This window comes from Gardnerella sp. KA00718 (assembly GCF_049244285.1).
In the GTDB taxonomy this organism is placed as follows: domain Bacteria; phylum Actinomycetota; class Actinomycetes; order Actinomycetales; family Bifidobacteriaceae; genus Bifidobacterium; species Bifidobacterium vaginale.
Genome location: NZ_CP058370.1, coordinates 1,268,769 through 1,499,454, shown reverse-complemented (window position 1 = coordinate 1,499,454; position 230,686 = coordinate 1,268,769). Strand labels below are relative to the sequence as shown.

General features: G+C 40.8%; 168 protein-coding genes, 10 tRNA genes, 1 other RNA gene, 4 pseudogenes and 2 riboswitches (2 of these 185 only partly in view). Of the genes and pseudogenes, 135 read left to right on the top strand and 48 right to left on the bottom strand.

Annotated elements, in window-relative coordinates:
- Positions 1-706, top strand: partial view of a glycosyltransferase family 2 protein gene (locus HXT55_RS06090; protein ID WP_064623307.1) — the 3' portion only. The gene continues 422 nt to the left of window position 1, outside the view; 706 of the gene's 1,128 nt are visible here — the last part of the coding sequence; its start codon lies beyond the left edge, outside the window; the stop codon is at positions 704-706.
- Positions 707-762: 56 nt separating this feature from the next.
- The gene (locus tag HXT55_RS06085; RefSeq protein ID WP_421792726.1) at positions 763-1,989 is read left to right on the top strand and encodes a UDP-galactopyranose/dTDP-fucopyranose mutase family protein; all 1,227 of its coding nucleotides are present in this window, start codon (positions 763-765) and stop codon (positions 1,987-1,989) included.
- Between the two features lie 215 nt (positions 1,990-2,204).
- On the opposite strand, the gene serS is transcribed toward HXT55_RS06085, so the two are convergent.
- On the bottom strand, positions 2,205-3,491 hold the full coding sequence (gene serS / locus HXT55_RS06080) for a serine--tRNA ligase (protein WP_004115791.1): 1,287 nt from the start codon (positions 3,489-3,491) through the stop codon (positions 2,205-2,207).
- A gap of 78 nt (positions 3,492-3,569) precedes the next feature.
- Between serS and trxA the strand changes: the two genes are divergently transcribed.
- The 3 genes from trxA to HXT55_RS06065 all read left to right on the top strand — a co-directional run bounded on the left by trxA (position 3,570) and on the right by HXT55_RS06065 (position 6,954).
- Entirely contained in the window at positions 3,570-3,956 is a 387-nt protein-coding gene (gene trxA, locus HXT55_RS06075) for a thioredoxin (RefSeq protein ID WP_004112182.1), read from the top strand.
- Between the two features lie 133 nt (positions 3,957-4,089).
- Entirely contained in the window at positions 4,090-5,094 is a 1,005-nt protein-coding gene (locus HXT55_RS06070) for a G5 domain-containing protein (protein WP_004137936.1), read from the top strand.
- A gap of 201 nt (positions 5,095-5,295) precedes the next feature.
- Positions 5,296-6,954 (top strand): MDR family MFS transporter, encoded by a 1,659-nt coding sequence (locus HXT55_RS06065; RefSeq protein WP_004116956.1) that lies wholly within the window; start codon positions 5,296-5,298, stop codon positions 6,952-6,954.
- 321 nt (positions 6,955-7,275) lie between these two features.
- On the opposite strand, the gene HXT55_RS06060 is transcribed toward HXT55_RS06065, so the two are convergent.
- A complete protein-coding gene (locus HXT55_RS06060; RefSeq protein ID WP_180947411.1) occupies positions 7,276-7,473 on the bottom strand; it encodes a hypothetical protein in 198 nt (65 codons plus the stop codon).
- A 278-nt stretch (positions 7,474-7,751) separates the two neighbouring features.
- Between HXT55_RS06060 and HXT55_RS06055 the strand changes: the two genes are divergently transcribed.
- Both HXT55_RS06055 and HXT55_RS06050 read left to right on the top strand, forming a co-directional pair.
- Entirely contained in the window at positions 7,752-8,552 is an 801-nt protein-coding gene (locus HXT55_RS06055) for a DeoR/GlpR family DNA-binding transcription regulator (RefSeq protein WP_004112186.1), read from the top strand.
- A gap of 269 nt (positions 8,553-8,821) precedes the next feature.
- Positions 8,822-10,663 (top strand): DEAD/DEAH box helicase, encoded by a 1,842-nt coding sequence (locus tag HXT55_RS06050; protein ID WP_064623300.1) that lies wholly within the window; start codon positions 8,822-8,824, stop codon positions 10,661-10,663.
- Positions 10,664-10,978: 315 nt separating this feature from the next.
- On the opposite strand, the gene HXT55_RS06045 is transcribed toward HXT55_RS06050, so the two are convergent.
- Positions 10,979-11,401, bottom strand: a complete 423-nt coding sequence (locus HXT55_RS06045; protein ID WP_004112197.1) for a DUF3052 domain-containing protein — start codon at positions 11,399-11,401, stop codon at positions 10,979-10,981.
- Positions 11,402-11,684: 283 nt separating this feature from the next.
- Here HXT55_RS06045 and nrdD point away from each other — a divergent pair, with 283 nt between their 5' ends.
- From nrdD to HXT55_RS05995, 10 genes are all read left to right on the top strand, one after another.
- Positions 11,685-14,138: an anaerobic ribonucleoside-triphosphate reductase gene (gene nrdD, locus HXT55_RS06040; protein ID WP_004112200.1), complete on the top strand. Its 2,454-nt coding sequence runs from the start codon at positions 11,685-11,687 to the stop codon at positions 14,136-14,138.
- 194 nt (positions 14,139-14,332) lie between these two features.
- Complete coding sequence (nrdG, locus tag HXT55_RS06035) at positions 14,333-15,040, top strand: anaerobic ribonucleoside-triphosphate reductase activating protein (RefSeq protein ID WP_004112206.1); 708 nt, start codon at positions 14,333-14,335, stop codon at positions 15,038-15,040.
- Between the two features lie 851 nt (positions 15,041-15,891).
- Positions 15,892-17,742, top strand: coding sequence for an ABC transporter ATP-binding protein (locus HXT55_RS06030; protein ID WP_004116953.1), 1,851 nt, complete (start codon positions 15,892-15,894; stop codon positions 17,740-17,742).
- Positions 17,743-17,744: 2 nt separating this feature from the next.
- On the top strand, positions 17,745-19,796 hold the full coding sequence (locus tag HXT55_RS06025) for an ABC transporter ATP-binding protein (RefSeq protein WP_004115774.1): 2,052 nt from the start codon (positions 17,745-17,747) through the stop codon (positions 19,794-19,796).
- Between the two features lie 102 nt (positions 19,797-19,898).
- Positions 19,899-19,972 (top strand) — tRNA-Asp (locus HXT55_RS06020).
- Positions 19,973-20,015: 43 nt separating this feature from the next.
- Positions 20,016-20,088, top strand: a tRNA-Phe gene (locus HXT55_RS06015).
- 166 nt (positions 20,089-20,254) lie between these two features.
- Complete coding sequence (gene trmB, locus HXT55_RS06010) at positions 20,255-21,154, top strand: tRNA (guanosine(46)-N7)-methyltransferase TrmB (protein ID WP_004112214.1); 900 nt, start codon at positions 20,255-20,257, stop codon at positions 21,152-21,154.
- A gap of 74 nt (positions 21,155-21,228) precedes the next feature.
- Positions 21,229-21,300, top strand: a tRNA-Glu gene (locus tag HXT55_RS06005).
- A 270-nt stretch (positions 21,301-21,570) separates the two neighbouring features.
- Positions 21,571-22,983, top strand: coding sequence for a phosphoglucosamine mutase (gene glmM / locus HXT55_RS06000; RefSeq protein ID WP_004112216.1), 1,413 nt, complete (start codon positions 21,571-21,573; stop codon positions 22,981-22,983).
- Positions 22,984-23,308: 325 nt separating this feature from the next.
- Entirely contained in the window at positions 23,309-23,962 is a 654-nt protein-coding gene (locus HXT55_RS05995; RefSeq protein ID WP_004115770.1) for a peptide deformylase, read from the top strand.
- Between the two features lie 69 nt (positions 23,963-24,031).
- Here HXT55_RS05995 and glnA (HXT55_RS05990) read toward each other — a convergent pair whose 3' ends face one another.
- Complete coding sequence (gene glnA / locus HXT55_RS05990) at positions 24,032-25,468, bottom strand: type I glutamate--ammonia ligase (protein WP_004112221.1); 1,437 nt, start codon at positions 25,466-25,468, stop codon at positions 24,032-24,034.
- Positions 25,469-25,641: 173 nt separating this feature from the next.
- Here glnA (HXT55_RS05990) and HXT55_RS05985 point away from each other — a divergent pair, with 173 nt between their 5' ends.
- From HXT55_RS05985 to HXT55_RS05965, 5 genes are all read left to right on the top strand, one after another.
- Positions 25,642-27,234 (top strand): AI-2E family transporter, encoded by a 1,593-nt coding sequence (locus HXT55_RS05985; RefSeq protein WP_004112223.1) that lies wholly within the window; start codon positions 25,642-25,644, stop codon positions 27,232-27,234.
- Entirely contained in the window at positions 27,231-28,457 is a 1,227-nt protein-coding gene (locus HXT55_RS05980) for a glycosyltransferase family 2 protein (RefSeq protein WP_004115768.1), read from the top strand. The genes HXT55_RS05985 and HXT55_RS05980 overlap by 4 nt, the downstream gene beginning before the upstream one ends.
- 359 nt (positions 28,458-28,816) lie before the next feature.
- Positions 28,817-29,722: an ABC transporter ATP-binding protein gene (locus tag HXT55_RS05975; protein WP_064622848.1), complete on the top strand. Its 906-nt coding sequence runs from the start codon at positions 28,817-28,819 to the stop codon at positions 29,720-29,722.
- A gap of 15 nt (positions 29,723-29,737) precedes the next feature.
- Positions 29,738-31,390, top strand: a complete 1,653-nt coding sequence (locus tag HXT55_RS05970; RefSeq protein ID WP_014554748.1) for a hypothetical protein — start codon at positions 29,738-29,740, stop codon at positions 31,388-31,390.
- Between the two features lie 146 nt (positions 31,391-31,536).
- A complete protein-coding gene (locus HXT55_RS05965; protein WP_064622842.1) occupies positions 31,537-33,321 on the top strand; it encodes a D-alanyl-D-alanine carboxypeptidase/D-alanyl-D-alanine-endopeptidase in 1,785 nt (594 codons plus the stop codon).
- Between the two features lie 188 nt (positions 33,322-33,509).
- Here the strand turns inward: HXT55_RS05965 and tilS are convergent, their stop codons facing one another.
- A complete protein-coding gene (gene tilS, locus HXT55_RS05960) occupies positions 33,510-34,601 on the bottom strand; it encodes a tRNA lysidine(34) synthetase TilS (protein WP_064622844.1) in 1,092 nt (363 codons plus the stop codon).
- A gap of 69 nt (positions 34,602-34,670) precedes the next feature.
- Here tilS and hpt point away from each other — a divergent pair, with 69 nt between their 5' ends.
- The 7 genes from hpt (at position 34,671) to HXT55_RS05925 (ending at position 49,051) form a co-directional block, all read left to right on the top strand.
- A complete protein-coding gene (hpt, locus tag HXT55_RS05955; protein WP_064622846.1) occupies positions 34,671-35,225 on the top strand; it encodes a hypoxanthine phosphoribosyltransferase in 555 nt (184 codons plus the stop codon).
- A 193-nt stretch (positions 35,226-35,418) separates the two neighbouring features.
- Complete coding sequence (gene ftsH, locus HXT55_RS05950; protein ID WP_048731043.1) at positions 35,419-37,686, top strand: ATP-dependent zinc metalloprotease FtsH; 2,268 nt, start codon at positions 35,419-35,421, stop codon at positions 37,684-37,686.
- 97 nt (positions 37,687-37,783) lie between these two features.
- Positions 37,784-38,845, top strand: coding sequence for a dihydroneopterin aldolase (locus HXT55_RS05945; RefSeq protein ID WP_004112237.1), 1,062 nt, complete (start codon positions 37,784-37,786; stop codon positions 38,843-38,845).
- Positions 38,845-39,354 (top strand): DUF3180 domain-containing protein, encoded by a 510-nt coding sequence (locus HXT55_RS05940; RefSeq protein ID WP_004115730.1) that lies wholly within the window; start codon positions 38,845-38,847, stop codon positions 39,352-39,354. The genes HXT55_RS05945 and HXT55_RS05940 overlap by 1 nt, the downstream gene beginning before the upstream one ends.
- 142 nt (positions 39,355-39,496) lie before the next feature.
- The gene (gene ettA / locus HXT55_RS05935; protein WP_004122991.1) at positions 39,497-41,173 is read left to right on the top strand and encodes an energy-dependent translational throttle protein EttA; all 1,677 of its coding nucleotides are present in this window, start codon (positions 39,497-39,499) and stop codon (positions 41,171-41,173) included.
- Between the two features lie 70 nt (positions 41,174-41,243).
- Positions 41,244-42,242 carry a lipid II:glycine glycyltransferase FemX gene (locus tag HXT55_RS05930; protein WP_004112243.1) on the top strand — a complete coding sequence of 333 codons (999 nt, stop codon included), beginning with the start codon at positions 41,244-41,246 and terminating at the stop codon, positions 42,240-42,242.
- A gap of 557 nt (positions 42,243-42,799) precedes the next feature.
- Positions 42,800-49,051, top strand: coding sequence for a sugar-binding protein (locus HXT55_RS05925; protein ID WP_421792720.1), 6,252 nt, complete (start codon positions 42,800-42,802; stop codon positions 49,049-49,051).
- Between the two features lie 479 nt (positions 49,052-49,530).
- Here HXT55_RS05925 and HXT55_RS05920 read toward each other — a convergent pair whose 3' ends face one another.
- The 4 genes from HXT55_RS05920 to HXT55_RS05905 all read right to left on the bottom strand — a co-directional run bounded on the left by HXT55_RS05920 (position 49,531) and on the right by HXT55_RS05905 (position 54,800).
- The gene (locus tag HXT55_RS05920) at positions 49,531-51,498 is read right to left on the bottom strand and encodes a family 16 glycosylhydrolase (protein WP_032834382.1); all 1,968 of its coding nucleotides are present in this window, start codon (positions 51,496-51,498) and stop codon (positions 49,531-49,533) included.
- 130 nt (positions 51,499-51,628) lie between these two features.
- Positions 51,629-52,459, bottom strand: coding sequence for a carbohydrate ABC transporter permease (locus HXT55_RS05915; protein ID WP_004115716.1), 831 nt, complete (start codon positions 52,457-52,459; stop codon positions 51,629-51,631).
- Positions 52,459-53,403, bottom strand: a complete 945-nt coding sequence (locus HXT55_RS05910) for a carbohydrate ABC transporter permease (protein WP_004112250.1) — start codon at positions 53,401-53,403, stop codon at positions 52,459-52,461. The genes HXT55_RS05915 and HXT55_RS05910 overlap by 1 nt, the downstream gene beginning before the upstream one ends.
- Before the next feature lie 143 nt (positions 53,404-53,546).
- A complete protein-coding gene (locus tag HXT55_RS05905; protein ID WP_004112252.1) occupies positions 53,547-54,800 on the bottom strand; it encodes an ABC transporter substrate-binding protein in 1,254 nt (417 codons plus the stop codon).
- A 310-nt stretch (positions 54,801-55,110) separates the two neighbouring features.
- Between HXT55_RS05905 and HXT55_RS05900 the strand changes: the two genes are divergently transcribed.
- The 7 genes from HXT55_RS05900 to HXT55_RS05870 all read left to right on the top strand — a co-directional run bounded on the left by HXT55_RS05900 (position 55,111) and on the right by HXT55_RS05870 (position 64,337).
- Positions 55,111-56,742 (top strand): glycoside hydrolase family 31 protein, encoded by a 1,632-nt coding sequence (locus tag HXT55_RS05900; RefSeq protein WP_020760919.1) that lies wholly within the window; start codon positions 55,111-55,113, stop codon positions 56,740-56,742.
- Positions 56,743-56,836: 94 nt separating this feature from the next.
- Positions 56,837-57,949: a LacI family DNA-binding transcriptional regulator gene (locus tag HXT55_RS05895; RefSeq protein ID WP_004575042.1), complete on the top strand. Its 1,113-nt coding sequence runs from the start codon at positions 56,837-56,839 to the stop codon at positions 57,947-57,949.
- A gap of 46 nt (positions 57,950-57,995) precedes the next feature.
- A complete protein-coding gene (locus HXT55_RS05890) occupies positions 57,996-58,730 on the top strand; it encodes a hypothetical protein (RefSeq protein WP_064623338.1) in 735 nt (244 codons plus the stop codon).
- Positions 58,717-61,518, top strand: a complete 2,802-nt coding sequence (locus HXT55_RS05885; protein WP_373271642.1) for an HAD-IC family P-type ATPase — start codon at positions 58,717-58,719, stop codon at positions 61,516-61,518. The genes HXT55_RS05890 and HXT55_RS05885 overlap by 14 nt, the downstream gene beginning before the upstream one ends.
- Positions 61,519-61,663: 145 nt before the next feature.
- Positions 61,664-63,148 (top strand): L-serine ammonia-lyase, encoded by a 1,485-nt coding sequence (locus tag HXT55_RS05880; RefSeq protein ID WP_004112260.1) that lies wholly within the window; start codon positions 61,664-61,666, stop codon positions 63,146-63,148.
- Positions 63,149-63,383: 235 nt separating this feature from the next.
- Positions 63,384-63,791: an FKBP-type peptidyl-prolyl cis-trans isomerase gene (locus HXT55_RS05875; protein WP_004112263.1), complete on the top strand. Its 408-nt coding sequence runs from the start codon at positions 63,384-63,386 to the stop codon at positions 63,789-63,791.
- A gap of 66 nt (positions 63,792-63,857) precedes the next feature.
- Positions 63,858-64,337: a GreA/GreB family elongation factor gene (locus HXT55_RS05870; RefSeq protein ID WP_004112265.1), complete on the top strand. Its 480-nt coding sequence runs from the start codon at positions 63,858-63,860 to the stop codon at positions 64,335-64,337.
- Between the two features lie 163 nt (positions 64,338-64,500).
- On the opposite strand, the gene lexA is transcribed toward HXT55_RS05870, so the two are convergent.
- Positions 64,501-65,220, bottom strand: a complete 720-nt coding sequence (lexA, locus tag HXT55_RS05865; protein ID WP_004574960.1) for a transcriptional repressor LexA — start codon at positions 65,218-65,220, stop codon at positions 64,501-64,503.
- 171 nt (positions 65,221-65,391) lie between these two features.
- On the opposite strand from lexA, the gene HXT55_RS05860 reads away from it, so the two are divergent.
- From HXT55_RS05860 to nrdR, 3 genes are read left to right on the top strand one after another with little or no spacing between them, the layout of a single operon-like run.
- Positions 65,392-65,760, top strand: coding sequence for a LysM peptidoglycan-binding domain-containing protein (locus HXT55_RS05860; RefSeq protein WP_004112269.1), 369 nt, complete (start codon positions 65,392-65,394; stop codon positions 65,758-65,760).
- A 45-nt stretch (positions 65,761-65,805) separates the two neighbouring features.
- Positions 65,806-65,997, top strand: a complete 192-nt coding sequence (locus HXT55_RS05855; RefSeq protein ID WP_004112270.1) for a hypothetical protein — start codon at positions 65,806-65,808, stop codon at positions 65,995-65,997.
- 53 nt (positions 65,998-66,050) lie between these two features.
- Positions 66,051-66,500: a transcriptional regulator NrdR gene (nrdR, locus tag HXT55_RS05850; protein WP_004116911.1), complete on the top strand. Its 450-nt coding sequence runs from the start codon at positions 66,051-66,053 to the stop codon at positions 66,498-66,500.
- A 74-nt stretch (positions 66,501-66,574) separates the two neighbouring features.
- Here the strand turns inward: nrdR and HXT55_RS05845 are convergent, their stop codons facing one another.
- A complete protein-coding gene (locus tag HXT55_RS05845; protein ID WP_004112275.1) occupies positions 66,575-68,851 on the bottom strand; it encodes a HelD family protein in 2,277 nt (758 codons plus the stop codon).
- 230 nt (positions 68,852-69,081) lie between these two features.
- On the opposite strand from HXT55_RS05845, the gene mraZ reads away from it, so the two are divergent.
- The 16 genes from mraZ (at position 69,082) to tuf (ending at position 89,558) form a co-directional block, all read left to right on the top strand.
- Complete coding sequence (mraZ, locus tag HXT55_RS05840) at positions 69,082-69,855, top strand: division/cell wall cluster transcriptional repressor MraZ (RefSeq protein WP_004115702.1); 774 nt, start codon at positions 69,082-69,084, stop codon at positions 69,853-69,855.
- 11 nt (positions 69,856-69,866) lie between these two features.
- Positions 69,867-70,928 (top strand): 16S rRNA (cytosine(1402)-N(4))-methyltransferase RsmH, encoded by a 1,062-nt coding sequence (gene rsmH / locus HXT55_RS05835; protein WP_004116906.1) that lies wholly within the window; start codon positions 69,867-69,869, stop codon positions 70,926-70,928.
- Complete coding sequence (locus HXT55_RS05830) at positions 70,928-71,560, top strand: hypothetical protein (protein WP_004116905.1); 633 nt, start codon at positions 70,928-70,930, stop codon at positions 71,558-71,560. Before rsmH ends, HXT55_RS05830 begins: the two co-directional genes overlap by 1 nt.
- On the top strand, positions 71,560-73,653 hold the full coding sequence (locus HXT55_RS05825) for a peptidoglycan D,D-transpeptidase FtsI family protein (RefSeq protein ID WP_004112286.1): 2,094 nt from the start codon (positions 71,560-71,562) through the stop codon (positions 73,651-73,653). The genes HXT55_RS05830 and HXT55_RS05825 overlap by 1 nt, the downstream gene beginning before the upstream one ends.
- 28 nt (positions 73,654-73,681) lie before the next feature.
- On the top strand, positions 73,682-74,926 hold the full coding sequence (locus tag HXT55_RS05820; protein ID WP_004112287.1) for a hypothetical protein: 1,245 nt from the start codon (positions 73,682-73,684) through the stop codon (positions 74,924-74,926).
- A 93-nt stretch (positions 74,927-75,019) separates the two neighbouring features.
- Entirely contained in the window at positions 75,020-76,750 is a 1,731-nt protein-coding gene (locus tag HXT55_RS05815; protein ID WP_004122305.1) for a UDP-N-acetylmuramoyl-tripeptide--D-alanyl-D-alanine ligase, read from the top strand.
- Positions 76,747-77,850 (top strand): phospho-N-acetylmuramoyl-pentapeptide-transferase, encoded by a 1,104-nt coding sequence (gene mraY / locus HXT55_RS05810; RefSeq protein WP_004116897.1) that lies wholly within the window; start codon positions 76,747-76,749, stop codon positions 77,848-77,850. Before HXT55_RS05815 ends, mraY begins: the two co-directional genes overlap by 4 nt.
- Before the next feature lie 77 nt (positions 77,851-77,927).
- Entirely contained in the window at positions 77,928-79,505 is a 1,578-nt protein-coding gene (murD, locus tag HXT55_RS05805; RefSeq protein WP_004112290.1) for a UDP-N-acetylmuramoyl-L-alanine--D-glutamate ligase, read from the top strand.
- Positions 79,492-80,820: an FtsW/RodA/SpoVE family cell cycle protein gene (locus HXT55_RS05800; RefSeq protein WP_004112291.1), complete on the top strand. Its 1,329-nt coding sequence runs from the start codon at positions 79,492-79,494 to the stop codon at positions 80,818-80,820. Before murD ends, HXT55_RS05800 begins: the two co-directional genes overlap by 14 nt.
- A 132-nt stretch (positions 80,821-80,952) precedes the next feature.
- Positions 80,953-82,179, top strand: a complete 1,227-nt coding sequence (locus tag HXT55_RS05795) for a UDP-N-acetylglucosamine--N-acetylmuramyl-(pentapeptide) pyrophosphoryl-undecaprenol N-acetylglucosamine transferase (protein ID WP_004112292.1) — start codon at positions 80,953-80,955, stop codon at positions 82,177-82,179.
- A 2-nt stretch (positions 82,180-82,181) separates the two neighbouring features.
- Positions 82,182-83,693: a UDP-N-acetylmuramate--L-alanine ligase gene (murC, locus tag HXT55_RS05790; RefSeq protein WP_004112295.1), complete on the top strand. Its 1,512-nt coding sequence runs from the start codon at positions 82,182-82,184 to the stop codon at positions 83,691-83,693.
- A 64-nt stretch (positions 83,694-83,757) separates the two neighbouring features.
- Positions 83,758-84,891 carry a cell division protein FtsQ/DivIB gene (locus tag HXT55_RS05785; protein WP_004575091.1) on the top strand — a complete coding sequence of 378 codons (1,134 nt, stop codon included), beginning with the start codon at positions 83,758-83,760 and terminating at the stop codon, positions 84,889-84,891.
- A 279-nt stretch (positions 84,892-85,170) separates the two neighbouring features.
- Positions 85,171-85,542, top strand: a complete 372-nt coding sequence (rpsL, locus tag HXT55_RS05780; RefSeq protein WP_003813881.1) for a 30S ribosomal protein S12 — start codon at positions 85,171-85,173, stop codon at positions 85,540-85,542.
- 3 nt (positions 85,543-85,545) lie between these two features.
- Positions 85,546-86,016 carry a 30S ribosomal protein S7 gene (rpsG, locus tag HXT55_RS05775; protein WP_004112309.1) on the top strand — a complete coding sequence of 157 codons (471 nt, stop codon included), beginning with the start codon at positions 85,546-85,548 and terminating at the stop codon, positions 86,014-86,016.
- A 42-nt stretch (positions 86,017-86,058) separates the two neighbouring features.
- Entirely contained in the window at positions 86,059-88,188 is a 2,130-nt protein-coding gene (fusA, locus tag HXT55_RS05770) for an elongation factor G (RefSeq protein WP_004112311.1), read from the top strand.
- 170 nt (positions 88,189-88,358) lie between these two features.
- Positions 88,359-89,558 (top strand): elongation factor Tu, encoded by a 1,200-nt coding sequence (gene tuf / locus HXT55_RS05765; RefSeq protein WP_004112314.1) that lies wholly within the window; start codon positions 88,359-88,361, stop codon positions 89,556-89,558.
- Positions 89,559-90,332: 774 nt separating this feature from the next.
- On the opposite strand, the gene HXT55_RS05760 is transcribed toward tuf, so the two are convergent.
- Positions 90,333-90,406: transfer RNA gene (locus tag HXT55_RS05760), tRNA-Lys, on the bottom strand.
- A 439-nt stretch (positions 90,407-90,845) separates the two neighbouring features.
- Between HXT55_RS05760 and HXT55_RS05755 the strand changes: the two genes are divergently transcribed.
- The 10 genes from HXT55_RS05755 (at position 90,846) to murI (ending at position 109,124) form a co-directional block, all read left to right on the top strand.
- The gene (locus HXT55_RS05755) at positions 90,846-96,869 is read left to right on the top strand and encodes a S8 family serine peptidase (RefSeq protein WP_421792716.1); all 6,024 of its coding nucleotides are present in this window, start codon (positions 90,846-90,848) and stop codon (positions 96,867-96,869) included.
- A 152-nt stretch (positions 96,870-97,021) separates the two neighbouring features.
- Positions 97,022-98,377, top strand: coding sequence for an exodeoxyribonuclease VII large subunit (xseA, locus tag HXT55_RS05750; RefSeq protein ID WP_064623019.1), 1,356 nt, complete (start codon positions 97,022-97,024; stop codon positions 98,375-98,377).
- 109 nt (positions 98,378-98,486) lie between these two features.
- Positions 98,487-98,795, top strand: coding sequence for an exodeoxyribonuclease VII small subunit (locus HXT55_RS05745; protein ID WP_004112318.1), 309 nt, complete (start codon positions 98,487-98,489; stop codon positions 98,793-98,795).
- Positions 98,796-98,844: 49 nt separating this feature from the next.
- Positions 98,845-98,917 (top strand) — tRNA-Arg (locus HXT55_RS05740).
- A gap of 256 nt (positions 98,918-99,173) precedes the next feature.
- Complete coding sequence (ileS, locus tag HXT55_RS05735; protein WP_421792714.1) at positions 99,174-102,584, top strand: mupirocin-resistant isoleucine--tRNA ligase; 3,411 nt, start codon at positions 99,174-99,176, stop codon at positions 102,582-102,584.
- A gap of 282 nt (positions 102,585-102,866) precedes the next feature.
- Complete coding sequence (locus HXT55_RS05730; RefSeq protein ID WP_421792712.1) at positions 102,867-103,754, top strand: ABC transporter permease; 888 nt, start codon at positions 102,867-102,869, stop codon at positions 103,752-103,754.
- Positions 103,751-104,758, top strand: coding sequence for an ABC transporter permease (locus HXT55_RS05725; RefSeq protein ID WP_004115673.1), 1,008 nt, complete (start codon positions 103,751-103,753; stop codon positions 104,756-104,758). The genes HXT55_RS05730 and HXT55_RS05725 overlap by 4 nt, the downstream gene beginning before the upstream one ends.
- 142 nt (positions 104,759-104,900) lie before the next feature.
- Positions 104,901-106,649 (top strand): ABC transporter substrate-binding protein, encoded by a 1,749-nt coding sequence (locus tag HXT55_RS05720; RefSeq protein ID WP_004575030.1) that lies wholly within the window; start codon positions 104,901-104,903, stop codon positions 106,647-106,649.
- A gap of 16 nt (positions 106,650-106,665) precedes the next feature.
- Positions 106,666-108,291 (top strand): ATP-binding cassette domain-containing protein, encoded by a 1,626-nt coding sequence (locus tag HXT55_RS05715; protein ID WP_064623537.1) that lies wholly within the window; start codon positions 106,666-106,668, stop codon positions 108,289-108,291.
- Between the two features lie 50 nt (positions 108,292-108,341).
- Positions 108,342-109,124: a glutamate racemase gene (gene murI, locus HXT55_RS05710; RefSeq protein WP_101892071.1), complete on the top strand. Its 783-nt coding sequence runs from the start codon at positions 108,342-108,344 to the stop codon at positions 109,122-109,124.
- A 77-nt stretch (positions 109,125-109,201) separates the two neighbouring features.
- Here murI and HXT55_RS05705 read toward each other — a convergent pair whose 3' ends face one another.
- Positions 109,202-109,906 carry a vitamin K epoxide reductase family protein gene (locus HXT55_RS05705; protein ID WP_004115666.1) on the bottom strand — a complete coding sequence of 235 codons (705 nt, stop codon included), beginning with the start codon at positions 109,904-109,906 and terminating at the stop codon, positions 109,202-109,204.
- Between the two features lie 81 nt (positions 109,907-109,987).
- Between HXT55_RS05705 and HXT55_RS05700 the strand changes: the two genes are divergently transcribed.
- The gene (locus tag HXT55_RS05700; RefSeq protein WP_004115664.1) at positions 109,988-110,875 is read left to right on the top strand and encodes a PHP domain-containing protein; all 888 of its coding nucleotides are present in this window, start codon (positions 109,988-109,990) and stop codon (positions 110,873-110,875) included.
- An 8-nt stretch (positions 110,876-110,883) separates the two neighbouring features.
- Here HXT55_RS05700 and HXT55_RS05695 read toward each other — a convergent pair whose 3' ends face one another.
- Both HXT55_RS05695 and HXT55_RS05690 read right to left on the bottom strand, forming a co-directional pair.
- The gene (locus HXT55_RS05695; protein WP_004112344.1) at positions 110,884-111,108 is read right to left on the bottom strand and encodes a DUF3107 domain-containing protein; all 225 of its coding nucleotides are present in this window, start codon (positions 111,106-111,108) and stop codon (positions 110,884-110,886) included.
- An 82-nt stretch (positions 111,109-111,190) separates the two neighbouring features.
- Complete coding sequence (locus HXT55_RS05690) at positions 111,191-112,726, bottom strand: phosphotransferase (protein ID WP_421792708.1); 1,536 nt, start codon at positions 112,724-112,726, stop codon at positions 111,191-111,193.
- A 151-nt stretch (positions 112,727-112,877) separates the two neighbouring features.
- Here HXT55_RS05690 and HXT55_RS05685 point away from each other — a divergent pair, with 151 nt between their 5' ends.
- A complete protein-coding gene (locus HXT55_RS05685; RefSeq protein ID WP_004575085.1) occupies positions 112,878-114,461 on the top strand; it encodes an ATP-dependent helicase in 1,584 nt (527 codons plus the stop codon).
- A gap of 125 nt (positions 114,462-114,586) precedes the next feature.
- Here HXT55_RS05685 and HXT55_RS05680 read toward each other — a convergent pair whose 3' ends face one another.
- A complete protein-coding gene (locus tag HXT55_RS05680) occupies positions 114,587-116,413 on the bottom strand; it encodes a zinc-dependent metalloprotease (RefSeq protein WP_421792706.1) in 1,827 nt (608 codons plus the stop codon).
- Between the two features lie 219 nt (positions 116,414-116,632).
- Between HXT55_RS05680 and HXT55_RS05675 the strand changes: the two genes are divergently transcribed.
- From HXT55_RS05675 to HXT55_RS05660, 4 genes and pseudogenes are all read left to right on the top strand, one after another.
- Positions 116,633-117,583 (top strand): S16 family serine protease, encoded by a 951-nt coding sequence (locus tag HXT55_RS05675; RefSeq protein ID WP_421792704.1) that lies wholly within the window; start codon positions 116,633-116,635, stop codon positions 117,581-117,583.
- A 572-nt stretch (positions 117,584-118,155) separates the two neighbouring features.
- Positions 118,156-122,026 (top strand): annotated as a pseudogene (locus tag HXT55_RS05670) (Rib/alpha-like domain-containing protein).
- 282 nt (positions 122,027-122,308) lie between these two features.
- The gene (locus HXT55_RS05665; protein ID WP_064622889.1) at positions 122,309-123,961 is read left to right on the top strand and encodes a SpaH/EbpB family LPXTG-anchored major pilin; all 1,653 of its coding nucleotides are present in this window, start codon (positions 122,309-122,311) and stop codon (positions 123,959-123,961) included.
- 288 nt (positions 123,962-124,249) lie between these two features.
- Positions 124,250-125,377 carry a class C sortase gene (locus HXT55_RS05660; protein WP_421792702.1) on the top strand — a complete coding sequence of 376 codons (1,128 nt, stop codon included), beginning with the start codon at positions 124,250-124,252 and terminating at the stop codon, positions 125,375-125,377.
- Positions 125,378-125,495: 118 nt separating this feature from the next.
- On the opposite strand, the gene HXT55_RS05655 is transcribed toward HXT55_RS05660, so the two are convergent.
- Positions 125,496-125,569: transfer RNA gene (locus tag HXT55_RS05655), tRNA-Val, on the bottom strand.
- A gap of 148 nt (positions 125,570-125,717) precedes the next feature.
- On the opposite strand from HXT55_RS05655, the gene HXT55_RS05650 reads away from it, so the two are divergent.
- The 6 genes and pseudogenes from HXT55_RS05650 to HXT55_RS05625 all read left to right on the top strand — a co-directional run bounded on the left by HXT55_RS05650 (position 125,718) and on the right by HXT55_RS05625 (position 132,251).
- Complete coding sequence (locus tag HXT55_RS05650) at positions 125,718-127,244, top strand: DivIVA domain-containing protein (RefSeq protein WP_014554714.1); 1,527 nt, start codon at positions 125,718-125,720, stop codon at positions 127,242-127,244.
- A 46-nt stretch (positions 127,245-127,290) separates the two neighbouring features.
- Positions 127,291-128,025, top strand: a complete 735-nt coding sequence (gene recO / locus HXT55_RS05645; protein ID WP_004115648.1) for a DNA repair protein RecO — start codon at positions 127,291-127,293, stop codon at positions 128,023-128,025.
- A gap of 121 nt (positions 128,026-128,146) precedes the next feature.
- A riboswitch (TPP riboswitch) is annotated at positions 128,147-128,249 on the top strand.
- Between the two features lie 35 nt (positions 128,250-128,284).
- A pseudogene (locus tag HXT55_RS05640) lies at positions 128,285-128,903 on the top strand (ECF transporter S component).
- Between the two features lie 178 nt (positions 128,904-129,081).
- On the top strand, positions 129,082-130,005 hold the full coding sequence (locus tag HXT55_RS05635) for an ABC transporter substrate-binding protein (protein WP_421792700.1): 924 nt from the start codon (positions 129,082-129,084) through the stop codon (positions 130,003-130,005).
- A gap of 129 nt (positions 130,006-130,134) precedes the next feature.
- Positions 130,135-131,352 (top strand): phosphotransferase enzyme family protein, encoded by a 1,218-nt coding sequence (locus HXT55_RS05630; protein WP_064622856.1) that lies wholly within the window; start codon positions 130,135-130,137, stop codon positions 131,350-131,352.
- 104 nt (positions 131,353-131,456) lie between these two features.
- On the top strand, positions 131,457-132,251 hold the full coding sequence (locus HXT55_RS05625; protein ID WP_004112377.1) for an isoprenyl transferase: 795 nt from the start codon (positions 131,457-131,459) through the stop codon (positions 132,249-132,251).
- A gap of 26 nt (positions 132,252-132,277) precedes the next feature.
- On the opposite strand, the gene HXT55_RS05620 is transcribed toward HXT55_RS05625, so the two are convergent.
- A complete protein-coding gene (locus HXT55_RS05620) occupies positions 132,278-133,507 on the bottom strand; it encodes a M20 family metallopeptidase (protein ID WP_004122184.1) in 1,230 nt (409 codons plus the stop codon).
- Between the two features lie 64 nt (positions 133,508-133,571).
- Positions 133,572-133,946, bottom strand: coding sequence for an MTH1187 family thiamine-binding protein (locus tag HXT55_RS05615; RefSeq protein ID WP_004112383.1), 375 nt, complete (start codon positions 133,944-133,946; stop codon positions 133,572-133,574).
- A gap of 170 nt (positions 133,947-134,116) precedes the next feature.
- On the opposite strand from HXT55_RS05615, the gene HXT55_RS05610 reads away from it, so the two are divergent.
- The 13 genes from HXT55_RS05610 to HXT55_RS05550 all read left to right on the top strand — a co-directional run bounded on the left by HXT55_RS05610 (position 134,117) and on the right by HXT55_RS05550 (position 150,943).
- Positions 134,117-135,637, top strand: a complete 1,521-nt coding sequence (locus HXT55_RS05610) for a glycine--tRNA ligase (protein WP_019261432.1) — start codon at positions 134,117-134,119, stop codon at positions 135,635-135,637.
- A gap of 69 nt (positions 135,638-135,706) precedes the next feature.
- Positions 135,707-136,861 carry a tRNA dihydrouridine synthase DusB gene (dusB, locus tag HXT55_RS05605; RefSeq protein WP_064622858.1) on the top strand — a complete coding sequence of 385 codons (1,155 nt, stop codon included), beginning with the start codon at positions 135,707-135,709 and terminating at the stop codon, positions 136,859-136,861.
- Positions 136,862-137,087: 226 nt separating this feature from the next.
- Positions 137,088-138,290: a cell division protein FtsZ gene (gene ftsZ / locus HXT55_RS05600; protein ID WP_004574977.1), complete on the top strand. Its 1,203-nt coding sequence runs from the start codon at positions 137,088-137,090 to the stop codon at positions 138,288-138,290.
- Positions 138,291-138,314: 24 nt separating this feature from the next.
- Entirely contained in the window at positions 138,315-138,782 is a 468-nt protein-coding gene (locus HXT55_RS05595) for a cell division protein SepF (protein ID WP_004112394.1), read from the top strand.
- A gap of 185 nt (positions 138,783-138,967) precedes the next feature.
- Positions 138,968-139,264, top strand: a complete 297-nt coding sequence (locus tag HXT55_RS05590) for a YggT family protein (protein WP_004116829.1) — start codon at positions 138,968-138,970, stop codon at positions 139,262-139,264.
- Positions 139,265-139,437: 173 nt separating this feature from the next.
- Positions 139,438-140,754: a DivIVA domain-containing protein gene (locus HXT55_RS05585; RefSeq protein ID WP_004112400.1), complete on the top strand. Its 1,317-nt coding sequence runs from the start codon at positions 139,438-139,440 to the stop codon at positions 140,752-140,754.
- 47 nt (positions 140,755-140,801) lie between these two features.
- Complete coding sequence (locus HXT55_RS05580; protein ID WP_016827360.1) at positions 140,802-141,296, top strand: signal peptidase II; 495 nt, start codon at positions 140,802-140,804, stop codon at positions 141,294-141,296.
- Entirely contained in the window at positions 141,289-142,221 is a 933-nt protein-coding gene (locus HXT55_RS05575) for an RluA family pseudouridine synthase (RefSeq protein WP_064623508.1), read from the top strand. The genes HXT55_RS05580 and HXT55_RS05575 overlap by 8 nt, the downstream gene beginning before the upstream one ends.
- A 52-nt stretch (positions 142,222-142,273) precedes the next feature.
- Positions 142,274-145,825: a DNA polymerase III subunit alpha gene (gene dnaE, locus HXT55_RS05570; RefSeq protein ID WP_004115626.1), complete on the top strand. Its 3,552-nt coding sequence runs from the start codon at positions 142,274-142,276 to the stop codon at positions 145,823-145,825.
- Positions 145,826-145,886: 61 nt separating this feature from the next.
- Positions 145,887-146,582, top strand: coding sequence for a hypothetical protein (locus HXT55_RS05565; protein ID WP_004116818.1), 696 nt, complete (start codon positions 145,887-145,889; stop codon positions 146,580-146,582).
- A gap of 153 nt (positions 146,583-146,735) precedes the next feature.
- Positions 146,736-148,073 (top strand): type I glutamate--ammonia ligase, encoded by a 1,338-nt coding sequence (gene glnA / locus HXT55_RS05560; protein WP_004112411.1) that lies wholly within the window; start codon positions 146,736-146,738, stop codon positions 148,071-148,073.
- A 399-nt stretch (positions 148,074-148,472) separates the two neighbouring features.
- Positions 148,473-149,429 carry a nucleoside hydrolase gene (locus HXT55_RS05555; protein ID WP_004112414.1) on the top strand — a complete coding sequence of 319 codons (957 nt, stop codon included), beginning with the start codon at positions 148,473-148,475 and terminating at the stop codon, positions 149,427-149,429.
- Between the two features lie 110 nt (positions 149,430-149,539).
- Positions 149,540-150,943, top strand: a complete 1,404-nt coding sequence (locus HXT55_RS05550) for an MFS transporter (RefSeq protein ID WP_064623330.1) — start codon at positions 149,540-149,542, stop codon at positions 150,941-150,943.
- 117 nt (positions 150,944-151,060) lie between these two features.
- On the opposite strand, the gene hrpA is transcribed toward HXT55_RS05550, so the two are convergent.
- Together hrpA and HXT55_RS05540 are read right to left on the bottom strand one after the other, a co-directional pair.
- Positions 151,061-155,128, bottom strand: a complete 4,068-nt coding sequence (gene hrpA, locus HXT55_RS05545; protein WP_004112419.1) for an ATP-dependent RNA helicase HrpA — start codon at positions 155,126-155,128, stop codon at positions 151,061-151,063.
- 28 nt (positions 155,129-155,156) lie between these two features.
- Positions 155,157-155,858 carry a class I SAM-dependent methyltransferase gene (locus HXT55_RS05540; protein WP_064623328.1) on the bottom strand — a complete coding sequence of 234 codons (702 nt, stop codon included), beginning with the start codon at positions 155,856-155,858 and terminating at the stop codon, positions 155,157-155,159.
- A gap of 169 nt (positions 155,859-156,027) precedes the next feature.
- Here HXT55_RS05540 and hflX point away from each other — a divergent pair, with 169 nt between their 5' ends.
- From hflX to HXT55_RS05510, 6 genes are all read left to right on the top strand, one after another.
- Entirely contained in the window at positions 156,028-157,497 is a 1,470-nt protein-coding gene (gene hflX / locus HXT55_RS05535) for a GTPase HflX (RefSeq protein ID WP_013399502.1), read from the top strand.
- A gap of 133 nt (positions 157,498-157,630) precedes the next feature.
- Positions 157,631-158,593 (top strand): L-lactate dehydrogenase, encoded by a 963-nt coding sequence (locus HXT55_RS05530; protein ID WP_004112440.1) that lies wholly within the window; start codon positions 157,631-157,633, stop codon positions 158,591-158,593.
- A 158-nt stretch (positions 158,594-158,751) separates the two neighbouring features.
- A complete protein-coding gene (locus HXT55_RS05525; RefSeq protein WP_004575018.1) occupies positions 158,752-160,098 on the top strand; it encodes a SufS family cysteine desulfurase in 1,347 nt (448 codons plus the stop codon).
- Between the two features lie 66 nt (positions 160,099-160,164).
- On the top strand, positions 160,165-160,812 hold the full coding sequence (gene sufU / locus HXT55_RS05520) for a Fe-S cluster assembly sulfur transfer protein SufU (RefSeq protein WP_064623406.1): 648 nt from the start codon (positions 160,165-160,167) through the stop codon (positions 160,810-160,812).
- A gap of 53 nt (positions 160,813-160,865) precedes the next feature.
- Positions 160,866-161,306, top strand: a complete 441-nt coding sequence (locus tag HXT55_RS05515) for a metal-sulfur cluster assembly factor (RefSeq protein ID WP_004137942.1) — start codon at positions 160,866-160,868, stop codon at positions 161,304-161,306.
- 13 nt (positions 161,307-161,319) lie between these two features.
- Positions 161,320-161,982: an HAD family hydrolase gene (locus HXT55_RS05510; protein WP_064623404.1), complete on the top strand. Its 663-nt coding sequence runs from the start codon at positions 161,320-161,322 to the stop codon at positions 161,980-161,982.
- Between the two features lie 24 nt (positions 161,983-162,006).
- Here the strand turns inward: HXT55_RS05510 and HXT55_RS05505 are convergent, their stop codons facing one another.
- From HXT55_RS05505 to HXT55_RS05495, 3 genes are all read right to left on the bottom strand, one after another.
- Positions 162,007-162,651 (bottom strand): DUF4125 family protein, encoded by a 645-nt coding sequence (locus HXT55_RS05505; protein ID WP_048730396.1) that lies wholly within the window; start codon positions 162,649-162,651, stop codon positions 162,007-162,009.
- A complete protein-coding gene (locus tag HXT55_RS05500; protein ID WP_064623402.1) occupies positions 162,651-164,708 on the bottom strand; it encodes a DUF4037 domain-containing protein in 2,058 nt (685 codons plus the stop codon). Before HXT55_RS05500 ends, HXT55_RS05505 begins: the two co-directional genes overlap by 1 nt.
- Before the next feature lie 113 nt (positions 164,709-164,821).
- Positions 164,822-164,895, bottom strand: a tRNA-Pro gene (locus tag HXT55_RS05495).
- A 448-nt stretch (positions 164,896-165,343) separates the two neighbouring features.
- On the opposite strand from HXT55_RS05495, the gene lysS reads away from it, so the two are divergent.
- Together lysS and HXT55_RS05485 are read left to right on the top strand one after the other, a co-directional pair.
- Complete coding sequence (gene lysS / locus HXT55_RS05490) at positions 165,344-167,017, top strand: lysine--tRNA ligase (protein ID WP_004115592.1); 1,674 nt, start codon at positions 165,344-165,346, stop codon at positions 167,015-167,017.
- A gap of 128 nt (positions 167,018-167,145) precedes the next feature.
- Positions 167,146-167,886 carry a phosphoglyceromutase gene (locus HXT55_RS05485; protein WP_004112459.1) on the top strand — a complete coding sequence of 247 codons (741 nt, stop codon included), beginning with the start codon at positions 167,146-167,148 and terminating at the stop codon, positions 167,884-167,886.
- A 145-nt stretch (positions 167,887-168,031) separates the two neighbouring features.
- Here the strand turns inward: HXT55_RS05485 and phoU are convergent, their stop codons facing one another.
- The gene (gene phoU / locus HXT55_RS05480) at positions 168,032-168,712 is read right to left on the bottom strand and encodes a phosphate signaling complex protein PhoU (protein WP_421792692.1); all 681 of its coding nucleotides are present in this window, start codon (positions 168,710-168,712) and stop codon (positions 168,032-168,034) included.
- 219 nt (positions 168,713-168,931) lie between these two features.
- Here phoU and HXT55_RS05475 point away from each other — a divergent pair, with 219 nt between their 5' ends.
- Entirely contained in the window at positions 168,932-170,359 is a 1,428-nt protein-coding gene (locus HXT55_RS05475) for a sensor histidine kinase (protein ID WP_415698928.1), read from the top strand.
- Positions 170,360-170,382: 23 nt separating this feature from the next.
- On the opposite strand, the gene HXT55_RS05470 is transcribed toward HXT55_RS05475, so the two are convergent.
- Positions 170,383-170,637 (bottom strand): hypothetical protein, encoded by a 255-nt coding sequence (locus HXT55_RS05470; protein WP_032841421.1) that lies wholly within the window; start codon positions 170,635-170,637, stop codon positions 170,383-170,385.
- Positions 170,638-170,836: 199 nt separating this feature from the next.
- On the opposite strand from HXT55_RS05470, the gene HXT55_RS05465 reads away from it, so the two are divergent.
- The 3 genes from HXT55_RS05465 to HXT55_RS05455 all read left to right on the top strand — a co-directional run bounded on the left by HXT55_RS05465 (position 170,837) and on the right by HXT55_RS05455 (position 174,013).
- Positions 170,837-171,841 (top strand): CHAP domain-containing protein, encoded by a 1,005-nt coding sequence (locus HXT55_RS05465; RefSeq protein ID WP_119675862.1) that lies wholly within the window; start codon positions 170,837-170,839, stop codon positions 171,839-171,841.
- Between the two features lie 161 nt (positions 171,842-172,002).
- Positions 172,003-172,758 carry a C40 family peptidase gene (locus HXT55_RS05460; protein WP_421792690.1) on the top strand — a complete coding sequence of 252 codons (756 nt, stop codon included), beginning with the start codon at positions 172,003-172,005 and terminating at the stop codon, positions 172,756-172,758.
- A gap of 211 nt (positions 172,759-172,969) precedes the next feature.
- Positions 172,970-174,013 carry a universal stress protein gene (locus HXT55_RS05455; protein ID WP_004115580.1) on the top strand — a complete coding sequence of 348 codons (1,044 nt, stop codon included), beginning with the start codon at positions 172,970-172,972 and terminating at the stop codon, positions 174,011-174,013.
- 133 nt (positions 174,014-174,146) lie between these two features.
- Here the strand turns inward: HXT55_RS05455 and HXT55_RS05450 are convergent, their stop codons facing one another.
- Entirely contained in the window at positions 174,147-175,385 is a 1,239-nt protein-coding gene (locus tag HXT55_RS05450; RefSeq protein WP_004116793.1) for a glycosyltransferase, read from the bottom strand.
- A gap of 91 nt (positions 175,386-175,476) precedes the next feature.
- Positions 175,477-175,896 carry an OsmC family protein gene (locus HXT55_RS05445; RefSeq protein WP_004116790.1) on the bottom strand — a complete coding sequence of 140 codons (420 nt, stop codon included), beginning with the start codon at positions 175,894-175,896 and terminating at the stop codon, positions 175,477-175,479.
- Between the two features lie 194 nt (positions 175,897-176,090).
- Here HXT55_RS05445 and HXT55_RS05440 point away from each other — a divergent pair, with 194 nt between their 5' ends.
- Genes HXT55_RS05440 through HXT55_RS05430 form a run of 3 tightly spaced genes read left to right on the top strand, consistent with a single transcriptional unit; the run spans position 176,091 to position 178,198 of the window.
- Entirely contained in the window at positions 176,091-176,963 is an 873-nt protein-coding gene (locus HXT55_RS05440) for a thymidylate synthase (RefSeq protein WP_004574972.1), read from the top strand.
- Between the two features lie 48 nt (positions 176,964-177,011).
- Entirely contained in the window at positions 177,012-177,644 is a 633-nt protein-coding gene (locus HXT55_RS05435) for a dihydrofolate reductase (RefSeq protein WP_004115573.1), read from the top strand.
- 8 nt (positions 177,645-177,652) lie between these two features.
- Complete coding sequence (locus HXT55_RS05430) at positions 177,653-178,198, top strand: low molecular weight protein-tyrosine-phosphatase (RefSeq protein WP_064623381.1); 546 nt, start codon at positions 177,653-177,655, stop codon at positions 178,196-178,198.
- Positions 178,199-178,305: 107 nt separating this feature from the next.
- On the opposite strand, the gene HXT55_RS05425 is transcribed toward HXT55_RS05430, so the two are convergent.
- On the bottom strand, positions 178,306-179,091 hold the full coding sequence (locus HXT55_RS05425; RefSeq protein WP_004112489.1) for a DUF4191 domain-containing protein: 786 nt from the start codon (positions 179,089-179,091) through the stop codon (positions 178,306-178,308).
- A 127-nt stretch (positions 179,092-179,218) separates the two neighbouring features.
- Positions 179,219-179,785, bottom strand: a complete 567-nt coding sequence (locus HXT55_RS05420; RefSeq protein WP_373271523.1) for a DUF3043 domain-containing protein — start codon at positions 179,783-179,785, stop codon at positions 179,219-179,221.
- A 206-nt stretch (positions 179,786-179,991) separates the two neighbouring features.
- On the opposite strand from HXT55_RS05420, the gene HXT55_RS05415 reads away from it, so the two are divergent.
- Together HXT55_RS05415 and HXT55_RS05410 are read left to right on the top strand one after the other, a co-directional pair.
- A complete protein-coding gene (locus HXT55_RS05415) occupies positions 179,992-181,359 on the top strand; it encodes a dipeptidase (protein ID WP_421792688.1) in 1,368 nt (455 codons plus the stop codon).
- A 465-nt stretch (positions 181,360-181,824) separates the two neighbouring features.
- Complete coding sequence (locus HXT55_RS05410) at positions 181,825-184,437, top strand: ATP-binding cassette domain-containing protein (protein WP_004115570.1); 2,613 nt, start codon at positions 181,825-181,827, stop codon at positions 184,435-184,437.
- A 15-nt stretch (positions 184,438-184,452) separates the two neighbouring features.
- Here HXT55_RS05410 and HXT55_RS05405 read toward each other — a convergent pair.
- Positions 184,453-184,525: transfer RNA gene (locus HXT55_RS05405), tRNA-Arg, on the bottom strand.
- Positions 184,526-184,604: 79 nt separating this feature from the next.
- Entirely contained in the window at positions 184,605-186,146 is a 1,542-nt protein-coding gene (gene thiM, locus HXT55_RS05400) for a hydroxyethylthiazole kinase (RefSeq protein WP_004115568.1), read from the bottom strand.
- Positions 186,134-186,226: riboswitch (TPP riboswitch) on the bottom strand. Its footprint overlaps the gene before it by 13 nt.
- 560 nt (positions 186,227-186,786) lie before the next feature.
- On the opposite strand from thiM, the gene HXT55_RS05395 reads away from it, so the two are divergent.
- The 8 genes from HXT55_RS05395 (at position 186,787) to HXT55_RS05360 (ending at position 197,140) form a co-directional block, all read left to right on the top strand.
- Positions 186,787-187,413: a hypothetical protein gene (locus tag HXT55_RS05395; RefSeq protein WP_019262020.1), complete on the top strand. Its 627-nt coding sequence runs from the start codon at positions 186,787-186,789 to the stop codon at positions 187,411-187,413.
- Positions 187,414-187,534: 121 nt separating this feature from the next.
- A complete protein-coding gene (locus HXT55_RS05390) occupies positions 187,535-188,116 on the top strand; it encodes a tryptophan transporter (RefSeq protein WP_004115564.1) in 582 nt (193 codons plus the stop codon).
- Positions 188,117-188,224: 108 nt separating this feature from the next.
- Positions 188,225-190,042, top strand: coding sequence for an ABC transporter ATP-binding protein (locus tag HXT55_RS05385; protein ID WP_064623473.1), 1,818 nt, complete (start codon positions 188,225-188,227; stop codon positions 190,040-190,042).
- A gap of 18 nt (positions 190,043-190,060) precedes the next feature.
- On the top strand, positions 190,061-190,834 hold the full coding sequence (locus HXT55_RS05380; protein ID WP_064623476.1) for an energy-coupling factor transporter transmembrane component T family protein: 774 nt from the start codon (positions 190,061-190,063) through the stop codon (positions 190,832-190,834).
- Between the two features lie 57 nt (positions 190,835-190,891).
- Positions 190,892-191,974 (top strand): 1,4-dihydroxy-2-naphthoate octaprenyltransferase, encoded by a 1,083-nt coding sequence (menA, locus tag HXT55_RS05375; protein ID WP_004575089.1) that lies wholly within the window; start codon positions 190,892-190,894, stop codon positions 191,972-191,974.
- 227 nt (positions 191,975-192,201) lie between these two features.
- Positions 192,202-192,990 carry an ANTAR domain-containing response regulator gene (locus HXT55_RS05370; protein WP_004112506.1) on the top strand — a complete coding sequence of 263 codons (789 nt, stop codon included), beginning with the start codon at positions 192,202-192,204 and terminating at the stop codon, positions 192,988-192,990.
- Positions 192,991-193,112: 122 nt separating this feature from the next.
- Positions 193,113-196,214, top strand: coding sequence for a DNA polymerase I (gene polA / locus HXT55_RS05365; RefSeq protein ID WP_421792683.1), 3,102 nt, complete (start codon positions 193,113-193,115; stop codon positions 196,212-196,214).
- 68 nt (positions 196,215-196,282) lie between these two features.
- Positions 196,283-197,140, top strand: coding sequence for a Nif3-like dinuclear metal center hexameric protein (locus HXT55_RS05360; protein ID WP_410313885.1), 858 nt, complete (start codon positions 196,283-196,285; stop codon positions 197,138-197,140).
- 82 nt (positions 197,141-197,222) lie between these two features.
- On the opposite strand, the gene HXT55_RS05355 is transcribed toward HXT55_RS05360, so the two are convergent.
- The 6 genes and pseudogenes from HXT55_RS05355 to HXT55_RS05330 form a co-directional block, all read right to left on the bottom strand.
- Positions 197,223-197,309 (bottom strand) — tRNA-Leu (locus HXT55_RS05355).
- Between the two features lie 66 nt (positions 197,310-197,375).
- Positions 197,376-199,367 (bottom strand): FAD-binding protein, encoded by a 1,992-nt coding sequence (locus tag HXT55_RS05350; RefSeq protein ID WP_421792681.1) that lies wholly within the window; start codon positions 199,365-199,367, stop codon positions 197,376-197,378.
- 29 nt (positions 199,368-199,396) lie between these two features.
- Positions 199,397-200,911 (bottom strand): DNA-processing protein DprA, encoded by a 1,515-nt coding sequence (dprA, locus tag HXT55_RS05345; protein ID WP_248911602.1) that lies wholly within the window; start codon positions 200,909-200,911, stop codon positions 199,397-199,399.
- Positions 200,908-201,888 (bottom strand): annotated as a pseudogene (locus HXT55_RS05340) (YifB family Mg chelatase-like AAA ATPase); the annotation flags it as partial. The pseudogene HXT55_RS05340 and the gene dprA, both read right to left, overlap by 4 nt.
- A 188-nt stretch (positions 201,889-202,076) precedes the next feature.
- Positions 202,077-202,593 (bottom strand): annotated as a pseudogene (locus tag HXT55_RS05335) (magnesium chelatase domain-containing protein); the annotation flags it as partial.
- Entirely contained in the window at positions 202,593-203,054 is a 462-nt protein-coding gene (locus HXT55_RS05330; RefSeq protein ID WP_004112513.1) for a YraN family protein, read from the bottom strand. The gene HXT55_RS05330 and the pseudogene HXT55_RS05335, both read right to left, overlap by 1 nt.
- A 230-nt stretch (positions 203,055-203,284) precedes the next feature.
- On the opposite strand from HXT55_RS05330, the gene glgX reads away from it, so the two are divergent.
- Positions 203,285-205,423 carry a glycogen debranching protein GlgX gene (gene glgX, locus HXT55_RS05325; protein WP_004118272.1) on the top strand — a complete coding sequence of 713 codons (2,139 nt, stop codon included), beginning with the start codon at positions 203,285-203,287 and terminating at the stop codon, positions 205,421-205,423.
- A 73-nt stretch (positions 205,424-205,496) separates the two neighbouring features.
- Here the strand turns inward: glgX and HXT55_RS05320 are convergent, their stop codons facing one another.
- Positions 205,497-206,594 carry a hypothetical protein gene (locus tag HXT55_RS05320; protein WP_004118270.1) on the bottom strand — a complete coding sequence of 366 codons (1,098 nt, stop codon included), beginning with the start codon at positions 206,592-206,594 and terminating at the stop codon, positions 205,497-205,499.
- Between the two features lie 134 nt (positions 206,595-206,728).
- On the opposite strand from HXT55_RS05320, the gene HXT55_RS05315 reads away from it, so the two are divergent.
- The 5 genes from HXT55_RS05315 to aroA all read left to right on the top strand — a co-directional run bounded on the left by HXT55_RS05315 (position 206,729) and on the right by aroA (position 211,855).
- A tRNA-Pro gene (locus tag HXT55_RS05315) sits at positions 206,729-206,802 on the top strand.
- A 346-nt stretch (positions 206,803-207,148) separates the two neighbouring features.
- Complete coding sequence (locus HXT55_RS05310) at positions 207,149-207,751, top strand: ECF transporter S component (RefSeq protein WP_014554685.1); 603 nt, start codon at positions 207,149-207,151, stop codon at positions 207,749-207,751.
- A 197-nt stretch (positions 207,752-207,948) separates the two neighbouring features.
- Positions 207,949-209,526, top strand: a complete 1,578-nt coding sequence (locus HXT55_RS05305) for an ABC transporter ATP-binding protein (protein ID WP_421792678.1) — start codon at positions 207,949-207,951, stop codon at positions 209,524-209,526.
- A 2-nt stretch (positions 209,527-209,528) separates the two neighbouring features.
- Positions 209,529-210,422, top strand: coding sequence for an energy-coupling factor transporter transmembrane component T family protein (locus tag HXT55_RS05300; protein WP_004112518.1), 894 nt, complete (start codon positions 209,529-209,531; stop codon positions 210,420-210,422).
- A 62-nt stretch (positions 210,423-210,484) separates the two neighbouring features.
- The gene (gene aroA, locus HXT55_RS05295) at positions 210,485-211,855 is read left to right on the top strand and encodes a 3-phosphoshikimate 1-carboxyvinyltransferase (RefSeq protein ID WP_174191109.1); all 1,371 of its coding nucleotides are present in this window, start codon (positions 210,485-210,487) and stop codon (positions 211,853-211,855) included.
- Positions 211,856-211,967: 112 nt separating this feature from the next.
- Here aroA and HXT55_RS05290 read toward each other — a convergent pair whose 3' ends face one another.
- The 3 genes from HXT55_RS05290 to HXT55_RS05280 form a co-directional block, all read right to left on the bottom strand.
- Positions 211,968-213,197, bottom strand: coding sequence for an acetate/propionate family kinase (locus tag HXT55_RS05290; RefSeq protein ID WP_004112520.1), 1,230 nt, complete (start codon positions 213,195-213,197; stop codon positions 211,968-211,970).
- A 139-nt stretch (positions 213,198-213,336) separates the two neighbouring features.
- Positions 213,337-214,995: a phosphate acetyltransferase gene (gene pta, locus HXT55_RS05285; RefSeq protein WP_285085248.1), complete on the bottom strand. Its 1,659-nt coding sequence runs from the start codon at positions 214,993-214,995 to the stop codon at positions 213,337-213,339.
- A gap of 270 nt (positions 214,996-215,265) precedes the next feature.
- Positions 215,266-217,743, bottom strand: a complete 2,478-nt coding sequence (locus HXT55_RS05280) for a phosphoketolase (protein WP_004112522.1) — start codon at positions 217,741-217,743, stop codon at positions 215,266-215,268.
- A gap of 415 nt (positions 217,744-218,158) precedes the next feature.
- On the opposite strand from HXT55_RS05280, the gene guaA reads away from it, so the two are divergent.
- The 4 genes from guaA to HXT55_RS05260 all read left to right on the top strand — a co-directional run bounded on the left by guaA (position 218,159) and on the right by HXT55_RS05260 (position 223,749).
- Entirely contained in the window at positions 218,159-219,721 is a 1,563-nt protein-coding gene (gene guaA, locus HXT55_RS05275; RefSeq protein ID WP_004112523.1) for a glutamine-hydrolyzing GMP synthase, read from the top strand.
- 90 nt (positions 219,722-219,811) lie between these two features.
- On the top strand, positions 219,812-221,494 hold the full coding sequence (locus tag HXT55_RS05270) for an alpha-amylase (RefSeq protein ID WP_421792802.1): 1,683 nt from the start codon (positions 219,812-219,814) through the stop codon (positions 221,492-221,494).
- A 178-nt stretch (positions 221,495-221,672) separates the two neighbouring features.
- Positions 221,673-222,069: a transfer-messenger RNA gene (gene ssrA / locus HXT55_RS05265) on the top strand.
- Positions 222,070-222,297: 228 nt separating this feature from the next.
- Entirely contained in the window at positions 222,298-223,749 is a 1,452-nt protein-coding gene (locus HXT55_RS05260; RefSeq protein WP_421792675.1) for a tyrosine-type recombinase/integrase, read from the top strand.
- Positions 223,750-223,829: 80 nt separating this feature from the next.
- Here the strand turns inward: HXT55_RS05260 and HXT55_RS05255 are convergent, their stop codons facing one another.
- The 4 genes from HXT55_RS05255 to HXT55_RS05240 form a co-directional block, all read right to left on the bottom strand.
- Entirely contained in the window at positions 223,830-224,534 is a 705-nt protein-coding gene (locus tag HXT55_RS05255) for a DUF3800 domain-containing protein (RefSeq protein ID WP_421792673.1), read from the bottom strand.
- 154 nt (positions 224,535-224,688) lie between these two features.
- Positions 224,689-225,078 (bottom strand): ImmA/IrrE family metallo-endopeptidase, encoded by a 390-nt coding sequence (locus HXT55_RS05250; RefSeq protein ID WP_421792671.1) that lies wholly within the window; start codon positions 225,076-225,078, stop codon positions 224,689-224,691.
- A gap of 132 nt (positions 225,079-225,210) precedes the next feature.
- Entirely contained in the window at positions 225,211-226,437 is a 1,227-nt protein-coding gene (locus HXT55_RS05245) for a DUF262 domain-containing protein (RefSeq protein ID WP_421792669.1), read from the bottom strand.
- A gap of 114 nt (positions 226,438-226,551) precedes the next feature.
- Positions 226,552-226,974: a helix-turn-helix domain-containing protein gene (locus tag HXT55_RS05240; RefSeq protein WP_421792667.1), complete on the bottom strand. Its 423-nt coding sequence runs from the start codon at positions 226,972-226,974 to the stop codon at positions 226,552-226,554.
- A gap of 96 nt (positions 226,975-227,070) precedes the next feature.
- On the opposite strand from HXT55_RS05240, the gene HXT55_RS05235 reads away from it, so the two are divergent.
- Positions 227,071-227,331, top strand: coding sequence for a helix-turn-helix domain-containing protein (locus tag HXT55_RS05235; protein ID WP_421792665.1), 261 nt, complete (start codon positions 227,071-227,073; stop codon positions 227,329-227,331).
- Positions 227,325-227,657 carry a hypothetical protein gene (locus tag HXT55_RS05230; RefSeq protein ID WP_421792663.1) on the top strand — a complete coding sequence of 111 codons (333 nt, stop codon included), beginning with the start codon at positions 227,325-227,327 and terminating at the stop codon, positions 227,655-227,657. The genes HXT55_RS05235 and HXT55_RS05230 overlap by 7 nt, the downstream gene beginning before the upstream one ends.
- A 50-nt stretch (positions 227,658-227,707) precedes the next feature.
- On the opposite strand, the gene HXT55_RS05225 is transcribed toward HXT55_RS05230, so the two are convergent.
- On the bottom strand, positions 227,708-228,415 hold the full coding sequence (locus HXT55_RS05225; RefSeq protein WP_421792661.1) for a hypothetical protein: 708 nt from the start codon (positions 228,413-228,415) through the stop codon (positions 227,708-227,710).
- A gap of 32 nt (positions 228,416-228,447) precedes the next feature.
- Here HXT55_RS05225 and HXT55_RS05220 point away from each other — a divergent pair, with 32 nt between their 5' ends.
- From HXT55_RS05220 to HXT55_RS05210, 3 genes are read left to right on the top strand one after another with little or no spacing between them, the layout of a single operon-like run.
- A complete protein-coding gene (locus HXT55_RS05220) occupies positions 228,448-228,804 on the top strand; it encodes a hypothetical protein (RefSeq protein ID WP_421792659.1) in 357 nt (118 codons plus the stop codon).
- Positions 228,804-229,319, top strand: a complete 516-nt coding sequence (locus tag HXT55_RS05215; protein ID WP_421792657.1) for a hypothetical protein — start codon at positions 228,804-228,806, stop codon at positions 229,317-229,319. Before HXT55_RS05220 ends, HXT55_RS05215 begins: the two co-directional genes overlap by 1 nt.
- Complete coding sequence (locus tag HXT55_RS05210; protein WP_076002991.1) at positions 229,316-229,534, top strand: hypothetical protein; 219 nt, start codon at positions 229,316-229,318, stop codon at positions 229,532-229,534. Before HXT55_RS05215 ends, HXT55_RS05210 begins: the two co-directional genes overlap by 4 nt.
- Here HXT55_RS05210 and HXT55_RS05205 read toward each other — a convergent pair.
- Entirely contained in the window at positions 229,531-229,707 is a 177-nt protein-coding gene (locus HXT55_RS05205) for a hypothetical protein (RefSeq protein ID WP_250309618.1), read from the bottom strand. The genes HXT55_RS05210 and HXT55_RS05205 overlap by 4 nt on opposite strands.
- 73 nt (positions 229,708-229,780) lie before the next feature.
- On the opposite strand from HXT55_RS05205, the gene HXT55_RS05200 reads away from it, so the two are divergent.
- The 5 genes in view from HXT55_RS05200 to ssb are tightly spaced (at most 21 nt apart) and all read left to right on the top strand, a layout consistent with a single transcriptional unit that may run on beyond the window.
- Entirely contained in the window at positions 229,781-229,981 is a 201-nt protein-coding gene (locus HXT55_RS05200; protein WP_421792655.1) for a hypothetical protein, read from the top strand.
- On the top strand, positions 229,978-230,175 hold the full coding sequence (locus tag HXT55_RS05195) for a hypothetical protein (RefSeq protein ID WP_421792653.1): 198 nt from the start codon (positions 229,978-229,980) through the stop codon (positions 230,173-230,175). Before HXT55_RS05200 ends, HXT55_RS05195 begins: the two co-directional genes overlap by 4 nt.
- Positions 230,172-230,372 (top strand): hypothetical protein, encoded by a 201-nt coding sequence (locus HXT55_RS05190; RefSeq protein ID WP_016797627.1) that lies wholly within the window; start codon positions 230,172-230,174, stop codon positions 230,370-230,372. Before HXT55_RS05195 ends, HXT55_RS05190 begins: the two co-directional genes overlap by 4 nt.
- A gap of 1 nt (position 230,373) precedes the next feature.
- Complete coding sequence (locus HXT55_RS05185; protein ID WP_421792651.1) at positions 230,374-230,595, top strand: DivIVA domain-containing protein; 222 nt, start codon at positions 230,374-230,376, stop codon at positions 230,593-230,595.
- 21 nt (positions 230,596-230,616) lie between these two features.
- A protein-coding gene (ssb, locus tag HXT55_RS05180; protein ID WP_421792649.1) for a single-stranded DNA-binding protein crosses the window boundary here: on the top strand, positions 230,617-230,686 show its beginning. Its footprint extends 425 nt past the window's final position; only the first 70 of its 495 coding nucleotides appear in the window; it begins with the start codon at positions 230,617-230,619; its stop codon lies beyond the right edge, outside the window.

The window sequence follows — 230,686 nt, the reverse complement described above, 5'->3', positions numbered from 1 at the left end:
TGGTTTGGGTGCGCGCGGATTGGGTACGGAAAAATCGCAAGTAACCGCGCGTTTAGAGAACGCGACTCAAATAAAAATCGTAAAAAATCCTCTAAAAGCGTATCAAACTGTATTTTGCAAAATATTTAGAATAATCGGAAATAAGCTGGGCAAAAACAGCGAAGCGCGCTACTTTAACGAAGCGAATTGGTGCAGGCTTTACAAGCGAGAAATCTGGCAGGGAGTGCGATTCCCCGAAGGAAAGTTTGCGCAAGACACGGCGATGGCAAGCGTGCTGTACTCGCGCATGAATTGCGTGGCACATGTGGATGAAGTGCTGTATTACTGGCTGCAACGCGAGGATTCCGTAACGCATAAAATGCGAGACGCGGGCTTTTATCACGATCATATAGATGCAGTTCGAGCAAATTGGGATTTGTGCTTAAAGCACAATGTTGTGCCAGCAAGAAGCTACTACACAATGGTTGGAAACTTAAGGTATGAGCGATGCGCGCTGAAAAGCGGAGAAAATAAGCTTAATGGCGGAAAAAGTAGCGACGCAGAAATCCAAAAAATATACGAAAAAAATTATGTTAAAGACGTAGAATTTGCTAAATCAGCTGTTAAAAAGCTTACGATTTTGCAGCGCGCGCAATGTTTTACTATGGCGTGTGTGAGAAATCTTGAAAAAATAATCTACGATTACAAAATCAAAAATATGAAGTAATGCAATTAAAAATCGAAGAGTAAGTGCAAATCAGAAAGCAAGAAATGAGTGGGAAAATGAGCGAATACCCAGATTTAGTAGTTGTTGGAGCAGGATTGTTTGGCTTAACTGTAGCTCAGCAGGCTGCAGAACGCGCTGGCGCAAGCGTTGAAATTATTGACGTGCGTAGTCACATTGGCGGAAATGCTTACTCGTATTTTGACGAGCGAACGGGAATTGAAATTCACAAGTATGGCGCACATCTTTTTCACACAAGCAACAAGCACGTGTGGGATTACGTGAACCGCTTTACAACGTTTACTAACTACGTGCATCGCGTTTACGCAACTCACGACGGCGAAGTGTATTCGTTGCCAATCAACTTAGGTACAATTAACCAATTCTTCCACGCGCATTATACGCCAGAAGAAGCTAAGGCTTTGATTGCAAGCCAAGCGGGGGAGTTTGCTGGCAAAGATCCGCAGAATTTGAACGATAAAGGCATTAGTTTAATCGGGCGCCCGCTTTATGAAGCGTTTATTAAGAATTACACGGCAAAGCAGTGGCAAACGGATCCTTCTAAGCTGCCTGCTGGAATTATCAAGCGCTTGCCTGTGCGATTTAACTACAATAATCGCTACTTTAAAGACACTTGGGAAGGATTGCCAACGGACGGCTACACAGCTTGGATGCAGCGCATGATTGACGATCCGCGTATTCACATTTCGCTTGGCGTGGACTTTTTCGACGAATCGCAGCCGTTTAATAAGCACGCGTTGGCGGAGGCTGGAGTGCCGGTTGTTTATACCGGTCCGGTTGATAGGTATTTTGACTATGCGCTCGGCGAGTTGAAGTGGCGCACTGTGGACTTTAAGGAAGTGCGTTACCAGGAGAGCGACCACTTTGGCTGCCCAGTTATGAACTATTCGGATGCAGATGTTCCGTTTACGCGCGCAATTGAGTTTAAGAACTTTAATCCAGAGCGCGAGGAGGTTGGCGGGGAAGCTAGTGGTGAAGCTAGCGATTGCGCAACTTTCATGCCAGGCAAAAGCGTTAAAGCTGGGGAAACTGTTGTGTGGCAGGAGTATTCTCGCGCTGCAACTCGCGACGACGAGCCTTACTATCCAGTGAATACTGAGGAAGATAAGGCATTGTATGCGCGCTATGCAGAGCTTGCTGAGGCGCAGTCTAACACTGTTTTCGGTGGACGTTTGGGCACTTACAGCTATTACGATATGCACAACGTGATTGATATGGCTTTGCGTGCTTACGAATCGCAAGTAGCGCCACTTATTGCTCACTAAATGCAAAATATAAATTAATAAAAATAAATAAAAATAAAGAGCTATACATCAAAAAGTGTATGAAACTAAACTGACTAAATTCTATTTCAAGAACATACATCAGAACAGTTTTATACACTTTTTGACATATAACCCAAAAGGAGAAGATTATTTGATACTAAACTAAATGATCTCGCGTGTCAAGATACAAAATTTAGACTCAAACTATAGTAAAGTCACGCTTCCCACTTAGTAGGCTCAATAACTTCTTTGCCACCCATATAAGCCTGCATAGCCTTTGGAATATCAATCGAACCATCTTCATGCTGATGATTTTCCAAAATAGCCACAAGCCAGCGAGTAGTAGCCAAAGTGCCATTAAGCGTGCTAACTGGGCGAGTTCCGCCATCTTCCATGCGTTCGCGAACATTCAAGCGGCGAGCCTGATACTCAGTGCAGTTAGAAGTAGAAGTAAGCTCACGGTAACGACCCTGAGTTGGAACCCAAGCTTCGCAATCAAACTTACGAGCAGCAGAAGAACCAAGGTCACCAGCAGCAGTATCAATAATGCGGTAAGGCACTTCCACCTTAGCAAGCATTTCCTGCTCCATACCAAGTAACTTCTGATGCTCAGCGTGAGAATCTTCCTGCTTGCAATAAACGAACATTTCTACCTTATCGAACTGATGCACGCGAATGATACCAGAAGTATCCTTTCCAGCAGCACCAGCTTCACGACGGTAGCAGCTCGACCAACCGCAATAACGCAAAGCACCATTGCTTAAGTCAAGAATCTCATCCTCGTGCATACCAGCGAGCGCAACCTCGGATGTGCCAACCAAATACTGATCATCTGGCTCACGAAGGCGATAAATCTCGTCCGCGTGAGAATTCAAGAAGCCAGTTCCGCGCATTACTTCTGGACGCACAAGCGTTGGCGTAATTGCAAGCGTAAAACCGTGCTCTTCGGCTTGGTCTACAGCCATAGTAAGCATTGCGATTTGCAATCTAGCCACAGCACCGCGCAAGAAGTAGAAGCGAGAGCCTGCAACCTTTACGCCTCTGCGCATATCAATTCCAGCAACGCCAGTTCCAAGAGTCAAATGATCCTTTGGTTCAAAGCCTTCTGCAGTAAAGTCGCGAGGTGTGCCAACTTTCTTAACTACAACATAGTCGTCTTCTCCGCCTTCTGGCGCTTCATCTTCAACGATGTTAGAAAGCTTCCACATTGCTGTAGTGTAGTCGGCAGTAGCCTGCTCAGATTCAGCCTTGTATTCTGCAACCTTTTGAGCAAGTTCTTTAGTCTGAGCAATAAGTGTGACTTTCTCGCTATCTTGAGCAGCTGCAACCTTTTTTCCTATTGCTTTCTGCTCTGCTCTGGCTGCTTCAAAAGCCTTTAAACTGTTGCGGCGCAAGTCGTCTGCACGAAGCACCTCATCGACGAGCTCAACGGACTCGCCACGCTTGCGCTGCGATTCCTTAACTACGTCGGCATGTTCACGAATAAATTGGATATCAAGCATGTTTTCTAGCCTAGTGCCGCAAGGCGACAGATACATATATAATGGCATGAATAAGTGATTGCACTAAAAGGGGTAAAAATGGCGGTTATTCATGCTACGCAAGATAATTTTGAGAAAATTGCTGGTACTAATGAAATAGTTGTTGTTGATTTTTGGGCAACTTGGTGCGGACCATGCCGAGCTTTTGGTCCTATTTTTGAACAAGTTAGCGAAAAGTTTGACGATGTTCCATTCGTTAAGGTAGACATAGACCAGTCTCCTGATTTGGCAAGTGCTGCGGCGATTAAAGCGGTTCCAACGGTTATGGTTATCAAACGTGGAGATGTTATTTATCGTCAGGCTGGTGCTTTGTTGCCAGCCGATTTAGAAGATTTAGTCAATCAAGCTAAGGCTTACGATCCTAGTAAAGATGATGAAGGTAATTCTGTAAGCGAATCAAGTGAATCTGAAAATGATGGGGAATAGTAGTAAGAACCTTGATTTTAAGCCATTCTCTTTGCATGAGTCTACAATTATATATACTTTGTGCAAAAAGCTGTATGAGGATTATTTATTTTTAGATTTACGCTTTGTGCATTAACTTCTACCAAGGAGAGTTATGACAAGTCACCGAAGGAAAACTGTTACACTTACCTCATTGAGTGTTCGTCAGTGGGCAAGAATTGTAGCGATTTTTGTTGGTTTTGTGTCTGTAGTAACTCTTGGTATTGCGTCTAGGAACTTTTATTCGGCATCAAAGAATCATTCTGCGAAGCCTTACATAACTGCTTATTCTGCTACAGATTCCGCTAATCAGGTTTCGCGTGGTACGTATCGTAATTCGCTTAAAAGTGTTAAAAAAGGCGCTACTTCTTACATAACTGTGAATATCAATGGGAGTCATCGTACTGTTCTTGGCACGGATTTTACAAACGTTAAGTCTGTTTTAGAAGCTGGAGATATTACTCTTGGGCCTAATGATGTTGTAGAGCCTGCACTTGATTCCAAGGTAACTGAATCGACAGTTATCAACATTAAGCGTGCAGGCGCAAAGCTTGAAACTTCTGATGAACCGATTGCTTTTAACACGGTTAAGAAGGAAACTGCAGCTCTTCCAAAGGGCACGGAAAAGGTTAAGGATCAGGGTGCTCCTGGCGTGATGGAAACAAGTAAGATTGTTACTCGCGCAGGTGATAAAGTTGTTTCGTCTAACGTTTTTGTATCGTTTGTTAAGCAGGCTCCAAAAGATAAGGTCATTCTTGTTGGCACAGGTGGAGCTAGCGTAGATTCAGATTTTGCATCTTCTATTGGTACTACAGTTCCTGCTGGTGAAATGCAGGAGTGGGCGCATTCTTGGCTTCTTTCTAACGGTTACAGTGAAGCTGATTTTACTGCTACAGTGTTTATTATTTCACATGAATCAGGTTGGCGTGTAAACGCTATGAATCCTTCTGGTGCATACGGTTTGCCTCAGGCTCTGCCTGGAAGAAAGATGTCTTCTATGGGTGCTGACTGGGCGACTAATTATCAGACTCAGCTTCGTTGGTTCTGGAATTATTGCAATGGTCGTTACGGTTCCATTCAGGGTGCCTACAGGCATTGGTTGTCTCATAGAAGCTACTGATTTGTATTATACTTGCTACTATTATGAATTTTGCGGCAATTGTAAGTTTGTGAGGATTATAGATTTATAGACGCACAGACTCATAGTGTGTACTTATAGATTTGTTTTAAGGCGATTATCGTAGAGTCAAGTATGTTTCTTGGTTTTACGATAATCGCTGATTATTTTATGCGTGTTGTGTGAATATGGAAGGAAATTTAAGTGACAATATTGCCTAGAAAATCATGGTTTAATAAGGGTGATGAATTTGCTAGTGAGCATGCTAGCTGCAAGTCTTTCGTGAACTTGTCTAAACTTAGTCATGCTCTTGTTGGTGAAGAAGCGTATAAAAACAATCGTCTTACGCGTGCAGCCTTGGTTTCTCTGGCGATTCTAACTTTTATAACTTTTATTGGCAATTTTGCGCAATTGCAGCTCACTGCTGCATTACCTACTATTGTGCGTGAGTTTAATATAAGTGTTACTACGGGACAGTGGCTTACGTCTATTTTTCAGTTGATTATGGCTATTATGGTGCCGCTAACAGCATTTTTGACTAGACGATTTTCTACTCGTCAAATTGTTATTACTTCCATGATTCTTTTTACTCTAGGCTCAGTTATGGCATGGCTGAGTAATGATTTTATTATGGCGTTAGCTGGGCGAACTCTAGAGGCTATTGGCACTGGAGTTATGTGGCCTGTTCTACAGATTACTGTGTTTTCTGTATACCCAGTTACTCGTAGAGGAATGGCTATGGGTAGCGTTGGTATGGCAATGAGTATTGCTCCAGCAATTGGACCAACAGTTGGTGGTATGCAAACTGATTTTAATGGTTGGCGTTCTATATTCTTATCTCTTACAATTATCGGCGTAATTTCTATTATTCTTTCCATACTTTTCTTACATAATTTCGGTGAACATGATCGCTCTGCTAAGGCGGATTTTTTCTCCGTTGGACTTTCAATTGTTGGCTTTGGTGGAGTTATGTTTGGTTTCACAAACATTGAGTCTTATGGCATTTCAAATCCGCTTTCGTGGTCACCTATGGTTGTTGGAGCATGTGGAATAACGTGGTTTGTGATTAGACAATTGCGTGCGCGAGTTAAAGGAAAGCAGCCGTTGCTTGGAATAAGCGTGTTGAAGAATCGCTATTTTACGATTGGCACCGCTTGCGCATGTTTAACATTCTTTGCGTTTAGCTCAATTATGGTGGTTATTCCGCTGTATATTCAATCAGATCGTGGTTTTTCAGCTACTATGAGTGGTCTGGTATTGTTGCCTGGCGCGTTTGGAATGGCAATTTCGCAATATTTTGGTGGGCGTATGCTCGATCGTTTTGGTGTGCGACCTGTAGCAATGGCAGGCTCTCTTATTTTGCTTTTTGGCACAGTTATGATGAGCCTTATCGATAAAGACACATGGATTTGGTGGATTTCAATCTGGCAGTTTACGCGACAAATCGGCATGGGATTTTTGCTTATGCCTGTTACAACATGGTCTTTAAATTGCTTGCAACCTAGTGAGTTGGGCGATGGTTCTGCAGTCACTAATACAATGAGACAGCTTTGGGGTGCTATTGGTGCTCCAGTACTTGTTGTTACTATGGCTACTTTTACTCAGTGGTATCATATGCTTACTGGAGTTGGTTCTGCAGATAATTTGGCAGCCAGCATTTTTGGTGTTCAATGGACCTTGAGAATTAGTGCGATTATTACGGCTGTTATGGCTTTAATTGTGATTTTTGGGGTTAAAGGTGATGGGGCTGGTTCTGCTCATCAGCTTGCGCGTAAGGCGATTGATCGTATGCGCGTTTTGCATATTCCTCATGCGTCGGAGCATAAAGACGTTATGCACGATCACACGCATCATCAATACTGATATATTGCACGCTCTTTGACTTGTTTGCTGTTGCGCGCTTTCTTGTTTGGTATTGTGCATCTTCCTTGTTTGTTGTTGTAGGAGGGCTGGGTGTTTCTTGTCTCACAACGCTCTGCCTCTTACGTGTTATCTTGTGTTGCGGTTGTTCCGATTTGGCTTTGATTTTGTTTTTTGGTTGATGTTTGTTTGTAGTGGTTGATCATTTGGATTATTTGGTATCGGCTGCCGCTCTTATATTGTTCGACCAAGAATCACCCAGCCCTCTTACGTACTAGAACAATTGCGTATATCTTAATCACCGAGATTCTCGATTTTTTCTTGCTACTTCAGCGAATCACCATCGGAGGACTGCGAATCGACTTGCATGAGCGCTTTGACTGAGCTTGAAATTGCATAACGCATTTCAAGCTCCTTCAAAGCGTGATTTGGCTTAATGCATAAAGTCCAGTGGACTTTATGCGCCAAATCAGCCGAACGGCTACTAATAGCCGTGAGGAATAGCGTAGCGCGCGAATGCACTTCGATTCGCTGAGCTTGCTCAAAGTTGAAAGCACAGTGTGCCTTCAACGCAAGCGAAGACGTGAGCGCGCTGTAACGCGCGAGCGATACATCTCATTCGCTGCGAAAAATCTCGAATCTCTACCTAACTTGGTATTGGTAAATTTTGCATAATCATTTGTTCGTTTTGTTGAATTTTGCAAAATTTTCTTATGAATTTTGTTAACTACCTAACGTTTTTCACATAGAAACGCTCATTTGAGTTTGTTTTTTGCGTTTAGTTGTGCGATAATGTTCACATGATTTCTTCTCAGCGTCAGCAGTTGATTTTAAGCCGTCTTCGCACTAGAGGGGCTGTGCGTATTACTGCTCTTTCTAAAGAGCTAAGTGTTTCGGCAATGACTATTCGCAGGGATATCGCCGAGCTTTCAGACAAAGGTCTTTTAAAAAGAGTTCATGGTGGTGCTGTTACAACTAACACTCTTCTTTCTGAGCCTCTGTTTTCGGTAAAGTCGCAGATGGATATGGGCTTAAAGGACGCAATCGCCAGCAAAGCTGTGGATTATGTTCAGCCTGGAGATGTTATAGCTATTGGTGGTGGCACCACTGCTTATGTATTTGCTCAGCATCTACTTGAGTCTCGCAGAGCTTCTGGTATTACGATTTTAACCAATTCGATTCCTGTTGCAGAGCTTGTTCAGGCGCTTGAGTCTAAAGATATTGAAGTTATTGTTACTGGCGGAGTTATTACTAGATCTAATTCTCTGGTTGGTCCTATTGCGGATAAGGTTGTTTCGTCTTTGCGCGTAAACACCGTGTTTTTGGGCACTCATTCCGTGAGCCTACCTCGTGGATTCCTAATGCCTAATTCTCTTGAAGCTGCTACAGATATGGCTTTGATGGATATTGCGGATCGTACGATTATTTTAACAGATCACACTAAATGGACTTGCACATCGCTTTCACTGTTTGCTCGCTTCGACCAAGTGGATACTGTTATTACAGATGATTGTCTGGATGCGGATTCTCAGCTTCGTACGCGTGAGCTTGTTAAAAATTTGGTTCTTGCTCCTACAATAGATTCTTTGGAAGAAGAGTAGCTTGTAGATCAGTATTGCATTACTTATTGCGTATTGTGTGGGGCTTGTGTTAGGCTCAGTTAGTTCATGACTTTGTAGTGATTACACATTAAAGTTGCGCGGCTTATGCTTGCGATTCACGGTTTGCTTGTTTTGCGCACTTTTGCTGCTTTGCAGTCTGTAGATTAATTTTGTGCAATTACATTTGTAATTGCGCCTTTGAATGTTCGTAATTACGCATTGTCAACATTATATGTCAACTATGTTGAAGTAATTTACGAAAGGCTATTGTGCCACATACTCATTATGCTGCGTCTGCTAAAACGCAAGGTGCTAAGAAATCTGCTGGTAAAAAATCTGCTGTAAGTCAGGGAGCTAATAAGAATTTTTCTAAAAAAGGCTATAAGTCTAATAGAAACCCATTTGAATATCAGGGAAATCGTAAGAATAACGAATTTAATGCGCGTAAAGCACGTAATCGCAAGGCAGACAAAGCTAGAAGTCGTGCTCGTGAAAAGGCTTTGCAATATGAAGAGATTGCAATTCAAGAAGCTGAACAAGATTTTGGCAAACGCGATTTAAAAAAGCGCGATTTTGATTTTGACAATCGCAATATGAAGAAGAGTAGAGATAGTCGCCACAATAGACACCAGACAAGTCGCCAGCAACCGACGACTATTGATACTGAGTCTTCAATAAAGAAAAATCTAGAAATTACAAAAAATTCCGTAATGATTCCAGATACAGCTGTGGAATCTCGAGAAAACTATAGTGATGATGTTACTTTTGCACAGCTTGGTGTTCCAGAACCATTGGTTAACGTTTTGCGTGCAGACGGTAAAAACACAGCTTTTCCAATTCAGCAGGCCACTCTGCCAGACTCTTTACAGGGTGCAAACATACTTGGTAGAGGGCGTACAGGAAGTGGTAAAACTTTAGCATTCTCGATTCCTCTTGTAGCAAGATTAGCTGAAAACTTTGTTGATTTAATAAATTCTGGTCGTACTTCTAGAAAAAACAAAAATCGCGAAGATAGTAATATTCCAGCACCTCATGCGATGATTTTGGCTCCTACGCGAGAACTTGTGCATCAGATTGATGAGGTGATTGCTCCTCTTGCAGCAGCATATGGGATGCATACTGTTACTATTTACGGCGGAGTAAGATATCAGAGACAAATTGCTCCATTAAAGCAAGGTGCTCAGATTATAGTAGCGTGCCCAGGGCGATTAGAAGATTTACTAAAACAAGGCGCATTAACGCTTGAAAACATAGAAGTCAGTGTTTTAGATGAGGCTGACGAAATGGCTGATATGGGGTTCTTGCCAGCTGTAACAAGGCTTTTAGAGCAGACAAATCCTAATGGTCAAAGAATGCTGTTTTCTGCAACTTTGGATAAGCAAGTTGCTGCTATAGTAAATCGCTTCTTGCCGAATGCTGTTGTGCACGCTGTGGATGATGCGGATTCTCAGGTAGATACAATGACTCATCATGTGTTTGGAGTGTCTGCAGGAGATAAGTATGAGGTTCTACGTAAATTAGCGTCTGGTAAAAAACGCTCTATATTCTTTACTCGCACAAAATACCAAGCTAAGAACATGGCTAAAAAGTTCATTAGTCAGGGTATTCCAGCCGTCGATTTGCAAGGAAATTTGTCTCAGAATCAGAGAGATAGGCACTTGGCTGTGTTTTCTGATGGGCTAGTGCGCGTTCTAGTTGCTACAGATGTTGCGGCTCGAGGCATTGATATTAGCGATGTGGCGCTTGTGGTGCAAACCGAGCCTCCAGAGGATCCAAAATCGTTCTTGCATAGATCTGGGCGTACTGCGCGCGCTGGGGAGTCTGGCGATGTTGTAACTCTTGTGTTGCCGAATCAAAAGCGCATGGCGAACACTATGCTTCGACGCGCTGGAATTCATGCTAAGGCAGAAGACGTTAAGCCAGATTCGCCTGTTTTGCAAGAAATTGTTGGGGATTTGGCGGATTTGCAAGAGGGCTGGAGTATGCCAGAGCCAGAGCAGCCAAAGCGCAGAGGCAGAGGAAGAAGCAGAGGACGCGGACGTTCGCGTGATTCTCACAGTTCGCGTGATTCTCGCAATGGTTTGCGCAAACGCGCGCTCCGAACTGCCTGAGCGCTTAAAGCGTAGCGCGCGAAGGCAACTCGGAGCGCTGAGCTTGCTCAAAGTTGAAAGCACGGTGTGCTTTCAACGCAAGCGAAGACGTGAGCGCGCTGTAACGCGCGAGCGATACGCTTCATCCGCTGCGAAAAATCTCGAATCTCTACTTCATTTGGTGTATTCCTGTAGTGCGTTTGTACCTGATTTACGGCGTGTCGCTATACAATCGCACTACATAAATATTAAGTCAATAATGTGCTATGAATCGCTGAAGCGCTGAAGCACTACAAAAAGCGCGTAGGCTAACTAACTAAGCGACGACTATTTGCGCTATTTGCTCTGACCCTTGCCGAATGCGCGCAAGCGGATTCCGTTCCAATCTTCGCTTACGGTTAAAGGAGTTGCAGCATTCATGCCAGCTGTTTTAGCAGCGGATTGCACTGTGCTGGAGCTTGGAGAGCCTTCGCGACCAGGCTTAGGCGTTAGAACCCACATTGGAGCTTCGTCGTCTAACATGTTTGTGGCATCCATAATCGTGTCTGCCAACTCATCCTCATCGTCGCCATCGCGCCACCAAATAATGACGCCGTCAACAGATGAGTCGTAATCTTCATCTACCAGATCTTCTCCAGTAAGATTTTCGATATTGTCGCAGATTGCATCGTCAACGTCATCGTCCCACAGCCACTGCTGTACGATATCTCCAGGTTGGAAGCCAAATTCTTCTGCATGTTGAAAAGCTGTCTGTTCCACGTGACTCAATATATCAAAGTGCCACGAATTTGTGCGATTTTTAAGTTTAGTGCGTGTTTCTTGATAACGGAATGCATATATATTCCGGTTGCATCGAGACACGCCTCAAAAATCGCGAAAATATCCAAAATCACTATATATAGTTTGTTTTTTGAATAAAGTTCCCTAGATATTGTGCAGAGGTTGGGTTATAGTTGAGCAAGTTGTTTTGAATAATGGTCATTATTCAAAACAGGATGGATAACAGGATAAATAAACTGTAGATGTAAGAAAGGTCTGTAGGATGCAGGTCTCTGGTACGACTTTAGAAGACATGACTTTAGAATCGCAGCTAAGCGATGTTGATGTAGAAATGGCTGATTCTATCTCGGATAGTGATTCTTCTAAGAAGTCTCGTGTGCAGGTCGAAAAGCGTGATGGTCGCGTTGTCGATTTTGATCAAATGAACATTATTATGGCAATTAAAGCCGCTTTTAAGGACTTGCGCAAAGAAGTCGGTCCTCAAGAAGAGCAGATGATTCGCGATATTACGGACCATATAGAAGCTGAAATTCAGGATCGTTACAATGGACCTGCAAAGATTGAAGATATTCAGACTCTTGTCGAGCATGGTCTTATTGAAAATCACCTTTACGAAGTTGCGCGTTGCTACACAAGCTATCGTCTAAACCGAGATATTGACCGCGCTAAGGCAACCGATATTAACGAAGCAGTAAATCGTCTTGTAAACCGAGATGAGTCGCTTGTTCGCGAAAACGCCAACAAGGATTCCAATGTTTACGCCACTCAGCGCGATCTTCTTGCAGGCGCTGTTTCCAAGGCTTCCGCGTTTTCTATGCTTCCTCATGCAGTTTCTAACGCGCATATGAAGGGTGATATTCACTTCCATGATGCTGATTATTCGCCATTTACTTGCATGAGCAACTGCTCGCTCCCAGATTTTGGTGATATGCTCGCTAAGGGATTTGCTCTTGGAAACGCTATGATGGATAGCCCAAAGTCTATTGGCACTGCTGCGACTCAGGTTACGCAGATTATTAAGGATATTGCAGGAGCACAGTACGGCGGTCAAACAGTTAATCGTGCAGACGAGATGCTTGAGCCTTATGCTAAGTGCGATTATGATAAGAATCTTGCTATGGCTCATGCCATGATTCCTGATTCTACGCCGATCGAAGTTGCCAAAGATATGATTGACGGTTTGAAGGCTCAGGAGCCTAAGAATCTTCATTGTTCGGATAGGGATCCGCTTCCTGCTGATACTCCTTTTGATGAAAACTTGAGTGAGCTTGATCAGATTCGTGAAATTTACGCAAAGATTATGACGCGCAAGGCGATTTACGATGCTATGCAAACTATGGAATATCAGATTAATTCCAACCGCGTTTCTAACGGTCAGACTCCGTTCGTAACTGTTGGATTTGGTTTGGGTACTTCTTGGTTTGCTCGCGAAATTCAGCGCGCTATTTTGCTTAATCGTATTCGTGGACTCGGCAAAGATCGTCATACTGCAATCTTCCCTAAGCTTGTGTTTACTATTAAGCATGGTGTAAACGCAGATGCTGGCGATCCGAACTACGATTTGAAGCAGCTTGCGCTTGAGTGCTCTACTAAGCGCATGTATCCAGATGTTGTGTTCTACGAGAATATTATTAAGATTACTGGCTCCTTTAAGGCTCCTATGGGCTGCCGATCCTTCCTTCAGGGTTGGATTGATCCAAAGACTGGCAAAGACGTGGAAGACGGTCGTATGAATCTTGGCGTTGTGACAGTTAACGTGCCGCGTATTGCGCTGGAGTCTCATGGAGACGTGAACCGATTCTGGAAGCTTTTTAATGAGCGTATGGAAGTGGCTCATCAGGCTCTGCGATTCCGCATTATGCGTTGCAAGCAGGCAACCCCTGTGAATGCTCCAACGCTGTTCCGCTACGGTGCTTTTGGTCGTTTGGAAGCTAACGAAAGCGTGGATCAGCTGTTCCGCAACGAGCGTGCAACGGTGTCTTTGGGCTACATTGGCTTGTATGAGGCTACATCCGTGTTCTTTGGCAAGGATTGGATGCAAGATCACAGTTGGAACGAAGATGGCAAGCAATTTGCGCTTTCTATGGTTCGCCGAATGAATCAGCTTTGCCAGCAGTGGTCAAAGGCTGAAGGCTACCATTATTCCGTTTACTCAACTCCTGCTGAGTCTTTGACGGATCGCTTTAACCGCATGGATCGTCAGAAGTTTGGTCGTATTGAAGGCGTTACCGATCACGACTTCTACACCAATTCCTTCCACTATCCGGTTTGGCTGCAGCCAACTCCTATGGAGAAGCTCCGCTACGAGGTTGACTTCCCGTATCTTGCTTCTGGCGGCTTTATTAACTATTGCGAGTTCCCATGCTTGCAGGCAAATCCTAAAGCTTTGGAGGCTGTTTGGGATTATGCTTACAAGATTGGTATTGGCTACTTGGGTACGAACACTCCGATTGACCATTGCTTCGTTTGCGGATTCCAGGGCGATTTTGAACCGACTAAAGAAGGCTTCCGCTGCCCAGAGTGCGGAAACAGTGACCCAGATAAGTGCAATGTTACTAAGCGCACTTGTGGCTACTTGGGTAATCCTGTTCAGCGTCCAATGGTTCACGGACGTCACGAGGAAATCGCTCATCGCGTTAAGCACATGTCTGGAGAAACTGGTCATGTTGTTCTTAACAACGGTGAGTCTCGTGAATGGTACGAGGAGACCAAGTAGTAGCGGAATAGCGTGAAATAACGTTTTAGTTTGTGTTTATTATTTGGTGATATGTAATATATCTAGCCGTTAGAAAATGTTGATCGCATTTTTTGACGGCTGGATTTTATTTTATTTAACAAAAGTTAATACAATCTAACAAAAGTTTATTTAAGATTATTTAATAAAATATTTAAAGCTAGAGGAGGTTGACTATGGCTCGCATAAGTTTACATGATTTTGCTCCATCAGATGTTAACCGTGGACCGTGGATTCCAACCTCTCTTTCTAACAATCCTCGCGCAGGGCAGTGGTCCAGTGAGCGCATGAGCAAGGGAATGGTGGCTGATTATAAGCGATTTCTTATGACAGACGGCGAGGGAATTCGCTGCTCGCTTTACGTTTCTGGCTGCCCATTCCATTGCGTTGAATGCTATAACGAGTCAATTTGGGATTTTCGCGCTGGTCACCCTTATACTCAAAAGCTCGAAGACCAAATTATGGAAGATTTAGCGCAACCATATGTACAAGGATTGACGCTTCTTGGCGGTGAGCCGCTGCTTAACACTGGCATATTGATTCCACTATGTGAGCGTATTAGAAGCGAATTTGGCAATACAAAAGATATTTGGAGTTGGACTGGTTACACCTGGGAAGAGCTTATGCGACCGGGCGAGACTCCTGACAAGCTTGAGTTATTGCGGTACATTGACATTCTTGTTGACGGGCGATATATGAAGAATCTTCACGATTCGCTATTGCAATTCCGTGGCTCTAGTAATCAGCGAATTATCGACGTGCCAAAGTCGCTGGAAAATCCACAAAATCCGCCTGTAATCTGGGAAAAGCTTCACGATCAAGAGCGTTTTATTCCATCAATCTACGGCAAGGATCGTGCGCAAGGCGAAGGTGACGCTTCGTAATCCTATTGAATGCGCCACTCATACGATATATTTAACAATGTTTGCGGACGATTATAAGAATGCATACATATACACATGTTAAGCTAAATATAATTAACCTAGTAACATCTGTATTGCAAACTGTCAAAAGAATTATACTAAATATGCTAATAAATACTGTAAGTAAACGATATACAGTTGGGTATGTTTTTTCTTTGCATAAATATAAAAGATAGATTAGTAATATTAATAGGACGAATGCTTGAATGGTGAGACTAACAGTATTAATACAAGTGTTATCGTCTTTTAAGTCCTTTAATTGTTTAAAGAAATAAATAGCTGACGAAATATAACAAAGCAGCGTTATTGGCAGTAGAACTACGTGTTTGCTGTTCATATTGTTCCTCACATAATTGTTGATATTAATGTGGAAATTCTCACTGCAAGTCGACACGAATGCCTTTCTGCTGTGCTACAGCGCCAACTATCTTTGTGTTACTCATAAGTTTCTTCTTGGGTGTTGGCTTGAACTTGCAATGGTAGTAAAAAAGACATGGATAATGCTACTGAGCAAGTAAGTATTCTATTAATAGATTTTTATATTCATGACAGTACCTCTTTATACATGCGAATATACATTCTTTCATTATATAATTTTTTATAAGATGAAATCAATCGTTGTTTATAATTTGAATGTGTAGAAGCACTTTTTCGTATGTGATTTGTCTGTATACTACTATGTCAAAGATTCATCTATTTATGCATTTGGTAATGAAGTAACTCAATACGGAAATGCGCCATGCGCAATAGTTAAAATTTGAGAAGTGATATTATTAAACCTACACATTACGTTATATATGGGGAGGAGCACAATGGCGGGGAATTTGAAGGACAATTCGCGAAAAATTAAAAATAATCCTCCTTGTGCATTGCGTACGATTCTATCATCTTTAAAAAAGTACCGTTTTCTTGGCGTTTTAACAGCTGTTACTATTCTCGTTGAAGCTGCTATGCAAATTGAGATCCCTACAGTAATGTCAAATCTTATTGATTTTGGTATTATGTCACGTTCTCAAGAAGCTGTGCAATATTATGGTTTGCAATTGCTTATTTTTGCTGCAATTGCAATGATTGCAGGCGTTGTTTCTGGTATTTGTTGCGCTCATTCTAGTGCTGGTTTTGGTAAAAATTTACGTCACAACATGTTTTCACGCTTACAAAGTTTAAGTTTTTCTGATTTAGATAAGTTTTCTAGCGGTACTGTTGTTACGCGTATGACTAGTGATGTGTCAAATGTGCAATTTGCTTACCAAATGATTATTCGCTCTGGTATTCGCAGCGTTATGATTATCATCACTGCTTGGTGGTTTACTTTTTCAATTAGCCCTGCTATCTCGTGGGTTTTTCTTTCATTTGTGCCTATTATTGGTGCAATTGGCGCTGTTGGAGCTAGTATAGTTGCTCCAGCATTTTCTCGAATTTATCGAATGATTGACGAGATGAATAATAGAGTTGGCGAGAATTTGCATAATATTCGCGTCGTAAAGTCTTATGTGCGTTCTGATTATGAAATAAGTCGTTTTACGCGTATTTCACATAAAATCTATGATTATTTTATTAAAGCTGAGTATGTGTTAAATTGTAGTATTCCTTTGTTTAACTTATGTTTTTATTCTGGCATGCTACTTATTGCGTGGTTGGCTTCGCACGAAATTGTGGCTTCAGGAAATAATCCTGCTTTTGGTTTAACAACGGGAAATCTTGCTGCATTAGTAGTGTATGCTTTGCAAATTTTGTTTGCTTTAGCGAATTTAGTTGCAGTGTTTGTAATGTCGTTAACAGCTCGAGCTTCGATGCATCGTATTTCACATGTTTTGCAATCTCGAAATACTGAAGTTGTTTCCAAGCATCCACTTACAAAGCTTTCTGACGCTTCTGTGCGTTTTGAAAATGTTTCGTTACGCTATCCTCAATCAGATAATACAGATGAATCCACTCCAGCAGAACAGGAAATTTTACATGATATAAATATATCTATTCCTTCTGGAGCAACTGTTGGAGTTGTTGGTGCAACGGGATCTGGAAAATCAAGTTTAGTGCAATTAATTGCAAGACTTTATGACGTAACTTCTGGTGCTCTTTTTGTAGGCGGAAAAGATATTCGCGATTATGATTCTTCTAGTTTGCGTGAAGAAGTTGGTGTTGTTCTACAAAAAAATATTTTGTTTAGTGGTACAATTGCAGAAAATCTTCGCTGGGGTAGGGCGGAAGCAAGCGATAATGATTTGCGTCAAGCTTGCGAAATTGCTTGTGCTGATGAGTTTATTAAAGATTTACCAGACGGCTACAATACGCATATTGACCAGGGTGGTAAGAATGTTTCCGGTGGTCAGCGACAGCGTTTGTGCATTGCGCGCGCACTTTTGAGGAAGCCGAAAATTTTAATCCTCGACGACTCGATGAGTGCGGTTGATATGAAAACGGATAGTAAAATTCGCGATGGCTTGAAAAAGTTTATGCCTGATTCTACGCAAATTATCGTTGCTCAGCGCATATCTTCAATCGAACATGCGGATATTATTGTTGTTCTTAAAGATGGTCGTGTTGTTGCTAACGGTTCGCATGATGAATTATTTAAATCTTGTGAAATTTACAGAAATATGGCGGTTTCTCAAGAAAAAAGTCGAATAACTAGCGCAACTAAAGAAGAAGGAGCTAAATAACAATGGCTAATAATAAAACGGCTCACTCTTCTAAAAATGATTCAGCTATTAGTTGGAAAACTCTTAGCAGACTTGCCTCTTATGTGCTTGTGTATCGAGTTAAAATTTGCGTAATTATTGCATCAATAATAGTTAGCGCAATCGTGCAAGCTGCAAGCGCAATGTTTTTGCAATCTCTTGTTGACTCGTATATTCTTCCGCTTGTCGGTAAGCATAATCAGGATTGGACGCCTCTTGTTCGCATGATTATTCTGATGGCAAGTGTTTACGCTGTTGGTGTGTTTTGTTCTTGGCTTTGGAGCAGGCTTGTTGCGAATATATCTGAAAGTGTTATGCGTGATTTGCGAGATTCTATGTTTAAGCATCAGCAGAAGCTTTCATTGCGTTACTTAGATTCTCAAGGTTACGGCGATATTATGAGCCGTTACACAAACGATACTGAGGTTCTTCGTGAGGCAATTTCGTGGGCATTTCCGGACTCTTTTTCTGCACTAATGTCGATTTTGGCAGCGTTTATATCTATTATGTGTCTATCGCTTCCGGTTGCAGTTTTTGTAGCTATATTTACTGCAATGTTGCTTTATTTAGTGCGTTTTATGCTAAAGAAATCTGGCAGTTTATTTGAGCAATTCCAGCATGCATTAGGCGAGTTAAATGAGTTTGTTGAAGAATCTGCAACAGGCAGCAAAGTGATTAAAATTTTTAATCATGAGACAGATTCTATTGAAAAATTAGATAATTGCATAGAAAAAGTGCAAAAAATTTCTGCAAGTGCCAATTCTTATGCGAATAATGTAATGCCTGTTATTAGTAATGCAAGCTATTTGCTTTATGTGTTAATTGCTTTACTTGGTGCGTGGGCTGCTTCAGCTGGTTTGCCAACGCTGGGATTATCTGGATCTAGTACTCTTACATTAGGTACGCTTATATCTTTGCTGGCACTTTCGCGCGCATTTATTAACCCTATTGGCGAAATTACAATGCAAGCTAACGCACTTATGATGGCTCTTGCAGGAGCTTCTCGTATTTTTGAGTTACTTGATGAAAAGCCAGAACTTGATTCTGGCAGTGTGCAATTAGTTAAAGTGCGTGTACTTCAGTCTGCTGAAGATCTTGGAGAAAAATCAGCATTTGATGTGCTTGAAGAAGTAGACGAACAATCTGAAGGAAACAATATTTATTGGGCTTGGAAAAGGTCAAAGCAAGATAATGGCACTAAAGCTAAAAAGTGCGCTCAAAACTTAAGTGAAATGGCTCAAGAGATTGTGTGCCATGCAAAGCGAGATGCTCGCACTTCTAAGGATGGCCGCTATACTTTGCTTCGAGGCGACGTGCGTTTTACGGATGTTGTGTTTGGCTACAAAGAAGATCATCCAGTTTTGCACGATATTACGTGGTTTGCAAAACCTGGTCAAAAAGTTGCTCTTGTTGGAGCTACAGGTGCTGGAAAAACTACTATTGCTAACCTTCTTACGCGTTTTTACGACATTGATGATGGGCAAATTTTGTATGATGGCATTGACGTGCGCGATATTTGCAAAACGGATTTGCGTCACGCTATTGGCACTGTTTTGCAAGATGTGAATTTATTTACTGGCACAATAATGGACAATATTCGTTATGGAAATCTTGATGCTAGCGACGAAGATTGTATTCAAGCTGCAAAATTGGCTCATGCTGACGCGTTTATTTCTCATCTTCCTGACGGATACAATACGCAGCTTAACAATGGCGGTGAAGGGCTTTCTCAAGGTCAGAAGCAGCTTATTTCTATTGCTCGTGCTGCAGTAGAAAATCCGCCTGTGTTGATTCTCGATGAAGCAACTTCATCGATTGACACGCATACTGAAGAATTAGTTCAGCGTGGAATGGATTCTTTGATGGAAGGGCGCACTGTATTTGTAATCGCTCACAGACTGTCCACAGTGCGCAATTCTGATGTGATTATGGTGCTGGATCACGGTCGCATTATTGAACGCGGTTCGCATGAGGAATTATTGGCAAAACGTGGGGAGTATTATCAGCTTTGCACTGGAGCTGCTGAGCTTGAATAATAGCTTGATTTTGTGCTGCAACACGCCGAACACGCGCGGCACTTGCATTTTGCTAAGGATTCTGTAAGATAGTGACTCGGCTGTTCGAGAGAACAAAGCCACGGCCCCGTAGCTCAGTTGGTTAGAGCGCCGCCCTGTCACGGCGGAGGTCACCGGTTCAAGTCCGGCCGGGGTCGCGATTAATAGAATACCCGGTTCGCCGGGTTTTTTATTCATCATGGCTCTGTAGCTCAGTTGGTAGAGCGAACGACTGAAAATCGTTAGGTCAGCGGATCGATCCCGCTCGGAGCCACTGTCAGAATAAGCGTTAGAAGTGTTTGATTGCTTCTAGCGCTTTTTGTTTTTGCGTCTTACCTACATTATCCATCCTCACCCTGTTTTGCTGCTTTGATACCATACGATGAGTTGATATTATGAGTCGTAGTTTAACAATTTTATGTGAATAGAAGTGGAATAAAGTGGAAGAATCTCAAATAGTAAATTTGCAATCTGACGAATTAGAATCCAATATTTTGGAATCTGATGAATTGAATTGTATGAATAAGCATAAAAACAATAAAGATGATAAAGACAATGGTTCTGCTAGAGTAATTCTTTCTTTTGTAAGAAGGTCTGCTCGTTTGGATGCGCGTCTTGAGCGAGCAAAAGAGCGATATTCAAGCCAATATTTATTAAATGTTGAAGATAGTTTAGGGTCTTTACGTGTAAAAAGCGATTTGCTGGTAGACTCCAACTGGGTTGCTAAAAATTGGGGTAATTCGAATCCTCTTATTGTAGAAATAGGATCTGGTCAGGGCGAAAATATTGTAGCTGCAGCCGAATCAAATCCAAATATTAATTTTCTTGCACTAGAAGTTTATGATCCAGGAGTGGCACACACAATGCTATTAGCTGGAAAACAGGGTGTAGAAAATCTTAGAATAGCGCAAGTTAATGCACCTGATTTTCTAGCTTCATGCTCTAATGGTGTTTTGAAAGAAGTTTGGACTTTCTTCCCAGATCCATGGCCTAAAATGAGACATCACAAGCGTAGGATTGTGCAGCCGTCTTTGGCAGATGCGGTGCATAACGCACTTATTGATAAAGGCATTTGGAGAATTGCTACGGATATTGAGGATTATGCACTACATGTTCATGAAGTTATGGATGAACGAGAAGATTTTGAAAATACTGGAAAGTTACAAGTAAGTTTGCCGATTGAGCATGTTGGTAAGGGCAATGCTCAAGATGCTAAAGATTTACCTCATGCTGATTTCGCGGAATCTGTAAGATTTGAAGGTAGGGTTTTGACGAATTTTGAGCGTAAAGGATTAGAAGCAGGTAGAAAAATTCATGATTTGACTTATGTTGCTAAATGAGTGACAAAATGATTCAACACGCCGTAATTTGCTATGTGAGTTTATGAGTGTTAATATCATATGGTTTGGTTAAAGCCCCCTTCGTCTAACGGTTAGGACACCAGACTTTCAATCTGACAACAAGAGTTCGACTCTCTTAGGGGGTACAAATTCTAAGCCACTTAGTTTGCTAAGTGGCTTTTTGATTATCAATGTATTGTTGCAAGTAGTGATTTCAGGGTAGCGATTACCCCGATTACCCGTAATTCAACCAAAGTTAATTGCAAATAAGAAATAAGATTATGTCAGTGGTCAGTGGCGCGTTTAGTGGCATGCAGGGTAAAATAATGAACAGCGTGTGTTTACAAGATTATTTGTAGATAATATACAAAATGTGTAAATAGCAATGACTATTAGTTAGACGAAAGAGGCTGGTTATGCCAAATATGTTCGGAACAGATGGTGTTAGGGGATTAGCCAATCGAGATTTAACCGCGCAGCTTGCGTTGGATTTAGGAGATGCTGCAGTACGTGTTTTAGGTGAAGCAACGCATAGTAGCGAGTCGCATAACGAAGATGCAGGGAAGAAAATGCATGCTCGACGCAGAGCGTTGGTTGGGCGAGATACTAGAGTTTCTGGAGACTTTTTAGCATCGGCTTTGGCTGCTGGAATGAGTGCGGGCGGTTTTGATGTGATCGATGCTGGCATAATACCAACTCCTGGCGTGGCTTTTCTAACTTCTGTGCTCAATGTAGAAATGGGAGCTGTGATCTCTGCTTCGCATAACCCAATGCCAGATAACGGCATTAAGTTCTTTGCACGCGGAGGCTTCAAACTTCCAGATAGCAAAGAAGACGAGATTGAGGCTGTTTTAGGCAAAGAATGGCAGCGTCCTACAGGCAGCGGCGTTGGACGAATCAGCCATGACACTATTACCGCAACAAACCTTTACATCGATCACCTCGTTTCTTCTGTTGCTCCATTAAACAGCGAAACATCAACACGTCCAAAACCTCTTTCGGGATTAAGAGTTGTGGCAGACTGCGCAAATGGTGCAACGTCTGTAGTAGCACCAGAAGCATTGCGCAGAGCAGGCGCAGAAGTAATAGTAATTAACGCTTCTCCAGATGGATACAATATTAACGATCACGCAGGTTCCACACATCCAGAACAATTGCAAGCTATGGTTAAGGCGTCTAACGCCGATTTAGGAGTAGCTTTCGATGGTGATGCAGACCGTTGCCTAGCTGTAGACGAAAAAGGAAACATGGTTAATGGCGACCAAATTATGGGCATTCTTGCGCGTTCTAAGAAAGCCGAAGGAAAGCTGAATCACAATACTCTTGTTGTTACAGTAATGAGCAATCTTGGATTAAAGCTTGCGCTAAAAGACATGGGTATTTCCACTGTTCAAACAAGCGTCGGAGACCGCTACGTTCTAGAAGAGATGCTTAGAGGCGATTATTCTCTTGGCGGTGAACAGTCGGGTCATGTGATTAATCGCGAGTTTGCAACCACGGGAGATGGCACACTTACAGCACTTACGCTGTGTCGCGAGGTTGTGCGCGAAGGCAAGAAGCTTTCGCAAATGGCTGCCGACTTCCCTCAGCTTCCGCAATGCTTAGTCAATGTGCCGAATGTAGATAAGATGGCAGCTAAAACTAATGCTGCTGTTCTTAAAGCGGTAGAAAAAGAAAGCGCGCTTTTGGGAGATACGGGGCGCGTTCTTCTTCGACCAAGCGGAACAGAACCACTTGTGCGCGTTATGTGTGAAGCTGCAACGCAAGAGCAAGCAGATGAGGTTTGTGCACGACTTGCGCAAGTTGTAACTGATAATCTTAAGCTGTAGCGCTCGCGCGACGACCTACCTTTTCGCTTAGAGCGTAGCGCGAAAAGGTAATTCGGAGCGCTGAGCTTGCTTAAGGTTGAAAGCACGGTGTGCTTTCAACGCAAGCGAAGTCGTTCGCGCGGCTAATCCGCGCGAACGACATGATTAACTTTTCAGCTTTTTGTAGCTCGACACGCTGATCATGACTACAAAAAACAGATAACCTTGATATACTAATCCTTTTGGTATTGTTGTTTGAGCGTATGTGATTTAGCAACAATAATCAAAGTTGGCTTTGTAAATTACTTTAGAAGTTTTGTAGAATTAGCCTTGGTAAAGGAGCCCTATGTTTACGCATCACGCAAGTGTTGATACTAAGCTTAGCCGCGCGGTGGAGCGCCTTTTAGATTCCGCTACAGACGATGGCGTGCTATCTATAGTTCAAGCAGGAGAGCCTGTGTTAAGACAACGAACAGTGGCTTACGATGGTCAGCTAACGCGTGCTACTCTTAATAAGCTTATTTCGCTTATGCACAGCACTATGTTAGATGCACCAGGAGTTGGCTTAGCTGCTCCGCAAATTGGTTTAGGTCTTGCAATTGCTGTTGTAGAAGACCATGTTCGAGACGATGCAGATGATCCTAGGGATATTGCAGAATTGCCATTTAGGGCGATCATAAATCCCCACTATGAACCAATTGGAACACAAACACGCAGTTTTTACGAAGGATGCTTGAGTGTTGCAGGATATCAGGCGGTTCGTCAGCGTTGGTTAGATATTCAAGCTACATGGCAAGATGAAGATGGTAAGCAGCATTCTGAACGTTTACATGGTTGGCCAGCGCGAATCTTCCAGCATGAAACAGATCATTTACGCGGAGAGCTTTATATTGATCGTGCTGAGATGCGCTCGCTTTCTACAGATGAAAATCTTGAGGATTATTGGTCTGATGAGGCTGTTCCTGTAACTGCTGCTAGAACACTCGGTTTTGCGATTTAAAATAAAAGACGAATGCAAAATAAAATCCCCCACAAGTTTTCTTGCGGGGGATTTTATTAATCACAAATATCAGATATGGAAGTAAAGCTCATACTCGAGTGGCGTTGGAGCCAAACGAGCCATATCCATCTCTTCATGCTTTAGATTAAGCCAAGTTTCAATCAAGTCGCTAGTAAACACATCTCCTTGCATAAGGAAGTCGTGATCTTCTTCCAAAGCTTGCAAAGCTTCACCAAGCGAAGAAGGAACTTGCTTAATGCCGTCATGCTCTTCTGGAGGAAGCTCGTAGAGATCTTTATCAACAGGAGCAGGAGGCTCAATGTGGTTCATAATGCCGTCTAAGCCAGCCATAAGCTGAGCAGAGAACGCTAAGAATGGATTGCAGGAAGGATCCGGAGCGCGGAACTCAATACGCTTAGCAGAAGGAGCCTCACCAGCAAGAGGAATACGAATAGCTGCAGAACGGTTACGAGCAGAGTAAACCAAGTTGACTGGGGCTTCGTATCCTGGAACAAGGCGGTGGTAAGAGTTAAGTGAAGGATTTGTAAAAGCGAGCACAGAAGACGCGTGCTTAATTAAGCCGCCAATGTACCAGCGCGCAATATCGGAAAGCTGAGCATAACCAGTTTCCGCATAGAACAATGGCTTACCATCCTTCCAAAGCGACTGATGGCAGTGCATGCCAGTGCCGTTATCTCCAGCAATTGGCTTTGGCATAAATGTTGCAGCCTTACCAGCCAAAGCAGCAGTCTCGTGAACAACGTACTTGTATTTCATTAAGTCGTCGCCAGCATGAACAAGCGTATTGTAACGGTAGTTGATTTCCTGCTGACCTGCGCCGCCAACCTCATGGTGAGAACGCTCAAGAATCAAGCCAACCTTTTGAAGGTTGTAAACCATGTCGTCGCGCAAGTCTTGATTATGATCAACAGGTGGAACAGGGAAGTAGCCGTGCTTTACGCGATTCTTAAAACCAATGTTGTTGCTGCCATCATCTTCAGTATCAATGCCAGAATTCCATGGAGCTTCGTTGGAATCCACCTCGTAGAAGGAGCGTTGCATGTCGTTTGCAAAACGCACCTTGTCAAAAATGAAGAACTCGGCTTCTGGAGCAAAGCTTGCGGTATCGGCAATGCCAGTTGCCTTTAAGTAGGCTTCGGCTTTAATTGCCACTTGGCGAGGGTCCCTAGAATAAGGCTCGTCTGTTACAGGATCCACAATCGAAAAAGCAACATTCAAAGTCTTATGCTTGCGGAATGGGTCAATGTATGCGGTGTCTACGTCTGGAATCAGCTTCATATCGGACTCGTTAATAGCTTGGAATCCTTGCATAGAAGAGCCGTCGAAAGCCATCCCATCTGTAAAAGCGCTGTTTAAGAACTCGCTTGCAGGCACAGTAAAATGCTGCTGAACGCCAATCAAATCGGTAAATCGAACTGATACGTATTCAATGCCTTCTTGCTTAATCAAAGCTTCGGCATCTTCTTTAGTTTGTAAAGTGGTCATGCACAATCCTTTCGTAAAAATCTCAGTAAATAGTTTAGATTGTTGCATAAGATTTTGGATTTCAGCGACTCGACTATCTGGTTACGATTGTGTTACACGCTACTTATTTGTGTTTATATGCACAAAACATGCAAGCGGCTCGTGCTCCCACGTTATAAAGTACAATGTATTTTATGAATAATAAAGAACAACATGAAGGCAGTATAGATAATCACAGCACAAGTGCAAAGCTTGATTTATCCGCGATTTTCCCAGCCAAAGGGGATGATAGGCGCCCGCCAGATTGGCTTAGCCGCGCGCTTATGTATGCTGTTATTGCAGCGTTCGTAGCGATTTTTGTATGGTTTGCTTGGGGAAATATCGCCTTTATAGTCTTCGATGTTGTAGTATCCATTTTTATAGCGTTGGCAATTGAACCTCTTGTTGTGCGGCTCATAAAACACGGGTGGAGTAGAGCTTTTGCATCTTTGGCAAGCTTGTTTGGGCTGCTTGTAATAGTTATTTTGCTTCTTGTGCTTTTTGGTAATCTTTTTGTGCAACAAGCAGTTTCCATGGTTTTAGGTCTACCTGATTTATACAACCAGTTTGCCCATTTTGTACTAAATTCCACTGGTTTCAAAATGCCAAACATTGAGCAACTCGGCATGGAAATTCTTAAACACGTTCAAACCTCTTGGGTTGTAGATTTCGCTGGACAAGCAATTAATACAACGTGGGGATTATTGGCGGTTTTGCTTGATTTACTCACTATTCTTATGGTGACCTATTACATTTCTGCAGCTGGTCCTTCTATGCGCAGAAGTGTGTGTAGGCTGTTGAATCCTAAATCTCAGAGGCGATTTTTATTTATCTGGTCCGTTGTACAGGAGCAGATATCAAGCTTCCTATTTTCGCGCACAATTTTGGCAGCTATTAACGCAACGGGTACTGCGATTTTCCTAATATTCATGAATGTTCCATATTGGCTTCCGCTTTCACTGTTTTGTGGAATCGTTTCGCAATTTGTTCCGACAATAGGAACATATTTAGGTGGAGCACTGCCAATTTTATTTGCGTGGGGATCTAATGGTTTTGGATCAGCTATAGCAGTTTTGATTTTTGTGACAATTTATCAGCAGATTGAAAACATGGTGATTTCCCCTAAGATTTCCGAAAAAACCATGGACTTAAATCCTGCAGTAGCCTTTTTATCGGTGTTGATTATGGGTGCTGTGTTTGGTGCTCTCGGTGCATTCTTAGCACTTCCAGTAACCGCTAGTTTGCAGGCAATTCTCAAAGTTTGTACAAAACAATACAATCTAGTTTCTTCACCTTTAATGGACGATCCAAAGCCTAATCGTAAATCAATTATGGTTACGAGTGTTGAAACTATAAGAAACAGTTTTGTTAAACCTGTTAAAGATAGTGTGCTTAGAGTTATGAAAGGATCCTCATCTCGAGTATCTATTAACGAAGACATTATGTATTGGTATAAGCAAGCCTATAATTCTTCAGACGAAACTATTGAAAATGAAAATTCAGTTGACGATTCTGGGTATGTTGAAACTATGGCAATTTCACGCGATATTTTAGACGCTGTAAATAAGGATATTGCTAAAAAACGCGCAGAAAATTCAGATTCGGATAAGTCGCAAGCAACCGATCAAGATAAGGAAGAACTAAAGTCAAAAACAAATAAATCTGGTACAATTCCAAACGAAAATAAAAAAGAAAATAAAAAAGCAACAAACTCAAATAGTAATCCACGAAGTGGGTGGAATAAATGATTCTTTTGTCTATTTTCGACGTTTTAGTAATCATAATTGGCGTAAGTAGCGTTGTATATCAAGGCGTTTGCGCAGTCGCGTCGCTTGTAGCAAAGCCTATTGTGTTTCCGCAAGCACCAATGGACAAGCATTACGCTGTTCTAATATCCGCGCGCAATGAGGAAGCTGTAATAGGAAACCTCATAAAATGCATACAATCCCAAACTTACGATCAAAAATTAATCGACATTTGGCTAGTCGCCGACAATTGCACCGACAGCACGGCGCAAGTTGGAAGAGAGTACGGGTGCAATGTTATAGAGCGATTCGACAAGCAGCATATTGGCAAAGGCTACGCTTTAAGCTACCTGCTGGATCACATAATGGAGCTTGGAAAAGACAAAGATTACGACGCGTACTTTGTTTTCGATGCCGATAATAAGCTGGATTTGCACTATTTTGAAGAGATGAACAAAGGATTCCATGCAGGATACCAGATTCTAACAAGCTACCGAAACTCAGTGAATTTATCGGATAATTGGGTGTCTTCTGGGTCGGCATTGTGGTTTATACGCGAATCGCGATTTACCAACAATTCGCGCATGCTTTTTGGGTCTAGCTGCCATGCAGGCGGAACAGGATTCATGTTTTCGCGCGAAATCATGCACAGAAATCGCGGGTGGAAATTCCATCTGCTTACAGAAGACCTTGAGTTTACAATGGACTCGATTTTGCACGGCGACAAAGTGGGTTATTGCGGATCGGCGGTTCTCTACGACGAGCAGCCGGTATCGTTTAGGCAAAGCTGGAGACAGAGGTTGCGCTGGAGTAAAGGCTTCTTGCAAGTGTTCCGCTATTACGGAGCAGCTCTTATACGTCACGGAATCCGCGAGCGCGATTTTTCGTCAGTTGACTTTACGCTTATGCTATGCCCGTTTATGGTGCTTGCGATTGTGCGACTCATACTCGGATTTATTTTTGCCGCGTTTGGATTCGTCACTTGGACAAGCCAGATTGACTCGACGCTTAACTTTATAACCACTACTGTCACAAGCGTTTTAGGTATGATGGTGTTTGTTTCGCTTACCATTCTTGTAGAACACGATAAGCTTGGAGCCACAAACAAAGAGCTTTTTGCGTACGCACTAAGCTTCCCTATTTTTATGCTTTCGTACGTGCCGATTGCGTTCCAAGCTGTGTTCTCTAAGAGCGAGTGGAAGCCGATTCATCACACGGGTCGGTAGCGCGACGACCTGCCTTTTCGCTTAGAGCGTAGCGCGCGAGTGGCATTTCCTCTTTATGTAGTGCGTTTGTACCTAAAATATGGCGTGTCGCCATACAAACGCACTACAAACTTCCGCTTTTTGTAGCTCTAAACGGCAAAATCAACAACAAAAAGCGGAAATAGTTGACGCATTACGTAGCTCGAAGTTGTTGAATCGTAGCGAAAAATCTCGAATCTCTACCGTGCTTGCTGTAATTTATGCAATCTCGTAGTGTGTTTATATGCAATATATGAGACAATAGAAGCCTTGGTGTAAACGTGCGATTGTGCAATAATGTGGCGAAATACGTGCGTTTATCTGTATGTTGCGAGGTTTTTATGGTAGATTCTGTTCCTTCTGCAAATGCGTCTGGCAGTGTTTCAGAAAATGCTTTTGCTGGCAGTGTTCCAGTTTTTGGCGCAAACACTTACAATGCTACTAACGAAGATGTTCCAGCGGTTTCTATTCGCGGATTTGTTAAGACTTTTGGCAAAAAAGTTGCTGTAGATAATCTTTCTTTAGACATTCCAGCAGGCTCTTTCTACGGATTGGTAGGCCCTAATGGTGCCGGCAAAACCACTACGATTAAAATGCTTACGGGCTTGCTTATGCCAGATGCTGGCTCGGCTTCGATTTTTGGCAACGACGTTTGGAGCGACGTAAATAGCGCTAAGCGCTCAATCGGTTTAATGCCACAAGCAGATGAGATTTTTAAGACGATTACTGGTCTTCAGCTTTTAACTTACGCTGGCATGCTTCGCGATATGAGTCGCGCGGAATCCGTAAAGCGTGCAAACGACTTGCTTTCTGCTTTCGATTTAACAGAAGCTGCAAATACTATTGTTTCTGACTATTCAACTGGTATGACTAAGAAGATTTGCCTTGCAACAGCTATGATTCACAGCCCGCGCGTGCTTGTGCTCGATGAGCCTTTTGAGGCAGTGGATCCTGTTTCTAGCGCAAATTTGAAGGATATTCTCGCCGAGTATGTTTCTACTGGCGGTACGGTTATTATTTCTTCGCACGTTATGGAATTGGTTGAAAAAATGTGCTCGCACGTGGCAATCATTAACGAAGGTCATGTTGCAGCTTCTGGCACTCTTGAAGAGGTGGCTCAGGGCAAAGATCTTGAAGATCGCTTTATGGAGCTTGTTGGCGGACGTCACGCTGCTGCACGCATCGACTGGCTTAATGGCGGTAAATCTGATAATGCTCCTGCATCTTCCACCGATCTCAACGCTTAAAAAAGGAGAGCCGTAATGTCTATGATTTTCACAATGGTTCGCCTTCGCTGGGCGCTTACTTTTTCTGTTATGCGAAAGTCAATGTGGCAAAAAATTGGCTTTGGTATAGTCATTGTTTTTGGGCTTGCGATTATATGCGCTCTTGGTTTTGCCGGCTGGCAAACTGGCAAGTACATTGATCCAGGAATGCTTGCAGACGCTAAAAATTGGCAGGAATTCCAACTTGCTCCAATAATGGTTATGTCGATTGTGTCAATTTTTACGCTGTTTATAAACCTGTTTATGTTAGGCAGCGACACAACACTAAAATCGCGCAGTTTTGCGCTTTATGGCATTCCTTACGTAAAGCAGCAAGCTGGCATGCTTCTTGGCTCTCTTTTTGGAGCATTTTCAATAAGCTGCACAATCGCGCTTGCTTTGTGGTCTTTAGCGTACAGAAGCTTTGGAATTGTGCCGGTTTTAGTCAGCGTAATTGCAGCTCCGCTTTACGTTGCAACAATCGTGTCTTTAAGCAAAATGCTTATTGAACTTTTGGATACTATTTTAATAAACAAGCATTCAAGAAACATTTTCTACTTTGCCATTTTTATAGCGTACATGATTTTTGTTGCCACTGTGAATATTGGTAACAAAAATCCAAGCGGAATTGTGCTCGGCTCAAGTTTCTGCGCTGCGTCTGCTTTTACGCCGTTAAGTGCGGCTATGGCTTTGCCTCTTGACGCCATTAATGGCAATTGGCTTGCGCTTGTTATTCGCTTCTTTATTTGCGTTGTAACGATTGCTGTTTGCTTTGCAATATCCGTATTTTGCGCAAAATTAGAGCCGAAGCTACTTCGCGGCGAGCAAAAAACAGTTGTTAAAACTAAAGGAATCGGCTTATTTGCAGCAGTTCCAGACAACACAGTTGGTGCGATTATTGCGCGAATTATTAGCGTTATGAGAAGAGACATGCGTCAACTGTTTTTGCTTCTTACGCCGCTTTTTATGCTGATAGTTGCAGGAGGAGCTACTTTCAAAACTAAAGGATTTGCTTCTATGGCACAGGACTTAGGTGTTTCTTGCTGGCTTATCTATGCTGCTTCGCTTATGGGCATGGTTGTTGGAAACAATATTGCATACGATGGCACAGCTTTTACTATGCACGCGATTATTGGTGTAAAAGGCTTGCACGATCGCTTAGCGCACGCAATAGTTTGGTCCGCCATTTGCGCTGTGTATTTTGCGATTCTTGGAGTAGGAGTTTACGTTTTTCTTTTCTTCGTATTAAATGTTCATCAAAGTGTAAATGCAATTCTGTTCCAAACTCTTTCACCAATCGGAATAGCTTTTGCTACCATAGGAATCGGCTTAATCTCTTCGTGCATTGCAATGTACCCTGTATCATCAATCGAAAAGCCATTTTCTAGGCCGCAAGGCTCTGCTGGCGCTAGATCTTTTGCTCCAATAGGTTTTATGCTGCTATCTTTCGTATGCATGATTCCGTCTATTGCTTTGGCTATTGTGTTTGTGGCTATTAACATGAATCTTTTGTGGATTGCAAGCATACTGTTTGTAATAAACGGTGCAATCGTTCTGGTTGTTGGCGTTATTTTGGGCGGTAAAGTGATGGATAAGCGCATAATTCGCATTGTAGAAAACTTGCGCAGATTCGCATCGATTACTGCTTGAGTATTACTGCGCACGCCTTTAAAAATTATGCGCACAAACTTACTCTCGGCATATGCAAGTGTATAGTTTGTATAGTTGTAAAGAATTGCAATTAACTTAAGTACATACACATACAACTTAAGTACATACACATAGGCGGCGTGCGCATGCAAGACGATGAAGACCTTAAGAATCTAGATAACATAGTCGAGATTCCAGAAGATGCTTTCACGTCGAAAGAGGCTAGGGAAAAAGCTGGTTTTAAGTCCAGTTTGCAAACAGTATCGCAAAAAGTATCCTCGCCAACAGTATCGCAAAAAAAGCAAGCCGAAACATTGGATGAATCACCAGCAACCGAACTTAGTGTAGAAAACCACGCCAATGGCTCTAGGCTAAAAAACCGTTTTCTAGTCTGCTTAATATCGGTAATTGGCGTAATTTCTTTAATGGGTGGCTATATTCTGTTTGATTGCCAAGATATTTTGCAAAATCGTTTTATTAATCAGTTTGAAATTGCTGCGCGTGATCATAAGATTTTTCAAAAGTTAACTAGCCCCAAACCTAAGAGATTAGCTAAATATGCTAGCTTGATTAAGCAGGTGGATAAGAATAAGCCTGTTGACAAGTCATCTGCGGAAAAGATTTTGAAGGAATTTTTTGAATATCCAGGTCTTGGTCCTAATGCTTCAGCTGTTATTGCTGATGCAAACGGAAAGATTATAGCTGCTAAAAATGAAAATCTTGCTTTGCAGCCGGCGTCTACTATGAAAACGCTTACGGCTCTAGCTGCCTCGCATGTTCTAGACATGGGATCGACTCTTTCTACAACAGTTTACGCAAACTATGTTGGAAGCTCTAGAAATGCTGATTCTGCTGTATCTGGAGTGAAAAATGGTTTTGCTAGGCTCGTTCTTCATGGCGGCGGCGATATGCTGATGGGTGCTGCAACCAATGATCCAAATCATGTAAATGGTAGAGCTGGTCTTGAAACCCTTGCTAGCAATACTGTGAATTCGCTTAAAAAACAAGGTGTAAAAGTTGTTGAGCTTGCTGTTGATGATTCCTTGTTTGGAGAGAAACGCTATCCTGATTTGATTCATGAAAATGATGAAGAAGGACGTTTTTATGCGCCAACATCGTCTTTAGCTGTTGATGAAGGCAGAGATCGTAATTTTGCAGCATGGGTGGCTGCTGGCAATGATGCTGATGACCCAGATGATTATCCACTTTTAGATCGGCATCCAGCTGTAAGTACGGGATTAATTTTTGCGAATCTACTCAAAAAATTTGGTATTGACGTGAGAACTTGGAGCACTGATTCTGCAAAAATTGGCAAAACTTCCAAGATTGATGGATTATCATCCATATATGTTAGCTCTAGAAAACCGATGATTTCCTCTGATTTTAAGCAAATAGCCCGCGTTTCTTCTGCTCCACTTAACGAAATTATGGCATATATGCTAAGGCATTCGGACAATTCTATTGCGGAAGAATTTGGTCGTCTTACTGCGCTCGCTATGCGTAAAAGTAATTCTCCAGAAGGTGCCACAGATGCTGTACGCGACGTTTTGCGCGATTTAGGCGTTGATATAAACGGATTACACATGTCTGATTGTTCTGGGCTTTCGCCTAAATCCGCTGTTCGTGCTGTGACTCTTGTGCAAGTTCAGGCCCAGAATCTTAAAATCGGTAAAGGTGCTGCAGCAGCAGAAGGCTTAGCTTTGCCTGGTGTATGGTGCACTTCGGCACGCCATCGTTTGTCAGATTCTTCGGCAGCTGGCTTGCTGCGTGTTAAAACTGGTTTTCTGGGTGATGTGTCATCTATGGTTGGCAATGTTTCTAGAAAGTCGGGAGGCGCGCTAACCTTTGCGGTTGTTGTTAATCCTCCTGGAGATGTTAACTACACTTATGTTGGCATTAATAAGATGATGGCCGAGCTGACTAATCTTTAGTGCGCGCCAACCTGCCGGAGCGCTTAAAGCGTAGCGCGCGAAGGCAATTTGGCGCGCTGAGCTTGCTTAAGGTTGAAAGCACGGTGTGCTTTCAACGCAAGCGAAGTCGTTCGCGCGCTGTAACGCGCGAACGACTTACCGAGAATGTTGTTCAAAATGGAAAAATCAGCAACAAAATCGGGAAATCGCTAGCGTTCGCAAATAGTTATAGTCTGTGATTTTCTGCTTGCAGCATATCCGCCAGGAAGCGCTACAGGTTTTTGACCGTGCCAGTTTGTAATTAGTTCGTCGATTGATTCTATATGATTTGACGAAAAACGTATTCCAGCGGCGGTTAGAGCGCGGGCGATTATTCTGCGTCTTATCGAAGTGTGTTGTTTTGTTAAAGGTGATATTGCTATTTTTACTTCGTGTGCGCAAGAATCATAATTTTGCTTTAAAATCGTCTCTTTTTCTATTACGTCAACCTGAGAATTAATGTAATCTAAATCGTCTTGTGCAAATTTGGCACCTTTGGCAAGTAGTAAAGTCATGTCTGTAGCAAAAAACCGTGAAATATGAGGCATTAGAGTATGTCTTATTCTTGAGCGAAGAGGGTATGACTTTGGTAGTTCAACATCGCTTTGTGTTAAATCGCCGTTTGTTGGATCATCCCACCACTCAATTCCCAAATCTTTGCAAATATTGGTTGTTTCAAGCCTTCTAAGGTTAATTAGCGGTCTAGCAAAACGTATTCCACTTCGAACCGTAATATTTTTCATTCCAGCTACAGCCTCAAGACCTGCAGAGTCTCGTAAACCTATAATCACTGTTTCTGCTTGATCGTCAGCCGTGTGCGCTAAAAGAACTGCGGATGCACCCAAATCCTTAGCCGCGTCAATAATAGCAGCGTATCTAGCGTCTCTTGCTGCAGATTCTTCTCCTTTTTTGCCATCTTTAACTTGCACGGACTCAACGAATATAAGTGATTTGTCTACTCCTAAACTTGCAACAGTATTAGCAGCGTTTTGTGCAACTTTTGCGGATCCTTCTTGCATGTTGTGGTTCACTATAATCGCTGCACATCGAATACCTCTGCTTGCGCACACTTTGACTGCCAGTGCTGTTAATGCTAGCGAATCGCGTCCTCCAGAGCATGCTACCAGCACGATTGGTGCGTTTGGTAAAGCCAAATGTTGCCCGTGCTGCAAGAATTGTGGACCTTGCACTTCTAGCCCAAGATTATCGAAGCAGCGTTTTACTTCGCCAATTCCTTTACGCCAACTAGGTGAGTAAACCATGCTTATAGTCTAAATCATAATGCGTAAGTTGTAACACGTCCGTCATTCGTTTATGCAATCATAGTTAGCATGCAGATTGCTGATATAAGAGATGATATTGATTACGAATTGATCAGTCACGAAGAACTTATGAAGCGTATTCGTGAGGTTGCGGATCAAGTTAGTAAAGACTACGAGAACCGCGATATTTTGCTTGTTGCAGCTCTTAAGGGTGCTGTTAACACGCTTGCTGTTTTCTCGCAGGAGCTTAGTCTTAATGCTCCTATGGATTTCATGAGTCTTTCCAGTTATGGCAGTGGCACTAAAAGCAGTGGTCAGATTACGGTTCGTGAGGACTTGACTACTGATGTTCGCGGACGAAACGTGCTTATTGTTGAAGATATTGTTGATTCTGGCAAGACTTTGGATTGGCTCGTTAAAGAGCTTAAGAGCAGAGGCGCTGCGAGTGTGAAGGTGTTTGCGCTTCTAACTAAACCTGCTCGTCGCGAAGTTGAAGTTGATATTACTTACGTTGGATTCGAGATTCCAGATGCTTTTGTAGTTGGTTTTGGAATGGATTACGACGAAAAGTATAGGAATCTTGATTCTATCGCGGTTCTTAAGCCATCTGTGTATGAATCTTAAGTATTCTTTATTGATTTTGAGTAGTAATCTTAAGAAACTTTGGTTAGTCTTAAAAAATCTTGATTAATTTTAGGTAATCTTGAATAATTAAGTACTGGATAATAGAAACCAAATAGTAGGATTTAATCCTAGTTTTAAGCATATATTTCTATGTAAGGAGCCTTCAGAAGGATCCTGAAAGGAGCCTGATTATATGGGCGCTTCTCCAATGTCGCCTCGCGGACCTATGGGTGGACCTATGAAAAGTCCTTTGGGAGGTAACGGTAATAATCCGTTCCTTCCGCCTAATTTTGGAAAAAATCCAGATAGGAATAGTGGGAATAATAAGAACAATAAAAACAAGAACGGCAATAAGAATCAGAATGGTAATGATTCGCAGAATGATAATAATCCTGATTCTCGTCGTAAGTTCTTTAAATCTCCTTGGACTTGGATTGTTCTTCTTGTGATATTGTCTGTAGCAGGATTCCAGATGTTTGTGCATAACGGTACACAGACAATTGATACGCAAGATGGCTTGGAGTTGCTTCATAAGCGTAGTGCAAATTATGTGGAGGTTATTGACAACAAACAGCTTGTAAAGCTTACGCTTGACAAGAAGTATGTTAAGCTCGATAAGCGCGATAAGCAGAAGCACGATTATGGAAAAGACGTGCAATTCTACTATACGATTGCTCAGAGTAAGACTGTTGTTCAGGATATTGAAAAAGCTAAGCCAGTTAATGGTTGGACTGTTAGCATGCAGTCTTCTAGCATAATTTCTTATCTGATCACATCTATGCTGCCGATTTTGATTCTGCTTGGGCTTGTTTGGTTCATGTTTGGCAGAATGGCAAGCGCTGGCGGCGGAATGCTTGGAATGGGTGGCGGCCGTGGACGCGGAAAGCTTTTGGAAGGTCAAACACCTAAGACTAAGTTTGCGGATGTTGCAGGTGAACAGTCTGCTGTAGAAGAAGTTGAGGAAATTAAGGAATTCCTTAAGGATCCTTCTCGCTACAAGGCTTTAGGAGCGCGCATTCCGCGCGGTGTGCTGCTTTATGGCCCTCCAGGAACTGGTAAGACTCTTCTTGCGCGTGCTATTGCAGGCGAAGCTGGTGTGCCGTTCTATGCTATGGCTGGTTCGGACTTTGTTGAGATGTTTGTTGGTCTTGGTGCTTCTCGTGTGCGCGAGCTATTTGATGAGGCTAAGAAGAACGCTCCAGCAATCATCTTTATTGATGAGATTGATGCCGTTGGACGTCGCCGCGGAAGTGGTATGACTGGCGGTCACGATGAGCGTGAGCAAACGCTTAATCAGCTGCTTGTAGAGATGGACGGCTTCGATAACGACACTAATTTGATTATTATCGCTGCTACGAACCGACCAGATGTGCTTGATTCTGCGCTTTTGCGACCAGGACGATTTGATCGTCAGGTTGCTGTGGAAGCCCCAGATTTGGAAGGTCGCGAGGCGATTCTTAAGGTTCACGCTAAAGGCAAGCCTTTTGTTCCAGACGTTGATCTTCATATGGTTGCTGTTCGAACTCCTGGTTTTACTGGCGCGGATTTGGCTAATGTGCTTAATGAGGCGGCTTTGCTTTGCGCTCGTTCTGGCGCTCAGCTTATTGACAATCGCGCTATTGACGAGGCGATTGATCGCGTTCAGGCTGGTCCTAGAAAGAAGTCTAAGGGCATGGCTTTGGATGAGTTGCGTAACACTGCGTATCACGAAGGTGGTCACGCGCTCGTTGCTGCTGCCTTGCATCATACGGATCCTGTTACTAAGGTTACGATTTTGCCTCGTGGACGCGCTCTTGGATACACGGCTGTTATGCCAACTAGCGACCGCTATTCTCAGTCTCGAAATCAGTTGCTTGATCAAATGGCGTATGCTATGGGCGGCCGTACTGCGGAAGAGGTTGTGTTCCACGATCCAACTACTGGCGCTTCTAACGATATTGAAAAAGCTACAGCAATCGCTCGTAAGATGGTTGTTGAATATGGTTTCTCCTCTAAGCTTGGTGCCGTAAAGTGGATGGACGCTGATCAGGATTCTTCTGGTTCTTTGGATTCTTTGCAATCGCGTAAGTTCTCTAATAAAACTGCCGAAGTGATTGATGAAGAAGTTCACAAGTTGATTGAAACGGCTCACACTGAGGCGTGGGAGATTATTAATAATAATCGTGATGTTTTGGATGAGTTGGTTCGTCAGCTTCTTGTTAAGGAAACGCTTAACGAGAAAGAGCTTGAGCAAATCTTCTCTAAGATTCGTAAGGCTCCAGAGCGCGATTTGTGGCTTTCTAATTCGGATCGTCCAGATTCGCCTCTTCCTCCTGTAGAGATTCCAGAAAGCTTGAAGCGAAATATTGGTGTTATTAAGGATGATGCCTCTGATGGTAATTCTTCTGAGGATAATGCTGAGGATAATGCTGAGGATAAGTCGCCAGCTGATTCTACAGATGAAGATAAAAGTCTAAAATAATAATTTAATTTAAATAATAATTTAATTTAACAATTTTACGCGCGGTGTTTAGCGATTATGCAAAGCATCGCGCGTATAATATTTTTGGGAGGCGATTATGGACACAATTAAGTTAAGTGGTATTAAACCTAGTGATACTGATGCTTTTATTGGCTTATATACTCGCCTTAGTGTTGATGCTGTTTTGAGTTTAGATTTGAGGGCAGCGGTTGCTGGCGACTCTACCCAAACGGTTGATATTGCCCAGATTTCTAAAAGACTTAGCCGCGTTTTGGACTCGTGTGTTCAAGATGATGATATTGCTAAGAATTCTTCGATTTGTTTGGAGCTTACGGCTGGAAGGCTACTGGATTCAGCTATGAAATCTTGGCTTGTTAAACAGGCAGAGATTACTGTTAATGCGCAGTTTAAAGCTGATTTTAACGATGCTTCTTATGATTTACCTAATGCAGATGGCGTGTCTATTACGATTCGTAGGGTTGCAGACGATGTGGAAACATCGCAGATTTTTGGATTGGCGAATCCTACGGACGCGTCGCTTTTTGCGGCTGAGCAGAGGGAAAAATTACAAGATGAGACTTCGAAAGATGAGTCTAAAGATAAGTCGCAAGCAACCAGCGATTCTAATTCTTCTTTAGATTCTGTCTATAGCCAATCTGGCTATAATCCAATTATCACAACTGCAGTAGTGTCAATGCAGGGAGAAAAATCAGAGTCAACAAAATTCGCCATGCTAGATGTAATCACGAGTTTGGAGCAATCGAAAGAACCTATTTCAACTCAATTAGACGGCGTTTCGGCGTTATATCAGGTAAGCTCTGATAAAGGCGAAGAATATTCTGCAATAATAGTGGTATCTAGTACAATGGTAGAAGATGATTTAGCGCTTAAGATCAAAGAAATGCAAATTTCTCAAGAACAAAATTTGCGATTGAGAATTTTAGGCACGAGGCAATACGGATCTGATAGTTCAAACACAAAGACTATGGATTCAGATAGGCTTGGTTCACAGCTAAATGCTGCACAATTGGAGCCATGGATGCAAATTGAGCCAGATGCTTCAATTGACGGAGAACCACTTGCGTACAAACTTGCGTTTGCACCAGATGCAGCGCGAGTCGGTATTTATTCAGAACGTTGGATTATGGGAGAGTGTTGATGAAAGCTTACCGCACGCCTTGGTGGTACTTTGTACTCGGGGTGCTATTTGGATTTGTATTCGGCGCATTCCTGGTGTCTATTACGGAATCAAGCGCAATATCGCTTTCTGGTGCGCCGTGGGTTGTTCTTGCGTTTATGACAATTGGTGGAATAGTTACCTTTATTCTTACTTGGCAGACGCATCAGTATGTTACTGCAAAGCCAGAGGAGCATAAGCATTTAAATATGCAGCTTGCTGTTGCAGCTCTTATGCTTGCAAAAGCGCTTGGAATGGCTGGAGCGATTCTAACTGGCTGGTATGCTGGGCAACTATTCATGTGTTGGCCGCATGCAAATATTCCGCTCTATTCCAACATTATTCGTGAATGCATTATAGCTGGAATAGTATGTCTTGTAGACATGATTATTGGTATTGTGGGTGAGTGGATGTGCCAACTTCCTCCAGAAGATGGTGCGGATACATCAAGTGGTACTTCCGACAGGGCACAGTCAGCTGCTGCGATTTAAAATTATTTAAAATATAAAATTTAAAAATATAAGTATAAAACCGAAATACAAAACATAAACACAAACCTAAAATTTAAAAATCTGCTGTAATAATTTAATTTTAATTCAATTTAAATTCAATTTTTAAGGATGGTATATTACTTTGGCTGAATTTATTTACCAAATGATTAAGGCACGCAAGTCTTACGGGGATCGCGTGATTCTAGACGACGTTACCTTAAGCTTCCTACCAGGCGCAAAGATTGGCGTTGTAGGGCCTAACGGCATGGGTAAATCAACGTTGCTGAAGATTATGGCTGGTTTGGAGAATGTATCAAACGGCGAGGCTTCGATTACGCCAGGTTATACCGTTGGAATTTTGCAGCAGGAGCCACCTCTAGATGAAACGAAGACGGTTGGCGAAAACATTAAGATGGCATTTGGTGAGATTGCGCAAAAAGTAGCGCGTTTTAACCAAATCGGCGAAGAGATGGCAAATCCAGATGCTGACTTTGATGCATTGATGGAAGAAATGGGTAAGTTGCAAACAGAGATTGATGCTGCAAATGGTTGGGATTTGGATTCTCAGCTTGAGCAGGCGATGGATGCTTTGCAATGCCCAGATCCAGATTCGCCTGTTTCTGTGTGCTCTGGTGGAGAAAGGCGTAGAGTGGCGCTGTGCAAGCTTCTTCTTGAAGCCCCAGATTTGCTGCTGCTGGACGAGCCTACAAACCATTTGGACGCTGAGTCTATTCTTTGGTTGGAACAGTTCTTACACAAGTATGAAGGCGCTGTTATTGCTGTAACCCATGATCGCTACTTTATGGATAACGTAGCAGAGTGGATTTGTGAAGTTGATCGTGGTCAGCTTTACCCATACAAGGGCAATTACACCACTTACTTGGAAACCAAGGCTAAGCGTATGGAAATCCAGGGTGCTAAGGATGCCAAGCTTGCTAAGCGCTTAAAGAATGAGTTGGACTGGGTGCGTAGCTCGCCGAAGGCTCGTCAGGCTAAGAACAAGGCTCGTTTGGAGCGCTACGACCAAATGGAGCAAGAGGCACGCAATTCCAAGAAGCTTGATTTTTCGGAGATTCAAATTCCTGCAGGTCCACGCTTGGGATCGCAAGTTTTGGAAGCGAAGCATATTCACAAGGCTTTTGGAGATCGCGTGTTAATCGACGATTTGTCGTTTACTTTGCCGCGTAACGGCATTGTTGGCGTGATTGGTCCGAACGGCGTTGGTAAGTCTACGCTTTTCAAGACGATTGTTGGCTTGGAGCCACTTTCTGGTGGAGAGCTTACAGTTGGAGATACTGTGAAGATTTCTTACGTGGATCAGAATCGTGCAGGATTGGATCCTAATAAGAACTTGTGGGAAGCTGTTTCAGGCGGACTTGATTTTATTGAAGTTGCAGGCGTTGAAATCCCTACTCGCGCATATGTTGCAAGCTTTGGATTTAAAGGTTCGGATCAGCAGAAGCTTACGGGCGTGCTTTCTGGCGGCGAGCGTAATCGCTTGAATTTGGCTTTAACTCTTAAGCAGGGCGGCAACTTGCTGCTGCTTGATGAGCCTACTAACGATTTAGATGTTGAGACTCTTGAAAGCTTAGAGAACGCTTTGCTTGACTTCCCAGGTTGCGCTGTAGTGGTGAGCCACGATCGTTGGTTCCTTGACCGCGTTGCCACGCATATTCTTGCATGGGAAGGCGACGATGAGAATCCTGCAAAATGGTACTGGTTCGAAGGTAACTTCCAAGCTTACGAAGAAAATAAGATCGCACGCCTTGGTGAAGAAGCTGCTCGTCCTCATCGCTTGCATCGTAAGCTTACTCGCTAAATCGCGTATAACTCGTGCTATCAGAGTAAAACTGAATTAAAATCACGTATTGAGCTAAAAAGGAGAACAAATGCCGATACTTGATAAAAATGATTCTTCTAAAGTCCAAGAGTATGAGGAATTCATAAAACATTCGCCTTATGGAAACGCTATGCAAGATATGCGTTGGGCAGATGTGAAAAGCAACTGGATTAGTGAATACGTTTATCTAGAAGAAAACGGTAAGATTACAGCAGCAATGTCTGTTCTCGGCATAAAAGCTGTTGATGATAAAATGTTCCTCTATGCTCCTCATGGACCAGTAAGTGATTTTTATGATATAGAAACCACTAAGAAGCTGATTGAAGAAGCTAAGCCTCTTATTGAAAAGTACAATGCATTTTTGCTACGAATGGATCCTTGCGTTAAAAACGATCAAGATCTTGTTAAGAAGTATAGAGAGCAAGGTTTTACTTTTAGGAGCGATGGGGAAAAACTTCACTCTTTCTCCAATCCTCGATATGAGATGATGCTAGACCTTGAGGGTAAGTCTACGGATGATCTTCTTGCTGGGTTTAGTGCGATGACAAGAAGGCACATAAGGGCTTCTTTAAAAGCTGGCGTTACATCTAGGTGGAGTCGTTCTCAGGAAGATATTGACAAGTTCTATGAGCTTACTGAGATTATGGCAAAAAGACACGGTATTACATACAGACCTAAAGAGTATTTTGAGAGATTGCTTGCAGCTTATCCAGAAATGAGAATTTATAGCACGGACTATGAGGGTAAGACTATTGCGTGCATGATTGGTTTGCCTTATAACGGTGAATTATGGTACATGTATGGTGCTACTGCGACCATGCAGGGCAAGGTGAGCCCAGGGTATTTGTCTATATGGGATTTGATTCAGTGGGCGCATGAGCTTGGAATGAAGTACTTTAACATGGGTGGTGTGTTCTCACTTGATGTTAGCGATGGTCTTTATTTCTTTAAGTATGGTTTCTGCAAGGCTACTGATCCGTTTATTTGGATTGGTGAGCTTGATGTCGTTGCAGATGAGGATGCATACAGCAAGTTTGTTAATAGGTGATCTCCTGAAAATTTGCTATTTCTAGAGTGCTATAGTGCGCGAGTTGGGGTGAATCTGGTGCAAAGTACATCATGTCGTTCGCGCGCTACGCTTTAAGAGCTCATGCAGGTCGCGTCTCCCGTGTTTGTTTCTATTTTGCTCAAAAAGGGAACAAATGCGGGAATATTCTTACGTGATTTTGATTATCTTGTAGTGTTTTTCTTATCCCGCGTTAGTTTACTTGTATTCGAGTGTAACGGCATGTCGTGTATAGCTTATGCTTATCAATATCATTAATAAAAAATATATAGCGAAAATTTGTGTAAACCTTATTTTGTTAATGTTTAGTAAGGAAAATCAGTAATTTTTTAAAAAATAATATAAATCTGTGATTAAAATCACTCAACAAATTCTCTCAAAATTATTGAATTTTTCCACGGGGGGGGGGGTAGATTACTCTAATTGGCAATTTGCTATCTCTGTGCTTTGTTTTGTTAGTTATTCTACATTTTATGAACAAATATTTGCCTGTGATGCAAAAAGTCGAAAAGTATAGACGTCCTAAAAGGGTGAAGTATATGACGAGTAAACAAAATAGCGCGAAACACATATCCATATCTAAAAAGTGCACAAAATCTTCGTACCTAGATAATTCTGTTATCGATTCAATGGCGAAATCGATTACGTCTACAAACTTTGAGGCAACTTCTTCTAGAAGGGTCTCTGTACTTCCTAAAATTGCTTTAACAGCAGTGCTAGCAAGTTTGCTTGCATGTGGAGCAGGATTGCCATCTAACCATGCATGGGCTAATGGCGTGAATATGCCTGACGGCAGCTATAGGTATGCGAATCGTGATTCTTCTACAAAGGCGCAGAGGTATGTTGATATTAAAGCACTTCCTTGCGATAAGAATCAGGTAACTGATAAGAATAAGGCTGATAGAGAAACTTACGGACAGTATTACAAGGTCGAATACCAGTTTAATTCTCAGGGTGAATGGTGGGGTGGTCGACCATTCTGGTGGGCGAGCGTGCCTAAGGATGTTGACATTGTAGATAATAAAGTTACTTTGCATAAAGATGAACAGTTGACTGGTGATGGCGGTTCCAAACAAACAGGTGCAACATATGGAAAGGATGCTTGGAATCAGTCTGCAAGCCGTTTCTGGTTTAGTAAGAATACGGAGAAAACTGAGTTTGAGAATAACTGGAAGAGGATGACTGGCGAAGACAGTGGTTATAACAACTCAGGTGATACTTACAATACTTCTACAGCATATATGAACGATACGAGTGCACTAATTATTAACTGGGAGAGTAGAGGCAATAGAAAATCTAAGATTAGCTTTGTTATCAAACTGAAAGATAAAACGGAGCCTTTAAAGTTTGCTGCAGGTGTGTACCAGGTGATGGGCAACTGGCATTACACTGTTGGCAAAGTTGATATTGCTCCAACGTTGCCAGAGTATTCCAAGGAATTGGAACTTAATTATCCTCAGGCTACAGAAATTGCTACATTTGGACAGCCAACAGAGTCTGAGCGAGATAAAATACTCAGCAAGCTGTGGGATGCTAATAAGAGTAATACCGATGTGCTTAAAAAGCTTAAAGGTATGGAACAGACTCAAACTGAAGCGGCTTTCAAACAGGCTGTAAAAGTCAATAATGATGGTAGCGCGACTATTACGTACAAAGATGACTCTAAGGATACTATTTCTAAGGAGAATCTAACTAAGCGCTACGTGCCATTGTCAGAGCGCACAAAAATTACGTATCCAGCTTTGACTCCTGTGAAGAATACGTCTTCTCTTGATTCAACAGAGAAGACGCAAGTTGAAAATGCTATTAAGAATGCTAATCAGAATAAAAATATCAAGAGTGTAACTGTTGATGGTAACGGTAAAGCGACTATCACGTTTGATGATAAAATTGGCACTCCTTCCACTAAGACAATTGAAGGCCAGTATCTTGTAAAGAAGCAGCGTTCACTTGCGGATAAGTTTACCCCTTACTATCCAGTGCCAATGGCAGTTGGAAATCCAAGTAATTTGTCCGCATCTGAACAAAAAACATTGTTAGAAAAAATCTATGAAATTAATCAATCTAACAAAGAATTCATGGATGCTATAGGAAATCCAAATACAGACGATGCTAAGAAAAAAGCTATTTCTGTTAGTAGTAATGGTGATGTAACTATCACTTATACTGATAAGTCTAATGATAAGCTCGATGGCAGCAAGATGGTGTATAAAAGTAAGCCACTCGCTGATTTGACGAATATTACACTTCCAGCTCGTACAGCAGTTGATAATGCTAAGAGTTTAAAAGAGGAAGAACAGAATAAAGTTAGAAAAGCTATATTAACAGCCAATAATGGTCTTAAAAGCAAGCTAAAAGGTAATAATGAAAATAGTGCTATCACATTTGATAATGATAAGCATATTATGACTGTTAAGTTTAGTGATGATTCAACTTCTACCTTCGACTATTCTGAGTTGGCGTATACCAATGGTAATCCAGAAAAGCCAAAAACTGAAACAAAAAATAATAATGGTTACAAGTACAACATCACTAAGATTGCTATTAACGATAAGGATAAGCCGCAGGTTGCTGATTGGAATAGTTTTGTCATAAAGTTCATTCAAGATAATTGGAAAGTTAAATCAGGAAATGCTGAAATAACTACAGATTTTATAACTAAGACTGATGGCTTACTGAATAAACTTACCACTACTGGTGACAGTATAGGTAATGGAATGCAACTTTACAGATATAGTGGACAGTGGATTGAAAAAAATGGATCTAATCTTAAATTGGTTAGAGGTGGATTTGGTGGTGAAGATGGAATTGTAACAATTTATTTAGGCGACTCCATTGAAGTTAGAAAATCTAGTAAATATGGTGGTTCTGATTTAGCATTCAGTCTTACTAAGAACGATTGCTTTGTATCTAATGCTGCCGCTCCTAAGCCTGAAGAACTTAAGAAAGAAGCTAATGATCTTATTGACAAGATTCTTAAGAAGAATGGCTTAAATGATGAAGAAATCAATAAGTTTAAGCAAGAACATCAAAGTGAAATCAACAAGATTGCTAAGCCAGACGATTTAGACAAGATTATTAAGTCTGCTGATAAGCATGGTCAAGATGAGAAGAAAAAGAAAGATGCTCAAAAGCAGATTGAGAATGCTCAGGATAATCTTGGTTTACCTGAAGATCAGAAGAAAGAACTCAAAAAGAAGATTGGTAATGAGACTGATCCTGAAAAGATCCGTGAGAAGATAAACGAGTTCCAAAAGGATCAGGATCAAAAGAAACAGGAAGAGCATAATAAGCAGCAGCAACAAGCTGATCAGCAGGCTGAGCAACAACAGAAACAGCAGCAGCAGAAAGATAATACGAAGGTTGATACTGATATACAAACTCAGAATCAACAGGAGCAGCAAGACACAGGCAAGGCTGAAGAAGCTAAGAAGAAAGCTGAGCTTGAGAAGCAAAAGCAGTCTGCTATTGATGAAATTAGCAAGAACGACAAACTTAAGCCTGAGGACAAAGAGCAGTTTATTAAGAAGATTCAGCAGGCAACTGATGAGAATGATATAAATACTATAAAGCAACAGGCTGCGGAAAAGGCTACTCAGAATCAGACTGCTTTTGATAACAGTAATAATAATGGTCTTGATACTGCTAAGCAAGCTGCTAAGGATACTATCGGTAAGCTTACTAATCTTAATGATACTGAAAAGCAGAAGTATCAGGGTGATATTGATAAAGCAAATAGTCTTGATAAAGTTGCAGAGATTCTCAACAAAGCTGAGTTTGAGGATGCTAAAGCTGCAGCTAAGAAGAAGATTGCTGATCTGAAGCAGAAAGGTGATCTTACTGATCAAGAAGCTACAGATCTAAATAATCGCATTGATAAAGCTAATGATTTGCGAGAAGTTGAGGGTATTCTTGAGGAAGCTGAGTTAAATAAAGCTAAGAGTGATGCTAAATCTGATGTAGATAAGCTCACGAATCTTAACAAAGCTCAAAAGGATGCTTTGAAGCAGAAAATTGATGATGTTGAAACTGATCCTACCAGCGATAATTTGAAGACTGTTGATCAGGCTAAGACTGCCATCACTGCTGTTGTTGCTAAGGCTAAAGAGCTTGACAAGAAGATGAGTGATCTTAAGACTCTTGTTGATTTGGTCAATAAACAGAAAGAAACTCTTAAGAAGTCTGATGGTTACAAGGATACATCTAAGAAGAATGCTTTTGACACTGCATTAACAAATGCATCTACTCTTGTTGATCTAACTAAGGGTACGAATACTGATGGTGCCAAGGTTGATGAGACTAAGAACACATTAGAAAATGCTGTTAAGGATCTCGGTGGTAATACTGTTGACAAGTCAAAGCTTCAGCGTGAAATTGAGACCGCTTATGAATGGCAAGGCAAGAATAAGCAGGGTAAAGATGATTCTTCTATAAAGAAGAATCCAAAGTATGAGAATGCTTCTAAAGATAAGAAGAATGATTTTGATACTGCTCTGTCTAATGCAAAGAAAGTTTATGACCAAAAAGATGCTTCACAGGTGTCTATTAATGAGGCTGAATCTAAGTTAAGCAAAGCAATTGATGCTCTTGATGGTCATAATAAATCTGATTTGAATGATGCCATAAAGAAAGCAAATTCAAAGAAATCTGAAATTGTTTACAATAACGCGTCAGAAGATAAGAAATCTGCTTTTGATGAAGCGTTAAGATATGCTGAGGGAATCGAAAAGAAGCTTGGCGCATCAGATGTTGAGATTAGTAAAGCAAAAGACGACTTGGATAAGGCACTTAACGATCTTAATGGTAAGGTTAAAACTTCTGATTTGGAAGCTGCTGTAGAAAAAGCAAAGAAAATGAGGAAGTCAACAACTGATCCTAAATCTGATGGCGATCCTAAGTATGAGAATGCTTCTAAAGAAAAGAAGCAAGCTGTTGATACGGCTCTCAATCGCGCTGAGTCTGCTCTTGCTGACGCTAAGAATGATAAGTCAAAGAACACTCCTGAGCAAAAGCAGAAAGCTATTGATGAAGCATTAAATAAACTTAATGATGCTATTAGTAATCTTGATGGTGTTGACAAGACTAAGTTGACAGGAAAGCTTACGGAGGCAAAAGGTAAGAAGGATACTCCTGCTTATAAGAATGCTTCTAATACCAATAGTAAAGCGCTTGATGACGCTATAGCTTCTGCAGAAAATATCGTAAATAAAGCTGGTGCAACAGAGAAGGAAATTTCTGATGCTATCAATAAGCTTACCAAAGCTATCGATGGTTTGGATGGTCATGATATTTCTGATTTGCATAACGCTGTTGATAATGCCAATACTAAGAAGTCTAAAGTGTCTTACAAGAATGCCAATCAAGATAAGCGAGATAATTTTGATAAGGCTCTGAAAGCTGCTGAAGAAATCTTGAAGAACCCTAATGGTAAGACTGAGCAGGCAATAAAGACTGCTAAGGATAATCTTGAAATTGCATCGAACGAGCTGGATGGCGTTGTTGATACATCTAAGCTGCAGTCTGAAGTTACTAAGGATACTGATATAAAGGATAAGCCGCAGTATAAGAATGCTGATAAAGATAAGCAGACTACTTTTGATCAGGCTCTTATCGAAGCTCAGAATGCTTTGAGTGAAGCGAAGAACAATAAGTCTCAGTCTCCTGAGGATAAGCAGAGTGCTGTTGACAATGCTTTGCAGAAGCTTCAGACTGCTGCAGCTTCGTTGAATGGTGCTGATATTAGTGCTTTGCAGGAAGAGATTGCTCTTGAAGGCACTGTGAGAATGTCTTCTGTGTACCTATATGACACTTCGGATAAACAGACTGCATATAATGATGCTTTGCAAGATGCGCAAGATCTCGTTTCAAAGTTGGCTGATATATCTGGTACTGGTAAAGATCTTGCTTCTAAGACTCAATCAGAGCGTCAAGCTCTTGTTGATTCTGCTTTGAAGAAGCTCCAGCAGGCTAAGAATGCGTTGACTGGTGTAGCTCCTACTCAGTCTCTGTCTCCAGTTATTCCTGTGAATCCAGAGTTTGAGCAAAAGCCTGTTCCAGTTCCAACTCCCGATACAACTCCAACTCCAGAGCAAACTCGTGATTCTGGTTTTGGTGTGAATGATAATGCGCCAGCTATTGTAGATAAGGGCGAGTTGCATTTGCAGATCGAGGGTGCTGAATCCGATTTGCAATCTAGCGATAATGCCAATGGTTCGCAGCAGAACAATGTGGATGATAACTCTGGCAATTCTATTAATTCAGGGAATGTTAGCAAGAGTACAAATAGTGGTAATGGTGTCACCAGCAGTTCTGCTGCTAAGCAAGATAATGCATCCAATGATAATGGATCACATGATGCAAATATCGATTCTGGTGTAGAGAATTCTCCAGCTGTTAAGCAGGCGGATATTGATGTTTCTAAGGCAAAATCTAATGTTGATAGTGCTTTGGCGGAAGCTAAAAAGGTAGCGGACGATCCTCATAGCACTCAGGAACAAGTGAATGCTGCTGTTGAGAAGCTGAGTGCTGCACGTAAGGCTTTGCTTGCTGCTAAGTCTCGTGCTTCGCAGGTTCGTGATGATGTTCGTGCTCAGGTTATTAAGAATTCTAAGTCTGCTGGTATGCGTGCTTATTCGAATGCTGAAATGAGTAGTGATAGTAATAAGCGTGGAGAAATCAGTGGCATGAATACTGGTTCTGTTGTTGCTCCTACTGGGCTGCTGGCATCGCTTCTCGCTGCTGCTGGAGCGCTATTTGCTGCTCGTCGTGGTGGATTGCGCAAAAATAAGTAAGCAGTTTTAGCAGTGTAAATTGGTTGCTCGGTTTTATAGCTTTTTGCTTGTAGCTGAGCAACTTTTTTTATTCTCGTAACCTGCATGGCTGACTAGTTTATAACCGTATGCACTATGCAGGTCATTTTTTACTTGTATTTGTACGTGCTATGGGGGTGAATATGGCGTAGGGTGTGTTTCGACGTTCGCGCGTTACAGCGCGCTCACGTCTTTGTCTGCTATTGTTCCTTTTTGCCCGCATTTGTAGTCGTTTTTGTATAAAGAGGGAACAAATGTGAGAATAGGGTTACGATTATGTGAGCGTGCTGTAACGTGCGAGCTTTATGGCTTCGAGTTGAAATATGTGATATATATGAAGTTGTAGTGTTTTTGTTCCCAAAATGCGTAGTTTTGAAAACAAAAACACTACAGAGTAGTAACATGCATATGTACTAAGAATGTGTTATGTGATTATTAGAGGTTATTTTTGTTGCTGCTATTTATTTAGAAACAAAATGTATTTCACTCATAGCCATATGATGCCAAGTATTTCCGATATCTACAGGAATAATACGATAGTATTTAAAAGAATTCTTTAGAATAGCTGCAGGGATTTTTATATATTGGCGTTCTATATGGACTTGAGAAGTTTTCCAAGGAATAGTAAAAATCATATCTTTTTGTCCATCTTTTATATTTTCCCAATTTATTCCATCTTTAGATGTGGAAAGCTTAAATTTTTTAATTGCCTGATCATTACCGTAGTTAGCGTAGAACTCTATGCCAGATATTGATCTACATTTATCAAATTTATAATTAATTGATATCTTTTCTTGCTTTAAATGAGAAGGCTTAAAGTCGAATACTCCAGTTTTATATCTATTGGTGATCTCCCCATTAAAAAGATTATCTATAGCATGAGGTTCTACAGGAACAAGTCCATTAGAACTATATCGTTTCATATTGTTTGCTGAAAATTCAGGCGTGATAACCATGTGGGTTACATGACTGCTATGTTTCTGCAAAGAAACAATATTTACAATCCCACGTTTCATTACTGTTTTACCGCTACGTAATTTTGAAATATCATCTTCTGTTATTGGATCCCATGTTACTGGTTCTTGAGTTTCTATTCCATCACTCCAATTAACGCGTACATATGATTTTGTGCCTAATATGTTCTTTTCATAATAATCCTTAATACCATCACCATTAATGTCATAAGATTTTGTATTTATATCTTTATTACCAACAATTGGGTTTTCAGCAATAATGCTAACAATATGTAATTGATCGGAGGATAAATTATGTTGATTTTTAGGTAACTTTTTGTAAACTCGAACATAATCTATATCCATGGTATTAGGATAAGGCTCCCATTGCCATGACCCTGTCCAACCTCCTGATCGTTTTTCGTATAAAGACAAAAGCTGAATCATAGGATAGTCAATATTTACTGATACTTTAGCGTATTCATTACCATCTACATAAAAAACGATACGATCTGGGTATCCAGAGCGTGTTCCTGTACCTTTTTGCCAATCAAAACCATATACATGATATTCATCATTGAAACTCTTATTTTTGTCGTAATACGATCTCAATCCAGTAAAATGAGGAAAAGCAATTTTATCTCTCCAAGAATGTAGATTTGGTGGAACCTTATGATTGTCCCTGCCTTGTACTTCCATGATATCAATTTCAGCACTTTGCTCTGGAGTATCTTCAAATCCTAAGAGCCACCATGCGCTATGTCTAGCAGAACCAGGTTGACCTTTCATTCTCATCTCGTAATAGCCATATTGATTAATATGAGTTAGCTCTGTTTTGTCTGGATTGCGAACGATGTTTTTTCCTGTCCAATTGTGTAAGCTATTGCGATTACCGGTAGAAATACCGCTAACAATAGTTTGCCCATCAAATTCTGGACACCATGGTTGAGAATTTTGATTAATCTGTAATTGCAAATGTCCATTATTAACTAGATAGTTACTCGCATTTTGCGAAGTAGTGCTCCATGAAGATAGATATTTATTTACCCAATATTTTGTATCCAAATTATTTTCATTAAATTCATCATGAAAAATCAAACGATAGCCTTGTTTTTGTAGTTGATTACCTGGTATATTCTTACCAAATTTTGCGTAAAATGTGACGCCATTGCTTAGTTCAGAATGAAGAGTCTCAGGAATTAGAGATAATTTAAATGGGAAGATTGCCTTATATTCATTTCCTGAGCTTTTTATTCGCCAAAACCAGCCTAGAAAATCTTTACCTTTCCTAATAGGATTTTCTGGCAGATTACTGTCATAGATCGTATAATCTTTGCCATTAAAATCGACTTGTAATGTTTTTATTACGTTGTCGTCAATCATGAAACGAACAGGAATATTTGTCTTGGCTTTATCAGTGTCTCTATTCTCAAATGTACGGCTATGCTTAGAATTGATTTCTAAACTGTTTGCCACCGAAAACCAGTTACTTTGTACAACACATGTACTTATACATATAGCAGAAAATATGCACATGCACTTTTTATTAAAATTGATTATCTTCATTGATTATCCTAATTATGTAAAAACATTTAGCTATAAATATTTAGCCCTTTACTGATCCAGCTAAAAGACCAGAAACTATCCACTTCTGGCAGAAGCAGAAGAAAATAAACACTGGAATCAAAGCTAATACAGTCGTTGCCATGAACAAAGGCCAGTTTGTTGTGAATTGTTGTACAGCATTGTAAACCTGTAAGACAACAGTCTGTTTGTCTGTTGATGATAAGAACACGCTTGGTAAAAGAAAGTCATTCCAAGTGCCCATTGTTTGGAAAACAACTACGGCTACAATAATTGGACGTATAAGAGGCAGAACTATAGTCCAATATATTCGGAATGGTCCTGCGCCATCAATTTTTGCTGCTTCAAATAATTCTTGTGGAAGAGCTTTCATATAGCCAACAATAAGGAAATAGCAAAAGACGCAGCTACCCATATATAGTGCTACAAGACCTGTAAGAGTATCTGTTAAACCTATTGAAGATTCCATACGGTATAAAGGCAATAAAGTCGCTTGTACTGGTATTGCAAATGTAATCATTAGGATTGACCCAATAATCATAGTAAAAAGAGATTTTTTCTGTACTACACCATAAGCTGCAAGTGATCCGATTAATACTTGCAAAATAACAGCAACAGCAGTCACAATAATTGTGTTTATAAATGCTTGAATGATTGTTCCATCTGCAAACGCATCTATGTAATTATTCCATAACCATTGTGTTGGTAGCTGCAATGGGTGTTTAATCATGTCGATAGGTGTTTTGAATGAACTAATTACAACGTAGTACAGGGGGACAGCGCATATTAGAGCAATTGTCCAAACAACTATAGTTCGAACTGTTTGAGATACGATTTTGTGACGCTTGTTCATTATTGGAATCTCCTTGCAACTGTGCTTGATACCTTCATTTGGATTGCAATAACAATTACGCAAGCAATCGTGAATAATGTAGATAATGCTGATGCTAAACCAACGTCAGATTGTCCCATGCCGCGCATAATTATCGCTTGAGTTATGGTATTTGTGGAATGACCAGGACCTCCAGCGGTCAATGTGTATGGTAAGTCGTATATTTTCAAAGCAGTTGTCATCAATAAAAATGTTGAAACAACCATTCCTGGAATTAACTGTGGCAAAGTTATATGAACGAATCGCTGTAAACCATTCGCACCATCTACTCTCGCTTGTTCATAGAGATCTGCTGGAATTGCCTGAAGCCATGCGATGTATAAAGTAGCATGCCATCCAACTTGCATCCATACTGCTACGAACATTACGCAAAAACGTGCCCAGTTATCTTGAGAAAGCCATTGAATAGAAGGTAAGCCAAATGTGTGTAAAACTTGATTGGCGACTCCAGAATCTAAAGGAGAAAAAATGTATTGCCAAATTAGACCAATTACCGCTTGTGCTGGTACTCCTAGGAAGAAGAATAATGATCGCAAAAAACTCTTACCAATCATTGCTTGATTTAAAACAACGGCTAGAGGAATTGCCAGACATGTAACTACGATGGTAACGATGAATGAATACATCAATGTAAAAATTAATGCTGAAAGTAATGATGTGTCAGAAAAGACTTGTTGATACTTTTGCAAGCCGATGAAGTGAAAATTTAAATCGTAGCCATTGAAATCAGTAAATGAGTAAAAAATTGATTGCATTAAAGGAATTAAAGTTAACACAATAAAAATAATCACTATTGGCAATAGGAACCAAAATGAAGTTAAATTATCTTTAAAGGCAGCTGAAGATACAGAAAACTTATGTCTTATTTGCTCAGAATTGCTGTTATTATTTGGTGAACACCTCATAGTAATGCCCCCTCTATGATCTACAAATCTGCTATTGCTAACAGGATTACAGATGCAAATTACTCTTGTCAATGAAAACGGGTTGCACTCTGTAACAGATTTTACTGATTTAAAATTTCAGAGTGCAACCCATTCTGCTTATACTATTTCATCGAATTCCATTTATCGTCTAACAACTTAGTGAATTCTTTTGGAGTGATTTTTCCTTGAACTAGCTCTTGTTGACGAGATGCCATTTCTGTCATCATTGCGCTAGGAGACTTGGAGAAGTTCACCCAGTAGAATTTGTTATTTTGGAAATAATCTTTAATAACTCCAGCAAGTTCAGCAGGAGGATCTGCGCGATACTTATCAGATAATGACAAAGTTCCAGCATTTGTTGTGAACGTCTTAAGACCATCCTTGCTGTTCAAATATGCTAAGAATGTTTTTGCTGCTTCTTGCTGAGCTTTAGATGCTTTAGCTGCAATAGCGAATCCTTGGTCAGGGCCACCATTAATCCACTGCTCTCCATTCTTATAAGAAGGCATAGGAGCAACACCAAAATTAATTCCAGAGGCTTTTACATCTGCCAAATCCCAAGGACCAGAACGCATAACTGCAAGATTTCCAGTGACAAATTCTTGCTTTACCTGATCTGCTGTTAGGCCAATGCTCTTATGAGGAATGACTTTTGCGTCTATAGCTTTAGCCCATTCGCTCAATGCTGGAGTCCACTCTTTACTAAATGTTGAAGATCCGTTCCAGATTACTTCGTCTTGCTTATCGTTTTTGTCAGAAGCATATTTACTTGCTAATAATGCCTCGAATGTGCCAGATGGCTGTGTGTTAAAATCTTCCAAGAATGCGACTTTACCAGAATCATTAATCTTCTTGCCCATAGTAATAAAGTCGTCCCATGTCTTAGGGAATTCAGTGTATCCAGCTTGCTTCAAAATATCTTTATTGTAAAACATTGCACCAACCCAAGCAGAAACTGGCATGCCATATGTTTTACCGTTGTGTTGGAATAGCTTGAAGTTTGATTCATCAATTCCAGAGAAGAATTTTGATCCTGAAATATCCAGAGCTTGACCAGATTGCATTATGTCAGTGCGGTTATCCATTGTTAAATTGAAAATCGTCGGAGGAGTACCGCCAGCTAGTCGAGTTTGCAGAGTTTGGATGTATTGCGTTGAATTTTGACCATATTGCGCATCAATCTTAATATTTGGATGTGCTTTTTGAAATGCTGAAATTACATTGCCTATCTGATTTTTCTTGAAGTAAGAATAAAACGAAATAGATACTTTTCCAGCAGAATTTCCATTGCCACATGCTCCCAATGGTAATAACACTGTGGCGAGTGTCACCAGTGCCACCGCCGTGCGCTTTACATTTCGAAACCCACACCTCATTGTGATTTCCTTTCTTTGTGATAGCAAATCTTCTACCATCTTTTCAATACGTATTAGTACTGATAGGTACAGTATGACACATATCTTATAAAAATGCAACTTAAATATAGTTATATGTGTTTTTAAAAAGATATATAACAAGCGTAAAAATAGTGATTTATTAAGGGATTTCGTTATTTATGGGCAAGATAAACTTGTATGGATAAAGAATATTTTATATATATTAGACAATATCCATTATTAATATTATAGTAATAATACGTATTAGTAATAATTGAATGTATACAGATAATATTTTTTAGGATGCAAGATGAACGTGGAAATTAGTCGCACAACGGATGTGCTAAATACAGCAGAGACAACAAAAACAAATGTAGTTTCAAACATGGCTTCAAACATAGCTGATAAATTTGTAACCACAATTAGGTTGCTCGAAGGGGAGCGCTGGTGGGGTGGAACAGTAATTGATGGGATATATGAACCATTTGGGAAACAAGTATTTACAAGAGATTTGTCTGAATGGACTCAAAAACTAAGAGAAGTTCCTGAAGCCTCAAATCAATCTTCTCCGCTACTAATATCTACGTGTGGACGATATGTATGGTGCAAAGAACCTTTCAAATTTACATTCGCAGATAGAACTCTATCGATAGAACATTCATCATCTCTAACGTTTACCAAAGTTGGAGATAAATTATCTGATGCTTATAAGTATGCTTGCAATAAATATTTTCCACCAAGCGGTAGAAGTATACCTGCAGATCTTATTGATAAGCCGCAATATAATACTTGGATCGAAATGCCTTATGCTCCAACGCAAAATAAAGTAGAAAATTATGCGCGTCAGATTCTTGAATTAGGAATGCCATCTGGAATCATTATGATTGATGACAAATGGTCACCTGATTATGGTGATTGGACATTTGATATTTCGCGTTTTCCAAAACCTCGTAAAATGATTGACTCATTGCACGAACAAGGCTTTCGTGTAATGCTTTGGCTCGTGCCTTTCATTAGTCCTGATTCTGAAAATTTCCGTTATTTGGAAAAAGAAAATCTTTTATTGAGAAGTGTAAATGGGGAAACAGCAATACGACGATGGTGGAATGGCTTGAGTGCTGTTTTGGATTTGTCGCATCCAAAAGCAATCTCTTGGTTAGAAGAGAAGCTTGATGCTCTTAGACAAATAGGTGTTGATGGGTTTAAATTCGATGGTGGTGATTTTTATGAGTGTCATAACGATGACATTTCATACGAATCAATGACGTCTGCAGAATTTTGTGAGCGATGGGCGAAATTCGGGTTGCGCTACTCTTACAACGAGTTTAGAGCATGTTGGAAAATGGGTGGTCAGCCTTTAGCGCAGCGCTTACGAGATAAGCCACAATCGTGGGGGGTTGAAGGTCTACAATCGCTTATTCCAGAAATAATAGCTCAAGGTCTTATTGGTCACGCATTCACATGTCCAGATATGATTGGTGGAGGCGAAATTGAATCTATGCAAAATGCTAATAGTATAGATCAAGATTTCTTTATTCGGTATGCACAGATTGCAGCATTATGTCCTATGATGCAATTCTCTACTTTACCTCACCGTGTTTTAGATAAAGAGCATATGAAAGCTCTAATTTGTGCTATAAGAACAAGAGAAGCACATTTGCCGACGATACAAAAGTTTGCATTAAATGCTGCTAATACTGGTGAGCCAATAGTACGACCAATGTCTTACCACTACGATCATTGTGAAGATATAATTGATCAATTCTTACTTGGAGACAGAATTATAGTGGCTCCAGCTCTTCATAAATATCAAAAACAGCGTTCTGTTTATATTCCTGATGGAAGTTGGGAAAGTGATGATAAAATTATTTTTGATGGACCAACTACTATCATTGTTGATACGCCGTTGGATCGAATTCCAATATTCACAAAAAAAATGTAGAGTATATTTTGTATATACTATATATTCTGTATATTTTGGGATTGATGGCAAGTAGTACAAAGGTTGTAATTGCTTAGCGATAGGTTGTAATGCAATGAGAATTTCACAAGACGGATTTGCCTACAAAGCTCCTACAAGTAAAGATGTAGCGACTTTAGCTGGAGTTTCGCAAACAACTGTTTCGTTTGTTATTAATGATAAAAACGGGATTGCTCCTGAAACACGTAACCGTGTACTCAATGCAATGCGCACACTTAACTATCATCCTAACGCTGGCGCTCGCATTCTTCGAACATCTAAGACGAACATTATTGCACTATTTGCAGAGATGCGTAGCAATAAAGATGCAAATGAAACTACTCCTTACATAGATACCATAGTTCGTTATGCTGAAGAACATGGATATGATGTTATTCTTAACACAACTGCACATGATTCAAAGAGTATACAAAGATTAGCTAATAAGACACTTTGTGATGCTTTTATCCTTATGGATATTGAGACTAATGATCCTCGTATACCAGTAGTTTGCCAATTGACTCAGCCAACAGTGCTAATTGGAAGACCTAGAAATGCGCAGGGCTTGGATGTCGTAGATTTAGATGCTCGTATTGCAGGACGCATGGCAGTTGATGAACTATATGAGACAAATCATCATCATATTGCTGTAATAGGGGAGCCTGTGAGTAACCCGTACTCTATAGACTTTGAAGAGCCTGAAAACATGTTCTTTATTCACGAGTTCCATATGGCCATACGTCAAGAATGTGAAAAGCTTAATATTCCGTATTCTATAATCCCAAGAAAATCTCCAGACTGGACAGGTTTTGTTGAATGCGCTGACAGATTATTGAAGTACAAAGATGATAGACTTGGTATTATTGTTCGTCAGCCTAGTGTGGCTCAGTGGTTGTTATGGTATTTGAAAGAACGAAATATTCAGCCTGGGAAAGATTTATCGGTTATCGTACATTGTTCTGATGATTATGCAGAGAGTTTCCCAACGCCTATTACTAATATTTCAACTGTTCCAAGAGAAGTTGCAAAAACTGCGATTCAACTAGTACTTCAGAGACTAGATAGTGAATCCAATCAACAGCATTCTGAATTTAAACAAAATAAGATTATTTCTAATCGCACTAATCGTGAGATACTTGTAGCTCCATCTAATATACATAGGAGAGCAACGACTGTTACATCATGGTAATACGCCTTTTAAGTATTTCATATGCAATTTGTGATATAAAAGTATTATGTCTCTTATGCGCAAAACAAAGCACGTGCTTATGAATAAACTTAAACGCGTGACATGTTTATGCGCAGCTGCGTCGATTTCTCTATTGGCGGTAGCGTCTTTGAGTGGGTGTGAGCCTAATAATCACGCGGTTGGGGATACGGGTAAGGCAGACGACATAGTTCACGATGGCATTGACGTAGAAGATATCAAGCTACTTATAGTTGGGTCAAAATCCGCATCTCTTGATTCCAAGCTTCTTCATTTATGCGAAAAATCTGGTTTGAGTGCAGCTTATGCTTCTGTGTCGGATGTTAAGAACGCTAATGAGGCTGCAAGGGATGCGATTAAGTCTGCTTCCGAGCAGCCTGTTTCTATGATATTGATTAACAACATCAATATTGATGCTTCAGATTCTACAGATTTAGGTGTTAAAAGCAATGCTGGTGGAGCGCATGTAGATTCAAAGGCTCGTGAATCTTGGATTGATGCGCTTAAATATGCTCGTTTTGCTGGAATACCAGTAGCTCTTGTGAATCCTAAAAATCCTCCAAAGGATTCAACTTTGTATGCTGCAAAATTGTATATTTTCAAGGATTTAGACAATCAAGCTTTGTTTGAGTTTAATAGGGATAATAAGTCGAATGTAGATAAATCGGGAAAAATTCAACATTCATCTCTTCTAAAAATCGTTCGATCCTTAATAGATAATACGCCTCACAGCAGGGATGTGATTATAAATGACAAGAACTAGCGTAATTAAGAAAGATTTGCCAGAGACTTCGCGGAGGCTGCAGATGCGTGATTTGGATAATTTGTGTGACATAAGTGACATGTCGGATTTGCCTGATTTGCCAGAAGTTAACGAATCTGGTTTAAATGCAGATGAAGTTTCTTATGCTGTGGAAAATGGCGACGTTAACATTACGACTAATCGAACGTCTAGGTCTGTGCTTTCTATTGTGCGCGCCAACGTGTTTACACTTTTTAACGCGATTATCTTTGTAGCAATGGTGGTTGTTCTCGCTACTGGATCTTGGAAAGATGCCGTTTTTGGTTTTGTTATTTTGATTAACACTGGTATTGGTGTTGTTACTGAGTTGCGTGCAAAACACACGCTTGATAGGCTTTCGATTCTTGTGGCTTCGCGGTCGATTGTGCGACGAGGCGGAAAGAACGTTTTTATAAACCATTGCGATATTGTGCTTGGTGATTTGTTATGGGTTCGTGCTGGAGACCAGGTTCCTGCAGACGTGCAAGTGCTTGAATCTTGGGGTCTGGAGATGGATGAGTCAATGCTTACGGGCGAATCTGCAACTGTACGTAAGGCTGCAGAGGATCGTGTATATTCTGGCTCTACCGCTGTTTCTGGTGTTGCTTTGGCTCGTGTTACGGCTGTGGGTGGAAACAGTTATGCTGCTAGATTGGCTGCTCAAGCAAAGGTTTACACTAAAACAATTTCGGATTTGAGCCGCGGAATTAACACGATTTTAAAGTGGATGACGATTGTTGTTGTGCCTCTTTGCGTTTTGCTTGTATGGTCTCAGATTAGTAAGGTTGGTGGTTTTGCGCTTGCGTGGCAGACTGGCAATTGGCGTAGTGCCGTGGTTTCTGCTGTCGCTGGTGTTGTTGGCATGATTCCAGAAGGTCTTGTGCTTTTAACTTCGCTTAATTTTGCTGTTGCTGCTATGCGCCTCGCTCGAAAAAAGACTCTGATACAAGAGCTAGAATCTGTGGAAACTTTGGCGCGAGTGGATTGTTTGAATTTGGATAAAACTGGCACTATTACGGATGGTGGAATCGCATTTGTAGGCGTGGATTTGCTTGATGACAATTTAAGTGATGTTGCAAAGCAGAGCAGCGCGGATGCTTTCGACTTGAATGATGGTTTGCGCGGTTTTGTAAATCAAGCTTTATTTGATTTGTCTAATGAAGAAAATCCAAATGCTACTGGTATAGCAATTATGGAAGGTCTTGGTAGTAAAGATACCTTTAGCAAAGGTCTTAATGATAAAAACGTTGAAAATCAGGGTGTATCCTCTGGCTGCGTAATAAATAATCGTCTTCCGTTCTCGTCTTCTAGAAAATGGAGTGCTATTAATTACAAGCATAAAGATGGTAGTTTTGAAACTTGGTACATGGGTGCTCCAGAAGTTTTGGTTAGTGCGATCCGTGAGTTTCGTGATTGTTCTGACGGCAATTCTGATTCTAACTATTCTAATATGCGCTCGCATGAGCAGTTTGATCGTATTTTGCATAGTGTAAACGAATATGCTCAAAAAGGTGAGCGTGTGCTTCTCCTTGCTTTAGATGACAGCGATTCATGTGATTCTACTTTTTCTGATTCTCCTACTATTTCTTCTAATGCGCGTCCTGTTGCCTTGGTTCGCTGTTCGGAGAAAATTCGTTCGGATGCTAGACAAACGCTCGCATGGTTTAGGAAACAGGGAGTTAGATGCCGTGTTATTTCTGGCGATAATCCTATAACAGTTGCTGCAGTGGCTGAAAAAGTTGGATTAACCGGCGATTCTAAGCCTGTTGCTATGGATGCTAGGAATCTTCCTAAAGATGTTAATCAGCTTTCTCAGGTGCTTGAGAATGTTGATGTTCTTGGTCGTGTTTTGCCAGATCAAAAAAAGGCAATTGTTCAGGCTCTGCATGCTCAGGGTCATGTTGTTGCTATGACTGGCGATGGTGTTAACGATACTCTTGCGCTTAAAGAAGCGGATTTGGGTGTAGCTATGGGGAATGCTGCTCCTGCAGCTAAGGCTGTGGCTCAAGTTGTGCTTGTTGATTCGTGTTTTTCGCATCTTCCAGACGTGGTTGCTAGGGGTCGTCAGGTTATGGCAAATATGGAGCGTGTTGCAGGATTGTTCCTTGTTAAAACTGTGTATTCTGCACTTATTTCGGCTGGTGTTGTTCTTCTTGGTCTTCACTTCCCGTATTTGCCTCGTCACATAACTTATATTGGCTCGTTAACAATTGGTATTCCAGCGTTTTTGCTGGCTTTGGCTCCTAATTCAAGACGTTATATTCCAGGGTTTTTGCATCGTGTTGTGCGTTTTGCTCTTCCTAATGGTGTGGCTGTTGCTATATCTGTGTTGGTTACGGCTGTTTTTGCTCCTATGATGTTGGTGCGTGGTTTAGATGCTTCTGGTGTGAGTGCTTCCAAGCTCATTGTTGGTGCAGCCAAGTCTTTGGATGTGACTCGTAGTATTTGTTCGGTTGTTGTTTTTGCGCTTGGTGTAGTGGTTTTAGCTACTGTTTCTAAACCTATTTTTTCTTGGCGTGGAATAATGGTGTTGTGCTTTGCGCTGGCTGGTGTTGTGGGTGTGTTTATACCGTTTGTCGCTCATTTCTTTGATTTGCACATTCCAACTAATGGGAACGATATGTTTGTTATGATTTGTGCAGTAATGTTTGCTTTTGTTGTGTGGATGCTTTTACACTTATTTAGCAGACTAATCGTAAGTTGGTTAGACAACAGTCATTCTTCTGATATTTCTGCTGCAGATATTTCTATGGATGAAGATGCTGATTAGCTTTTATTAGCTTTTATCAACTTTAGTTGGTTTTTGGGTTTTGTAGTGCATTTTATTTTTATGTTGAACGCAACGTATATCGAATCGCTGCGTGTCGTGACTTTGAAATTATGCTTACAATGTATATGTGTTCAGTATTTTAGAAATGTTTTCGATTGGTGTAGGACCTAGTTCTTCTCATACTGTTGGTCCTATGCGCGCTGCGAACGCTTTTGTTACTTCTTTGAAGGAAAGTGGAAAGCTTAATAATGTTGCGCGAGTTCATGTTACATTGTACGGTTCTTTGTCTCTTACAGGTTTAGGTCATGGCACGGATCGTGCTTCTGTTGCAGGTTTGGAGGGTAATTTACCTGACGATGTTGATACAGAACACATGATGACTATTCGCGAATATTGTAAGAAAACTGGTACTTTGACTCTTGCTCATAGTCATACTATTGAATTTGATTACGATTCAGACGTGATTTTTGAAAAGTGGAAGCGCATGGTTGCACACCCTAATGGCATGAGGTTTGTGGCTTTTGATTCTCAAGGTAATACTGTTGACGAGCAAGTTTGGTATTCAATTGGAGGTGGTTTTATTCGCAAAGGTAACGCGAATGATGCAATGGTTGGGTTGCATGATCGCGTTTTAGACGATGCGAATAATGTTGATGATTCTAAGTCTGACTCGACAAATAATTCTGTAAATGGCGATTCTTCCGTAAATTCTTCCAATGATTCAACTGTTCCTTATCCTTTCTCGACTTGTAAAGAGCTTATTTCAATTTGCAAAAAAGAACATAAGAATATAAGTGATATTGTTTGGCAAAATGAGCTTGCTTTGCATGAGGGAGATGCGCATTACGTTCGCTCCTATTTGCTACATGTGTGGAAGGTTATGAGCAAGTGTGTGGAAAATGGTTGTAATTCTAAACAGGAGATTCTCCCTGGAGGACTTGATGTTCCTAGGCGTGCTCCCAATATGTATGCTCGTCTTGCTGCTAATTCAGATATGCTTCGTCAGAATCATCGTAGGGCTGATTCAGCTTTAGAAAGCTCCGATTCTGCGTGGGTTAATCTTTTTGCACTTGCTGTGAGTGAGGAGAATGCTGGTGGTGGTCGTATTGTTACGGCTCCTACTAATGGTTCTGCTGGAATTATTCCAGCTGTTTTGCAATATTATTGGCGGTTTGTAGATAGTGCTAGTGAAGATGGAATTGTAAGATTCCTTCTTGCTTCTGGCGCTGTTGGATACCTGTTTAAACGCAATGCTTCGATTTCTGGTGCAGAAGTTGGATGCCAGGGAGAAGTTGGTTCCGCGTGTTCTATGGCTGCTGCTGGATTATGTGAGGTGCTTGGCGGCACTCCTGAACAGGTTGAAAATGCTGCGGAAATTGGTATTGAGCATCATCTTGGTTTGACTTGTGATCCTGTTGGCGGTTTGGTGCAGATTCCTTGCATTGAGCGCAATGCTATGGCTGCTAATACGGCGATTAATGCTGTGAGAATTGCTCTGCTAGGTGATGGTTCGCATATTGTTAGCCTTGATAATGCGATTAAAACAATGAAGGAAACTGGTCAAGATATGATGTCTAAGTACAGGGAAACATCTAAAGGTGGACTCGCCGTAAACGTTGTTGAATGTTAGATTGAATGTTAGATTGAATCCTAAATTAAATTTTGGATTAGATTAGGATTTAACTTTATATTATTGGCATAGGTAGCGGTTGAGTGCTAATCTAAATCACGCTATAAGATTACAGAACTGTTATAATGTTTGAAGTTTTTGGATAATGCTATTAAACATTAGTTGATTTTTGCAAATGTTTTAAGCATTTACATATGGCTGTAAGGGATTGGAAAAGATTATAAAGGAGGGCAATATGGCACAGGATATGCCAGAAGTAGTTGCGGAATTTGGTACTACGCCAACGGTGACGTTCCCAGCGTCTGAGCCGCCAGCGGGGCTTAAGGTTGTTGAGTTAGTAGAAGGTAATGGTCCTTTAGTTCGCGCTGGAGATACTGTGACTGTTAATTATCATGGTGTTGTTTGGGGTGCGGATAAGCCGTTTGATTCTAGCTTTGATCGTCATAGGCCAGCAAGTTTTGGCATTGGCGTTGGTCAGGTGATTCAGGGGTGGGATCGTACTGTTCCAGGTCATAATGTTGGCTCTAGGCTTCTTGTTTCTATTCCGCCTGAGTACGGTTATGGTTCTCGCGGAGTTCCTCAGGCTGGAATTGGTGGTTCAGACACTCTTGTGTTTGTGATCGATATTATTTCTACGCGATGAATATTGCGTGTGATTGATTTTTAATTTGCTGTTTTATTCTTTGTTCTTTATTAAGGAGATTACAAAATGGCTGAAGAAAAAACGATTTTGTTGACTAAGGAAGCTTACGATAAGCTCAAGGAAGAATTGGCTCATCGCGAAGGCGAGTATCGTGATGAAATTACTGAACGTATTGCTGCTGCACGAGCTGAGGGCGATTTGTCTGAAAATGGCGGTTATCAAGCTGCTCGTGAGGAGCAGGGCAAGAATGAGGGTCGTATTAACGAGCTTATTGTTAAGCTTCGTAATGCTAAGATTCTCGAAGCTCCAGAAGCTGGCAGTGTTGGAAATGGTTCTCTTGTAACTTTGGAGCTTGCTGGCCGAGAAATGACTTATGTACTTGGCTCTCGCGATATTGCTGTTGCTACAGATTACGATGTTATTAGTCCAGAATCTCCAATTGGTGCTGCAATAATGGGCGCTAAAGCAGGTGATACTGTTAGCTATTCTGCTCCAAATGGTCGTGAGATTTCTGTAACTATCAAGGATTCTCATCCTCTCGCATAATAAATTCTATGTGACTGGAAAATTTATTCTTTAATCGCTGTGATTTTAAAGCTTTTATAGCTGCTGGTCACAGCGATTTTTTTATTGTTTGTTTTACATATTGAGAGAGTATTTGTAATGTTTTGCGTTTGCTAGAAATTTAGTTCTAGCTCTGCTTAAAACGTTAAATTTTTCTTAAGATAGTAACAACTTTACCCATTATTTTTGCATGTGACCCATCAATAGGTGAATACGCTGGATTGTGTGGCATAAGCCAGACGTGACCATTGTCTTTTCTAAACGTTTTTACAGTAGCCTCATTATCTAGTAGTGCGGCAACTATATCTCCATTTGTCGCTTCATTTTGTTCTCGTACAACAACGTAATCTCCATCGCAGATTGCCGCATCAATCATTGAATCTCCATGCACTTCTAGCATAAACAGATTTCCGCTTCCAGTAAGTCTTTCTGGCAATCTCATAACATCTTCAACGTGTTGCTCTGCTGTTATAGGTGTTCCAGCCGCAATTCTCCCAACAAGTGGTACGTCGTGTGAATGAATCAATGAGTCGTTGTTGTACATGCTCACGTCTACTGCTGATTTTGTAATCAGTGTATGAGCTTTTTCCTTATTTTTCTTTAAGAAATCTCCAATAACCTCAATGGCACGCCCTTTATTGGCGCTTATTCTTATTAGTCCTTTCATCTCTAAGGCTCGCAATTGATGTTTTACGGAAGAAGGACTTCTTAAGCCTACAGCTTCGCCTATTTCCCTAAATGATGGAGGGAATCCATGTTCTTCAAGGCAATTTTGTATGGCATCCATGATTTTGCGCTGACGATCTGTTAGCGGTTCTGTGTTGTGCGCCGCGGAATCACTAATCTCGTTTGTGTTGATATTCATGGTGTCTCCTTTCGATGATTTTATTCTATGACAAACTCGCAAAAAAATCAAACATATGTTCGACACGCCGTTGCATCTTTAGAACAGATGTGTCAAGATTGATACACCTGTTCGATAGAACAAATGTTCATATGGATTTATATTGATTTAAATTTGTGAGAAAGGGTAATTATGCATAAGAGATCAAAAGCAACTGGTGCTTTATATAGTCAGTTTGCGAACAACGGTACTTGCGTAGATAAAACTTGTTTAAAGCGAAATAAGTATAGTAAATCTTTTATTAGATTTATTGTTTTTGTTGCTTTAGTGTGTTTTGCATGGATTATTTTTACTCCAAAGCCAGCAGTTTCTGCAGTGTCAAAATCTTTTGTAACATACACTGTTCGTCCTGGAGATACTTTATGGAGTTATGCAAAAACTATAACAAACAAAGACAGTAATATTTCTGATTCTGTAGATTATCTCATGCAAATTAATAATTTAGATTCAGCAGATTTAGAAGTAGGTCAGTCTATAAAAGTGCCGTTTATATATGATTAATCAATGTAGATAATTTTATTCGATAGTTAAAATATGGAGGTTTATATGGATTGGATTTGCGAATGTGACTCGTATGATGAAGATCATAACAATGTTGTATTTATGGCTTCGTCGATATATGAAACAAGGGTACGAGTAATTGCAGATATGGTTTTATATCCATCAATTCAGGTATTTATTGGTAAAATTTATCAAGAATATGGACAAAAATATGAAAAAATCGATTTATTTATATAACAAATATTAAAGCATATATAACATATTTTAATAATTTTTAGTATGCTAGATGTATGCATTGTCCTTTTTGTAAGAATTCCGATACTAAGGTTATCGATACGCGAATTAGTGAAGATGGATATTCGATTCGTCGCAGACGTGAATGCCAGATGTGTGGCAACCGCTTTACGACAGTTGAAACTACTCAACTGCTTGTTATGAAACGATCTGGTTCAATTGAGCCATTCGACCGAGCAAAGGTGGTTGCTGGTGTAGGAAAAGCTTGTCAGGGTAGACCTATAGACTCTGAAGCTTTAAAGACGTTGGGAATGGAAGTTGAAGCTGATTTGCGTGCTCGCGGATTAGCGCAAGTTACATCTGAAGAAGTTGGAAAAGCAATATTGAAACCATTGCGAGAACTGGATGAGGTAGCTTATCTTCGTTTTGCTAGTGTATATCAGAACTTCGCTGGCTTGAAGGATTTTGAACAAGCCATTGAGGATCTTAAAAAGAGTAAGCAATAACCCTTCTTGTTTGACCCATATATTTCAATAGGTCAAACAATGTACTAGGTTATTCGGGTTTAGTGTTTTTGTGTTTATTTTGAAAAATCAGCATCATCTTGTGTGCGCAAGATGACTAATCGCTGTGTTGGTCTTGTCATAGCAACGTACAGATTTGCTGCTGCTGTAAGCATAGATGCTGCTTCTTGTTCTATTTTAGAAGGTTGCATCAGAATTACGGCATCGTATTCTAATCCTTTAACGTATTCAGGCGTGCAAACGCTAATCTGACTATCGTCTGAATTCTGTTGAAGTATACGATTGTATTCTTTATCGGAAAGATTTTTACGAAGAGTATCTTTAACGATTTTATCAGTATGGTCTAATAGTTCATTAGGAACTATTATCGCTACGCGACCACTTCCATCTTCTGATACGAATTCTTTAAACAAATCAATGCAATATTTTGAAAGTGTTCTATCTAGTTCATCTTGATGCTTAAGTGTATGGGTAACAAGAGAATCAGGAACAGATCGTACAGCATTAACTGTGGAAATGTACAATCCAGAGTTGTTTGCCACTTTTCCTGCAGCATCTGAAACTTCTTTAGGGTTACGATAATTAATGGTCAACTCGTAAAGATCCCAGTTTGCATCTCCAAACAGTGAGCTCATATTCTTTTGCCAATGATGCGTTCCACCTAAAGCGGATGTTTGAGCAACATCACCAACGATTGTAAATGATCTAGAAGGGCAGCGACGGATTAGCATTCGCCAATCCATTGCTGTAAGCTCTTGAGCTTCATCTACAACCACATGACCATAAGTCCACTCTCTATCTGACGCAGCAAGATTGGCTACAATGCTTGTATCGTCACCTTGAATGTTCTCTATGAGCATATCTGCGGTGACGATTCCATTTCCAATGCCATTTTGAGCAAGTGTTTCAGAAGCGTATTGCTGCTCTTCGAGCTTTTTGCGAGCATTTGCAGCATTTTGTGCCTCAACTTTTGGATCTGCACCTAGAAGCTCCATAGCCTCATCAAGAAGCGGTATATCAGAGCGAGTTAGAGGACTACCTTTTGGTCTAGTTAATACACAAATATCGTCTTCACTTAACCAAGGAGCATATATGCGAAGTTGTTCAGGTTTAGAAAACAGCTGGTCAATAAGCCACGTGGCAGTCATAGGGAGCCAAGCAAGATTCAGAGTAATCTTAAGTTTCTCTTCCATACGAAGCTGAGATGTAATATCGGATATTTCAGACTGCGAAGGAGTGTAATCTAACTGTTCTAGGTATCTATTTCTAAGTGAACTTATAACTGACTTTACGAAGGTTTTGCGAGCCTGATTATGAGGTTGGTGTGTTCGTTGAGCATCTGATTGTGCAAGCTCAATATCCTCTTTTTTGAGTTGTACAGCAAACCCGTTTATGCGTAGCGTTGGTAAATCTTTAGGAACACGTATTCTTGCACAAACAGCGTTCTGAATAACGTTTTTCATGCGATACATTCCCTTAAGCTTTGCCGCATGTGGAGTATCTTCTGCAACAGCATGAACATTTGGGATCAAATCAGAAATTGTTCTACTTACAACACCAGTTTCACCCAAAGAAGGCAAAACTTGATCTATGTATCTTAAGAATGCCGAGCTTGGTCCTACAATCAGAACGCCTGATTTTTCAAGCTTTCTACGATGTGTATAAAGAAGATATGCTGCCCTGTGCAATGCTACTGCGGTTTTGCCAGTACCAGGCCCACCTTGTACAACAATAGTATGGTCAAGAGGAGCGCGAATAATGCGGTCTTGTTCAGCTTGAATAGTTGCAACAATATCCGTCATTTTTCCAGTTCTACGAGAACCTAGTGAAGCTAGCAAAGCACCTTCGCCTGTTAGAGTTCCCTGCTTAGAAGCCTTGTTTACCTCGTCTGCATGAATATCAAGAATCTCGTCTTCAACTCCAACAACCTCGCGGAATTTAAGAGTTATATGCCTACGCATAACGATGTTTCCATGGTGACGTGGCGTTGCCTCATAGAATGGTCGCGCAGCTTCTGCTCGCCAATCTGTAAGAATAGGATCGTGATTTTCACTGAGTAGACCAATCCTACCTATGTAGTGTCTTGTTCCTTCGCGATCATCAAGTCTTCCAAACACAAGTCTGTCTTCTACGGCTCTAAGTTGAGTTAACCGATCCTCATACATTGTTGCAAATGAATCACGTTCGGTGCGCTGAGTAGGCGACCCGTGTGATCCTGCAGCTCGTACAGCGTCAAGTCTTGTACGAACCGTAGAACGCAAGTCATCCAAGCGTCCGTAAGCGCAATCAACTGCTTGTTGTTCTTCGCTAAGTTGTGAGGAGTACGTAGACATTTGTGTCCGTTCTTCTTAAATGTTGAGCTAAAAACTAGGCGTTTAAGTATATCTCGAGGCTTATACACGGTATTTTCTAAGAAAGTTTTTGCGACGAATGCATAAAGTGGCACTTTTATGAAAAAAAAATATTATTTTTTTATAAAAAGTGGGGATTTTTGGTGAGGAATGGGGTAAAATGGTGAACGATGTGCAAGTGGCATATTGCATGTTGAAAAGGAGGTGGAGTTATGGCTCGTAATAATGCGGATGATAATGCGCAGAATAAAGCCAATTCCTCCTTTATGCATGCTCAAAATCTCTCTGACAGTGATTCACAAAATATTGCTCAAGCTAATGCTCAGGAAATGCATATGCCAATGCAAAATCCTCAAGCGTACGCTCAGCCTTATTATGTGATGCCACAGATGTATCAGCCACAGCAGATTCCGCCAATGCAGCAGATTCCTTTTGCGCAACCCATTAACCAGGCTCCATATTCGGCTTTTAATTCCACTCCTTTACCGAATAATGAAGATTCTCGTGGTAATGGCATAAGCAATCAGAATCAGCAACAGAATCAAACCCCAATTCTTCTTGGTACATATGCTCCAAAAATTGATGGAAAAGGTCGTGTAGCTTTACCAGCGAAATTTAGATCTCAATTAGGGAATGGTTTTGTTATGGCGCGTGGTCAGGAACGTTGCGTATACGTACTGCCAATGCAAGAGTTTCAACGTATTACAACGCAGATTCAGCGCACATCTATGAGCAATAAGTCTGCAAGAGACTATTTGCGAGTGTTTCTTTCTGGCGCTGTAGATCAAGAACCAGATAAGCAGGGACGCATAGTAGTTCCACCAATGTTAAGAGATTACGCAAATCTTGGAGACGAGATTGTTGTAATTGGTGTTGGCACTCGCGCAGAAATATGGAATAAGTCTGCTTGGAACGAATACCTTGCAGATCGTGAGCAAGATTATGCAGATATTGCAGATGATGTTCTTCCGGCGGTGATCCAATGAAAGGTGATCCGATGAAGGACTTATCTACAATACACGCACCAGTATTGCTCGACGATTGTGTAAATCTAGTATCTCCAGCGTTAAACCACAAGAATTCTGTTGTTGTGGATTGCACGCTGGGTCTTGCTGGTCATGCAACAGCTTTTCTTAAATCGGCTCCTCTTGCAACGCTTGTAGGCATAGACAGAGATGGCGAAGCTCTTGAGCTAGCTATAAAAAGAATGCGTGAAGAAGGATTAGACGAACGTTTTATTCCAGTACATGCAGCATTTGATGAAGTCGACAAAGTTCTTGAAGATTTAGCAATCTACCATATTGATGCAGCATTTATGGATTTGGGACTTTCTAGCTTGCAAATAGACGAAGAAGATAGAGGATTCTCATATTCTCACAACACTGCATTAGATATGAGAATGGACACTACACAAAGCATAACAGCTGCGACTATTCTCGCGACTTATGATTCGCATAAGCTTGCGAATATTTTCCGAGAATATGGTCAAGAGCGTTTTTCTGGTCCAATAGCTCGCAAAATTGTTCAAGTTCGTGAAGAGACTCCGATTACCACATCTGGTCAGCTGGTTGAATTAGTTGATAACGTCATTCCTCGTTCTCATCGTGCTCCAGGAAACCCAGCTAAGAGAGTTTTCCAAGCTCTTCGCATTGAGGTTAATGGAGAATTAGACAAACTTGCTAGGACATTACCAAAGTTGGCTCTGCGTTTAAATCAAGGTGGCAGGATTGTTGTTGAATCTTATCATTCGCTGGAAGATATTGCGGTTAAAAGATTCATGAACAATGGCTTAGAAGTAGATGTTCCAGCGAATATGCCTATTGTTCCAGCAGATGCACAGCCTTTCTTTAGGTCGCTAACTAGAGGAGCTGTGAAAGCATCTAAGGAAGAAATAGCAAATAATACTAGGTCTTCGTCTGTTCGCTTGCGTGCAGTGGAACTGATTCGAGATATTCCAGAACGTTGGATTAAGGAATTTGAATCTATTTCTAAAGGTATTGAAGAATCATCTAATTCTTCGACTATACGATTTGCACATAAAAAAGGGGGTAGGTTCTAATGATTAAGCCATTAAAAAACCGTGCTCCTGGATTGTCTACTGTTACTGCAACAGCAGCTCCTGCAGGTCGTGTAAAAGAAAAAGTTGTTGGAGATTCAAGGAAAAATCGTGTTCTAAAATCCCTTCCATTGGTATTTAGTGCATCAGACCGCAGATCTTACACAGTAATGAACCGCTTGCATAAGGTTATAGAGTGGAGCAATACTCGTAAAGCGCCTCTTTTTAATGTGATTATTGTTGTTTTGTTCTTAGTAATCACTCCTACAACATCTCTATTGTTGCGCACAAAAATGGCAGAAATATCTTTTGAACAAGCTGCTACACAATCGAGTATTTCTAGGCTTCGTCAAGATGTAGAAACAGCTCAAACAAAATTAGATACTTTAGAGGCTGATCTTCCAGCAAAAGCGCAAACGATGGGAATGGTTCCGCAGCAAGGTGCAATAACCGTTGATTTAAGCGATTATGCAAATAAAAAGAAAGCTGAAAAAGCAATGCTTGATGCTAAGAAAGCTCAAACACAGGCTAATCTCAAGAATCAAAAGTCGCAGCCCAAACAGCAGGCGCATGATTCACAACAATCTAAACAACAATCTAAACAGCAAAAACCAAAGGATAAGGAGAAACATTGATGAGCCGCCAAATCAAGCAACGTTTCGCCAAATATTCAGGCAAAGTTAATGGAGTTGTTAATTCTATTAAAGACAAAGTTAATAGAACAAGCAATTCCAGTGGATTTTCAAAAACCAGTAAGTCTCTAAAAGATGGTATTAGTCGCGTTTTTAGCTTACTGAAGCTGATTAAAAGAAAATCGCAATTTACAAGGTTTAAAAAGGCCAGCACATACAATGCGAATTCTTATGAGGCTTACGGATCCTATAATCGGTCTGCTGCTAATAAGACTGCTGCGATGAATAGCACAGTTTTTGCAAAGAAGTGCGTAATTGTTGCAATTATTTTTGCGTTTGTTGCAACATGTGCAATAGTAAAACTTAGTTTTATACAGCTTATTAATGCTCGTTCTACTGCTCAGGCGGCTCAAGCAGAACGTATTAGGACAAAACCAATTCTTGCTAGAAGAGGTCGTATTTTAGATACAAACGGTTCAGTTCTTGCTCAAAGTGTTGAAAGATACAATATAATTGCTGATCCTATGAATGCGCAGGCGTTTAAACCTACTCCTTGCACAAAACAAACTGCTGGTAATTGTCATTCGATTAATGGTAAGGATGTTGAAGGTACTGGTGCCGTGGCGGTGGCACGTCTTTTAGCTCCAATTCTTCATATGAGCTCTGTTGAAATCGGCGGAAAGATTTCTGGATTGGGTCGTTACGCAGTTATCAAGAGGAATGTGAAGCCTTCTGTTAAGCGTGCAATTGACAAACTCAACCTTTCTGGTTGTGTTTATGCAGAAAACAGTAGTGAACGAGTGTATTCAAGTGGTCCTATTTTGGGTGCCCTAATTGGTTCTGTCAAAGATGCCGAAGAAAGCTCTAGACCAGAGGCAAAGGGTAGAAGAGGCGAAATAGGTGAATCTGGATTAGAGCTTTCGCAAGATAAAGTTTTAACTGGTACAGATGGATATCAAAAGTATCAGGGAAACAATGTTGGAAATGAGAAAATTCCTGGCACTGTTAGCGAATATAAAGATGCTGTAAATGGTAATGACATAAAGTTAACCATTGACAGCGATGTAGATTGGTACGTTAAAAAAGTTCTTCTTGACGGAATGAAGCAGTACAAAGCTGGATGGGGAATTGCTGTTGTTCAGGATATTCGCACTGGTGAGATTCTTGCGTTAGAAGATACTGACGATATTAAAGCTGGTTCTTCAGCTGCTAGAGCATCTGTTTCTAAAGCGGTTAGCCAGATCTTTGAGCCAGGTTCTATAGGCAAAGTGTTTGCCATGGCTGGAATGGTTCAATCTGGTGCGCGTCAACTCAGCGACAAATTCTCAGTTCCAGGGACAATAGACAAACAAGGTCAGGTTTTCCATGATTCTCACAGTCATGGTATTGAACGTTTAACATTAGCTGGAATTTTAAAGGAATCTTCTAATGTTGGCATGATTTTAGCTGGCGAAAAATATCCTAATAACAAGCGTTATGAGTTTTTGTCTAAGTTTGGAATTGGGCAATATACTGGTTTAGGTTTACAAGGTGAATCTCCTGGTCTTCTTCCAAGCGTACAAGCATGGGATGGTCGTAAGCAAAACACTGTTTTGTTTGGTCAGGGTTATGCCACTAACGCTTTGCAAATTACTAATGCTATTGCGACTATTGCGAACAAGGGTGTAAGGCTCCAACAGTCAATAATCAAATCTGTAATAGATCCTCATGGACGTGTTTCAGAGCACAAGAGACCTCAGGCAACTCGCGTTTTGGATGAACATGTAGCATCGCAAATGTTGAATGCTATGGAAAGCACAGCGGAATCTTACAAGAACTTTATATCAATTAATGGATACCGTGTTGCTGCTAAGAGTGGTACTGCAGAAGTAGCGGGATTCGGTGGAGGATTAAGTTCTATCGTTGCAGATTGTGCTGGAGTCATTCCTGTGGATAATCCACGATTTGCTATTACAGTGGCATTAAGTAATCCTCAGGGAACTTTCGGCGTTGTTGCAGCAGCACCTCTTTTGAAAGCAATTGGAGAATTCTTGATGCAAAAGTATGATGTTCCAGTTTCTACTCCTCGTAGCAACCCTATTGCTGTAGAATGGTGATATACAACAAATAAGGGCGAGTGCGAGTATGAATGCTGTTGATGAATTTTCCAGAACCAGAGTGACGCTTGGTTTTGCTGCTGAACAGTATGGTTTTGAGGTAATTCCTTCCTTTGCATCTGGTGTGACTATTACATCATTAGCTTGTGATGTTAGAAGTGTTAAACCAGGTTGTCTTTTTGTTCCTTCATCTCGAGTAGATAAGAGACAATTAGAGGCTGCTAGAGATGCTGGAGCGTATGCTGCAATGGTTCCTCCAGAGTTTAGATCTGAAGCAATGAGTGTAGGCATTCCTCTGCTGGTATCTTCTAATAATCCAATAACTCTCGGTAAGCTAGCTTGTGATGTTAATTGCGATCCGTCATCTTTTATAGCAACTTTTGCAGTTGCAGGAGATAGTGATGATGAGATTTACGCAAATGTTATACGTTTGGCTGATTTTCTTCATATGCTCGGCAATCCAGTTGGTATTATTAGTGCAGCTGGGTCTAGCTCTCTTCAAAGAGAGTTAGATTTAGAGTATCCTATGGGAATAATTGATATACAGCATAACTTGTCTGTGTGTGTAGAAGATGGCGCTGCAGCTGTTGTAATAGCATTAAATTCTGCAACTCTTAGTAAAGATGCATTGCAGTCTGTTAACGTTGATGTCCTTGGAGTTGAAAGCAATAATGCTTTAGCAATGGCTGGAAGCCTTGACTTATATGCAAGCGACTCTTCTTATTCTGATCCTTACTCTAATACTTCAAAATTTGATAGTCATGCAAATCATGCAAGTCATGCAGATGATAATGCAGATAATCATTCATATAATAAAAAGAAGTATGATTCTGATACTACATTAAATCAGAATTCAAAATCGCAGCAAAAAGTCGAATCACTTAATTCCGATAGTGAATCTCATAGTGAATCCGATAGCGTATCTGATATTTCTTCTTATAGAACTTCTGCTAATAAATCTGATAAACATTACGAAAATAGTTTTATCAAAAATCAAAATGATGATTCCGCTATAGATGAAGAAAGTATGAAGTCCGCGCGACCAGTAATAAGTTTTTATACTCTTCAACAACGTTATGGGTTTGTAAGTCATGAAAGATCTTATTGCGTTATGCGTTCCCGTGAATCAGATGAGTTAGCTGCTTTAGCAGATCAGATTGGTGGCAAGGATGTTCACAAACATCTTTCTCTTTCAATAGCGATGGTTCTTGCAGCTGGAGTTAGAAGAGGAACTATTAAAAGCGCGTTACGAGTGTCTCATGAATTAAAGTAGTGTTAATTAAAGTAGTGTTCAGAAACGTGTTGATGATTAATAGATTTGTTGCAAAGCAAATGAAACCAATGTTGGGAAAATAACGAGGTTATGATGCAAAATAAGACTTTGGGCAATAATACAACGACCAATAATATGCGTATGATGCCTATGAGTGTTAGAGAAGTAGCTGCTGCGGTTAATGGCAGACTTTTTATAGGTGGTTGTTTAGTAAAAGAAAACCATAGTATTACTTCTGAGAAATTTTGCATAACAGATAATGATGTTGTTATTTCAGATAATGATGTTGTTATTTATGCAACAAGTGATTCTCGTAAAGTTGTGGATTCTTCCATATTTGTAGCAATACCAGGCGATCGTGTTGATGGTCATGATTTTGTTCAAAAAGCTGCAGAACTTGGTGCAAAAATTGCAATAGTGGAGCATTTTGTAAAGTTAGATGAGTCTAATAATAGTAAAATTGCTCAAATAGTTGTTGAAAATTCGGTTGAAGCTCTTGGACTTTTAGCAAAACACAATCTTGAGCGTCGCCGCGCGTTAAATACACCATTTAGTATTATCGGCATAACTGGTTCAGTAGGAAAAACCACTACAAAAGATATGCTCAAGGCTCTTCTTTCAACGCTCGGTAACACTGTTGCACCAATTGGATCTTTTAATAATGAAATTGGTTTGCCGTTAACATCTTTGCAAGTAAATGAAAACACGAGATTCCTTATTGCAGAAATGGGAGCAAATCATGTTGGCGAAATCGCAAAACTAACCACAATAGCTCCTCCTGATTTAGCTGTTGTATTGAAGGTGGGTGTTGCGCATTTAGGTGAGTTTGGTTCTGTAGAAAGAATTGCTCAGGCAAAAAGTGAGATTGTTAGAGGTCTTGTTGCACACGGAATAGCAATTTTAAATGCTGATGATTTTCGAGTATCTGCAATGCGTTCTTTAGCTGATCAAGATAAATTGCGTTGGTTTGGTAAAAACACCAATACGGAAGGTGATTTTGACGCATCTAACAATGGCAATTACCAATTGTCTGCAAGTGATATTTCATTAGATGAAATGGGTTGTGCAGAATTTGTTCTTAATGAGAAGAATGAGGATAAGTTTAAAAACTCAGTTAGAGTCCATCTTGCTATACAGGGACAGCATAATGTTATGAATGCAATGGCTGCTTCTAATGTGGCAAGATATTTTGGAATGAATCTTGAGAGTATTGCTAAAGTTTTGCATGAAGTTTCGCATATTAGTCCGCATAGAATGCAGCTTTCTAAAATTTCTAACAATAATAATGTTTTTACGCTTATTGACGATTCATTCAATGCAAACCCTGATTCCATGAAGGCTGGAATTGATGGATTGTGTTCTTATGAAAATCATGACTTACATAATTTAAACGTTAATGCTGAAGAAGATCTAACAAGTAAAAAGAATAATATTTTTAGAATAGCAGTTCTTGGATCTATGTTAGAGCTTGGTTCTAATGAGAATAATATGCATGAATCAATAGGCGAATATGTTGCAAAGCATAATATTGATGCGCTAATAGCTGTTGGTTCTAAGTTTGATAAAAAATTAGATGAACTAGCTGGTTGCATTTATAAAGGTGCTAAAGATAATTGGCAGAATAAGAGCCTTGATGTTGAAAATGGCGTATATTTTGTTCATGATTGCACTGAGGCGGATAACGTTGTGTGGAACCTTGTGGCCGCGCATTCGAGTAGTGTTGTGTTATTGAAGGGGTCTCATGCTTCAGGCTTGAGCGTGTTAGCTGAACGCTGGTCTAAACTTAATGAGAGTCTTAATGAACATACGGAGGTTAACCTGTGATTGCGCTTATCGTGGGAATTGTGGTATCGCTGATTGTTACTATTGTCGGTACGCCGCTTTTAATCCGCTTAGTACACCGTTTAAATTACGGTCAGTACATTCGTCAGGACGGTCCACAATCTCATTTAGTTAAACGTGGAACTCCTACAATGGGAGGTGTTGTTATAAACCTTGCTGTTGTAGTTGGTTGGGCTGCTTCTGCTCTTTACAGATACTTCTCTGTTGGGCGTACTCCATCTTGGTCTGCGGTTCTTGTGCTTTTTGCAATGCTTTCTATGGGTTTCCTTGGGTTCATTGATGACTTTGCAAAAGTTCGTAAAAAACAGAATCTTGGTCTTTCGGTTCGTGCAAAGCTGGTTGGTCAAATTATTTTTGCAAGCATTTACGCACTTTTGGCTCTAATGCTACCAACTCAGTCTGGTATTGCTAGTGCTCAGGCTGGTATGAGCTTTATTGAAAAACCATTCCTTGATTTTTCAATGTTTGGGCAAGTCGTAGGAATTGTGGTTTTTATTATTTGGGTTAACTTCTTGATGGCGGCTTGGTCTAATGCTGTAAATCTTACAGATGGTTTAGATGGTTTAGCTTCTGGCTCTTCAATGATTGCTTTTGCTGGTTACGCTATGATTGCGTTCTGGGAAAGTTACCACGTTAAAGGTGGCGGTCATTTTGGTTTCTCGTACGCAGTATCTGACCCTCTTGATTTGACTATTATTGCTGTTTGTGCAGCTGTTGCCTGCTTTGGATTCTTATGGTACAACTCAAATCCTGCTCAGGTATTTATGGGAGATACGGGATCATTGGCATTAGGCGGTCTTTTTGCTGCTCTTTCTATAGCTACTCATACCGAGTTCCTAGCTGTTATTTTGGGCGGACTATTTGTTATAGAAGCATGTAGTGATGTAATTCAGGTTGGATGTTTTAAGCTTACGCATAAGCGAGTGTTTAAAATGGCTCCTATACACCATCATTTTGAGCTTGTTGGCTGGGCAGAAGGTAAAGTCGTTGTCCGTTTTTGGATGATTGAGCTTATGTTTGTACTTTCTGCATTGATGATGTTTTATGCGGATTGGGCTGGTCATTCTGGGTTACTGATTTAACGATTAGTTCTGACTTAACGATTAGCATTGACTTAGTAATTGAGTATCTACTTGGTAATTGGTGAGGGTTAAATAATATGAGCAGCGTTGCAGAAGATTGCTTGCTTAGGGAATTGTCGTTCCACAAGAAGTTCCCATTCAATAATGTTCTTGTGGCGGGTCTTGGTGTTTCTGGCATTGGTGCTGTAGAAGTGCTTAAATCTGTTGGTGCTACAGCGATTACTGCAGATGAGCGTAAGGAAGAGGCTCAGGTACACGATTTTTCCAAGATTGATTGGGATAATATAGATGCTGTTGTAACATCTCCTGTTTTTAATCCTCGTACACCTTTTATTCTAGAAGCGCAGAAGCGTAATATTCCAGTTATTAGTGAAGTGGAGCTTGCTTGGCTTGTTCGTGTAAACTCAGATAAAACCAATAATCCTGCACCTTGGGTTGGAATCACTGGTACGAATGGAAAAACTTCCACTACAGAGATGACTTCCGAAATGCTAACTGCTTGTGGTTTTGATGCTCCTGCAGTAGGAAATATTGGAAAATCGGTTTCTCACGCTGCTATGGAATCAGAACATGATGTTTTGTGTGTAGAATTAAGCTCTTTCCAGCTTCATTTTACTAATTCGATGAGATTAGATTGTGCAGCTATTACTAATATTGCTGCGGATCATTTAGATTGGCACGGTGGGATTGAAGCTTACGCAAAAGACAAGTCTAAAGTTTTTAATGGGGTTAAAAAGGCTCTTGTTTATAATGCTCAGGATCCTAGAGTAAGTGAACTTGCAAGTAACGCTCAAGTAGAAGATGGTTGTAAGAAAATTGGTTTTACACTTGAACCTCCAGAATCTGGAGAAATAGGTGTTGAAAATGGTTGGATTGTAGATAAGAGTGGTGTTGCTGGCGGAAAAGTTGGAGATCCAGTTAAATTAGTGGAGCTAAGGGATCTTAAGCATTTATGCGAACCAGACGGAAGCGTATATCCTCATCTTCTTGCAGATGCTTTGACTGCTTTAGCTCTTACATTAGGGTTGAATCCAGATGTTGAAAATGCTGTAAAAGCTTTGTGTAACTTTGCTCCAGGAGGTCACAGGATTCAAACTGTTGCAACTTTAAATGCTAACGATGATCTTCCTGAACACTCGATTCGTTTTGTAGATGATTCAAAGGCTACTAACGCTCACGCTGCAGCAGCATCTATTTCTAGTTTTGGTAAAAAATCTGTAATTTGGATCGCTGGGGGGCTTGCAAAAGGCGGTTGTTTTGAAGATCTAGTTAAAGATAATAGAAGTATTATAAAGGCTGCTGTTGTGATTGGTGTAGATCAAAAACCGATTATAGAAGCTCTTAATGCTAATGGAAAAGATATTCCAGTAACTATTGTTTCTCCAGATGGAACAGGTTGTGAATCTTTTGATTATGCGGATGATTCTGTTCTTAAAAAAGTGGAAAACGATAAGACTATTAGCCCAGATCCTTCTCTAGGTCAAAAAGTTATTTCTACAGCAGTTGATGCTGCCGGACGCTATGCAAAACAAGGAGATGTTGTGTTGCTGGCTCCAGCGTGTGCATCAATGGATCAGTTTGTGTCTTATGCGGATCGCGGATCTCGTTTTGCTAAAGAATCTGAGCGATGGGTTAATAGTCATGAACGTGAATAGCAAAAAATCTAATCCTAACAATGCTAATAAAAAGCCTTTGCGATTGTTTTCTTCTAGTAAAAAACAGCGTTCTACTAAATCGTCAAGAGCGTATGAAACTTTTAATGAAAACAGTCATGCTTTTAAACAATACGTTGGTATTCGTAGCATATTTAATCCATTATGGTGTTTGTATGGTTTAAGAATATCTGTTGCAATGCTTTCTGTTTTCGGCTTATTTATGGTTTTTTCAAGTTCCTCAGTGACTATGATTACTTATGGAGCAGGTCCTTGGGGTTCTGGAATAAGTCAATTGATTTATTGCATTATTGGATTTATTGGTTATTTGATTGTTTCTCGTCTTCCAGTCGATTTCTATAAAAGTAAGATTATTATTATTTACGCAATATCTGTTTTTATGCAATTTTTGACTTTTGTGCCAGGAATTAGACATGAGGTTAATGGTAATGCTAGCTGGATTAAAATAGGTCCTTTTACAATGCAGCCCGCAGAAATAACCAAGTTAGCTATATGTATTTGGCTTCCTATGGCTCTTGTACTGGCTAAAAAAGCTTATGAGCGTGTTCAAATGCGCGCATACATTCCGTCTGTAGTGGCTCTCGGAGTTTCATTGCTTCTTGTTGTTGCTGGTAAAGATCTTGGTACTGCGTTGATTATTCTTCTTATAGCCGTAGTCGCATTTTATATAGGAGGATTCCCTACAAAGTGGCTCGTTATCGCTCTTATATCTGCATCTGCAGCTGTTTTATTGTTGGTTGTTACTAGTCAAAATCGTATGAGGCGTATTCTTGCGACTATCCATGGTTGTGATGCTAAGTCTATAAAAGGCGTGTGCTTCCAAGCTATTCATGCGCAATATGCTATGGCTTCTGGTGGTCTTATGGGTGTTGGCATAGGTAATTCTCGAGAAAAATGGAATTATTTACCTTATGCTCATAATGATTTTATTTTTGCGATTATCGGCGAAGAAATGGGATTTTTTGTAGCGTCTTGTGTGATTCTTCTTTATATTGTTATTGGATGGTGTTTGTTAACTTCCGCATTGCAATCTCATAGTAAGTTTGTTTCGATATCTCTTATAAGTATTGCTACATGGATTGTAGGTCAGGGTTTAATAAACATATTGGTTGTGGTTCAAGTTCTTCCTGTTATGGGTGTTCCTATGCCGTTTATTTCTGCTGGTGGTTCGTCTTTAGTTATGTGCTTGTTGAGTATTGGTGTTGCGGACTGTTTTATTAGAAGTAACCCTTATATTAAGCCTAGTGTTAATAGCAGTATTAAGTCAGTTTCTAGTGAGGATGACAATAAACGTTAAAGTCTGGTTATTGTCTAATTGTTTAGTCTTAGATTAAAGTTTTAGATTAGGTTAGAAATTATTATAATTAGTGGTTTTAGATTGATTTAAATTTATTTTAGATTCACTCTAGCTCGAATGTAGGTGGTTTATATGGAAGATGTGAACTCTGATTCCTCTGTCGATAATGTCGATGAAGATTCTTTGCATGTTGTTTTAGCAGGGGGCGGAACAGCAGGTCATGTTAATCCTCTTCTTTCTGTAGCTAGCGCGTTAAAAGATTTAGATGAATCTGTAAAAATTAGTGTTATTGGAACTAATGTTGGATTAGAAAAGACTCTTGTTCCACAAACTGGTTTATCGCTTGATGTCATTGAGAAAGTTCCTTTTCCTAGAAAACCTAATTTATACATGTTTAAGTTTCCTTTTAAATGGGTTCGTGAAAAGAATAAGGTTCGTGAAATACTGAAAAAAAGACGCGCTGATGTTGTTGTTGGTTTTGGTGGTTATGCTTCTGCTCCTGTTTATTCGCAAGCTCACAGCATGAGATTGCCTATTGTTATTCATGAGCAGAATGCTCGTGCTGGAATGGCAAATAAACTTGGTGCGCGTTGGGCTAACATGATTGGTTGTGTTTATGATGGCACTGGTTTATGCTCAAAATTAGGTTCGTGCACAAAAGCGTTACGAGTCGGTTTGCCTCTTAGAAAAGCGATATCTGATTTATGCGCACAAATTACACAAGATTCTGATTTAGCTAGGATAGAAGGTGCTAAAAAGCTTGGATTAGATCCAAGTAGACCTATTGTACTTGTTACAGGTGGGTCTTTAGGTGCTAAAAGTTTGAACGATTCTGTTTCTATTGCTGCTGGCGATTTGCTTAAGTGTGCTCAAATAGTTCATCTTACGGGTTCTGGAAAGTCTAAAGAAGTTAAAGATAATGTTGCGCGAGTGGCTGGTCTTAATCAAATAAACGACGTTAAGCCAGAGCATGCAGGTTTAGGTGATTATCATATTTGTGAATATTTGGAGAGGATCGACTGGGCTTTTGCTTGTGCAGACTTGGTGATTTGTAGGTCTGGCGCTGGTACTGTTGCAGAAATATCTGCTATTGGTCTTCCTGCAATTTACGTTCCGCTGCCGATTGGTAATGGTGAGCAGCGTTTTAACGCACAGCCTGTTGTGGATGCAGGAGGAGCGATTATGGTTAGCGATTCTGATTTTACTGTTGATTGGATTCGTGACAATGTGTTGAAATTGCTTGACAATACAAATCGTCTTGAACAAATGCGTGAAAAATCTTGGAAATATGGCATTCGTGATGCTGCGAGTGTAATGGCAAAATATATTCTTGATATTGCAAAAGAAAGCAGAAGATAATTATGGATATTAATATGAATCCTATGCGCTCAGCATTTGAAGCAGACCAGACTATATCTTCGTTAGGCTCTGTTCACTTTATTGGAATAGGCGGAGCTGGAATGAGCGTTTTGGCAGAAATGCTACACGAAGAAGGGGTGGAAGTAAGTGGATGTGATTGTCAAGAAAATGACCACACAAGACGCTTAGAAGAACTTGGAATAAATGTAAAAATAGGTCAAAGTGCAAGTCATATAAAAAATTCCGATATTCTTGTGTATTCTAGCGCGATTAAGCCGAGTAATCCTGAAATTATTGCTGCTTATCAAAATGGTGTGAAACTTGTACACAGAAGCGACATCTTATCCTTGCTTTTAAGTGCTAAAAGGGGAGTAACTGTTGCTGGAGCGCATGGCAAAACTACAACAAGCTCACTTTTAGCACATATTTTGCGAGTTTGTGGTAAAGGTGATCTAGCAGACCCGAGTTATGCGATTGGTGGATCTATTCAAGCACAAGATGGTGGTGAAATAGACGGAGGGCATGCTGGCAGCGGAATCGTTATGGTTGCAGAGGCGGATGAATCCGACGGCAGCTTTGAAAAATATAATCCGTATATTGCAATTGTTACAAATGTTGAAGCGGATCATTTGGATCATTATGGAAATGCGCAAAATTATCGCTCGGCTTTTGTTGAACATTTAAGCCATGCTCTTGGGCATATTGTGATTTGTGCAGATGATGATGGCGCTCGTGCCGTTTTAGATGCTTTAAGCGATGATTCTCTTAAAAAAACAATCGTTTACACAAGTAATAAAGATAATGTTTCTTTGCTGAATGATCGAGTGAAAAGTTTTGTAAAATTTGCCTTTATTGAGCATGAAAGTGAAAAAACGGGTAGCGGAAGTGAATCGTTTGTTATTGAATTTAATGGCGATTTTATAGATGTTAATCTTATAATTCCAGGATTGCATAATGCTAGGAACGCATGTGCTGCTATTATTGCTGCGATGCTTTTAGGCATGAGCCCTAAAGATGCGGCAGATGGTGCTTCTAGTTTCCGTGGGGCTTCTAGGCGATTCGATATTCGTGGGTGTGTTAATGGAGTAACGGTTGTAGACGATTACGCGCATCATCCTACGGAAATAGATGCTCTTTTGCGCGCTGCAAGAAGAAGATATCCGAATGCTAGTATTCGTGTTCTTTTCCAGCCGCATCTGTTTTCTAGAACTCGCTCTTTTGCGCATGAATTTGCATCTGCATTATCTCTTGCAGATGACGTGATCGTCACTGGAATTTTCCCAGCTAGAGAAAAACAGGAAGATTTCCCAGATATTCACGCGTCAACTATTGTTGATGTAGCTAGGAAAGATGATATTACGTCTAATATCGAGGCAGTGGAAGATATGCGTGAAGGTGCTCTAAAATTGGCTAGTCGAGCAAAAAATGGCGATGTTCTGTTTACTGTTGGAGCAGGAAGTATCACAGCTATGACATCTGTTATGCTTGAAGCATTGAGTTACAAAAGTTTGTGAGTTTATAAGAGTTTATAAAATTTTAAAGCAGATAAAAGTCGTAAGCTGATTTAAGAGGTAGTGTATGGGGCGTGTGATTTTTAGCAAGTCTGAAGGTCGTACTGTATCTAGTACGACTGGAAACGATGCGGAAAATCGTAACCTGATTTCTAAAAAATCATTGCGCAAAAAAGGTAGAACAGCAAAATCGAATTTAACTACATCTGATAGTTCTATTGAGTTTGTTACATCTTCCGTGCCTACAACTGCATCTAAATCTTCTGCGTCTTCTGTAACTGCAGAGTTTTCTGTATCGGGTGAATCTACAAAAAATAATGCTTCTAAGAACACTTTTGTAGATGCTAGGAGACTTTCTGTAGTTGATTTTGTAAAACAGACTTTGCGTTCAACCGCTGGGCCATTAGGTATTGTTTCTAGGCCTAAAGTTATAGATTTCAGTGCTAGAGAAAAAGAAAAAAAGTTCGCTAGTTTACGTACGATTCTGTTGAGATTTCTCTATAGTTTTCTGATAATTGCATCTATAACATTGCTATGTTGGGTTCTATTCTTTTCTCCTGTATTTAGACTTAAGTCTAAAAATATTAGTATTTTTGGCTCTAACGAATGGGTTAGTGAGCAAAAAATTTCGTCTATTGCATCTAATCAGGTAAATAAATCGCTGTTTTTAGTGTCATCTCAAGAAATAATTGAGCAACTTAATAACATACCTGGTGTTACAGAAGCTAAGGTTTCAAAAAAATTCCCTCAAGGATTGCAAATAACGGTTAGAGCGCAAAAGCCTGCTGCGATACTTAAATCTCACGGTAGTGAAAAATTAACAGCTGTTGACGTTAAAGGTAGAGTTCTTAATGCAGTTGAAAATGTTCCTACTACAGGAATTCCAGTTATTGAAGTTACAGACGTTCACAAGAGTTTGAGCAGTAAGGCTGTACGTGAGGCGTTGAAAATTGTAAGTTCTTTGTCTGAAGATTTTCGTTCACATGTAATGCGAGTTAGTGCCAGAACTCAGGATTCTGTTGAAACTGAGATTTCTTCCACTGTTTCTAACGTAGAAATTCATCGTGTAATTGTTTGGGGTGATTCTTCAGATTTAGATCTTAAAAAGGCGATTGTAGACGTGATTATCAATGATCCTAGCAAAATTGGAAACAGGCAACGTCTTGATGTTTCTGCTCCCGCGAGACCTATTTTAAAGTAGTTCGTTTAAGCGGATCTTATTTAAGCGTATTTTAATTGTCAAGCAAAGATGTATAATAGTAATTCGTGTGTGCCAACGGTGCGCCTTATGTTATAGGTGTTCTCGTTGGGATATCCCAAGTGCCAAGGATAGCGCGCAGTAATGCGTGGCTGGAGGCATGAGGGCCATCGGGCCGGTGGACTGTGGCTTTTACTCTTTTAACCGATTCATGGTTTAAGGTGTGCTGCAGTGTGGCGGTTTTCACCAAATAGAAGATAACAATGAATCGGAGAACTTAAGTTGCCTACGATTGAACAACTCGTCCGTAAGGGACGTCAGGCCAAGCCTAAGAAGTCAAAGACTTTGGCCTTGAAAGGTAGCCCGTTGCGTCGTGGCGTGTGCACTCGTGTGTACACCACCACTCCTAAGAAGCCAAACTCTGCGCTTCGTAAGGTTGCTCGTGTGCGCCTCAGCTCGGGTATTGAAGTAACCGCCTATATTCCAGGCGAAGGTCATAACTTGCAGGAGCACTCCATTGTGCTCGTGCGCGGTGGCCGTGTGAAGGATCTCCCAGGTGTGCGTTACCACATCGTGCGTGGTGCTCTCGATACCCAGGGTGTTAAGGACCGCAAGCAGGGTCGTTCCCTGTATGGAGCAAAGAAGGCGAAGTAAAACATGTCACGTAAAGGACCTGCAAAAAAGCATCAGCTGCTTCCTGATCCAATCTACGGCTCGACCGTCGTGGCTCAGTTGATTAACAAAATTCTTCTCGATGGCAAGAAGTCCATCGCAGAAAACATCGTCTACACTGCTCTTGAGCAGGTGAAGGCAAAGACCGAGCAGGAGCCAGTTTCTGTTTTGAAGCGCGCTCTCGATAACATTCGTCCAAGCCTTGAGGTTCGTTCCCGCCGCGTCGGTGGTGCAACCTACCAGGTGCCAGTCGAAGTTAAGCCTGCTCGTGCAAACACTTTGTCCTTGCGCTGGCTTACAGACTTCTCCCGCCTTCGTCGTGAGAAGACTATGGCTGAGCGTTTGGCTAACGAAATTCTCGATGCCTCCAATGGCTTGGGTGCTTCTGTAAAGCGCCGCGAGGATACCCACAAGATGGCAGAAGCAAACAAGGCTTTTGCTCACTATCGCTGGTAATCCACAAGATAATCGGTATCTTAAAGAGCTAAGGATAATAATATGGCACAAGATGTGCTTAACGACCTGAATATGGTTCGTAACATCGGCATCATGGCGCACATCGATGCTGGTAAGACTACTACCACCGAGCGTATTCTTTACTACACTGGTAAGAATTACAAGATCGGTGAAACTCACGATGGCGCATCCACCATGGACTTCATGGCACAGGAGCAGGAACGCGGTATTACTATTCAGTCTGCTGCAACCACTTGCTTCTGGCAGCGTCAGACTCATGACACTGACGATCGCTACCAGATCAACATCATCGATACACCAGGACACGTTGACTTTACCGCAGAGGTTGAGCGTTCTTTGCGTGTTCTCGACGGTGCTGTTGCAGTGTTCGATGGTAAGGAAGGCGTGGAGCCTCAGTCTGAAACCGTTTGGCGTCAGGCTGATAAGTATAGTGTTCCACGTATTTGCTTCATCAACAAGATGGATAAGCTTGGCGCAGATTTCTACTATTCTGTTAAGACCATTAAGGAAAAGCTTGGTGCTAAGCCTCTCGTTATTCAGCTTCCAATCGGTGCTGAAAACGACTTCCTTGGTGTTGTTGACTTGATTCGTATGAAGGCTTACGTCTGGAATGACGTTAAGGACGATATGGGTGCCCACTACGACACCGTTGATATTCCTGCAGACCTGCAGGAGCGTGCAGAAGAATATCGTGCCGAGCTTATGGATCAGGTTGCAGAAGCTGACGAAGAGTTGCTTGAGAAGTACCTCGAATCTGGAGAGCTTTCTGAAGAAGAAATGCGCGCGGGTATTCGCAAGCTTACTATTGCTCGCGAAGCCTTCCCAGTAACTTGCGGTTCTGCATTCAAGGATAAGGGCGTTCAGCCAATGCTGGATGCTGTTGTTGACTTCCTTCCAAGCCCAGAAGATGTTCCATCTATTAAGGGCTTTGATCCAAGCGACGAATCTGTTGAAATTGATCGTAAGCCAGTAAACACCGATCCATTTGCAGCTTTGGTGTTCAAGATTTCAACCCATCCATTCTATGGAAAGCTTGTGTTCGTGCGCGTGTATTCTGGTGAAGTTAAGCCAGGCGATTCTGTGTACGATTCCACCAAGTCCAAGAAGGAACGTGTTGGTAAGATCTTCCAGATGCACGCAGATAAGGAAAATCCTGTAGATTCTGCAGAAGCTGGAAACATTTACACCTTTGTCGGTTTGAAGAATGTCAGCACTGGTGATACTTTGTGCGACGAAAAGAACCCAATTTCTTTGGAATCCATGACCTTCCCAGATCCTGTTATCGAGGTTGCTGTGGAGCCAAAGACGAAGGCAGATCAGGAAAAGATGAGCTTGGCTTTGGCTAAGCTTTCTGATGAGGATCCTACCTTCCAGGTTAAGACCGATGAAGAGTCTGGTCAGACTTTGATTTCTGGTATGGGCGAGCTTCAGCTCGACATTATTGTGGATCGTATGCGCCGCGAGTTCAAGGTCGAAGCGAATGTTGGTAAGCCACAGGTTGCTTATCGTGAAACCATTCGTAAGGCTGTTATGAACCAGGAATACACCCACAAGAAGCAGACTGGTGGTTCTGGTCAGTTCGCAAAGGTTTTGATGAACTTCGAGCCAATCGATCCAGAATCTGGCGAAGTCTATCAGTTCGTTAACGAGGTCACTGGCGGCCACATTACTAAGGAATTCATTCCTTCCATCGACGCAGGTGTGCAGGAAGCTATGGAATCTGGCGTTTTGGCAGGCTTCCCAGTGGTTGGCGTTAAAGCAACCGTTACCGACGGTCAGACTCACGACGTTGATTCTTCGGAAATGGCCTTCAAGATTGCAGGTTCCATGTGCTTCAAGGAAGCTGCTCCTAAGGCTCACCCAGTAATCCTCGAGCCAATTATGGCAGTGGAAGTTCGTACTCCAGAAGAGTACATGGGTGACGTTATGGGCGATTTGAACTCCCGTCGTGGAAACATTCAGTCTATGACCGACGCTACTGGCGTTAAGGTTATTGACGCTAAGGTTCCACTGAGCGAGATGTTCGGCTACATTGGTGATCTTCGTTCCAAGACTCAGGGACGTGCAATGTTCACCATGCAGATGGACTCTTACGCGGAAGTTCCAAAGGCTGTTTCGGACGAGATTATTAAAGCCCAGCGCGGCGAGTAAAAGCGCACGCTACTTCGGTGTTTTGTGTCCCTAGTCAACGCTAGAATTTCGTACGTTGACTGGGTTCTGGCACCGAAGTGGCACCTAACCCAGAAACCCAGTAAATATGTAGCGAGAGGCTTCACATAAGGTTGTGAAGCAAACTACGAGACGTCCAGGAGGACAAACACATGGCAAAGGAAAAGTACGAGCGTACTAAGCCGCATGTTAACATTGGTACCATCGGTCACGTTGATCACGGTAAGACTACCTTGACCGCGGCTATTTCTAAGGTGCTGCATGGCGAGTATCCAGATCTGAACCCTCAGTATGACTTCGATCAGATCGACGCCGCTCCAGAAGAGAAGGAGCGCGGCATTACCATTAACATCGCCCACATCGAGTATCAGACGGCTGCACGCCACTATGCTCACGTGGACGCCCCAGGCCACGCTGATTACGTTAAGAACATGATCACTGGTGCCGCTCAGATGGATGGCGCAATCCTCGTGGTTGCTGCTACCGACGGTCCAATGGCTCAGACCCGTGAACACGTCTTGCTTGCTAAGCAGGTCGGCGTTCCAAAAATTCTTGTTGCTTTGAACAAGTGCGATATGGTTGACGACGAAGAGCTTATCGATCTCGTTGAAGAAGAGGTTCGTGACCTCCTCGAAGAAAACGGCTTCGATCGCGATTGCCCAGTCATCCGTACTTCCGCTTACGGCGCTTTGCATGATGACGCTCCAGACCACGACAAGTGGGTAGAGACCGTCAAGGAACTCATGAAGGCTGTTGACGAGTACATCCCAACCCCAACTCACGATCTTGACAAGCCATTCTTGATGCCAATCGAAGATGTGTTCACCATCTCCGGTCGTGGTACCGTTGTCACCGGTCGTGTTGAGCGTGGTAAGCTCCCAATCAACACCCCAGTTGAGATCGTTGGTTTGCGCGATACCCAGACCACCACCGTCACCTCTATCGAGACCTTCCACAAGCAGATGGATGAGGCAGAGGCTGGCGATAACACTGGTCTTCTTCTCCGCGGTATCAACCGTACCGACGTTGAGCGTGGTCAGGTTGTGGCTGCTCCAGGTTCTGTGACTCCACACACCAAGTTCGAAGGCGAAGTTTACGTCTTGACCAAGGACGAAGGTGGCCGTCACTCGCCATTCTTCTCCAACTACCGTCCACAGTTCTACTTCCGTACCACCGATGTTACTGGCGTTATCACCTTGCCAGACGGCATCGAAATGGTTCAGCCAGGCGATCACGCAACCTTCACTGTTGAGTTGATCCAGGCTATCGCAATGGAAGAGGGCTTGACCTTCGCAGTTCGTGAAGGTGGCCGTACCGTTGGTTCTGGTCGTGTGACCAAGATTCTTGCCTAGTATTTTTTCTAACTGAAGATATTAGTTAAGTCTTAGAAAAGACCCCATGAGGAAAATCGTGGGGTCTTTTTGTATTTTCTGTTGAAGAATTACACATAGATCGTTTTGTGTTGTTTGGTGTGTTGTTTGGCGTTGTTTAGCGTGTTTTGAATTTTTACTTTTTTATAGTTATCACAAAAATTATCACAACATTGTTTTTTTTTTAAATGTTATTGTGTAAATGGCGAAAGTGTGTCTGAGAGTCAGTCTTTTGTTGGAATATTGGTGTTATAGGCCAAAAAGTGTGTAATAAATCATGTCTCACGCATTGCAATACAAGGGTTTTGCGGTAATCAAATCTGTTTTCTGCACATTCGCCACCCGGATAAAAAGTGTGTAAAAAATCAGTTCATAACCCTTATAGCAGTACGGCTCGCGGCATATCGAATGTGGGTTATTTCTTATGTTCTTTGGTGTTCGAAACATGTATTAGCTGAATATTTAACAATAAATCGTCAAACGCTGTTACTGTCGCAGATTACGTACTGCACTAGTAACATATGACCCTTACTTTCTCAGTTGGCTGACTGAGTTATTAACAGTGTCGTGCCTATTACCGTTATTTTCTCAGTTCGTTAACTGAGTTATTAACGGTGTGTGTACTGTGGCTTATACGCCAGAAGATTAATCAGCTTAGCTTTACACACTTTTTGGCCTATAGCCCATAAATCATATGTGAATAATGAAAAATCTAAATACGAAAAAACCCAAGCCGCAAAGCTTGGGTTTTGTTTGTGCCCCCTCAGGGATTCGAACCCTGGACACGCTGATTAAGAGTCAGCTGCTCTAACCAACTGAGCTAAAGGGGCGTTGGTCATTTCTTGAGCCGAGTAATAACTATACTCAGAATCGATTTATTTGCAAGTTACGGCGTGTCGTGTTTTGTTATTAGTGCTATAACACTTTTTGGTTTCACATTTTATATTTCGGAAAAATTTCGATAAGAAGTTTATCTAAAGTAACATATGTTTATAAATATAAGCAATATTTATAAAAAATAGTAACAAAAAACGAGTTTTGAATCTTTTGTGTGAACAACATGTTAATTTATAGTTGTATAATCAACGCAATTCTGAAAAATTTTCTCTTTAGAAATGGCTATATTTAGCCGTTCTTTGTGGGTTGATTCGTATTTTTTAACTGTTTATGCATAAAAATTTACATATTTATGTTTTTTTTTTTTATTTTCCTCAATGCTAGGCTTGTGAAAAATATTTTATAAGTATTTCATTGAAGGAGAGCGTATTTATGAAGTTCAAAAGAGCATCATATTTAACTCGCTTAGCTGCATTAGGAGTTGCTACAGCAACCCTTATCGTGCCGCTTTCCGGATTAACTACAGCATACGCAGAAACTGTATCAAACGTAAATGTTAATAAAAAATCTGATAAAACCACAATTTCTGGTGCAAATAAATTGCTCAGCAAAGCTGCTGATTCAGGTCATGTGCCTACAGAAGCAGAAATTAAAAGAGCTATTAAAGATTTTGCTGAAAATAAAAAGAATGAAGGTACGGAAGAATCTTATAAAGGTTCATTGCTTGAAAAAGCTATAGAAGATTATAAAAAAGCGTATAAAAACGAATTTGACTTTAATTCTAAAGAAGAAGTAAATGTTGTAGTTACTCTTAAAGGTAAAGGTGGCATTGGAAAAAGTATTGCTTCAGAACGTAAGAATCAACAAAATAAACTTCTCCCTCAATGGTGCAAAAAATATAAGATGAAGGTTCGCCGTCAGCTTGGATACTTGGTGAATGCATTTGAGGTAACCATGCCTCAGAATATGGTATTAGAACTTAGAAAAGAGCCTGAAATTGAATCTGCTCACAAAGCACGTAAATTCCGGACAATGGAAAACAATGCACGTGTTTTACAAGGTGTAGGTGAGGCTTTTAAAAAGTATAAGCTTGATGGCACTGGTATGCTAGTTTCAATTATTGATACCGGTATTGATATGAATCAGCCAGATATGAAGCTCGATGAATCTGCAAAAGCTCATATAAAAATGAAACCTAAGCCTGGTTTTACAGATAAAATTCCTGACGGCTATAATTTTGCAGATCAAAACGATAATGTTAGAGATGATATTAGTGAAGAACAGCATGGCATGCATGTAGCTGGTATTGTGGCTGCTAATGGAGATGAGACAGGTAAACCAGCAGACAAGAATTGGCGTGTAGATGGTGTTGCTCCAAACGCACAGCTACTTGCTATGAAAGTGTTCTCGAATGAAGCTAGCAGATCTGGCGGTGCTGATGATGCTGATATTGCTGCTGCTGTTGAAAAATCCGTTGAGCTTGGTGCGGATATTATAAACATGTCGCTTGGTTCTATCAACGGCTTTAGTGGAGCCTCAAATATTACAGGTTTGGCATTAAAGAAAGCTAGAGCTGTTGGTGTGCTTCCAGTTATTTCTGCCGGTAATTCAGGTTTGAATTTTTCGTCTAATGGTGAAATAGATGATGTTTTTGGAAAGTTAGATGATGCGACTCTTGGCACGCCTTCTGCATTCCCTGAAGCTTTCAGTGTTGCTTCTGTTGAAAATTCAGTTATGACAGAGAAAAAAGCAACTTATAAAGTAGATGGTTCCAGTAAAGGTACAGATATACTTTATAGGTTGGCTACAGGCAAACCTGATGGTCAAGAGCGTGAAGTCGTTTCTGTAGGATATGGAAGATCATACGATGATGATTCAGATGATCCTGATATAGATGAGTACGATAGCGTAAATGTTCACGGTAAATATGTATTAGTTGAGCGCGGTAAAATCAATTTTGCTACAAAATTCAAGCATGCTTTTGAAGCTGGTGCCGCAGGTATACTTGTTTACAATAATGATAAAGGTACAGAACAATTCCTTGGTATGGCTGGTATTGAAGGATTTGGCAAAAAATTTGGAGTGTCGATTAGGCGTACTGACGCTTTAAAAATGCTCGATGATCTTAAGCAAAATAAGAAAGTTAAGATTTCTTTCAGCAATGATTATGTAAGCGCTCCAAATCCTGATAGCATGCATCCTTCAGGATTCTCTTCGTGGGGTTCAACGCCAGAGCTCGACTTTAAGCCTAATATCGCTGGTATCGGTGGTAATGTATTTTCTACTCAGAACGGTAAAGGCAATTATGTAAACATGTCGGGTACCTCTATGGCTGCTCCAAATGTTTCAGGTCTTTCTGCACTTATGGTGCAATATTATAAGAATCGTTTTCCTTCTATTAGTAGAGTAGAACGCGCAAAGAGAGCAACTCAAGCGTTGATGAATACTGCGAAGATTCTTACTGATGATGGTAAAGATACGGGCGTTCCATATGTTCCTCGTCAAATCGGTGCTGGGTTGGCACAAGTTGACAAAGCTATGGATACAAATGTTATTGCTACTGTTAACGGTGAATCTTATGTTCCTCTTCGTGAAGTTAATGGTGAAAGAACTATTAAAGTAGATTTGCACAATTACGGAAGCAAAGATTTAACTTTCAACGTTCCAACTCAACAAGTATTAAATGAATCAAACGAAGCTAATAAAAATACTGTTACAAATATAAGTAAGAATGAGGATTTGACTCCTCAAAATTGCAATGGCAGTATTTTAGTAAAAGCTAATAGTGTTGCAACAGTTGAATTTAAGCTTAAGCCAAACACTAGTAGGAATCACTATATTGAGGGTTATATTCGATTTGAATCAAAAGATTCTAATCAACCAAACATCTCAGTTCCATATCTAGGTTTCGTTGGAGATTGGAATAAAGAGCCAATTCTTGTTGATCCTAGTAAGGAGTATTCTTCAGATATTAAAGCAAGTACAACTCTTGTTTCTGCGGTAAGTAATACTAATAAAGTAAAGGTGAATCGTGAGGGTGAAGCTACTAAATTAGGTTCATTCTCTCCTAACAAAGATAAGCTTTTAGACACTATCATTCCATCTGTAATGATGTTCCGTAGTGCTGAAGAAGTCAGATATTCTATATATGACAGTAAGGGCAACCTTGTTAAAGATTTAGGTTATGACAATTATCTTAGCCGTAGTGATTACAGGAGCCTTAAAGGAAATGCTCATGGTAATGAGAGTTCTACTGGTGAATGGGATGGTAGTGAATACGATCCTAAAACCGGTAAAGAGGTAATTGCTCCTGATGGAATATATACGTACAAGGTTACAGCAAAATTGTCTAAGAATTCTGATCGTTCACAAACCTACACTATGAAGGTTGGTCTTGATACCAAAGCTCCTAAGATTAAGGTTTCTGACCGTGACTCTAATGGTGATGTGATTATTACTGTCACTGACGATTTGAGCGAAACTTATGTGCCTGATATTCATATAAATGGCAAATGGTCTGCAGTTAGAAATGTAGATAAAACATGCCAGGAAAAAGATGACAAGGGTGCTTGTAAGTTAAACTTTGATCCTTCTAATCCTGCGACAAAGCATACTTATAAAGTTCATATTGGGTCTGATGCTAAATTCCTTTATGTCTCAACTAAGGATTCTGCTGAAAATAAAAGTGGTTATGTTTATAAGATTTTTAAGGATTCTAAGGATTCTAAAGATGTTGTTATAAATGGAGCCTCTAAGCTTGCAAGTAAGACTATGGCCATTAGATTCATGTCTAAATTCGATGGTGACAATAATCTTTATCTTCCTATCGGCGGTTATGCTTCCGATGATGTGAAAGATATTAAAGTTTCGGTTACCTATAAAGATAATGGGAATAAGACTGTAACTGTTGATGATGAGCATAAGAAATTCTTCAAAGATAAGTCAGCTTTTGCCGCCTATGTTCCTCTTGAGAACGGTGTTAATCATATTGTTGTTACAGGTTTAAACAATGAACGTAAGCCAATTGGTAATGATGAAGTTGATGTAACTTTCAATGCTCATGCTCCAAATATAACAGTAACCAATTTGAACAAAAATAATAATCTCGATGTTCTTAAAAACGGTGAGGTTACTATTAAGGGCAAAGTTACTGATGATAAAAGTGACAAGCTTTCGATGCATTTGGATTATGTTAAGACAGCGCAAACTCCTGATGGTGGTGTTTCCGTTGGTAGCGGTTCTTCTTCTGGAGAATTTGTAGATCCTGATGATGTAAAGCTTAATGATGACGGTTCATTCGAAGTTACTATTAAACCTGATGCTACTGCTTATACAGTTACTTTAACTGCATCTGATGGTGCGAATGATTCTTCTAAAGTGTTTGCTTTAGAAGGTCGTACGAAGCCAGTAGATAAGTTTGATAGTGAAGTTCATAGGATATTCAGCAAGGATTATGACTTTGAAATAGATAAGGAATCCGCAAATAAGTTTGAAGGAATTAACACTTATATAATTCAACCAAAATTGAAAGACGGTAAGCCAAATCCTAATATAAGTGGTAATTCCTTTACAGTAACAGGTAAAGTTGGACCTAAGATCTCAAACATAGTGTTCACGCCTTCTGTTGAAATAGTTGACGGTCATATGAAATTGAAAGATCCTATTGTTGCTTTAATTAAAGATGGTCATTTTTCTGTGACGCTTCCTATGCATGTTGGAATAAATGATTTCCGTATGCAACTTAAAGAAAAAGTTAAGAAAGAAGGGTCAACAGAGGAATTAGAGAGAAGCTTCCTTGATACTAAGGCAAGATTCTACTTTGACGTAAATCCAGCTAAGGCTGTGTTTAACGAACCTATTGTTTACGGTAATACATTGTTCACCAATAAAGATTCTGTGGACTTCAAGGGTTCTATGAGCCAGGATTGCTTTGGGTATTCTCTGTTTATAAACGGAAGTATAGTTAGTGAATTCTTCTCAACAGATGGTGGTGGTGAAAAGGTAAACAAGTCATTGTTTAACAAGAATTTTGCTGTAAAAGATAAGGATATTATTCATGTAGAAGTGAATAATACAACTGCTTCATCTTTGGAAACCTTCATACCTGTAGTTGTTGATAAGAAGGATCCTGAAGTTAATATTGGTGTGGAAAGCAATGAAACTATTAGTGATAATAGATCCATCAAGGTGAAGGTCAAGGATAATAATCTTCAACTTGCAAAAGTATATGTTGATGGAAAAGTTGTCGCTTCTGCTAAAAATAATCTAGTTAAGAAGAATATAGAAGATATTCTTGTAGATTCTGATAATAGTAAAGATAATGCTGCTGTTGTTGCTAGCAAGCCGGGTGAGACTGAATTCAGTCTTGATATTCCAACTGCTGATTTAAATAACGGTAGTCATACTATTAGAGTAGAAGCTGTTGATTACGCGGGTAATATTACGACTAATACGAACGCTGATAGTGATACGGTTTCTAAGGTAATTGTGATTGACAGAAAGAAAGAAAAGAAAGATACGCCTCAAGGTCCATCTGAACATTCTGGCTCTTCTAATACTTCTGTAAATCCACCTGCTGAGTCGACTTCAGCGCCTAAGGCTCCTGAATCAATAGCAGATCTAAAACAATCACTTAAAGGTGATCTTGTAGTTGGTAATCGCTTGAATAACGTTGCTCGTGCTGGTAAGAGCAATCCTGTTGTTATGTTGATTGCTGGAATGAATGATTCTGCTGAATCTGGTTCTGAGTCTCCTAATGCTAAAGTTTCTAGTGATACAAGTGCATTCATTAACCAACTTAAGAAGAATAAGTTAGCTTATGCTTATGCTTACATTTATTCTTCGCCTGTGCTATTGCATGGTAAAGATGGATCTAAGTATGTAACGGTAACGTTAGGTGATGATGGGTTGCCTCGCTTCGACGCTAAGATCCCAGAAGGATATTCAGGTGAGTATACGATTGTTCTTCTTGATGAAAATGGTTCGCAGATTGCATGGACTACTGTGTGGGTTATTCCAGCTAATGCAACTTCATCTGAAGAAACAATTGCAGAATATAATCTGAAATATTCTGAAAATAATTTCGGAAGTGTTTTGGGAAGTTCTTCAGGATTTGGATTTGATTCATATTACGAGAATTATGAATCTTCTAGCAATGCTGCCAATGATTATTTGAGCTCTGGTTACGCAAATGCTAGTGGATCTGCAAATGCAAGCAATGCTGATGCCAACGGTAGCGGAAGTAAGAACGGAAGCGGATCTAAAGCTAATGGTGCTGCCAATTCTGGTGCAAGCAATTCTGCATCTTCAAAGGAAACTAATGCAAGTAGCATGCTTTCAAAGTTAAGTGCAACTGGTGTTGGAACAGTTTCCACTCTGGTTACAGTTACTTTGTTGATGCTAATTAGTGCTTTTGCGTTAATTGCTAGCAGATTGCGGAATCGAAGTATTAAATAATTGAATTTTAGATTCTGAAGTTGAATTTTAGATTCTATGATTCTAAATAATTAAGTACTCCTCATGCTTAATCGCATGGGGAGTATTTTATTGTGGGCACTACTGTCGAGAGTTATCGCGTGTTTGTCCCTCTTTGCAGTCAAGCTGTAAACATGACCTCGTCAAATATGATGCCGCAATTATTCCAGGATGATGCTTCGCAAGATATGCCGCAAGATTCGCAGCAGACGATTATGTCGCAGCCGCGCCAAACGTTCGTTCAGTCGCAGTCGCAGCAGCGCCAGCTTCCTCTGAAGGCAGCCGACACGACTGCCGAAAATCCTTGGCCAGTAAGCGTTATAAGCCAAAAGTTCCATGGTGCTGTAGAAAAGTGGCCTGCAGCTTGGGTAGAAGGTCAGATTGTTGAAATCAACATGAGAAGGTCTACGTCTGGCTACATAACGCTCAGAGACAGTAACGAAGACATTTCAATCTCCATAATGGGCTTTAGCAAGTTTGTTCAGCAATCGAAAGATTTGCGGCAGGGCGATAGAGTAGTTGTTCACGGCAAGGCAGATATTTGGGTAAAAGCAACGCGATTGAGCTTTGTTGCAGACGAAATTAGACGTGTTGGCGCTGGCGACTTAAAAGCGCAAATAGATGAGTTGCGCAAAAAGCTTAAAGGCGAAGGCTTGTTTGACGTGGAGAATAAAGTGCCTCTGCCTGAGTTCCCAAAGTGCATTGGTCTAGTGTGTGCGCCTCAAGCTCGCGCCGAGGGGGATGTTATTACTAACGTGAATTTGCGCTGGCCTGTAACGCGTTTTAAGGTGGTTCACGCGCATGTTCAGGGTGTGCAATGCCCAGCGGACGTTATTGCGGCAATTAAGCAGCTAGATGCCGATCCAGAGGTTGATGTGATTATTGTTGCGCGCGGTGGCGGTAGTTTTGAAGATTTGATTGGTTTTTCGGACGAAGGCGTGGTTCGCGCTACAGCTGCTTGCGTAACTCCGATTGTTTCTGCGATTGGTCACGAAGACGATTGGACGCTTATTGATTTGGCTGCAGATATGCGAGCTTCTACGCCTACAGACGCAGCAAAACGCGTTGTTCCAGATGTTAACGAGCAATGGCAGTTGATTGATAACGCTTTGCAACATGCGCGTATGAGGATTTCTGCGCGAGTTAGCAACGAGATTCAGCTTATTGAAGGCTACGCGAATCGTCCTAGCCTTACTAGACCTAGCACTATGCTGGAGCCGCATGAGTTGTTTGTGCAGCAGGCCGTTGAACGCATGAGGCATGGTTTGGTGCGGCTGCTTGACGACGCTAGTTTGACTGTTGAAAAAGCGCATGCCAGTATTACGGCTCTTAGTCCGCAATCAACGCTTAATCGAGGTTACGCAGTTGTGCAAATTAGCGGTGGGAAAGTACTCGATGATTCTAGTCGTGTAAAAACTGGCGATGATATAACTGTTACTCTTAAAAGTGGATTGATTACAGCTAGCGTTACTTCTGTAGAAAAGTCGTAAAGTTGTAAAATCTAAAGCTGTAAAGTCGTAAAATCTAAAAGTCTTAAAAATAAAAACGCAAAAATTTTAAATAAAAAAATCTTAAATAAAAAATTAGAAAAGGATAATTATGAGCGACGAAACAAAAGACGCAGGTGCAAAAGTTGACGCTATTAGCACGCTTAGCAGTGAAGAGCGGGCTGCGATTAACGCAATGCCTTACGAAGAGGCGCGCGAAAAGCTTGTGCAAGCTGTTAAAGCACTTGAGGCTGGCGGTTTGACTTTGGATCAGTCTATGCATCAATGGGAGCTTGGAGAAGCGCTAGCAAAGCGTGCGCAGGGCTTGCTTGCATCGGTTCGCGCTAAGTTGGACGCGGCTCAAGCGGAGCAGTCTGCTACGGCTGCAACTGCTGGAACGCAGTCTAATCTTGAATCTTGAGCAGGTTATAGCGTGTAAACCACGCTATAGTGTATAATTGCCATTTGTTGCCTCGGTAGCTCAGTGGATAGAGCACCACTCTCCTAAAGTGGGTGTCGTCAGTTCGATTCTGATCCGGGGCACTTTTTGCTAATGTTAGGGGATAGTGTTAGATTGTTTCTAACTTAAGCGATGATCCGTTATCGGCGGGGAGTTTTCGGAAGAACGGCGAGGATTCGTAAGATCCTCGCTTATTAGAACCGACGGGGTTGGCCCGTATAGCCAAACACGAGAGGCTGCAAGAGTTGCGTAAGCATCTTGCAGCAAGCGAGGTGGTACCGCGGCAATAACTGTCGTCCTCGCAGGGAAATATTCACCCTGTTGAGCGAGGAGAGCACAGTGAGCGAATCCACTAATCCAGCAACTAGCGCGTGCGCAAATACGTCTGCAAATCACGTATATCCGAAAGCAAATGTAACTGCATCAACGCAAGAAAACGCCGGCGCGCAAGTTGCACCAAATCCTTCCTTCCCAAAGCTTGAAGAATCAGTTCTCCAATACTGGGATGCAAACAACACTTTCCGCAAGTCAATCGAATACCGCCCGTCTGGCAAAGGTAGCCAAAACGAGTTTGTGTTCTTCGATGGCCCTCCATTCGCAAACGGTCTTCCTCACTACGGCCACCTTCTCACAGGCTATGCAAAAGACGTGGTTCCGCGCTATCAGACTATGCGCGGCCGCAAAGTAAACCGCGTTTTTGGTTGGGACACTCACGGACTTCCAGCAGAGTTGGAAGCGCAGAAGGAACTCGGCATCGAGTCGGTTGAGCAAATCGAAAAAATGGGCATCGCGAAGTTCAACGATGCTTGCCGTGCCAGCGTTTTGAAGTACACGAACGAGTGGCAAAACTACGTACATCGTCAGGCTCGCTGGGTTGATTTCGAGCGCGGCTACAAGACACTGAACATTCCATATATGGAATCCGTAATGTGGGCATTTAAGCAGCTTTACGATAAGGGCTTGGCTTACAAGGGTTACCGCGTGCTTCCGTACTGCCCGAAGGACCAAACTCCACTTAGTGCCCACGAGCTTCGCATGGATGCGGATGTGTACCAGAATCGTCAGGACACTACCGTTTCCGTGGCTGTTAAGCTTCGCGACGAAGACGATGCTTACGCAGTATTCTGGACCACTACTCCTTGGACAGTTCCAACAAACTTCGCAATCGTAGTTGGTGCAGATATTGATTACGTGGAAGTTCGCCCAACTGAAGGCAAGTTTGCTGGCAAAAAGTTCTACATTGGTAAGCCTTTGCTTGGTTCCTACACTAAGGAACTTGGCGAAAACTATGAGGTTGTGCGCGAGCTTAAGGGCGCTGAGATGGCTGGCTGGCGCTACTATCCAGTGTTCCCTTACTTTGCAAGCGATTCTGCGCTCGCTGAGGGTGGCACTCCTGGTCCTAACGCTTTTACGATTTTCACAGCAGATTATGTTGACACCGCTGAAGGTACTGGCCTCGTTCACCAGGCTCCTTACGGCGAAGACGATATGAACACGCTTAACGCGCACGAGATTCGCAGCGTTGACGTGCTTGACGCAGGCTGCAAGTTTACAAGCGATTGCCCAGATTACGAAGGCTTGTACGTTTTTGACGCGAACTTGCCAATTTTGCGCAACTTGCGTGCAGGAGACGGTCCGCTTGCTCAAATGCCGGAAGATCAGCGCGCGTTGCTATTCCAAGAAAAAAGCTACGTGCACAGCTATCCTCACTGCTGGCGTTGTGCAACTCCGCTTATTTATAAGCCTGTTTCTAGCTGGTTTGTGTCTGTTACGAAGATTAAGAAGCGCTTGCTTGAGCTTAATCAGGAGATTAATTGGATTCCTGGAAACGTTAAGGACGGCCAGTTTGGTAAGTGGCTTTCTAACGCTCGTGATTGGTCTATTAGCCGTAACCGATTCTGGGGCTCGCCAATTCCAGTGTGGGTGAGTGACGATCCAAAGTATCCTCGCGTAGACGTTTACGGTTCGTTGGATGAGCTTAAGGCTGATTTTGGCGACTATCCTCGCGACGACGACGGCAATGTGAATATGCACCGCCCATATATTGATCGCCTTACTCGTCCAAATCCAGACGATCCTACTGGAAAGTCGCAAATGCGCCGTATTACGGATGTTCTCGACTGCTGGTTTGAGTCTGGTTCTATGCCTTTCGCGCAATTCCATTATCCTTTTGAAAATAAAGACTTCTTCGAAGAGCACTTCCCATGCGATTACATCGTTGAATATATTGGTCAGACTCGTGGATGGTTCTACACGCTTCACATTATGGCTACGGCTCTGTTCGACCGTCCAGCTTTTAAGAATGTGATTTGCCACGGCATTGTGCTTGGCTCCGACGGTCAGAAGATGAGTAAGCATTTGCGCAATTATCCGGATGTGAACGGTGTTTTCAACGAGTATGGTTCAGATGCTATGCGTTGGTTCCTTATGTCTTCGCCAATTTTGCGCGGTGGCAATTTGATTGTGACTGCAGACGGCATTAGGGATACGGTTCGTCAAGTTATGCTTCCAGTTTGGAGCTCATATTACTTCTTCACTTTGTATGCGAACGCTGCAAACGGTGGTAAGGGTTACGATGCTCGCAGGCTTCGCGCGGACGAGGTTGCAGGACTTTGCAACATGGATCGTTATTTGCTTGCTCGCACGCGTTTGCTTGTTGAGCGCGTAGAAAAATGCTTGAACGAGTTTGCAATTAGCGATGCTTGCGCGGCAGTAAGCGATTTTATTGACGTGCTTACGAATTGGTATATTCGCGGCAGCCGCGACCGATTCTGGAATGAAGACGAGACTGCTTTCAACACGCTTTACACTGTGTTGGAAGTGTTTATGCGCACGATTGCTCCTCTTGCTCCTATGGAAGCAGAGGCTGTGTGGCGTGGTCTTACTGGCGGCGAATCCGTGCATTTGGCTGATTGGCCTTATTTGGTTGAGCCGCAAATGCTTTCAGATGGCGAGAAGAACCCTAAGGCTGGCGAAGTCACTGAGCTTGGTACTGTTCTTGCGCACGACGATGCTTTGGTTGCTGCTATGGATAAGGTTCGCGAGGTTGTGTCTTCTACGCTTTCTTTGCGCAAGGCGGAACAGTTGCGTGTGCGCCAGCCGTTGGCAAACTTGACTGTTGTTGCAGAAAATACTGCTGCTGTAGAGCCTTACGAGCAGGTGCTTGAGCGCGAGCTTAACGTGAAGAATGTCACATTCTGCACTTTGCAAGATGCAAGCGAACACGGTTTGAAGATTGTTCACGAGCTTAAGGTTAACGCTCGCGCGGCTGGCCCTCGTTTGGGTAAGCAAGTGCAGTTTGCTATTAAGGCTTCTAAGAGTGGCGATTGGCGTGTTGACGAGTCTGGCGCTCCTGTTGTTATGACTCCAAACGGCGAAGTTGCGCTTGAACAAGGCGAGTATGAGCTTGTTAATCGCGTTGAGTCTTCGGATGCTCAAGCGGCTGCGAATACGGCTTCTTCTGCAATGCCAACTGGCGGTTTCGTTATGCTCGACACTGCTTTGACTAGCGATTTGCTTGCTGAAGGTTACGCTCGCGACGCTATTCGCGCTGTTCAGGATGCTCGTAAGGAGAACGGTTTGGATGTTACAGACCGAATCGCTTTGACTTTGAATGTGCCTAGCGTGGACGTTGCTAAAGTTGAGCAGTTCCGTGATTTGATTGCTAACGAAACTCTTGCTACAAGCTTAGAAGTTACTGAGGCTGATTCTAGCGCAACTGAGCTTAGCGTAAGTCTTAAGCGCGCGTAAAAAACACAACTAACAGCTAATTAACTAAACAAAAAACGTGCCGTTGTATGATTCATACGTCGGCACGTTTTGTTTGTCTTCGTATTTCGCATAAGTGTAGGCGAAATCGGGGTCGCGATACGCTCTAAGCGAAAAGTGAAGCAATGCGACACTCTGATTTTCTACACTTCCATACCTTCATATAAATTCATTATGACAATAATACAAATTTATTCATGTTTGTATTTGTTAGTTTTATAGAAAAATTGCAATACGAAAGTGCAGGTAACGAAATGAGTGGCGATGAAAAGGGGCGGTGTATTTTATTCGCGTAGTAAGCGCGACTTATCAAGTGTTACCGCAATTGTTGGAATTGCAATAATATCACTGTTTGTTTTATTGGCGATTTTTGCCGACCTTTTTACTCTTATTACAGGTAATGATCCATATAGCGAAAATCCCGATGTTTTGTCGGATTCTTCGTTGCCTACAGGCATAGGCGGAATAAGCTCAAAACATTGGTTTGGCGTAACGCCATTGCGCGGAATTGACTTATTTGCAATCATCTCTCACGGCGCAAGAATCTCTCTTGGAATTGGCTTAGCTTCTACTGCAATCTCCGTTGTTTTAGGCGTTGTAATTGGCGTTATTGCTGGTTATTTTGGTGGTTTTGTTGATTTTGCAATTTCTCGCATTATGGACGTGTTCTTTGGGTTTCCGTTCCTAATCTTTGCGATTGCGCTTTCTGCGATTGTGCCTCAAACTTTCCCGCGTCCGCTTCTTTTAACTCTTATAATCGGCTTTTTTGGTTGGCCTAGTATGGCGCGATTGGTTCGCGGCGAAACACTTAGCCTTAAAAATCGCCATTTTGCTGTGGCTTCTAGAGTTATGGGCGCTAGTGCTTTTCATGTTTTGCGCAATCAGATTTTGCCAAACATGCTTCCAATAATCATTGTTAATACAACACTTTCTATACCAGGCCGTATTGCACTTGAAGCGGCACTTTCATTTCTTTGCGTTGGCATGAATCCGCCTTCGCCTTCGTGGGGACGCTCAATATCCGACGCAGTGCAGTGGGCATTGGTAGACCCGTGGTATTTAATATTCCCAGGTTTATCTTTGTCCCTGCTTGCGCTCGGGTTTAATATGCTGGGCGATTGGCTTTCTTCAAAAATGGAGATAGCAGCATGAGCGTTTTTCTTTACATTATTAGGCGCGTTGCAAGCGCTTTGGCTGTTATTGCTGTTATTGCAATGGCAATGTTTTTGATTTTCTTTATGACTCCAACAAATCCTGCTCAGCTTATGTGCGGCAAACCTTGCACGCCTGAGCGTTTAGCACAAGTTTCTGCGTTTATGGGAACTGATTTGCCTTGGTATAGTCAGCTTTTTAACTATTTACAGGGTATTTTTGTTGGCCGTACTTTTGGCGATTCTGCATCTGCCAGCGCAATTGTTTGCGCGGCTCCTTGCTTAGGATGGTCTTTTGCGCTTAATGAACCTGTTACTGGTTTGATTTTTAGTCGTTTTCCAGTTACAGCATCAATCGCCATTGGCGCTGCTGTTTTGTGGATGATAATTGGCGTATTTGCAGGCGTTTTGCAAGCTGTTAAGCGTGATTCGTGGATTGACCGCTTAATTGTAGCAATATCTTCGATTGGTATTTCGTCTCCTACCTACTTAATTGGTTTGCTGGCGATTATTGCTTTTGCGGTTTACATTCCCGTTTTTCCTACGGGTGGATATGTTAGCTTCTTTGCTAATCCTTTTGACTGGGCTTGGCATCTGCTACTCGCTTGGATTGTTTTAGCGTTGATAAATGGCGCTTTTTATGCGCGCATTACTCGTTCTACAATGATTAGGGAATTTGGTAAAGATTATGTGCGAACTGCAATAGCAAAGGGCATGCCCGATTCACATGTTGTAGTAAATCATGCTTTGCGAAATGCGATTTTACCAATATTTACAATGTTTGGTTTAGATCTTGGCGGTCTTCTTGGTGGAGCGGTTATAACTGAGCGTGTGTTCTCTATGCACGGGTTGGGTTCGCTTCTTTTAGACGCTGTTAAGACTTTTGATTTGCAAGTTTTGGTTGGAGTTACGCTGTTTTCGGCCGCTCTTGTAATAATTGCAAATCTTATTGTTGACGTCTGTTATTGTTTGCTTGATCCTAGAGCGGCTAAAGTCGCCCTTTAAAGTGGTGATTAGTGAGCGATTAAAATCGCCAGCAAAATCGCCATTAAGGTTGCAACTAAAGTCGCTACTAAAGTCTTCTTTAAATCACAATAATAAAAATTTTTAATAACTTTATAACTTTATAAAAAATTAAGGAAAAATCATGCAAAATACACAAAATATACAAAATTATTATCAAATCATCAAAAAATTTAATCGCGGTTTTGCTCTAAATATATTAAGAGCAATTGCTGTAATTCTAGTGTTTTCGCTGGTTTATGCATTTTCTGCTTGCGGAACTGCTGTGCAAAGTGGTCAAAACCTACAAAAAAGACTACCAAATGCTTCTGTGCTTAATAGCAATCCAAAAAAGGGCGGAACGCTTACGATTCTAAGCTCTGAATCAAAAATGGATTTTGATCCTGCAAGAAGTCAGGGTTTGCCAATAACTTCTAATAGCCTAGTTTTCCGCGCTTTAACAACGTGGAAAGTAACGCCAAGTGGCAAAACGCGTGTTGTTGCCGATTTAGCAACAGATACGGGAACTGCTTTAGACGGCGGAAAAACTTGGAAGTACACTCTTAAAAAAGGCATTAAATACCAGGATGGAAGCCCAATAACGTCTAAAGATATTAAATATGGTCTTGAGCGTTCTTTTGCAAACTCGCTTACAGGCGGATTCGGTTACCACAAAGCGCTTTTGGAAGGCGCTAAAGACTATGCCGGTCCGTTTAGTGGCAAATCTTTGGATTCGATTGAAACTCCAGACAATCAAACAATCATTTTTAAACTAAATGCTGCTTTTGCTAATTGGCCTTGGGTTGCGTCTTTGGCGGCCTTTGCTCCCGTTCCGTTAAATTCTGGGAATGCGCAGGATTATGGTAAAAGCCCAGTTGCTTCTGGACCGTACAAAATTGTTGAAAACGAAGTTGGCAAGCAAATTGTTATGGTTAGAAACACTAATTGGGATTCCAGCGCGGATTCAATTCGAGCTAATTACCCAGACAAGATAATTTGGAAGCTTGGTGTTGATCCTTCTGTTGCTGCCCAATCTATGATTCAAGGCAATTCTGGCGCAGACAATGCTATTCTTGCAGATTTTGTGCCTCCAGCTCAACGCGCACAAGCTAAAGCAAGCTACAAGTCGAGCAATCTTTTAGTTACAAGCGGTGACGGAGCGTTGGAATATTTGGCCATGAACAATCGCCGTATTAAAGATGTTAAGATCCGAAAGGCGATTCAGTACGCTGTAGATAAGCAGTCGTATCAGCGAGCAAAGGGCGGTGCGGTTGCTGGCGGTTTTGCAACAACGCTTATTACTCCAGGCGTAAGCGAGCGCAAAGTCTATAATCTCTATTCTGCAAATCCGCGTGGGGACGTAGAAAAGGCTAAACAATTATTAAAGGAATCGGGTAAATCTAAACTAAAGTTTAGTCTTATTGCTCGCCCAGATCAGGCGCAAGTGGCATCTTCTATTCAAGCAAGCTTAAAGCGCGTTGGAATTGATGTTTCTATACGAACTGTGGATTCGCAGATTTTTACCGATATGATTACTGGCGATTCTGGCGACTACGATTTAGCTTTGTCTAAATGGCAGCCTGATTTTCCTTCTGCGTATGCAAATATTGGTCCGCTTTTTGACTCTTCGCAAATAGGCGGCGGCAATTGGAATATATCTCGCTACTCGAATCCAAAAGTGGATTCCTTGATTCGCCAAGCTGTTGGCGTTATAGATAAGTCGCGTGCAGATTTGCTTTGGCAGCAGGTTGATAAAGAGATTATGCGCGATTCTCCAATCGTTCCGCTTATTTACTCTAAGAACACTTATATTCACGGAAGCAATGTGGAAAACTTCTTTGTTGGGTCTTTCCCGGCTTATCCAAACTATGCGCGAGTTTCGCTTAGAAACTAGAAAAGGATTTAAGAAAATGTTGGAAAATCGCGAAAACCCAGTGCTCAGCGTTAGTAACTTGTCTATTGCGATTGGCAAAAATCAGATTACGCATAACGTATATTTAAACTTATATGCGGGCAAAATTAGTGCGCTGGTTGGCGAATCTGGTTCGGGAAAGTCCTTAACTTCGTTGGCATTAATGGGTCTTCTTCCAGACGATTTTAGTGTTTCTGGCAAAGCGGTTATTAATACAAGCGCTAATGACAGTTTGGATTTACTAAGCAATAATGCTCCGTATTCTTATATTCGTTCGGGGCTTATTTCAATGGTATTCCAAGAGCCATCTACAGCATTTAATCCAGTTATGCGCATTGGCAAGCAAATTGAAGAGTCATTAAAATATCATCACGAAAAGTTTGGCAAGATGAGCGCTCGCGCTAAAAAATCGCGAGTTCTTGATTCCCTTAGCGAGGTTGGCCTAAAGGATGTAAATCGCGTTTATAGGTCTTATCCGCACGAACTTTCTGGAGGGCAGCTTCAGCGCGCAATGATTGCAATGGCAATTATTAATCAACCTTCTTTGCTTATTGCAGACGAGCCTACAACAGCTTTGGATGTTACAACTCAGCGTAAGATTTTGCAGCTTTTGCGCGATTTAGCTAAAAAGCATAATATTGCGGTTTTGATTATTACGCATAATATGAGCGTTGTTAAGGCTGTTGCAAACACAGTTTATGTTATGAACAGTGGCAGTATTGTTGAAAGTGGGCTAGTTAAAGATGTGTTTTCTAATCCTAAAAACAGCTATACGCGATCTCTTTTAGACTCTATTGTTGATTTTGATATTAGTAATTTAGCTAGCGAATCAACTAGTTCGGAGGCTGGCGATTTTTGCGTAAACATTCAAAATGTTTCTGCTAAATATGCTAAGTATTCTAAAATTTTCAACCCTTCTAAATACGCAATAAGTGATTTGAACCTTAATATTTTAAGGGGGAAAACGCATGCGCTGGTTGGCGAATCTGGTGCTGGAAAAACAACGATTGCAAAGCTTATTTCTGGTCAGCTTAAGCCAGAATCTGGCAGCATAAGCATAGAGGGTCTTAATTTATACTCCGATTGCAAAAAACGCGCAAATCGCAAGATTTTAAGCAATATTGGGTTCATTTTCCAAGATTCTGGCTCGGCGCTAAATCCTTTAAAAACTGTAGGTTGGAGCATTGCCGAGCCTCTTATTGTCAATAAAAGTCTTAGCGAAGAAGAGCGCAAAAAGCGCGTGGAGCTTGTTCTTAATCAAGTGCATTTGCCATTAAGCTTAATAAACAGGTTCCCGCACGAGCTTTCTGGCGGTCAAAAACAGCGAGTTGGCATTGCGCGAGCGTTAATAAATCGTCCTTCTTTGATTATTGCAGATGAGCCAACTTCGGCGTTAGATGCAAATCATTGCCTAAAAATCCTAAATCTTTTAAGTAGCTTGCAAAAGCAGTACAACTTTTCGTGCTTGTTTATAACGCATGATTTGGCTTTAGTAAGCCGCATTGCTAGCCAAGTTAGTGTTATAAAAGGCGGAAGGATTGTTGAGCAGGGAAGCGTTAAAGATGTATTGCGTTTACCTAAAAATCCATACACGCGCAGTCTTATTGATGCTGTTTTGCAATGATTATGTTTGTGCTAAAAAGTACCATTGTAAGAGTTTATTAGGAGGTTTTTATGTCTTCGTGCGCTCCAATAGGTGTATTTGACTCTGGGTTAGGTGGTATTTCTGTAGTTCGTGAGCTTCGAGAAGCAATGCCAAATGAGCGCATTATATACTTTGGGGATTCTGCTAATGCTCCATATGGCATAAAAACTCCGCAAGAAGTGCGTGAGCTTAGTTTTAAGATTGTTGAGCATTTTGCAAGTCTTAATGTTAAAGCTATTGTTATTGCTTGCAATACTGCCACTTCTGCTGCTGTTAAAGATTTGCGTGAGCACTATAGTATGCCGATTATTGGCATGGAACCTGCTCTTAAGCTTGCTTGCGATTTAGGTGGCGGCAAGCCTCAGAGCGTGATTGTTGCTGCTACTCCTTTAACGCTTAAAGAGCGCAAGTTTGCGGAACTTATGAATCGTTTTACGCAAGATCACCAAATTTTTTCTAGACCGTGTCCAGATTTGGTAGAAATTGTGGAAAATGGTGATTTAGGCAATAAAAATATTGTTATGAGTGCTTTGCATAAGTATTTTGATTCTTATGATTTAAACAATATTGATTCAGTTGTTTTAGGCTGTACTCATTTTGTGTTTTATAAAAGTTATTTTCGCGAGTTTTTGCCTGATTGCGTGAAGATTGTAGATGGTAATGCTGGCACTATTCATCATCTTAAAAGCGTCTTAGATTCAATGAATCTTCTTGCGGATAAAGATGACGAGGGGAGTGTTTTGCTCACTAACTCCGATTCAAGCGATCGTATTGCTAAGCTATCGCAATCTCTGCTTAATAGTGACTGCTGATTATAACTTTAATTTAAATTGCAGCTTATAAATATGTGATGAAATATGTGATGAATTTAGTTGTATAAGCTTTTGATTCAACTAAATATAGCATGACCGTATTTGCTTAAAATTAATAGCACGATTACGAATATCCATAGTGAGTCTACGATTAAATCGTAGTTAATTCTGTAATACGCGTTTAGAATTTTATTTTTTAATCCAATTCCTTGCGCGCTAACTGTTGCGTGGCTAAGTGACATGAATTGTATAGTAGTGCAAAACATTAGTACTAAGCACCATGGGCAAAGAACTTGTATTACGAACATTGATTGAGAAAACAGCCAATACGCGTACAAGAGTGCGCATAATCCGCCTATCCAACTAAATATCGCTAGCCATTTTGGAAGTTTTACTTTTGCTATTCCGACTACAGCAAGTGTTACAAATACGCTTTCGGCTGCTATTCCAAAGAAGGCGTTAGGGAAGCTTAGTTCGCCAAATCGTATGAATTCTGCTTGCCATGTTTGAGCTACTTTAGAGCATGATACGAGAGTGTTTATATCGCATCCAAGCGCTTTGTGCGGTGTGCGCGCAAGAGCTAAAGTCTCAGAAGATAATATTAGAGATGTTAGAAGGGCTATTGCAGAAGTAACTAGCATAATAGCGTAAACCCAAGTAGCAGAATGTCTCCAGCCTTTTAATGAGTTTGTTTCGCAAAGTGTTTTTCCGTCTACATTGTTTTCCGTTTTAGATAGCTCATTTATATTTGTGAGTTCTGTTTGTGAATTACAGCTATCCATAAGTACTCCTGTAAACGCTAATAATGTAGGGATTAATCGTTTATAAGATAAACGTTACATGCCACAGTTTACGATAATTGTATGACTGTAACTAGCACTAGCGCTGATATTGATTTTTTTGCAAACCCTGATGAGAATAATTCTGGTTGGGATTTGCATTGTCATACCTTTTATTCCGATGGTACAAAGTCGCCAGAAGATTTGGTAAATGAAGCTAAAACTATTGGTCTTAAAGGTGTGGCTATTACAGATCACGATACTACTGCTGGTTGGAGTGATTTTAAAGAAGCTGCTAATATTGCGGATTTTCCAGTTATTTTTGGATCCGAAATCACATCTGTAGAAGGTAATATATCTGTTCATATGCTTGCTTATCGTTATAATCCAAACGACGAGTGCATTATTGAAATGTTTGATTTAACAAGGAAACGTCGTTTAAATCGTACGCGTAAAATGGTGGAGCTTATGTCGCACGATTTTCCGATTACTTGGCAAGATGTTCTTGATCAAGCAGGTAAAGGGAATCTGACTACGATTGGCAGACCACATATTGCAGATGCATTGGTTGCTGCAGGTGTTTTTGAAACAAGATCTCAGGCTTTTGCAGGGCCAGTAGCGCCTCATGGACCTTATTACATTCCTACGCCATCTCCCAGCGTTGATGAAGTTATTAAAGTTATTAAACATGCTGGGGGAGTAAGCGTTATTGCACATCCTGCGGATTATAGTAGGAATCTTGTTATTCTTTCAGACTCTCAAATTGCTCATTACGCTAGTTTAGGTCTCGATGGTTTAGAAGTGTATCATCGTGGTAATTCTTTAACGCAAAGACAAAGACTATTTGGATTAGCAAAAGACTTGGATTTGCTTGTTACTGGCGGCTCTGATTGGCACGGAAGCGGGAAACCAAATAGTCTTGGTGAAGAAACAACTAGCGACGAAGTAGTGAGTAAAATCCTAAATCGCTAGTTTTGTAATTACAATGCGTTGAAACCAACAGTGTGTGTTGGGGTATCTCCGATTATTGCATAGGCAAAAGAGTTGCTAGGTACAACAATTTTCCTGTTATTTTTATCTGTAATGGTGATTAATTTTTCGTCTTTGATTGCATTGGTTATAATATTCTGCACGTCTTCTTCGCTTTGTTCTGATTCAAAGCTGATAGTGTCGTTTACGTGTTTAACTCCGATTGTTACCTTCATTTTGTTTCCTTTAATACTTTTGATACTTTTAATAATTGGTTTCTTTGATTTTACTTAATATTTAGCATCTAATATTTAGTATTTACGAATTACTCAGTTTGTCTTTAGCATCTTTAATAGCTTGATCTGCATCTTTTAGCATTGGGATAATAATAGTTGCTGGCTTATCTAAATCTTCATTGTTATTTTTGCCAGTATTTTCTACATTGTTATCTTTGCTTTCGATGCTGTTATTGCTCTCGAACTTGCTTTCGATGCTTCCGTCACTATTCTTGTTACTATTATTGGCGTTATTGATAATGCTATTTATAACTTGTGTTTCTAGATTATCAGCAACAGATGTAGTTTTAGTAGCATTCGTATTATCAGACTCTTTGTAAGAATCTTCTTGCGCTTGTGAATTTGAATAGTTCACTTTTGTAGGGTTTTCACTCGTGCTGTCGTTATTGCTGTTTAAAGCAATTGTCTGACTTTTAGCACTTATATTGCTCTCATTTGTGGCATCAGAAGATTCAATAGTATCGTCTTTAACTATATCTCCTACAGTTAGAGAAGACGCAGGATTTGCGCTTGAATTGTTGTTTTGATTAGCATTTGCGTTTCTAGAATTGTTTATACGCGTAAGCTCGTGAGCAAGACGTTCTACTTGTGCTTTAAAGCGCATGATCCCAGTTGTATCCGCACGCTGCAAAGCTTGAACAAAGTCGCCAACCTGCTCCATTTGAAGCCATAGGTTTGCGCGAAGCATAATCATGCTGTCTAATCTGGCTCCTAGCATTCTTCCGTAAGCGCTAAGAAGTGCATTCCTATGCTGTTCATTAAGTTTTGCAAAAATCCACGCTAAATCTCGCGCAGGATCGTTGATTTGCATGCTCTGCCAATTGGTTATTGCAGTAATCGTAGATCCAGAAAATAGAAAATCTCCATCTTTAAAACCGCCGTGAACAGGGCAAGTGTCAAATGCCCACAATCCATCGGTTTCAAGCACTCTGGACCAGTTATCGGTGATTTCAGTAGGAATGTGACCAGCTTGACGTAGCCTTTTAATCCAAGATGTTAATTGTGCTCGAATCTGACCAGTAGTAAAAGTAGGGTAGCCGCCTTTTGTTAAAAATGCTGGGCTTAGTCGGTGAATTGCGCCCATGGCTGTGCCAGCGTTTACGCAATCGTCTGTTGTAAGAAGGCTTAATTCTCTAGCGCTTCCGTTTAAATGTGGGCAAATCAATACTGTTGGATTATTAAAATCTGCCTGTCCAAGTCTTTCGCCATATAAGCTGTTTGAATCAGATTGGTTATCTTCTTGTGTAGATTGTGTAGATTGCGCAGCTTTTGTATTTTGCGTATTTTGATTGTTCTGGTTTGAAAGGGAGCCAGGAACAAACTTAAGCATTTCTTCGTGTGCAAATCCAAGAGCTGCAAGTCCTTTGGTTTTTTGCAGCACCCATGCTGCTCTAGCTCTGTCGTGTAAGCGTTTTTGCCCTTTTTTCTCGGAGCTTACAAAAATGTCATAAAGGTTACCAGAAACGTCTTGAATAACGGCATGAGATATTCCCGCAGCGGCATCGGTGGCGTTTGCCTGCTCACTTTGGCGGGTTCCGGCGAATTGTACTTCTGGCATGACCGATGAGGCCAGCGCTACCAACTTGAATCTGCTTATCTGTGTCACAGTTCAACAGTAATACAAAGCAGCGAGATATAGTCAAATAACCTTTAACCACATTTGTGTTTTAATCTTTTATTTTTTCTTTGTTTGCTGTAACAATAGAAATATGATTTCTTCTCCAGAGTCATTATTGAATGATTTAGATGATTCACAGCGTGCAGCAGCCATGGCGTTAAATGGTCCTGTTCGCATTGTGGCGTGCGCTGGTGCTGGTAAAACTCGCACTATTACACGCAGAATAGCGTATGCGTGTGCTAAAGGAGAATGGGATGAAAATCGCGTTTTGGCGGTAACTTTCTCTGTAAAGGCTGCTAAAGAAATGCAAGAACGTCTTAAAAAATTAGGTGTTAATAATGCGACTGTTGCAACTTTTCATTCTGCAGCATTAAAACATTTACGTAAGGTATGGGATTCAGTGTGCTCAGCTCCTTTTCCAAGAATAATGGATGATCCTAAAGAAGTTACAGAGCAAGCATTGATTCATTACACAGATCTTGCAAATATGACGTCTGTGCAAATAAGAGATATTATTTCAGAAATTGATTGGGCGAAAGTTTCGCTTATTGCACCAGATGATTATGCGAAAGCATATGCTTGTGTTCATAGAGAACTCCCTGCGGGCTTAGATGTTAAACAATTCGTAGAAGTTTATAAAGCGTACGAGATTGAAAAAAATACGCGTAATCTTATTGATTTTAACGATTTGCTCCTTTTAACCTGTCATATTTTAAGATCTTTCCCTAATGCTGCTAAACAGATTCGTAGTTTAATAGGTTGGGTTACTGTTGATGAGTATCAGGATGTTTCGCCGTTGCAACATGAGCTTCTTGTACTATGGTTGGGCGATAACCGCAATATTTGCGTTGTTGGAGATCCTGCCCAAACCATCTATTCTTTCGCTGGTGCTAGTAGCTACGATTTACTTGAGTTTCCAAAAGAATTTGCACCAATCTACGCGGATATTAGTTTGAATACGGATTACAGGTCTACAGAACGTATTGTTGGTCTTGCTAATCGTGTTCTTTCACAATCTGCGTGTAGGCGTGATTATTTAAAATTAAAATCAAATATTAAGGGTGGCGCTCGCGTTTCCAAAAGTATTTATAATACTGATTACGATGAGGCTCTTTCTGTTGCTCAGCAGATTTCTAAAGCTGTTAAATCGGGGGATGCGCTTCCTACGGATTTTGCTATTCTTACGCGCACTAATGTTCAGCAGAATATGTTTTGTAGAACATTAGGTAGCTTGGGCTTACATTTTTCTGTTAAAAAAGATGCTGGTCTTCAACCTGATGTGCTCGATAATAATATAGATAATACAGAAGTAAGCAATTCCAATTCATCGGTTGCTGGCGACTTATCCTTTGCTGATACAGATAATAAGTTTGTAGATAATGTTTCCGAAAAGAAGCATGTTGATTTAATTAAAAAATCTTTACTTCCTGTAACTATATCTACAATTCACGCGTCTAAAGGTTTGGAATTTAAACACGTTTTTTTGGTTGGCTGTTCTGAAGGTCTTCTTCCTTTTGGATCTTCTGTTAGTAGAAGTGAAGATGAGGATGAAGAAGAACGCAGACTTATGTATGTTGCAATAACAAGAGCGGAAAAAACCTTGCATATTTCTTACGCTCTTTGCAAGGATTATGGAAGTGGTATGCAAAGAACTGTAAGTCATTTCTTAGAATAATTTGTTTAAAATAATTCTAAGAAAATCGCAAGTTTTTCCGCTCTGTTTTATTATTTCTATTCATTTATTATTCATTTGTTATTTATTTATTGTTATTTATTATTTATTTATTTATTATTCACTTATTATTTATTTATATCTGAATCGGGATTTGAATCAGAATCAGTTTCACCGTTATCTGAATCTTCGTCAGCATTGTTGTTTGCGTCATCAGATTCGTCGTCAGACGTGTCATTAGATGCTAACAGTTTGCTTAATTCATCGTCCCAATTCACATCTTTGAGTTTCTTTTCTAAATCTTCACTATTCTTGAAGTCTTCCAAATTAGGCATATTCATGCTTGATTCTTTTGACTCTTTATTTGTTTCAGTTTCCGATTCAGAATTAGACTCAGCATTAATTTCAGCATTAGTCTCAACATTATCATTTTTCTTATTTTCATAAGAATTTTCATGTTCAGACTCGTCGTTATCAATCTTAGAAGCTGACGACTCTTCATTATCTGTAGAATCAGCCTCATAGGATTTGCTTGCCTCATCTTTGTTTGTAGAATCTGCAGAATCTATTTGCTTATTATTATCTGTGCTATTTTCATCTGTAGTATTCGTTTTTTTATCACTTGCGCTTTCCTCATCCTGAGACTCTGGTAAATCAGGCAAAAGATCAGGATGATTCCACATAGAGTCTCGCTCCTCAATGCCTTTTTCGCTTGTGATCGAATCCCATAATGCTGCAGCTTCTCGCATTCTGCGCGGTCTTAATCTCAATCCGATAAGAGATTCAAAAGTTATTTCCGAAGGTCCACCTGCAGCGCGCTCGCGTCTCATCATCTCTCTAAGTTGATCGATGTGTGGAATATGTGCCATTCCAGCACGCCAAATAACGCAATCAACCCAACCTTCTGTAAGAGCAAGAAGTGTTTCCAATCCTCTAAGAGCCTGTTTTTGACCCTCCGTGTCTGTATCTGCAACTTTAGAAATATCTACCGCTCCAGAAACAGCTTCTGGATCCATTTCTTGAATATCTCTAAGCTGGTCTTCTACAGCATCTAAGTCAATAGAAATACCATCTGCATACTTTATAATCAGAGCTTCAAAACGTGGCATAAGCCATGGTACAGACGCAAACAAGCGAGCGTGTGCAAGTTCACGTAAGGCAAGATAATTCATAACTTCTGTTACGTCTAATCCCCAGGTTTTTGCATAATCTATGCAATTGTACGGAATAAGACCTCCAGCTGGATTGTTAAGTAATGCTATACCTTGATCGAAGCTTCCATGAACCTCGTGAGATAATGCTCCAGCAGCGTATCCTAGTTGCATAGCAAAAGATGTATTTCCGAGCAATCTCATAAACTGGTCAGGTTGTTTTACCTCATCTGGCATAGGGATTGGCATAATTCCATCGTATATGCCATCCACTTCTGTATCTTGTGAATCGCCGAATCTTGCGGATATTACGCTTGTAAACGCCTCGCACACAGATTTTGCAACAGGGTTCGCGAATTTAACCCACGAATCTATTGTTCCTTCAATCCAATCAGATCTAGAAAGAATATCAGGTGTTCCTGGCGCAGGATTTAAGTTGCAACTTGTGTCTAGCCACAAGTTTGCTTGGCTAAGTGCTCTTCTGGCACAGTCTGCAACTTCAGCGTTTACGGTTCCTCCGTCGCTTGTTGATCTTTGAATAGCGATAGATTGTGCAAGCTTTTTATTTATTGGACCGTCTTCGAGAGTCACTCTCATTTCAAGAGGATTGTTTAATCCTCCTGTAGAAAAAGCTTGCATCATGGCGTGAACTTCGCCTGGTGTCGGAAGTCCTCCAATTCCACACCTTTCCTTGATGTGTTCGCGTATGTCAAAAGGGAGGTTCTCAAAGTTGTGCCATGCTTTTTCGCCTTGTTCAGAACCAAAGCAGTCGACGAGCCACTGGTGAATTTCTTCTTCGCTCATAGTTAAGTCCTTACAGTCTTAGTTAAAAGTCATCTAATATTTTCTACGTTATTTCGTATTCATTTATTAGTGTGACTTTTTGCAGCTTATTACAGATTCTACCTGATATACGGCAATTTTCATTCAATAAATCAATAATTTAAGTAACTTTTTTAATTTAATATTTTGAATGAATCCTAATTCCGTTATGCGTATGGCTTGAGTATAGAATTATTTCTTATGACTAATAAGATATTTGCTGTTTTTAATAATGGATGTATGACTGTTATAAGTTTTACGAGTAGAGTTTTTAATTATTTTGTTAAATATTTTTCTTCAAAATCCGTGCAGTATTTTATTGGACTAATCATTGGTATTCTTGCGATTATTGTGCTTTTTCTTCCTAGCGCATATGTTGTTGAAGAACCAGGACCAACTCAAGACGTTTTAGGAAAATCTTCTGGAAAATATGTGATAAACGTAGATAATCCTAATAATCCTAATAATCCTAATAATCCTAATAAAAAAGCTGCTTCAGCTGTTTCGGGTTTAAAATCGCATTCAAAAAGTGGCAAATTGCTTTTAGTCACAGTAAATACGTCTGGAGTGCCAGGGTATGAGATTCCAAATATTTACGCTGTTTTATCTTGGTTTGATTCAAAAAAGCAGATTTTGCCGCGTGAGGTGTTAGTACCTGTAAATCAAAATGCAAGTGATTATAAAAAAGAAACAAATAAGCAGATGACTTCCTCGCAATCTTCTGCGCAAGTGGCGGCTTTGGATTATGCGAAGAAACATCTTAATGTGAATGTAAAAAACGTAAAAGTTAAGATGCATATAGACGATATTGGCGGTCCTTCTGCAGGAATGATGTATGCTTTGGGTATTTTAAACAAGTTAACTGGCGTAGATTTGGCTGGCGGCAAAACAATAGCAGGCACGGGAACCATTGATAATAATGGGAAAGTTGGGGCAATCGGCGGAATTCGTTTAAAGATGATATCTGCTAAAAGAGATGGTGCAAGATGGTTTCTAGCGCCAAATAGCAATTGCGATGAGGTGGTTGGCAATATTCCGCAAGGTTTAAACGTAGTAAGCGTTAAGACTTTAGATGATGCGTATAAAGCGTTGGAGAAAATTAAAGCTGGTAAAAGTATAAAGTCTTTTAAAACGTGTAATGCGAAGATGTAGAAGGTGTAGAAGGTGTTGCTTCATTTTTAACTCTTTATTTCTTTAACTCTTTATTTCTATTATCGAAAATCCTATATTTAGTATGTTTTATTATGCAAAGTGCTGCATATTGTGTTTTAAGACACGCCGAGTGTGATAATTTCGATGCTAAAAGCGAAAAATATAAAGTTTCCAATATATTTTTAACGTATTTTATGGTGATCTTTATAGAATCTAGGAATTTTTACGAATGTTAAAAAATGTGTAGATTTTCCTTGAATTTTCCTATGGGGGGGGGGTACAACTGTATACGTGCTTTGCAGTAGTGCACTGTATTATTTTGCATTTGAGCGTTTGGAGCGAATTTAACTACTGGTTTTGGGGAAGCTAGGTATGCTTACGTTTATTTAACGCTTGCACAATAGTTTTCATCAGTAGTTTCGAGTCGGCTTACGTTTATTTACGTAACTTGATTGCGCGCTTTTTGCTTGCAATGCAGTGTTCTGCACCCCGGGCAATGCTTGTTGGCTTATAAAACCAACAAGCATGAGTATTCGAGCAGCTTTTAGATTTTAAGAAATCGAGGCGTTAGAATGTCACGGCTTCATGGCTGTTTCTCTAACCTTATATGTGCAGCTTGTAGTTTTGTTAACCGTCATCGTGCGATTGACGATGCTAGTGATTCTATAACTTCGCTAAAATCTAAAAGGTGCACTGAATGGTGCTCTAGTGCTAACGCTTCTAAATTGTATTACATTCGTAGCGCGGCTCTTGCGTTGATTGTTGCCGTGGCGACTATTCTTGCTGTTCTCGTTGTGCCAGCTAAGCCTGCAAGCGCTGCGCAGGTTATGTGGTCGTATGGTGGCTATGGATATTTTACTGCTAATGGTAATGGTATTGGTAATGCTGTTGAAAATATTCATATTACGCCAACGCTTACTAAGGACTCTAGTGGTACTCATGTGAAGTATGAAATATATTTTAACTATGCTTTTCTTGAGCATTTAGATCCTCAGCCTAGACAGCGTATTCCAGCGCGAGTCACTTTTTACGTAGATCTTCCAAAACAGCTTATTACAGACACTATTAGAGTGAAAAGAGATAGGCGAAACCTTTACGAGAAAAAGTGGAATACCTGGTCAACTCAGAATGATAATGACACACCAGAAACAATGAAAACTTGGGATAAATATTGGGGGCATACTTGGACAATTTCTCGTTGGCATTATACGTATGGTAAGAGCGATTTTAATGATCAATGGGAAGATACTGTTGGTAATGGTCATTTTGGCTGTGGATATAATGTTGATTCTGAGTCTAAATTTAAGAATTACAGTTTATGCGAAATAAAGAAGTGGCATGACAATGGCGACTTTGGTATAATGCTGCGTTCATATGAAAGTGCTAATTCTACGACTTGCTACCGTTGGGTTATTACTGCAGATGTGCCAGATGGTACTGATATTCGTTACATGCCTATTATTGCTGGATACCAGTCTACTAATGCTCAATCTCATGAGCGTGATTATGCAACTTATGGTCCTTATGATCATGATGGTGATGGCATACCAGATAACGTGGAGTGGGATAATAGTACCGATCCAACTAAGCCTGGTGGGTTGCATTTTGAGGAGTCGGAGGATTCGCAGCCTCGTCAAGCTTCTTCTGTGAGAGCTTATACTGATGATGGTCACTGGCAAGAGAATGATGGTGATTACTTCAATAATAAGGGTAGTTTTGTTCCTGATTATGGTAGTGATCATAAAAGAGGTAAACTATACGATCATATTCCTAAGAATCTTACTTATTCTATTGATGGTAACTCTTATTTTGATAACAATAAGAGTTACAATGCTCAAGTTACTTTTGATGATCCTAATAGTCCGAAGCCAGAGACTTTGCAACAAGGTCATGCGTGGATTGACAAGTCCACAGGTAAAGTGTATTTTAACCCAGCGAATTCGCATAAGAATCATACAGTTTATATACCGATTAAAGTAACGTACCCTAATCCAAATAAGTACAACTGTAATCATACTCAGCCTTTTTCAGAGACGGTTGTAGCTAAATTCCATGTTTGGCCTATGTCTCATTTTTATAAGCCTGTGTATCCAGATTATGATAAAAAACAGGTGCAAGCTGGAAAATCAATTACGTCGGTTCCAAAAAATGAGGGGATTACTAAAGGTGATTTTCCGAAAGGTACTAGGTTTGAGCTTGGTACAAATAATAAGTATTCGAGTCCAGTGCTTTCTTGGTCAAAAATGACTAATGCTAGTACTGGTGAAGTAACTTTTACTCCAAGTAAACCTCAAGATCCTAAGAATTATGATACTCCTGTAATTGCTTACTATCCTGATGGTTCAAGTACTAAGGATAATGGTCAGGTTTATGCTCACGTTAAAGTAACTCCACTTACTGTAGGCAATAACGACTTAGGTTTTTCTATTGCTGAGGGTGCAGGTATGCACGATTACGGTAGTAACTATTCCGACCGTATTACTTATGGTTCGTATCATACGGATCATTACACGAATCTCGATAAAGATAAGCCGATAGACAAGAATAGGCTTCTTATACCTGACGCGTGGTCTGCTAACAATAAGTATCCGATTAAATTCCGCGCTATTTGCCACGAAGAAAATAAGGATAATTATACGCTTCTTAAGTGGGATGAAGCGAAAAACAAGTCTGTTGGTGATGTTAACGGATTAAAGTTTACAGCTTTTCATCAATGGAAAATCGCTACAGAAGATGAAGAAAACAAGTGCAGGAATAATAAAAACTGTAATCTTAATGATTTTAAGTACTCATATTTAACTAAAGATGAGTACAACACTAATACTATGGCTCGTTCTCGCGCGATTATTACTGGAACGCCTAAGAAAAGCGGTAAGTATGAGTGTCGCGTATTTGCTTTTAACAATGCTGATAGTCTTAAGGGTTTCGATGACATAATTGGCAATGACACTGGCGGAAGTGTTTTTTATAAGAAAATGCTATTTGCTAATTATGGTACTCAGGGTGATATTAAGAATTCAAAGGGTAAAGATTGGAATGATGGCAGTTTCTACTTTAAAGTGAAGCTTAAAGACAACCAAAAGTACAACCCTACTTATACAAAGATTCCTGAGTTTGTTGCTGGCAGTGTGCCTAGTGGTTCTATAGGTAATATAAGTACAGATCAGCCTAAGAGCATGAAGAAGATTACTGTTGGCGGCAAGACGGAAAACGCTAACGGTGTTCCAGATGCTGATTTAGAAGGCGTTGTTGATAACGATACGCCTCTTCCAAAGGGCACGTGGTTTAGTATCAAGAAGTTACTTAGAAAAGTAGATGACAAGAAACAGTCTAATAAGTTTACGTTGAAACAAGAGGTTGAGACTTGGTCTCAGTTTGAAGACGGCGAAAGCAATAAGTCTGAAGGCAAGGATGAAGCAAAAGATAAAGACCCTAATTCAAGCCGCGAATACGGCGCTGTAACCTTCCGTCCAACAAAGTGGCAAGATGCTGGCGAATACTTGGCAGAGGTTGTTGTGCACTACCCAGACGGTTCTACTTCGGACGGCGATGGCTCAATCAACAAGAACCACCCTATCTACGCTAAAGTGAAGGTTACTAGACCAAATCTTCATAATCCAGATATAAAGATGCAGTTGCGTTCGCAATATAATGCAAGCGACAACTCTGTTTCTGGTGCGTGGATAAGCACATCTAAAGATCTTGCTGGAATCGATAAAGCCGCTGGCGTTACAGTCATGCGTGGCGTTGGTCTTGTGCACGACATGGGTATTGATTCTTGGGCTGAAACTGAGGTTGGACCAATTTACCAAAAGATGTTGTGCACAAAGAAAGGTGAAAATTACTGGCACGAGAATCTGCCTGGTCTTAACTTCCAATTAGGGGCGAATAGAAAAGAATGGAAGCACTCTAGCTTTAAGCAGAATGAGGATTGCAGGAAGAACAAAAACTGCAATTCAAACACGAGCGACTACTTGTATAACGATTATGTTGACAGTAATAGTGGTAATACTATGGAGCGCACACGTGCGTCTATTACGAACAAAATTGCTCCTACAAAAACGGGCGAATACTATTGCGCTATGTTTACTATGAAGAAGTCTCTTGAAAAAGCTTACGTTAACAATAATCTGGACACTCATTCGCATAGTCGTAACGGCGTAAAACTTAACCTTGGTAATGCTGTAAATGGCAAGGATGTTACAGTGTTATTCTTCCCAGTGTACGTGGTGGAACCGTTCAAATTACCAAAGACGGGCGGCATGAACTGGAACATGCTTCTTAGTGGTGTTGTGTTTGTTGGCACTTCTCTGATGTTTATTGCGTTGCTGCTTGATCCAAAGCAAGTGGGGACGTGCGCTCATCGCTGAGGTTATCAATATTATTAAAGTTTTTATCCGCAAAACCGCTAGAAAATGGCGCATTGAAAGGTGGCGATGCTGATGAAAATTTTCTGCAGCGCAAAAACTGCAGTGTCAACGTTCCATGTGTTGGCAATTGCATTGCGTAGTTGCGTTACATAGTGACGTTACGCAGCTGCGTTACGCAGTGACGGCAATTATGCCGAAGCATGGTTCGGATTTAATCTTGCTGCGCGCGGCGCAAATCTTATACGCCGACAGCAGAGTTCATGCAGCTTGCAATGGCTCCGCCGACCGTGCGCAACACAAAACAGAAAACTTATCTCTTAAACCTGCTCGAAAGAGCAATAAAAAAGGAGAAATTATGAACAAGATAACTAAGCAATGCGTGGCGGCAATCGCCTCGCTCGCAATGGCTGGCACGCTGTGCGTCGCTGGCGCCGTGGTGGCTGGCAGCTCCGCTTGGGCTGTAACACCTGCAGCATCTAGTACTGATCCTGCACCGTGGGATAAATCTGCTGCCTCCAAGACTGGTACCATTACAATCACCAAGTACAAGGATGAAACCAATGACCAAGGTGTGCAGACAAAGAAAACAAAGGTTACTGGTGCAAAGTTTAAGGTAACTCCAGTTAGCAAAATAGATGGTAGTGCTATTGATCTTAAGAAGTATGATGATTGGCTAAAAGTTGCTGCTAAAGTCCCATCTCTTAACGCAAATCCTAGTTCTTTGAAAGATACTGATTTAGGTGCTGCATTACCAGAACAAACTACCAATGATGGTATTGCAACGTTCAGTAATCTTCAAATTGGCTTATACAAAGTTGAAGAAGTTAGTGTTCCAGATGGATACGAAAAGCTTCCAGAACCATTCTTCATGACTATTCCAGAGATAACCAGTGGCAAAAAAGGCACAGAATATAATTACAATCCAACTGTCGATCCTAAGAATGCATATACTAAGGATGCTATTAAGAAGACTGTTGATACTAAGGGAATGGTTGGCACAAAGGATGATTTGCTATATACCATTTCAACTTCTGTAGTCACAAATAGTGGTACGCCTGTTAAAGATCGTACGGCTGATGATTATCAGGGCTTTGCTGTGTGGGATGATGCGTTGGCTAAAGCATATGATGCCAATGCGAACGTTGTGCAGAAAGTTAAGATCGGTAATTCTGAAATTACGAATACTAAAGGCAAAGAGGATAAGTATATAGTAGCAGTTAGTAATACGCCTGATGATAATAATCGTAAGCGTATTACCGTATCGTTTACAGATACAGGTCTTGGTGAAATTGCTACGGCTCTTAAGACTTCGCCAAATGCAAAGTTAACTGTTGATCTTAAATTCACTCTTAAAGAAGGAGTTGATTCTGGCGAACTCGTTAACAAGTATGGTTATCAGCCAGGATATAAGAAAGGTACTCCTGAAAATGAAAAGCCAAAGCCTGTTAACCCAAACCCAGGTTCAGATTCCAAGGTAACTCTTGTTAAATTCAAGATTAAGAAGGTAAGCAGTACTAACGCAACTGAAGGTCTTAGGGGTGCTAAGTTTGCTGTGTTTGCAAAGAAAAATGATGCTGACGCTTGTGCGGCTGATGTTTCTCGTGCAGATGATAAGTGCAAGAGTAAGTCTTCTAAGGGCTTTGCTGATACTGAAACTGCTGATAAGACTGGTTTGACAGCAGATGGGTTTAAGGCAAAGGTTGGACAAACGTTCTACGTTGTGGAAACTAAGGCTCCAGACAACTATGTTTTGGCTCCAAAGGTTGAAGAAGTTAATATTCCTACGGAGTATACAAAAGATGCTAAGTATGATACTCAATCGCAGACGTTTATTTACTCGTTCAAGGATGTTCCAACGAGCAATAACATCGACCACTGGTTCAAGCTTCCTAAGACTGGTGCTTACGGCGTGATTATCTTCGCCATCATCGGTTTGGGCTTGGTTGGCGCTGGTACATTCATGTACATGCGCAACAATCGCAAGAAGGAAGAAGAACAGGCTGCCTGATTTGCTCAGTTTGATGAGTAAATCATAAACGATTGAGTCTATAACGATTGAGTCTAGGGCAAAAACCCTAGACTCAATCCTATGTGGACTGTTAAAGCAACAAAACCCGTCGTTTTCCGCTTTTTGTTGTTGATTTTGTGGTTTTAAGCAACATTTTCGGTAAGTTTTTCCCGATTTTGTTGTTAATTTTGCCGTTTTGAGCAACAAAAAGCACAAAATCCCACTGCGTTTGTAGCAAAATCAAACCAAATATTATCTTTCATTAAATAGCTTGAGCTTGGAGGAGTTATGAAGCTAGCCGATATTAGCAATTGGTGCCGCTTGTTGAGCGAGCGCGCTGTTGCTAAATTGTTTAAGAATAAGGCGAAGCGTACCTCCAGTGTGGCTAGCACGAGCAGTGTGGCTAGCACGAGCAATGTGGCTGGTGCGAGTGGCGTGGCTGCGGAAAAGTCGCTAGCAACCGAAGAGCAAACTCCACGATCCAACTCAAGCAAAAAAATAAACCAAAAAACACAGAAAAACTTAAAAACACAAAAAACCTTTATACATCGCATTATAGAGCCGATTGCGTTAGTGCTAGCAGGCGTATTGTTCTTCAGCTACCCAGTGGCGTCAACACTGTGGAACAACCACGTGTCTAAACAAATTTCTATAGATTACGACAAAGTAAGTTACAATCAGGCCGCTGGCGTGCGAGAATCTATTCTAAGAAGTGCGCGAAAATACAATGCGCGCAGAAAAAAATTCTTTACAGCCGACCCGTATGACGGCAGTGACAATTACAAAAAAACAGTAGACTATAAGTCATATATCAAACAACTAGACGAACCAATGGGAATTATGGGAATCATAAAAATCCCGAAAATTGGCGTAAAACTACCAATTTATCATGGCACTTCGCGCGATGTTCTAGCTCGCGGAGCAGGGCATTTGTATGGTACAGATTTACCTGTGGGCGGCAAAAACAGGCATACCGTTATTACAGCTCATACTGGATTGCCTACAGCAACCATGTTTGACGGTTTAATCGACATGAAGCGTGGAGACTACTTCTACATTGATGTACAGGGCGATACAATGCGCTACAGGGTGTTTCGCATTAGTGTTGTAAACCCGCAGGATATCAGTTTGCTGCAGCGTGAGCCTGGGCGCGATTTGGCGACTTTGCTTACATGCACGCCGTATGGTGTGAACTCGCATAGGCTACTGGTTACGGGGTATCGCGTGCTGCCGGACCCAGCGCACGCTCCAGAAGATCATCTTCAGTGGCCGCTTTGGATGACGCTGTTTGTAGCTGCTATGATTCTTTCGCTGTTGATAATTTCAATCATGGTAACTGGGTACTTACAAAAGCGTAAGAATAAATCAGATTTGCGCGGCAAACACATACTGCGCGAGACCTGCCTTCGCGATTAAAGCGTAACGCGCGAACGATTTTCCCGAGATTGTTTACGTATTTGGTGGTTTTGGGAACAAACGCGGGGAAAAAATAAACAAACATGGGAGAAGTACGCTAACCAAGAAAAGCGGAAAGTGGGCGATGAGGGACTCGAACCCCCGACATCCACCGTGTAAAGGTGGCGCTCTAGCCAGCTGAGCTAATCGCCCGCTTGAAACAAGATACAGTATGGTGTGTACTAGATGCGTGATTCGCGATTTGCGTGTGTCTTTCAGAGTTTGTGTTTTGCGTTTTGAAGCGTCTTAACAATCGCGTAGAGTATATTCAATAATGATATGTTCAGGAGGTCTATTGTTTATGGCAAGTAAACCCGATACTGCGCGTAATTCTTCTGGTATTGAGCGCGTAGGTAAGCGCAAGAAGGGTTACAGCGTAGAGCAAGTTAATGATTTTCTTGAGCGTGCCCATTCTTTGTATGAGTCCGACGACATTCGTCTTACACAAAAAGATATTCAAGACGTGTCCTTCGATTTAGAAGATGAAGGATACGCTATTCCTCAAGTTGATGCGGCTCTTTCTAGGTTGGAACGTGCTGTTGTAGATAAAACAACCGAATACGAAATTTCTCATCGCGGTAGAATCGTTTGGAAAGCACAAGCCGATAGTGAATACCGTGTTTTGCTTAATCATTCTCAGCGTGATTACAAGATGCGTTTTGATTCTGGTCAATCTCGCAAGCCTTCGTATGATAAAAAACAGGTCGATAATGTTGTTAATAAGACCTTAGATAAGATTTCTATTCTTCTTGGATATAAGCCAACGTGGGGTAATAGTTCAAGCGATCTTGATGGCATTGACGCAATGTTTGTTTCTAACGTGTTGTTTACACAGCGTTCTGGTAAACATGGATATGATGAGCGTCAAGTGGATTATTATTTGAACGCTTGCATACGATTGCTTAGTAGGCTTGAATCTTACGATCGTGTTTCTAAGTACCTAGATTTTGATTCTAATGGTGCTGCCGCATCTTCTGTTAACGCAGCATATAGTCAGACGACGCCACAGCCTGTGCAATCTGCAAATCCTATGCCTCCATCTGTTCCCGTTGAGCATAATGCGGATTCGTTTGTAGTAAATCCTGTTCAAAATACTGTTGAAGCAGATAATCCTGTTGCAAATGATATTTTTTCTAGAACTACAGTTGATGAAGTAGATTCGCATCATATTAGTGCAGATAGTGTGCCAGTCGTTGAGCATGTGGCAGGTAGTGATAATAGTTCTGCACAGCATATTGAAGATATGCCTCAAGATAGGCAAAGCATTTTCGCACCTGTAGACAACAGTGTTGATAACAATAGTGGTGCTTCTCTTAACGATTTGCACCATGGGGATAGGGCTATTTTTACGCCTCATTCTGCTAATGTAGAGCCTAATGATGATACTGATGACGAGATGTCTCAGGCTTCTACTGTTATGCCTCCTACGTTCCCACCATCGTATGCTCCGAAAGATTCCTATTCGCAGACTTATACAAGAGACAGTGCTATTCCAGCTGCACCTAGCCAAGATTCTTATAGTCAGAATCATGTTAATGCTGCTAATGCTAATGCTGTTAATACTAAAGATGATGATAAGAATGATTCAAAGAATAGTGCTTCAAACCCTGTTGGTGATTTGAATTTGTCTCTTCTTGCATCTCCTAAATTTGAGCCGTCGCAAAGTCTCAATCTAGATATTCCAGATCTTTCATTCCCAGTTATGAATCATTTTAATGCTTCTTCTGAAGATTTTAATGCTAACAATGCTGGCAATAATGATTCAGATGATTTGGATGATACTGGCGAATCTAATTTCGGTGGTTTTGTGAATCCAAGCCACAACTGATCTATAAAAATACTTTGGATTAGCAGATTAAGAGTTTTTGATTTTCATGCCGTTGTATAACGATGAGGCTGTAGTTCTTAAGACTTTTCCTTTAGGAGAAGCGGATAGAATTGTAGTTATGCTTACTAAAAAGCATGGTAAGATTCGTGCTGTTGCAAAAGGTGTTAGGAAAATAAAATCTCGTTTTGGGGCGCGTTTAGAACCTTTTATGCGTGTGAATGCACTTTTTGCTACTGGAAGAACTTTTGATGTTGTTTCTCAAGCAGTTTTAGTTTCTGCTTATGCTGAGAGCATTTGTGCTGATTATGATTTGTATAGTCGTGCTAGCATGATTGCTGAAATCGCAGATGATTTGGTTTCGTCTTCTGCACAGTATCAGGATTCTTGTATGCAATACAATCTGCTAGTTGCAGCCTTATCTGCTCTTTCTAGGGGATTGCATAGTGCTGATTCAATTGGATTCTCATATGTTTTAAGAGCGTTAAAACTAGCCGGCTGGTCTCCTATGCTTAATGAATGCGTAGTTTGTGCAACTAAAGATGATTTATCATATTTTTCCTCTTGTTCTGGAGGAGTTATGTGTTCTAAAGATCATGATTTGCAGTCAATTAAGTGTAATGATTTAGCACGTTTTCAAATGATTTCTTTGATTAATGGCGATTGGAAGAATATAGACGGAACAGATATTGATTATTTAACGTATAGATGCGTTGAGCAGTGGTGTGAATATTATCTTGAGCGTCCAATTAAATCAATGCATTTATTAGAAAATAATATGTGATTTAATATAGCTTTTTTAGCGTCTTATTTAACGTTTTTGTGAACGTTTTAGTGAGCGTTTTTGTTAATTTTTTGTTTGAATTTTATAATAATTGTCCTCGCTGTCTGATGCAATAATGATTGATATCAGACACGGGTGCTCTTTCAAAGAGCTGAGAAGATTACTGTCTAACCGTTTAACGTGATTCGGTTAATGCCGACGTACGGAGTTTTCTGCAGGGTCGCCTTTGTTTGATAACTGATAATGAAAGGAGACCCTAATGGGTGCATCTGTTGAAGAAGAAACCGTGCGTCCATCTTTGCGATGGAATGTAGCTGATATTACGCTCACGGTTGTTGTAGCTGTAGCTTGGTATTATCTTCTGGGGTATCGGTTTGATTAGCGAGCCTATTTCTGCTGCTCTTAAGCTTATTCCAGTTCCAGGAGTCAGCGCATTGTACTACGGTTTGTTCTATTTTGCTGGTCCTTTGGCTGCTATTATGGTTCGCAAGCCAGGTGCAGCATTGTTCGGTGAGTTTATTGCTGCAATGGTTGAGTTGACTGTTGGAAGCCACTGGGGTGGTATCGGTACCGTTCTTCCTGGATTTGTTCAGGGCTTGTTCGCTGAATTTGCATTCTTGTTCTTCATGTATCGCAAGTGGAATGTTGGCTTAAGCGCACTTTCTGGCGCATTAGCTGGTTTGGGTGGAATCGTTTCAACCTACCCGTTCTACTATGCAGGTGTTCCAATCTTTGGTTCATTCATGGTGATTCACACTATTTGCAGCATGATTTCTGGTGCTGTAATCGGTGGCGTTTTGATGTGGTACTTGTATAAGGGTATTGCTGCCACTGGCGCATTGAGCCGCTTTGCTTCTGGCAAAGAAGTGCGCGCCTGATTTTACGGGTAAGATTACAAGTAAAATCAACTTATAAATTTGATTTGTGGGCGGGGATTAATTACCTCGCCCATTTTTGTAAAGTCGCAAGTTAAATCGCAAGTTAAGTTGCAAATAAAAGTCAAAATAAAATCACAAATAATAAAATCACAAATCACTATAAAACAAAGGAGTTAATATGCTAAGAGTACGTCTTGAATATGTGCATCCATGGACGAATCACGCAGGTATGTATCTTGCAAGAAAGCGCGGATTGTATGCACAATACGGATTAGATGTAGAGTTTACAAGCACAGATACAGAGCGCGGCGATGTTCCAGCATGTTTGGAGCGTGGAGAAGTAGATATAGCTCTTGTTCGTTTAAATCAACTTTTGGCTCATCAAAATGGTGCAAACAGGCTAACGTCGTTTGCTGTAATGAATCAATCGCAAATTGGTGGAATCATAACAAATAAAAACACGGGCATTACGCGATTTAAAGATCTAGAAGGAAAGCGCGTAGTAATTCCTATGGGCGTTAAGCGCCTATACACGGAGCTTCAGCAGGCGGTTGCTGCCGACGGCGGCGATTTTAGCAAGCTGATTACAATTGACCCAGGCCCATGGGAGCCAGACATTAGAGCAGTAGAACGCGGAATGTGCGATGCTTTTATTAACGTAGCTTGGTGGGAGCCATATCAGGGTTCGCTTCCATTTGATCAAGTTGTTGTTCTTCCATTCGATTCTATTGGCGTAGCGCCGCATCATTCTTACTATTTTTGCGCTCGCCAAGAGATGATTGAGCGAAATCCGCAATTAATACGTAACTTTGCAAGCGCAACAGTTAAGGGCTATGAGATGGCAGGAAAAGACCCTCAGGCTGGTGTTGATGCTTTGCAGAATGCGCTTTGCCATATTAGCCCAGAGGCTTTGCGTGCCTCGCTAGACGAAGTGATTCCGTCTTGGTACGACAAGAATGGTCGTTGGGGCACGGCAGACATGGCTTTGGTGGAAAACTACACTCGTTGGATGGGTGAAAATGGCCACTTAAGCGTGCCTCTTGATTGCGCGCTAAAAAGTTTAGAAAACGGGTGCGTAACAAACGAGTATTTGCCAGAATAGTCGTTAGTTTTGCATAAGCAAAGTCGCCAGCAGCCGCACATGAGCTGGTTTAGCGTTAAATAATCCCGCAAAAAATGCTCGAAAAACAATGAACCTGTAGTTAAATATTTGTATAAATATGGAGCGAATATGGAAAACGAAAGCAACGACCCTCAACTAGATATTGTTGCTCAAAGATGGGCAAATGTTGATTTAGATGATGCAAATACTGTGTGCTCGCTTTTAGAGGAGCCGCTAGAAGTAGATTGCGTTTTAAGCCATAGTTTGCGCCCGATGGCTGCAGGTTCATTGCTTCGCGCGCATTACAAAGATAATGCATCAAAGCAATCTAAAAGTTTGGACGTTTATATTAAAAGATGCAGCACAAAAGTGAGGCAAGCTAGCACAATTAGACCGTATCATCGTTTTGCGGAGCATCTTTTACAAAACAAAATAAGCACACCAAAGTACTTGTATTTTAATAAAAATAGCGAGTATTTAGGTTTAGAAAAGAATACTTCTGGCGATATTTGCGTAGACGGAACTCTTCTTGTAATAGGCGATTGCGCTTACGAAGTTACTTTAAAAGCTAGTGGAGAAGACCGATACAAAGACGCGTACACTTGGGATCCGCCTAAAACGTGCGAAGAAGCCAAAAATCTTGGAGCGATGATGGCAAAAATCGCCTTAGCTTCACAAAGTTTTGACGAGCCAAATCCTAAGGAAATCAACGCTTTTCAATCAAGATTTAGTCTTTGTGCAAGCGAAGACGTGCAAAGTGATGCCGAAGTTTGGTTAAAAAATAGGCCCGATTTAGCGAAATTCTTAAAAGAACAGAATCGTGATTTTGTAAAAGATTTAAGCGAATTTGCTCCAACATGCAAAAAAATTTACGATTTGGGGTACGCGAATCTAAGAAAGCAGTGGACTCATGGAGATCCGCATATATCTAATTTTATGTGGGAAGGTAGCGCTCCAAGCGCAGTATTTGACTTTGGAATGGCGTATAGAAACACAGCAATCTACGATTTAGCAATGACTTTAGAACGCAACACAATTCAGTGGGTAGATATTGCGAATGGCAAAAAAGATTCATTTAGAACGGATTTAGTTAAGTCAATTTTGCAAGGATATGCTAGCGTTCGGCCATTAACAGATGTTGAAAAAGAGTTGCTTCCGTTTGTTCTTAGCGTAAGTCAAATTGAGCAATGCGTAGAATTTGTAGACTATTATTTAAAGTCAAATGGATCTTACGACTTTAAAATTTGGGGCTACGATACTGGGTTCTTAGAGCACGCTAGATGGTATAAATCTAGTTACGGAGAGCAATATTTAAACGCTTTAATAGAGATTTTGCGAGAAATATAAATATAGAGGATTTTGGCGGATTTTTTATCTGATTTAGCTGGCTTTTATTAAGCTTTGCAAAACGGGTTTAAGTATTCGTTCAATGGGGTTGTTAGATTTTAACTATGAGTTTTGAAAACGTTGACTACACTTCGTTAAATATTCCAGCAGCTCCATTTAGTGATCCTAGCCGCGTGCCAGATTTTCCTAAAGGCAAAGTTCCTCGACATGTAGGCGTGATTATGGACGGCAATGGCAGATGGGCTAAAGAGCGCGGAATGATTCGCACCGAAGGGCATAAAGCGGCGGAGCCAGTGGTTTTCGACACTATTGCAGGAGCCATAGAAGCAGGTGTTCGCTATTTGAGCTTGTACACGTTTTCTACGGAAAATTGGAAAAGATCTCCTCAAGAAGTGCATTTTTTGATGGGATTTTCTAGAGATATTATTCACCGCAGGGTTGCGCAAATGAACGAGTGGGGAGTGCGCGTGCGCTGGGCCGGAAGACGGCCAAAATTGTGGAAGTCTGTTATTGACGAGTTGGAAAAAGCTCAAGAGATAACGAAAAATAACACTACGATTGACGTTGTTTTTTGCTTAAACTATGGTGGTCGCGCGGAAATCGCAGACGCTTGCGCGGCAATTGCTAGGGAAGTTAAAAGCGGCAAAATTAAGGGCGATCGCATTAGTGAGAAGATGATTGCTGAACACTTGTATAACCCAGATATTCCAGATTGCGATCTTGTGATTCGCACTTCGGGAGAGCAGCGCACTAGCAACTTTTTGCCTTGGCAAGCGTCTTATGCTGAGCTTGATTTTGTGCCAGAACTTTTCCCAGATTATGGTCGCGAAGCGCTGTGGAGGTCAATTGACCGTTATGCGCATCGCGACCGCAGGTTTGGTGGCGTAAAAAACGCTTAAACTTATCTGTTAGTAGAATTAATTTATTAGTCGCAAGCTAGCCATGCGCAAGCTGCTACAACAGCTGATTCAAGTCCACGATTTAGAGTTGGTTGCAAATCTGGAGCAAAAGCTGGATTGTGATTTCCAGGAGCATTTTTCATGTCTTCAAATCCACCTAATCCCCAGTATGCGTAAGGTGTATTGAAAGCGTTCGCGACTATAGAAAAATCTTCCGAAGCAGAAGCGCGCGAAATATTTACAGAGTCTTCTCCAAAGTATTCATCAAAAGCTTTACGCACGCGCAAAGACGCATTCTTATCATTATTCGTAAGCGGATAGCGGTCATAGTATGTAAATTCTGGTTTCTTAGGACATCTTGCAAGCTCGCACTCTCCACGCACAATTCGTTCAATAGCATTGTGTACAAATTTTTGAGTATCTTCGCTATAAGTTCTTGTGTTAATTAAAAGCTCGGCATCATCAGGAATAATATTCGACTTACTTCCTGCATTAAGCGCACCAACTGTAACAATTGCGTAATCTTTAGCTGCAAGTTCGCGAGAAACAATCGTCTGCAATTTCAACACAATAGACGAAGCTAAAACCACAGGGTCAACGCTTAATTCTGGCATAGATCCATGTGAACCTTTACCAAAAATGTGCACGCGAATCGAAGCTGCAGTAGTTAAGAACGCGCCCGAACGAATACCGACTGTTCCTGCAGGAATAGCACCCAACACATGCTGACCAAGGTAAACGTCAGGCTTTGCAATCATGCTCGTAATGCCATTTTCCACCAAGTATTTTGCGCCTTGAGCTGTTTCTTCTCCAGGCTGAAAAACGCCAATGTACGTTCCTCTCCAAGCATCTTTATGCTTGTTAAAAGCCTTCAAGGCGCCAAGTAGGCTGGAAATATGAAAATCGTGACCGCAAGCGTGTGAAACTCCAACCGTTTTGCCATTTTCGTCTTGCGTGCTAACTGTTGAAGTATAATCTTTCCCTGAATTTTCTTTAATTGGAAGCGCATCAATATCCGCTCTCATAGCAACAACAGGACCTTCGCCGTTTTTAATCTCTGCCACAATGCCTGTCTTGCCAACTCGCTTTGTTTCAATCCCAGCCTTGCTAAGAATATCAATAATTGTTTGAGCTGTATGATCTTCTTTCATTGACAGTTCAGGATGTTGATGAAAGTATTTGTATTGTCTTTCTCGTTCTGATTGGGTTTCATCTAAATCGGATAATATCTTCTGAACTGCCGTAAGTTGCAGCATAAATTCCTGCTTTCTTTTGTTTTATTATAACTTTGTTGAGTTTTGAGATTATTTGATTTTAGTTTTATTTTTCTTTATTTCGTTCTTCGAGAATCTTGTCTACAAGAGCAGCTTTTGCGTCGATTTGATCGCTAAAACCAGGACGAATGTCTAACTTTAAAATAACGCCTGTGCGATAGCCTTTTTCAACAAGAACCATAGTTGCGTCTTTTACAACGCGCATAACATCGTCGAATTCGCCTTCGATATTTGTAAACATTGCGTTCGTTTCGTTTTTTAATCCAGAATCACGAATCACTTTAACGCAATCTGCTACATATTCGCTAAGTTCTTCCCCAACTCCGCTAGGAGCAATGCACAATGCTGCAACTGTATTAGTTTTGTGGCAATTCTTGTTATTGCAAGTATCGCAAGTATTGTTATCAGTGTTTTCGCTCATTTTAAATCCTCTCAAAGTGAAAAATATGTGTTGCAAAATTATGCTTACACTTTATTGTATTCGTTTAGCTTATATATGATGCTTATATATGTTGCTTTAGCGTCACAGGGTTTTTCTATAATAAACACCGTTTTCACCCAAATTTTCTAGATTTACGAAAAAGGTGTATTGTGGCTGTTTCAAAGCTTGATGAAGTCGTATCCTTGGCTAAGCGTCGAGGATTTGTGTTCCCAGCTGGCGAGATTTATGGTGGTACGCGTTCTGCTTGGGATTATGGTCCTTTGGGCGTTGCGTTAAAAGACAATATTAAGCGCGAATGGTGGCGTTATATGGTCACTACGCGTGGCGATGTTGTTGGAGTGGATACTTCTGTTATTTTGCCTTCCCAAGTTTGGGTTGCGTCTGGTCACGTTTCTGTGTTCAATGATCCTTTGATTGAGTGCTTGAATTGCCATAAGCGTCATCGTGCAGATAAGCTCGAAGAATCCTATGCCGAAAAGCACGGCGACAAAATGCCAGAAAATGGCTTGAAAGACATTGCTTGCCCAGATTGCGGCACTCGCGGAAACTGGACGGAGCCTCGCGATTTCAACATGATGCTTCGCACGCATTTAGGACCAGTTGAAGACGAAAACAGCTTGCACTACTTGCGCCCAGAAACAGCTCAAGGCATTTTTGTTGACTTTAAGAACGTTATGACTGCTACACGCCAAAAGCCACCATTTGGCATTGCGAATATTGGTAAGTCTTTCCGTAATGAAATCACTCCTGGAAACTTCATCTTCCGCACTCGCGAGTTTGAGCAAATGGAAATGGAGTTCTTCGTAGAGCCTGGAACAGACGAAGCTTGGCATCAATATTGGATTGATACACGCGTAAATTGGTATGTTGATTTGGGTGTAAAGCCTGAAAATTTGCGTATGTATGAGCATCCTAAAGAGAAGTTAAGCCATTATTCCAAGCGCACTGTAGATATTGAATACAAATTCGGCTTCCAAGGATCTGACTGGGGAGAGCTTGAAGGTATTGCAAACCGTACCGACTACGATTTGTCTGCTCACGCTAAGCATTCTGGCGAGGATTTGAGCTACTTCAATCAGGCTACTGGCGAAAAGTATGTGCCTTACGTTATTGAGCCTGCTGCTGGTCTTACGCGTTCGCTTATGGCATTCTTGGTTGATGCTTACGACGTTGACGAAGCTCCAAACACTAAGGGCGGAGTTGACAAGCGTACTGTTCTTAGACTTGACCCTCGCTTGGCTCCTGTTAAAGCTGCAGTTTTGCCTTTGAGCAAGAAGCCAGAATTGCAATCCGTGGCTCAGGATTTGGCTGCGGATTTGCGTCAGCATGATTGGGTTATCGATTACGATGAGGCTGGTGCTATTGGTCGCCGCTACCGTCGTGAGGATGAGATTGGTACTCCTTTGTGTGTAACAGTTGATTTTGATACTTTGGAAGATCATGCTGTCACAATCCGCGAGCGCGACACTATGCAACAAGAGCGCGTTTCCTTAGATAAGGTTGCAGATTACGTAGCAAGCCGCATTAACGAAAAGCGCGTTAAGTATCCGCAAGGTCCTGTAGAGATTGTTGGTACTCGCGCTGCAGACGGTGGTGTGGATGTTTCTAAAGAAAACGGTGTTGATGAATCGCAGCCTGTAAAGATTGCTCAGGCTGGCGGCTTGTATTAATACTCGTATAGTGAAAAATCGCTAATAAACAAAAACAAAATATATTAAAGTGAATGGAGTTAAAGCAATATGGATTTTTCTATTAAACCAGTAGATTTAGGGAAAATTCATATTGCAACTCCTGTTGTTTTATCTCCAATGGCTGGTATTACTAACTGGCCTTTTCGAGTGATTTGCCGCGAATATGGTCCGGACGGGCTTTACGTAGCAGAAATGATTACAGCTCGCGCATTAGTTGCAAGGAATCCTAAAGCCTTGCGTTTATGCCGTTTTGCGCCTAACGAAAAAGTGCGTTCTTTGCAACTTTACGGAGTAGATCCTTCTATTGTAGAGCTTGCTGCTCGAATTGTTGTTGATGAGAACATGGCGGATCACGTTGACTTAAACTTTGGATGCCCAGTTCCTAAAGTTACAAGGCGTGGCGGCGGTTCTGCTCTTCCTTGGAAAACAGATTTACTTCAAGAGATTTTGCATCGTGTTGTTTCTGTTTGTGATCCAGCAGGAATTCCTGTTACAGCTAAGTTCCGCGTTGGTATTGACGAAAATCATGAGACTTTTATGCAAGCTGGTCATATTGCGCAAGAAGAAGGATGTGCTGCTGTAACTTTGCACGCGCGTACCACTGCAGAATATTATGGTGGTCATTCTGATTGGAGTCGTATTGCTGAGCTTGTAAATGCTTTGGATATTCCTGTTTTTGGTAATGGCGATATTTGGGGTGCGGATGACGCTCTTGCAATGTTTAAAGAAACAGGATGCGCAGGCGTTGCTATTGGCCGCGGATGCCAGGGGCGTCCTTGGATTTTTGCTGATATTCGTTCTGCTTGCAATGGAAGCAACGATCGCGTTAATCCAAGTCTTGGTGAAGTTTGCAAGGTGATTTTAAGACATCTTGAGCTTTTAGTCGAGTTTTATGATGGCGACGAGCGAATGGCTGTTCATGACTTGCGCAAGCATATTGCTTGGTATTTGAAAGGCTTCCCAGTTGGTGGAGGAACTCGTAAGAGTTTTATGGAATGTGAGTCTATTGAGGGTGTTCAGCGTAATATTGATGCGTTAGATTCTTCGCTAAAGCTTCCTGAGCAAGTTTTAGACACGCCGCGTGGTCGAGTTCGTTTTGCGAAAAAAGTTCATTTGCCATATGGGTGGTTGGATTCTCGAATAACTTCTCATAGTGAGCGTGAGGAGTTGTTTGGCGATGATCCAATGGATGCAAGTTACTAGGTTTTACTAGTGTTTTCTAGGGTTTTTGAGTATATAAAACATAATATAAACTACTGCTTAATATTTTAAACTTTTGTTAATAAAACGCATTAATGATTTGCGTATAGCACGGTGTATTATCGAATCGGTGACATTTTTTCAGTTTTTATTCATAAAACGCCGCCATTATCGAGCGTTTTGCGCTAAAGTAATGCGTAAACGTGCGTGTGAGTGACAGGAGACAACGGTGAGCGAGATTGCCCAGACTGACAATTTCAACGACAAAACCATAATCAAGGTAGTCGGCGTCGGTGGAGCCGGTGGTAACGCCGTCAACCGAATGATCACCGAGGGTTTGCAGAACGTAGAATTTGTGGCTATTAACACTGATGCCAAGGATTTGTTGCGTTCTGATGCTGACGTGAAGATTTCATTATCTGACGCTTCGAGTCGAGGATTAGGAGCAGGTGCTGACCCAGAAAAAGGCGCTAAAGCTGCTCAAGATCATCAATCTGACATTGAAGAAGCATTAAAGGGCGCCGATATGGTGTTCGTAACCTGCGGAGAAGGCGGTGGAACTGGTACGGGTGCAAGCCCTATTGTTGCCCGCGCTGCACACCAGCAAGGTGCTTTGACAATCGCAGTAGTTACGCGTCCATTCGGTTTTGAAGGACCTCAGCGTGCTGCATCAGCAAAACTTGGTATTGAGAATCTTCGTAAAGAAGTAGACGCTTTGATTGTGATTCCAAACGATCGTTTGTTGGAAATTTCAGATCGAACCATCGGAATTATTGAAGCTTTTAAGACTGCAGATACCGCATTGCTTGCAGGCGTTCAGGGTATTACAGATTTGATTACCATGAATTCTTATATTCATGTTGATTTCTCTGATGTTACCGCTGTTCTTCGCGGTGCAGGAACTGCGCTATTTGGTATTGGTGCAGCGAAGGGTGAAGACAGAGCTACGCAAGCTGCAGAAATTGCTATTAGCTCTCCATTGCTTGAAGAAAGCATTGAAGGTGCTCATGGTGCTTTGATTAATATTGCTGGTCCAAGTGATTTGAAGCTTCAAGAAGCAAGTGCTGCAACAGAGCTTGTTCGTAAGGCAATACATCCAGAAGCGCAGATTATTTGGGGTCTTTCTTTGGACGATTCTTATGGAGACGAGGTTCGTGTTACTGTTATTGCAGCTGGTTTCGATTCTCATCCTAAGTCTGAAGACAGCAAAGCAGGTGCTTTCGTAGATATGCAGGCAGGAGTCGATTCTGTGGCTCCAGCTCATTCCACTACTACTGCTCCTTCTAAGCCTGTGGACACTGTTGAAACCGCGGAACCTGTTTCTTCTATGTTTGATTCTGTTGATCCAGTTAAGCAATATCAAACACAGGCTACTCAAGTGAAGCCTCAAGACGAACCAGACGAGCTGGATATTCCTGATTTTCTGCGTTAAGCATAACTAGGGGAGGGCATCTTAATGGCTGGTTTTATGAAGAACATGATGTCTTATGTAGGCATGAGTGATGTTCAGGACGACGATGATTTCGTTGATTCTCAAACACAGGATACTTCGTTTGACAACGACCACAGTGTTGCTCCTATGAGCCTTCATAATGGTGATGTTGCACAATCTGGTAATGGTGCTTCTACTCGATCTAATGCAGGTCGTATGAGTCGCATTACTACGATTCATCCAAAATCTTATGAGGATGCGCAATTAGTTGGAAGAGCTTTAAGAGATGGAACACCAGTAGTCTTGAATCTTACGGGTGTTAGTGAATCCGTTGCATATCGCATAGTTGATTTTTCTGCTGGCGTTGTGTTTGGTGTTCGCGGATCTATAGAAAGAGTAACTCCTAGAGTCTTCCTTTTAAGCCCTTCTCAAGTAAATATAAAAGTTGAAGATGCTCCTAATGGCGGATCTGCTCGCGACTTATTCTCCTAAAGCTAAATAACATGAGACTAGTCGCCAGCGACCGAACATTCGATTGCTACGCTTAACTTGTATTTAAGGCAGATATCTTTTAGGTATCTGCCTTAAATTTATACTTATTCTGTACTTATATTTTGGTTTACGATTAACTTAGCTATTGTGTAAAATTATTGAAAATAGTTTAAAGGAAAATCTTAATGAATTTTGTAATACGCTTAATACTAATTTTGAATATTTTCATAAACGCTTATCTAGTAATACTGTTTATTCGCGCAGTTTTAGATTGGATTCCGTTTATATTCCATTCTTTTAAACCAAATGCGATTTTGCAAAAATTCACTCAAATCATATATTTTATGACAGAACCACTTTTAAGATTTGCGCGAAAATTTATACCACCAGCAAGATTAGGTAGCATAAGTTTAGACGTGAGTTTTATGGTAGTGTACTTTTTGTTACTAGTTTTACAAATGTTTTTGAATATGCTTTACTGATGCTTATTAATCACAATTTTTAATGAAGCGACACGATAGTTATTAATTTAGAAAAATATTGGTAGATTTCGTAAAAAAATAATCGCTTTTTACACAATTTTTTCTATAGACGTGATAGCATCGAATAGATATATCAAAAGGGCTGCGCGCCCAAAAGTGAGGTGTAATGCATTATGGCTCTGTTAACGCCTAAAGACATTCGCGAGCATACCTTCCAAATCGTTCGATTCAAGGGAGGCTATGATGTTGACGAAGTTGATGACTTTTTGGATCAGGTTACAGAAACAATAGAAGCGCTTGGTCAGCAGGCAGTGCAGGGGCTTGGAGCTTCCACGCAGTCTCTTGGCGCCGATGTTGCTAGCTTGAACAATAAGATTTCTGATTTGACAAAGCAAGTTGAATCTTTAACAAAAGAAAATAATGATTTACGTGAAGCATCCAGCAGCGCGAACAAGAATGACAATGATCTTGCAGCAAAGCTTAAGGAAGCTGAAGAAAATAATCGTGCATTGAGCGAGCAGAATCAGCAGCTCAAAGAGCAGCTGGATGGTTTAGGTGCTCAGGTAGATCAGCTCACAGCACAGGCTGCAAATGCTGATAATGCTAAGGCAGACGCTGATAAGAAAGTTCATGAAGAGCTTGAAAACGTTACTCGCGAACGCGATGACTTTAGAGCAAGTAGCGAGAATTTGGGTCGCGAATTGGAAGAAGTCCGTCAACAGCTTGTTGTAACACAGCAGGAAAATGCAAAGGTTCAGGATTTGTCTCGTCAACTTGAAGAATCTCATAAACGTGAAGAGCAGCTTCGTGAGCAGGTTGCTAAGATGGAGCCAAGCACGGAAACAGGTAGCTTGCAGAAGATTGCAGGTGCTGGTGCAGAAGTGGGCGGTTCTGAGCCAGAACGCGCTACAGCAATGTTGACTCTTGCAATGCAATTGCACGATCAGTATGTAGATAAGGGCAAGGCTAAGGCAACTCAGATAGTCGAAGAAAGCCAAGCTCGATATAACGAGATCGTTACTAAGGCAGACGATTATTCTAATCGTACTCGTAGCGAGGCTGATGAATACAATAAGCAGACTCGTGGAGATGCGGATGATTACTCCGTTCGTACTCGTAGCGATGCAGACGCTTATGCTGCTCGCGCGCACAACGAGGCAGATGCTTATTCTGGTAAGGTTCGTCAGGCTGCAGATGATTATTCTAAGCAAACTCACGATCAGGCTGATCAATATGAGTCTGAAGTTCAGCATAGAGCTGCGGATTACGATTCCACTACTCGTACTGCTGCAGATGCTTACGCTCGCCAGGTGCGTGAGAATCTTGAAAAGCAGACTAAGGTTATTGAAGGAAACATTCAAAGCCTCAAGCAGTTTGAAACTGAGTATCGTACTCGCTTGACTGACTTCCTTGGTCAGCTTGTTGCTCAAGTTTCCGATGAGAACACTTACAGTTCTATGGAAAATCAGGATCAACAGGATCAAAAGTAGTTATACTAAATCCAGTTAGATTGGAAAATACATTGACGCATTGTGATATGCGTGTAGAACGGCTGCGTAATCGCGCAGCCGTTTTTGCACTGATTGCTTTTATTGGAGTGGTTTTAGACCGCATAACCAAAGTTTGGGCATTAGCAGCGCTTAGTGGAGGAAAAAACATTGATATTCTTCCACATTTGCTCTCTTTTACTCTTGTTAGGAATCCTGGAGCATCTTTTGGCTTAGGCTCTTCTTTTACTTGGGTTATTAGCGTGTTAGCTTGCGTTGCATGCGCTGCTATGATTGCGGTTGTTAAGCACACAAAATCTTTATATTGGACTATTGCGCTTGCTTTAGCTTTTGCTGGAGCTTTTGGAAATCTTATTGATAGAGCGCAATATGCTCAAGGCTTTTTGAACGGAAAAGTCGTAGATTTTATAAACTACGGATGGTCCGTTGGGAATGTTGCAGATATTGAGCTTATGTTTGCAGGAATTGCAGTTATATGCCTTATTTTGATTGGGATTCCTCTTATAGAGCGCGCTGATGAGTGATATTCGTTTTATAGTTACGAGTCAATTTGCTGGATGCAGGTTCGACGTATGTTTGTCGAAACTTATGGGAGTATCGCGTGCAAACGCAATATCGCTAATCGATAGTGGCAAAGCAAAAATCTTAGATAGAAAATCACAAAAATCCTCCACTTTACAAGATGGAGATGCGATTGTTATAAATCAAGAGGAAGTTGATGATCAAAAAGAAAAGTCAACTAGCAAATCCACTATATGCGATATTCCAATAGTTTATAATGATGAAGATATTGTCGTAGTAGATAAGCCTGTTGGAGTTGCAGCGCATTCAGCAAAAGGCTGGGATGGCCCAACAGTGCCAGAATGTCTAGAAGCAAGCGGTGTTGAAATAAAAACAACCGTGTGCGATGAATCACGAAAAGGAATCGTAAGCAGATTAGACGTTGGAACAAGCGGATTAATGCTGGTTTGCAAAACAGATTTTGCGTATGAAGAAATGAAAAAACAGTTCGCAAATCATAGTGTGAAGAAAATATATCACGCTTTAGTCCAAGGAAATCTTAAACAAAATAAAGCTACAATTGATGCACCAATTGGGCGAGCAAAAGTTTCAGATTTTCGTTTTACAATAACTAAATCAGGTAAGTCTGCAATTACGCATTGGGATGTTATAGAGCGTTTTAAGGGAGCGACTTTAGTGAAAGTCAATCTGGAAACTGGCAGAACACACCAAATTCGTGTGCATTTTTCGTCAATAGGACATCCGGTAGTGGGCGATCCTATGTATGGCGCAAATCCTCAATTAAGTGAAAAATTAGGGCTTTCTAGACAGTGGCTTCATGCAATGAGTCTAAAATTTAAGCATCCTCGAACGGGAGAACTTATTAAAGTTGAATCGAAGTATCCGTTAGATTTGCAACACGCTTTACACGCCATACAAGAATTGTAAAAGTAGAGTTATTTAGTAAAACAGGTCATATTGCATCTATAGAATAGCCACTATGGCTAGGTTGGAAACAAACTTCGTACACTTACATAATCACACACATTATTCGCTTTTGGATGGTGCTTCGAAGATACCAGACCTAGTTGCACGTGCAAAAGAATTAGGTATGCCAGCTGTGGCTATTACAGATCACGGAAATATGCATGGTGCATACGAAATGTGGAGTACTGCTGTAAAAGCTGGAATTAAGCCGATTATTGGAATCGAAGCTTATGTGACCCCTGAAACAGCCAGACAAGACAAGAGCAGAGTGCATTGGGGAACTGAAGCGCAAAGAAGCGACGATGTTTCTGGCGGCGGTTTGATTACGCACATGACAATGTGGGCTGAAAATGATGAAGGCTTAACAAATCTACTCAAAGCGTCTTCTATAGCTAATTTAGAAGGTCGCGTAATGCGATATCCTCGAATGGATAAAGATGTGTTATCAAGGTATTCTAAAGGGGTTATAGCGTCTTCTGGATGCCCATCTGGAATTATTCAAACGCGTCTTCGTTTAGGTCAATTTGATGAGGCTTTACGCGCTGCAGGCGAGTTTCAGGATATTTTTGGGCGCGATAATTTCTTTATAGAATTAATGAATCATGGGCTTTCTATCGAAACGCGCGTTACTAAAGATTTGCTTGAGATTGCTAAGCGTCTTAATGCGCCTCTTCTTGCTACAAACGATTTGCATTACGTGCACGAAGAAGATCGCGAAGCGCAAGATGCAATGCTATGCATTAATTCAGGATCGCGCTTGGATGATCCAGACCGTTTTAAGTTTGATGGCTCTGGATACTATTTAAAATCTGCCGAGCAGATGCGTGAATTGTTTAAAGAGTTTCCAGAGGCTTGTGACAATACGCTAGAAATTGCCCGTCGTTGTAACGTTATGTTCGACGATGGTGAAGATGGCGCTTTTATGCCGCAATTTGATTGCCCTGAAGGTTGGGATGAGACTTCGCTATTCCTTAAAAAAGTTGAAGAAGGATTAGAGCGTAGATATAACAACAATGTTCCTATGGAAGTCTTAAAACAAGCAGACTACGAGTGTGGTGTTATATGTCAAATGCAGTTCTGCGGATACTTCCTAGTTGTTGCGGACTACATAAATTGGGCAAAAGCACATGGTGTTATGGTTGGTCCTGGACGTGGTTCTGCAGCAGGCGCAATGGTTGCGTATGCTATGGGAATTACTGAGCTTGACCCAATGAAGCATGGTCTGATTTTTGAACGATTCCTAAACCCAGAGCGAGTATCTTTACCAGATATTGATGTTGACTTTGACCCAGATGGTAGAGCCAAAGTTTTGGAATACGTCGGTGAAAAATATGGAAGAGATAAAGTAGCTCAATGCGTGATTTATGGAACGATTAAAACAAAGCAAGCATTGAAGGATTCAGCTCGAATAATGGGCTACGAGTTTTCCGTTGGAGAAAAAATTACAAAAATTCTGCCTCCTCCAAAAAACGGAAAAGATATGAGTTTCCACGATATTTTTGATGAAAAATCAAAGAGATACGCGGAGGCGCGCGAGTTTCGCGAAATGTATGACACTGATCCAGATACGAAGCGAATTACTGAAGAAGCAAAAGGTATTGAAGGTTTGATTCGCCAAACTGGTGTTCATGCTTGCGCAACAATCATGGGCTCGGAGCCGATTACTGATACTTCGCCTCTTTTGGAGCGTACTGATGGAACAATAACAACAACGTTCGAGTATCATACTTGCGAAACGTTGGGCTTAGTGAAAATGGACTTTTTGGGTCTTTCCAACTTAACAGTTATTAGGGATACGCTTAAAAATGTTGAGCATAATGGTAAAGAGCCTATTGATTACACTAAAATTCCGCTTGACGATAAGGAAACATATCAGCTTCTTGCTAGGGGAGACACTTTAGGAGTTTTCCAGCTTGATTCCGACGGTATGCGTGCCCTTCTGCGCACACTTAAGCCAGATAACTTTAACGATATATCGGCTTTGATTGCACTTTATAGACCAGGTCCTATGGATATGGATTCTCACACTAACTACGCCAAGCGTAAGAATGGTTTACAAGAGATAACGCCTATCCATCCTGAAGTTGCTGAGCCGCTAAAAGATGTTCTTGGCGAAACATATGGTTTGATTGTTTACCAGGAGCAGGTGCAGTCAGCTGCGCGTATTTTAGCTGGGTATAGCCTTGGTAAAGCAGATGTTTTGCGTCGAGCAATGGGTAAAAAGAAGCCAGAAGTGTTGGCTAAAGAAAAAATCCCGTTCTTTAAAGGCATGAAAGAACATGGTTATTCAGAAGAAGCTGCACAAGCTGTTTGGGATGTTCTGGTTCCTTTTTCTGGTTACGCGTTTAACAAGGCTCATTCAGCCGCATACGGTTTGATTTCTTATTGGACTGCGTATTTGAAAACGCATTATCCTGTGGAGTTTATGGCTGCATTGCTTCAAAACGAGCGCACGAATAAGGATAAGACAGCGCTCTACTTGGGTGAAGCTAGACGCATGGGTATTCGTGTTTTGCAGCCAGATATTAACGAGTCTGTTCTTGAATATTCTGCAGTTGGAGATGTAGTTCGTTTTGGACTTGGAGCTGTTAGGAATGTTGGTGATAAAGCCGTTAACGATATTATTAGCGAAAGGGAAAGTGATCGCGGAAAGTTTATTGATTTTAAGGATTTTGTAAACCGTGTATCTTTTGCCGCTTTGAATCGTAGACTTGTTGAATCTCTTATTAAATCTGGTGCTTTCGATTCAATTAATCCTTGTAGAAGAGCTATTTTTGAAATTTGTGAACCACTAATTGACTCTGTTATTTCTATTAAGCGCAGACAGGCAGGTGGTCAGTTTGATCTTTTTGCTGATCTTGATGATTCCGATAGTGATCTTGGAGATGCTCAAATCAACATTCCAGATGTTGAAGAATGGGATAAAAAAACGAAGCTAAACTTTGAGCGAGAAATGCTTGGGCTTTACGTTTCGGATCATCCTTTGAGTGGTCTTTCTGCTGTGTTGGCTGGTCTTAGGGAAATGTCGATTGCTCAGCTTTTAAATCGCGCTAAAACTATGGGCGAAAATCAGCAGGTAACTCTTGCAGGCCTTGTGACTAGCGTAGACAGGCGAGTATCTAAAAAAGGTAATGCTTGGGCGATTGTAACTATTGAAGACATGGAAAGTTCAATACAATGCATGTTCTTTGGTAAGGTCTATGAGTCATCTGCTGCAGAACTTGCGATTGATCAAGTTGTGAGAATTAGGGGACAGGTAGAGGTTCGAGACGAAACAGTGTCTTTAAGAGCAACTGAGTTTGAAGTTCCAAGCTTAGAGGCGGAAGATGCTCAGCCTGTTACAATTGTTCTTCCTTTGCAAGCATTAGAAAAGTCACGTATAAAAGAGCTTGAAAATATTGTTACAAGACATCCTGGTTGTTGCGAAATGAATCTTGCTTTGATTGATTCTAGAGGATGCGCAAAAGTGTTATCGTTTGGAGATAGATTTAGAGTTAAGCGAGATACGTCACTTTTTGCAGAGATCAAAATATTGTTTGGTCCTAATTGTTTGCCAAGCGCGTAGATTATGCTTAAAGTGTTTTTAAGTGGCGTTAACTAGCTGTTTAATAAGTTAGGGGTACAAAATGTGTGCAGATCATGAAGGTTTGAGTGAAGATAGTAGCTACAAAAACTTTGCGAATAATGGGAAAAATTCCAATAATTCTTCTAATTCCAAAGAGTCGAAAGAAGTTCGCACATCTTTTACTGATAAAGAGCTTGAAGATGCGTTACTTGGATTTGAAAAAGAATTTAGCGATGAACAAAAACATGATTCTGTCGATGATGTTGTAAACAAAATTGAGCAAGCAAACTTTGAGGAAGATTTGGAAGGTTTGCTGGGTAAAAAAGCCAAGTGTGCTCTGTTTCTAACTGTTATGGAACCAGGGGAGCTTCTTGCTGCTTTTTGTAAAATGGCTGGTATTAGAGCTAAATGTTTTAGTGACGAGAACGGTGGAGTCGCCGTTTTATGCGATTTAGACGAGGATAATCCAGAAAAATCTGTTAAACGATTCACAGAGTATTTTCGCGGTATTCCAGCGATTTTAATGGTGAATCGAGCTAATAAAATTGATGCAAAAGTCTACGAATATAAAAAAGAAGTACAGGATGCTATTCCTCCTATGGTTCTTACCATGTCTGCTAGATGTGTGGAAGATCTTATGATTTGTTATGCGACAGTTGAAGATCTTAAAGAGTCTGGGATTGAGGTTACTTATACGGATGATTTAAGTGATGAGCAAGCTAAAGAGATTTTTTATAAATATGGCAAAAAAATGTGAGCCTAATCTTGCAAATACGCTAAATTAAAAGTAAGTAAATTCATTGCTATATTTCTAAATAAAAACTAAATATAAGAGATAATATAGTCATTGCGTTTTGCTCTAAAAACATGTTGAAAAATATAAGACTTGAATACTGATTGGACTGTAGATATGGATAGACAACAAGAGTTCGCTTTGCGTACGGTTGAAGAGCGTGATGTCCGTTTTATTAGACTATGGTTCACGGATGTTCTTGGAACTCTTAAATCGGTTGCTATTGCTCCAGCAGAGCTTGAAGCTGCGTTTGAAGAGGGTATTGGCTTTGATGGGTCTGCGATTGAAGGCATGACTCGCGTTTTAGAAGACGACATGATTGTTAAGCCAGATCCTTCGACTTTCCAACTTTTGCCATGGCATGGCGGCCCAGAGGGTACGGCACGCATGTTTTGTGACGTTTTAACGCCAGACGGGGAGCCGTCTCTTGGAGACCCTCGTCATGTTCTTAAGACTGCGCTCGCAAAAGCTAAAGAAAAAGGCTTTACTTTTTACGTTCATCCAGAAATTGAGTTTTACTTATTTGAAACGCAAGACGATTGGTCTAAAGCACCTGTTCCTATTGATGAAGGTGGGTATTTTGACCATGTTCCAAGAAGTTCGGCAATGGACTTTCGTCGTAGTGCTGTGAGCATGCTTGAACAGATGGGTATTTCTGTTGAGTATTCTCACCACGAAGGTGGCCCTGGTCAAAACGAGATTGACTTAAGATATGCAGACGCTCTTACTACTGCAGATAACATTATGACTTTCCGCACTGTTGTTAAGGAGATTTCTCTTGAGCGCGGAATGTATGCGAGCTTTATGCCTAAGCCTTTAACGGATCAGCCTGGTTCTGGTATGCACACGCATTTAAGCTTGTTTGAAGGAGACTCCAACGCTTTCTACGAGGCTGGGCAAGAGTTTAATATGTCGCTTATTGCGCGCCAATTTGCGGCTGGTATTTTGCATCATGCTGCGGAAATTTGCGCTGTTACCGATCAGTATGTGAACTCTTATAAGCGATTGTGGGGTGGAGCGGAAGCGCCTAGCTATGTTTGCTGGGGTCATAGTAACCGTTCTGCGCTTTTGCGTGTGCCTCAATATAAGCCAGGCAAAGGTAATTCTTGCCGTATGGAGTTTCGCGCGCTCGACCCTGTGGCGAATCCGTATCTTGCATACTCTGTTTTGTTGGCTGCTGGCTTAGATGGTATTGAAAAGCAGATGATTTTATGTGAGCCTACGAGCGATGACGTTTGGGAGCTTACGGATGCTGAGCGTCAGGCTATGGGTATTCAGCCACTTCCTGAGTCTTTGGATGAGGCTTTGAAGATTATGGAGAAGTCTGATTTTGTGGCTAGCGTACTTGGTGAGCATGCTTTTGAGTATTTCTTGCGTAATAAGCATCAGGAATGGGAAGAGTATCGTCGTCAGGTCACTCCTTTTGAATTGCAGAAGTATTTGCCTAGACTTTAGTTTTCTTTTGCATTGCTTTCGCGCGTGTCAAATCTAAATTTTTGGATATTTTTGGATATTTTTCAAATGTTATTATTTGTGATTGTTGACACGCGTTTTAATTTTTTGTATTCATATGTTTAGTTTATGGCTGAGCTCACAGCTATAATCTAAACATATGTTTATATATATTAACGTTTGTTGAAAATTATAACATTTTATAACAAAATTCGTGAATATTAACAATTAAAGCAACATTATGTCTTCTTGCTTCTATTTAAATATGCCATTGCTTTTCGAGATTATAATAATAAAATTTTTAAATTGGTGATACTTAAATATCAAGTTAGATATTCAATTACACCCATGATTTACAACGACTGTAAGCCATGCCTAAATATAAGAAGGAAGGTAACTCAAGTGAAGAAGCTGATTCTTGATCTTGATACTGGTGTTGACGATACTCTCGCTATATCTTATGCTCTTGGAAGCCCCGAAATGGAGCTTATTGGCATAACTGGCACATACGGTAATGTTTTAATGGAGCAAGGTGTTCGTAACGCGCTTGCAATCACAGATTTACTTGGGCATCCAGAAGTAAAAGTTTATAAAGGTCTTTCACACGCAAGCACAAAAGATTCGTTTGAAGTGCTTCCAATATCTGCTTTTATTCATGGTGACAATGGAATTGGCGATGTTGAAATTCCAGATTCTCCTCGCAAAGCAGAAGATGAATCCGCTGTTGATTTCATTATTGATTCCGTAAAGAAATATGGCAAGGACTTAGTGTATGTTCCAACCGGTCCAATGACCAATATTGCTGCTGCGTTGAAGAAAGCTCCAGAAATCAAAGACGAAATCGGAAAGATTGTTTTGATGGGTGGAGCACTCACCATTCATGGAAACGTAAACGCTTGGACTGAGGCGAATATTTCCCAAGATCCAGATGCTGCAGATATTCTATTCCGTTCTGGTGCTCCAGTGACAATGATTGGTTTGGATGTTACCTTACAGACTTTGCTTACTTACAAGGAGACAAAGCAATGGCGTGATCTTAACACCAAGGCTGGCAAGTTCCTTGCAGATATGACTGATTTTTACATCAAAGCTTATGAAACCACTGCTCCGCACCTTGGTGGATGTGGTTTGCATGATCCTTTGGCTGTTGCTGTTGCAGTTGATCCAACGCTTGTTACAACGCTTCCAATTAACATGCAGGTTGATGTGGAAGGTCCAACTCGCGGTCGTACCATCGGTGATGTTACGCGCTTGAATGACCCTGTTAAGACAATGCAAGTTGCTGTTGGCGTAGACGTTCCACGATTCTTGAACGAGTTTATGACGCGTATTTCTGGTTTGGCAAAAATCGCTGGCTGAGATCATATTGTTTGTGTTGCGCAACATTTTGCGACCTTCTACGCTTCTTGTTGCACAACATGCTTTATGCGTAAATGTAAAAATTAAAAATATTTATTGATCGGATTATTATGACTGAAATTGCAAAATCTACTGCGGTAGATCCATACGAGGATCCAAAAACCCGCGACAAAGTGGCGATTTACTCGCTGATTTTGTTGCTTATAACCTTTATTCTTGGAACATTATGTTTGCAGGGATTTAATCTTGTATTCGACCAGATTGGCAAGGCTGTTGGTGCCCCTGATCAAGCTTCGCTTATTACAAGCTTGCCAATTATTGTTCTAGGTATCGTGTGCTTTATATACGGTTCTCTAGGTGACTTTGTTTCTCTTCGCAGACTTATAACAATCGGTCTTGTAACACTGTTTGTTGGTTCCTTGTTTGGTTTTATTGCAAACTTCTTCTTTACTCCAAATTTGTGGACTGTTATTATTGCTCGCATTATGCAAACTGCTGGTGAACAGGTAGCAGGTTCTTCCTTCCTTGTTATTGCAACTAAGTATTTGCGCAATGATTTGAAAGTTATTTTCTTTGGACTCTTTACTGCCGCATATCAGCTTTCTGCTTCTATCGGTGTATTTGCTGCTGGTGCTCTTAGCTCTATTGCTTGGCAATATTTGTTCCTTATTCCTGCGATTACCATTCTGTTCTTGCCAGTACTCGTTAAATGCTTACCAACTAAGAATGGTATTGGTGGAAAGATTGATAAACTCGGCTTTACTATATTCGGTATTGCTGTGACATTGTTGACTTTGTTCTTCTCTTACAAAGTTTGGGGATTGTTACTTGGATCCATCGTGCTGTTTGTTATGTTCGCTGGATACATTATGAAGGCAAAGAACCCGTTTGTGACTCCTGCATTCTTTAAGAATAAGCGTTGGCTTTCGGGCATTGTTTTGATATTCATCTTCTACTTTACTAACTATTGCATGCCTCCAATTTACAATGTAATTGGCGGTGCTTTATACAAGATGGATACTTCTCAGGTTTCTTCTTACCTTGTATGGGCATTCGTCGTAGCAGCAGTGTTTGGCACTTGCTCTGGAACAATCATCGGTTTCATTGGACGTAAAGCTGGTATTATTACAGCTGCTGTTCTTATGATTCTTGGATGGGTTGGTGCTGCTGTATTCATCAATTCTGGGTTCCTTACATTAACACTGTGCGCATGCGTTTACTACGCTGGGTGCGGACTTATGTATTCGCCAATCGTTTCTACTGTTCTTAGCGCATTGCCTGTTGAAGAGTCTGGTCGTGGCTGCGGTATGAACGATTTGGTTATGAACGTTACAGCTTCTATTGGTATTTCTATTTTCAGCGGATTCTTTGCTGGAAATCTGTTCAAAGGATTCTCCTTTGCGAATATTCAAGGATTAGCTGCAGGATACTCAAACTTGCTTATGATGGGCGCTATTGTAGCCTTCATAGGTTTGGTGGTTTACATAGTTCGTAGCGTTATGGTTAAAGAGTAATTAATCTTTACCCAATATATTAGTGGTCACTATCTTGCAGTCATCTTTGGCTGCGTGGATAGTGGCCACTTTTTGTAGTCTTATGCCGCGTATTTTTACGCTAACATAGTTTTTACGCTAACATAGTTTTTTCATACGCTGAATACTAATCGGGTATGCTGTTCCAAGTTCTTGTGCCCAAAGAGAAACATAGAATTCTTCGCACATCCACTTTAGTTTTTGAGCTTTTTCTTGAGCCTCATCTCTATTAGGTCCAGCAGGCAAGCTTTCTGCTCTATTTTGAGCTTCTAGCACAAGCTTATGAGCTTCATCTGCTTGCCAAGCCCATCGTACATCTCTATCCTTATTTGTTTTAGCTTTATCAAGTCTAATTAAATCAGCATGCAAGTAGCGTTCTATTGAACTAAGTGCGCTAGAATCTGCTTTTGCAATAAATCCAGGAAAAACAAGTGAGGCTGCGTGTTCTCTAATCGATTGAAGAACGCTAAGCATCGGCAAGTCGGCTTTGCCGCCAACAGCAGTGCTAACTTTAGCAAAACGCTTCAAAATAGCAATCACATCGTGCGCAATACCATAAACTGTATCTTCGTATACTTCGGCAATATTTCCAACAGCTTCCTTAAGCTCAACATCGTTAGTAATTTTTTGTGTATCTGGTATAAGTCGCTTAATAGCTGCCATTTGCAAATCTTGGGCCAAATCTTTAGAAGACTTATAAGGTGCAGAAGCAAGTATCAGAGCCTCACTTCCGAGCCATCTAGATGTAATACGTTTATCATCTAAAATAAGCATATTGAGCGCGCCCTGCCAAACCATTTGAGATCTAGAAAGATTAGTTGCACCAGACTTGTGTAACAAATCTGCTCTCTCAACAACATTTCCAGCTTGTGCAGCTTTAATCGCTTTGCTATTAACAACATTTAATGCACACTCTTGAGCTGATTTTGCAAAGCGATGCTGAAGACTTATCAGCGATTTATCTGTTCCTAAAACAGTAGGCTTAATGCGCTTTTTGCTTTGATTATGGGAATTGTTTGATTTATTTTGATTAGCTTTCTTTTGCTCAACGCTAAAAGTTATGCGCAAATAAGGAGATAGCCGTTGCAACTGTTCATCGCTTAAAACTTCTGGGTGGATTTGTGCTCCAACAACACTAATCGCAGCTTTAGTAAAGACTTCGCTAAAATCTTGCCAAATAAAATCTTCTTGTGGATTTTCGTTTATTCCTGGAAGATAGTCATAATTGTCATCTATCCACTCACGGATTTTACGAGCAGTATCTGGAGCTGGAACGAATTGTACTCGCAAAGTCTTAGGAAGAGACTTAATCATGCCAATAATAAGCTCGTCTAATAAGCCTGGCACATTCCAAGTAAACTCTTGAGGTTTAAGTCGCAAAAGCGCATGAAGTGGAACGTGCACAGTTACACCATCTAAAGGATCATGCGGATCATAAATGTAGCTTAAACGCAAGTTGATTTTCTGACCGTCTGTTCCAATCGTATGCCAAGTATCTGGATAGTCTGCCAAATCAGTGTCATTTGCGTATTGCAAGCGCTCAACACAATCTGGGTTAAAATCAAGAAAATGCGGGTCTTGGAGCCTGTAATTTTTCCACCATTTAGCTAAATCTGCAATAGTCGTAGCTTCTTGAGGAAGTTTATTATCGTAAAAAGTAAACAAATCCTCGTCGTTTACAGTTTCGCTTGCCTGTCTAGTGCGATTTGTTTGATTATCGGCATCGTTTAAAATGTTAATATTTGAGGAGATAAAATCGTTGAATGGAAAACGCTGTTGAACGTTTCCTTCGACTAAGCCTTGACGAATCATTAACATTCGAGATTCGTAAGGGTTGATTTTAGACCATTGAACAGTGCGATTTTGCACAATAGGCAAGCCGTACAAAAGCACCTTCGATTGGGCGATTGCCGCACCTTTGCTTGCGCTCCAATGAGCATCTGAATATGTTACGCGCGTAAGATTCTTAGCTAAAGACTCTGCCCAAGCAGGGTCTATTTGCGCGCAATACCTTGCCCAAAGTCTAGAAGTTTCAACTAATTCCGTACACATAATCCAAGAAGGAGTTGTTTTAGAAACAGATGAAGCTGGAAAGATTGCAAACCTTGTGCTTCTAGCACCCTGATAATCGTTTTTTGCCATTTTTTGAGCACGCTTAATAGCGCGAATTTTGGCTGTTCCGCGAAGACCTGCAAAATCCGAAGCCTTAGGCTCGCGAATAACTTGCATGCCAATCATAGAAAGCAAGCCAGAAAGCATAGAAGCGTGGATTCCTTGATAATCCCAAGTGCAGCAAAGACTGTGAGCAGCTTGCTGATTATTTGGTAATTGGCGGATTTGCAAAGGTGCGCGCTTAAGTGGCAATGCTTCACCAACATTATAATGAAGTTCTTTGCATAAATCTTTAAGCTGATTAACTAAATCTTTCCACTGTTTTAGGCGTAAAAAGTGGAAAAATTCCTCTTTGCAAAGTCGCCTTAGCGCGTTATTGCTTATTTCGCCATCCGCTTGGAATATGCGATCCCAAATATTCAATGCCGTTAAAAAGTCACTTAACTCGTCTGCATAACGATTGTGTAATCTATCTGCTTCATCGCGTTTATCTTCCGGACGTTCGCGCGGATCTTGCAAACTCAAAAACGCCACAATTACCAGCACAGCAGCAAGAGTATTAGGAGTGGTTTTACGCGCAGCTTCAATAATCATGCGTCCAAGGCGAATGTCAATCGGTAGTTTAGAAAGCTCGCGTCCAATATGAGTTAAAGTGATGAAGCCTGATTTTCTGCTTATTGCACCAAGTTCACTAAGCTCGTTAAAGCCGTCGCTTACAGCCTTAATATCTGGAGGATCAATGAATCCAAAATTCGTTATATCTTCGCCAGTTTTAGCAACACCAACAGAGAGCATGTGTAAAACAACAGCGCCAAGTGAAGTGCGTAAAATCTCAGGGTCGGTAAAGCGCGGGCGAGTTTCGTAATCTTCCCTAGAATACAAGCGAATAGCAATGCCATCTGCAATTCGCCCACAACGACCAGAGCGCTGATCTGCACTTGCTTGAGAAATAGGTTCTATAGGAAGACGCTGAACTTTAGCAGACTTAGAATATCTAGAAATTCTAGCAAAACCAGGGTCTACAACGTAGCGAATCGAAGGCACTGTAAGAGAAGTTTCTGCAACATTAGTGGCGATTACAATGCGCTGATGCGTGTGGTGTTCAAAAACGCGATGCTGGTCTTTAGAAGAAAGACGTGCAAAAAGTGGAACAATCTCAATGGCGTCACTACGATTCATGTCGCTTGCACGCGCACCGAAATAAGAACGCAACGATGCTTCAAATTCTCGAATATCGCGCTCGCCAGAAGCAAAAACCATAATATCGCGCGCGCCTTGAGTGTGGTTTGAATGAATCACAAGTTGAGCACATGCGCGAGTTACAGCAGAAGCAATGTCTTCGTCGCAAATATCGCCGCTTTCCGAAAGACTTTGGCTTTGCGCAACGCTTTCATCATCCATAGCAATATCGGCAAAACCTGGAACGTGCCTCATAAGTGAAGGCGCGCTTCCAAGCGGCTCGTAAAGTACGCGCACGGGGTATGTTCGCCCCGAAACCTCTATAACAGGCACCTTAATGTGCAGCGCTTGCTCAAAATGGTCTTTAAATTTTGCAGAATCTATTGTTGCAGAAGTGATAATAAGTTTTAAGTCTTTGCGCTTTGGCAAAAGAGTTGTTAAATATCCAAGCAAAAAATCAATATTTAGGCTACGCTCGTGAGCTTCATCAATGATAATAGTGTCATAGCGCGTAAGAAGTGGATCGCGTTGAATTTGAGCGAGTAGAATACCATCCGTAACTATGCGAAGCTTTGTTTTAGATGAGCTTTCGTCGTTAAAACGCACCTGATAGCCGATTTCTTCGCCAAGCTTAACACCCATTTCGCTTGCGATTCGTTCGGCAACTGTGCGCGCAGCAAGTCGTCGAGGTTGTGTGTGAACAATTTGCTTTCCGCGACCACCTCTGCCAAGTTCCAAAGCCATTTTTGGGATTTGAGTGGTTTTGCCAGAACCAGTTTGACCAGATACGATTATAACCTGCGACTCTTTAATGGCTTCAATAATCTGGTCGTGTGCAGCACAAATCGGCAGTTCACTAGGATAGTCAAAGTTCATATTCAATCCTGTTAAATTTTGCTAAATCTTATTTTCTTAAGACTTCTATAATCCTGTATCCCTTAGAGCTTGCGTATTTTTCAACGCTAAAATCTTCCCCAAGAGTTTTAGAAAGCCAAGTGATTAAGGAATCGGAGCCAAGATTTTTTTGAACAACCAAATAAGCAGCTCCACCAACTTTTAGGCGAGGAAGCCAGGTGATCAAAATATTGTGCAAAACGTCTTTTCCAACGCGGATTGGAGGATTAGACCAAATAAGATCAATGTCTTTTAGCGCATCTTCTTTTAATGCATCTTCTACAAGATAAGTGTGAATGTTGTTTAATCCAGCATTCTTGGCATTAATACCAGTAAGATCTAGAGCACGTTCATTAACATCTACAGCATAAATTTGCGCATTAGGGGATTCAAAACCTAAAGCCAAACTAATAGCACCCCATCCGCAACCGATATCGAAAAATCGCCCATTTTCTGGAGGCTGTGGAGCGTGTTTAAGTAGAACTGCAGTACCTAAATCAAGCTTAGAGGAGCTAAAAACTCCATTAGAAACTTGCACACTAACCTCGTGACCGCGCAAATCAACATGCAAAGTTCGTCTTAAGTCTAAAGAGTTTGGATTAGCGGAAAAATACTGTTCGCCGCCAGTTTTAGCTTCTTTAGTATTTTTGTTTGTTTTAGTAGCATTAATGCTGCTTGTCTTTTTAGTTTTATTAAAAGTGTTAATAGCCATTTTAGTGTTGCGTTAAAAATTATGTCTTCTAGATTCACAATAATAAAACAAACGTTGTAAATCGTGTATTAACAGGGGATTTAGCGTTAGTAGTTAAAGCAAAATAGCAAAGGGCATAGTTTTGGTAGATACTTTAGCAAACAGCAATTTGGCGAGTGGTGATAATAATATGCCTGAGCATAAAAATGAGCATAAAGACGTTCTTTCAGGACATTCCGAAGTACTACTAGATTCCACAAACACTGGATCAAGCCTAGAAAGTAACGATGAAGCTTGGCAAGAGCGAGAATCAAGAAACGCCTTAAAACGAGTTGCGGGTCTTGGAGAATTACAAGACGTAACCGAAGTAGAATACAGAAAACTAAGACTAGAACGCGTTGTTTTAGTAGGCGTATGGTCTAGCGCTCGCGGAACTTTAAGCCAAGCAGAAGAGTCCCTTAGAGAGTTGGCGGCGCTTGCTAAAACAGCTGGTGCAGTAGTATGCGACGGCATGTTGCAGCAAAGATACAGACCAGATGCAGCAACGTATGTTGGTTCTGGAAAAGCGCGTGAACTTGCAGCGGTTGTGGCGCAAAATGATGCGGATACGATTGTAGTAGACGACGATCTTCCACCAAGCCAGAGAAGAGCTTTGGAAGATGCCACTAAAGTCAAGGTTGTAGATAGAACGGCTGTTATTCTAGACATTTTCGCTCAGCATGCAACAAGTAGGGAAGGAAAGGCGCAAGTCGAGCTTGCTCAGCTTCAATACATGCTTCCGCGACTTAGAGGTTGGGGTGCTGCTCTTTCTAGGCAGGCTGGTGGTCGCGCTGCAGGAGACGCAGGAATAGGCTCTAGAGGTCCTGGTGAAACAAAAATCGAAATGGATAGGCGCGCAATTAGGAATCGAATTTCAAAATTGCGTCACGACATTGCACTAATGGCACCAACTCGAGAAACAAAGCGCGGATCTAGGCGTCGTCAAGATATTCCAACTGTTGCAGTAGTAGGGTATACAAATGCTGGAAAATCTTCGATTATAAATAGGCTTACAGGATCTAAAGAACTTGTAGAAAACGCGCTTTTTGCAACTTTGGATACTGCTGTTCGAAAGTCTTTAACTAAAGATGGTCGCGCTTATACACTTGTAGACACGGTTGGCTTTGTTCGAAGGTTGCCAACTCAGCTAGTAGAAGCGTTTAAATCAACTTTGGAAGAAGTTGGTAATGCAGATGTAATTTTGCACGTTGTTGACGGTTCTCACCCAGACCCTGTTTCTCAAATTGAGGCAGTTAACGAGGTTTTAGCTCAAATTGACGGTGTGGAAGATATAGCGCAAATTATTGCGTTTAATAAGTCGGATGTTATGCAAGAACCAATGCGTTTACGTTTGCAATCGTTGTATCCTGATTCTTTAATTGTGTCTGCTGCAAGTGGAACAAATATTGACCGCTTAAGAACGCGTATAGAAAATTTGTTACCTTCACCACATGTTCATGTTAAAGTTACATTGCCTTATAGTGATTATTCTGGATCTTTGCTATCTAGAGTTAGGGAAAACGGTATTGTAAAATCCGCGGAATATAAGGATTCTGGTGTAGAATTAGATGCTTTTGTTGGCGATTCTTTGGCTGCAAAACTTATGCAAATTGCACTTTAAACAAAATTCCGGTGGTGTGATTAAAGTAAAAACTGTTTATACACATATAGCTCTTAATGTGAGAGCAGCCCTTGTATTTTTCTATTTATAAGTTATAAGGGTCGACTCGGTTTGTGGAAAAGGGGTTTTTCTAATGGTGAGTTCTCAGGTTAAGCCAACTAAGCTTGCGATTATTGGTGCTGGTGCAGTAGGTTCCACGCTTGCGTTTGCTGCAGCTCAGCGCGGTGTTGCTCGTGAAATTGTGCTTGAGGATATCGCTAAGGAACGTGTTGAAGCGGAAGTGCTCGATATGCAGCATGGTTCTAGCTTCTATCCAGCTGTTTCTATTGATGGCTCAGATGACGTTGAAATCTGCCGTGATGCAGACATGGTTGTTATTACTGCTGGTGCTCGTCAAAAGCCTGGTCAGACTCGCTTGGAGCTTGCAGGTGCAACCATCAACATTATGAAGTCGATTATTCCTAATGTTGTGAAGGTCGCTCCAAACGCTATCTATATGCTTATTACAAATCCTGTGGATGTTGTTACGCATGTTTCTATGAAGCTTTCTGGTCTTCCTGCTAATCAAATGTTTGGATCTGGTACAAACCTTGATTCTGCACGTTTGCGCTTCCTTATTGCGCAGCAAACTGGTGTGAATGTTAAGAATGTTCACGCTTATATTGCTGGCGAGCATGGCGATTCCGAAGTTCCTCTTTGGGCTTCTGCAACTATTGGTGGCGTTCCAATGTGCGAGTGGAACGCTCTTCCAGGTCATGAGCCATTGGATGAAGCTAAGCGCGAAGAGATTCATCAAGAAGTTAAGAACGCAGCTTACAAGATTATTAACGGTAAGGGCGCTACAAACTACGCTATCGCTATGTCTGGTGTTGATATTGTTGAAGCCGTTCTTCGCGATACTAACCGCATTTTGCCAGTATCTTCTCTTCTTGACGATTTCCATGGAATCTCAGACGTCTGCATGTCCGTTCCAACTTTGTTGAACCGTAATGGCGTAAACTCTCGCTTGAACACTCCAGTTTCGGATCGCGAGCTTGCTGCTTTGAAGCGTTCTGCGGAAACTCTTCGTCAGGCTGCTGCAGAGTTTGGATTCTAATTAATATTAGCTGTTCATAAAACGCTAATTATTAAAATTTAAATTTTGAAAGTCGTTCCTTCAATCTTTGTTTTGGGGGAGCGACTTTTAAATTATGAACAAGATTTATAAAATTTGATTGTATAGGTTGTATAAATTTGCTTAAAAGGGGATTTTGAATGTTTAATCATAAAAATCTTGAGACAGATACTGTGTTAATGCACAAGTTTGAAGATTTGAGATCTCAATTTCCAATTTTAAGTCGCAAAGTACATTCAAAACCCTTGATTTACTTAGATTCTGCAGCTACTGCTCAAAAGCCGCAGGTTGTAATCGATGCAGAGAGCGAATTTTATAAGACTATTAATGCTGGCGTGCATAGGGGGGCGCACGAGTTGGCGGCGCTTTCGACAGTTGCCTTTGAAGAAGCGCGTGCAAAAGTTGCAAAACTCGTTGGTGCTTGTAGTGAAGAAGGAAACGAAGAGATTATTGTTACGCCTGGTGCTACGGGCGCTCTAAATCTTCTTGCCACTTCTATTGGGAACGCTACGATTAACGCTAGATTAAATCGCACTGGTTTTGCGGAAGATAACTTAACTTTGCGCCAACATTTTGTGATTAATGAGGGAGATAATATTGTTGTTTCTCGCTCAGACCATCATTCTGTTTTGTTGCCGTTCCAAGAGCTTGCGATTCGATCGGGTGCAGAGCTTCGCTGGATCGATGTAAGTGAAGATGGTCGAGTGCGGGCGGACGCGGATTATTTGAGCACGATTGTTGACGAGCGCACGAAAATCGTTGCAGTTACGCATATTAGCAATGTTACTGGCGCTATTACGGACGTTTCGCCGATTTGCAAGCGTGCGCATGAGGTTGGTGCAATTTTTGTTCTTGACGCCTGCCAGTCCGTTCCACATATTCCAGTTGATTTTCATGCGCTAGATGTTGATTTTGCAGCTTTTAGCGCGCATAAAATGTACGGCCCTACGGGCGTTGGGTTCTTGTATGGACGCCGCAATCTTTTGAACAGTCTTCCACCAGCCAATTTTGGTGGATCTATGGTGGAGCTTGCGTGGCTTAACAAGCCAGCGCAATATATGCAAGCGCCTTACCGTTTTGAGGCGGGAACTCAGCCAGTTGCACAAATGGTTGCTGCAGGAGTAGCTGCGGATTGGCTGCGCGCATTGGGCATGAACCGAGTTGCAGAGCACGAGCAGGAACTTGCTGCAGAATTGTTGAAATTGCAGGATGTTCCGGGCGTTCGCGTGCTTGGGCCGCTTGATTTAAACAACCGTATTGCAACGGTTTCTTTTGAGGTTGAAGGCGTGCATCCGCATGACGTTGGCCAGTTTTTGGATGCGCAAGGAATTGCGATTCGCGTTGGACATCATTGTGCTCAGCCGATTCATCGCCATTTTGGCGTGTATGCTTCAAATCGCGCGTCTGTTGGAGTTTATAACACAATCGAAGAAGCTCGCGCGCTTGTGGAAGCTGTTTCCCATGTTCGCGCATACTTTGGTGCATAGTATTGTCAAATAAAATTCAAATAGAATTCAAATAAAATACTGTTTAATAACAAATAAGGAGAGCATATGTTTGATATGAGTGTTGACGACGGTAGTGGCTTAGAAAGCATGTATCAAGAAGTGATTTTAGATGCTGCTAGAAATCCGCACGGAAAAACACATTTTTCAAACACAGAAAGTCTTTCTAAAGCAGAAGAGCAGGAAGAGAAAGTTGAGGAGGCTTCGGATAAGTCGCCAGCAACCGATGAGTTAAAAAACAATTCTAATATAACAATTACAAATCATCATGAAAATTGTGCTGTAGAAGCTAATAAAAATTACGCATTAGGAAAATCTCATCAATTTAACCCAACTTGTGGAGATGAGGTTACGATGCATGTGGAACTCGCTAAAAACGTTGACAATTCAAGCAATGCGCTTGTTAAAAGTATTAAGTGGGATGGCCATGGTTGCTCAATTTCGCAAGCTAGTCTTTCGATTATGGTTGATTTGGTTGAGGGAAAAACTGTTGCGGATGCCTTGCGATTAGCCGCGCTTTTCCACAAGCTTATGGAATCTAGGGGAGCGGGATTAAAAAGCGAGCAAGACGAAGATGAGTTGGAAGATGCAATGGTTTTTCAAGGCGTTTCTAAATATCCAATGCGAATAAAGTGCGCATTGCTTGCATGGGAAGGCTTAAAAGACGGTATTGCAAAGGCTATTGAGGCTTTATAAAATCGTATGTGGCTTTATAAAATCGCAGTGTAACACTAAAAATAAGGAATATTATGGCAGAAAATCAAGCTCAATCTCAGATCAACGTAAATAGCATCGGTCGCGTAACTGAGGAAGACATTCAGGATGCTTTGCATGATGTTGTAGACCCAGAGCTTGGAATTGACGTAGTTGATTTAGGTTTAGTTTACGGGATTGAAATTGATGAGCTTGGACGCGCGATTATTACGATGACGCTTACAACGCCTGCTTGCCCGCTTACGGATTTGATTGAAGACGAATGCGCGAGTGCGCTTGTTGGATTAGTTGATGAATTTCGTATTGATTGGACTTGGAAACCGCGTTGGAGTGTTGAAAATATTACGGAAGATGGGCGCGCGCAGCTTGAGGCGCTCGGCTATAATTTGAACAATTTGCCTGCTAGTTTTGGTGCTGGAATTGGTGTTGGTGCTGGAATGTCGTCCTATGCCGGAGGAATTTCGCCAACTGAATAATTTAGGATTTGTAATGATTTGCACAGAAGATTTTTCGCCTAATCGCAATGATTGCAAGAATAGTTGTGATTATTGCGATTTATGCGCGCAAAAAATTATTGAAAACGGCATAACAGATGTTGTTTTTGACTTGCATCTTCTTGTTGATTGGGATGCGCGTCGCACGTTGGAATCGTATTACCCAGATTATATTGGCGAGGTGCTGTTTAGCTATGAGCCAGAATGGGGTTTTGAGTTTCACGAGGCTTTGCGTGAATCAGGATGGAGCATTGAGTGTGCGCTTGAATCGTTTAGTGAGCATCATGGTCCTGCCGTAACTTGGCTTTATCGCTTGTATTTTGAGAATTTTTTACACGGATTTTTAGGGGAGCGAGAGCGTTTTGCGGCTGTTGCTCGCGATTTAACTGCAAAAGGTGTGCGCGTTTGGGCGTTTGGAAATGCTTCACAAGAGTGGGTTGATTGCGCGCGCACAACTTGCCCAATACTTGGCGAGATAAATGGCGTTAGCGCATCTTATGAATATCATTTGCGCAAGCCGAATATTATGATTTATCGAGATTTTTTGAGCAAAAATGGTTTGAGCGCATCTTCTACTGTTTTTGTTGAATCGGATTTGCGTAGTTTAAAAACTGCACAAAGAATTGAGTGTGCATCTACAAAATTATTCATGCTGTAATAAACTATTCACGCTATAGTTGCCTCAACATTTGTCGGCTGCTTCGAGTGAATCGTAGCCATACATGCGCACAGTATTTGTAATAATCATTTGCGTTAGATTTATATTTTTCGCTGTTAAATCTTCTATAAAAGACTTATATTTAGCAAAAGTTTCTGCGGAATACGTGCTTAATTCTCCTCGTAAATACGTTTCAAAAGATGTATTTTCTTCTGTATCTTCGCTTGTTTTTAGAACGCGCATTGCAAGACCTAAATGAGGGTATCGATCGCGAAAATCATCCGCCCATTTAACTTGCGTTAAAATAATCTTCTCCTGCTCGCTTTTTCTAGGCTCTAAAATCGGCTTAATATAAGGCTTAATTGTGCGCTCAAAAATTTCTGGCGCAGTAGACTCCATCATTCGTGCATATTTTTCTGTTATCAAATTTCTGCCATTGCTGTCAGCGCGCTCAAGATCTTTTTTATAAGACTCTTGCAAATCCAGAGGCCAAGTTAAAAATTGACTCATGCGCATAATGCGGAATGTTTGCCAATCTTCCTGGCAATTCGCGCGTCCGCCTTCGTTTTGCGTAAGCTGGAATTGCTGCCATTCTAGTTTTGTAATTTCTTCTGCAAGATTTTGCGTTTTTGGATTTTGCGTTTTTGGATTTGATAATGAATCGCACATCATAAGCTCCTTAAGCACGTTGCGCGCGAATTAATATGCGCTTCAACATACGGGCGTTGCCATTCTAAAAACGTTTCATTGCAATCGCTCAAACCTTGATATTTAAGCTCTTTCACTACTTCGTTGCACACGTTTTGAATAATCTCGTTTATTTTAGATTCAGCTTCGCTGCTGCCTTTTGTGCCTTCGCCAAATCCGATTCCGCCAAAGCACGCCGCACTACTTAGTCGCATAAGCGATTCAAGTTGATTTGCTACGCCAGAAAGCCTAGACGCCATTCGCGCGCTTAGCTTGCGTAAAGCTGCAAATTGCCACTTATAATATGGCAAATATCCTGCACTTATTGGGTTATTTAGCAAAAATACGATTGAAGCGGTTGCGCTCACAAACTCGTTTATAGAAAGCCACGCTGCAGCTCCGTCTTTTCGCGCTAGCATTCGTTGAACATTGTATTGACCTGCTTGAGCCATCATGCCAAGCCTTCTAGAGATTAGCGAGATTCGCACATCGTCTGGCATAAGCTTAAAACTTTGACGCGCTTTGCTAAATTCTCCAAGTGGGTCTGCAAAAATTTGGCCGTTCGTAGCTGCAGCAAGCGTTGGCTCGCTTAACGAAAGCCATAAATGCGGCTCGTTTTGACTTGGTGCAGTAGAAAATCCCGTTATGTTTTCAAAAAATTCGCTTATGCTAAATATTCCAACTCGCTTGCTTCCTTCGCATGATTTAGCGCGTGGAGTTTCTTCGCGAGAGCCAAAACCAGCGTATTCTTGCGGAAGAGAATCGTAAGCTGCTTGCAAATCATCGCCAATTTTCGCATAGTCTTCATCTGTAAGCCATAAGCAGAATCCTGGGCCAAAATCGTGATCGCGCGAAATCTCGTCGTCAAATCCGTAGCATTCCGATCCGTGACCTACTAATCCTGCAGCTATGCGGTTTTTATAGTCTTTAAATTGTTCAAGTTCAAGCAGTGGTTTTCCGTAAGTTTGCCAATATGATTTTGCAAGTTGCATGCCGTTTTTGATTTTTGGATTATATTCTGTTTTTACAGTTTTGATTGATTTTATGGTTTTATTTGATTGTATAGTTTTATTTGACTCTGGCTTTGGCTCATCGCTTGCTTGCGACTTTTCCGAATTGCATTGAATTGTATTTGCCGCGCTTTTCGCCGTAAATTTTTCTTCTGCATCCTGTGCTTGCTGCAGATTCTCCAACGTTATAGCGTATGACTCGCTATCTTTTCCGTAACATTGTGCTATTAAATCTAGAGCTTCGCTGTATGCTTTTACAGCGTCGGAATACTCTTTTCGTGCGTATTGAACTTGAGCATATCCAGCTAAAGCAGATGTGTAATGTGGTTGATTTTGGTTATTTCCTGCAATGTACATGCGAATACTAGTTGAAGCGTGTTCAAAAGCAGAGTTAAGGATAGTGGATTTGCTGTTTGTGCTTTCGCTAGGCTGCGAACACTCTTGCAAAATCGCAAGCGCAAGATTTGTGTGAGTTGCTGCTATATCTATGTCTGTTGAAGGATCGATACTCGATTTTTGCAATATTTCAAGCGCAATATTAAGTTCATTAATTGCTTCGCTCGTGTTGCCTGTTTCGCTGTAAAGCATTGAAAGATTGTTGTGCAGAGCTGCGAGCTTTCTATCGTTTGGTTTTAGTGTTTTCGATGATTCTTTAATAGCTTGAGAATATATTTCTGCTGCGCGCTCATAGCTGCCCGCGGCTCGTAGGCTAGTAGCAGCGTTTATAAGCGTGGTTGTGCCAGCTTCGCTGCCTGCTAAATCCATCTTTTTTGACAAATCTAGCGCATTATCAATTATTGTCTTGTTTTTTGCGTGTTCTCCTCTAGACCTATAAAATCCCATCAACTCGTTTAACACAGATAGTTGCAATGCTTGAGCGTTTGCTTCTGCGTGGTTTGTTGCTTCTTGGTTTGCTTTTGCTTGCGATTGGTTGAGCGCATTTAGCAGGTATTTTTCGATTTCTTGCGCGCTTGTGTGGCTTGCAAACATATTGTCTAATTCTTTATAAAATTGCGAAACGCTTAACATTTAAGCCACCTTGCTTCTTGCGATTAAATTCCGTTTTGCTCACTACTCAATCATAGCGAATTATTTGTTTATACGAGTGTTGTAATATGCGCGATTGTGCAAAAAATCAAAAGTCGGGCTGGTGGGATTTGAACCCGCGGCCTCTTCGTCCCGAACGAAGCGCGCTACCAAACTGCGCTACAGCCCGATGTCGATTGTGCGAACTCAATAGAGATTGCACATCGTGAATCCATCTTATGAATACATGACGCAGCTACATGTTGTAATTGCGCATGCAACACTCCGACAACGTGGTTATAATAGCGTGAACTTGCTACAAATTAACAGTGTGTGTCGTTGTCAAATAAATTCTTTTAAAATTTTATTAAAAATTCACTTGTATTCTTTTGCAGCTGCATGGTCTCCGCAATATTTGCAAAATGATGTAACTTTTCGTAAATAATTTTGTATATCTTAATAAAATAATAAAAAGTTTTACTGTAAATGTATTTTTCTTTCGAAAACAGAAAAATATAAATATTTCTATAAAAATGTATATTTGTTGCAAAAATGATTAGCGCAATCGATCTAGTAACACAATAAAATGCATTTGCGACTCGCTTACCTGTATTCCCTAGTAGCTACAATTGGCGTTTATGACTGACACGAATACTGCAATGTCTGCCGCACAAAACGCCGCAGAAAATGACGTAACAGATAACGCCAATGAAATTGACACCGTTGAGCATGCTGAGATGCTGCTCGCTCAAGATGAGGCTATTGCTAAGCGCGTAAATGATGGTGCTACTCTTGACGAAGCAATTGATCCAAGCAATAAAGAGTTTGGTCCACTTGCGCACCCAGAGCAGGTGCAGATGCGTGTTGCTAAGCGCGCGATGATGCTTAAGGAGGGTGTGCAGCCATACCCAGTGCATCTTAATGTTACGGATACTATCGAAAAGGTTCGTGCTGATTTTGATGGCAAGCTTGAAGCTGGCGAAGAAACTGATACCGAGGTTGGTATTGCAGGTCGCGTGCTTTTCTTGCGTAATGCTGGTGGCTTGTGCTTCGTTAAGCTTGCTGCTGGTGACGGCACTACGATTCAGGCGATGGTTTCCAAGAAGGAAATTGGCGAAGAATCTATTAAGAGCTTCAAGCAGATGGTTGATTTGGGCGACCATTTGTATGTTCGCGGTCGCGTTATTTCTTCTAAAACTGGCGAGCTTTCCGTATTCGCAACTGAGTGGGCAATTGCAGCTAAGGCTTTGCAGCCACTTCCGGCTTTGCATAAGGAATTAAGCGACGATACTCGTACGCGCAAGCCTTATATTGGCATGATTGCGGACGAGAAGATTCGCGATATGGTTCGCAGGCGTTCTCATGCTGTAGCTTCTCTTCGCCGCACTTTCGACAGCCATGACTTCTTGGAAGTTGAAACACCAATGTTGCAAACGGTTCACGGCGGCGCTGCTGCTCGTCCGTTTACAACTCATATGAACGCGTTCGACATTGATCTTTATTTGCGTATTGCGCCAGAGCTTTTCTTGAAGCGCTGCTTGGTTGGTGGCATTGATCGCGTGTTTGAAATCAACCGTGATTTTAGAAACGAAGGCGTAGATGCAACTCACGCTCCAGAGTTTACAATGCTCGAAGCTTACCAAGCTTATGGCACTTACGATACGATTGGAGCTCTTACTAAAGAGCTGATTCAAAAGGCTGCTGTCGACGCTTTTGGCTCCACTAAGGTGACTTTGCTTAACGGCGAAGAGTACGATTTTGGCGGCGAGTGGAAGCAGATTACCATGTACGGCTCGCTTTCTGAGGCTTTGGGTGAGGAGATTACGCCAGAAACTTCTGTTGAGCATTTGGGTGCGATTGCAGACAAGCTTGGCGTTGAGCGCGACGAAGTGGAGAATCACGGCAAGTTGGTTGAGCACTTGTGGGAGCACTTCTATGAGGATAAGCTTTATGAGCCAACGTTTGTGCGCGACTTCCCAGTGGAAACCAGCCCGCTTGTTAAGGGTCACCGTACTAAGCCAGGAATGGTTGAAAAATGGGATTTGTATGTGCGTGGCTTTGAGCTTGCAACCGGCTACTCCGAGCTTAACGATCCTGTTGTGCAGCGCGAGCGCTTTGTGGCTCAAGCTAAGGATGCTTTGGCTGGAGATGTTGAGGCAATGGATATTGACGAGGACTTCATTGAGGCTCTTGGCGTCGGTATGCCTCCTGCTGGCGGCATGGGAATGGGTATTGACCGCTTGCTGATTGCGCTTACGGGCGCAACCATTCGCGAGACGATTACGTTCCCACTCGTAAAGCCTCTTCGCTAACTGATAGATTTAGTAGATTGTAAAGCCGTTGTATGTTGTTTAAACATTCATCGGCTTTTTCTATTAAATTTTTCGTGTTTGCTTACTTTTATGTAAGTAGTCGTACGAAACGAATAGACTAGGTAATTATGACATATAAATTAGTATTGCTCCGACATGGTCAGAGCGCATGGAATAAGACCAATCAGTTCACTGGTTGGGTTGATGTACCGCTCACTGAGCAGGGTGTCGAGGAAGCTAAGCATGGTGGCGAGCTTCTTAAAGAGAAGAATGTTCTTCCAGACATCGTGTTCACTTCTTTGCTTCGTCGTGCTATCAATACCGCGAATTACGCGCTTGATGCAGCCGACCGCTTGTGGATTCCAGTTCGCCGTAGCTGGCGTTTAAACGAGCGTCATTATGGTGCTTTGCAAGGTAAGAACAAGTCTGAGATTCGTCAGGAATATGGCGATGAGAAGTTCATGATTTGGCGTCGTTCTTACGCAACTCCACCTCCTGAGATTGATCCAAACGATGAGTATTCTCAGACGAATGATCCTCGTTACGCAGGTGATCCAGTTCCAGAAACTGAAGCTTTGGCGAACGTTGTGACTCGCGTAACTCCTTACTGGGAGTCCGATATTATTCCAGAGCTTAAGTCTGGCAAGACTGTGATGATTGCAGCTCACGGCAATAGCTTGCGCGCAATTGTTAAGATGCTCGACAACTTGAGCGAGGAAGAGATTTCCAAGGTGAATATTCCAACCGCTATTCCTCTTCTTTACGAGTTGGACGAGAACTTTAAGCCAATCAAGCCTCGCGGCGAGTATTTGGATCCAGAAGCTGCTGCTGCTGGTGCTGCCGCCGTGGCTGCTCAGGGTCAGAAGTGAGTTTGATTAGCTTAAGTTAGCTTAATTATCTTAAATTAACTTAAATAAAAAGTAGGTTTGCAAAATTAATTGCAAACCTACTTTTGTTTTACAAGCTACTTTTTAGATTTCTATTCAAAAATCGTGTTCTATGCCACAACCGTATTTATGCCACAACCGTGTCTTTATCTGGTTCTGGCTTCTTAGTTGGGTCAAATCCCGAAACAATAAATACAACTTGCCTTGCTGCAGCAACTGAATGATCGCCGATTCTCTCCATGAATCTGCTTAGAAGTACTAAGTCAATCAATTGTTTTCTAGTGCCATTCCAATCTTCGCCTTCTACAAGCGCAAAAATGTGTTCGTGCAACTTATCCATTACATCGTCGCCGTGAATAATTGCATCTGCTACATTAACGTCTCTATTTGAAAGCATGTCTGTTAATTGACCTGCAAGAACATGCAAAAAGTCAACCATTTTTTCAACAGTTTCTTTTGCTTGACTTGGTATTGCGCAATCAGGCCAATTTCTTCTTGCGATTTGCGCAACGTGACTTGTTAAATCTCCCATGCGCTCAAAAGTCGCAGCCAAACGCATGGTTGCCACTACTTCTCGCAAGTCTGTTGCAACAGGATTTTGTCTAGCTAGCAATGTTAAGCATTGATCTATAACGCTAGCTTCTAGTGAATCTAGTTGAGCATCATTGTCTATAACTGTTTGTGCAGATTCTAAATCAGCATTTAATAAAGCATTTCCAGCATCGTTCATTGCTTTTGCAACAAGCTCAGCCATGCGTTCGATGTTTGATGCAACTGCTTTCATTTCTTCGTTGAAAATCACTCGCATGGTGTGTCCTTTCTTTTTTGGTGCCTGTGTTGACTTATATTGCAGTTGTATATTGCCAACGTGTATTGACGTTTTTTGTTTTAAAATTATTTTGTTTTAAACTAAACCCTAATCAAGTATAGACTATTCAAAGCACGTATAAGCGTATGCTTAGTTGTGTTTTTGTAGAATGTTAGTCGAATATTAAAATGTGAGAGCATTGTAGTATTCTTTAAGAGTATGTTTCAGGATTCTACATCTTCGCCATTGGTTGTATTTGTAGTGTTTGCTTTGATTGCGCTTTGTGTTGCAATTGTTGTTGTTATGTTTGTTGTTGATTCTCTTTTCCCAATATTTCGTAGTATTTTTAGACCGTTTTTTAGTTCTGTTGTAAATCCTATAGCAGGTGGTTTGCGTAGGATTTTTCGTAGTAGCTTTAAGAAGATCTTAAAAATTTTAGGTAAACGTAATTTTGGTGATGATGAAGATGATGAAGATTCAGTTGATAATAATTCAGATGATATAAGTTCAGATGCGTGTGCGATTTTATCCATGCTGTCTGCTGCGACTATTGTTATCGATGCTGATAATGATGTTTTACGAGCTAGTTCTGATAGTTATACGCTTGGTGTTGTTGTTGATGATTCTATTGTTCAACCGCGAGTTCTGGATTCTGTAAATCGTGTGCGCGAGTCTGGCGGTTTTGAGAGTTTTGATTTAGTTACTTTTACTCCTGAGCGGTATATAACTATTGGTAAAGACTCTGATTTTAATGGTAATTTTGATGGTGACAGTGCTGTGTTATTAAAATCAGCTACGGTTGCTGGCGACTTTTCCTCGAATAAAACTGATAAATCGTCTGATGCGTCTACAGTTTCTAGACCTAATTGGCTTAATGTTACTGTTGGAAGTGTTGGAGCAGGCAAGGTTGTTGTTATTTTAAATGATACGAGTGCTGCGCATCGTTTTGAGCAGACTAGAGATGATTTTATAAGTAATGTTTCTCAACAACTTATTAGCTCTACTCGAATGATCTCTAGTCTTATAGAACTTTTGCAGGATAATAATGTTGCTCTTAATCGTGTTAAGGAAGTTTCTTTAAAAGCTCAGAGGTCTTCTAAACGCTTGGAACATATGTTGGAAGATCTTCTGCTTCTTATGAGTGCTCAGAAGCCTATAGATGTGTCTAAGGCGAGTGCTGTGAACGTCTTGAACGTGTTAAAAGATGTTCAGAATCAGGTTTCAGATCTTGCTTTGAGCCGAAATGTGCGTCTTTGCGTTAAGTCTGATTCTTCGCTTAGTGTTCTAGGCAGTTTTTCACAAATCAGCGCTGCCGTGCGTAAACTTGTTGAGAATGCTATTATCTATTCTTCAGCAAATAGCAGTGTGGCGATTTCAGCGTTAAAGTCTGATGACTCTCAGTTTGCAGTGATTCGTGTTGTTGATTGTGGCTCTGGTATTGCGTTGCGTGATCAGCCTCGCATTTTCGAGCGTTTTTATCGTTCGGATAACCAGAATGACGGCAGTCAGGATGGTGTTGGTTTAGGTCTTGCTATTGCTAAGCACGTGGCTCTTACTCATCACGGTAGCATTACATTGTGGAGTAGACCAGGGCAAGGTACTACGGTTAATTTTGCGATTCCGCTTTCAAGATCGGATGCAAAATAGTTCGCTTAATCGTATTAAGCGTTTTACTTTCCTAGTCTTCTATAATCCCAACGGTCAAAGTGTTCCCAGATTAAAAGCAAAATACCTATTACGAATCCGCTAAGGCAAACTATAGCAAAAAACCATAGTAGAAAGTGCAAGATTGCGAGCACAACAGTGATTATTGATGCTATAAGCCATAAAACTGTTCCAGCCATAAATGCTTTGCACAGGTCTACGCGCAATGGCTTTGGTGCCTCTTTGCGTGCATCTGGGTTAATAATCGGTGCTAGCTTCATATGATTAACCATACATCTAGTGATGTCTAATATCAATTTTTGGTTATATTTTTTTGATGATATACGTTTATGATATACGTTTAAATTTTGCTATTTTCTTTTTCGACACTATTTTTATCACATCCGTACCACGTTGTAGTCTTGAGCTTTGTAGGTGCCGTTTTGACGTGATACTTTAACAATTCGGGAGTGGTTTTTTATGAGACATGGTGCACATGGTGCTAAGAAAGCAAAGGGGCGTTTCGTTTCGCCTTTTATGCTTTTTTCGTCTTCTCATATTTCCAGTGCTACTTCTGAGCGTTCTACCGAAGCGGTTTGTGCGAATAATGGTGCAGTTGTGGGTTTGAGCGAATCTGTGGCTCAGAGTTTGCAAATGTCTTCTGCTCCTCGTACTCGTCGCGAGATTCGTTTAGCTCGCGAATCTAGAGAACGTAAGAATTGTATTATTGTTTCTACGTCTTTAGTAGCTATAGTTGGTGCTGCATTGACGTCTATGGCTTTGAGCAAGACTAATGGTTTTGGTTCTTTTGCTTCAAAGCAATATGCTTCTGAGATTAGTTTTTCCAATGATTCTAATGATCAAGCTGCTTCTCGTTCTAGTCAGCGTGAAAAGTTAGATCGTGCTGATAAATATTTGAAGTTCAACAGTGCTGTTGCTGGTCTCGAAGCTGATTTAAACGCTTTCTCTACTAGATCGTCTCATGAGTCTAAGTGGGATTTAGGTTCTAATTCAGATTTTAAAGTTTCTGAAATGTCTAAGTCTTCTGCGAATAATCCGCAGGTTGCTATTTTAATGGATTCAGACGTTAATTCTTTGCCTGCTGGATTTAATCCAAATCATAGTTCTGGTGATTCTGGGAATGCATATGAGTTTAGCCAGTGCACTTGGTGGGTTTATATTCGTAGGCATCAGCTTGGTCTTCCTGTTGGTTCTAATATGGGAGACGGCTGGATGTGGGCTTTGACTGCTCGAAAACTTGGATATTGGGTAGATCGTACGCCTCGTCACGTTGGCGATATTATGGTGTTTGGTCGCGGTCAGGCTGGCGTTAATCGTACTTATGGTCATGTTGCTGTTGTTGAAAAAATTAATCCTGATGGTTCTATTGAAACATCTGAGTCTAGTGCGGAGCTTCATGGTAGGACCTTCTCTAGGGTTGTAAATCCGAATGAAACTTCAGCTTTTGAATTTATCCATTACTAGATTATTTTGCATTTTAATATTTTGACATTTTAATATTGATATCTGTTACTGCGTTTTGCGGTTTTCTAGTCTATTCTGGCTGTTATGCGTGTAGGCGTGCATTGTTGTGCTGTAAATAGTGCGTGCAAATTTTGTTTGTGGTCTTAGTTTGTAGTATTAACATGCTAACATCGCTAGTGATGATTAAGCGAGATAAGATTTTTTCTTCTGTATTTGCAGGTTTTGTATCTGCAGCGCTGGTTGCTGCTATGATTCCGCTTGCTTGTGCTTCCGCTTCTGCTGAAGAATCAGCAGTTACATCTACACGTTCTTTCCCTAAGATTACTGATGTTAAGCGTGATTTGTTTACAGAATCCACTTCTACCGATGTTGATGCTAATTCTCATTGGGGCAGTATTGAGTCTTTGGATGTTCCGCAGACTAAGAGTGCTGCTGAACTTGCACTTGAACAGGCTCGCCAGCGACAACAGGCACAGAATAATTCTGCTGATGGCTTCGACGCTACTGCAAGTCGTTCTAGAGCGCGTAATGGCGTTGGACCTATGACGTACTTTGTTGCTCCTCCAGATAATCAGTCTGTTTCGGCGATGCTTAATTTTGCGGCTCAGTTTTTAGGTAAAGTGCCTTATCGTTCTGGTGGTACAAGTCCTGCTGGCTGGGATTGCTCTGGTTTTGTGCAGTACGTTTTTGCCAATATGGGTATTTCTTTACCTAGAACTTCTGGAGCTCAGGCCACTGTAGGTACGGCTGTTCCGAGTTTAGCTCAGGCCCAGCCTGGTGACATAATTGCCAATGGTGCTCATGCATCTATTTATGTTGGTAATGGAATGGTTATTAATTCTCAGTACGCTGGAACTCAGTATGATCCTATTAGATACGTTTTTTCGGGATCTTATTCTATTCGTAGAATCTTCTGACAATTTGATTTTGAGTGGTATTCATGATTTTATGGATACCACTTTTAGTTTTGTTAGTAGTTTTGATACGTTTTTAGGTTATTTTTAATTAATTTTGCCATTAATCCTTAGGTTTGTTGTGTCGCGATAGACGCGACTACCTTAAACGCGCTATTCTAGTATTTAAAGTATTTAAGAAAATAAAAAATCGCGCGATGCTAGGAGGATCTAGATGGCACAAGGTGTTATTACACAAGAAAAAGCTGTTCTTGTAGGTGTTGATGGTTCTCATGCGAGCTATAAGGCTGTATGGTGGGCATCTAATTATGCTAAGCATGCTGGATTACAGCTTCAAATAGTTTGTGCATATTCTTTACCTAGTTATGCAGCTGTATCTTTTGATGCGACTTATACTGCGATTGGTGATGATAATGTTGCTCATCAAGACGCTCAGGAAATTCTTTCTAAAGCAAAAGCTGTAGCTTTAGAACAGGGTGTGGATGCAACAACGTTAATCGTTACTGGCGATCCTTCTTCTGTGTTTGTAGAGCTTTCTAGGAACTATCAGCTTATTGTTATTGGTAACCGAGGTAAAGGTGGATTGGCTGAGCGTTTGCTTGGCACGACAAGTTCTTCGCTTCCAGCCTACGCTTATTGCCCAATTGTTGTTGTTCCATATACAGATGATGATGGTCAACGAATCCACTTGAATAATAAGATTTCTAAGATTGCTGTTGGCTCCGACGAGTCTAAGTGGGGATTAAAAGCTCTTGAGATTGCTGCAGATTTGGCTGATAGTTGGAACGCACAATTAGATGTGATTTCTGCTGTTCCTAGCGTTCAGGGTGCAGAAGGTGACACTGCTGTTATGGGATCTTATATGGAAGATCTTGATGAGAGAGTAAAGCCTATTTTGCAGCGTTTGCCAAATCTAAAGATTCATCGTTCTGTAGTTCCAGGTTCTGCTGTAAACGCTTTGACTCAAGCGAGCTTAAACAATGATTTGGTTGTTGTGGGTTCACGAGGACGTGGTGGTTTTACAGGATTGCTTCTTGGTTCTATTAGCCAAGGTTTGTTGCAGCATTCTTCTAGACCGGTGTATGTGGTTCCACGTAAGTATGTGGAGTTAAGCGCTGCTCAAGTAGCACAGCAGTCTAAGGTAAGTAATGATACTAGTGCTATTGATTCTATAAGTGGCGTTCATACAGTTGATGTTCCAAAAGCTGGTGTGGAAGCTGCTAAAGAAATCGAGCAAACTATTGATCCGCTTCACTAGTAGTTTGTAGTAGAGAAGTAGCTTGTAGTAGAAAATAGCGTCCAAAGCACTAAAACAGTGTTTTGGACGCTATTTTGTTGCAAAGCTAGCCCAGGCATGTACTATGTGCTTTTTATTTGTTTAAGTTTGATTTTTACTTGTTTTTAAGTAAAAATCGTGCGCGTCTTTTTTCGCGAGCAGCGCGTTTTTTAGCAAGTTCGTTATTGTTCATTTCAATAGCAAGTTTATAAATTTTAATTAGCTCTTGAGCTTGCTTTTTAAAGTCATTGTTCTTTGAGTATTCGAGAACATTTGCTTTTAGTTGTGCTTGCTCTTCTTCACTCATGTTAAGAACGTGACTAAACACTTGCTTAAAGTCTTCTTTAGAATCCCACTGATAACCATTTTTGCCACTAATAATCTGATTCTCATTAGGGATATCGTGCTTTACGAGAGCAAATAATCCAGATGCCATGGCTTCAAGCATAGAAAGTGAATGCATTTCCGATAGGGAAGCGGTAGTGTAGTAGTCCATAGCGTGCAAATACTTAGGGATCTGCGTGTGTTCAATAGGGCCAAGTAGGTAGATTCTATCTTCAAATCCTTTGCTAGCTACTTTCTTACGCAAGTCTTCTAAATCAGGTCCTCCGCCAATAACAACGAGTCTAGCTAATTCGCGTGGAAAATCGCAATACATAAAGTTGTCAATAAGCTCAGAGATATTCTTTTCTGCTCCGATTCTTCCAACAAAAACGAAGAGTTTCGTGGAATCAGCAATACCGTATTTTTTACGGAATTCTTTTCTAAAAGCAATTCGCTCTGGTGTAGGCAAGAACTTTTTATATTCAACTGCATTGCTAAGAACAACAACTTTTTTATCGACTTTTTGACGATCAATATAAGCTTGAGCCTTAGCGGACATACTAGTAATAATTGTTGCATTTTTAGAAAATCGCGTAAAATATTTTGCTGAAATATTCCTAGAAAACTCTGTAAAATGCTTTAGACCAATATAAAACAGGAACTTATCGTATTCTGTATGAAGAGTATAAATAACAGGAACATGTTCTTTTTTAGCAACTTCTAGACCTATTTCACCAATACCAAACTCATTTTGTATATGAATAACATCTGGTTTAAAGTTGATAGGGAATTTTTTGCGCATGTTTCCAATCGGAATTGCAACTCTATACTTGTATAGCTTTTTAAGAAGTATTCCTGGAACGTATACAACTCCGTCTACAAGCTTAGTTTTTCGCTGTTTTTCGGATCCAACCGTAACAACAAGAACCTCGTGTCCAAGTTCCTCGTACATTTTTTTAAGCATGTATGATTGCGTTGCTACGCCATTTATGTATGGTGGATATGTTTCTGTAAAAATCGCGATTTTCAAAGTTTCCTCCAGTTACATAAATAGCTCTAACAACGTTAAAAGTGTAGCATTGTGTAAGTTATTGCGCCACAAATTGTGATTTTTAGCGTTTTTAGTGTCTTACATTTACTGTTACACGCACTTGCGCACCGCGTTCAAGAGTGTGCTTAACTGTGCAACCCTTGTTGATATGTCTTTCCATGCGTTCTTTTAGTTCTTTTGCATTTTCATCGTTTAAAGCAGGTTTTGCGCTTGTAGCATCAACTGTTACATCCTCTTGGAATCTTAAGTAAGTTCCTTCTTCTGGATCATAAGTTCCATTTACAAGAACTCGAGCGCCTTTTCCTTCTCCGAGCGCATGTTCAACAGCGTATTGGCTGCTTAAAGCTGTGCAACCAGCTAGAGCTATTTGCATTAGTTCCACAGGTGAAAATTGTCCTTCTCCTTTACCAAATTTTAGTGTTGCACCATCATCACTTTGTGCTTGCCAAGACCCGTCTTCTAAACGTTCAACCCATATTCTTCTAGTCATTTTTGCTCCTTTGCATTTTTATACATTAACACATTGTGATTATGTTTGTGCTTATGTCTATTTGTTTTTAACTTTTATTTTTTAAGACAAACCTATTATAACTAGCATGCTTTGATTTCAGTTTGATTCTTGTTCTTATATTTCTTATATTTACTTTTGGTGGTGTTGAATTTAGCTAATGATAAAATAATCTCATGGCTTTAACTCAAGAAGAACTTGCGGATATCCGCTCTCGCGTACCACAGAAACCTACTTCCGATATTCCTACACCTTATGAGGATTTGGTTAGAAAAATACTTATGGAAGGTACTTTAAAATCGGATCGCACTGGTACTGGAACAATATCTCTTTTTGGTCAACAAATTCGATTTGACTTAAGCAAGAGTTTTCCGCTTATAACCACAAAAACAGTGTTCTTTAAGGGACTTGCATATGAGCTTCTTTGGTTCCTTAAAGGTTCTAGTAATGTGCGCTGGTTGCAAGAAAACGGTGTGCATATTTGGGATGAGTGGGCAGATGAAAATGGCGATTTAGGTCCTGTTTACGGCGTTCAGTGGCGTAGTTGGCCAGCGCCTACGCAAGAAAATCCTAATCGAACAATCGACCAGATTGCAAACGTTATGGAGCTTATTAAAAATCATCCAGATTCTCGTCGAATGATTGTCAGTGCTTGGAATCCTGCAGAAGTAGAGAATATGGCTTTGCCGCCTTGTCACTCGCTTTTCCAGTTCTATGTTGCTGACGGCAAGCTTTCTTGCCAGCTTTACCAGCGTTCTTGCGATATGTTCCTTGGCGTGCCATTCAACATTGCTTCTTACTCGCTTTTAACAATGATGATGGCTCAGCAAGCAGGATTGGAACCAGGAGAGTTCGTGTGGACAGGTGGCGATTGCCATATTTACGATAATCACGTAGAGCAAGTGCTTGAGCAGCTTTCGCGTGAGCCGTACCCGTATCCGCAGCTTGAGATTCGTAAAGCTGATTCAATTTTTAGCTACGACTATAGTGATTTTAAGGTTGTTGATTATAAGCATCATCCTACGATTAAAGCTCCTGTAGCTGTGTGATCTTATTTATTAGTTGCTTATTAGTTTGAGTTTTTGACTAGGAGTTTTATGGCAAACGATATTCCTGTGCGTTTAATTTGGGGGCAAGCATACGATTTGGAAGGCCGCGTAGGCGCAATGGGTGTAAATGGTGGTATGCCATGGAGACTTTCCACAGATTTGCGCTATTTTAAAGCCATGACAATTTCTTGCCCAGTAATAATGGGTAGGGGAACTTGGGATTCTATGCCAGAAAAGTTCCGTCCTCTTCCTGGGCGAGAAAATATCGTTGTTTCTAGGAATCCAGATTTTAATTCAGATGGTGCAAAAAGTTTTACAAGCATTGAAGAAGCAATATGTTACGCAAAAAAATGGATTGAAGATAATCCTATTGAGCATGTAGATTCTTCAGATTTGCCTAAAGATGGTAGCGCAGTTTGGATTATTGGTGGCGGAGCAATTTTTAGAGAAGTGATTGAGTCGCAAATTGTTGACGCTGCCTATGTAACTCAAATTGACACTAGAGTAGAAGCTGATACGTTTGCTCCTAACATTCAGAAACTTGTAGATGATGGATTGTGGAAAGTTGCACGTGATTGTGATTGGCAGGAATCGACTATAAAAGTTGGCGCAAATCAATTCAATACAAAATATAAGTTTATGGTTTATGAGCCAGTTAAATCTAAAAATAAGCTAGATTAAGGATATGTATGGAATCTTTAAACAAAATTCACGTAGATGCTAAGCATCCGTATGTTGTTATGACGGTTTGTACAGGGAATATTTGCAGATCGCCAATGGCAGAAATTGTTTTGCGTAACGAGTTTAAGCTTAGAGGATTAAGCGATGTTGTTGCTGTAAAATCATGTGGCGTAAGTGACGAAGAATACGGAAATCAGATTGATAGACGTGCGCAAAGAGAGCTTAAAAGTAGGGGTTATTCTTTGCCGTTAAGCCATTTTGCGCATAGGATTGAGCGAGATGAAATAGAAGAGACGAATCTTTTTCTTCCAATGACTGCTTCGCATATGCAATCTTTGCTCAGGATTATTCCGCCACAAAAGCGTAGTCTTGTTCACATGTATAGGTCTTTTGATCCGTCTTTAGAAAAGCCACAAGTTGGTCGCGAAGCTGTTTTGGATTTGGCGGACCCATGGTACGGAGGTCCTAAAGAGTTTGAGATTGCAATGGATCAAGTGGAGGAGTGTGCTCCTTACATTGTGGATTGGGTAGAGTCGCAGATAACGCGCGAATAATAATTGCGTAAAGTCATATAAAGTCGCTTAAAATATATTAAAACCAGACGAACCAATTGGAACGTCTGGTTTATTTTTATGCCTTTTATTTAAATAAAACCTACGATTTATTTTCCTCTTAAAGCTCTGCGACTTACTCGAGGAGCATGAGTTGGGTCAATTCCTTTTGGAATACCGAACCCAGATTTGCCCTGTAGTGTACGCAAACGATCATTCAAAATTGCAAGCTCAGTTTTAGTGAGGAAGAAGCGACGATTAGGGTGAATCATCTTAAACAAAGCAAACTTGTGATTTGTAGGCATTAAAGTTTTAGATTTTAAAACCTTACTTCTTAGATCCCTAAGTTTAACTTGATTTTCACCATTACCGACGCAAATGCGGTAAACAGGAATATTAGATCCTGCTGTAACACTTTTAATCGCGTGCTCTTGGCGATTCATAGCTTGGCTTAAACGCTCATAGTTACCTTCGCCAACAAGGAAGATTCCGTTAAAACCAGTTCCTCTCCAAATAGCATCTTTTGTGCGAGGATCAACCCACACAGGTTGTTGAGGGAAAGTAAATCCGCCTTTGTTAATAGCAGATACAATGCCAGCCGCAGCTCCAGGCTTTCCTTCTAGTCTTGCATAGCCAACCTTATCTGCGCGTTTAGTGAGAACAACAGTAAACAGTAAAAGACCCAGCATAAGTGCTGTTATTACCATCATAATCCAAGTCAAAATGGACCATCTAAGAATAACACCAGCTACAATGCACAGCACAACAGGAGCTACAAAAGCTAAGCCAAGCCAAAGTGGAAGCTGCTTATCGTCTGTATGCGTGTACTTGTAGATACGCATAATTTGTGAAATCATGCCTGGCTTCTTAATGCCTTTTGGTTTATCGTTTGCCATTTGCGTTTATCCCCTAATACATAATATTAGCGTTTTATTGCTTTGTATTTTGTTGCTTTATTGCTTAGTAATCATACCCTAAACACGCTTATGCTATAAATCATAGCTTTGTTAGTATACTAGCGATTTATTTAGGCCAATTACCGCGCTTTGGTGTACTTGGCTTTGGGAGTCTCCATCTGCGCATTTGTATTGCTCGACTGCAAGCATACATAGCAGATCTAGAGCTTTTGCCAACAGAAACTTCGCCGTATCGCTTAACAAGCTCTTTACGAAGCTTGCGCCACATTATTATAACGTCAATAATTGCAGCAAAAAGATATGCGTAAAGAACAATCGCAAGAGCAAAATATAGAGCAATATACTTAGTGGATAAGAAGTTTTGAGTTAAGAATATGCAGAGCATAATAACGATTGCAAACGGCACAAAAAATTCGCCAATATTGAAACGCGCATCTACATAATCTCTAATATAAACTCTCCATGGAAGCTGCTCTGACTTTGGCATATGAGCTAAGTCTCCATTTTTCATCGCATCGTATTGAGCATTTTCTTTTTCGCGCAATCTGGCTCGCGCAGCCTTTGCGCTTGCTTTTCTATCCGTTGGAACTAACGGTCTAAGATTCTGCGCTGTAGCTTCGCTTTGCTTCGGCGTTGGAGCGTTTTTTGTGCGAGTCTTTGCCTTATCTTCTATTTTATTTTCACTATTTTCATTAGTCGCTGATTGATTGCCATTTTGTGCACCATTATCAGCAGATTTTTTTACGAATGGATTCCATGTCATGTTTGCAGATTACCCAACAGACTAGACGCGTTATGAGCAATTTCGTTGGTTATGAATAGTCTGATAGTAGTAATTCAACTAATGTTTTTACTAATCTACTGTTTTTTGGAGGACTTATGGCTAGTTTAGAGGTTGCTGATGTGCGTTCGCGCGTGCAAAACGCTTGGGAAGACGTTATTAGCGTATTAAATAAGAAGATCTCTTTAGGAGCTGTTTCTGCTAAAGGCATTACTGGAGATCATATGCGTGCTTCGGCTGAGTATGTGGCTGAAGTTTTGCGCGAAGTGGGTGTAGATGCTCGCGTTGAGCAGTCTCAGAATCCGGATGGTACTCCTGGAGCTTTTGAAGTAGTTGGATCTCGTATTGTGGATCCTAGCGCTCCAACTGTTTTGCTTTACGCTCATCACGATGTTCAGCCTGTTCCAGATGCAAGCGAATGGAATACTGATCCTTTCAAAGGAACTGAAGTAGATGGTCGCTTGTATGGCCGCGGTAGTGCTGATGATGGCGGCGGAATTGCAATTCACTACGGTGCTTTGCGCGCTTTAAGCGAAGATTTAGGCGTAAATATTAAGGTATTTATTGAAGGTGAAGAGGAAATGGGCTCTCCAAGTTTCATTCCATTCATCGAAGCTCATAAAGATGAGTTTGAATCAGACGTTATTATTGTTGCCGACTCTGGAAATTGGTCTGCGGATGTTCCAAGTCTTACGACTAGTTTGCGCGGAAACACTACTGTAGACGTTAAAGTGAAAGTTCTTGGACATCAGGTTCATTCTGGACAGTTTGGCGGACCAATTTTAGACGCATACACGCTTGCTTCAATGCTTATTGCTTCTCTTTATAACAAGGAAGGTGATTTGGCCGTTCCTGGAATTGAATCGCAAGAGCCTGTTGGCGGTTTGCAACGTGATTTGGATGAGGCTCAAGTTCGCGCAGATTCTTCAGTAGTGGATTCTTACAAGCTTGCTGGTACTGGTTCCCTTGCTGCTCGTATGTGGACTAAGCCTAGCTTGACTGTTATTGGTATGGATGCTCATCCAGTAGAGGAAAGCTTTAATGTGATTGCTCACGAAACGCGTTTGCGACTTTCGCTTAGAACTGCGCCTTGCCAGCGTCCAGAAGAAGCGCAAAAAGCTTTGAGCGACTTTTTTGTTGCAAACGCCCCATTCGGTGCGCAAGTTACTGTAAAGCCAGTTGACAATGGTATGGGTTGGGCTATGGATCCTGATGCTGTAGCAACTAAGGACGCTTTAGCTTCTATGAAGGATGCTTTTGGCGTGGATCCTATTAACAAGGGCGAAGGTGGTTCGATTCCATTTATTCCAGAATTGCAACGAATTTTCCCTAAAGCTCAGGTTTTGGTGACTGGACCTGAAGATCCAAAGTCTAATGCGCATAGTCCTAACGAGTCGATTTCTCTTTCTGGCTTGAAATCGAATATCGTAACTGAAGCTTTGCTTTTAGATCGTCTAACTAAGTAAACTTAACAACTCGTATACAATCGCTATATAAAATTTTAGCGTTTGTATACGAGTCTACGCAATGACGTAAAATCTTCACACGACACGGGTGCTTTGCATTAATTTGTAAAGCTGAGAGAAACCGCTTGAACGTGAATCCAGGTAATGCTGGCGCACGGAGATCTGTTTTTCCCGTGCCTTAATGGTGACCTACGATTTAAGCCAACGCATAAGTCGTAGTGAAAGAACAGTAAAGCACATATCTATGTCGAAAGAAAATGTCTTATTGCAATGCAATCAGCGATGTAAATCACTGATATGACGTTTTGTTATTAGGATAAGTCAAAAACGTGTTTGTAATAAAGACATTTTAGGATTTTTAGGTCGTTAAAAAGTCCGTAGCAGATCTAAATGATTCTAAAAGAAAAAATTAAAAAATAGATAGAAAATAATTAAATAAAAATCATTGCCATAAAGGATTTTGCTATGCCCGATGCATTTGAAACGCCAGTTTTGAACAAAACTAATACGCAGGATGCCGAAACATTCCTTCCATCGGCTAGCTGCAATGCTCAGCTACGTTTTGATAATTGGGGTTATCGTCATGCTTCTCGCAAACATTTTGCTGTACGCGGGTTGAACCTAACAATTGAAGCAGGGCAAAGAGTTTTGTTGCTTGGTGCATCGGGCATAGGCAAATCCACAATTCTTGAAGGTGCTGCTGGGCTGATTGGTAGTGATATTGTTAAATCTAGCTCAAATAATTCAAAGCCTGATTCGAAGAAGAATGTTTTAGTAGAAGATGAAGATGGCGGTGTAAGCGAAGGCTCAGTATTCGTAGATGATTTACCAGTTCATAAAGCGCGTGGGCGAGTAGGATTAGTGTTACAAGATCCAGAGGCTCAAGCTATTTTTCAGCGTTTAGGGGATAACGTCGCCTTCGGTCCTGAAAATATGAATGTTCCTCGTAAAGAAATATGGGATCTTGTTAATAAAAGTCTTGAAGAAGTAGGTTTAGAAGGATTACAGTTACACCGTTCTACCGCCCATTTAAGTGGTGGTCAAATGCAGCGTCTGGCATTGGCTGGAGCATTGGCTATGAAGCCAAGTGTGCTTCTTTTAGATGAGCCTACTGCGAATCTAGATCCAGATGGTGTTAATCAGATTGTAAAAGCTGTTGGTAAAGTTTTAGACGATACCAATGCAACAATGGTTCTTGTAGAACATCATGCGCAGCCTTGGATTGATTTGATTGATAGAGTAGTGGTTCTTGGTCTTGATAATTCTGTGAACAATACTGAAGAGAATAATTATGTTCACGATGATGATATTGCGCGAGACGAGTTTGCGCAAACAGTTATTGTTGCAGATGGAACTCCAGACGAAGTGTTCAGTAGAAGCGATCTTGATTTTGAAAACCTTGGGATTTGGCTTCCTGACAAGTATAAAGATCCGCAAGATCGCAGAATTGGTAGGATTTATGTTGAATGTGAACCAGATTGCGATCCAGCAAAAGGTGATGGAAGAGTAGTTCTATCAACAGAAAACCTTGCGATTAGTCATACGAGTACTCCAATAGCCAAAAATATCAATTTGAAATTTAATTCTGGACAAATCACAGCATTAGTTGGAGCAAATGGTGCTGGAAAATCCACTTTATCTCTAACTTTGGCAGGATTAATTCCAGCTTTAGAAGGTCAGGTTGTAGCTAGTGAGGATCTTTGCGAAGGCGCTGGTGGCACCGATCCTATGAAATGGAAGTCTACTGATCTTGCTAAAAGAATTTCATACGTTTTCCAGAATCCAGAACATCAGTTTGCGTGTGGAACTGTTCTTGAAGAAGTTATGCTGGGTCCTATTAGAACTGGAATGAGTGAAGAAGACGCTAAAACTAAAGCAGAGTCTTTATTAGATAGATTCCGCCTATCTAGATATTCTAACGCAAACCCATACACTTTATCTGGAGGTGAAAAGCGTAGACTTACTGTTGCTGCATCTTTGGCTGCAGCTCCAAGAGTTTTAATTTTAGATGAACCGACTTTTGGACAGGATCGTAAAACTTGGTTACAAATTATAAAACTCATTGCAAGCCTTCGCGCAGATGGCGTTAGTGTTATTGTTGTTACTCATGATAGAGAGTTAGTAGATGCGCTTGGAGCGCGTTTAGTGGAACTTAAAACTAATGTGGATTCCACTAATAACGAATCTTATGAGTCTGAAAATGTAGATAATTCACAAGAATATTTAGCATTATCTTCGTCAACAGATGCAACGAATATATCTCGAATAGAAGTTAGCGATGTGAACCATCGTGATGAGGCAGCTCGCGCATCAAGTTATTCTCCATTCTTGGCATCTTTGAATCCTGTGTATAGGATGCTTGGAGCTTTCCTACTTTCGGTTCCGCTTTTGTTTACTCTCGACTGGCTTTCTGCAACAATAGCTTTGGTTTTGGAGTTTGTGATTCTTTGGGTTGTTAAAATGAACCCTTTGCGAGTTATTAAACTTTCTTGGCCTGTATGGGTTGGTGCTCCTGGATCTGCATTAGCAGTGTGGTTGTATGGTAAATCAGGTGGAGCAACATGGTTTGATTGGGGAATTATTCATGTAAGTGATCATTCCACAACTCTTGCAATTGCAACATTCATCAGAATTTTAGCTATCGGTGTTCCAGCTATTGTTACTGTTATTGGCATTGATGCAACTGATTTAGCTGATGCCTTTAGTCAAGTTATGAAATTGCCAGATAGGTTTGTTTACGGTGGATTAGCTGGTATGCGATTGTTTAGCGTCCTTCAAGATGATTGGGCTGCTCTCAGTGCATCTAGGCGTTCTCGCGGACTTGGCGATGATAGTAAGATTAAGGCTTTTATGCCTCAAGCTTTTGCTCTTTTGGTGCTGTCTATTCGAAGATCTACAACTTTGGCTACGGCTATGGAAGCTCGTGGATTTGGCGGAGAAAACCCAAGATCTCATGCACGTATAAGCCATGTGAATAAACGCGATTATGTGTTTATGATTGGGTGCTTAATTATTCCTGCTATCGCTTTAATCGCTGCTGTATATTACGGTACTTTTGCTCTTCTTGGAGGAAATTAATACTAACATACAATGTGGGCTTAATGGGATTCGAACCCACGACCTTCTGCTCCGGAGGCAGACGCTCTATCCACTGAGCTACAAGCCCGCAACTTGTGAAAGTATACACGTTGCTAGGGATTGAAAGTATACGCTATTAGCCAATCTTTGTGACTTTAATGCATACTTTAGCGAGTTATTACGCTTTTAAGATCGCTTGCTACTTTTTTAGGATCTTCAGCGCACATGAGAGCAGATACAGTGCATACTCCATCAATGCTTAGGTCTTTGATTGGAAAAACGGTGTTTTCGTGTATTCCACCAATCGCTAGAGTTTTTACACCCATGCTGTGTGCTACTTTTGCTACTTCATTTACGCCTTCAACTCCAAGAGGAGGAACATCATGCGCCTTAGTATTTGTGGCAAATGCAGCTCCGATTCCTATAACATCAGGAAGTGGAGTATCGTTCTCTTTGCACTCTTTATATGCTTTTTCCATTAGGTCTACTCTTGCGCAAGAAAGTCCAATCATCCATTCGGCTGGCATGGATTTACGTGCTGTAACGAAAGGCGTGTCTTTTTGACCAATATGCAGGTTGAATCCCAGTTTTGCTGCGGTGTCAACGTGATCGTCTATGAAAATCGGTATATCTCCATGTTTTGCTTTTATAAGTGTTTTGCGTAACTTTATGGCTTTTTCTGATATTTCAGTATCGTTGGAGTATTTATCTCGCAATTGAACTACTGTCACTCCTCCATCTATGGATTCTACTGCAACTTGTTCTTCGCTACGGTTTCCCATTCGTGGATCTGTGACTAGGTAAAGCGTCCAATCTGTTGGTTCTATGCTAAATTCAATGTTTGTTAGTTCAAACATGTTGTTTACACTTAATGTTTGCAATGCGTCGATCCACAGTGTTTTGAATGTTCCTGGTGCGGTTGTTTGTCTTGCTGCAAACGTTCCAGCTGCTGCAGCGTGCACGTGTGCAGCCACTGTTGCTGCCACTGGGCGCTCTGGGTTTGCACCCACATATGCCGCCACTAATGATCCAAGAGCGCACCCAGTTCCTACAACTTTTGTCATAGCCTTGTGTCCACCAGTTATTCGCACTAGGCATCCGTGACCGTATACCGCGTCTTTTTCTCCAGATATTGATATTACAGATCCGTATTCTTTTGCCAGTTTTTTGGCTGCTTCTAGCGCGGAGTTTACTGGATCTTGCGCATCTACGCCTTTCATCTGACTGTTTTGCCCAACTAAAGCTAATATTTCGCTTGCGTTCGCTCGTATTACTGTTGGGTTTCGTTTTACTATTTCTCTTACAAATTTTGTTCTAGTGGTTAATTCGTCTACTCCAACTCCAACTGGATCTAGTACCCAAGGAGTTTGTGTTTCTTCGCAAGTTTCTATTGCTTTGCGTATGGCTTTGCCTTTTATCTCTTCGAATGTTCCAACATTTACTAGAACGCCTGACGCTATTTTTGCAATGCCTGCTGCTTCATCTGGGTCGCATACCATTATTGGCGTAGCTCCTGCGGAAAGTAGTACATTTGCTGTTATTTCTTGAACAATATTGTTTGTTATGCAATGAGTTAGTGGCTTCTTTGCTCTCACTCTTTCTATGCATGATCTAACGTCATTTAGAAACATTCGTCTTCTTGCGCGAACGCTAAAACTTGTATCTATATTTGTATCTATATTTGCATTTGATTCGTTTAATTCTTCCATGATTTTCCCTTCGCTAGCACTACCTAGATCAGGTTTAACGGGTGTAATCTCAGCGTTTTTACGCACCCCGAACCGAATTTGACTATATCGTTTGTGTATGACGTTTGGCTATGTAATATTTTATTTCGCGCGTTTTGCGTTGTTTCGCTTGAAATTTCGGGGATGATTGAAGATTATTGTTTTAGATTTTATAAAATTTTTCCATTAATTTTTTATTTTTGTTTGCATTTGTACTTTTATAGTGTTAGCATCAAACACAACACAAACAGATATCGTAAATTTTACGATTTACGATTTTGGATTTGTGATTGACCACATTAAGCGTTTAGCTTTGCAGCTAAGTATTAAGGAGGCGGCTATCATGCGTAACATGAATGCTCAAGCTCGCGATACTTTTGATGCTGCTCGTATGTGGTGGTGGCAGACTTCTCTTTGGCGTAGTTTACTCTAAAGTTTTAGAAGCTGCTTGTTTAGGCTTGTAAAAGACCTCTAGGGTAAACCTGGAGGTCTTTTTTATATCTCCAGAAAGCCAAATCTATTTGGATTAATTTTACGTCTAAAACAAATCTATAAACATAAAAAACAATTAAAAAATTGTTTAAAACAATCAACATAAAAATCTACATAAAAGGAGAAAATCATGGCTCAGGAAATTAATGAAACTAAGCAGGAAACCTCATTTACTTCTGCTGAATCTAGTGTTAATCAGGCTGCGGATTTACTTAAAGGTGTAAATGTTAAAAAGCATGCTTTAGATATTACGTCTTTGGTGTTGGTGGCTGTTCTTTTTGCAGCAGGATGTATTCTTGACTTTACAGTTGCAAAAGCGCTTTCGATTGGAAATATTCAGCCAGAGTTTGTAATCGCATCGTTCTGTCTTGCTATTTTATTGGTTCGTCCAAATGTTATTCAGGGTGCGATTATTGGTGCTTTGGCTGCGACTTTAATTCAATTTAACACTTCAATTCCTGGTCTTGAATACGCTTGCGATATTCCAGCAGCAATTATTATGACTTTGATGTTGATGGGTTATTTAAAGGCTTTTCCTAAGGATGCCGCTAGAAAGTTCAGTGTTTTCCCATTCATTTCTGCCTTTATTGCAACTGTTATTTCTGGAATGATTTTTGCAACAATCGCATCTTTCTTTATTCTTCACTCTCCAAACACTGTTCTTGTTATGCTTCCAATCATTTTGGGTACTGCTGTGTTTAATGCTGTTGTTGTTGAGGTTCTTTACACTCCAATTCGACTCGTTTTACACAAGTAAATCAGAATTGAAAAATAATTAAACAAATTAATTTAAATCAATATAAATAAATATCAAAACATATATAAATAACAAAAGTCGATAATTAAAACTTGATTATCGCAACTTAAAGGAGAAGATTATGAATCAGGAAATTAACGAACATGAAGGTAATATGCTTAATGCTGTAAGTATTAAAAAGCACGCTTTAGATATTACGTCTTTAGTGTTGGTGGCTGTTCTTTTTGCAGCAGGATGTATTCTTGACTTTACAGTTGCAAAAGCACTTTCAATTGGAAATATTAAACCAAACTTCTTAATCGCATCATTCTGCCTTGCGATTTTGCTGGTTCGTCCAAATGTTATTCAGGGTGCGATTATTGGTGCTTTGGCTGCGACTTTAATGCAATTTAACGCATCTATTCCTGGTCTTAATTATGTTTGCGATATTCCAGCAGCAATTGTTATGACTTTGATGATTATGGCTTATGTCCGCGTTTTCCCTAAGGATGCTGCTAGAAAGTTCAGTATTTTCCCACTTATAGCAACTTTTATAACTACAGTTGTTTCTGGTTTAATATTTGCATCTACTGCATCTTTCTTTGTTCTTCATTCTCCTAAGACTATTCTTGTTATGCTTCCAATCATTTTGGGAACTGCTGTGTTTAATGCTGTTGTTGTTGAAGTTCTTTACACTCCAATTCGACTCGTTCTACACAAGTAAGTATTTGAATTTGTGTTGGATAATATCCAATAAGTCATATAATCGTCAGAGAGTAATCAATAAGTAATGTTTATAGTATTGTTGGATTTTTAAGAGTTAGGAATTGTTGTGTCTTTGCTTGAGCTTAGGGAAGTATCTTTTAAATATTTGAATCATAATAAGGATGATTCTTTAGACTCTGCAAAGGCACAAGATTCCACTTTTGCCTTGAACAATATAAGCCTTAGTATTGAAGCTGGCGAATTTGTTGGAATTATTGGACCATCTGGATCTGGTAAAACAACTCTTGCCTCTATTTTCTCTGGTGCTATTCCTCATCATTATTCTGGAGAACTTTCTGGAATCGTTAAGATTGCAGGTCAAGAAACTAAAAATCTTGCTTTAACTAATATAGCCTGCTTAATTGGATCAGTTATCCAAGATATTGATGCGCAAATGGTGGCTGCAAACGTAGAAGATGAGATTCTTTTTGGTCTAGAAAACTTTGGTGTTGCGCACAATGAAATACCGAATCGAATCGATGAAGCTTTACAAATTGTTGGCATTAGTGATTTGCGCAACCGCGATTTAGACACTCTTTCTGGAGGTCAAAAGCAGAAAGTTGCGATTGCTGCTATTCTTGCGCTAAAACCTAAAGTTATGGTGTTAGATGAGCCTACGTGCGCTTTAGACCCTGTTTCTTCTAAAATGATTTTTTCGATTCTTAAAGATTTGAATAAGAATTTTGGAATAACGGTTGTTGTAATTGAGCAGAAAGTGGCGCTTTTAAGCGAGTATTGCAAGCGTTTGGTTGTGCTTTCTAATGGCACTTTATCACTGGATTTTCCTGTTGGACAAGCGCTAAAAAATATGGATTTGCTTTATTCTATTGGAATAAATTATCCGCGCACTACGCATTTAGTTAATGATTTACAGCGTGAGAGTGTTTGCTCTAAAAGCGATTTGCCTGTGTCTGTAGAAGATACAGTAAATACTATTGTTAATACGATTAATAGTGGAAATTCTTTAGTTTCACATGATGATTCACATAGTGAATGCGATGAAGATAAATGTGCGGCTGCTTTCGACTTTTCCAATGCATCGCAAAACTTAGCACAAAATTCTTCACCATGTCTTTCTTTGCAAAATGTTAGTTTTTCATATCCGAGTGGTGTTAGTGCTTTAGAAAACGTGTCTTTTGACGCTTATCCTGGGGAGCTTGTAACTCTTGTTGGAAGAAATGGTGCTGGAAAAACAACTGTTACTAAGATAATAAACGGTTTGCTTAAGCCAAGTAGTGGAAGTATTTTTATTGATGGCAAAAATACTAGCAACATGAAAATAAGCCAAATTGCTCACTATGTTTCGACTCTTTTCCAGAATCCAGATCGTCAGCTTTGTAAAGATACTATTTTAGAAGAAGTAGCGTTTAGTTGTATTCTTTTAGGTGAGTCTGTTAAAGAAGCTAATGATCATGCTATGCAAGTGATTGAAAAGCTTAATTTAGATCCTAATTCTAGCCCTTTTATGCTTTCTAGAGGTCAGCGTCAGATGGTTGCTTTGGCTGCAACTGTTGTAACTAAACCTAAGATTCTTGTGTTAGATGAGCCTACTTGCGGACTGGATTACATGGAATGCTTGAGAATTATGCAAGTTGTAGAAGACCTTAGAGACCATGGTTGTTGCGTAATAATGGTTTGTCACGATATGGAAGTGGTTCTTGATTTTGCAACGCGTTTAATCGTAGTAAATGATGGACATATTCTTGAAGGCGGAAGCATAAGCCATGTGTTTGAGAATAAGAGTATTTGCGATGAAGCTGCTTTATGTGCTCCTCTTTTGTGCGCTGTATCTCAGGGCTTAGTTAAAAATGGTTTTGCTAAGTGTAAAGGATTGTATAAGAGAGATATGTTGGTTAATGCTCTTAAAAAGAGTTGCAATTTGTAAAACAAATGGGTGATTTTTATGCAAACTAAGATTCTTACTTATAATGCTGGTTCAACTTTTTTGCACAAGGCAAATCCTATTGCAAAACTTATATTAGCTATAAGCGTTGTTGTGTCTGCTTTTATAGCTCAACAATTTAGCGTTCTTGTAACTATTGCAATATTGATTCTTGTTGCTATGGCTATGGCTGGGATTCTTAAAACTCTGTTTCCTCTTGTGCGCGCAATGCTTATTCTCGGCGTTGTAATGTTCTTTTTGCAAACGATTATTGCTCAGGGTGGAAATTATATGTTCTTGTGGTTTACATCAAGAGGAATTTCTGTTGCTGCAAGAGCATCTTTTAGACTATTCTGTTTTGCTTTGCCTCTTGTTAGCGTTCTTAGCATTACAAAATTGAACGATTTAGCTAATGCTGTTGTTCAATATCTACATGTTCCTTACTGTTATGTTTTTACTATTACTACAGCTGTGCGTTTTGTTCCTATTTTTGCGTACGAAATGTCTCAGATTACGGAAGCTCAAATGGCAAGAGGAGTTGAGTTCGATACTAAGAATCCTTTTAAAAAGATTAAGCTGATGATGCCTTTGATTGTGCCTCTTTTGGTTTTGTCTGTTCGTAAAGCCGATAGTTGTGCTTTGGCTGCGGAAGAACGTGGATTCTATTTGCGCACTCGTAAGTCATCTTATAAAAAGTACACTTTTGGATGGCGTGGGCTTGTTCTTATTGTAATATCTGCGATTATGATTGCTTTGCCTATAGTTGTGTCTATATTAGCTCCACAAATTATTTAAAATAGTTTAAACTAATCTAGAATAAGTTAAAAAATTCTAGAATCTAGGCGATTTTTGATGAATAATTTAAAGGTTTGGCTTAAAGGTGCAAGACTTTATACTCTTCCAATCGGAATAGTGCCAGTTATTATGGCGATTTCGATTTTTGCAAGATATTTATTCAGTGGTCAAATACTTGTAAAACCTTATAATATTGAAAATTTTGTTATTCAATCACTATTGTGTATAGGTGTTGCTGCTTTTATGCAGATTTCAGTGAACTATGCGAATGATTATTGTGATGGTTTGCGCGGATTAGATGATCAAAGATCTAATAGAGATTTAGGCGATAAAACATTGTGTGATGTGTCTTGGAGACTTGCAGACGCTGGTATTAAACCAAAATCAGTTTTGTATGCTGTTTGCATATCTGCCTTAGTATCATGTGTTTTTGGGTTAATCATTACTGTTAGAAGTGGAATTTGGATATTTATTCTTCTTGGACTAGTTTGTCTTATGGGAGCGTGGTTTTATGCGGGAGGATCGCATCCTTACGGTTACCGTGGTTGGGGAGAATTTAGTGCGTTTTTGTTCTTTGGACCTGTTGCTTTTCTAGGAACATTGTGTGCTCTTAGTTTTGGAAGTGGTTTTCCTAAAGAATCAATAACAACGGCAAGCGTTCCACAAATTGTGTTTTGTGTGTTATTGTCCATTATTCCAGGCGGATTCTCTGCTTGTCTTATGATGATTAACAATTTAAGAGATATAGAAAGTGATACAAAACACGCAAAATTTACAGCAATGTCAATTGTTGGGGAGAATATAGGGCGAATTATATTCGTTTCTGTTGTAATTATGTTTACGCTTCTGCAGTGTGTTTATGTTTTTCTTAATATATTTTTTGCTAAGTTTATGACAATAATTTGGAATGTAGCCAGATTGAATAAAAATGCTTTCAGAATAAATTGCTTCTTGTTTAATCAGGGTGTGTTTATTGTTTGCTGCATTTTGTTATTATTGCTTACCTACATGTTTATTAAAAAAGCGTATTCGCTAGCATATGCGGTTATATGTGGGAATTATGCTAATGCTTTTCCAATATGCGTATCTTTAGCAATGCTTGGTTCTTTGACTTTTGTATTGTCAATATTTGCATGCTAGCTTTACCGCATTAAAAAGCGGTTTATAATGTATTTTATACATGCGTACTAGTAAAATCGTATGGCAACGCGCACGGTGTGCTTTTAGTGTTTGTGCAATGAATATGCATGATGCTGGTTCACGCAATGACCGCAAAGCTGGCGTGTATTAGAGTGTGCAAAATGTGTGTTGGTGGAATACATAGCGCTGTTGCCTTGTGTTTTAGGGTAAGGAAATGAGGTTGTAAAATGTCTGCTGTAACCAGCGATGAAGAGATGGGGAAGTCGCCAGTTGTGCTTACCGATGATGAGTTGCGAGATGCGGCTGAGTTGTCTACTCCTAAAAAAGACGATGATAACAGTGAAAGCAAAAAAGAAAATGCTGAAAAAACTGTTGTAGTTGCAGAAGACGAGGCAGTGAACCGTATGGATCTTGTAGCAATGTTGGAAGATAATGGCTACAAGGTTGTAGGACAAGCAGCTAATGGAGAAGAAGCGGTTAATCTTACTCGTCAATTCCATCCAGATGTTGTTTGCATGGACGTTAAGATGCCAGTAGTAGATGGTATTCAAGCAGCTGCCACTATTTGTGACGAGAATATTGCTCCAGTTGTTATGCTCACTGCTTTTTCTCAATCTGATTTAGTTAAGAGAGCTACTGGCGCTGGTGCTATGGCTTATGTTACAAAGCCGTATGAGGAGTCAAAACTTTTACCTGCTCTAGAAGTAGCTATGGGTAGGTTTAGTGAAATTAACGATTTATTAGATAGTGTTGAGCGTACTGAAAATAAGCTACAGGATGCGCAAGATCAGCTTCGTAAAGCAGAAGAGAAGCTTAGGAAGGCTGAAGATACTCTTGAAGAGCGTAAGCTTGTAGACAGGGCAAAAGGTTTGCTTATGGACAAGGCTGGATTCTCGGAACAGGGTGCTTTCCGCTGGATTCAAAAAACTTCTATGGATCAGCGTATTCCAAAGAAGCGTCTTGCTTTGGCTATTATTGCTAAGTATGGTGAAGAAAAACCATCTGCAGAAGCGTAAACAGTATTCCAAAGCATTATTTAAAAACAATATTTTGTAGTTGTTACAATTAATGGTTGTGACAGCTATGGTAAATAATTTCATAAAAAATTTATTTTACGAGAACGCAGGTGGGTAGTTAAGTGAATGCCAGCATCGTTGCAAACGAGGATTCTTTGAATAATGAGGATGAAAATGGAACGTTGTTGGTGGTAGATGGCCACTCACTTGCGTTTCGTGCTTTTTACGCAATATCTGCGGATAATTTTTCAACAAAATCTGGTTTTGCAACCAATGCAATATGGGGTTTTTCAACAATGCTTTCTCAGGTTATTGAAAAAGAAAAACCAGATAAGCTTGCTGTTGCTTTTGATGTTAAAGGCGGAACTTTTAGGAATAAACTTTTGCCGCAATATAAAGGAACTCGAGAAGCTGCACCAGAAGAGCTTCTAGCTCAACTTCCTGTTATACAAGAATTGCTCAATGCATTAGGTGTTAAATATATTACAAAACAGGGTTATGAAGGCGACGATATTATTGCAACCTTAGCCACAATGGGCGCTAAAGCTAAATATAAGACTCTTGTTCTTTCTGGAGATCGTGATGCGTTCCAACTTATTGATGAATATATAAATGTTTTGTATCCAGGCAGGCATTTTAAAGATTTAAAACAAATGGATACTGATGCGATTATTGAAAAATATAATGTTACGCCTAAGCAATATTCAGATTTAGCAGCGCTTAGAGGAGAAACTTCTGATAATATTCCAGGTGTTCCTGGCGTAGGCGATGGTTATGCAGCAAAGTGGATTAATCAATTCGGTGGATTAGAAGGCATTATAGAACACGCGGATCAGGTGACTGGCAAAAAAGGTGAGTCTTTGCGAGAAAGCATAGATCAGATTCGTCTGAATAAGAAAGTAAATACTCTTGTTAAAGATTTAGATCTTGGTGTTGGTATTAATGATCTTGAATTTGGAAATGTTGATGCCGCGTCAGTTGGCGAATTGTTTGAAAGACTCGAATTTGGTACTCGCAGTAGAAGGAAGATTTTAAAAGAATTTACGCGTGGAAGCAAAGAGCTTTTAGAAGAGAACATTAAGATGATGATTTCTGCTGGAAGCACTCATGCTGGCAGTGATGTTAGTTCTACAGAGTCTGATAATTCAGATGATTTAGAGGATTTCAAAACTATAGTAGATAAAATAAATATTCATAAAATTTATTCAGAATCTGATTTAGATAATTGGATTAATCTCGTGTCACCATGTATTGAGAAAAGTGAGTCAAATGGATCGTCAGAATTAGTTAAAGAGAATACGGAATATAAATCTAAAGCAACCGTAGATTTGTTTGAATTACTTGAGTCTCAAGAAAAACCTTCTTTAAATCTTATAAGAAATGATTTAGAGTGTGCAAAAACTATTAAAGATCACAAAGAACTAGTTATATATGCATTGCAAAAACCAAATAATAGTAGTCAGTTTGGTATTTATGCAGATGTGCTAGTAATGCTATCGCAAAATAATGCTGCAATTGTGTATTCTGATGTTCTTAATGGGGATTCTAGCGAAGATTGTAATGAAATCTGCCACAAGCTAAAAGATTTCATAAAAATGTATGAATCTTCAATTGTTTTGCATGACTACAAAAAACATATAGCTCTTCTTAAATCGCTGAAAATTGTAGATAATAATTACTCTTTTAATCCATTACTTGACACTCGTTTAGCATCTTATTTGATAGAACCAGATTTTCGCAATGAAAATATTGAAGATATGGCGGAACATGTTCTAAATATTCATGTAGAAAATGAAAAATCTAATGAAGAGCCTGCACAAGGAGAGCTTGATTTTGTTTTAGAAGATAGTGATAATCCTGAAGAGTTAAATCAAGAAGAGGATAAGCGTAAAAAGCAAGAAAAGCGTATTTTGGAAACTGCTATAACAATAAGATTGTTGGCAAAGCAATATGCTATAAAACTAGATGAACGTAAACAAACAGGCTTAATGGTCGATGTAGAAATGCCTGTTTCCAGGGTGTTAAGAGGCATGGAAGATGCAGGTGCTGCCGTAGATATGAACAGGCTCGTATCTATGAGAGATAATTTTGCGGCAGAAGCTCAATTTGCCCAAAAAATGGCTTTGGATGTGGCGAACAAGCCGATAAATTTGCAAAGTCCTAAGCAGCTTCAACAATTGCTGTTTGAGGATATGGGTTTAAAGCCTACAAGAAGAACGAAAAGTGGATCTTATACTACTAATGCAGAAGCATTGCAAGAATTATATGCAAAAATTGATCCAGATGAAAAAGCTAGTCAATTCTTGGGGGCTTTGCTAAAACATCGTGAGACAAACAAGTTAAAGCAGATTGTACAGAGTCTTATTGATTCTGCAAGATATGAAGATGGCAGGATTCATACCACTTTTGAACAAACTATTGCAGCTACTGGGCGTTTAAGTTCTTCGGACCCAAATTTGCAAAATATACCGAATAGGAATGTGGTTGGTAGGGAAATTAGAGCTGCTTTTATTCCAGGAAACCAATACGATCAGCTTATGAGTTGTGATTATTCTCAAGTAGAGCTTAGAATTATGGCTCATGCCTCTGCAGATGAAACACTTATTAAAGCTTTTAAGTCTGGTGTTGATTTTCATAAGTTTGTAGCAAGCTTGGTTTATAAGATTCCAGTTGAACAAGTTAGCTCAGATCAGAGATCGCATGTTAAAGCAATGAGTTACGGATTGGCATATGGGCTGAGTACTTATGGTTTAGCAAAACAGCTTTCTATTAGTCCTGCTGCTGCAGAAGTCCTTAAAGAAAAGTATTTCAATACTTTTGGTGGCGTGCATGACTATTTGGAGTCTTTAGTAGATAAAGCTAGAAAGCTTGGATATACTCAAACGATGTTTGGTCGTAGAAGGTATTTTCCTAAGCTAAATTCCACGAATAGGGCATCTCGTGAGGCTGCAGAGCGAGCAGCTTTAAATGCTCCTATTCAAGGAAGTGCTGCAGATATTATGAAGCTTGCAATGATTCAAGTAGATAAGGATTTGCGAGAAGCTAAAGTAAAAAGTCGTGTGATTTTGCAAATACACGATGAACTTGTTCTCGAAATAGCACATGGCGAAGCAGATATTGTAGAAAATATTGTTAAAAACGCTATGGAACATACTGTTGAGCTAGACGTTCCGCTTAATGTGTCTACTGGATTGGGAGCTGACTGGCAGCTTGCTGCTCACTGATTTTATTTGTGAGAATTATTGTAAAGCCAATGTAGGTTTATTGTAGGTTTATTGTAAAGGTGTAGAATATGGCAACTTTAGTTGATGTTGTTAGGGTTTTAGAAGACTTATATCCTCTAAATCTTGCTGAATCTTGGGATAATCCTGGACTAATTGTTGGAAATCCTATGGATAATGTGAATAAGATAGTTTGTTTATCTGATCCAACTTTAGAAGCTGTTGAAGAATCGTGCAAAATGGGTGCTAATTTGATTGTTTCTCATCATCCTTTATTCTTTAGGTCAGTTCATGAAGTTTCTGGTTTTTCTGTTCGAGGAAAAATAGTTCAGACGCTTATTGAAAATCGTTGTGGCTTGTGGGTTGGTCACACTAATGCGGATGCGGCTTTTAGGGGAGTGGCGGATGCTGCAGCTAATGCTTTTGGTCTTAAAGATTTGCATCCTCTTGTTCCAGCAAGTAATAATGACCTTTCTCTTGGTCTTGGTAGAGTTGGAGTGCTTGAGCAAAAAATCACGCTTAAAGAGTTTGCTATACGCGTTTTTAACGCTTTGCCTACTACTAATCTAGGCGTTCAAGTGTGTGGAGATATTAATGCTATGGTTAGCAAAATAGCTGTTCTTCCAGGTTCAGGTGATTCTTTATTTGATGAAGTTCGCGCTTGCGGAGCAGATGTGTATGTAACAAGTGATTTAAGGCATCATCCTGCAACGGACGCGTATGAGCAAGCTATTTATGAATCGCAACTAACGCACTCTAATATTATTAAGCCTATGCTTATAAACACTCCTCATAGTGCCATTGAGTCGTTGTGGTTTAAGTATGCTGTGCAAGATGTTCATGATTCTATATACAAGAATTTTGGTGAATCGTTGGATGTTTCTTGGATTGGTAGAGCTTTCGACCCTTGGAATTATGTGATTAATTAGAGTGATCGATCAGCGCGATTAGCGGATATGAATATGAAAAAACAGAAAAGTCTTGCCGATTTCTCAGCAAGACTTCATTCCGTGTCCGGAGCGGGACTTGAACCCGCACGCCTGTACAAATAGGCACTAGCACCTCAAGCTAGCGCGTCTACCATTCCGCCACCCGGACGGGTGTTTTAGACAACAGATAGAACTATAACATCTTTTTTAACTCTTTGCTTCGGCGTGTTGAAAATTAATCTATTTTTGTCATAATTTTGTTAATTTCATCCTTATTTTGATGATTAATAGGCTTGTTTGGGTCAAAATCGACAATTATTACTGGAATATTTTGTACTTCACCGCTTGAATCCACTATAGAATGTTGTGGATTTTGATTGTTATTACGTTTTGGATAGTCCAATCTTGTGAATGCTCCACGAGATTCATGTCTTGCAAGTGATGCTTGCAGAACCGATTTTGCAAGCGTAATCATGTTTTGTAATTCCCAAATAGCAATTAGCTCTTGATTAAAAACAAGATTTTGTGAATGTAAAATAAGAATTTTAGCTTGCGGAATAATAATCGTATCGATTTTTTGCAAAGCATCTTTAAGGGTATTTTCACTGCACCTAACCGCTGCAGCATTTTCCATAATATTTTCTAGTTTTTCTAGTAGATTATATGGGTTTGTTGTGTTGCTAGATGTACTTGTATTTTGAATAAGACCGATTATCTCTTGTACACGATTTTCTGATAATTTGTCTAGATTTTCAAAAGTATTAGGAGTGCTATCGTACACATTTTTTGATGTATCTGCTGTATGTTCCTCGTGTTTTTCCTGACTTTTCTCCTGACTTTGTTCTTTTAATTCTTTTGCAATAGACTTACCAGCTAGTTTTCCGAACAGGCATGCATCAAGAAGAGAGTTTCCGCCAAGGCGATTGGCTCCATGTACTCCCGAGCATGCGCATTCTCCTGCGGCATATAATCCTATTATTCTCTGTTTTTTATTATTAACCAGTTTATAAACTTGCCCGTTAAGTGATATGGGTATTCCCCCCATCGTGTAATGCGCTGTAGGTCTAATAGGTATAAGATCTTTTGATGGATCAAGATGAGCGTATTTTTCAATAGTTTCTACAACCTGTGGAAGAGCTTCTAGCATATGTTGCTTTTCTATACGAGTCATATCTAGCCATACGCAATCTTTTCTATCAATGTTGCTAGTAGTATCTTCAACGCCTCTTAAAGCATCTATTTCTGATACAATCGACCTGCTTACTACATCTCTTGGAGCTAAATCCGCATGCGTATCATCGTAGTTTTTCATAAATGCTTCATTCTTGCAATTCCTAAGAACTCCGCCTTCTCCTCGAGCTGCTTCCGAAAGCAATATTCCAGTATGAGCTAGACCAGTCGGATGGAATTGTATGAACTCTATGTCTTCTAGTTGCAATCCTGCGTTTAGTGCTAAAGACATTCCGTCCCCAGTTAAATCCCAGGAATTAGATGTTGTTGAAAATAGTCTTCCAGCTCCACCAGTTGCTATAAGAACATTTCTTGCACATATTTTTTCTACTTTTCCACTTTTTTCGTTTAGCGCGATTATGCCCTCTACGCTATTAGATTTGTGGTTTATAGCAAGGTCTGTTACATAAATATCTTCTTCAATTTTAATATTTTCCTCTATGCATTTTTGCCATAGGCTGTATAGAATTTGGTGTCCAATTCTGTCTGCAGCGTACGCAGCTCGTCTAATTGGCTGCTGACCGAAGTCGGCAGTATGCCCACCAAAAAATCTTTGATTAATATGACCATCTTCTGTTCTAGAAAAGGCAACTCCAAAGTGTTCTAGTTCAATAACTGTATCTCTAGCTTCTTTTGCTAGCATTTTTGCTGCGTCTTGATCGCTTAACCAGTCTCCACCGTGAACGGTGTCGTAATAGTGCCATTGCCAGCAATCTTTTTCTATGTTTCCTAATGATGCTGCGATTCCACCTTCGGCAGAACCTGTATGAGACCTTAACGCTTGAAGCTTGCAAATCACTAATATTTTAGGCTGTTTTCCTTGAGATTTTAGCGCTTTATATTCTTCAGATTTCACTAATCCCAGTGCTGCAGAAAGTCCTGCTGCTCCTGCGCCGATAATCACAACATCGTATGATGATTGCTCTACTTGTATTTGCACAGTTTTTTCTTTAACTGTAGTAGTATTTTCTTTTTGCTGACTCAAGTTTGACTGCATAACATTTATTTTCTCATATTTTCTGCTTTTTATTTAAGATTTTTCCTATTTAAACTAAAAACACCATTTTGGTTTTTGACTATTCCATTTAATTCAAGAATTGCTATTTCTCCAGAAATCTTAGATATTGAAAAATCATTATTTGAGTTTGTATGAAGCATGATTGCATGTATATTGTCAATGTTTGCGCATATTTTTTTGCTCTTACACTCTTGAATTGCTTTCAATACAATTTTTTGAAAATCATTACACGTATCTGGAATAATATTGTTATTGCTTAAAGAGTGTGGCAAATAATGGTGGGAATTAGGATAGATACTATCTATATCATTTTGTGAACATATCATCATAGCTTTTCCATCGTGAATAAGCATATTGCATCCAGCATTACTCGGTGATGTTACATCTCCTGGAACAGAATAAATCTCGCGATTTAAGCTATTCGCCCAGTTTGCTGTGTTTAAAGCTCCGGATCGTAATCGTGCTTGAGATACTATTACCTTGCTGGCAATAGCCGCAATAAGGCGATTTCTGAGTAAGAATCTACGTGCAACAGGAGTAGTGTCTGGGCATAATTCGCTAATACATGCTCCGCCGCTAGAAAGAATCGCATCAAAAAGTTGAGCATTGCTTGAAGGTCCCATTTTGTTCAAACCTCCAGCAAAAACAACAATTGTTTTGCCAACAGGATTAACATTTGCTGCATGAGAGTCTAAAGCATCCAAGGTTCCCCAATGAGCTGCAGCGTCAATACCATAAGCTCCGCCAGAAATAACTGTGTGCCCCTTTTTAGCGCACGATTTAGCGAATGTAAAGCTAAGCTCGTATCCGTAGTCATTGCAACCTCTAGAGCCAACAATCGCAAGTGGCTGCTTACATTGAATAAGCGCGTTGGGATCTCCAATTCCCCACAAACACAATGGGGGAGCTACTTGGCATTGGGTTGCTAAATCTTGTAGCTGTTTTGGCCAATATTTACTGTTTGGTGAAATAATCCATTGCGTTCCGTTAGAACTAAACCATCTTTTAAGTTGATTTGAATCCCAAGAAGGCAATTGTTTTAGTCTTAAACACCATTTTTTAATGGATCTGTGTAATATATCAAAATTGTTAATAGCAATTTTATTGTCAGCATTATTGCTTCCCCATATTTTAAGACCATTTAGAAAATATTCTTCTAAAACAGAAACCTTCGAGTGATTTTTTATAATATTAAGAATTTTTCCATCATTTTCTAAATCATTTAAATTCGATTTAGTCTGGTTTTCTAAAGATCCGTCTATGTAAAAATCATCCTGACAGCAGCTATTTTGCAGATCTAACTCTAGTTGCTTGTTTTTTGTTTTACCAATAGATTCACTTATAGATTCGCAAATAAGGTGAAGTGTTTCCACAATACTGCCAGCGTTTACTGACCCTATTACAAGTGTGTACATTATTGCATCTGCGCCATCAATACAAAATGTGAGTATTGCGCGCGATAAAGTATCGTTATCTATTCTGTAAGTATTGTTATTGCCATTTATGCTACTAATATTGTTCATATTCTGGTCCTTAAACTAATTGCCTGAGCCATGTCAGTTAAATCTGGAGAAGTGTGCCCATAAAGATCAGCTAAAGTCCATGCAAGCCTTAAAGCCCGATCTGCTCCGCGTAAACTCAACTTGTGGTTTTCAAGTGATTTATTAATCAACTCAATAGCGTATTTAGATGTGTATTTTCTAAGCCATGTTCCAGACGCTTGAGCGTTACAACTCCATCCGAGTTTTCTAAAACGATTTTGAGCAACCAGCCTTGCGTTTTTTACGTTTTCTCGCATCATTGCACTAGTTAGAATCTTTTCTGACATTTGACTAGATCCATGTTCTAATTGCGCTTTTGAAGTAATAATTTTTTCTACAGGTGGAACATCCATTTGAATATCAATCCTGTCTAGAATTGGTCCAGAAAGTCTAGAAAAATAACGTATTCGTTCCTTCTCTTTGCATGTGCATCGTTCGCCATTGCCATAGGCGTATCCGCATGGGCATGGATTTGCTGCGATAACAAGTTGGAATTTAGCAGGATATAGTGTTGTTCCTTTAGATCTCGAAACAGCTATATGACCAGATTCCAATGGTTCTCTAAGAGTTTGCAAAACTCTTGGTGAGAATTCTGGAGCTTCATCCATAAACAAAACTCCACAATGTGCACGAGTTATTATTCCAGGCTTGGCTAGACCTGCGCCTCCTCCTATAAGAGATGCTGCAGAAGATGTATGATGAGGTGCCTCAAAAGGCGGAACATCTGTTATCCCATAGTATGGTAGTGTTCCACAAAGTGACCTAATAGATGCCACTTCAAGCTGTTCTTGCTCGTTTAGTGGACACATGATGCTTGGCATTCTAGATGCCAGCATAGTTTTACCAGATCCTGGAGGTCCAATCATCATAACGTGGTGTCCGCCAGCTGCCGCTACTTGCAATGCCCACTTTGTGTGTTCTTGCCCTAATACTTCCGACATATCACCGATTTCTCCTAACGGATTGGCGCTTTTTATTGGATCAACATTATCCGTATTATTCATGTTTGAAGTCGTATTATCGTTAAGCGCTGATTTGGAATAGAGTCTTGTATTATCGATTTCTTTAATATGAAGATGATCATAAGGGTTAATTGCTTTTAATGCTCGTTCTCTGTTCTTTTCGGCAATTGGTCTAGCCTTGTTTTCTAATTTCCCGTTTAGTTCGTCTACCAAATCTAAAATGTGTTTAATCCCAATTACTTCAATTCCATTTATCAGCTTGGCTTCTGAAAGATTTTCGTAGGGAATAATCATTTTTGTAATATTTTTTTGCTTGGCATATAAACAAATTGGTAGCATGCCTTGAATTGGTAGAACTGACCCATCTAAGTTAAGTTCTCCTAAAATAATCGTATTTTCTAGCTCGTTAAGTGGAATAATTCCTCTAGCACTAAGTATGCTTGCTGCAATTGCAAGATCGTAAGATGCTCCACTTTTTGGCATAGACGCAGGTGAAAGATTCACTGTTAACCTTGTTTCTGGCCATTCGCAGCGTAAAGACGTATATGCTGATTTAACTCGTTCTCTCGCCTCGCTTAAAGAGGTGTCAGGAAGACCAATAATAGAGAATCCTGGCAATCCACTAGATATGAATGCCTGCAATTGTATTGTAAAGGCTTTCAAACCCAGTAATCCTACAGATAATGCGTTTCCAATAACCATTAGAATGCTCCTAAAATGTGACGTAGTTGAATATTTTTATCTTTTGAAATTAGTATTGATACAACGTCGAATCGTATTTTTCTGTGTTTAAAAAAGTTATGCTCGTCTAACCACTTAAATCCAGCTTTATGTGTTTTTAAGCATTTTTCGTTTGTTACTGCTTCTAGTGGAGTTCCAAATCTTACGCTTCGTCTCGTTTTTACTTCTATGAATACAATTCTTCCAAACGGATCCATCATCACAACATCAAGCTCTCCAAAACGACTATGCCAATTTCGGTCTAATAGAATCCAATTTTTAAGAATTAGTTTTAGAGATGCATATTCTTCTCCAAGATTTCCTATTGTTTTATTAGGGATTGAAAAATCGCATAGTTCTACTTCAATTTCTGCTATGCGATTTAAAATTTCTTCTTTTAATCCCACGCCATCCGTGCAATATTCGTTTTGCTTATATGTCATATTGCTATTTCATCAACACTAAAAACGAATTACCAGATTTTTCAATCAATGTGGTTAAAGGATGTTTTTGGCGTGTTGCGTTGGTTTTAAAGGGGAATTAGCACATAAATACAATTCATATTTTTTTTATTATGCGTTAATTATGATTATTTTCAAATCTTTTTCATCTTTTATAAAGAATCGCCTACAGTATTAATGAAAACTATATAAATATATGCAATACTTGAATTATGCAAATTAGACCAGGTTCTATGTATCCGCTTGGAGCTACCTACGACGGTGCAGGCGTGAACTTCGCATTGTTCTCTGAGGTGGCAAAGCATGTTGAGCTATGCTTGTTCGATGAGCAAGACAATGAGACTCGCATCGATATGACCGAGCAGAATTCTTACGTTTGGCATACTTACATATCTGGAATACAGCCAGGGCAGAGATACGGTTATCGTGTGCATGGACCGTATGATCCAAATCATGGATTATGGTGTAATCCAAACAAACTTCTTTTGGACCCTTATGCAAAGGCAATAGAAGGCAATATTGACGGTGACGAAAGCCTATTTTCGTATTGGTTTGCTAATCCAGATGATTTAGCCGCAATGAACACTTTGGATTCTGCAGATCACACTATGAAAGCAGCTGTTATTAACCCATATTTTGATTGGGGTAACGACCAGCATCCAATGATTCCGTACCACGATAGCGTGATTTACGAGGCTCATGTTAGAGGAATGACGAATTTAAATCGTAATGTTCCTCCAGAAATTCGTGGAACATACGCAGGTTTAGCTCATCCAAGTGTAATATCTTACTTAAAAAAGCTTGGTATTACTGCTATTGAGCTTATGCCTATCCACCAGTTTGTAAATGATTCTTTCTTGCAAAATAAGGGATTAAGCAATTATTGGGGATATAACACCATTGGATTCTTTGCTCCTCAGAATTCGTACTCGAGTTCTGGACAACGCGGCGAGCAAGTTAACGAATTCAAGGCAATGGTTAAGGCGTACCATGCTGCAGGAATGGAAGTTATTCTAGACGTTGTTTACAACCATACCGCTGAAGGAAACGATAGAGGTCCAACCTTAAGCTTCCGCGGAATCGACAATCGCGCATACTATCGTCTTGTAGATAACGATCAGAGACATTACTTCGATACTACTGGTACTGGAAATTCGCTTCTTATGCGTTCTCCTAAAGCATTGCGACTAATCACAGACAGCTTGCGCTATTGGGTAACTGAAATGCACGTAGACGGATTCCGATTTGACTTGGCAGCAACGCTTGCTCGTCAATTCCAAGAAGTAGATAAGCTTTCTGCATTCTTCGACATTATTGAGCAAGACCCTATTATTTCTAGCGTAAAACTTATTGCAGAACCTTGGGATATTGGCGTAGGAGGATATCAAGTTGGAGGATTCCCTCCAAGCTGGTCCGAGTGGAATGGTCGCTACCGAGATTGCGTACGCGATTTTTGGCGCTCGCAGCCTTCGACTTTGCCTGAATTTGCAAGCCGACTTATGGGAAGCTCCGATTTATATGAGCAAAATGGACGTAAGCCTGTAGCTTCTGTAAACTTTATTACCGCTCACGATGGTTTTACTATGAACGATTTGGTGAGCTATAACGAAAAGCATAATGAAGCGAATAAAGAAGGCAATAACGACGGTGCTAACGATAATCGTTCGTGGAATTGTGGAGTAGAAGGTCCTACTAATATTCACGATGTTAACGAACTTCGTCAACGTCAAATGCGAAACCTGTTCTCAACTTTGTTGATGAGCCAGGGCATTCCTATGATTTGCGCTGGTGACGAGATTATGCGTACTCAAAATGGAAACAACAACGCATATTGCCAAGATAATGCTATTTCTTGGATTAATTGGGATTTTAATTCCACACAAAAAGATATGTTTGATTTTGTTTCTAAGCTTATTCATTTAAGACTAGATCATCCTGTTCTTCACAGGCGTAGATTCTTTACTGGTCGAGAACCAGGGGATGATGTTTCAGAGATTCCACAAGTAGAATGGTTTGATCATACTGGTTCTGTTATGGATATGGAGGCATGGAGTAATACTCATGCTCTTTCGGTAATGATTTATTTGAATGGTTCAGATATTCCAGAAACCGATTGGTATGGAAGCAGAATGGTAGATAATGACTTCCTTCTTATTTTCAATGCGCATTATGAGCCTATAACATTTACTTTGCCAGATAAGAATTATGGTGAAAAGTGGACTCTTGTTGTGGACACTCATAATCCAAAAGGACCGCAATTGCATTATGAATCAGGATTCAATATTGTTGCTCAATCGCGAAGTTTCCTTCTGCTTATGAGTGAAAATCAAGAAGAAAATAATCTAGCATAAAAATATTCATATATAAAACTAATTGAGGCTTAGATTCTAAAAACTAGATTCTAAGCCTCAACTTTTTTATTGATTAACCTATATCATATTGAATATTGTTTTTAGAATGTTCATTTATTTTAATTTGCAAACGGTCGCTTTGCATTGCAGCGACCTGTCTTGAAAATACTATTATCCATCCTAAAAAGAGTAAACAAGATAATGCTTCTACATTAGTTAATGTGTTATGACCCTGCACCCATTGATTTCCAACCCATGCGGTAAGGACTACTGCTAAATCTGAAGCTACGTAGAATGTTTTAGAAAGTCTAGGAGCAAGCCAAGGAAGGCAAATAAGCATAGTGCAAATAAGACCAGTAACACCTCTTGCACATAAATCATGTATAACTGGGTGAGGAGTGTATCTAAATGTTCCTATGCCAATAAACGCAATTCCCCCCAAAATTAGTAATGTAGCCATAATGGTGGTTCTAGTTTTAAAGTGTTTTGTAATATTAGTGTCTTTATGTTGCAAAATTTCTTTCTGAGTGGCAACGAACTCTGTTATAGCAAAGTAGCTTGTAATAATAATGCATATTCCAGATAAAATCAGCGTAGCATTAAACATGCTTGCAGCAAATGTTGTTTTATCTCCTAGTTGAGAGAAGTTATTGTTGTACCAATACGGGTCGTCGGATGTCAATCCAGCTGTTGCTGCACCAGAAATCACAAATAGTGGTAGCAGTGATGCAACGGTTTTCGCCTCTAAGAGTTCCGCTTGAACCAGAGTTGCGTATCCAACAATTCCACTTAAAGCACAACAAAGTACAGGAAGATAACTGTTTACTGCGCTTCTTCCAATAATGCTATTGATTATAGAAAGCAGAGCGAAAGACATAAGCAGCATTGTTGCGCCATAAATCGTAGATAATGCGATTATTTCAAAAGCATGTTTTGCAATTTGTAGCCAATTCTTTTTAAGTATTTCTTTGTGTGTTCTTAAATATCCGACTACAAAAGTACACATGCTGCAAATAGCCACTATTCCAGATGCTACCGTAAATAATCGTTGCGTAACTTGCCAAATCGCTGGCATAGTTTTCATGTATACAGACATTACGACTATGCTGAATATTGCACAAGCTAAAAAAGCTATTAATCCAGCCGCTTCTGCACGCTGAAAACGCCCCATGCTAACCTCTAAAATCTATCGCCTATTTTCAATGCTATTTATATTCTATCGCGCGTGTTGCAAATTTGCGTTTGTCTGCGATGTGCGCTATTGTAGTTGATTGTGCTTGGAGCTGGTAGTCAGCTTGGAAGCCTCGGGGTGTAGCGCAGTTTGGTAGCGCGCCTGCTTTGGGAGCAGGATGTCGCAGGTTCGAATCCTGTCACCCCGACTTTTTTGTATTTGCTTGTATTTACTTGTTTTTGTGTAATTTTTAATTAAACTGTGTACGTAGTTGTGTACTTATATAAATGTGCTTATATAAAATTGCGTATTTGCATTTTCAACACTTACTATACAAAAAAGTACTCTATGTGTATTCTTGTAAAGGTGAGTTTTTGATGCATTATTTGCGTTGGATTCTTACATTGTGATTATAAATATTTGACTCGGGAGCCGTTTCTGGCTGAGAGGAAGCGAAAGCTTCGACCGATTGAACGTGTGCTAAGTAATGTTAGCAACGGATGTCGCTCTTTTCCCGTGCCCAAATCTTTCAATATTGAAGAAAGGCACTTATTATGACTAATGTTTCAATGGAACATTCTAATCGCTGGCGTATTCTTGATATCGTCATAGCTGCTATTATCGCTGTTGCATCTGGCGTATTATTCTGGGCTTGGGATATTGTGTGCGCAGCTCCTACTAATCTTTTTGCAAGCCTGTTGCCTGGTGCTGAAGGTTTATCTAATGGTTTTTGGCTTTTTGCTGGACCTTTAGCTGCAATAATCGTGCGTAAGCCTGGTGCTGCATTGTTTGCTGAAACTCTTGCTGCTTTTGTGGAACTTATGTTAGGAAATCAATGGGGTGTTGGCGGATCGTTAATCGTCGGCATTATTCAAGGTGTTGGCGCTGAACTTGCATTCATTTTCTTTATGTATAAAACATGGAATTTGCTTTCCACTGCAATATCTGGATCGTTAGCAGGCGTAGCTTGCTTTATTTATAATTGGGTTAGCGGCGGTCAAGGCTGGAGTACTCAGTATATTGTTGCAAATCTAGTTACTTCTATTATTTCTGGTTTTATTGTTGCAGGCGTTGTAGTGTGGTTTGTTCAAAAGGCATTAGCTGCAACGGGCGTGCTTGATCGTTTTGAATCAGGCCGTCCTCAAGCATTAGTGTGAGTTATATCTAAATACTCATTGCAGCTTGTAAACTATCGTGTTTTGTGTAAAAAGTACAAAACACGGTAGTTTACTCGTATGACGCTTATATTTTGTATTTGTTTTACTCTATATTTTTGAAATTGTGTTATGCAATTTTTATATTTTAGATTTTGCTATGCAATGAAAATTTTGCTATGCAATGAAAGTTTGTTTGTATGCAATTTGTGAATAAAACTGAATGGACTCCAGCTAGTGTAGTTGCTAAAGACTGGGGTTGGAGACACGCTACTCGCAAAGATTTTGTGTTGAGGAATGTAAATATTGATATTAAGCCTGGTGAACATGTGTTGCTTTTAGGTGCTTCTGGCGCTGGAAAAAGCACATTTATGGCTGGTTTAGCAGGTGTTTTAGGCGATGAAACAGAAGGCATGGAAGAAGGTAGCCTTCTAATCGGTGGTGTTCATGCTAGGGATGCTCGTGGAAAAGTTGGACTTGTTATGCAAGATCCAGATTCACAAATCATTCTTGAAAGAGTAGGCGACGATGTAGCTTTTGGAAGTGAGAATCTTGGAGTTGATAGCGAAGAGACTTGGAATCGCGTAAAGCTTTCGCTAAAAGCTGTTGGTTTAGACAATATTACTCAAGGAAGTCAGGGTCTTAGACGCTCAACACAATCTTTATCTGGAGGCCAAAGGCAACGTCTTGCTTTAGCAGGAGTGCTTGCAATGCATCCTGGATTGCTGCTTTTAGATGAGCCTACAGCTAATCTTGATCCTGAAGGTGTTCAGCAAGTGCATGATGCTGTAGCGAATATTCTTAAAAAAACAGGTTCTACAATGATTGTAGTTGAACATCATATTGATGTGTGGCTGGATTTGATTGATAGAGTTATTGTTATTGGAAAAAATGAAAATAATAATGATGCAAATGTAGGATGCGTTATTGCAGACGGTAAGCCTGAGGATGTTTTTGAAAAATATGGCGATATGCTTGCAAAAGGTGGTGCTTGGGTTCCAGGAAGAACAGTTAAATCTTTTGCTCCTAAACATTGCGATGATGAGATCAAAGACGAGATCAAAGATACGGAAGAATCTGTTGCGCTCTATACTAATGATTGCTCTTTTGGAAGAACTTTGCCACTAGCGGAACATGTTAATGTAGCTTTTCGTTTTGGTGAAGTAACGGCTTTAATGGGACCTAATGGTGCTGGTAAAACTACGCTAGCGTTAACGCTTGCAGGCTTGTTAAAACCAATTGCTGGCAGTGTGTGCATGATGGAAAAGTATGTGCCAAAACGACGTAAAAATAATCTTTTTACTTGGAAAAGTCAAGAATTATTAGGGCGAGTTGGCATGGTGTTTCAGGAGCCAGAACATCAATTCATAACATCTTCTGTAAGAGATGAAGTTGCTGTAGGACCTAAAAAGCAAGGAAAAAGCGAAAAGGAATCTTACGATATTGCCGATAGCATGCTTGAACGTATGGATTTGAAGCGTTTTGCTCTTGCTAATCCTTACACATTATCTGGAGGAGAAAAACGTAGACTTTCTGTAGCTACGCTTTTAGCTGCTGCTCCGCGTGTTGTTATTATGGATGAGCCTACTTTTGGACAAGATTTTAAAACTTGGACAGCAATGGTAAAACTTATTGCGCAAATCCGCGATAGTGGCTCAGCGGTGATTATGGTTACTCACGATGATGAGCTTGTAAAGTCTTTAGAGGCAAGAGTAATAAGAGTTGAGTACGAAAAAATCGTAGAGTCCGCTCATAACTATAGCGAAGGGAATGAGTAGAAGTGAATAAAACTAGTAGTGCAGAAGAATCGTCTAGTATTAAAGTTAAAGACTTTGAAAGTTTATTAAAAGTTTCGCATATTGATGTAACAGCGTCTTCTAAACGTTTAGAAAGTGAACGACTAGTTTCGCCTTCTTGGTTTATTCGTAAGCTTAATCCAATAAGTCGTTTTATTGGAGCGTTATTACTTTGCTTGCCTATGTTCGTTACATTAGATATTGTTTCTGCTTCTATTGCATTTGGTTTAGATATACTGTTATTTGCAATTGCTGGAGTAACTCCTTGGTATGTTTTACGCCATACTTGGCCAGTTTGGATTGCTGCTTCTGGTAGCTTTATATCTGTGCTTTTATATGGCCAAAGTTCTGGAGATGATATATTTAAGTTTGGCTGGATGCATATAAGCCAAGGATCATTGTATTTGGCAATTTGTACGTTTGTTCGTGTTGCATCTGTAGCAGTTCCAGGCGTTATATTAGCCATTGGATTAGATCCAACTGATTTAGCAGACGGCTTAGTGCAGATTTTGCATTTTTCTCCACGATTTGTGTACGGAGCATTAGCTGGATTGAGAATGTTTAGTCTATTGCAAAATGATTGGCGTGCTTTTGGTTTAGCTCGCAGGTCTCGTGGTATATCGGATGGTAAAGCGTTACAGCGCATGCTTTCGCAATCTTTTGGTTTGCTCGTGTTATCTATTCGCAGAGGTACGAAACTTGCTACAGCTATGGAAGCTAGGGCTTTTGGAAGTAGTATTAAACGTGTTCCAGCACGAAAATCGAAGTTAACAGCATACGATTGGATATTTTATGTAATTTGCATTGCTGTTCCTGCTATTGCTTTATATGCTTCAATACAAACAGGATATTGGCATAATGCGTTTATTCATATGTAAAGCATTGTGAAAATTACAATGCGTACATATTTATAGATAGTATTCATAATATGAGCGAAATAATGAATCCTTATAATCATGATGATGTTTGGCAAGCTCCATCGTGCAATATGCCTTTGAATGCAACAGTGAATATTCCTGGAAGCAAATCATTGTCTAATCGTTATTTGATTTTAGCAGCTCTTGGTAAAAAACCAGTTGTTCTAAAGGGATTGTTGCGGTCAAGAGATACGGAACTTATGATTAACGCGCTAAGCGTATTTGGAGTTAAATGCGATTCGCTAAGCTGCGATGGTACAACAATTTGCGTTATTCCGCCCAAAAATGGCGTTTTTAGTGTAGATGATTGTGCGGTTGTTAATTGCGGCTTAGCTGGAACGGTTATGCGTTTTGTAACGGCTTTAGCGCTGTTTGCAAATAATTGTGTGAAATTTGATGGAGATGAGCAAGCATATGCTCGTCCAATGAAGCCTGTTCTAGATGGATTGGAACAATTGGGCGCAAAAATCGTATATCACGGAAAAGTCGGATTCTTACCATTTAGCGTTATTCCGCCTAAAAATCTTGAATCATATGGTATAAATGACGCGCAAAATTCTTGCAATAATCGCGTTATTCGTATCGACTCTTCGTCATCGTCTCAATTTATATCTGCACTTCTGCTAATTGCATCTCGTGTTCCAGGAGGGCTACAAATCGAGCATATTGGAAGCAAATTGCCTAGTATGCCGCATATTCAAATGACAATGGAAGATGTGCGCAAAGCTGGCGGAGTGGTAGATATGCCAGAAAGTGGAGTATGGCGTGTTAAAGAGCATGATTTGACTTTGCCGCATGAAGTTGTTGTAGAGCCAGATCTTTCTAACGCGGCGCCTTTTATTGGAGCAGCGTTGATTGCTGGCGGATGCGTTAAAATCCCTAATTGGCCGCTTAAAACAACTCAGCCTGGGGGGTTGTTGCCTGGGATTCTTGAGCAAATGGGCGCAAAAATTGTTTTTGAGCATTCTAGATCAGATTCTTCAACATTGTGCGTAACTGGTAGCGGAAAAATTCGTGCTATTAAGTCGCTTGATTTGGCTGCTGCTGGCGAGGTTGCGCCAAGTATTGCTGCGATTCTTGCGTTTGCAGACAGTGTAAGCGAGTTACGCGGTATTGCGCATCTAAGAGGCCACGAAACAAACCGCTTGAGTGCAATAGTTACGGAACTAAATCGCGTTGGAATAGGCGCAGAAGAGCTAGATGATGGAATTCGTATTATTCCTAGCAAAAATATGCATGGGGAAGTGATGGAGACTTATGCGGATCATCGCATGGCAACTTTTGCGGCAATGTTAGGGCTTCGTATATCTAATATAAGCGTAAAAAATATTGCCACTACGCGCAAAACGCTTCCTGATTTTCCAACAATGTGGAATAACATGCTTAAAGAGTGAGCCTAAATAGTGAGCTTAAATAATATGCTTAAATAACAAATAATCCCGAGTTTTTTTAACCCGGGATTATTTATGTGTTACGTTTTTACGTTACGTTGTTTTATACTACGATTTAGCGTTCAAACTTGTTGCCGTAAGAATCGACTCCATCTTCTGCAATTTGTGCAGACTTTCGAGCGATTGCCAACTCTTCGTTAGTTGGGATTACAGCAATAATTACAGAGCTATCTGGAGTGGAAATAATGCGTGGCTCCTTAGAACGAACCAAGTTCTTCTCTTTATCGAGCTTAACGCCGAATGGAGCAAGCTTTTCGCACACAAGAGCGCGAACAATCTCGTCGTTTTCGCCAACGCCAGCGGTGAATGTGATTACGTCCACGCCGCCCATTTGAGCAGTGTAGTTGCCAATATAGCCAACAATGCGGTGAACGTACACGCCGAGAGCAAGCTTAGCGTCTTCGTCGCCTTCTGCAATTAGATTGTGAATGTCTCGCAAATCGCCGTGGCCAGTCATACCCATCATGCCAGAACGCTTGTTGAAGAGCGTATCAAGCTCGTCTACGTTCATGTGAGCGTTGCGAATAAGGTGGAACACTACGGCTGGGTCAATATCTCCAGTGCGGCCGCCCATCATTAAACCTTCGAGAGGCGTCAAGCCCATAGAAGTTTCAACTGGCTTGCCAGAAATCTGAGCGGAAGCAGAAGCGCCATTGCCAATGTGCAAAACAATTTGCTTTAAGCCTTCTGCAGGCTTTCCAACAACGCTTGGAACTACAGAGCCAATGTATTCGTGGGAAGTGCCGTGAGCGCCATAGCGACGAATGTGGTACTGGTTTGCAATATCTTTGTTTAATGCGTAAGTTGCAGCAACCTGTGGCAAATCGTGGAAGAACGAAGAATCGAACACCATAATCTGTGGAACATCTGGCAAAAGTTCAGTCATGACTTCAGCGCCAACAGCCTCAGGACCGTTGTGAAGTGGAGCCAAAACAGCCAAATCCTTCACCTTATTAATGGTCTTTTTGTTTACTAATGCAGGCTTAGGGAATGTTAAGCCACCCTGAACAACGCGGTGTCCAACAGCTACGATTCCAGACTTGGAAAGATTTGGACCATATTCCTCGAAGAAGCCGAGTACGCGCTTTAAGCCTTGCTCGTGATCATGCACTGGCTCGTCAAACTCATGCTTTTCGCCATTGAATACGTGCTTGTAGTGTCCGTCAACTGGCTCGCCAATTTTTTCTACAATACCAGATGCAATACCTTCGCCGCTTTCCAAATCGACGAGCTGGTATTTAATCGAACTAGAACCAGAATTGATAACAAGAACGGTTTTTGCCATGAGGGAATCCTCCATAAAGTGTTGATAAGGCTAGTAAATTGCCACGTTTAAGTGTACAGGTAAGTTCCTACAATGAGTAGGTTTTATTAGTCAGAATCTCTGCAGGAACTTACCTATTTATTAAATTTGTTATTTATTATTAGAATTGTGCTTCCAATGCTGTAAGAGCAACAGTGTTAATAATATCTTGAACCAACGCTCCTCTAGACAAATCGTTAACAGGCTTGTTTAATCCTTGTAGGATTGGTCCAACAGCTAAAGCGCCGCTAGAACGCTGAACAGCTTTATATCCAATGTTTCCAGCGCATAAATCTGGGAACACAAACACATTTACGTGACCTGCTACATCATTTCCTTTAGCTTTGGACGCAGCAACAGTTTCAGACCATGCAGCGTCAAATTGAATAGATCCAACAACTTTCAAATCTGGGTCTTTTTCTTTTACAAGCATTGTAGCTTCCTCAACTAAATCAACGTCTGGGCCTTTTCCAGATCCGAGCGTTGAATAAGATAGCATTCCAACTTTAGGATCTAATCCGAAAGCTTTAGCGGTTTGTGCAGATTGAAGAGCAATGTCAGCCAATTGTTCAGCGTCTGGGTTCAGATTAATAGCGCAATCAGCAAATACTGCTACATGATCTTTAAAGCACATAATGAATGCGCCAGAAACAAGCTTAGATCCAGGCTTAGTTTTAATAACTTGAAGAGCAGGGCGAACGGTATTTGCCGTTGAGTTAACAGAGCCAGAAACAAGTCCGTCTGCTAATCCAAGTACCACTAGCATTGTGCCAAAGTAGCTTGCGTCTTTAAGCTGCTCTCTAGCTTGATCTTCTGTCATGCCTTTCTTTGCACGCAATTCGCAAAGCTTGCTAATCATTTTGCCAAGAATTTCTTCGTCGCTCATAGATTGGAAGCTTGCTTTGTTAAGAGACTTTAATCCAAGCTCTTGTGCTCTTGCAAGAATAGATTCGCGTTCTCCAACAATAATGAGGTTTACAATGTCTCTCTCTAGCAAGTAATCAGCTGCTTTTAGAATGCGATCTTCTTCGCCTTCTGGAAGTACTATTGTTTTCTTATTTGCTTTAGCTTTTCCAAGCAAGCTGTATTGGAAGGCATATGGGGTAGTAGGAGCGGCAAATGGCTGCTGCAAAGCGCTAATGATTTCTCCATCTGCAACATAATCGTTGAATTTATCTGATTCTGATTCGCTTATAGAAGGCAAAGTCCAAAGTGGAGCGCCATTATTGCTTTGAGCATAGTCTTCTTTTAGTTCTTTTGCTAAGTCTTCTTTGCAATCAGTTACAAAAATGCCGAATACTTTTGTGTATTCTTTGCTAACGCTTGCGCATTGTGCTTCGATTGTTTGCAAGATTTGCTTGCTATCTCTGCCTTCTGCGCAAATGCTTAGGAACACAGGAGAAGCTAAGTCAGCTGCCACACTTGCATCAAATCGGAATAAATCTGGATCAAATACAGAAGTGGAATCGCTTGCTACAATAACGCATCCTTGAGCGTTCGTTACGCTAATCAGCTCGTTGAAGTGAGCTACAATATCTCCTCTTAGTGTGTCTTTGTTTTTACGAACTGCGCATGGGCATGCTGCGATTACTTGTTCTAGAGTAGCTTTTGTGTTGCTTGATGCTATTAATTCGCTTGTAAACGCGTCATCATGTTTTGCGGATGGCCTAAAAACAGTTGTTGGATAATGACTTGAAAGAGCTTTTGTAACTCCTAGTGCTACGACATTGCGACTTTGTGCGCAATCTGCGCTGATAATAGTTACGTTAACTAACGACACGACTTTTCTCCTTTGATGCGTCTGCGTTTATTTTATTTTGCGTTGCATTTTTATTTTGTTTCGCATTTTCGTTTTTGCTATTCTTCGTATTTCAACGTTGAAAAATTTGCATATCAAACGAAGAATCCTCTAGTTATTTTAGAGCTATTTGCGGGACAACAAGCTGATTTTTTAATTTTTTGCGTATTTTTTATTAATTTTTTAGGGAGCCAACCTTTCGATTGACTCCCTAAAAATCAGCTAAGCAATTTTAGCATTGATAGCTTAAAACTACTCGTTATCGCCAGCGGTTGCAGCGGTAGCGGTGACAGCGCCTGGCTTGTCGGTCTTAACGCCTGGCCATACCCAATCGGTGTAGTCTGGGTGATCAAGACCCTTGTCGACTGCATACTGGAAGGCTTCGAGGCGGAAGTCCTCGAGCTTCTTGATTTCGTCGGCATACTTAGCGGCGTCAACCATGCGCAATGCTTCAGCAGTAAGCTCGTAACGATCCATGTCGTTAACGCGAACCATATCGTATGGCGTGGTGGTGGAGCCCTGCTCCTTGTAGCCATGAACGTTGAAGTTGTCGTGGTTTGGACGATCGTAAATCAAGCCGCGAACGTCATGTGCGTAGGAGTGATAAGCGAAGAGGACTGGCTTGTCAGCAGTGAAGAGATCAGTGAACTCTTCGTCAGTCAAAGCTTCGTTGTTTTCCTTAGCGGACTGCAACTTGAGCAAGTCAACAACGTTAACAACCTTGAACTTAACGCCAAGCTTGTTCAACTTGTCGGCAGCTGCCATCAATTCCTGCTGTGGAACATCACCAACACCAGCGAGAACAACCTGAACTTCGTCATTGTTCTTAGCGTTGGAAGCCCACTTCCACTCAGCAGCACCCTTCTCGAGCTCTTCGCGAGCTTCGTCGAGAGTCAACCAAGTAGCAGCTGGCTGCTTACCAGCGAAGATGGCGTTAATCATGTTGGTGGACTTGTAAGCCTTTTCAGCAACAGCAAGCAACATGTTGGAATCTACTGGGAAGTAGATGCCGATTACGTGATCGTTGTTGAAGGTCTTGTTCAAGAGCACGGAAGTTACGCCTGGATCCTGATGCGAGAAGCCGTTGTGATCCTGACGCCACACGTGAGAGGATACCAACAAGTTCACAGAGGAGATTGGCTTACGCCATGGAATCTCACGAACGGTAGCTTCAAGCCACTTTGCGTGCTGGTTCAACATGGAATCGATGACGTGTACGAAGGACTCATAAGAGCTCCAGATGCCGTGACGACCAGTGAGCAAGTAGCCCTCGAGGAAGCCTTCCATCTGATGCTCGGAAAGCTGCTCGGTGACCTGTCCGGTAACAGCCATGTGCTCATCGACTAAGCCAGAAAGGTAGCCAGCATCCCACTGCTTGTTGGTTACCTCGTAAGCAGCCTGCAAACGGTTGGAAGCAGTCTCATCTGGTCCGAAGATACGGAAGGAATCTGGGTTGTTCTTAATGATGTCACGAGTGTAAACACCAAGACGACGGGTAGCTTCGAGCTGACCCCAGCCGTGACCGAATTCCTTAACTTCCTTAACTTCGTAATCCTCAAGCTTTGGAAGCTTCAAATCTTCACGAATACGGCCGCCGTTAGCGTTTGGATTTTCACCAATACGGAGTTCGCCCTTTGGCATGAAGGAAAGAACGTCTTCCTTAACAGCACCCTTTTCATCGAAGAGTTCTTCAGGCTTGTAGGACTTCATCCAGTTCTTCAAAACCTCGAAGTGAGCTTCGGTATCGCGAGCAGATGCCAGTGGCACCTGGTGGGCACGCCAAGAACCTTCGGTCTTCTTGCCATCGATGAACTTCGGGCAGGTCCAACCCTTTGGAGTGCGGAAGATAATCATTGGATAGTAAGGACGAGTTACATCGTTAGTCTGAGCTTCAGCCTTAATATCGCAAATCTCATCGAAGATGGTTTCGAACATATCAGCGAAGCGACGGTGGATGGAAAGATGATCCTCATCGTCGAAGCCAGCAACGAACTCGTATGGTTCGTAACCCATGCCGTGGAAGAACTCATGAAGCTCTTCGTCAGAAATACGGGAAAGAATAGTTGGGTTAGCAATCTTATAACCGTTCAAGTGCAAGATTGGAAGCACGATACCGTCGGTACGTGGGTTCACAAGCTTGTTGGACTGCCAACCAGTGGCCAAAGGACCAGTTTCAGCTTCGCCATCGCCGACGATTGCTGGAACGAACAAGCTTGGGTTGTTCATAACAGCGCCGTAAGCGTGAGAAAGTGCATAACCAAGCTCACCACCTTCGTGGATGGAACCTGGGGTTTCAGGAGCGAAGTGAGAAGGAATACCGCCTGGGTAAGAGAACTGACGGAAGAACTTCTGTAAGCCAGCTTCGTCCTTAGTGATCTTTGGATAATATTCAGTGTATGTGCCGTCGAGGTAGGACTGAGCAGTACCAGCTGGGCCGCCGTGGCCTGGACCCATGATGATTACAGTATTCTGCTGGTGATCAGCGATAAAACGGTTGATGTGTCCAATAAGGAAGTTAAGGCCTGGAGTAGTGCCCCAGTGACCTACCAGACGATGCTTAACATCTTCGCGAGTAAATGGCTCCTTCATTAGAGGGTTGCTGCGAAGATAAATCTGACCGATTGCGAGATAGTTTGCTACGCGCCAATACTTGTCTACGCCTTCGATGGCCGCCTCAGAAACTGGAGCATTTAGCTTCTTCCAAGGGGTGCCAATAACAGGACTCGTCATGTGTACTCCTGTACTCAAGCACTTTTCAGTGCAATTTTAATCATTACCATTTGGTTATAGAGGCTGAAAAACGAATGTATTAGCCTCTTTTTCCATCATTCTCAGTATAGTAACAGCTTTTGACTTTTGTGCGTTTGATTACTCACTACGTGCGATTTTGTTGAAAAAATGTGTTAAAGTGTTCGCAAAAATCTTCTTAAAATTATCATTTATGTTATGTTTTATGTTCACTTTATTGTTATATAAAGCTTGATTGGTTTTAAAACTAGATAAGTCACGGCGTTTCGAAGCGCTGCAACGTCGCAAAGCGCCATTAGTATAAATTGAATCAGCCTTAAATATCGCCTTTAAAACATTTGCAAAAAATAAAGTGATAAATAAGGAATATATAAGAAGCGTGTAAATAAGGAGAATCATGGCAAAAGGTCCGGTACTTGTAGTTGACTTCGGTGCCCAATATGCCCAGCTAATCGCTAGAAGAGTGAGGGAAGCAAACGTTTATTCGGAGCTTGTTCCACACTCTATGCCAGTAGAAGAAATGCTGGCAAAAGATCCAAAAGCCATAATTCTCTCTGGCGGGCCTGCTTCTGTTTATGAACCAGGAGCGCCAAAAATTGACACAAAGATTTTTGAAGCAGGAGTTCCAGTGCTCGGAATTTGCTACGGATTCCAAGTTATGGCTCATGAGCTTGGCGGAGTTGTAGACAAAGCTGCATTGGGTGAGTATGGAAAAACGCATGCAACCATTGATGAAGCAGAAGGATTGCTTGCTAATTCTCCATTAGATCAAAATACTTGGATGAGTCACGGAGTGGCAGTTAAGAGCGCGCCAGAAGGATTTGAGGTGCTTGCTCACACTCAAGGCGCTCCAGTTGCAGCTATGCAAGACAAAAGTCGCAAGCTTTACGGAGTGCAATGGCATCCAGAAGTCAAGCATACGCCTTTAGGTCAAAAGCTGATTTCCACATTTTTGCACGAGTGTGCAGGATTGGAAAATGATTGGAATCCTTCGAATATTATAGAAGATCAGGTTGCAAAGATTCGCGCTGAAGTTGGAGATGCACAAGTTATTTGCGGACTTTCTGGAGGAGTCGATTCCGCCGTTGCAGCAGCCCTAGTGCATAAAGCAATCGGAGATCAGCTCACTTGCGTTTTTGTAGACCATGGCCTTCTCCGTAAAGGCGAAGTTGAGCAAGTTAAGCACGATTTTGTTGAGGCTACTGGAATCAAGCTTATTGCAGTGGATGCAGAAGATGACTTTTTAGATGCGCTTAAAGGCGTGAGCGAGCCAGAGCGCAAGCGCAAGATTATTGGCGAAAAGTTTATTCGCACATTTGAAAAAGCACAGCGCCAAGTTATTGAAGAAGCTGGAAAATCTGGAGCAGAAGTTAAGTTCCTTGTACAAGGCACACTTTACCCAGATGTTGTGGAATCTGGTGGCGGAGACGGTGCTGCAAATATTAAGTCGCATCACAATGTTGGCGGCTTGCCAAAGGACTTAAAGTTTAAGCTTATTGAACCTTTACGCACTTTGTTTAAGGATGAAGTTCGCGCAATTGGTACGGAGCTTGGGCTTCCAGATGCTATTGTGTGGCGCCAGCCGTTCCCAGGCCCAGGATTGGGAATTCGCATTGTTGGCGAGATTACTCGCGAGCGTTTAGCTGTTCTTAGAGAAGCAGATGCGATTGCGCGCGAAGAGCTTTCGGCAGCTGGATTAGATCGCGATATTTGGCAATGCCCAGTTGTTCTTTTGGCAGATGTTCACTCTGTTGGAGTTCAAGGAGACGAGCGCACATATGGATCTCCAATTGTGCTTCGACCAGTAAGTTCTGAGGATGCTATGACTGCTGATTGGTCGCGAGTTCCTTACGATGTATTAGCAAAGATTTCTACTCGAATCACAAACGAATGTCGCCAGATTAATCGCGTTGTGTTAGACGTTACATCTAAGCCGCCTGCCACGATTGAGTGGGAATAGATGGTTCCAATATAGTGAGGTAGAATCTAGCTCTAAAAAGAATAAAGTAAGAACAAAGCAAAGCCGCAATTCTTGCAGGAAGGAACAATGATGATCCACGGCATAGAAGTATTTACGAGCTTCAATAAAAAGGCGCTTGTAAAGTTAAAGTTTGTGTTGGCAAGAGTTGCGGCTATAACATCTTGCGTCGCTACAATTTTGGCGGGAGCAGTAGTCGCAAGCAGCCCAGCGATTGCAGATGAGGGTGCAAAATCATCTCAAAAAACTACACAAAAAGGTGTAATCGTAACAGCGTTCCAACAAAATTGGAGAAGTATAGCTAAGGAATGCAAAAAAACGTACGGCCCAGAAGGCGTAAAATATGTACAAGTATCACCTCCGCAAGATCATATTAAAGGTGACCAATGGTGGACAAGCTATCAACCTGTAAGCTATAAGCTAAATTCAAAACTTGGCACAGAAGACGAGTTTAAAAAGATGATTACAACGTGCAAAGCTTCGGGTGTTGGAATTATTGCAGATGCGGTAATAAACCACACAACTGGTTTTGCAAACAAAGACACTGTTGGCGTTGGTGGAAGCAAGTATGATGCTGCAAATCAATCGTTCCCAGATGCTGGATATACAAAAGACGATTTTCATAAGTCAACAGAAAATATCAACACGTATCGAAAAGCAGAAATCGTTTGGACGCATCGACTTGTTGGACTGTTGGATTTAGACACTTCTAATCCTCATGTGCAAAAAACTTTGGGAGAGTACTTTGCGCATATGTTAAAGCTTGGAGTGGCTGGGTTTAGAGTTTATGCTGCAAAACACATGTCTCCGCAAGATGTAAAGGCTATAAAAGCTGCGGCTGCGGATGCTGCTGGAACAACGCCAGATAAGATTTGGTGGATGCAAGAAACAATAGGGTTTTCTGAGCAAGACCCTAGAATTCAGCCAGACCAATATTTGCAAACTGGTGAAGTGAATGAATTTGAGTACTCTTATAGGCTTAGAAACTATTTTTATGGGTCTATTGAGAATCTTAAACATATCACAGATAAGTTAATTCCAAGCAAAAAAGCTGCGATTTTCGTTACAAATTGGGATACTGAGCGAGATAATGCAAGCAGAGTTTTGACGTATAAAGATGGTAAAAAATACGAGCTTGCAAACGCGTTTATGTTGGCGTATCCATATGGAACTCCAAATGTGTTTTCTGGTTATGAGTTTACAAAACGAGATGAGGGAGCACCTGGAGCTACGCAAACTTCGATTCCTGATGTGAGTTGTGCAAAGGATTCTAAGTGGCAATGCACGCAAAGGCTAACTTCGATTCGCGGAATGATTGGGTTCTACAACGCTGTTAGGGGCACTAAGGTTACTAATTGGCAAGATGATGACGATAATAACGTTGCATTTAGCCGAGGAAACAAGGGTTTTCTTGCGATTAACAATACGGAAAAGCCGCAAAAAGTGAGTTATAAGACTGACTTGCCAGATGGTGAATATTGCAATGTTTATGAGTCTAAAGATTGCACTAAAACTGTGAGCGTTAGTGGCGGAAAAGTAAAGACCACTGTTGATGCGGAATCTGCTGTTGCTCTTCATGTTAATGCTGTAAAAAGTCTTGGAAATGCTAGAGCTAGAAACGTTACAATATTTATTTGCGTGTTTGTTGCGTCAATTTGTACGTTTGTTGTTACTAGAAGATTTGTTGAAAAATCGAAGAAGCTTGCCAAAGGCAATAGTGATGGTGTTAAAACAGGTGAGACTAAAGGTAAGTGATTTATTGGGTGAGTCTGGAATAAGCTCTAGGTGAGTCTTTAGTTGAGCTTTATGTGAGCTTTGGGGGAGTCTGAAATAAATCAATATTCTAAAACAGGTTGACTCTGTTAAAACGTTTATTTATAATGATTATTCTGGCTTTATGCCAGTATCTAATTGATAGTTTGATAAATCAAAAGGGGTCGATCGGTTTCGACGGTGATCTGTTCGCCGCGGGGAAGCGTGCCGAGAATGCGAAAGTCCACTCGTAAACGTCCTTTCGCAAAAGAATAAGTGCTAAATCTAATCGCACTGAGTTCGCTCTTGCTGCCTGAGCTTCGCGCCAGGATTAACCAGTGAGCAGCTGCTCCGTTTACCCACTCACGTCTTCGGAGTGGTGCTAAACGTCATTAGAAGACTTGCTTGAATTGCCGAGCTGCAGGGTAGTTCAGGGACTTTTACTGTAGATATGCTCGCCATGAATTGTCTGCGATAACATGGGGGCAGAAAAACTGCCGTACGGCCAGCAGACTACGCACGTAGAAGACTGAGGGTACGGTTTCCGGACCGGGGTTCAATTCCCCGCGACTCCACAAACGCAAAAACGCCACTGCTCACACAGTGGCGTTTTTTGTAGCAAATCCCAGTGTTTTCAGTGCCTTAGACTCAAAAGCTTTTAATATTGAATTGTGCAAAATAATACATTTTGCTACCATATAATACATTATGAAAGGCGTTGCAGAGGGCGTCAAAAAATCAAGGTACAAAAGTTGACGCCTCTCACCGTCCTAACGGTATAAAACTGTTAAATAAGGGGAACGTTAATGGCACGGCGCAAATTCGGAAAAATCAGAAAAGTAACACGATCATACGGGCAAGCACTCGAAGCACGCTATCCAACACCTCCAGCAGCCTTAGCAGAAAACCCATCGCTACCAAAAGAATTTACTCGAACATTGCCAGCAGCCTACCGCGTAGAGCTAGAAGCATGGCTTGCTCACGCAGAAAAAGAAATAGCATTAGGCACATGGACACCACCAGCTAAAATAAACCGTCACGAAATAGACAAAAGCTCAATCACATTCGCTCAGCTAGCAGACGACTATATGCAAAATCAGCGCAAACCAGACGGAAGCAAGCTTGAAGAAACCACGCAATCGCACAAAGAAGGACGATTGCGCAACTACCTACTACCAGCATTTGGTGAAAGACGCATCAAAACAATCACAAGCAAAGACATACAAAACTGGTACGACGCGTTCGACTGTGACGAACTTACAGGAAGAAACACAGTAGCACGATCACACTGCTACACACTACTTAGAAGCATATTCAACTACGCTTGTGCAAAAGAAGTAAACGCAACTGGAGAAACATTGCTGCAGCGCAACCCTTGCACGCTCAAACTCAAAAAACCACGCACAAGGCACGAAAGCATTGCCATCAGCATTGCGCAACTTGTTGACATATACAGCATGATGGCACCACATTTGCGCATCGGAGTCATGCTAGCTGGAGCGTGCGGATTGCGCGAAGGCGAATGTTGCGCACTCACCAGGAATGACGTAGATCTTAACGCAATGACAATCAGCGTCAACAAAAGTCTAAAAAGCATAAACCATTTAGGACAAAAACGACGTCTTGAAGTAGGCAAGCCAAAAACAGCAAGTAGCATAAGAAAAGTACCAATACCAGAATGGACGCGCGAATACTTTGAAATGCACATGCGGCAACAAATGCCAAGCTGCAAACCAGATGAGCTGATACTACATACTCGCACACCTAGAGCGTTCGTTGCACCAGCAAGCCTTAGAGAAAGCTTCAACCGCGCAATAGCACACATGCCATCACTAAAAGACATGCACTTCCACGACCTTCGGCACACAGCACTCACACACTACGGAGAAGCAGGCGCAAGCCTTGCAGAACTCATGGAAGTCGCAGGACATAGCGACATTAAAACCGTATCCGTATACCAGCAAATCAGCCAAGCACAACGCAAAAGAACATCAGCCAGACTTAACGAACAAGCAAAAGAAGAACAACTCGGCATAAAACAACAAAGCGTTGAAACACAAAAAACTGTAGAACCTACGCAAAGTAATGTAGGACCTACACAAAATCAAGAAAAAGACCCACTCATAGCAGTACTAGCAGCACTCACACTAGATCAGCAAGTAACAACACTCAAAGCAATAGACAAAACAAGACAAGCAACAATAATCAGCCAAATGCCGCCAGAAAATCAAATTCAGCTACTTTCACGGCTACTTTAGGCAAAAAACACGCAAAAAAGGCGCTGAAAATGCAAAAATCGCAATTTTCAACGCCTTTTGGTTGTTATTGTTAAATACTTTTAGCATTCGTGTTGCCTAGGTAGAAAAATAAAATCAATAGAATTTTTTACTTGATTATAATTTTTATTTGATGCAGCCCAATATAACCTATTAGCTACAATATCAGCTGCTCTAATAAGTGCATCTTGTTTTGAATCTTTTAATTTCAAATCAACTGACTTCATGCCAGGAAACAATGGTGGGAAATATTTTTCCCAAGTCATGTTATACGTTCCATTCTTAAATTCATTCTCTAATGCTTCACGTAATTCATATCTACCGTTTGTTGCTGTAGTATGTTCGTCCATAAAAACATATATGTTTTCTATAGAATTTTTGCGTATCTCATTATTATAAAGCATTTTCTGCAACTCAGATTTAACATCAATTTTAAAAGCATAATCTAAATATCGTTGTTTAGTTTTCTTGTTATCAAAAATCTTCTTATTAACATATTCTTGCTCAACAACAACGCCAAAACGATGATAATGATTCATAGAGCGAAACATGGAATACTTTTGCTTATTTTCAAGATAAATTGCCTTCATCTCTGAATGTCCGCTAGCGGCACCATTATCGCGCTGAACTTTCTCAGCTGCAATATACAAACGCTGTGCAGAATCTTTTTCATCTTTATCCAAAAATATAAGACCGCCAAAAACAAACACATCATTGTGCTTATAATCAAACACTCCAGATTCATCCGCATACACAAAAATATTCATATAACAATCCTCTAACTATAGAAAAAGCCGCAAACGCGGCCTTTTCTAGCCGTGGGACTGACGACGGAACACGCCGCTTAAACGTTAATTCAGTTACCCACGTATACAGCGCAATAAATGCCTGTGTATAAGAATTTACATGAAAGTTAAGACATCACACAAGAACGGGAGTGGAGAGGAAAGAGCGATAATCCTGGATAACATCACAAGTAACACCAAGAGCTTCAGAAAGAAGCCAAACATCAGTGCCATACATTGATTCAGCAAGCTTGTAATCAACATCACTAATAAGCCTAGAAGCCGTTATGCGTCTTGTACGAGTCTCAAAGCGCGAATCAAATCCGCAAGAAACATCACGATACTCAGCATGAACCAGCTCATGGCACAGCGTACACAAACGCTGATGATCAGCCAAACGTTCGTCAAGAAGAATTAGCTTGCAAGCATCGTAGTAATAGCCGCACACACTACCAGAGAGTCTGCGCTCTTCAACTCGCACACCAAGGCGCGCGGCTTCATCATAAAGCGAATCAAAATGAAGCATAATGCAAACCCCAACGAAATCAATACAATGCGTTATACTCAATAGAAATGGATTGGGAGTACTCGGTCGGCGAAAGCTCTAGGTGGGGGGTCTAGAGCTTTTTGCTTTTATTGTTTTGTGCATCTCAAGTAACTATACGAGCGATTTATAATATTCTTCAGCAGCCTGAATAGATTCAGAAGCTAACAGCTTAATAATTTTCATAGCATGAGTAAAATCTGTTTTGCTTGTACTGCGTGATGAAGCAGCATAAATAAAACGATACATCGAAGAACGAGTACTCGCGAAATATTCTTTATTATTACGATACTCATCTCCGAAATACTTAGAAAACGACACATCGTCTGAGTCGCTAGAGTTAAACGCCGCTAGCTTTTGGGATAATTTACATACGTAGGTTACTCTATCAAGAATCTTGCTAGTGTTATAAAAATCAGGGTCTAATAATCCTAGTCCAAACAATAATTTAGCAGTACGCTTATTTGACTTAGGAGTAGTAATACCTGACGGCATATTCGCAATTCTGTTTATGGTTTCTTTTAAGCAAGAAGCATAGTGAATTTGCTCATTGGTTGGTTTGTGAAGATTCTCAACAAAGTTAATTGTCTTTGTATCTGCAGAATTGATTAAAATTTTATCAGACCACAATCCAATCATCGTATAATAAATCTTCTCAAGATCAGCACGCTGGTACGTGCCAGAAATCTTCTCCATAAAACCAACAGTATTTGAATCGTAAAAATATTGACTCAATGGATTATCTGGCATTGCATGAATAATTTCTCCAGCACGAAGTTTTTCTTGATTCTGAAGAACCTTAAAATAATCTCTAATTTGAGCAGGGTCTGCAGCTTGCATAGTATAAACAGGCAAGCCGTAAGAATTAAAATTCATTTGAATACTAGATGGTAAGTCACTATAAGATAAACGAGAGGCACGCATCATTTTTTCCATGCCTTCAGGATCAGACTTACCGACAATACCCTTGATTATTTCTTTAGCCTGGTCAGAATTTTTCTTACTAAGTCTATACCAATCATCTGAATCATCAATCCATTGTGAAACTTTCCCAGATTCAATAAAGCGCAAAATAGTAGTCAAACGTTGCTTACCGTCAACCAGCTCTTGCCTAGCATTGCGAGAATTTGGGTGGTCAAGATTGTTAATAACAATATTCCCAATAGGATAATTAAGAATAATGCTAAGAATCAGCTGGTCTTTATAATCATCAGACCAAATATAAGCACGCTGATAGTCAGGAGCTAAATCCAATCCATTAGCCTGAACATTTCGTATTGACGAAAGAATAGAAAGCATAGGTTGCACAGAACCCGTAATGTTAATTCTCTGAAAAACCATAGTAACACCTTTAGAACCTACATAGAAAAAATGCTAAATTGCGGATAATTGCCATATTACTTTGTAGGTTCTACAAATTTTTGCATAGTGTAGAACCTACGGAAAGTAATGCAATTAGTCATGAGGGGTGGAGGATTCGAGGAATTTGTTAGGGTCGGTATGAGCCATAAGAGCAAACTGAGAAGGATCAGCAGCAATCATGTCAGCAACGTGGCTCACATAGTCATCATCCAAGTTGCTTGAAGATACAGAAGACGCACTCGACTCGGGATTTGCAGATAGCTCTGGCTGCTCCATTTTCTTACGTAGCTCTCTTTGCATATAAATTTCAGCCTGTTTAACAAGTTCGTGCGGTTTTAAGTCAAAAACTTCAGCAAGTAGCGCCACATGACGCACATTTATATTTCTTTCACTTTTCAGCAGTCTCAACAATGTTCTTTCGTTGATTGTCGATTTTTCTGCTAATTCTTTAATGGTCAATCCAGCAGCAGCTCTTTCCGCTGAAATTGATTTTGCCATTGCTTCGTTTATGTCCATATGGTCATCATACAGCACGTATATAAAATAAAAAATGCCCACTCGGTCGGTGTGTCGAGATTGACAGTAGCCCAATTGGTCACTACTATGCAAGATATGGTCACAATTACTGCAGAAACAGTCGCAAATAATGTAAAGTATGCGTTGGAAGAATCTGGATTAACACTCTCAGAAACTGCTGAGAAAACTGGAATTCCGCGCACTACGCTTACACGCAGGCTTAAGTCTGCAAATACCTCACCTTTTGATGTGTCAGAACTTTTAAGGTTATCAAAAGTAACAAAGTATAGCATTGAAGACTTTTTTAAGCATAAGCAAGCTGCACTTGCAGGCAAAGAAAAGAGTCAACCATGTTAGACGGAATAAACCGCGTGCTCAACACAGACTGCGGCGTGGACACAACCAAAATCTTGGAACTCGTAGCCGAATATCGCAATGCACTCGATCAAGAAGAAAACGCGCTCAACAAAGTCAAAGAAGCGCGAGACAAGTGCCAAGCAATAAAGAAAGCAGAACAAGCAGTCAGAGACGCGCAACAAAAATATCACGACGCGCTACAAGAACTTAATAAGCAACAAGACAAATTCAACGAAGACAATGCAGAACTACTCTGCAAAGTCAGTGAAACGCATCACGCCAGTAAAGACGCAGAAACGCGACTACTCAACGAAATAGGGAGGTGAGGAGGCAATGCACAGCGCAATACAAACATTATCAATTGTATTGGCAATAATTAGTGTCGATATTCTTTTGTCTGGGATTTTTTCTCGTTTGCAACGTATTCATCAAGAATTGCTGATTTCCAATATGGCTCACGAGAAACAATATATTTACCAAGAGCCAGACGACGTTGCGAACACGACTCAACGTAATGAGCACATGGCTCAAGCCAACGATGAGTACGAGCCTTCTTGCGAAATAGTTTGTGCAGAAGGCATAAGCTATTATAAACCAACACTCGTGCGTAAGCGGTCTTATACCACACCCACCAATCAACTCGCGGGTGAGAATCTGGCTCAAACACAATCCTCCAGCCATAAGCAACAGGGTGCACTCCAACCAGCGAATTGCGCAACCCCTGCACTCGAAACTCAACGAGAGCATCACGAGGAGCGCAAAAATGGCAAAACAAACTCTTTGAATCATAATGCAAATATTCAATCTTGTTCTGCGAATCCGACTGAACAAACTTTCTGCAAGACTCCGGGCAATGAACAGAAACATTCAAAATCGGAGCATCGCCACAAGAAGAAACACAAAAAGTGATATCACGCCACATAGAACCATCTGCATGCTGATAATACGAATTTAATCCTTTTACATCATGCAAACGTAGAGCGTTCTGAGGGCGAGACCACTCAGTGCGGCAAATTTGCCAGAAAGTCAGCGAAACGGCAATAAACGTAAGAACAAGCGTTATTAACTCAGCAATATTAGGCATACACAAAAGTGTAAAGGAAGAAAGGAACAGAAATGGAAGAACAAAAAAGCAAAGAGCGCAAAGGTAATAAAGAGTACAAGAAGCTCAAGAAGCTGCTTAAGAAAGCGTATAAGGCTTCTGTTAAGGAAAACCAGCTTGAGGCATTCGTAAAGGAAGCAAAGAAGAATTTCCCTGGCTACATGAAAGCGCAAAAAGCGTATGACGAAGCTCCTAGAGGCGCAAACGTCATTAAAGGAGCAGCCTTCGAGCGCGTGGAAGCTGATTTTTACGAAGCATACGCCGAGCAGATAGATAAATATCGCAAAACAAGACAAAAAGCCTTCGAACTTCGCTGCCGCGTTAGTGGCAAGCTCGCCCACGCTGGCGAAAAAGAAAGCGAGGAAGAGTGATGCGAAAGAAAGCTGATAGCAAGGGCAAAGAGGTGAAAAACGTAGCTATGGAACGTAGTCGAGGACTTTACATTCTAGCGCTTCAACGCGTTTTACAAGCTCCAGAAGAGCTTCGTTCTACGCTTCAAGATCTAAACATAAATCTCCAACAGTACATGACCAAACATTGTGTGCGTGAAAGTCAGGCACAGGCAACATGGCTTTCGTTGCTATCTTTCTTGGATATGATTACAGCTATTTCACTCGTTGACGTGCAAAATGATACGAATCTTGACGATGAGATTGACCAAACTCTGGGCTCAGCTTTTTCTTTGGAGGACATGCGAATCTTGGAGGACTTAGTGCGTAAGAATAACCCCAATCTTGAATTGCTAGTTATATGCAATCGTTTGGACGACAAGAAAGCAGAGCTCATAAAAGCGAAGCACGAATACGAATATCAGCTATTTGCAACCTACAAGGCATTCAAAGATTACATCGAAAAATATAAAGAGGACTCAGAGGAAGAACAATGAGCAAGAACGGGGAACCAGAAGTGCCAGAATCACAAGAAACATATGAGCTAAAACACGCTCAGCAAGGAATTTTTATGTACCACGTTATTGATGAGTGGGCAAAAGATAAGGTCACTGCATGTAAAAAACAAGCACAAGCAATGACCCCAATAATTGCTATAAGCGCGTTAGTAGTAGCTCTACTAGCAGTAATAATCAGCAAACATAAATGCTAGTTTTGCAAATGTTTTGCAACTTGTTGAGCGCCAAACCCAATAAAATGCACAGCCTTAGCAAGTTCCCTAATTTCGCGGCTAGAAGCAGAATCTTGAAGGTCTGCAGCAATGCTAGTACCAAACTCTATATTGCCTATGCCTTCTTTAATTTCTTGCTGATTTGAATAATCCATAATTTAACCTTTCAAAACAATTTTTAATACAGCAGTTACAAGAACTGCAATTACAGCTTACAAAGGAGGCAAAATGAGCTTCGTACAAAAATACCCGTACATAACAGCATTCATAAGCCTTGTGTGCTTTGCTATTAGCTTTTGGGCGGCAATAAGGAATATGGCTTATTGCTTTAACGGAGCAAACATTTTGGGAATTGCAGGAACAATTATTGCAGTTGTTTTTGAAGTTCGTTCAGTATCAATAATTGACGAAAGACTATTAGAACAATGAAAAAGCGTATAGCAATGATCATCGGTGTGCTTATAGCAATAAGCGGCCTAGCGCTTGTATTTAGCGCTTTCTACAACTTAAGTCTTTACTTATGCGTGCCACTCGGATTGTTCCTCATACTCATGGGAATTACGGGTGTAATAGCGGCAACTGAAATTACAGGCAGCAAAAACATAGAAAAGGACAAACAATGAGCACATCAGCACTTACACCAAGAATCCCATACAAAAGGCTATGGAGCCTTAAAGAAGTATGCGATCAACTTAGCATGGATAAGCGTGCCGTGATGAAGCTTGTAGACGCAGGAATCTTGCACATGCCTCACGGACGCTTACCAGGCAGCAAAGTTTACATTACAAACACAAGCATAGAAAAGTATGTAGGTGAATGAAATGGTTACCTTGCTAACGCCACAAGATGTAAAAAATATGCAATTCACGGAGTGCCCTGGATTTTTTGGAATGCCAAACGGGTACGACGAATACGAAGTAGATCAAGCATTAGAAAAAGTCCAAGAAACCATTGAAATACTCGGCAATGAATGGATAAAAGCAGTACAAGCAGCAGCAAAATATCGTGCACAACTTGAAACTGCAGGACTACTAGCTGAATAACTAGCTAAATAAGGAAGAGTCATGAGCGATAACACATACTACATTGCAGGAAACCTTACAAAAGACCCAGTAGTAAGCACTACTCCTAACG

What these genes read in the sequence shown, in the direction of transcription:
- HXT55_RS05580 (WP_016827360.1), top strand. Translation starts at nt 140,802, where the DNA reads ATGCGTGTAGAACGGCTGCGTAATCGCGCAGCCGTTTTTGCACTGATT.
- lysS (WP_004115592.1), top strand. Translation starts at nt 165,344, where the DNA reads ATGACTGACACGAATACTGCAATGTCTGCCGCACAAAACGCCGCAGAA.
- HXT55_RS05195 (WP_421792653.1), top strand. Translation starts at nt 229,978, where the DNA reads ATGAAAAAGCGTATAGCAATGATCATCGGTGTGCTTATAGCAATAAGC.
- HXT55_RS05595 (WP_004112394.1), top strand. Translation starts at nt 138,315, where the DNA reads ATGGCTGGTTTTATGAAGAACATGATGTCTTATGTAGGCATGAGTGAT.
- HXT55_RS05445 (WP_004116790.1), bottom strand. Translation starts at nt 175,896, where the DNA reads ATGACTAGAAGAATATGGGTTGAACGTTTAGAAGACGGGTCTTGGCAA.
- HXT55_RS05630 (WP_064622856.1), top strand. Translation starts at nt 130,135, where the DNA reads ATGGAAAACGAAAGCAACGACCCTCAACTAGATATTGTTGCTCAAAGA.
- HXT55_RS05660 (WP_421792702.1), top strand. Translation starts at nt 124,250, where the DNA reads ATGAAGCTAGCCGATATTAGCAATTGGTGCCGCTTGTTGAGCGAGCGC.
- HXT55_RS05965 (WP_064622842.1), top strand. Translation starts at nt 31,537, where the DNA reads ATGCAAGACGATGAAGACCTTAAGAATCTAGATAACATAGTCGAGATT.
- HXT55_RS05590 (WP_004116829.1), top strand. Translation starts at nt 138,968, where the DNA reads ATGAATTTTGTAATACGCTTAATACTAATTTTGAATATTTTCATAAAC.
- HXT55_RS05360 (WP_410313885.1), top strand. Translation starts at nt 196,283, where the DNA reads ATGGCAACTTTAGTTGATGTTGTTAGGGTTTTAGAAGACTTATATCCT.
- ftsH (WP_048731043.1), top strand. Translation starts at nt 35,419, where the DNA reads ATGGGCGCTTCTCCAATGTCGCCTCGCGGACCTATGGGTGGACCTATG.
- tuf (WP_004112314.1), top strand. Translation starts at nt 88,359, where the DNA reads ATGGCAAAGGAAAAGTACGAGCGTACTAAGCCGCATGTTAACATTGGT.
- guaA (WP_004112523.1), top strand. Translation starts at nt 218,159, where the DNA reads ATGGCAAAAGGTCCGGTACTTGTAGTTGACTTCGGTGCCCAATATGCC.
- HXT55_RS05625 (WP_004112377.1), top strand. Translation starts at nt 131,457, where the DNA reads ATGAGTTTTGAAAACGTTGACTACACTTCGTTAAATATTCCAGCAGCT.
- nrdG (WP_004112206.1), top strand. Translation starts at nt 14,333, where the DNA reads ATGGCTCGCATAAGTTTACATGATTTTGCTCCATCAGATGTTAACCGT.
- serS (WP_004115791.1), bottom strand. Translation starts at nt 3,491, where the DNA reads ATGCTTGATATCCAATTTATTCGTGAACATGCCGACGTAGTTAAGGAA.
- HXT55_RS05830 (WP_004116905.1), top strand. Translation starts at nt 70,928, where the DNA reads ATGATTAAGCCATTAAAAAACCGTGCTCCTGGATTGTCTACTGTTACT.
- HXT55_RS05905 (WP_004112252.1), bottom strand. Translation starts at nt 54,800, where the DNA reads ATGAGGTGTGGGTTTCGAAATGTAAAGCGCACGGCGGTGGCACTGGTG.
- HXT55_RS05970 (WP_014554748.1), top strand. Translation starts at nt 29,738, where the DNA reads ATGTCTATGATTTTCACAATGGTTCGCCTTCGCTGGGCGCTTACTTTT.
- HXT55_RS05980 (WP_004115768.1), top strand. Translation starts at nt 27,231, where the DNA reads ATGATTCTTTTGTCTATTTTCGACGTTTTAGTAATCATAATTGGCGTA.
- HXT55_RS05510 (WP_064623404.1), top strand. Translation starts at nt 161,320, where the DNA reads ATGATTTGCACAGAAGATTTTTCGCCTAATCGCAATGATTGCAAGAAT.
- HXT55_RS05730 (WP_421792712.1), top strand. Translation starts at nt 102,867, where the DNA reads ATGAAAAGGGGCGGTGTATTTTATTCGCGTAGTAAGCGCGACTTATCA.
- murI (WP_101892071.1), top strand. Translation starts at nt 108,342, where the DNA reads ATGTCTTCGTGCGCTCCAATAGGTGTATTTGACTCTGGGTTAGGTGGT.
- HXT55_RS05350 (WP_421792681.1), bottom strand. Translation starts at nt 199,367, where the DNA reads ATGCAGTCAAACTTGAGTCAGCAAAAAGAAAATACTACTACAGTTAAA.
- HXT55_RS05720 (WP_004575030.1), top strand. Translation starts at nt 104,901, where the DNA reads ATGCAAAATACACAAAATATACAAAATTATTATCAAATCATCAAAAAA.
- dprA (WP_248911602.1), bottom strand. Translation starts at nt 200,911, where the DNA reads ATGAACAATATTAGTAGCATAAATGGCAATAACAATACTTACAGAATA.
- HXT55_RS05745 (WP_004112318.1), top strand. Translation starts at nt 98,487, where the DNA reads ATGAGCGACGAAACAAAAGACGCAGGTGCAAAAGTTGACGCTATTAGC.
- HXT55_RS05475 (WP_415698928.1), top strand. Translation starts at nt 168,932, where the DNA reads ATGTTTCAGGATTCTACATCTTCGCCATTGGTTGTATTTGTAGTGTTT.
- HXT55_RS05250 (WP_421792671.1), bottom strand. Translation starts at nt 225,078, where the DNA reads ATGCTTCATTTTGATTCGCTTTATGATGAAGCCGCGCGCCTTGGTGTG.
- HXT55_RS05680 (WP_421792706.1), bottom strand. Translation starts at nt 116,413, where the DNA reads ATGAGCGAAGAAGAAATTCACCAGTGGCTCGTCGACTGCTTTGGTTCT.
- glmM (WP_004112216.1), top strand. Translation starts at nt 21,571, where the DNA reads ATGCCAAATATGTTCGGAACAGATGGTGTTAGGGGATTAGCCAATCGA.
- HXT55_RS05410 (WP_004115570.1), top strand. Translation starts at nt 181,825, where the DNA reads ATGCCCGATGCATTTGAAACGCCAGTTTTGAACAAAACTAATACGCAG.
- HXT55_RS05565 (WP_004116818.1), top strand. Translation starts at nt 145,887, where the DNA reads ATGTGTGCAGATCATGAAGGTTTGAGTGAAGATAGTAGCTACAAAAAC.
- menA (WP_004575089.1), top strand. Translation starts at nt 190,892, where the DNA reads ATGAATAATTTAAAGGTTTGGCTTAAAGGTGCAAGACTTTATACTCTT.
- nrdR (WP_004116911.1), top strand. Translation starts at nt 66,051, where the DNA reads ATGCATTGTCCTTTTTGTAAGAATTCCGATACTAAGGTTATCGATACG.
- HXT55_RS05200 (WP_421792655.1), top strand. Translation starts at nt 229,781, where the DNA reads ATGAGCTTCGTACAAAAATACCCGTACATAACAGCATTCATAAGCCTT.
- glnA (WP_004112411.1), top strand. Translation starts at nt 146,736, where the DNA reads ATGGATAGACAACAAGAGTTCGCTTTGCGTACGGTTGAAGAGCGTGAT.
- HXT55_RS05220 (WP_421792659.1), top strand. Translation starts at nt 228,448, where the DNA reads ATGGAAGAACAAAAAAGCAAAGAGCGCAAAGGTAATAAAGAGTACAAG.
- HXT55_RS05575 (WP_064623508.1), top strand. Translation starts at nt 141,289, where the DNA reads ATGAGTGATATTCGTTTTATAGTTACGAGTCAATTTGCTGGATGCAGG.
- HXT55_RS05700 (WP_004115664.1), top strand. Translation starts at nt 109,988, where the DNA reads ATGACTGTAACTAGCACTAGCGCTGATATTGATTTTTTTGCAAACCCT.
- HXT55_RS05985 (WP_004112223.1), top strand. Translation starts at nt 25,642, where the DNA reads ATGAATAATAAAGAACAACATGAAGGCAGTATAGATAATCACAGCACA.
- HXT55_RS06085 (WP_421792726.1), top strand. Translation starts at nt 763, where the DNA reads ATGAGCGAATACCCAGATTTAGTAGTTGTTGGAGCAGGATTGTTTGGC.
- HXT55_RS05455 (WP_004115580.1), top strand. Translation starts at nt 172,970, where the DNA reads ATGGCACAAGGTGTTATTACACAAGAAAAAGCTGTTCTTGTAGGTGTT.
- dnaE (WP_004115626.1), top strand. Translation starts at nt 142,274, where the DNA reads ATGGCTAGGTTGGAAACAAACTTCGTACACTTACATAATCACACACAT.
- HXT55_RS05280 (WP_004112522.1), bottom strand. Translation starts at nt 217,743, where the DNA reads ATGACGAGTCCTGTTATTGGCACCCCTTGGAAGAAGCTAAATGCTCCA.
- HXT55_RS05270 (WP_421792802.1), top strand. Translation starts at nt 219,812, where the DNA reads ATGATCCACGGCATAGAAGTATTTACGAGCTTCAATAAAAAGGCGCTT.
- HXT55_RS06030 (WP_004116953.1), top strand. Translation starts at nt 15,892, where the DNA reads ATGGCGGGGAATTTGAAGGACAATTCGCGAAAAATTAAAAATAATCCT.
- HXT55_RS05255 (WP_421792673.1), bottom strand. Translation starts at nt 224,534, where the DNA reads ATGAATATTTTTGTGTATGCGGATGAATCTGGAGTGTTTGATTATAAG.
- HXT55_RS05460 (WP_421792690.1), top strand. Translation starts at nt 172,003, where the DNA reads ATGCTAACATCGCTAGTGATGATTAAGCGAGATAAGATTTTTTCTTCT.
- HXT55_RS05795 (WP_004112292.1), top strand. Translation starts at nt 80,953, where the DNA reads ATGGAAGATGTGAACTCTGATTCCTCTGTCGATAATGTCGATGAAGAT.
- fusA (WP_004112311.1), top strand. Translation starts at nt 86,059, where the DNA reads ATGGCACAAGATGTGCTTAACGACCTGAATATGGTTCGTAACATCGGC.
- HXT55_RS05430 (WP_064623381.1), top strand. Translation starts at nt 177,653, where the DNA reads ATGGAATCTTTAAACAAAATTCACGTAGATGCTAAGCATCCGTATGTT.
- rpsG (WP_004112309.1), top strand. Translation starts at nt 85,546, where the DNA reads ATGTCACGTAAAGGACCTGCAAAAAAGCATCAGCTGCTTCCTGATCCA.
- HXT55_RS05390 (WP_004115564.1), top strand. Translation starts at nt 187,535, where the DNA reads ATGAATCAGGAAATTAACGAACATGAAGGTAATATGCTTAATGCTGTA.
- HXT55_RS05540 (WP_064623328.1), bottom strand. Translation starts at nt 155,858, where the DNA reads ATGGCTATTAACACTTTTAATAAAACTAAAAAGACAAGCAGCATTAAT.
- nrdD (WP_004112200.1), top strand. Translation starts at nt 11,685, where the DNA reads ATGCAGGTCTCTGGTACGACTTTAGAAGACATGACTTTAGAATCGCAG.
- HXT55_RS05930 (WP_004112243.1), top strand. Translation starts at nt 41,244, where the DNA reads ATGCCGATACTTGATAAAAATGATTCTTCTAAAGTCCAAGAGTATGAG.
- thiM (WP_004115568.1), bottom strand. Translation starts at nt 186,146, where the DNA reads ATGGAAGAATTAAACGAATCAAATGCAAATATAGATACAAATATAGAT.
- HXT55_RS05800 (WP_004112291.1), top strand. Translation starts at nt 79,492, where the DNA reads ATGAACGTGAATAGCAAAAAATCTAATCCTAACAATGCTAATAAAAAG.
- HXT55_RS05550 (WP_064623330.1), top strand. Translation starts at nt 149,540, where the DNA reads ATGACTGAAATTGCAAAATCTACTGCGGTAGATCCATACGAGGATCCA.
- glgX (WP_004118272.1), top strand. Translation starts at nt 203,285, where the DNA reads ATGCAAATTAGACCAGGTTCTATGTATCCGCTTGGAGCTACCTACGAC.
- HXT55_RS05585 (WP_004112400.1), top strand. Translation starts at nt 139,438, where the DNA reads ATGGCTCTGTTAACGCCTAAAGACATTCGCGAGCATACCTTCCAAATC.
- HXT55_RS05975 (WP_064622848.1), top strand. Translation starts at nt 28,817, where the DNA reads ATGGTAGATTCTGTTCCTTCTGCAAATGCGTCTGGCAGTGTTTCAGAA.
- sufU (WP_064623406.1), top strand. Translation starts at nt 160,165, where the DNA reads ATGTTTGATATGAGTGTTGACGACGGTAGTGGCTTAGAAAGCATGTAT.
- HXT55_RS05215 (WP_421792657.1), top strand. Translation starts at nt 228,804, where the DNA reads ATGCGAAAGAAAGCTGATAGCAAGGGCAAAGAGGTGAAAAACGTAGCT.
- HXT55_RS05895 (WP_004575042.1), top strand. Translation starts at nt 56,837, where the DNA reads ATGAGAATTTCACAAGACGGATTTGCCTACAAAGCTCCTACAAGTAAA.
- HXT55_RS05860 (WP_004112269.1), top strand. Translation starts at nt 65,392, where the DNA reads ATGCATAAGAGATCAAAAGCAACTGGTGCTTTATATAGTCAGTTTGCG.
- HXT55_RS05380 (WP_064623476.1), top strand. Translation starts at nt 190,061, where the DNA reads ATGCAAACTAAGATTCTTACTTATAATGCTGGTTCAACTTTTTTGCAC.
- HXT55_RS05305 (WP_421792678.1), top strand. Translation starts at nt 207,949, where the DNA reads ATGCAATTTGTGAATAAAACTGAATGGACTCCAGCTAGTGTAGTTGCT.
- murC (WP_004112295.1), top strand. Translation starts at nt 82,182, where the DNA reads ATGGATATTAATATGAATCCTATGCGCTCAGCATTTGAAGCAGACCAG.
- HXT55_RS05915 (WP_004115716.1), bottom strand. Translation starts at nt 52,459, where the DNA reads ATGAACAAGCGTCACAAAATCGTATCTCAAACAGTTCGAACTATAGTT.
- HXT55_RS05260 (WP_421792675.1), top strand. Translation starts at nt 222,298, where the DNA reads ATGGCACGGCGCAAATTCGGAAAAATCAGAAAAGTAACACGATCATAC.
- HXT55_RS05245 (WP_421792669.1), bottom strand. Translation starts at nt 226,437, where the DNA reads ATGGTTTTTCAGAGAATTAACATTACGGGTTCTGTGCAACCTATGCTT.
- HXT55_RS05690 (WP_421792708.1), bottom strand. Translation starts at nt 112,726, where the DNA reads ATGCCAGAAGTACAATTCGCCGGAACCCGCCAAAGTGAGCAGGCAAAC.
- HXT55_RS05815 (WP_004122305.1), top strand. Translation starts at nt 75,020, where the DNA reads ATGCAAAATAAGACTTTGGGCAATAATACAACGACCAATAATATGCGT.
- tilS (WP_064622844.1), bottom strand. Translation starts at nt 34,601, where the DNA reads ATGGTTTACTCACCTAGTTGGCGTAAAGGAATTGGCGAAGTAAAACGC.
- trxA (WP_004112182.1), top strand. Translation starts at nt 3,570, where the DNA reads ATGGCGGTTATTCATGCTACGCAAGATAATTTTGAGAAAATTGCTGGT.
- HXT55_RS05235 (WP_421792665.1), top strand. Translation starts at nt 227,071, where the DNA reads ATGGTCACAATTACTGCAGAAACAGTCGCAAATAATGTAAAGTATGCG.
- HXT55_RS05525 (WP_004575018.1), top strand. Translation starts at nt 158,752, where the DNA reads ATGTTTAATCATAAAAATCTTGAGACAGATACTGTGTTAATGCACAAG.
- HXT55_RS06070 (WP_004137936.1), top strand. Translation starts at nt 4,090, where the DNA reads ATGACAAGTCACCGAAGGAAAACTGTTACACTTACCTCATTGAGTGTT.
- HXT55_RS05855 (WP_004112270.1), top strand. Translation starts at nt 65,806, where the DNA reads ATGGATTGGATTTGCGAATGTGACTCGTATGATGAAGATCATAACAAT.
- HXT55_RS05755 (WP_421792716.1), top strand. Translation starts at nt 90,846, where the DNA reads ATGAAGTTCAAAAGAGCATCATATTTAACTCGCTTAGCTGCATTAGGA.
- HXT55_RS05370 (WP_004112506.1), top strand. Translation starts at nt 192,202, where the DNA reads ATGTCTGCTGTAACCAGCGATGAAGAGATGGGGAAGTCGCCAGTTGTG.
- lexA (WP_004574960.1), bottom strand. Translation starts at nt 65,220, where the DNA reads ATGAATATCAACACAAACGAGATTAGTGATTCCGCGGCGCACAACACA.
- glnA (WP_004112221.1), bottom strand. Translation starts at nt 25,468, where the DNA reads ATGACCACTTTACAAACTAAAGAAGATGCCGAAGCTTTGATTAAGCAA.
- HXT55_RS05205 (WP_250309618.1), bottom strand. Translation starts at nt 229,707, where the DNA reads ATGGATTATTCAAATCAGCAAGAAATTAAAGAAGGCATAGGCAATATA.
- HXT55_RS05470 (WP_032841421.1), bottom strand. Translation starts at nt 170,637, where the DNA reads ATGAAGCTAGCACCGATTATTAACCCAGATGCACGCAAAGAGGCACCA.
- HXT55_RS05230 (WP_421792663.1), top strand. Translation starts at nt 227,325, where the DNA reads ATGTTAGACGGAATAAACCGCGTGCTCAACACAGACTGCGGCGTGGAC.
- HXT55_RS06055 (WP_004112186.1), top strand. Translation starts at nt 7,752, where the DNA reads ATGATTTCTTCTCAGCGTCAGCAGTTGATTTTAAGCCGTCTTCGCACT.
- hrpA (WP_004112419.1), bottom strand. Translation starts at nt 155,128, where the DNA reads ATGAACTTTGACTATCCTAGTGAACTGCCGATTTGTGCTGCACACGAC.
- HXT55_RS05675 (WP_421792704.1), top strand. Translation starts at nt 116,633, where the DNA reads ATGACTAATAAGATATTTGCTGTTTTTAATAATGGATGTATGACTGTT.
- HXT55_RS05500 (WP_064623402.1), bottom strand. Translation starts at nt 164,708, where the DNA reads ATGTTAAGCGTTTCGCAATTTTATAAAGAATTAGACAATATGTTTGCA.
- xseA (WP_064623019.1), top strand. Translation starts at nt 97,022, where the DNA reads ATGACCTCGTCAAATATGATGCCGCAATTATTCCAGGATGATGCTTCG.
- HXT55_RS05290 (WP_004112520.1), bottom strand. Translation starts at nt 213,197, where the DNA reads ATGGCAAAAACCGTTCTTGTTATCAATTCTGGTTCTAGTTCGATTAAA.
- HXT55_RS05635 (WP_421792700.1), top strand. Translation starts at nt 129,082, where the DNA reads ATGCTAAGAGTACGTCTTGAATATGTGCATCCATGGACGAATCACGCA.
- HXT55_RS05910 (WP_004112250.1), bottom strand. Translation starts at nt 53,403, where the DNA reads ATGAGGTGTTCACCAAATAATAACAGCAATTCTGAGCAAATAAGACAT.
- HXT55_RS05210 (WP_076002991.1), top strand. Translation starts at nt 229,316, where the DNA reads ATGAGCAAGAACGGGGAACCAGAAGTGCCAGAATCACAAGAAACATAT.
- HXT55_RS05650 (WP_014554714.1), top strand. Translation starts at nt 125,718, where the DNA reads ATGGCAAGTAAACCCGATACTGCGCGTAATTCTTCTGGTATTGAGCGC.
- HXT55_RS05880 (WP_004112260.1), top strand. Translation starts at nt 61,664, where the DNA reads ATGTTTTCGATTGGTGTAGGACCTAGTTCTTCTCATACTGTTGGTCCT.
- HXT55_RS05940 (WP_004115730.1), top strand. Translation starts at nt 38,845, where the DNA reads ATGAAAGCTTACCGCACGCCTTGGTGGTACTTTGTACTCGGGGTGCTA.
- HXT55_RS05685 (WP_004575085.1), top strand. Translation starts at nt 112,878, where the DNA reads ATGATTTCTTCTCCAGAGTCATTATTGAATGATTTAGATGATTCACAG.
- HXT55_RS05845 (WP_004112275.1), bottom strand. Translation starts at nt 68,851, where the DNA reads ATGTCTACGTACTCCTCACAACTTAGCGAAGAACAACAAGCAGTTGAT.
- HXT55_RS06025 (WP_004115774.1), top strand. Translation starts at nt 17,745, where the DNA reads ATGGCTAATAATAAAACGGCTCACTCTTCTAAAAATGATTCAGCTATT.
- HXT55_RS05225 (WP_421792661.1), bottom strand. Translation starts at nt 228,415, where the DNA reads ATGCCTAATATTGCTGAGTTAATAACGCTTGTTCTTACGTTTATTGCC.
- HXT55_RS05875 (WP_004112263.1), top strand. Translation starts at nt 63,384, where the DNA reads ATGGCACAGGATATGCCAGAAGTAGTTGCGGAATTTGGTACTACGCCA.
- HXT55_RS05665 (WP_064622889.1), top strand. Translation starts at nt 122,309, where the DNA reads ATGAACAAGATAACTAAGCAATGCGTGGCGGCAATCGCCTCGCTCGCA.
- HXT55_RS05945 (WP_004112237.1), top strand. Translation starts at nt 37,784, where the DNA reads ATGGACACAATTAAGTTAAGTGGTATTAAACCTAGTGATACTGATGCT.
- HXT55_RS05615 (WP_004112383.1), bottom strand. Translation starts at nt 133,946, where the DNA reads ATGAGCGAAAACACTGATAACAATACTTGCGATACTTGCAATAACAAG.
- HXT55_RS05890 (WP_064623338.1), top strand. Translation starts at nt 57,996, where the DNA reads ATGTCTCTTATGCGCAAAACAAAGCACGTGCTTATGAATAAACTTAAA.
- HXT55_RS05820 (WP_004112287.1), top strand. Translation starts at nt 73,682, where the DNA reads ATGAATGCTGTTGATGAATTTTCCAGAACCAGAGTGACGCTTGGTTTT.
- hpt (WP_064622846.1), top strand. Translation starts at nt 34,671, where the DNA reads ATGCAGATTGCTGATATAAGAGATGATATTGATTACGAATTGATCAGT.
- HXT55_RS05485 (WP_004112459.1), top strand. Translation starts at nt 167,146, where the DNA reads ATGACATATAAATTAGTATTGCTCCGACATGGTCAGAGCGCATGGAAT.
- HXT55_RS05505 (WP_048730396.1), bottom strand. Translation starts at nt 162,651, where the DNA reads ATGTGCGATTCATTATCAAATCCAAAAACGCAAAATCCAAAAACGCAA.
- HXT55_RS05415 (WP_421792688.1), top strand. Translation starts at nt 179,992, where the DNA reads ATGGCTAGTTTAGAGGTTGCTGATGTGCGTTCGCGCGTGCAAAACGCT.
- aroA (WP_174191109.1), top strand. Translation starts at nt 210,485, where the DNA reads ATGAATCCTTATAATCATGATGATGTTTGGCAAGCTCCATCGTGCAAT.
- HXT55_RS05885 (WP_373271642.1), top strand. Translation starts at nt 58,717, where the DNA reads ATGACAAGAACTAGCGTAATTAAGAAAGATTTGCCAGAGACTTCGCGG.
- HXT55_RS05900 (WP_020760919.1), top strand. Translation starts at nt 55,111, where the DNA reads ATGAACGTGGAAATTAGTCGCACAACGGATGTGCTAAATACAGCAGAG.
- HXT55_RS05310 (WP_014554685.1), top strand. Translation starts at nt 207,149, where the DNA reads ATGACTAATGTTTCAATGGAACATTCTAATCGCTGGCGTATTCTTGAT.
- recO (WP_004115648.1), top strand. Translation starts at nt 127,291, where the DNA reads ATGCCGTTGTATAACGATGAGGCTGTAGTTCTTAAGACTTTTCCTTTA.
- HXT55_RS05515 (WP_004137942.1), top strand. Translation starts at nt 160,866, where the DNA reads ATGGCAGAAAATCAAGCTCAATCTCAGATCAACGTAAATAGCATCGGT.
- HXT55_RS05435 (WP_004115573.1), top strand. Translation starts at nt 177,012, where the DNA reads ATGGCAAACGATATTCCTGTGCGTTTAATTTGGGGGCAAGCATACGAT.
- mraZ (WP_004115702.1), top strand. Translation starts at nt 69,082, where the DNA reads ATGGCTCGTAATAATGCGGATGATAATGCGCAGAATAAAGCCAATTCC.
- HXT55_RS05190 (WP_016797627.1), top strand. Translation starts at nt 230,172, where the DNA reads ATGAGCACATCAGCACTTACACCAAGAATCCCATACAAAAGGCTATGG.
- HXT55_RS05530 (WP_004112440.1), top strand. Translation starts at nt 157,631, where the DNA reads ATGGTGAGTTCTCAGGTTAAGCCAACTAAGCTTGCGATTATTGGTGCT.
- HXT55_RS05695 (WP_004112344.1), bottom strand. Translation starts at nt 111,108, where the DNA reads ATGAAGGTAACAATCGGAGTTAAACACGTAAACGACACTATCAGCTTT.
- HXT55_RS05425 (WP_004112489.1), bottom strand. Translation starts at nt 179,091, where the DNA reads ATGGCAAACGATAAACCAAAAGGCATTAAGAAGCCAGGCATGATTTCA.
- HXT55_RS05185 (WP_421792651.1), top strand. Translation starts at nt 230,374, where the DNA reads ATGGTTACCTTGCTAACGCCACAAGATGTAAAAAATATGCAATTCACG.
- HXT55_RS05440 (WP_004574972.1), top strand. Translation starts at nt 176,091, where the DNA reads ATGGCTTTAACTCAAGAAGAACTTGCGGATATCCGCTCTCGCGTACCA.
- rsmH (WP_004116906.1), top strand. Translation starts at nt 69,867, where the DNA reads ATGAAGGACTTATCTACAATACACGCACCAGTATTGCTCGACGATTGT.
- HXT55_RS05465 (WP_119675862.1), top strand. Translation starts at nt 170,837, where the DNA reads ATGAGACATGGTGCACATGGTGCTAAGAAAGCAAAGGGGCGTTTCGTT.
- dusB (WP_064622858.1), top strand. Translation starts at nt 135,707, where the DNA reads ATGGATTTTTCTATTAAACCAGTAGATTTAGGGAAAATTCATATTGCA.
- HXT55_RS05995 (WP_004115770.1), top strand. Translation starts at nt 23,309, where the DNA reads ATGTTTACGCATCACGCAAGTGTTGATACTAAGCTTAGCCGCGCGGTG.
- HXT55_RS05240 (WP_421792667.1), bottom strand. Translation starts at nt 226,974, where the DNA reads ATGGACATAAACGAAGCAATGGCAAAATCAATTTCAGCGGAAAGAGCT.
- HXT55_RS05870 (WP_004112265.1), top strand. Translation starts at nt 63,858, where the DNA reads ATGGCTGAAGAAAAAACGATTTTGTTGACTAAGGAAGCTTACGATAAG.
- hflX (WP_013399502.1), top strand. Translation starts at nt 156,028, where the DNA reads ATGCCTGAGCATAAAAATGAGCATAAAGACGTTCTTTCAGGACATTCC.
- HXT55_RS05925 (WP_421792720.1), top strand. Translation starts at nt 42,800, where the DNA reads ATGACGAGTAAACAAAATAGCGCGAAACACATATCCATATCTAAAAAG.
- phoU (WP_421792692.1), bottom strand. Translation starts at nt 168,712, where the DNA reads ATGCGAGTGATTTTCAACGAAGAAATGAAAGCAGTTGCATCAAACATC.
- HXT55_RS05715 (WP_064623537.1), top strand. Translation starts at nt 106,666, where the DNA reads ATGTTGGAAAATCGCGAAAACCCAGTGCTCAGCGTTAGTAACTTGTCT.
- HXT55_RS05330 (WP_004112513.1), bottom strand. Translation starts at nt 203,054, where the DNA reads ATGACATATAAGCAAAACGAATATTGCACGGATGGCGTGGGATTAAAA.
- HXT55_RS05705 (WP_004115666.1), bottom strand. Translation starts at nt 109,906, where the DNA reads ATGGATAGCTGTAATTCACAAACAGAACTCACAAATATAAATGAGCTA.
- HXT55_RS05785 (WP_004575091.1), top strand. Translation starts at nt 83,758, where the DNA reads ATGGGGCGTGTGATTTTTAGCAAGTCTGAAGGTCGTACTGTATCTAGT.
- HXT55_RS05395 (WP_019262020.1), top strand. Translation starts at nt 186,787, where the DNA reads ATGGCTCAGGAAATTAATGAAACTAAGCAGGAAACCTCATTTACTTCT.
- murD (WP_004112290.1), top strand. Translation starts at nt 77,928, where the DNA reads ATGAGCAGCGTTGCAGAAGATTGCTTGCTTAGGGAATTGTCGTTCCAC.
- HXT55_RS05320 (WP_004118270.1), bottom strand. Translation starts at nt 206,594, where the DNA reads ATGGGGCGTTTTCAGCGTGCAGAAGCGGCTGGATTAATAGCTTTTTTA.
- HXT55_RS05620 (WP_004122184.1), bottom strand. Translation starts at nt 133,507, where the DNA reads ATGCTGCAACTTACGGCAGTTCAGAAGATATTATCCGATTTAGATGAA.
- HXT55_RS05725 (WP_004115673.1), top strand. Translation starts at nt 103,751, where the DNA reads ATGAGCGTTTTTCTTTACATTATTAGGCGCGTTGCAAGCGCTTTGGCT.
- HXT55_RS05825 (WP_004112286.1), top strand. Translation starts at nt 71,560, where the DNA reads ATGAGCCGCCAAATCAAGCAACGTTTCGCCAAATATTCAGGCAAAGTT.